We start from the raw sequence: 230,686 nt of genomic DNA on the forward strand, positions 1-230,686 counted from the left end.
CCCATTGCGTGCAAATTTAAAACAGGCTGTTGTAAAAAAGCCGAATTCTCTTTAACGGTTAATGAAATAACCTGTTTTGCCCATTTAGGTAACTCAGGATTAATAGCATAGTAAACCCATTGCTTTTGTTTTCTATCAACCAGCAAGCCACTTTTACGCAATTGTGCTAAATGCCGAGAAATTTTAGGCTGACTGTCTTCATTTAATGCCGTCATTAACTCACAGACACAAAGCTCTTTCTCCAACTCAATCAGTAAAAGTGATTTCAATCGGATATCATCGGCGAGACATTTATAAAATTGCGTTGGTGTAATCATTGTCATTAAAGTTTAGTGGTCATTTAAAGTATGGTTGTCGTATAAAGTTTACTGTTTCAGTGTTTATGCTGCATCTGAAAAAAACACATAAATATAACAAAATCATTATATACGATTTTTGTTATATTCTAATAATAAAGTTATTTTTGTCAACTCATAATTTTTCAATATAGAGCTTGCTTAATGAATAGTTTTCATAAAAAATGGCTACTCATTACTGAGTAGCCATTTTCTAAATTACGACAACCTACCTTAATCAGGTGCAGCTGTTTCTACATTAACTGCAACTACACTGCAAACGGATATTTAATTGCTTCATGGCATTGGTATCCTTCTACTTTAAAGTCATCCATGGTCACCCAAGTTTCTAAATCTTTTAATGATTTTATCTCTGGATTAATAATTAACTTAGGTGAAGGTAGTGGTTCACGCTTTAACTGCACATCTTTCATTAACTGTAATTGATCTTCATAAATATGCGCGTTGACAATTTTATGATACGCCGTCCCAGGCTTAAGGCCTGTGATTTGCGCCATAATAGCAAGAAAGAAAAACACTTGGATCTGATTAAAGTTTAATCCCAATGGTACATCACATGAACGTTGAAAACTGGTTAGATAAAGAGTGTCACCTAAAATTGAAAAGTTATGAGTATGCATACATGGACGTAAACAGCCCATATGAAACTCGCCAGGATTATAAAAGGTCATAATTTCCGCACGATCATCAATGCCTTGGCTTAAGTTATCAACAATTTTCTGCAACTGATCTATTGTGCCACCGTCTGGTTTAGCCCAAGCTCTCCCTTGAATACCGTAAACGCGCCCCATGTCATCTTCGCCTTTTCGATAGTCATTATTCAACCATGCCTCATTTAAATTGGCATTTGCATCCCAAGTTTTAGTCCCTAACTTGCGAAAATCAGCTGCATTATCATACCCTCTGATATAACCAAGAAACTCAGCTATCGCCGACTTAAAATAACTCTTACGCGTTGTGATCATCGGAAACTTATTATTCGCCACATCGTATTCCAAGTCGGCATTAATCACGGTTAAACAACGTTTACCTGTACGTTCATTTTCAACCCAAGTCCCCTGATCAACAATTCGTTGACATAAATCTAAATATGCGCGCATTATGCCTTTCCTTTTCTTTTAGATGTGTTGCTTGATTTTATCGCAGACTTTTCCTGACTAAGGTAGCCAAGGTAAATAATCAAAATACCAGCTAGAATCATTGGAATACTTAAAATTTGTCCTTTTGAGATAAATGATAAGTACAAGCCTAAATGAGCATCTGGCTCACGGAAAAACTCGACAAAAGTTCTAAATACACCGTAACCTATTAAGAAAACCCCTGATGCTAAGCCAAGTGTTCTCGGTTTACGGGTAATAAAATATAAAATAGCAAAAAGCACTACCCCTTCAAGAAAGAACTCATATAACTGTGATGGGTGACGCGGCAACTGTAGTGAATCTGTAGGAAATACCATCGCCCAAGGCACATCAGTTTCACGCCCCCATAATTCAGCATTAATAAAGTTGCCTAAGCGTCCCATACCTAAACCAATTGGCACCAGAGGAGCGACAAAATCGCCAACCGTCAAAAATGACTTTTTACTTTTACGTGCAAAACAATAAATAGCGACTATGACACCAATGAGGCCACCGTGAAACGACATTCCTCCTTGCCAGATTTGAAAAAGATAGAGAGGATCTGCAAGAAAATAATCAAACTGATAAAACAGCACATAACCAGCTCTACCACCAGCGATAACACCAAGAAAGCTATAGAATAATAAATCGCTTACTTGTTCTCGTGTCCAGAGGCCACCACTTTTATCTGCCGCTTTGTTGGCAATAAACATCGCGGCAATAAACCCCACTAAATAGGTCAAGCCATACCAACGTAATGCTACTGGCCCAATACTAAATATTACGGGGTCAATAACAGGAAATTGTAAAAATTGTTCAGTCATTATTTATCCAAATTATCTAAAATGAGAGCAGTTGAGCAAGTAATGCTTTGCGAGCTCTACGCTATCATCATTTTCAATGCGACTAAAATTAAAAATACCGCAAAACATTTTTTTAATGTTTGTACCGGTAGTTTCGTCGCAAATTTAACACCCATAGGTGCAAAAAGAGAAGACATTAATACTAAGCCTAACAAAGCAGGTAAGTATACATAACCTAAGCTCCATTGAGGCAATAAGGGGTTACCAAAACCTGACAGAATATAGCCAAGAGAGCCAAACAGGGCGACCTTCACTCCACAAACCGTGGCAATACCAATACAATGGCGCAAAGGCACACCAAAATAAGTTAATACCGGTACTAAAAAAGCACCGCCTGCCATGCCCATTAAACTAGCAATAACTCCCGTGATAAATCCTATCAACTGAAGTTTTATTTTTGAAGGTAGCGCTTGCGAATCTTGTATGTTTTTCGATCGAATAGAGAAAAGCATATAAGACGCTAATATCATAACCGCAACAGCAAAAAAATTAGTCAAGGCTTTAGCCGATAATAAATCGGCAATAAAAGCACCCGACAATGCGCCGAAAGCAACAATAAACATCAAAGGTTTTGTTAAATTCCAGGGAATATTACTATTCTTATGATGAGCATAGGCCGCACTAGAAGATGTCATCACAATCGCTGCCAGCGAAGTTGCTAAAGCCATATGCATGACAACACCAGCATTCAATGCTTCACCATCAACCACCAGAATGGGTAATAAATACACTAAAGCCGGTACGACAACTATGCCACCACCAATACCGAGTAAGCCTGCTAGAAAACCAGCAATCGAGCCGAGAAAGATACAGCTGATAAAAACAACTAACATCTAACTATAAACCTGCTCGAATAAACCCACCCAAACCGAGTAGTTCAAGTTGTTCATTTAAATAGCTATGTACTTGTTTAGCCGTGGTTAATTTTAAGGCGTGAGATAAGATAACTTTAGCTCTTTGAAAATCGACATGGCGAATAACCCATTTTATGCGCGCTATATTATGCCCATTCATACTCAGTTTATCAAAGCCCATTGCCAATAAAAGTAATGCGCCAGCAGGCTCACCCGCAAGCTCACCACATAAGCTTAAAGGAACGAGATATTTTGCAGATTGTTTCGCTATAGAATCAAGTGCTCTTAGCACTGCAGGGTGATAAGCATCATGCAAATCTGCCACTTGGGCATTGTTGCGATCAACCGCCAGTATATATTGTGTTAAATCGTTGCTGCCTACTGAAAAGAAGTCGACCCGTTGTGCCAACTCTTCTAATTGAAAGATAACCGACGGTACCTCAAGCATTATGCCTAATTTAGGGCGAGCAAGTTTAGTCACGCCTTGAGCAGTACCATCGACTTGTTCAGCTTCTGTTATTAATTCAGTTTTAACTTCATAATAAGCTTGATTAACTAAGCGTATAGCTTCGTCCACTTCACCAACATTAGATACCATAGGAAGCATAATTTCTAAATTTTGATGATGCAGGTTTGCCCGCAACATAGCCCGCACTTGCACTAAAAATATTTCAGGGTGATCTAAAGTGATACGAATACCGCGCCAACCCAAGAACGGGTTGTCTTCCTTGATGGGAAAATAAGGTAGCGATTTATCTCCGCCTACATCAAGCGTTCTCATGGTGACTGATTTCTTCGGAAAGCCTGCCAATATTTTTTCATACAGCTGCGTTTGTTCTAACTCAGAAGGAAAACAATGGCGATCCATAAAAGGAATTTCAGTTCGAAACAAACCAATACCCAATGCAGACAACTGTTCAGGACAATCAAAATCTGGCGACAAACCCGCATTTAACTGTAATTCAATAACACGGCCATCTGGTGTTATAGTCGGCAAATGAATTTCAGATAAGATTTTTTCAGTGAGTTCATGCTCTTGCGTAATTAAGTATTGGTATTCCCGCTTTAATGCTTCATCAGGATTAATAAAAATTTCGCCGCTATAGCCATCCACAATCGCTTGTTGCTGATCTATTTGTGCAATAGGAATACCACTCACGCCCATCACCGCAGGTACTTCTAAAGCACAAGCCAAAATTGCCGCATGAGAGTTTGCTGAGCCTGTTAAGGAAATAATCCCTTTTAACCCTTTATGTTGATATTCCGCCAACATTGAAGCCGTGACTTCATTTGCTAATAAGATAAACTCATCGGGAGAAGTTACAGGCTGGTTATGTTGCTGCTGCAAATTAAACAACAAACGATTACCTAAATCTCGGATATCACTCGCTCGCTCTTGTAAGTAGCTATCATCAATAGCTTCAAACTGAACAACATAATGCTCAATCACTAATTTAAGCGAACTTTCTGCTTGCCAGCCTTGATTAATTTTTTCAAACACTCCCTCGCTGATATCAGCTTGAGTAAGTAGTTGTTTATAAACATCAAAGATAGCTAAACTGTCATCACTTACTATTTGGCTAAGTTTTTCGCTTAATTGTTCAAAGTCGTTAAACGTTCTCGTCAGCGCTTTTTCAAACCGTTGTAACTGTTCCTGTTCAGCACCTTTAGGCACTTTACGCAGTGCTAAAGTAGATAAGTCTGCTTTTGGCTGACAAACCATAATCTGATTAAGCGCTATACCCGGAGCACCAGCAATACCCACCACCTGTTTAATTGCTTGGTTTTTCTCTTGCTCCTGATTGAGTATATTTTTTACTTCTGCATCCGCAAGTGCATTAGCCAATTGCGCAGCCAAGGTCACTAAAAATGCTTCATCATTTTCGGTAAAGTGACGAGATTGCTTCTGTTGAATAGATAAAATACCCAAGACTTTACGACGATGAATAATAGGCGTTCCTAAAAACGCATGAAAATCATCCTCTTGTACTTCTGGGGTATTAATAAAATGTTTATGGCTATGGGCATTAGCAATATTAAGAGGTTCTTCCCGTTGACCTACGAGTCCTACAAGGCCTTCAGAAAAACCAATAGTGGTGTGACCTAAAGAGCTTTTTGCTAAACCATCAGAAGCGGTTAACAAAAAGTGTTGTTGTGAATAATCCGCTAAATAAACTGAACAACAATCTGTTTTTAAAGCTTTTTTGATTTGACTAACCATACGCTCTAAAGCGCTTTGCAATTGAGCATCTTGGCTAAATTCAAGCACAATACGGCGTAGAGTAGTAAGCATAACATCCTTAGAGAGTTAAAAAACAAAATGGCCTACAATAGCAATAAAGTAGGCCATTTACATATATCATAATAATAATTAAGCTCGACGTTTACGTCTATGAGGACGCTTATCTGGTCGCTTTTCATAAGAAAAAGATAACGCCTGCGCGGCAAACTCTTTCATTACTTTGCGATAAACATCACGCTTAAATGACACAACTTGTCGTACTGGATACCAGTAACTTACCCATCGCCAATCATCAAACTCAGGATGAGCGCTATGCAATAAATCAACTGATGAGTCAGGCGAGGTTAATTTTAATAAAAACCACTTCTGCTTTTGCCCAATACACACAGGTTTACTGTCGTGTCGAATATAACGTTTTGGTAATTTATATTTAAGCCAATGTTTAGTTGAAGCAACAATTTTTACATGCTCAGGTTTCAAGCCAACTTCTTCATGTAACTCACGGTACATGGTTTGCTCTGCTGTTTCACCCTCATCTACCCCACCTTGCGGGTATTGCCATGAATGTTGTCCAAACCGTCTTGCCCAAAATACTTGTCCCCTGTCGTTAATTATTACTATGCCGACGTTGGCTCGGTAGCCTTCGGCATCGATCACAGGAACTCCTGACAAACTAAAAAGATTTGCATCAATTCAACCATATTAACGGCTAGTGAGCAAATAATAATTTCACTTGCTTGCAATTAACTTGCCCTTGATAATAGAGGGCAATTAACAACGAATGGGGTTAATACCATCATTTTTCCATCTCCCCAAAAATCACCAAGCTCAGAAGCAGAACTGATGCACCGGATACATTCACTAGCCGGATTAACCTTAGGTGAAATAGCTAACAATGCAGGTATCGCAATCCCTAAAGACTTAAAACGTAATAAAGGATGGGTTGGATTATTGCTTGAACATGTATTGGGAGCAAGCGCCAGCTCGAAGGCAGAGCCAGATTTTCCTGATTTAGCTATAGAATTAAAAACACTGCCTATCAATAGCCAAGGAAAAGTATTAGAAACGACCTTTGTCAGCGTAGCCCCTCTAAAAGGGCTCACTGGTATAAACTGGAAAAATTCTTGGGTAAAAAGAAAACTAAAACGCGTGTTATGGGTGCCAATTATTAGCGATAAAGACACTGAGTTAGCACAGCGAAAAATTGCCACAGCCTTTATATGGTCACCATCTAAAGAAGAAGAACAGTTATTAGCTATGGATTGGCAAGAGCTTACCGATATGATTGTACTTGGCGAAGTTGAAAATATTCACGGCAAACATGGTCAAGTATTGCAACTTAGGCCTAAAGCCGCTAATTCAAAAGCAAAAACACAAGCATTCAATTGTGATGGTGAGCCTTTTATGACATTACCTCGAGGCTTTTATTTAAAAATTCCATTTACTCAACTATTATTAAACAATCACTTACGTGTTGATTAGTGCGCAAACTACTTTATCTAGTTGCACTTGTGACAAGAGAAACGTAAAGTTAATTTACAATTGTTAATATATTGTCTCAAAAGACAGTTTTTTCTATATTATCTAACCACTAACTAGTAATGCTAATGAAGTTTATCAAAAAATTTGAACATTACATTTCAGTTATTTTTATCATCACTATTATCGTAATAATAGCGACCTCTTACTTTACTTTTAAAGAACTCTTCGCCACCAGTAACCAAAAGCAACAAGAAGCCATAATGCCATTTTTTTCACTGGTAACCAGTGAAATTATCCGCCCATTAACTGTGTCGCAATACATGGCAACTGATTCCTTCCTTGTTAATTACATTGAGCAAGATAGCATTGAAAGCCAAGTTGTTTTTGATTATATCAATAGCATTTCCGAGCGCTTTAATGCTATGACATTTATTGCACTGGAAAAACATGAATTACTGGTTGATTCATACGGTAACAGAACCAATTTAAGTACTGAAGATACTGAGTGGTACCATAGGCTAAAGGAAAAAGATAAAGACTTCTTCGCTGACTTTGGTAATGCTGAAAACCCCCATTTATTTTTCGATGTTAAGATCTTTAATAAAAACAATGAATTTATCGGCTTTATTGGCCTAGGTATCGATTTAGATCATTTTGCACAAAGGTTTGCTCAATTTAAACAAGATTTTGGTTTTGAAATATACTTCGTTGATGAAAACAATCATATTACACTAAGCTCTAGTCAATTAATGAAAACCACTAGCCACCATCGCAAAAATGAACTTGTTAATATTAATAACCTGACTTGGTATAAACATTATAAAGCTATTCAAAATGATACTCAGGAGACGAGTATCAGCACCAAAATTTTTGGCTCCGCTGACAATAAACTAACAGTCTCGCAAATGCCATTAAAGGAGCTTAATTGGCGTGTATTTATTGTCGCTCCACCTATAGATAAACAAGGATCATATTGGCGGCTATTTATTCCTAGACTGATCATTTTCTTGTTAGTTTCTTTAGCGCTTTATTATATTTTTGTACTTTGCATAAGCAACTTCAAATCTACTGTAGTCAAAGACTCTGAAACCGACTACTTAACAAAGCTTCCTAATAGAAGCTATGTGCACTGGAAGTTTTCACAGCTTGGCGATAATCATAAAAGTGTTAGCGTAGTAGTGGCTGACATTGACAATTTTAAAGTGATAAATGATAACTATGGCCATTTATTTGGTGATGATGTACTCAAAATTATTGCCGAAAAGCTTAATGAAAACTTAAGAAGCATAGACTTAACAGGCCGCTGGGGTGGTGAAGAGTTTATTCTTATTTTCCCTGATACCAGTGCTGAACAAGCGCGAGAGATAACCGAACGTATTCGAAACAATATTGAGAACACACTATTTTCACTATCATCTACCAGCCAAAAAATTAATATCACCGTCAGCTTTGGCATTTACGAAAGCGATTTATCTGATGTTTCATTACAAGATATTTTCGCTAAGGCAGACAAAGCTTTGTATCAGGCTAAAGCTAACGGGCGAAATCAAGTAGTAATTCACACCGATTAGCAATACGCTAAGCGATTATTTGATTGAACACTGCACACTTTCACTACTGATTTAACAGGCTAATACCTTGACCACTTGCGACATAGTTTGGCTTTCACCACTTTTGATAATTTGCGCTTGCGTGTTAGCAGCTTCTAAACAAACAAATTCTTGTTCGCCATTCACGTGCACATCCGCCATTTTATCAGCAATATCCTTGCCTGGATTCCAGAAAACCCATTGCTGAGTATTTACAGAACTTACGTCAATGATACGATGCCAGTGTTTATCATTAATTTGCATCACTTTATTGGAATGATAAACCCTATCAATAGGACCAACGCCATTTATTAAAGGCTGAGGTCCATAAGATTTCCCTGTTAATTTATCATCAAAAGGCGCTTCATTAAGTTTATCAACAGTAATATTTTCAGGGGAGCTAACTCGAAAATAGCTATGTAAAGCGCCAGTATAAACCACATTTTGGTCGCTCAAGTTAGTCATGGTCAGCGATTGGCTAAATGTGCTTCCAAATGATAACTTTTGCGTCACTTTAAAAGCATTTGACCACCATTCATGCATGTCGCTTCCTGTTAACACAAGCGTGATATGCACTGCACTTTCATCGATATTCACTTGCTCAACCTGCCAAATATTTTCACGAGCAAAGCCATGATTGCCCATCTTTTTGTCAACATCTTTAGGATGAGGACCAAACCAAGGCCAGCAAAGTGGAATACCACCTCTGATAGCTTTTCCTTGTTCGTATGATGAGGTATTCGATAACCAAAAAACTTCAGCTTCCTCTGCTGGTTTCCAGCTTAAAACTTGCCCACCATATAAACTTAACCTTGCTTGACAGTGTTGATGATCAACCACCAACACCTCAATCTCATTGAATGAATTATCTTGCTGAACTTGACCAAATTCATTGGTGATAGACACTGACATTGATGATTTCCATATTTAATAAAGAGGGCGTAAATAGTAATAAAATTAATTTGCGTTGCAAAGTTTAAAAGCTTTTACCTAGCGACAAAAACACGGTACTTTTACCGCCAGAAGCAAAACCAACACCAAAAACAGCTGGGCCAAAGCTAGTGTCTGTACCTAAATACACACTGCCTGAAGAAATCAAATCATCGAACTTAACAGACTGCTCAATGGTCCAGACATTACCTGCTTCGATACTGGTGCCTAGGTACATAGGTAAGCTATCACTACCAAAAAAAGCTCGCCCTAAGTCGTACTGGTAGACTACGGCCGCAAATGCTTTATGCACCCCTATAAGTTCATCTTGTTGATAACCAGAAAGATTTAAGAACCCACCTAACTCACTAACGTGCACTGAAAAGTTGCTATCATTCTCTACGGTTGCCATCGAAACTATACCCACAAGCGCATGATTACGAATGCTAAATGCTCCGCGCCAATCAACCGTAACTTCTAACGAAGTGTCTTTAGGGTCAATACCAAAATAATCATCATAGTTTTCGTTGCGTAAAAAAGCATTCAAGGTAAATTTATTACCTTGAGTAGGAAAATTCATACTATTTAAATTGTCATAGCCAAAAGAAATAAAGCCACCCAGAGAAGTATACTCAAGGGGTAAAGCATCTTCACTTTTAAAGGCTAATTCACCTACTTCGCCTATAATGCCAATTTCTATCGCGCCATTATCAGCATAGTTAAACCCTACACTGAGATCTCCTTGAAAGTATTCATTGATGAGCTCTGGCCTATTTTCAATTGATTCCCACTTATCTTGTGAGTATTCAATTCTCGCTCTAGAAAAATAATCATGTTGTTCATCTATGGGTTGGTATAACTCACTAGCTAAGGTAAATTCCCAGCCAACTTTAGCTTCGTTTCGCCACTGACCTCCATTAGGGGTAAAGTCATTCTGAATATAAGCCATATCGATGGCAAAAACTGATTTACTTGAAAAGTCACTTTGCAGGTTAAAACCAAAATGTAAATAATCTGGTCCCCAGGATTTTTCCTTGGTAGTTAACGTTAACTGACGCCCTTCAGGCAAGTCGATAAATTCAGCGTCAACATGCTCAAATTCATCTAATGAATACACGCGATCAATGGCAGCTTTTAACGACTCTTTGGTAACAACATCCCCTACTGCAATGGCAAACTTGTCTTCAATAATCACTTGGCTGACATTTGAGTTGTTATTATAGTTAATCGCTACAACGGCTTTATTAAAGCTATCAAACCATACACGCCCTTTCGATTGCTTTGCTTGTATGTATTCCTCATAAGCCTCTGAACTGATTGAAAGTTGACTTAATTTATTCTGCGCAGACAAGGCAGCCTCTTTTCCTAAAGATAATGCTTTTGGCATAATAGAAAAATCAGTAGTACTTAATTCATCAATGGCGGGGCGCAATAGAATATCTTGCGCATCCAGATTAGACTTTTGCAATAATGTTGTCGTATTAGTTAAAATATTTGAAAGCTGGTTAATAACATCGAGTGTACTTTTAATATCTTTTTTATCTAATAATGGTGAGCCAATATCCACAGCAATGACAATATCAGCTCCCATAGATTTAACAACATTGACCGGCATATTGTTGGCAATACCACCATCAACTAATAGTTTACCATCAATCAAAACAGGCTCTACAACCCCAGGCACTGCCGCTGATGCTCTCATGGCTTTTGTGACACTACCTTTGGTGATCACTACTTCTTTTGCTGTAACAATGTCACTAGCTATTGCTCGATAAGGAATAGCTAAGTCATCAAAACTGGAAAACAGAGGCACCACATCAGTTGACGTTTTTAGTAACAGTCCTGCAGATTGCCCTAACAACAAACCACTGGGCGTTTTTAACTCGCCATCACTATAGCCAAGACGAAAAGTGAGATTATATTGATCTCGAAGCTTTTTATTTTCATAAGAAAGGAATTGGCGAGGAATAAAATCTGAGTAACCATTATCCCAAGGTAGTTGGAGCATGATTTTTTCAATTTGATCAGCAGAATACCCCAAAGCATACATACCACCAACATAGGCACCTATGCTCGTACCTACAATATAATCAACGGGGATTTTATGCTGCTCTAGTACTTTCAGTACACCAATATGGGCTGCACCCTTGGCTCCTCCGCCACTAAGAACAACACCGACTTTAAGGCGTTGATTATGATCTTTTGCAAAGGTATTTGCTGTAAAGAATAAGCTCAGAAATATAAGAAATAATGATAGCGCGCGCATAAGTTAACATGGTTAATTATTATGGTATTGATATTACAAGATTTTGCTATCAATACCATAATTTTTTATGCCGCGCTTTTAATCAGGCAAAAGGAAGAAAGCTATTTAGTATAAGCTCTCGGCATGTCACTTTGTGTAGTATAGCGATCACGCAAAGCATCTTGTCTAGATTGAGTGGAAATTTGCTCGCCATTAATCCACATAGAATCAACTTTGGTACTTAATTCAAAAGGATCGGCACTCCACAACACTAAATCTGCTTTTTTGCCAACAGCAATGCGCCCTGTATTAAGCTTAAATACATCAGCAACATTCGCTGTCAGTGCTGAAATAGCATCAGCTTTATCTAAACCATTGGCAACCGCAATACCGGCATCAAAACGAAGTTGATTTAAGTTATGGCTTTCACTTTTAGGCGCTAATATCACTTTGACGCCTGCCGCAGTTAATGCTGCCATGTTTGACAAAGAGCCATGTAATGAGTCAAAGCTGCTTGGTAAGTTATCAATAGAACTAATAACCACCGGCACTTTAGCACTGGCTATTTGCTCAGAAACTAATACTGCATCACTAGCTCCCACTAACACTAAGTCAAGGTTATATTTTTCTTTAAGCGCTAATAATGCCAGTAAATCGCTCGCACGATCTGCGTAGGCAAGTAAAGGTTTCTCTCCAGATAATAACGCCTTAATAACCTTTTCATCACGCTTCAACTTTTTCGCTGACTTATCGTCTTTATCAGATTTTTTCTCAAGCTTTTCTTGGATATCCATCAACTTGTTATCTAATGATTGAAGTTTTATTGCTCTTGAACCTTTACTTTCTGAGCCTAAGTGAATGAGCACAGCGTTTTGCTTAGCAACAACACTATTAAAATCACCAGATAAATCAACCACAAAAGCTTGACCAGCAAATAACCCTTCACCACCTTGAGGCGTTACTATGTTACGAGTTATACCGCCTTTACGAGTGTACGGTATTAACGTGGATTTAGGGTTGAAAGCTAGGCTCGCATCAAAAGTAATATCAGCTTTTTTGTCACTGCTATCACGCGTTCGAGAGACAGCGCCCACTTCCACTAAGCCTAAAGAGTTCATACTAGCAATAAAGCCTGGTGTTAAAATTCGCCCTTGTGCATCAATGGTTTCATCGGCATCAACTTTCTCAGGGTTAATAGCAACAATCACATCATTTTCAAAAACCACGGTTGCTTGCGATAAAATACCTTGGCTAGCAACCGTATATACTGTCGCATTGGTAATAGCAGTTGTTTTTGCTTGAATTGACGTTGAAAACAACGCCGCTGACAGTGTTGCTGCTAATGTTAAAGTCACTGTTCTGCGTGGTTTAAATTGAGATAATTTATTAAATTTCATTATGTTACACCCTTACTCTTGACCTAACAGAAAATCGCTTTTGGCTTGATATTTTTCATCAACACGATCATACACCTTGGCACCATCCACAAAAACCTGTTCTGCTTGGGCATAAACACTAAAAGGGTTGCCATTCCATAAAACAACATCAGCATTCTTACCCGCTGATAAACTACCTGTTTGATCACTAATACCTAACGATTTAGCTGCATTTAAAGTGATCCACTTAATAGCATCTTCAGCTTTTAAATCAAAACCATTGTCATTAGCACGGTACATCACCTTACCTGCTTCCTGATTTAGGCGTTGAATTGTTGTACTTGAATCTGAATGAACAATGGCACAAGAGTTTTTCGCAGCATCAACAATTGCAACATTCTCTTCAACCATATCATAGGCTTCCATTTTAAAGCCCCACCAATCTGGCCACATTGCAGCACAATTGCCATTTTCAGCTAATTTATCGGCTATTTTATAAGCTTCAACAGCATGATGGAACGTTCCTGACTTATAGTTAAACTCTTTCGCTATATCTATCATCACCGCCATTTCTTCCGCTTTATAACAATGATTATGAACCAGTATTTCACCCTCTAATACACCCATAAGTGTGTCTAGCTCTAAATCGCGCGTGGGTGCTTGTACATTTTTACCCGCAGCGTAATCACTGTTGTATTTATCCCATGCTTGTTTGTATTCTGTAGCTGCAGCCCATGCTGCACGATAACCCGCTACATTACCCATTCGTGTAGAAGGTTGTTGCTTACGGCTACCATAAACACGCTTAGGGTTTTCACCACAAGCCATTTTTAAGCCATAAGGTGCGCCATCAAACTTCATACCCTGCATAGTTTCACTAGGTACATTTCGAAGTGTTACACCACGACCACCAAATAAATTCGCTGAGCCTGGCAAAATCTGTAATGTGGTGATACCGCCAGCACGTGCCGCTTGAAAACCTGGATCTTGTGGCCAAACACTATGCTCAGACCATACTTCAGCAGTATTAGGGTGAGTCATTTCATTGCCGTCAGAGTGAGACTCAACACTAGGGCTTGGATAAACACCTAAGTGCGAGTGAACATCAATAATCCCAGGTGTTACCCACTTACCTTGTGCATCAATAGTCACGGCATTAGTTGCACTAATATCTTTACCTACTTGGCTAATTTTGCCATCAACTATTAATACATCTGCATCATCAAGACGCTCACCCGTACCAGTTAATACTGTGGCATTAGTAAATAAAGTATTTTGCTGAGGCAATGCTTTATATGTACTAGGGAAAGGATTTTTATTGATACTAACTTTAGCATCTTGTTTTTCTGAGGGTAGGCAGGCTGTTAAACCTAATGAAGTCGCTGCAACAATTAAGCTTAACTTAACGGGTATTTTTTGCATGGAGGTTCCTATTCACAAGAGTGTAATATTATTTATATTTTAGATCTAAAAAGTCTATAACTCTTTGCGACTAACAACAAGCGGTCAGTGAAGATTAACGATAGCTTAGCGATAAAAGCCCAAAAAAATAGGACTAATGGCACTTTATGTTGACACAATTATCAGCAGGCTATTGAAAATAGGTTTATTTAAACAAGTAAAATAATAGTCGCTTAATTTTTTTATAGCGAAAAGCCAACAATAAAAAGGCTAAAAGAAAATAAAAAATAGGTGAAGTAAGCTCTGATTTCACCGACCAATAAAAGTGAATAGCAACTAACAACACTAAAAGGTAGATGTAGTTATGTAGGCTTTGCCATTTCTTTCCTAATTTTCTTTTTAGGCTATTTAACGAGGTGATTGCCAAAAGCGTAAAGATAATAAAAGCAGCCATGCCTACAGTAATATAAGGTCGCTTAAAGATTTCACTGACGAACAATGCACCATCAAATTGCACCTCAAAGGCTAAAAAGTTCAGTAAGTGTAATACTGCATAAAAAAAAGCGTAAAGACCAAGCGGCCTTCTCAGTTGTATTATGTAACCTTTTTTAAACCATTTTGCTAATGGCGATATAGACAAAGTTATTAGCAATAAATTTAAACTACCAATGCCAGTGAAATGAATTACGGCTTCAACAGGGTCTGCTCCTAATTCATCAATAAACGCTAAATAATATAACTGGATAACAGGCAATAAAGCGGCCAAATGCATTACCGTTTTTAGCATGAGTATTTTACGATTTTTATCCATAAAATTAATAATACTTACTCAAATCCATTCCTTTGTATAACTTAGCGACTTCGTCGCCATAACCATTAAACGCTAGGGTAGGAATACGATTTCGAGAAAACAAGCCTCCACTTGTAATACGTCGTTCACTGGCTTGACTCCATCTAGGGTGGTCGTGCTTTGGATTTACATTGGCAAAAAAACCATATTCTTTAGGCGCTAAACTCTGCCATGTTGTTGGCGGTTGATGCTCAAGTAACTTAATAGCCACTATAGATTTTATGCTCTTAAATCCGTATTTCCACGGCACAACTAAGCGGATAGGTGCACCATTTTGAGGGGGCAAAGTCTTTCCATATAAACCAACACTCATCAAAGTAAGTGGCTGCATTGCCTCATCCATTCGCAACCCTTCAACGTAGGGGTAACTAATACCACCGCCTAAGCGCCTGCTCGCTTGTCCTGGCATTTGTTCAGGATCATATAAGGTTTCAAAAGCTACATAGCGTGCTTTTGAATTAGGGGAAACTTTTTTAAGTAAGCTTGCTAATGAAAATCCTATCCAAGGAATTACCATAGACCAAGCTTCAACACAGCGAAAACGATAAATCCTCTCCTCTAGTGGGAATAGAGAGAGCAAGTCATCATAATCTAAGGTAATTGGGTGGTCACATTCACCTGAAACGGTTAATTTCCAGGGGTCAACTTTAAATGCTTGAGCTAACTCTGCAGGTTGATTTTTTTTAGCGCCAAATTCATAAAAATTATTATGAGTGATTACTTTTTGCTCAGGTGTTTTTTGTAAATCAAGGTGTTCAGAATCTTTACTATAAGTTAGCGCTTTCGTGGTAAAGGTAGGTGTTTCACTGCCAAAAAAACTTGCTGAAACCTTTGGATTATAAACATTCCCTAATAGGGCACCTGCTCCTAAAAAGCCGAGTTTTTTTAACGTATTTCGACGGTCTAAATATACTGATTCGTCAGTAACATCAGAATTTTTAAGGGAATATTTTTTGGGTATTTGAATTAACATAGCAGTGCCTAACAACAAGAGTGAGCTCTAGCAATATTAGACACCGTAACACGAAAAATAATTTCAACAATGTTTATTCGATAGTGGCTTATCAAGCAGCTTTTATTAATTGCTGTAAATGAGTGACAACATCACTTGATTCATATAACCACTGAACTTCACCATTAGGCTTTTCAATACGTAAACAAGGTACTGTTCTTTTACCCCCTTCACGAATCAACTCTTCAAGATAATCATTTTTTTGATTGATATTTCTCAATTCAATATTCAAACCTTCTCGCTTCATAGTACGGCGCACTTTCACACAAAAAGGGCAACTTGGTAACTGGTATAAGCTCAAGTTTTGAGTTTTTGCATCAATTTTATCCTGCTCACTCTGCGCTCTTTTCGGTGAACGTGGTGAAAAAATAAAGTTAATTAATAAAATAAGACGACCTATTGGCCAACGAATAAGAGACATGATCATAAGAATACTTCTGTGTTAGTTACTTTGTACTGGTTATTTGCCGCTAGTTTACAACGAGCCCTTTAGCTGATAGCTAAATTTTACTTCCAAAAACTAGGCAGAGAAGAATAACACAAAAGCACTTTTGCTAAAAATAAAGATTACAAACTAGCGGGTAAAATACCATGAGCACGTTGTTGGCCTGTCGCTATCGCAATACTGGTATTGATACCGGCACTAAAATAATTACCAGCTTTATCTAGCATAATTTTATCATCATAAACAAGCATAGCGGCATCAACATCTTTAAGATAAGATTGTGCTAAAAACGGAGAACCTTGCACTATCAATAACGACTTAACATTTTGCTCTTTAGCTAGAGCCAACTGAAGCTCTACCAATTGTCCGTAATGCGCTTGCACCTTAGCCGTTGATATTTGATCAGATTTGTACTGATTTATTGCCTGTTTTAATAAATCATCGATACCGCCTACATCAACAACACTTGCCGTTTTAACATTAACAGTAGCAATCACTATATCTGCAGCAACAAGCTGTTTAATATTTTGAATTTTAGCTAAAGCGCTAACGTCATCGCCTAAAATAGTCGTAATTTTAAGCTGAGTTTGTCCTGCCTTTTGCCACTGCTTAGCAATAGCTTGCTGTAGTACTTGCTGCTCATGTTCGTTAGCAACAAATAAGTGGATATGATTAATATTGGTTGGCGATATAGGTAGAAGTTCGCCGCTATTTTTTAATAAGGTTGTCGCTTCATTAGCCAGTAACTGCTGCGCTGCAATATGCTCTTCATTGGCGATAATTGCGTTAGCATTTGCAACCTGCTCAGCAACCGACGCATTCGATACCTGAATATATTTATCTTTATAGTGGTTTATTCGTGCTACAGAGTTATCAATTTCATGGCTATCTAACTGCCCTTGAGCAATTCTTTCTGATAATTTTTTACTTACTTCAATCACAAAACGTTTAAATTTATCAACATCTGCAGGCGACCTTACTTTAAAGGGCATTACCACTAAATCAGCTCCTGCGCTTATCGTTTCAACCGTAGCAGTAACCTGATCAAAATAGTGCGCCACTCCCGCCATGTCTAAGGCATCGGTAGCAATAATACCTTTAAACGCCATTTCATCTCGAAGTAAATCTGTGAGTATTTTGCGAGACATGGTGGCTGGCTTAATCATTTCCTCACCGTTTTTACTAACAAACGTTGTGCTATCCAGTGCTGGGTATTGAATATGTGCGGTCATCACCATAGCAGGCTCGCTATGCTTAATGGCCCATTTAAAGGGGGCCAAATCCATTTTTTCAATGGTCGCTAAGTCATGCTCTACTCGAGGCAAACCTAAGTGACTATCAACACTAGTATCACCATGGCCAGGAAAATGTTTTAAGGTAGCCATCACGCTTTCAGCTTGTAAAGCATTTACCGCAGCAGCACCTAACTCGGCAACCTGTTGTGGGTTTTCGCCATACGAGCGAGTATTAATCACAGGGTTATCAGCATTAGTATTAACATCGACTACAGGCGCATAATTATTATTAATACCAAGGGCATACAATTCAGTACCAATAACATGGTTCACTTGAGTTGAAAATTTCACCTTATTTTTAGAGTAAGTAGCACCAATGGCCATATTACCGGCAAATGAGGTTGCATGAGGTAGTCGAACAACACGCCCACCTTCTTGATCAATTGAAATTATTAATGGCTTAGCCGTTTTACTTTTTAGCGCCGCTTTTTGCAAATCATGAGTAAGCTGAATCACTTGCTCTGTTGACACTAGGTTTTCTGCAAATAAAACAACACCACCTATATTGGTTTCAGTAACTAAATCAGCCAAAATATCAGGTAATTGCGTTACGCCCTGCCAACACGCCTTCCCTTCAGCCAAGTCATCGTTACAAAAATATCGGATATCTAGTGCCATTTTTTGGGCTATTTTTCTTTCAAAATCAGTAAACATTGCTCTGCTAGCTTGGGTGTCAATTTTGCTAGCTATATTACTACAAGATGACAAATTAACGAGCAATAATGCTAATAAGGCCGTAATTATCAAAATGTTTTTTAAAATGAATTGATGGGGTTTGCAAAAAAGTGTTGTAACAACTACCATAAAAAAATCCGAATAAGGTGAACCAAAAGAGCAAAAATATTCGTACTATAAATACTTTGCCATCGCTCCTAAGTAACTCAGCATTAAGTATTTCTTAGTGATAAATTTTAAACAAGCTATTTTATCATATTTAATTTGCTCAGCTTATTTAACTTATTCAACAAATAAAAATACGATGTAATTTATTGTCAATAACCGATCTAGGGATTTGATCACATGAGCAATTTTCAGCAAAACTGCAAGGATGAAGGCGTTCCATCAGGTCACGTCTATATTATGAGCCACTCACTGTTTTCTGATGTTGTTAGACTTGGCTGTAGTGAAGAAGATCCCTTACATCATGCAAACACCCTATCTCATAGTACAGTCGGTAATTATACGGTTCTCTATTCTTTAAAATGCAACAACCCTTGTAAAATTACTCAACGTATTCGACACCAGTTAACAGCACAAAAATATGTAAATGAGTTTTATCAGGTACCCGCAAAGTTTGCTGAAGGCTTGATAAAAAGGGAAGCATACAAAATTCCTGTCATAATCAATGAGCCAACAAATTAAACCTATTCAGCAAGCACAATTTCATACCAAGTGAAATAACTAATTGGCCAATTAAATTGCTATAACACCTTCTTTGGCTAAAAAACTTATAGAGATTACAAAAAAATTATTTACCGATTTATTTCAAGTCATGATACATTGTTAACAATCAACTAAACACCATAACAAACGAATATAATGGCTGAAGAGTCAAATATTCAAGAAATAAACCTTCAATAACTATTAAGCAGCTTGATAGAGGAAAATGAACGTGAACAGTGAGCACTATCAAAGAGCATGCAGTTTTATAATACTCTGCTATGTTTTGGCTTCATTTACCCTGTCAGCAAACACGCTAAACAAGCAGATTTATAACCTATCCGAGCGCGTTGAGATAACGAAAGAAGGGCAAAACTTATTTGAGCAAGTTTGTGCATCATGTCACGGTAAAGACTTAAGTGGCGCATCAGGTTTTAACCTAAAAGATGGCGAGTGGATTCATGGTAATAAGCCGTCACAAATTCTCAACAATGTAAAAAACGGTTTTATGAAAGCTGGCATGCCAGGCTTTGAAACGGTATTTTCTGAGCAGCAATTACAATCCATAGTTGCCTACATACTATCAAAGCGCGAAGGTTTTGATGGTTTAAGCTACAAAATTTATCAGCTAAATAACGAAAATGATACCGAAGTAACCTCAGAAAAATTAATCAAATCGGGCTCTCTTCCCAAGAATTTAGCAGATTTTTCACTTCCAGAGATATCCCATTACTTTATAGAATTTGAAGGTGATTTTTATGCACCTAAAAAACAAGACAGCCAAATTTGGCTTGAATGGGGCTTTCCTCACGAAGTCAATATGTACATAGATGGTAAATTAGAAAAGCGAGGTGGAAAGCCTTGGTATCCCACATGGCGCTTAAAGCGTGGCAAACAACACCTAAAAATCACTTATCGATCAGGTAAATCCAACCCTAATCATCGAAATCTAGTTTTGCTGGGCACAAATCTAGATATGAGCATCAAACTGTTTGCCGTTTCAAGCAAAGGGCAAGCAGTTTTAGCTGATAATAAATATGAGCTAAAGGCAGAAGCAAAAACCATTGTTCAGCGAAAACGTGTATATGAATTACCACCATATACAATTTCTGTAGGTCTACCAGTCAAAATAAATTATGCCTTCAACACTAAAAGTTGCGCTGTTATTGCTTTATGGCAAGGGGAAATGATCAATATAGGCCCCAATATATCTGGTCGTGGTGAAGATCCAAGTTTGCCCTTAGGTGAACCAGTATTCGGTTACCCAAATCAACTAAAAGCGTCAGTAACAGATCAGATAAAATGTCAGTATAAAGGTTATAAACTACGCCAAAGTGATCCTGAGTTTTCTTACCAGCTTGCTGATACAAACTTTAGTGTTATCGCACAAGCACATCACAATCAAGCCATCACGTTTGAATATACCTTAGATAAGCCCAATTCTACTATCGCTTTGACGCTTCCTAACGCAGCTAACTTAAGTTGGTCATCAGACAAGGGTAATCTAAGTGTCAATGATGAAAATTCAGTGTTAGTTAACACCAATAGTCAAGGGAAATTTAGTCTCACAGCAACCATAAAACAACCTTAAATTAACTTTAAATACCATAAATAAGCCAAGCATAAAGTATGAAAAAATATAAAGTTTTGAAAGTATATCTGTTAAATAAAGTGTCTACTTGCTTATCCATCATCATGGCATGTACCTTAAGTTTAAATGTCTATAGCCAAGAAGCACCAAAGCATGCTTATAAACCTGACGGCTACAGTATCGTCACCATTGAAACCCCAAAAGATGTTAGGTTTCATATCACAGGCTTAGATAGCGACGCTAACGGTGTTATTTGGGTGGCAACACGTTTGGGGGATATTTGGTATTACCAAGAAAACAACTGGACTAAATTTGCTGAAGGCTTGCACGAGCCAACAGGCCTTTTAGTCGAAGATGATGGCTCAATACTCGTTGCACAGAAGCCTGAGTTAACCAAGTTAAAAGATAATAATGGTGATGGTGTGGCCGATGAGTTTATCGTTTTAGCCAATGGCTGGGAGTTTCATGACAATTATCATGAATTCACCTTTGGGCCAACCAAAGATCACCAGGGCAATTATTTTGGCACCCTCAATTTGAGCCACAATAACCCAGATGCTTTTACTCTAGGGGCTATGGGATCGCCGGGTGGCCATAGAGGTTTCGCATTTAAAGTGTCAAAAGAGGGGGAATACTCTCCATATGCTTGGGGGTTAAGATCACCCGCCGGTATTGGTACAAGCCCTAATGGAGAGGTATTTTTTACTGATAACCAAGGAGATTGGGTTCCGACATCAAAATTACATTTATTAGCAGAAAACAAGTTTTATGGACACCCCGTTTCATTAATTGAGATTGAAGATCATACTCGCGAAAGTGTCGCTAAATTAACTTTAGATGAACTTGCTGCCATGAGTGAAAAACCCGTAGTCTGGATACCTCATGTTGAAGTTGCCAACTCGCCGGGTAATCCATCGTGGGATACTAGCTTAGGTAAATTTGGTCCTTTTAGTGGTCAGATATTTATTGGCGATCAAACACAATCTAATATTTTTAGAGTGATACTTGATAAAGTTAACGGTCAATACCAAGGCGCTGTCATCAACTTTATCAACAAGTTTCAAAGTGGCAATATTCGCACGACATTTGATAAAAATGGTCAACTATGGGTTGGACAAACTGCACGAGGCTGGGGAGCTCAAGGGCCAAAACCTTTTGGCTTACAAAAAGTGGTTTGGGACGGTACTAACCCATTTGAATTGCTGACTATCAAGTTAACTAAAACAGGCTTTAGTTTAACCTTTACTGATGCACTCGATGCGAACACAGTCAACTTAGCCAGTTTATCAGCTCAGCAGTGGCATTATCATTATTCAAGTAATTATGGCTCGCCAAAAATAGACCTCGCAGCATTACCAATAACAGAGATTACTCTATCCAAGGACAAGAAAACCCTAAATATCAACTTACCCCTTACCCAAAACAAAGTGGTACAAATTGATTTTCCCGGTTTAAGAGACACAACAGGGCGAGCCGTCAGTGTTGAAAAAGTGTATTACACCATCAATCAGCTAATCAAAGGTGAATAGTGCGACTCCTTAAACAAAACCGTAAACGCTACATTAAGCACAATCTTAAACAAAGCTTAATACTCATCAGCTGCTTTTTATTCGGTTGCACACAAACCAGTGATGATACTCAAAAAATCCATGTGTTAATCCTTGATGGTCAAAACAATCATGTTATTTGGCCTAAAACCACAGACATGATGAAACAGTTTTTACAGAAAACAGGAAGGTTTGAAGTAGATGTTTATCGCAGTTTAAAAACATGGAACGGCGGTAAGTTAATTGCAATGTATCCTGCAAACGATGGGCGAGTACACCAAGACAGTGCTGCCCCTGAAATTGACGCAAGTTTTACCCCTAACTTTGCTGATTATGATGTGGTGATTTCTAATTTTGGCTGGCAAGCAGCACCTTGGCCACAAAAAACACAAATAGCTTTTGAAAACTTTATGCGTGAAGGTGGAGGTTTTGTCTCCATTCACGCTGCAAATAACTCGTTTCCCCACTGGCCTGAATATAACAAGATGATTGGCTTAGGCGGCTGGGGAGGGAGAACAGAAAAAAATGGCCCATACCTTTATCTCAATGAACATAACGAGCTCAAGCGTGATTTCTCACCAGGCAATGCGGGTGGCCATGGAAAGCAGCATACATTTGAAATTCAAAGCAGAAACCAAACACATCCCATCATGAGGGATATGCCGCTTAAATGGATGCACAGTAGCGATGAACTCTATAACCGTTTACGCGGTCCTGCTAAAAATTTAACCGTATTAGCCAGTGCCTTTGATGATAAAAAATACAACGGCTTTGGTCGTCATGAAATAGTCGCTATGACCATTAAATACCATAAAGGGCGTGTATTTCATACCACCCTTGGCCATGGTGAAGCTGCTTTTTCTGATCCACATTTTATTGCGCTAGTAACAAAAGGCACTGAATGGGCAGCCACAGGAGAAGTGGAAACTAGTAGGTAAACAAGCGCCAGCTGCATTTTATTTTTTATCCATATTTAGATCGGCTATAGCACTAATTTTCTAATATCAGTATCATTGCATTTATAACTTCGAATGTTAGTAAACTTACAAGTGTAATGTAGATTTCTCAAAGGAATGAGATACTACCGCTAAACCTACTCAGGTTAGTTTACAACAACCGCACCAACAGTCGCACAAGTGGCAATACAAAAGCAAAGTGTAATTAAAACATGCAAGACTTATCTCAACACACCCCTATGATGCGTCAGTACTTAACCATTAAGGCTGAATTTCCACATATTTTAATTTTCTATCGCATGGGTGATTTTTACGAATTATTTTTTGAAGATGCTAAAAAAGCCTCTGACTTATTAGACATTTCATTAACGGCACGTGGTAAAACGGGTGGTAATGCAATTCCAATGGCAGGTGTTCCTTATCATGCGGTAGAAAACTATTTAGCAAAACTTGTACAACTGGGTGAAAGTGTTGCTATATGTGAGCAAGTTGGCGACCCCGCAACAAGTAAAGGCCCTGTTGAGCGAAAAGTGGTTCGTGTTATTACACCGGGTACGGTAAGTGATGAAGCATTACTAACTGATAAACAAGATAACCTGATTGTTGCCGTATTTGAAAACCAAAATAGACAAAGTAAAACGGCTGAGTCAGCCTTTGGGTTAGCTTATTTAGACATGACCAGTGGCCGCTTTATCTTAACTGAGCCAGAAACTGAAGAACAGTTACAAGCTGAGCTGCAACGCCTATCTCCAGCGGAGCTACTCTACCCTGAAACTTTCGCTAACTTTACGTTAATTGAGCACTGTAAAGGTTTACGTAGACGCCCAGAATGGGAATTTGATTTACAAACAGCTACAAACTTGCTCAATCAGCAATTTGGCACGAAAGAGCTCACAGGTTTTGGAGTTGAAAATAAACCCTTAGGGCTTGCCGCTGCCGGTTGTTTATTTCAATATGTAAAAGATACTCAGCGCACTGCTTTACCTCATATTAGAGCTATTTTAACGGAATCAGCACACAAAGGGGTGATTCTTGATGCTGCAACTAGGCGCAATCTAGAGTTAACTCAAAACTTACAAGGGGGGGTTGATAATACCCTTGCCTCAATATTAGATAAATCAGCCACGCCAATGGGCTCACGGTTATTAAAACGTTGGTTGCACTTCCCTTTACGCGATATTGAAGTTCTCACCAACAGACAAAATGCCATAGAGCAGATCATCGAAAAAGAATTACAGCTTGATATTCACCCTTTATTTAAAGGCTTGGGTGATATTGAGCGTATTATTTCACGCATCGCACTTGGCTCTGCACGTCCACGCGACTTTGCGCGTCTACGTTATGCGCTGCAACAGTTGCCCGAATTACAAAGTTACTTATCTGAATCCAAACAAGGCTATATTCATCAATTAGGGCAAGATTGTTTGCCCATGTTAGATATTCAATCTCTACTCGAAGATGCCATTGTTGAGAACCCGCCCGTATTAATTCGTGATGGTGGCGTTATAGCCCCCGGATACAATGATGAGTTAGATACCTTACGCGACTTAAGCCAAGGGGCTGAGAATTTTTTAACTGAGCTTGAAACCAGAGAAAAAGAACGCACAGGAATTCAAACGCTTAAAGTAGGCTATAACCGCGTACACGGCTTTTTTATCGAAATCAGTAAAAGCGCGGCAAATGATGTGCCGGAGCATTATATACGCCGTCAAACGCTAAAAAACAATGAGCGCTTTATTACCGAAGAGTTAAAAGAGCATGAGCATAAAGTACTCAGTGCCCAAAGCCAATTTTTAGCGTTAGAAAAACGGTTATATCAAGAGCTTTTTGAGAAAATGCTGCCAAAAATTTCACAGCTACAATCATTAAGTCAAGCCATTGCTGAGCTTGATGTATTAACTACCTTTGCCGAGCGAGCAATCACGTTAAATTATGTGAAACCAAGCCTTAGCCATGATGCAGGTATAGATATTGAAGCGGGACGTCACGCGGTTGTTGAACAAATGACTGATGATGCTTTTATTGCAAACCCTGTCGTGCTGACTGAGCAGCGAAAAATGCTCATTATTACCGGCCCGAATATGGGGGGTAAATCAACCTATATGCGCCAAACGGCACTGATAGTACTCCTTGCCCATGTCGGCTGTTTTGTGCCTGCACAAGGCGCTAAAATTGGCATGGTGGATCGCATTTTCACCCGTATTGGTGCGTCTGATGACTTAGCTAGCGGCCGTTCAACCTTTATGGTGGAAATGACAGAAACTGCAAATATTTTACATAATGCTACTGAGCGAAGCTTGGTATTACTTGATGAAATAGGCCGCGGCACCAGTACTTATGACGGACTATCACTCGCTTGGGCGTGTGCTGAAATGCTAGCGTTAAAAACTCAAGCTTTCACCTTATTTGCCACTCACTACTTTGAACTCACTCTATTAGCTCAGCAAATAGAAAGCTTAGCGAATGTCCACTTAGATGCTATGGAGCATGATGATAACATTATCTTTATGCATGCTGTTCAAGAAGGTGCTGCCAGTAAAAGCTTTGGCTTACAAGTTGCCCAGCTTGCTGGAGTGCCTAAAGCAGTTATCAGTCGTGCTAAGCAACGTTTACTTGAATTAGAAAACCAACAAGCGCCTTCAATTTTACCAGAGCAAAGCGAGAGCTTTCAGCAATTATCGTTAGTGGCAGATGATCACCCAGCGCTAAACACTTTGCGTGACATTGATGAAAATGATCTTTCGCCAAGACAAGCGTTAGATCTCATCTATACCTTAAAAGAAACCTTAAAGTAAACCTCGAAATAACGTCTTTAATACCTTAAATACAATTAAAAAAAGCCGAACAACAATCGTTGTTCGGCTTTTTATTAGCTATACGAAAAATACGAAAACCATGCCTTATGGCATCATCATTTCGTCTTGATCTGCACCTTCTTTTTCAATCACTTCCGGAATTAAATCATCTCTAGAAATGCCTAAAGATAATGCCACTAATGAAGCGACATAAATCGAAGAGTAAGTACCTACAAACACACCAAATAGCAATGCAGTTGCAAAACCGTGAATTAACGCACCACCTTTAAAGAATAATGCCGCTAATACCAATAAGGTCGTTATTGACGTAATAAAGGTACGACTTAAGGTTTGCGTCAATGAAATATTAATAATTTCTTCAGGTAAGGTGTCTCTAATTTTACGGAAGTTTTCACGAATACGATCCGAGACAACAATAGTATCATTTAGCGAGTAACCGATAACCGCTAAAATTGCCGCCAGTACTGTTAAGTCAAATTCTAAACCTAAAATAGAGAATAAGCCTAACGTCAAGAGAACATCGTGGAAAAGGGCAATAACCGAGCCTATAGCAAAACGCCATTCAAAACGAAAAGCAACATAAACTAGAATACAGATTAATGCGGTAAGCATCGCTAAACCACCTTGCTCTGTAAGTTCATCACCAACGCTAGCACCAACAAACTCTATACGGCGCATATCAACATTCTGCCCCGTACCAGATTGTAATATTGACAAAATTTCATTGCCTAACATTTCAGCTTTTACGTCTTCACGTAAACCAAGGCGAATAACAACGTCACGGCTACTACCATAAAATTGAATTTTGGCATCATCATGACCATTATCTTGCATTAACTGACGCAGTTTTTGTAGATCAGCGGCTTGATCAAAGCCTACCTCAATTAAGGTACCGCCGGTAAAATCTAAACCAAAGTTTAATTTATTAACCGCTAGTGAAGTGATTGCCGCCATCATTAATAGCGCACTAAAAACCATCGCAATTTTGCGATACTTCATAAAGGCGACGGTGTTTTTCAATTGTAAAATTTGCATTATATTTAAATTCCCGTCTTAACTATATGGATAGCTTTTCAAGGCGTTTACCGCCCCAAACTGCATTAACAATGGTTCTAGAGCCAACGACTGAAGTAAACATTGAAGTGATAATACCGATAGATAATGTCACAGCAAAGCCTTTCACTGGCCCCGTGCCAACAGCAAAAAGAATTAATGCTGCAATTAACGTGGTGATATTGGCATCAATAATAGTTGAAAATGCGGCTTCATAACCTTGATGAATAGCTTGCTGGATTGTTTTGCCTTCTCGAATTTCTTCTCGAATACGCTCAAATATCAATACATTCGCATCAACGGCCATACCAACAGTCAGAACTATACCTGCCATGCCCGGTAAGGTTAATGTTGCGCCAGGAATCATTGACATAATACCAACAATGAGCACTAAGTTAGCACCTAAGGCAAAGTTTGCTACAACACCAAAAGCGCGATAGTAAATAATCATAAAAATGAACACTAAACCAAAGCCCAGTACGATAGCCTGAAAACCTAATTTAACGTTCTCTGCACCTAATGTCGGCCCAACAGTACGTTCTTCAACAATCGTAATTGGCGCAATTAAGGCACCAGCACGTAATAGTAATGCTAAATTATGTGCTTCAGCTTGTGAGCCAGCACCAGTAATTCTAAAGTTTTTACCTAAACGCGCTTGAATTGTAGCTACAGAGATAACTTCTTGAACTTTTTCGAAGATTATATTGCCTTCAGCATCACGTCGCTCGGTTGGTTTATATTCAATAAAAACGGTTGCCATCGGCTTACCAATATTACTTTTGGTGCCGTTAGACATTTTACTACCGCCAGCACTATCTAAAGAAATATTTACTTGAGGGCGTGAGTATTCATCAAAGCCAGACTTAGCATCAGTAATGTGATCGCCGGTTAGCATGATGCGTTTTTTCAATAACGTTGGTTGACCGTCTTTATCTGTTAATAAAATAGAGCTAGCCGGTACACGACCATTTAATGCCGCTGATAAGTCACCTTCGGTATCTACTAATCTAAATTCGATAGTAGCGGTAGCATTAAGAATTTCTTTCGCTTTAGCCGTATCTTGAACACCCGGTAATTCAATAACAATATGTTTTTGACCCTGACGTTGTACTAATGGCTCAGCAACACCAAGTTCATTAACACGGTTGCGGATAATAGTAATATTTTGCTGTAAGGCATATTCGCGAATTTCTTTAAGCTTAATATCCGTCATTTGTGCTGATAAGGTTAAGGTATCGTCGTCAGTATTCAGTAAAAGATCACGGTAACGTTTTTTTAGTAAAGACTCGGCTTGGTCAAGGTCTTCAGCTTTACGAAACTGAATAACAATGGCATCACCCTCTTCTTTTACACTACGATAACGAATTTTCTCATTGCGTAAATCACCACGAAAATCAGCAACCATACCAACTTTGGCTTTATTGATGGCTTCTTTCATGTTGACTTCCATTAAGAAGCTAACACCACCACTTAAATCTAAACCAAGCTTCATTGGTGTGCCACCAATACCCGCTAACCAATCTGGGGTAGCAGGCGTAAGGTTTAAGGCAACAGAATATTTTTTACCTAAGTTATCGTCAAGCACGTCACGTGCTTTTAGCTGATCTTCAGTATTTTTAAAGCGGGTAAGAACTTGCCCTTCTTCTAAAACAATACTGGCGTAATCAATATTATTTTCACTTAAATGCCCTTTGATAGTATCAAGGGTGGCAACATTCGCTTCAACACCACGTAACCCTGAAACCTGTACAGCAGGATCTTCACCATAAAGGTTAGGTGTGGCATAGAGTGCACCTAAGGCAACGATAAACGCTACCATCAGTGTTTTCCATAAAGGGTATTTGTTTAACACAATTTGTCCTTTTTCATTTATTACTTTTATTTAATGCTTACTTTATAGACGGTAACTACAAAGTAATTATTATAATGTTTGCATTCAAAGTGACTTAGCAAGTGAGAAGGTGCAAAAAAGGAAATACCAGCATGACACTAATCAATGGGTATTTCCTATAACTTCAGCGCTAGTTAACTATCAACTAAAGTATTACAAAGATTTCATTGTGCCTTTAGGTAATACCGCATTAATAGCTGCTTTTTGTACAGTAACTTCAGTACCTTCAGCTACGCTAACAACAATAAAATCTTTCTCGTCTGATACTTTTACAATTTTACCAACAATGCCACCTTGAGTAAGCACTTCGTCACCTTTTGATAACGCAGACATTAAGCTTTTATGCTCTTTAACACGCTTAGCTTGTGGGCGGTAAATCATAAAATAAAATACTAAACCAAAAACCGCTAGCATGATGATCATTTCCATACCACCTCCGGCTGGTGCTGGAGCGGCTGCGGCGTGGGCTGTATTTATAAATAAACTCATATTATCCTCTTCTACTTCTTTTAATAATTAATAAAATTGTTTTTACTTAAGTTAAACCTGTTTACTGCCTTGTGCTAATGGCGGCACAGGTTTATTTCTTAGCGCATAAAACTCTTCAACAAAATCGTCTAATTTACCTTGCTCAATAGCATCACGCAAACCTTGCATCACTTTTTGATAAAAATGTAAGTTATGTAAGGTATTTAATTGCGAACCTAAGATCTCTTTGCACTTATCTAAATGATGTAAATAAGCACGTGAATAATTTTTACATGTATAGCAATCACATGTGGGATCTAATGGCCCAGTATCTGTTTTATTACTGGCATTACGAATTTTAATCACACCGGTATTAACAAATAAATGACCATTTCTAGCATTACGCGTTGGCATAACACAATCGAACATATCAATGCCTCGGCGAACACCTTCCACCAAATCTTCAGGCTTACCTACTCCCATCAAGTATCGGGGCTTATTTTGTGGAATCAAGGGGGCAGTGTGATCTAATATGCGAATCATATCTTCTTTTGGCTCACCAACCGATAAACCACCAATCGCGTAGCCATCGAAATCAATAGCCTTCAGGCCATTTATAGACACTTCGCGTAAATCTTCATACATTCCGCCTTGCACTATACCAAATAATGCTGACGGGTTATCGCCATGGGCATCTTTTGAGCGTTGTGCCCAGCGAAGCGATAATTCCATGGAGTCTTTTGATTCTTTGTGCGTTGCTGGATATGGCGTACATTCATCAAAGATCATCACAACATCCGATCCTAGTTTACGCTGTACTTCCATTGAGCGTTCAGGCGTTAACATTATTTTTTCACCATTGACTGGCGAACTAAAGCGAACCCCTTCTTCGGTGATTTTGCGCATTTTACCTAGGCTAAATACCTGAAAACCACCTGAATCTGTCAGGATAGGTTTATCCCAATGAATAAAATCATGCAAATCGCCATGTTGCTCAATAATGTCCGTACCCGGGCGTAGCATTAAGTGGAAGGTATTGCCTAATATGATTTCAGCACCTGTATCACGTACTTCGTCGGTTTTCATCCCTTTAACGGTACCATAAGTACCTACCGGCATAAATGCTGGCGTTTCAACAGTACCACGATCAAAGGTTAAACGACCACGACGGGCTTTACCGTCAGTATTTAATAAGGTGTATTGCATTTTACTTTTCATAACTTTTCCTACCTACCAGCGAAACAGGCTGATGGTTCATCTTCAAAAACGCGAAAAATTCGCGCTGACTATTTTTTAGTTAACATTTGCTTGGTGAGGAACATCGCATCACCATAACTAAAGAAACGATATTTTTCGTTAATGGCATGCTGATAAGCACTCATAATATTGTCGTAACCAGCAAAAGCGCTCACTAACATTAATAAGGTTGATTCCGATAAATGAAAATTAGTGATTAAGGCATCGACTACCTTAAATTCATAACCTGGGGTAATAAAAATATCGGTATCACCATAAAAAGCCGCCAGTTCACTGCCTTGCTCTTGTGCAGAAGTCGCGGCACTTTCAAGTGATCGCACTGAGGTTGTGCCCACCGCAATCACACGGCCACCATTAGTTCTCGTTTGCTGAATTTGCTGAACAACGTCTTCCGGCACTTCAACATATTCAGCATGCATAATATGATCGGCTATTTCATCCACTTTTACTGGCTGAAAAGTGCCTGCACCAACATGTAAAGTGATAAAAGCTAGTTCAACACCTTTGGCTTTAATTTGCTCAAGCAATGCGTCGTCAAAATGCAAGCCTGCTGTTGGTGCGGCAACGGCACCAGGCTTTTCATTATAAACTGTTTGATAACGTTCACGATCACTGGTTTCATCGGGTCTATCTATATATGGAGGCAATGGCATATGGCCAATATCGTCTAGAATAGAAAGCACTGACTTTTCACCATGAAACTTCAGCTCAAATAACGCGCCATGACGGGCAACCATAGTGGCTTTTGCTGTTCCTTCAAGTAACAACTCAGCTCCCTCTTTTGGTGACTTACTGGCGCGAATATGGGCTAACACTGTATTTTTATCAATTAAGCGCTCAACCAATACTTCAATTTTTCCACCGCTAGATTTTTGCCCAAACATACGTGCTGGAATAACGCGGGTATTATTAAACACCAGTAAATCGCCAGCATTGAGCTGCGATAAAATATCTTTAAAACCCAGATCAGCTATTGCACCGCTGTCACCATTTAGCGTCATTAATCGGCTACCAGTACGATCAGCTTTAGGGAATCGAGCAATTAACTCACTGGGTAAATCAAAAGAGAAATCAGAAACACGCATGATATAAAGTAGAGCTTACCTTTTGGTTGATAATTAATAGTTGAGCATGCCGCTAAGCACTATACGTACTAAGCGTAATTAGCAACAAGTCTATTAATGAAAACAAAACGCGTAATTTTAGAGCCCAAGGCCTTTAATGGCAAGAGAAATAAACTAACTAACACTAAGGATATTGCTAGCAAACTTCTTTAAATTGATCCGCAACAACATAATTATTAATTATATTCAGTATTTACCTGAAACCACCTGTCGAAATGTTATTTTTAACGTATGCTCATAACTATCAAGAACTTCATGACAGGCTGCCCATATGAACAATCTCGCTTTTTCAATCGCAACCACAATCATCAATGGTTTTAATCGCCATATCCATCTGTTTATTGAGATTACTCAGTCTGCACAACAACGATTTCAGCAGTGCCAATGGGCAGAAGTTCAACAAGCAGCTAAAGCAAGAACGACTTTTTATGAGCAACGGGTTAAAGAAACTTATAACACCATCCAGGAAGATTTTTTTATCAACACCCTCGATGACACACTATGGCTACAAGTCAAAAAAGAATATATCAAACTTTTAGCTAGCCATAATCAACCTGAGTTGGCAGAAACATTCTATAACTCCGTTTTTTGTAAACTCTTTGAACGTAAGTATTACCACAACGATTATATTTTTGTCGAAAGTACAGCGCATCAACTTGATGATAGACCTACTCCAAACATTTATACGAGTTATAAACCAGAGGAAAAAGGCTTAAAACAAACCATCTGCGACATAATGAATTCTCAAAAAAGCACGGTACCTTTTATTGATTTAGAAGGCGATGTTGACATTCTGATCAGTGCCTTTCGCCGTAAAGCACATAAAACACGTTTTAAACTAGAAGATTTACAGTTCGATATTTTAAATTTTACTTTTTATCGAAATAAAGGTGCTTATCTTATTGGGCGAGTTATTTCGCCAGCAGGTGAAACACCTTTCATTGTGTCAGTTTTAAATAATGAACAAGGTAGCTTATACATAGATGCTTTATTAACTGACTGTGAAGACATGGCTGTAGTGTTTGGTTTCGCTCGCGCCTACTTCTTTGTGGATTGTCAGCACCCTTATGCTTTGGTTAACTTTTTACAAAGCTTAATGCCCCATAAAACCAAAGCTGATTTATATTCCGCCATTGGTTTTCACAAACAAGGTAAAACACAATTTTACCGAGACTTTCTCAATCACCTTGATAGCAGTGACGATAAACTAGAATTAGCCGCCGGTATTAAAGGTATGGTGATGTCGGTATTTACCCTGCCCTCATACCCTTATGTGTTCAAAATCATCAAAGATAAGTTTTCTCCCAGTAAAAACATGACTAAAAAAGATGTTAAAGGGAAATATCGTTTAGTTAAACAACACGACAGAGTGGGGCGTATGGCGGATACCATGGAATATTCTGAAGTCGCTTTTCCTAAAGATCGATTTAATGAAGAACTTTTAGCAGAGCTAAACCAAGTTGCACCTTCGATTATTCGCTATGAAGATGACCTAATTATCATCGAACACTTATATATAGAGCGGCGCATGGTGCCATTAAATTTATACCTAGCACAAGCCAGTGATGAAGAAATTAATAATGCACTTTATGGTTATGGTAAAGCCATTAAACAGTTAATTTCTGCCGATATTTTCCCGGGTGACATGCTACTCAAAAACTTTGGTGTAACCCGCCATGGTCGCGTTATTTTTTACGATTACGACGAAATAACTTACATGAACGAAGTTAATTTTAGAGTAAAGCCTGTCCCCAGAACAGAAGAACAAATTTATGCGGCTGAGCCATGGTATTCGGTTGCTCCTGGCGATATGTTCCCTGAAGAATTAGCTACTTTTGCTTTAGCTAATCCAAAATATTTAAAGGCATTTAAAATACATCATGAAGATTTATTAACCGCAAGTTACTGGCAACAATGTCAACAAAATGTGGCAAATGGTGTGTTTGAAGATGTTTACCCTTACCCTGATAAATTTAGGTTTGCGAATATCCGAGCAAATAGGTAAGTGGCTAATTAACAAACAAACAAGCAAACAATTATCATTAATTAACGATTAACTCTTTACCTTTGGCTGAGCATCAGTATAATTCGAATCCGTTGCAGGGGTGTAGTTCCAATTGGTAGAACAGCGGTCTCCAAAACCGACGGTTGGGAGTTCGAATCTCTCCACCCCTGCCATTTTCCTTTCTTCGTATTTTCTATAACAAATCAATTTCAGATCCACTTTCTAATAAGCATTAAGTCTGTCATTATTAGCGTATTATTTCTCTCTAACACAGTATTATGGCGATAACCTCAAGACAATTTGATCAGCTCAATGAAATGGGGATCAGTTTATGGCAAAGCAAAAACCACAAAGACACTAGCCAGGAAAACTCAAATTTTTATTTATCTCACGACCAACAAAGCTTAAGTGAACTGGGTCAACAACAAATTTTCAAAGACATTTTACAGTGTTTAGACTTAAGTATTGGCGAAGTGAAAGTGCAAGATAATTGCCTCGATATTGGCCTATTCAACTGGTATTTTTTGCCTAAAGAGCACGAGAAAGAAAACACAGAGAGTAAAAAACCATTAATTCATTATGCGAACAATAAATTAATTAGCCCCAGTGTTAGTACTATTTCAAAATCAACAACGTTAAAAAAACAGCTTTGGCACATTATTCATCAGCAGTTAATATCATGAGTCAAAACACAGAATTTTCCGCCATTAGCCAGAAAGATCTAGCGCAATTAATGCCGATAGAAACCCTGTGCCACTCTCACCCTTGGAGTGAAAAAACTTTTAGCAGTTGTATTGGTGGACGCTATTTTGGTGAGAAGCTCAGCAAAACGGAAAATGAGCAACCAAAAGTTATTGGTTTTTATATCGCTGAATTCGTTATTGATGAAGCAACGTTAATGGATATATGCGTAGCCCCTGATGAACAAGGCCAAGGCTTTGGTAAAAAACTGTTAAAGCAATGTATTTCAAAAGCCAAGGCGCAAGGTGCGGTAAAAATATGGCTTGAAGTGAGGGCAAAAAATATCAGCGCACAAATGTTATATATGAACGAAGGTTTTATAGAAACAAGTCGCCGAACAGGATACTACCCTAGCGCTAATGGCTTTGGTTATGAAGACGCCATAGTTATGTGTTTATCTTTATAAATAGCCCCAAAATTACAATTTAACACACTTCATCACTCGTTTACTCTATAACCTAATAGCAGCACGCACTAACATAATGTCTAATTAACTTATACCTTGAGAATGGACATGTTTACTAGCAAACAAACAATATTAAACAATCCGAGTTTACAACATACTGTTGCCCATGAAGCTTTATTTGAAGCTATCCATAAAATTGCAACGCAAACAGGATTAAACACACAAGAAAGTATCTACTTACTTCATCAACAATTAGGCACTAAACAAGCCCCGAATCCTGTCGTCAGTCAGCCGATATTAGCCAATGCCGAACAAGAGTTTATTGCTGATTTATTCCATTAGCCTATAAATTAAAAATTATTTCACTAAAAAGCTCATAAAGCGTGTGCTTTTGAATGACTTTTCGCTAGTATTTTCGCTATAATGTGCCGTTTTTTTTATTTGCATCTTTAGCCTAAAGGGTAGCTCGCATGTCAGTTCAACAAGAACAAGTCGATCTTCGTCGCACGTTCGCCATTATTTCTCACCCCGATGCGGGTAAAACCACTATTACCGAAAAGGTATTATTGTTCGGTCAAGCCTTACAAAAAGCAGGTACAGTCAAAGGTAAAAAGTCAGGTCAGCACGCAAAATCTGACTGGATGGAAATGGAAAAAGATCGTGGTATTTCAATCACTACTTCAGTAATGCAATTCCCCTATAACGACTGCTTAGTAAACCTACTCGATACGCCAGGCCATGAAGATTTCTCAGAAGATACCTATCGCACACTAACCGCGGTAGATTCATGTTTAATGGTCATTGATGTTGCTAAAGGTGTAGAAGCTCGAACCATCAAATTAATGGAAGTAACTCGCTTACGTGATACGCCCATCATTACCTTCATGAATAAAATGGACCGTGATGTACGTGATCCAATGGAAGTGATGGATGAAGTTGAAGAAGTTCTCAATATTAAATGCGCACCTATTACTTGGCCAATTGGCATGGGTAAAGAGTTTAAAGGCATTTATAATATTCTTGATGATGAAACCATTTTATATCAATCAGGGCAAGGCCATACTATTCAAGAAAAACGCGTAATTAAAGGCATAGATAACCCTGAGCTCGATGAAGCAATAGGCAGTTATGCTGAAGACTTACGTGAAGAACTTGAGCTAGTCATTGGCGCTTCTCATGAATTTGATCTTGATGAGTTTTTACAAGGCGAACTAACCCCTGTTTTCTTTGGTACAGCTTTGGGTAACTTTGGCGTTGATCATATGCTTGACGGCCTAACAAAATGGGCCCCTAAGCCATTACCACGCTTAACCGATGCTCGTGAAGTTAACGCGACAGAAGAAAAATTTTCTGGCTTTGTTTTTAAAATTCAAGCCAACATGGATCCAAAACATCGTGACCGTATCGCTTTTATGCGTATTTGTTCAGGCAAGTATGAAAAGGGCATGAAAATGAAGCAAGTACGTCTGGGTAAAGACGTAAAAATTGCCGATGCGGTAACTTTTATGGCAGGCGATCGCTCAAACGTAGAAGAAGCCTACGCTGGCGATATTATCGGTTTACATAACCATGGTAGTATTCAAATAGGTGATACCTTTACTGCCGGCGAAATGATGAAGTTCAGTGGAATTCCTAATTTTGCTCCTGAAATGTTCCGCCGTATTCGTTTAAAAGATCCACTCAAAGCCAAGCAATTACAAAAAGGTTTGATTCAGTTATCAGAAGAAGGTGCGGTGCAAGTATTTAGGCCCTTTATCAATAATGACATGATTGTTGGAGCGGTAGGTGTTCTTCAGTTTGAAGTAGTTGTACAGCGTTTGAAAACAGAATACAAAGTTGATGCGATATACGAACCAATTAGCGTTGCGACAGCACGCTGGTGTACTTGTGATGATGAGCGTACCTTAGAGCAATTTAAGAAAAAAGCGGGTGATAACCTAGCGTTAGATGGTGGCGATAACTTAACGTATATTGCGCCAACTATGGTGAATTTATCGTTAGCGCAAGAGCGTCATCCAGATATTGTGTTCCACGCTACACGGGAACACTAGTTTTGCTACCTAAATAGAATTTTTGCTGCATTGCCGGCGTAATTTTATCAAGTCACATAGGGATCCTATGCTCCCTGCTAAAATGACTTGGCGGCTTTGCTAAAATCCAATTTAGTTTGCAAAATATTTAAACTAAATTGAGAAACGAACAATTAAACGAAAAGAATACACAATATGAATATTAAACAAATACTCGCTAAGAAAGTAAGCGAAGCGATGATAAAAGCGGGTTTACCAGAAGACACAAACCCAGCAATAAGCTTATCTAACCGCCCGCAGTTTGGTGACTATCAAGCGAATGGGGTTATGGGCGCAGCGAAAAAGCTCAAAACTAACCCGCGTGAATTAGCCACTAAAGTCGTTGAGCACTTAGACTTAACCGATATTGCTGACAACATTGAGCTGGCTGGCCCTGGTTTTATTAATATTCATTTAAGTCAAACATGGCTAGCGGAACAATTAAATACTGTTGCCAAAGACACACATATTGGTGTAGCTCAACGAACTGAGCCACAAACTGTCGTAGTAGATTACAGTGCGCCAAACTTAGCGAAAGAAATGCATGTTGGTCATTTACGTTCAACCATTATTGGTGATGCTGTAGTACGTGCATTAGAGTTTCGTGGTGACAAAGTAATTCGCCAAAACCACATGGGTGATTGGGGAACACAATTTGGTATGCTTATCGCACATTTAAGTGACAAGCTTGCCAGTGATGAGGTTGCTGAAACCGCCCTAGCCGATTTAGAAAATTTCTACCGTGAAGCAAAAGTTCGCTTTGACGAAGAAGAAGGTTTTGCTGATAGAGCACGTGCCGACGTAGTTAAATTACAAAGTGGTGATCCAGCTTGTGCCAAGTTATGGCAACAGTTTATTGATATTTCTATCAGTCACAGTGAAGAAATTTACGATAAATTAAACGTATCACTACAGCGCTCAGATATCATGGGCGAAAGTGCTTATAACGATGATTTATCAGCTGTTATTGATGAGTTAATGGCAAAAGAAATTGCCGTTGAAGATCAAGGTGCTAAAGTAGTTTTTATTGATGAAATGGCAAATAAAGATGGTGAACCTTCAGTATTTATCGTCCAAAAATCAGGTGGCGGTTTCTTATACGCAACAACCGATTTATCAGCTTGTCGCTACCGTAGCGGTAAATTAGCTGCCGACCGCATCATTATTTTCACTGATGCACGCCAAGCATTACATTTCAAACAAGTTGAATTAGTGGCTCGTAAAGCCGGTTTCTTACCACAAAACGTTGGTTACCAACATTGTCCATTTGGCATGATGATGGGTGACGATGGTAAGCCATTTAAAACCCGTACTGGAGGCACTATCAAGTTAGCTGAATTACTTGATGAAGCCGTGGTACGTGCTAGCGCTTTAATTAAAGAAAAGAACCCTGAAATTAGCGATGCAGATTTAGCTGTTATTTCTGAAAAAGTGGGGATTGGTGCCGTTAAGTTTGCTGATTTATCGAAAAACCGTACTAGTGATTACATATTTAACTGGAAAACCATGCTGAGCTTTGAAGGTGCTACCGCACCTTATTTACAGTACGCTTATTCACGCATTCAGAGTATATTTGCCAAAGCTGGAACAGTTGCCAATGGCGCAACAATCAATATTGTCGAACCACAAGAAAAGGCCTTAGCATTAAAACTATTGCAACTTGAAGATGTGATTGATGCGGTGATCAGTGAATGTACACCTAACTTGTTATGTAATTATTTATACGAGTTAGCCAGTTTATACATGAGTTTTTACGAAGCCTGCCCTATCCTAAAAGAAGGCATTGAAGATGAAGTTAAAGCCTCTCGTTTAGCCTTATGTCACTTAATAGCAAATACCCTAAAACAAGGGCTAGATATATTAGGTATTGATGTAATGGATAGAATGTAAGCTTTTGAAAATAATAGGAGGCAATATGCAATTTACTGATAGCCATTGCCACCTTGATTTTAACGAGTTTTCAACAAACCTTCCTAATTTACTTCGCCAGTGTTATGACAAAAAGATTCACCGAATTATCGTCCCTGCGGTGAATCCTGAACATTGGCAGCGGGTATTGTCACTTTCTCAGCAAGGTGCCAATACCAACACTGCAAATGAAACAGTCACCATTGCCGCCGCGTTAGGTATTCATCCTTGGTTTTTGATCTTAAAAGATAAGCTATCTGCTAAAAATTTTGATTTAAACTTTCATCAGCAACAATTAAACCAAATTGTCAATCGTAATCAAAGCAGTATTGTTGCTATTGGTGAATGTGGTATTGATATTTTCAAAGCCAAAAAAAATACCGAAAGTGAGCAAGCGTTTGTTGAAAACATACAATTACAGCAAGACTTTTTTTCCATGCAACTTACCACAGCTAAAACTTATAACTTGCCTGTTATTGTTCACCATTGCCAATCTCATCAGTATATTTTGCCGTTACTTAAAGAACATCAATTAGCCAAAGGCGGTGTTATTCACGCTTTTTCGGGTAGTTACCAGCAAGCTAAAGCCTATGTGGATTTAGGGTTTAAAATTGGCGTTGGGGGCACAATTACTTACGATAGGGCTAAAAAAACCATTAACGCTATTAAACGTTTACCCCTAGAAAGTTTATTATTAGAAACCGATGCACCAGCAATGCCACCTTCAGGTCAGCAAGGTTTGATTAACTCACCTCTGAACTTAATCGCTGTTTTTCAGGCATTAACCGCAATACGTCCGGAAGCCGATGACGTGATTGCCAATCAAATAGAAAACAATGTTGAGCAGCTTTTCTTTACGCATGCTCATTAGGTGTAGAAGTAGGTACTCTATAACCTTGTCGGCTAAATCGATTAAAACCTCTAGTTAACAAAAAGCCAATTAAACCGGCAATAATGAGTAGCACCCTATACACAGAATCGCGATGATAACTTTCTTGCTCTAGTGCTGATGTTAACAATGATTTTTCAACCGTAATGCGTAAATACCCCGTTAACTTTTCATGTCGAATCTCAGCAATAAAAGGGATATATTTCTCACTTTTATTTAAGCTTTTATCAGCTTGGTCAATACCAAACAGCTTTTTAACTGATGAAGGTGAGTAATCACCATGTTCTGAAGCCAGAATAAGTTGCCCTGTTTCATCGTATAAATGAATGTCTCTAACAAAGTCAGCCTTAGCCATATTATTCAGGTAATGTTGCAGTAAAACGTTGCGTGCTTTTTTATCACTACTCATCAACTTTTGATCAAGCAATATTGACGTACCTGCAATGGCTTGCTGTAAAAACTGTTTTGACGTTTGCTCAAAGTGCTGTTTTATCACTTCTTGGTTCTTTTCGACGCCCGACACCCAAATCGTCATTAAAACAACGATAAGCAAAATAGCACTAACTAATTGCAGAATTTTATTATAAATTGGCGATAATTTAGGGTATAAAGGCTGCTCTACTGGTTTCATAATAAATTTGCCTAGAATATTTATATTCATAATAGAGAGTTAACGTGTCTTTTACTACTAATCTGTCAGCTTCTACCCAAAAATTATCTTCATCACTTGCTTCTTTCTTTGAAAACCAGCAAGTTCATACTCATTTGCCATTAAACTGCACATTAAATGACGAGTCATTTACCGTAGAAAAACAAGCAAATACAGAAACATCGCCACAAGAATTAGTGGTTTTTGCTGACTTATCCATTGACAACTTATTAGCTTTACAAAATAAAAGTAATATCGACATTATCGCCTTAACCGCCATTAATACTCGCAATAACTTAACGAGTTATCGCTTTAGTGTTCGTTGTGATGATTTTGTTAGTGCCCGTAAAACAGTTGCAGATTTCGCACTAACTATAGGTTTTGAAGCGGCATTAATTAAACAAGCTCCAAAGCTGAGTGAACCAGGCTTATTAGTCATGGATATGGACTCAACCACTATTGAAATAGAGTGTATTGATGAAATTGCAAAATTAGCCGGTGTCGGTGAACAAGTAGCGGCAGTTACTGAGTTAGCGATGCAAGGAGAGTTAGACTTCGCACAAAGTTTACACCAACGGGTTGCAACATTAACAAATTCTCCAGAATCTATTTTAGCCGATGTAGCGAAAAACATTCCGTTAATGGCTGGCTTAGAAACCTTAATCAGCGAACTAAAACAGCACAATTGGCGTATTGCTATTGCCTCAGGTGGTTTCACCTATTTTGCTGATCACCTAAAGGCTTTACTTGATCTTGATGCCGCTTTTGCAAACAAGTTAGAAATTATTGACGGAAAACTAACGGGTAAAGTCTTAGGCTCAGTGGTGGATGCACAAGTAAAAGCAGATTCATTAGCGCTTTTAGCTGAGCAATATGATATTCCTAGCACGCAAACTGTTGCGATGGGCGATGGCGCAAATGATTTAGTGATGATGGCTGCGGCAAGTTTTGGTGTTGCTTTTCACGCTAAACCCATTGTTTTAGCCCAAGCTGACAGTGCGATAAACCGCCAAGGGCTTGATTGTCTGTTACACTGGTTGGCTTAGCTCAGCGGATAAATTATTTAATATTCCGGCGTCGCGAATAAACTCACCAGCAGCACTGTTTTGATTGACAATGCTCTGTTAACACTCGTGTTAGTGCAAGTGAATTAGTTATTCGCCGCCAATTGATTAAAGAGTAGTGCTTCTTTCGTTACATCAAATACTTGAATAGCACCAACAACACTCCAAATATCTTGCTCAATTTGTTTGCCGCGATGAATCGCATAAGCGCTAACATAACTAAGCTCTGCGTTTAAATAGTCCATATCTGGCTCATTAGTACGAGATATTTTAAGTTGCAAACAGTAGAACTCCCCTACTCGTAACGCCTTTCTAATAAAGAAGTTCTTCAATTCTGGCGTATTAAGCTCAGTATCAAGGGCTATAGTTATCGCTTTATCAACCTTTGTTTCACTCGTGTTTACTGCAATATACAGCAACTTAGTAATTGGCTCTTCATTGGTTAATAATGCTTTTAAGCTTTGCTCAAGCGTGCTACCTGTTTGTAACTTGCTTAAAAGTGGATATAAATTATAAAAACGCTGACGATCACTATAAGCTTTCATGGTATCTAACAGTGCATTGTCAGTGTCATTACAGGCCAGCACTTCTATTTTATAACGGCTACCACTGGTTTGAACTACTAATGACGGTATAGTCATACTTCTAGCGTAACTAGTACGCAAAGCCCCTGCTAACCCTGGCGTTAACATCGCATATTCATCGGGTGTTAACTTATGGCGATTTTTATTGATTAATAATTTGAAGAAAGCTCTACCAATATGTTGATGCTCTTTAACATGTACTCGTAAGTTGATTATGGTCTTCTTTTTATTAATACGTACGATTTCATAAGGCAATTGCTTAAGATTAAAGTCTGAAGTTATTTTTTGTAGCTTAGGGAAGCTAAGGTAAACAATATCGCCCATCGACAAAACAGTACTGCTATCAAGTTGGATCTTTAACCCTGAAATTGAAAAGTCTAAAGACTTACCTTGCCAAGTCACTTTTTCACACTCAACAACAGCCTCAGTCTTATAAATAAACCGTAATTCTTGCCTTTGATTTTTATAGGTAATACCTAATTCATCCACTTGAACTGCGCTTTTTAAGCGTTTATGGCCATAGTCCTTGAGTTTTACGGTATCTATTTTTCGGTTAGAAAGCATAAGATACTGTTCAATAACACTTTCATGAGTGATATCACTCACCACCACAATATGCGGTAAAGATTTTAAGCTAGTAATTGCTTCATCTGAAGGAGGTAAATTAATATATTGGTTTTTCAATGAGCGCGTATTAGAAAGGGCAAAGGGAGCATAAACTTTACTATCGTCAATATCGGTATAGCTTAGTTCGGTGACACTAAAAGAGCTTTTACTTGCCGCGAAGGCTAAAAAATCACTAAAGAAGGCATCACCTTTAGGTAATTGCTGCTCATCAATACTGTAAAAAAACACTTTACCTTGATGCTTGTGGGTAAAACTATAAACCAGTAAAGATTTTTGTTTATTTTCAGGTGCTAATAGTCGCTCAAGGCGTTCACTATTTAATAAAGCATATAAGGTTGATTGCCCTTTCTCATCTTGCCAATATTGAAAAATAGCTTGATTGTTATTGGTGGTTAAGGCGTAGCGAGGCAATAATTTATTTGACTCTTGCTCTAAAACCACGGGCAATTCATTTAATTTCGGTAAGATGAATTGCTCATAACTTCGTGATTGTAATGCTGCAATTGTATTATCTAGATTAACTTTATAACGGCGTTTATTTCCTTGAATATATGCTTTTAAGAAGCGTTTAAAAGCATCTTTCTCAGGCGCTTCAATACGCTGGCAACCAATTAACTGGGTATCACCATCGTGATGGGTGTTTTTAATTGCAAAAGTAAACACATCGGTGCGACCAAATTGAAATTCTTGCTCTAGGCCAACAAACTTTATGGTTACCACTTCATCAACAAGTAATGGTTGCTGTTGGGTGAAACGAAATTTACAGCCATTAACACTAATATCAATACTGGTAGCGGGAATTTCTTTGTTATTTTCCAGTATAATAATGAGGTTAATCGCAAAGTTCATTCGCTCTTCAAGACGATCGTAGTAGTTAGAAAATTGATACAAACTGGCAGGATATTGCAGCTTTTCATATACCTTTTTAACCGCGCCTTCTGGACTTGAGGCCAACTTCCCTGCTTTTTCGTTTTGATAAATAACCCTAAAGTTATTTTCGGTATTCTTAACTGCCTCATACACACCAAAGGTATAACTACCGTAACGTTCAACACTTTCTTCGAAAGTTCTGATGGCAATATCATCTAAAAAATGGTTTTGCCCTTTATGTTCATAAATCCGACAATCACCATCAACCAAGCCCCGTAAGTCGATAGAGCGAGTACAGGCACTAGCTAAACGTTTCAATTCCATTTTTAACAAGAAGGAATCTTTTTTAGGCAGCTTTTCAGTGCTAGCTGCAAACTTCGCATCAAAATCACTTTCGTGAACCCGTCCACAAAAGCTATTCATTAATGTTTGATGTTTAGAAAAGTCTATACTCATGAATTATTAGTTCTAATTATTGTTTAACTCGACATTTAGTTGATAATGCTTAGACAAAAAGCATAAAAACATTATAATTTATAATTCAGAAATAAAGCAATTATTATGCCTAAAGCCAAAACAAGAATGCTTTAACTAAAGGAAAAATATGGCAAAAAACAAAACCGCTTATGTTTGTACCGACTGCGGCTCAGAATATTCACGTTGGTTAGGGCAATGCACTGACTGTAAAGCATGGAATACTATTTCAGAATTTAGACAAGCAAAATTACCTGCTCGGGGTGGCAATTTTTCCGGTTTTGCTGGTGCAACACTCAATGAAGAAGCAAAAGTTCAAACACTTGACGCAATTGATTTAGCCGACTTACCACGTTTTTCTGCCGGCTTTGCCGAGTTTGATCGTGTTCTTGGCGGTGGTATTGTGCCTGGTAGTGCTATTTTAATTGGCGGTGAACCAGGTGCCGGTAAAAGTACTCTGCTGTTACAAACCATGTGTTCTTTAGCCACTAATATGTCTGCTTTATACATCACTGGTGAAGAATCACTGCAACAAGTTGCCATGCGAGCAAAGCGTTTAGGCTTACCGACTAATCAATTAAAAATTCTCTCAGAAACTAGTGTTGAGAACATCTGTCATACAGCCATCAAAGAACAACCTAAAATTATGGTTATTGACTCGATACAAGTCATGCATATGAGTGATGTGCAATCAGCGCCGGGCAGTGTTTCACAAGTGAGAGAAAGCGCCGCTTATCTAACGCGATTCGCCAAACAACATCATGTTGCCATTTTACTGGTTGGTCATGTCACCAAAGACGGTTCGCTGGCAGGTCCGAAAGTATTAGAGCATTGTATTGATTGCTCGATTATGCTCGAAGGTAGCACTGATTCCCGTTATCGTACATTGCGCGGACATAAAAACCGCTTTGGTGCCGTTAATGAACTTGGCGTGTTTGCCATGACAGGCACAGGCCTTAAAGAAGTGAAAAATCCGTCAGCAATTTTCCTCAGCCGAACCGATGAACAAACTCCCGGTAGTGTTGTGATGGTGCTATGGGAAGGAACACGACCATTATTAGTCGAAATTCAAGCACTGGTTGATCACTCGGCATTAGGTAATCCACGCCGTGTGGCAGTTGGAGCAGATCAAAACCGATTATCCATGTTACTGGCTATATTACATCGCCATGGTGGTTTGCAATTAAATGATCAAGACGTGTTTGTTAACGTGGTTGGCGGGGTGAAAGTAACTGAAACCAGTATAGATTTAGCCTTAATCCTTGCATTGGTTTCTAGCTTTAAAGATAATGCTTTATCACAAGATTTGGTTATTTTTGGTGAAATAGGCCTATCTGGCGAAATACGCCCTGTGCCTAGTGGTCAAGAGCGGATCAACGAAGCAGCAAAGCATGGTTTTAAGCGTGCTATCGTCCCCTATAACAATATGCCAAAGCAGCCTATTGATGGCATGGAAGTTATTGGGGTGAAAAAATTAAGCGACGCTTTAGAAGTGATTTAAAGTTAACTCTAAAGCAATCAAGATCGCATTCAATATTTATCTTACAGAGAACGTTCAATTTTCTATGAAACATTTTTTAAAGAAAGCATTATTAGCACTCAGCTGTACCTTTATCATAGGCAGTAATGTTAATGCTGAACAACTTACCTTAGATCGTATTTATAGCTCTCCGTCTTTAAGTGGACAAACACCTAAATCACTAAAATTATCTCCCGATGGTACGCGAGTCACCTATTTACAAGGCAAAAGTGATGATTTAAATCGCTACGATCTTTGGGAATACAATTTAGCCAGTAAAGAGAATAAATTACTGGTTGATTCACAAGATATTTTTAGTGGCACCGAAGTGCTTTCAGATGAAGAAAAAGCCCGCCGAGAACGCCAGCGTGTCTACGGTTTTGGTATCATGGAATATCAATTTTCCAGCGATGGTCGCGCGTTATTATTTCCCCTCAATGGTGATATTTATTACTACCATATTGAATCTAAAAGTGGCAAACGTTTAACTAACACCAAAGCGTTTGAAACTGACGCTAAGTTTTCCCCAAAAGGCAATTATGTTTCTTTTATTCGCGGTGAAAATATTTTTGTCCTTAATATTAGTAGTGGCGAAGAAACACAACTTACTCAAGATGGCGGTAGCAACAATATTAAAAACGGTATGAGTGAATTTGTCGCACAGGAAGAAATGGGGCGAATGACTGGCTATTGGTGGTCACCTGATGAAAAGCATATCGCTTTTCTTCGCGTTGATGAATCACAAGTACAGGTAGCTATTCGAAACGAAATTTATGCCGAAAAAATAGCATTAATAGAACAAAGATACCCAGCAACAGGTACCAACAATGTTACCTTGCAATTAGCCGTAACTGATATAAAAGCTAAGAAAATACGCTTTATCGATACGGGTGAGAATACTGACTTTTATATTCCACGTGTTAAGTGGTTCCCTAACAGCCAAGATTTATCCTATCAATGGCAAAGTCGTGATCAAAAGACGTTAGTTTTAAAATCTTACAACGTGAAAAAACGTCAACAAAAAACATTATTAACAGAGCAATCTGATCATTGGATAAACCTACATCATGACTTAGTGTTTTTACGTGATAGCAAATCATTTATATGGGCATCAGAGCGTGACGGTTTTAAGCATTTATATCACTTTAGCAGTAACGGGAAATTAATTAATCAACTAACCAAAGGACAATGGGTAGTAGATAGTATTGAACACCTAGATGAAGACAAAAATGTTATCTATTTTACCGGCCGTGCTGACACGCCACTAGAGCGCCATTTATATCGTGTACCTCTTCATGGAAAATCACCCGAGCATGTTGCCCGATTAAGTAAACGAAACGGCTTCCACGATATTAGTTTTAGCCGCGATAGCCAAAGCTATATTGATAGCTTCTCTAATATCAACACCCCTATGCAAGTTAGCTTACACAAGGCTAATGGTGAACATATTACTTGGTTAGCTGAAAATAAAGTCAACGAAGAGCACCCCATCAAGCCCTTTTATGACAACTTAGTGCAACCTAAGTTTGGTACCTTAAAAGCTGATGATGGTGAAACTAGGCTTTACTACAAACTTTATAAACCAAAGGGCATGGAGCCGGGTAAAAAATATCCGGTTATTGTTAATGTTTATGGTGGCCCTAGAGCTCAACGAGTAAGGAATATTTGGCAAGGTGCTGATTTCACGCAATATATGCTACAACAAGGCTATATCGTTTTTCAGTTAGACAATCGTGGTTCGAATTATCGCGGTACCGCGTTTGAATTCCCTATTTATGAAAAACTTGGTCAAGTTGAACTTGAAGATCAAATAACAGGCGTTAAATATTTGCGTACCTTATCTTATGTTGATCAACATCGTATTGGCATTTATGGCCACTCTTATGGTGGCTATATGGCATTGATGGCGATGTTCAAAGCGGGTGATTACTTTAAAGCTGGCGTAAGTGGTGCTCCGGTAACCGACTGGTTACTTTACGATACCCACTATACAGAGCGTTACCTCAACCATCCAAATGCCAATAGTGAAGGATATGAGCAATCGAGTGTTTTCCCATATATCAGTGGTTTAACAAATCCATTAATGGTGTACCACGGTATGGCTGATGATAATGTGCTTTTTACCAATACCACTAAATTAATCAAAGCTATGCAAGATGAAAACAAGCTGTTTGAGTTAATGACGTACCCGGGAAGTAAGCACAGTATGCGTGGCAAGCAAGTTAAAGTGCATTTAAATAGTACTATCATGAGCTTTTTTGATAGACACTTTAAAGAAGCTACCAAACACAATACTAAACAAAGAACTGAGCAAATTACTGAACAAGGAACAGAGCAAAGAACAGAGCAAAGCACCAAACAAGCTAGCAAACAGAGTACTAACTAAACGCAAGTTAAGCGTTAACGACTAATGATTACCACTTGTTAAAGCCTTGTCAGAACCCTGTCAAAATCAAAAAAGCCGTGATTATTATTTTAATTAATAATCACGGCTTTTTAGTTGAAGTTTAAACTAGCTTCTACTCTGGTTCGTAATCTAAGTTAGCCGATAACCAACGCTCCGCTTGCTCAATAGTAAAGCCCTTACGTGCGGCATAATCAAGCACCTGATCTTTAGCAACTTTTGCCACAGCAAAGTACTTGGCATCAGGGTGGGCAAAATACCAACCACTTACCGCTGCCCCCGGCCACATGGCATAACTTGAGGTAAGTTCCATGCCAATATTATCTTCTACGTTTAATAGTTCCCATAATAGCCCTTTTTCTGTATGTTCAGGACAAGCTGGGTAACCTGGTGCAGGACGAATACCTTGATAACTTTCACGAATTAATGCCTCGTTATCTAAGTTTTCATCGGCCGCATAACCCCAGTATTCTTTACGGATTTTCTCATGTAAGTACTCTGCAGATGCCTCTGCTAGTCGATCAGCAACCGCTTTTAATAAAATACTATTGTAATCATCATGCTCAGAATCATACGCTTTAACTAGCTCATCAGCGCCAAAACCTGCCGATACAGCAAAAGCCCCCATATAGTCTTTAACGCCTGACGCTTCATCTGCCACATAATCGGATAAACAGCGATTAAATTGCCCAGCCGGTTTTTTACTTTGTTGACGTAATTGTTGCAACCTCATAAAAGACTCACTACGCGAATCATCTTTAAAGAGCTGTATGTCATCTTCTTTACGCTGAGCAGGAAATAAACCAAACACAGCTTTTGCCTTAAGTGTTTGATTATTTATCACATCATCTAACATGGCGTTAGCATCATTAAATAGTTTAGTTGCTTCTTGACCAATAACTTCATGCTTTAAAATTAATGGATACTTACCCGATAACTGCCAAGTCATAAAAAATGGCGTCCAATCAATGTAGCGACGGACTTCATTAAGATCTAACTCTTCCAACACAGTAACCCCTAACTTATTAGGTGTTTTCGGAGTATAAGCATCAAAATTAATTGGCGTACTGTTCGCACGTGCTTCTTCAATAGTAATCAAGCTTGAGCGTGGACCTTTTTTATAATGACGCGCACGTACTCGTTCATATTCTTCTTTAGTTTTGGCAACAAAATCTGCTTTATGCTCATCAGATAACAAGTTGCTCACCACAGATACAGCGCGCGATGCATTTGAAACATACACAACAGGATGATCATATTGTGGCTCAATCTTAACGGCTGTATGGGCTTTTGAGGTTGTAGCACCGCCAATTAATAAAGGTATTTCAAAGCCTTGTCGCTTCATTTCTTTGGCAACATGTACCATCTCATCTAGCGAAGGTGTAATTAAGCCAGACAAACCAATAGCATCAACTTTTTCTTCTTTGGCAACACGTAAAATTTCTTCTGATGACACCATTACACCTAAGTCAATAATGTCATAGTTATTACACTGAAGAACAACCCCTACAATATTCTTACCGATATCATGAACATCTCCTTTTACCGTTGCCAACAGCACTTTACCATTCGAGCTTGCTTCGGTTTTTTCCGCTTCAATATAAGGATTTAAATAAGCCACGGCTTGCTTCATAACACGGGCAGATTTCACTACTTGTGGTAAGAACATTTCGCCGGCGCCAAATAAATCACCTACCACATTCATGCCATCCATTAATGGCCCTTCAATAACATCCAGTGGTCTATTGGCAGCTAAGCGCGCTTCTTCAGTATCTTCAATAATAAATTCATTAATACCTTTAACCAAAGAGTGCGATAAACGCTCACTGATAGGTAAGTCACGCCAAGCAAGATCAACTTTTGATTGTTGACCGCCCGCTTGACCATGATACTCCTGAGCAATATCTAATAAACGCTCCGTTGCACCGTCATCACTGTTTTGAATAACGTCTTCAACCGCGACACGAAGTTTTTCGGGAATATCAGAATAAATGGCCAACTGACCCGCATTAACAATCCCCATATCCATACCATTTTTTATGGCATGATAAAGAAATACCGCATGAATGGCTTCACGAACTGGGTTGTTACCACGAAATGAGAATGACACATTCGATACGCCACCTGAAATCATAGCGTAAGGTAAGTTTTGTTTAATATCTGCTACTGCTTCAATAAAATCAACGGCGTAATTATTATGCTCTTCAATACCGGTAGCAACCGCAAAAATATTCGGATCGAAAATAATATCTTCAGCTGGAAAGCCTATTTCATCCACTAAAATATGGTAAGCACGCTGACAAATTTCAAATTTACGTTCACGCGTATCTGCTTGGCCTTCTTCATCAAACGCCATCACGATAACAGCAGCGCCATAACGGCGTAATAACTCAGCTTGATTACGGAAATTTTCTTCCCCCTCTTTCAAGCTTATTGAATTTACTACTCCTTTACCCTGAATACATTTTAAACCTTCTTCTAAAATATCCCACTTAGAAGAGTCGATCATAATTGGCACTTTAGCGATATCAGGCTCACCGGCAATTAAGTTCAAAAAACGCACCATGGCTTTTTTCGAATCCAACATACCTTCGTCCATGTTGATATCAATAATTTGAGCGCCATTCTCTACTTGCTGTAGGGCAACGGCAATGGCTTGCTCATAGTTTTCTTCTTTGATTAAACGTTTAAAAATAGCCGAGCCAGTGACATTGGTTCGCTCACCCACATTCACAAATAAGGTGTCTTCTTGAATGGTAAGTGCTTCAAGGCCAGATAAACGACATGCGATTTTACGCGCTTCTATTTTCCGTGGTTGAATATTGGCTACACTCTCTGCCATACCTTTGATATGTGCAGGTGTAGTCCCACAACAACCACCAATAATATTTAAAAAGCCAGCATTCGCCCACTCAGCCACATGATCATTCATATCTGCTACGGTGAAGTCATATTCACCAAAGGCATTAGGCAAGCCAGCATTTGGATGGGCAGAAACAGCAACATCACTGATACGGCTAAGCTCTTCAACATATTGTCTAAGCTCAACAGGACCAAGCGCACAGTTCAAGCCAAATGAAATAGGCTTAGCATGACGTAATGAATTATAAAAAGCTTCCGTTGTTTGCCCTGAAAGGGTTCGCCCTGATGCATCAGTAATTGTGCCTGAAATCATCACAGGCAAACGCACTTGCAACTGTTCAAAAACAGTTTCTACAGCAAAAATAGCCGCTTTAGCGTTTAAGGTATCAAAAATGGTTTCAATTAAAATGATATCACTACCACCTTCAATTAAGGCGGTGGTTGATTCTATGTAAGCTGCTTTTAATTCGTCAAAAGTTACATTACGAAAGGCAGGATCATTAACATCAGGCGATATTGAGCAAGTTCTATTAGTTGGCCCTAACACCCCAGCTACAAAGCGTGGTTTATTGGGAGTTTTGGCATTGTATTTATCAGCGGCGGCACGGGCAATTTTGGCCGCTTGCAAGTTAATTTCAGCGCTAATACCTTCCATGTCATAATCTGCCATGGCTATGGTAGTTGCATTGAAGGTATTGGTTTCTAAAATATCTGCGCCAGCTTCTAAATATTCTTCATGGATTGCCTGAATAACTTGAGGCTGTGTAATAGCTAAAAGGTCATTATTACCTTTAACATCACAATGCCAATCAGCGAAGCGATCACCTCGAAAATCTTGTTCTTCAAACTTATAAGCTTGAATCATGGTGCCCATCGCACCATCTAAAATTAAAATATTTTTTGCTAACGCTTGCTCTAGCAAAATAAATGAAGAAGATTTTTTCATGGGGTTTCCGACTTTCTAAAAGTAAAAATTCAAATCAAAGATGTTATTTGGCCAATCTTAAATAACAGTATCCGGATGGATAGCTTTTATACCTGAAGCATCCAATTTATATGGCGTAATTTGATAAACATAATAATTAAGCCAGTTAGTAAATAATAGACTACCATGACTACGCCATGAGCCTATTGGAGTATTATTTACATCGTTATCTTTATAGTAATTTTCTGGTAGTGCCGCCTTAGGATCAAGCTTGCTGTCTCGCAAATACTCTTCATGTAAGGTACTGGTGTCATATTCTGGGTGACCAGTTAAATACACTTGCTGTTTATTTTTACTTGCCACTAAATACACACCAGCATCTTCAGATTCTGCCAGAATCTGTAATTGTTCAATACCTTGGTAATCCGCTTTTTCAATATAGCCATAACGCGAATGCGGCACATTAAAGTGCTCATCAAAACCACGTGTTAACGGCTCTTTACTATCAAGTGTTTGATGTTGAAAAACCCCTGATAATTTTTGTTCACGCAAGTGACGATTAATACCATAATGGTGATATAGCGCAGCATGAGCCGCCCAACAAGAAAACATAGTAGAGGTTACATTTTTTTCCGCCCAATCAAAGACTTCACAAATTTTATCCCAAAATTTCACTTGCGAGTAATCAAGCAGTGCTAACGGTGCGCCTGTGATAATTAAACCATCATATTGTTTATGCTTAATATCATCAAACAGACAATAAAAATTATCTAAATGTTCTGCTGGTGTATTTTTAGAAACATTTTTATGAATACGCACAAACTCAACATTAATTTGCAAAGGTGTATTCGATAACATTCGTAAAATTTGTACTTCAGTTTCAATTTTATTAGGCATCAAGTTTAAAATGGCCACTTGCATTGGACGAATTTCTTGACTGATAGCACGATGCTCAGACATTACAAAAATGTTTTCATTACCGAGTATCGATAGCGCTGGTAATTGATCGGGGATTTTAATGGGCATAACACATAACCTAATAAGAAATTAAAGTCTCTCACACAGGAGACATGTTACTTGGATTGCTAGATATGTCAACTTCTAAACGTATAGACGTCTAAACAAAAATATATTTTTCATGACATAAATAACAAATTTTGTCTTCTATATGGCCGCAATAAAACATATTGAACCTATATAGTAATTTCTAGATAATAAAACTACTCGTCGCAAACACGTTAAGTAAAGAATAGTCTATGTTATTCAAACACGAATCAAAAATAGCTTTTATTATTACTGTTATTACATTACTCAACGCGTGTTCTCATTTACCAACAAATTTCACTCCTATAGAAAGCTATGCTTATACAAACACTTCTGATACTTGGCTTGGTAAAGCGGCAGCCAAAAAAACGCCAGAAAACAGTGAATTCTCTTCTATTTACTTAATCAGTGAAGGTACGGATGCTTTTCTGACACGTATGGCTTTACTTGCTAAAGCTGAGCGCTCTGTAGATGTGCAGTACTTTATATGGAAAGCCGACATTATTGGTAAGCTGCTAATGCACAAGATGTTAGAAATTGCTGATAATGGTGTCAGAGTTAGGCTTCTACTTGATGATTTACCACTAAACAGTGAAACCAAAGCAATATTGTTTGCCATGGATCACCACGACAATATTGACGTTCGAATCTATAACCCTTTTTCATCAAGTGGTTATAAAGTACCCGCAGCCTTAACCGATACCGCTCGCATTAATAGACGTATGCATAATAAATCCTTCACTGTTGATAGTCAGTTCACCATAGTTGGTGGTAGAAATATTGAAGAAAACTATTTTTCTGCCAATACCAGAAGTAATTATGCTGATTTAGATATCATCGCTTCTGGACCAGTTGTAAAAGGGGTTAATAAGCAATTTGACACCTATTTTAATAGCCCCTTAGCTATTCCTGGCTATGTATTTGATGAATATGCATCACATAAATCGCGTTTAGATCAGGTAAAAAAAGAGCTTTCAGCATTTGTTTTATCGGTACAAGATTCTGATTATGCAAAAGATCTGAAAAATACTCGCCTATATCAACATAGCCTTAACGGTTTATCTAGTGAAAAAGAAACGTTTCACTACCAAGGTAAAGCCCATGTGATTTACGATAATCCTGAAAAAACATTAGGAAAATCTGAATTCGAAACTACCTACTTGATTTCAATGCTCAGGCCACACACAGATAAAATTAACCATTCCCTCGATTTAGTATCACCTTATTTTATTCCGGGTGATGAAGGCACTAAGCACTTAACGTCCCTGGTAGACAAGGGTATTAAAGTGCGAGTGATTACCAATTCACTTGCCTCAACCGATGGTATTCTTGCGCAATCGGGCTATGCAAGGCATAGATATAATCTACTTAAAGGCGGTGTCGAGTTATATGAGCTAAAACCAAAAGCCAAGTCTGAAGCTAGCCGCTCGCTAACGCGTAGTGCTGAAGCAAAAAGTGCCTTGCATGCTAAAACCTATATATTTGATCGTGAAGAAGTCTACATTGGCTCTTTTAACTTTGATCCCCGATCAGCAAATATTAATACTGAACTTGGTGTGGTGTGTGAAATACCTGAAATGGCTGAGTTTATTACTCAAGAGTTATTTAACAATAAGCTGCTGACAAATGCTTATCAACTAAGCCTTCATAATGATAGTGTTGTTTGGCTGGAAAATGTAAATGGTGAAGTAGTTAGACATGAAAATCAGCCAGAAACTAGTCTGTGGCGACGATTGAATTTAATGCTTTATTCGCTACTTCCCGTAGAATCACAGTTATAAACTAGGTAGTATTTAATTTGAATATCATTATTGATGGATTAATAGAGACTTATGGCTAAATATATATTCAGCGCTTTACTGTTCGTTATGTCATTATCTTCTTTTGCCGAAGAAGACTATGAAGTAGGCCCTGATACCTATAAAGAAAATCCACAATTTGATGACTGGAATTACCTTGTTGCCTTTCCAATGATTTGGGCACCATCAATCAATGGTGAGATAGAGTCTGATGGTGAGCGTTTAGATATTGAAATCCCTTTTAGTGATATCTTTAAAAACCTAAACGCAGGTATTATTGGCGAACTTTACGCACAAAAAGGCAAGTGGCTGTATAGTTTACGCTTTGACTTTATGCGCGTTAGTACCAAAACAGATACTGAAGGGCTCACAGGTTCGATTACTGGCGGTGTTATTGCACCTGCACACAGAATTAAAACCACGTTACAAATGGCAGCCAATGACTTATTAGTGGGTTATGAAGTCTACCCTGGCTTACGCTTGTTAACGGGAGTTAGGCATATTCACGCCAATGCAGATCTTGATATTTATCCGTTATCAGATGAAGGCTTCATTAAAATAGAAAAATCATCTAATTTAGTAAAAACCAATGACTTTGACTGGTTAGTTGGCGCAACTTACCGTTACTGGTTTAGTGATGACTGGGGAATTTCGGCAGCGTTTGACACAAAAATCATCGGCGATAATGACAGAGATTTAGGATTTAATGCTCAAGCCATCTATCGCTTCGGTGGTTTACATAATGTTTGGATTGGCTATCGTTATTTGCAAATAGGTAATGACGATATTGAAAATGGCATCAAAACAGAAATCGACTTTATTCAACATGGTCCACAAATTGGTTGGGCATTTACCTTCTAATGTACTATTTAATATACCTTTTAATTTACCCTGCAATTAAGCTTGAAGTGGCTTGTTTCAGGGCGGATAAAAGCCACAAAAAAAACCTTTACTGGTGAGTAAAGGTTTTTGATTTTCAGTACGCGACAGTATTTTCGCTAGGCTTATTCAGCAACTTCTACTTCTTGCTCAGCTGATGTGTTTGACTTATTTAAAAACATAGCGCGTAATTTGCTATCTACATCTTCAGCCATGTCAGTGTGCTCTTCTAAATATTTCACAGCATTAGCTTTACCTTGACCAATACGTTCGCCATTACAGCTATACCATGCACCTGATTTTTCCACAAAACCATTCTTAACACCTAAGTCTATTAACTCACCTAAGTTGTTAATACCTGCGCCATATAAAATTTGGAACTCTGTTTGTTTAAATGGTGGGGCAATTTTATTTTTTACCACTTTCACTCGGGTTTCATTACCGACAATTTCATCACCATTTTTTACAGCACCAATTCGACGAATATCTAAACGCACTGACGCATAGAATTTTAATGCATTACCACCTGTTGTTGTTTCTGGATTGCCAAACATAACACCAATTTTCATACGAATTTGGTTGATAAAAATCAGCATGGTGTTAGATTTTTTCAGGTTACTGGTTAATTTGCGCATAGCTTGAGAAAGCATACGTGCTTGCAGACCCATGTGCGAATCACCCATATCTCCTTCAATTTCTGCTTTTGGTGTTAGGGCAGCAACCGAGTCAACAACAATCACATCAATAGCACCAGAGCGCGTTAACATATCAACAATCTCTAACGCTTGCTCACCTGTATCAGGCTGAGAAACCAATAGCTCGTTAATGTTTACGCCTAACTTTTCCGCATAAATAGGATCAAGCGCATGTTCAGCATCAACAAAGGCACAAACCTTACCTTCTTTTTGCGCCTGAGCAATAACTTCTAGGGTAAGTGTCGTTTTACCGCTTGATTCAGGGCCATAAATTTCCACAACACGACCTAGTGGCAAACCACCAGCACCTAGTGCAATATCTAACCCTAAAGAGCCTGTAGAAATAGTTTCTACATCCATTGTATTGTTGTCGCCTAACTTCATAATTGAGCCTTTACCAAATTGACGCTCAATTTGTCCAAGGGCGGCGGCGAGTGCTTTTTCTTTATCGTCTTTCATGTGTTGCTCCACAAATCTTTATGGGTTATTTCGTTTAGATGAGCTCAGTATACTGTAAGTTCGTACAGTATCAAGTTTTTTTATAACTTTTTTTATTTTTAATATTTTTCCTAATAAAGCATACTTTCAAGCCATTGTTTTTTATTGATAATTTAACGCTTAATAACTTTTTATTTTTTTTTGCTAAAAAGTTACTTTCGGGTATTCACAGTAATTTATGGCTTTTTCATACAGTATTTTTTTAGCGTTTTTACAGTAGTCTCTTTATTAAAGAATGAAATGTGTTTTCTTTGTGTGTTTTTGCCTTATCAGCTTATAAAAAAACATTGCTTTTATTATTATGGCCACCTGTATTAATTCTGGACAAACCAGTCTCCACTAGCCCTGTAACAGTATTTGTTATTGACGCTGACTCACATTAATACACCAAAAAAACCATCAAAAGTGATATCACATTTATCACAATATTCTGATTTGTTTGAGTTATTTCTGATGGTTAGATTTTATGTTTTAAAGGAAACAGTAATGAATTATAAAGCTCACTTATCGACATTGTTTAAAATGCCATTAATTTTCACCTCTATTGCCTTATTAGCATTAACGGGTTGCGATTCCAGTGATGGAGATGATGACGAAACGAATACGGGTTATTTCCAATTGTATAACACATCATCAAGTGCTCCTGCTATCTACTTAACGGTAGATCAAGAAGATGATGATGACTTTGATGAAAATACTCATACCGGTATTGCTTATACCAATATCAGTAGCAGATTAACCTATAGCAAAGATACTTATGATATTGAACTTGCTTGGAAAGATGAAGATTATGATCTTGAACTTATCTACGAAAGCCAAGTAACTATCAAAAAGAACACCAATACCTTCATTGCCATCGCTGAAGATATATCTGCTCCTGCTATTCATATTTTTGATATAGCCGTTAGAGATGATGATGAAATAAGTGATGATAGTGATGACGATGTATTTAATATACGCTTTTTAAATATGCACCCAGAATCGAGCGGTGTTGATATTTACATGTCTGAATCAGATGAAACCTTCAACGAGGCTGAATTAGTTGGTCAAGTGACTTATGGCGAATTAAGTGACAACCAAAAAATGGAGCAAGACAGCTATGTTTTCTATATTACCGAAGCAGGAAGCGATGACATTATTTTCACTTCTACAGACATTTCATTCCCTTATGCGTCCGAATATATTGTTTCTGTTCGTGATAATAAAGGTGCCGGTTCATCACCCTACGTCATGGATATCATAGGTACATCATCAATAGGTGAATATGCTGACGTAAATTCTGAAGCCGCTTTTAGAATATATAATGGCATCATAGAACATGAATTATTACCCCAATACCAAAGCACAATTGATTTACATGTAGATGGCATTGATGACAGCCCTGAGGTTGCTGGTCTTGGCTTTAATGAGTTGAGTGAAAAAATTCAAACAGAATTTGGCGACTACAGCATAAACCTAGTTGCATCAGGGGATAACACACCTATCATTGAAAACCACTTACTGACTTTAAATGAAAACAGCGATAAAACAGTTTTCTTTTATTTAACAGAAGATAATGTTGATGACGATGGCGATGGTAATGTTGATGAAGACGGGGACGGTATTGTTGATGAAATTGAAATTTCCGTAAATTCGCTCGTTGTGAATAACAGCCTAAACGAAAGTATTTATACGCATCAAATTAACATTATTAACTTAATTGACACGGATGATTTTAGCTCGGTAGATGTATACTTTGTTCGAAGCAATGAAATTATTGATACTGCCGAAAATTCATTAGGTGTCGCGTATATTGTGCCCAACTCAATCACCTTAATTAATAATACTTACAGCGTTTATGTGATTGCCACCATTAAAAGCTCTGATGTCATCATCAATAGTTTTGAATTAACACTCGATGAAACCAGTAAAGATCAGTTTTTAATTCTCGAAACAGATGAAAATACGGCTACAGGTTATAGATCGACCTTAACAGATCAAATGGTGGACTAGCTGACGAGTAGCTAAGTAGTATTACCTTGCTTTAATTACTCAAGCTATATAATACTATGAAGTTACTCATATTATATCCCTGATATACAGGTCACTAATGCGCATAAAAATAGCCTACAAATTACTCATTGCCAACCTCAGTATTATTTTATTGTTAGTGTTGGTAATGCAGGTAATTAGTTACTTTTCAAACAGGGAAGTTCTCAATGACTTTATCAGTGATATCGAAGAGCAAGTACTCGAGGGTATCACTGATAAAATAATTGATGAATATATAAATGAAGGCTCTTTGGCAATATTTCAGCAAAAGCCTAAGCTGTTAAAAGAAATCGTCTCTAGGCAAATCCGAGACACTAAGCCCATGTTAAGTAAACCTCACAAAGGCCCAAACTTTGACAACAGACCTCCCCATAGAAAACCACCTTTTGGCGAACGACCAAATCGTCGCCCACCGAAGGGGCCTGACAAGCATCTTCCTGAAAAACTAACCAATGACTTTTTCAAGCGTCTAAGTTTACTCGATGCTAAAGAACAGCTCGTTATTCAAGCTAGCACAAAAGATGATGTAATGTTCAGTAAAGCATTAGTGCTAAACAATCAAACTCTTGGCTGGATAACCCTCAATAAAAAGCAAATAAAAACCAATCCATTAGCTACATTTTATATCGAAAAACAGTTACGTATGAGCTATTGGGTAGGAAGTATAGGAGTGCTTATTGCAGCCTTAATCAGCTTCTTTTTATCTCGTCATATAACTGCGCCCATTACGTTATTGACCACAGCCGCCACGCAAATAGCTCAACGGGATTTTTCCACTCGCATTAAGGTGAAGACTAATGATGAATTTAAAGAGTTAGCTCGTAATGTTAATAATATTTCCAAAGCTTTGGCTAAATATGATGGTCAACAAAAACAGTGGCTCATGGACATATCACATGAGTTAAGGACACCATTAACAGTTTTAGACGGTGAAGTAGAGGCATTACTCGATGGAATAACCCCTATAGATAAGCAAGCAATAAAGTCTTTACAAGAAGAAATTACAATACTGATGCGTTTAGTGAATGATCTTCATGATTTAACCGTTATCGATAAAATCGCATTTGAATGCCAGCAAGACGATATTGACTTAACAGAGTTACTTAACTTACAAGTGAACAAATATCAGAAAAAGTTTCAAGATCGAAATATTAAATTAATTAGTCTTCTCCTCAACGACGCTATAGTCGTCAAAGGTGACCAAGCTAGATTGAGCCAAGTCATGCAGAATATCTTAGAAAATGGCCTGCGTTATATCAGTTCACCAGGAAGTTTAACCGTATCAACAATTATCTCAGTCCAAGTGATTGAAGTTGTTTTTCATGATACTGGTCCAGGTGTCAGTGAAGATGCATTGCCAAAATTATTTAACCGACTTTACCGAACCGACGGCTCTAGAAACCGAAAAACCGGCGGTGCTGGTTTAGGTTTAGCAATTTGTAAAAATATCATTGAAGCTCATCACGGCGAGATATTCGCTAAACAAAATGACCAAGGCGGCTTATCTATTCATATACGCCTTCCTATCCCACTTTGAAGATAAACACCAAGAACATGGCTAAAAATCACATTTTACTCATCGAAGATGAAATCAAAATAGCGACGCTGATAGGAAAATATCTCAGTTTAGATGGATATGAGTTCACACATGTTGCAGATGGGGGTAAAGCAATTCAAAGCTTTCAATCATGCCAAGCAGATCTGATTGTTTTAGACTTAATGTTACCCAACATGAATGGCATAGAAATTTGTAAAGCTATCCGCAAAACAAGTAACGTGCCGGTGATCATGCTAACCGCTCGTGTTGAAGAAATAGATAAATTAATCGGTTTTGATGTTGGCGCTGACGACTATGTTTGCAAACCCTTTAAGCCAAAAGAGGTGATGGCGAGAATAAAAGCTATTTTGCACCGCTGTAGCCAAACTTTCCAAAATCAATCCGCAAAGTTAACCTCGGGCGATATCAAAATAGATATTACCAGTCATCAAGTTTTCGTGAAGAATAATGAAGTGATTTTAACTTTTAATGAGTTTAATTTATTAAAAATATTCTTAGAGTTTCCTGGCAAAGTATACTCACGCCAAGAATTATTAAAAATCACCCAAGGAAAATATTTTGAAAGTTATGAACGAACCATTGACTCTCATATCAAAAACTTGCGGAAAAAATTAACCAAAGCGGCTCCGAATACTCAACACATTAAGTCTATCTATGGTGTTGGCTACCAATATGTAGCACAAGCCGATAACGCTGATTAAAAAACTAAAATATCATCCTCTATCTCAACTTTTATGCCTAACTCCTGAAAAATTTTAAACTGCCACTTTATTGAGATAGCGTTTAGAATTCCATTCTCTTTAATACGCTTAAAACCCTCTTGCCATTTACTCATTAATGCTTGAGATGTTCCTTTTTTTGACATAGCGAGATAAACATCAGATTGCTTGATTTTATATATCGCTTTAAATTTTTGGATATCTATAGCTAATGACTGAGATAAATAAGACAAGCCTTGGTTTTCATAAGCGATAGCTTCTACACGCCCCACCAGCAAACGCCGAACATTTTGCTCATGTTGTGTTACTGAATATATATTCTCAAACCCTTGATTGATTAACCACTCTTCGCGGACATCTCCCCTAACAACGCCAATTAATGGCAGTGATTTTAAATCAGCTACATTGTTAATCACTATATTTGAGTCACTTAAAGTAAAAATACTCCATTGTTTTTCCATGACCTTAGCTAACCAGTGCAATTTATTTTCTCTTAAATTTGTTCGAGAGAAACTAAATAGCACCACATTAGGTAAATGCTCCGCGATATAGAGCGCCCTCGCTTCAGGAACAAACTCAATGTTTGCAGTGTTATTTATTTCAGTTTGAATGGCTTTAACAATATCCACCACATAACCTTCTGCTTCGCCTTGTGCATTAACAAAACTCGCTGGAGGCTCATTAACCGCAATAATACGTACCTCTTCAGCGATGACAGGTAAACAAAAGAAAAGCCAACATAATAAATATCTAATAATATAGCCCTACCTAATAGAAGTTAGCCCTACCTAATAGAAGTTAGTCAATATAGTTGCCATTAGCCCGATATTGATAAGCATAGCAGAAAGTTAAAAACAGACACTTAATCGAAGGTTAACTTATGACCAGCATTAGACACTTTAGCTTTAAGATAATCTTCATTACCTGCTTTGATATGAGTAGATGTATTCACTTCCTCCTCAATCGTTATGCCATAGTCTGTTAACGATTTAACCTTTTTAGGGTTGTTGGTCATGAGTTTTACTCGTGACACTTTAAGTGCTTCAAGCATTTGACCCGCTTCAGTAAAATCTCTTAGGTCATCACCAAAGCCTAAATGATTATTGGCTTGATAAGTATTCATACCTTCTGACTGAAGTTTATAAGCGTCTATTTTATTATATAAACCTATGCCACGGCCTTCTTGTCTAAGATACAAAATGATACCTCCAACAGTCGCCATGTGATTTATTGCTTCATCGAGTTGCTCGCCACAATCACAGCGAGAAGAGTGGAAGACATCCCCGGTTAAGCATTCAGAGTGAACCCTAACCAGCGGCACGTCTTGTAATTGATCCGCTTGCCCTAAAATTAAAGCAATATGCTCTTTATCAGAAACCAAGCCATTAAAAGAGACCATTTCAGCGGGTATTTGGCTGTTAGCGCCCACCTTTAATGAAATTCTTGTACGTATATCAGCCATCGCTATTTATCTTCTAACCTAAAAGTTAACTCTTATCTTATTATAGCGATTATACCTCAAATATTTATACTGAACTGATGAATATTAGTGATATTGTAAATATTTGGTGAAGAGTAAATTAATGCTAAATGAAATAAGTATTTCACCAATACAGAGCGGTTTAAAGTAGTAGCAAAAAGATATATCAATGATTGCATACCCAGATGAAGCAACTATGGGCGCAGATGATTCCTTTAATACTCAGCTAAAGGTAATTGATAACGGGCTTTTATCGATATACGTTGCTGAACAATTTCATCAAAGGCTTTTTGGTAAGTATCTACCACCGCATCAGGAGTGTTGATATTAAACGCTAAATAATTCCCAATTTTATTAACCTGCCAGACTTGTTCATAGTCATTAGGATCAAAATTAAGCTGTTTTGCCATGTGCGCAAAACCATGAATTGAAACAACAATCATATCAACACGATCTGACTGCATCATTAAAAATGCTTGCTTTAACTGAGACACTGTTGCCATATTTGAAGAAGGAAAGCCCACTTGGCGTAAAGATATCTCTGAAATATCTCCTTCAACCGTTGCGACAGTATGATAAAAAATTTGGCCTAAACTGTTAAAGTTAAACTGCTTTGATTTTTTCGCCATCAGCACATGAGTAGAGTTAAAAATAGGGCCAACCCATTTAAAGAATTTCTCACGAGATTGTGTTCTAGACATGGTGAATAAGGCTGTATTCTTTTTATCTAAAGTAAATCGATAACCACGCGCCCAAGGTACCATTTGAATTTCTTGTTCTGGAATAGCTAAGCGTTGCCATATAGCTTTTAAGGTATCAACAGAAATACCTTTAAGCTGGTCACCTTCAACATAATTCGCTGGCGGATAGTTTTCAGTATAAAAAGTGATATTCTCAACAGCTTGTTCTGCAAGTAGTTTTACCGATAACAGCATAGTAAAAAGAATTAACAGAGTTTTGGAAAAAATAACTTTCATTAGTAGCTAAGCTCAAATTTTTATTAAATTAACACCATTTAACCAACAATAACGCAGTCGGTGCCTTAACTGCTACATTTCTTGCTCGTTCCTTAGCATGTTCAGCTATTTATTAAGTCACCAATGTGCAGACAACTTAACAAGCTTGCGAAGGGTTTAGCCAACAAGCTTGTTAACAACACATACTAATCAGATTAATCTCTCATCAATTTAGATCGAAATTGCAGTGTTTTCTCAGCAATATCACGATCTTCAATATAAAAACTTTTATCAACACAAGTATTATTATATGTATCAATTAAGGCATTAAAAGCAACTAACTCTTTATCAAGTTTAGTTTCTTGCACAACTAAATCAGCATTTAACTCATTATACTTGTCTATTTTAGCATTAAATTGATCTATTTCACGTTGACTCGTATCGTCTAAAGTTTTTTCTTCTTTATCGATTAATTTCCCTAAATCTTCATACTGAGTGAGCACTTTATTATAATGCTTTTCCCCTGCTCCATAAGTTTGCTCTGTATCTTCAATACGTTTTTCAGATTTCAAGCACTGTAATACTGCAGCTTGCGACATAATATCACTACTATACACTTTCTTTGCGCCAAGCAGAGCTAAGCCAGCAGCCGTAGAGGCTCCACTTTTTTTATTCTTCGACTTTGCCTCTACAACTGTACTCAATGCAACAAAGCAAACAAGTGTTACGGCGAATAATAATTTATGCATCCTAATTCCTTAATCTGATATTCATTCTGTTAAAGTATAAAAACCTTTAACCAATGGCGATAGTCTAAGCTTTTATAAACCTAGCAGCTAAAGTTAATTTTACCCATTTACAGGAGGGAAAGGCGAGCTAATTTTTTATACTCGCTCACCAATGTCCTGTACTTCTATTCTGTGCTATTAATGTGTTGTCTTGTCAATCGTTCAAGGGTTCTAACACGCCACAGGTAGTAAATAGCAGGTAACACAATTAAGGTTAACATAACGGCACTTGCCATGCCGCCAACCATGGGTGCTGCAATTCGACTCATGACTTCAGATCCTGTACCTGTACCATAAAGTATAGGCATCAACCCTATTATAATGGTTGCAACTGTCATCATAACCGGACGTATACGCATACCTGCACCTTCCATAACAGCATGCGCCAATTTCTGGGGAGTAAATGGCCGATTAGCTTGCTCGCATTCCTCTTTAGCGCTTTGATAGGCTTGATTAAGGTATACCAGCATAATTACTCCTATTTCTACCGCCACCCCTGCAAGTGCAATAAAACCAACGCCAACCGCAACGGAGAAGTTAAAACCTTCTATATACATTAACCAAAGACCACCAATCATAGCCATCGGTAAGGTGACAATAATAATCGCTACTTCACTCAATGACCGGAAATTCAAATAAAGTAAGATAACAATAATTGCAAAGGTTAACGGCAACACATACATAAGCTTGTCTTTCGCTCGTTCCATATATTCGTATTGCCCAGCCCAAGTTATAGAGTAACCGCTTGGCAGTACGAGATTTTCAGCCAAATATGATTTAGCGTTTTCAACATAGCTGCCAACATCAACGCCATCAATATCGATGAACGTCCAACCGTTAATTCGGGCATTTTCACTCTTGATCCCAGGAGGTCCATTTTCCACTCGAATATCTGCAACATCACCTAATGCTATACGTTGTCCATTTGGCGTAACAACGGGTAGTCTTGAAAGCTGCTCAGGTGAATCACGATAATCCTGAGGATAACGCAAATTAACCGGATACCTTTCTTGCCCTTCCACGGTTTGAGTAACATTCATGCCACCTATCGCTGTAGAGACCACTTGTTGAACATCTTCGATATTGAGGCCAAAACGACTGGCTTTATCACGAGATATATCCACCTTAATATAACGGCCACCAGCCACACGCTCAGAGTATACTGACGCTGTGCCTGCAACCCGAGGTAGTAATTGTTCTATCTGCTGACCAATTTCCTGAATAGTATCTAGTTCAGGACCTGCAACTTTAATCCCAACAGGGGTTTTTATTCCTGTTGCTAGCATGTCGATACGTGTTTTTATTGGCATGACCCAAGCATTGGTTACCCCAGGAAACTTCACTAAGTTATCAAGCTCAGCTTTTAAAGAATCTGTTGTCACACCTTCACGCCACTCTTCCCTTGGCTTGAGCTGAATAAAGGTTTCAATCATAGTTAAAGGCGCAGGATCGGTTGCCGTTTCAGCTCGGCCAACTTTTCCAAACACGTTTTCAACCTCAGGAACTGTACGGATAAGTTTGTCCGTTTGTTGCAACAATTCCCTAGCCTTACCAATGGAAATACCGGGGTAAGTGGTTGGCATATACATCAAATCTCCTTCATCCAATGGCGGAATAAACTCACTACCAATTTTATCAACAGGCCAAAAACCCAAAGTGGTGATCAAAACGGCTGCGACTAGTGTGGATTTAGGGAACCTCAAAACGCCTCTTAATACCGGCATATAAAGACCAACCAAGAGACGATTTAACGGATTTTTCTTTTCAGAAACGACTTTTCCTCGGATAAAATAGCCCATTAAAACGGGCACTAATGTAATTGCTAGACCAGCAGAAGCCGCCATTGCATAGGTTTTTGTATATGCGAGCGGAGAAAACATTCTTCCTTCTTGCGCTTCCAAGATAAACACAGGCAAGAATGAAACAGTAATAATAAGCAAACTAAAGAACAGTGCTGGACCAACTTCACTGGCCGCCTTAGCAACTATTTGCCATCTATTTTCATCAGTCAGTGATACGCCCTTTTTATTTAGTGCCTCCATATGTTTGTGCATGTTCTCAATCATAACAATGGCACCATCTGTCATGGCGCCAATGGCAATAGCAATACCACCTAGTGACATAATGTTGGCGTTTATGCCTTGCATATACATGATAATAAACGACACCAAAATACCTAAAGGTAAAGTGATAACCGCCACAATAGACGAGCGAAGGTGAAACAAAAATGCTACGCATACTAATGCCACAACGGCTAGTTCTTCGAGTAATTTACGCCAAAGATTTTCAACAGCACTCTCAATCAATGTTGATCTGTCGTAAACAGGCACAACCTCTACCCCTTCAGGCAAAGATGACTTAAGCGATTCAAGTTTCTCTTTGACGCCCTTGATAGTGTCTTGCGCATTTTCACCAAAGCGCATTACCACAACACCACCCACCACTTCCCCTTCACCATTTAGCTCAGCAATCCCGCGCCTCATTTGAGGGCCAAGATTAACATCAGCAACATCACCTATACGTAGTGGCGTACCTTGTTCATTAATCCCTAATGGGATTTTTTCAATGTCTTGTACCGATTGGATGTAACCCGTCGCTGTCACCATGTACTCGGCTTCTGCCATTTCAACAACAGAGGCACCAGTTTCTTTGTTGCCACGTTTAAGCGCCTGTTGAATATGGCTTAATGGCACGTTGTAAGCTCTTAATTTATCTGGGTCAACTTGCACTTGGTATTGCTTAACCATACCGCCAACGGCAGCAACTTCAGACACGCCCGGCACGGTTTGCAATTCAAACTTTAAAAACCAATCTTGAATACTTCGCAATTGGCTTAAATCATGATTGCCAGATTTATCCGTTAACGCATAGATATATACCCAACCGACACCTGTTGCATCAGGGCCTAGTTGTGGTTTTGCTGAATCAGGCAGGCTAGAGGCCACCTGACTCAAATATTCCAGTACTCGACTTCTCGCCCAATACAAATCAGTGTCATCATCAAATATGATGTATACGTATGAGTCGCCAAAAAAGGAGTAACCTCGCACTGTTTGCGCACCAGGCACTGATAACATGGCTGTGGTTAGCGGGAAGGTAACTTGATCTTGCACCACCTGTGGCGCCTGCCCCGGATAACTTGTTTTAATGATCACCTGCACATCAGATAGATCAGGAATCGCATCAACGGGGGTATTTTTCACCGAAAACACGCCAGCAAAAGCGATGACTAAAGTGACTAATACCACGAAAAATCGATTGCCTACCGACCACTTAATTATTGATTCAATCATAATAAACTTCCCTATCTGCTAGTCGTGGCTATTGTGATTAGCATTGTGGTTTGATTGGTGATTTGAATGCTCAGTTTTAGCATTGGCATTCGATGCTGCTAGCGATATCTCGGTAATAACAAAATCATCTCGAATTTCAAAGGTAAATATGATGTTGTCGCCAACAGAAAAATTTGAAATATCGAGTTCGTCCGCAACAATAAAATCCATGGTCGCCGCAGGTCTGTTCCATTTTTCAATTGCTCCTCGGCTAATATTTAACGTGCGAGTAGCTGAAGTTATAGAGTTAATGGTTCCTGTTACGGTTGCTGACGAGAGCTTTTCGCTGCTAGCGTCAGGCTCAGACATATCAGATTCAGACATAATGTGAACATGTTTTGTAATCTCCTTTTGGTTCATACGTTTAAAGTCTGAGCTTTTGCTAGATTCTGAATCAATAAGGAACTGTGCCGAGGTAACGACTACATCGTCTTCATTCAATCCAGCTAAAATCTCGATACTCTCCTGACCTACTCGACCTATGGATACTTCAATCGATTTAAACTGGCCATTACCCAGCGCAAGCACTACTCTGTCTTGCTTTCCGGTTCGAATGACAGCTTCCTTGGGCACCAAAATCACCTGTTGATTTTGTTCGGCATGAATCGATACTTGCGCGAACATATTTGGTTTTAATCTTTGCTCAGGGTTATCGAACTTCAACCTTACACGCAGCGTTCTGGTTTTGTTATTCAATGTTGGGTAAACGTAATCAACGATGCCGCTCCACTCATGTTCAGGTAAATAATCAAGTGTCATAGAAACTGGTAGCCCTTCTTTGATTAACGCCGAATCTCGCTCAAAAACTTCAGCTTCTACCCAAACTTGCGCCAACTTTCCAATACTCAATAAGGTGTTTCCCGGTTTAACAAAAAAACCTTCGCGAATTTTTAAGCCATCCACAACACCTGATTGCGGAGAGTAGAAAGTAATACTCTGTTGAACTTTTCGACTTTGCTCTAATTGCTCAATGAATTGATTAGATAATTGCAACGCCCTAAGACGATTTTTCGCCGCTGAAATCAAAGGTTTATTGTTTCGGTTTAGCGCAATAACTAACTCTTCTTGTGCGTTAACAAGTTGTGGTGAATAAAGTGTGTAAAGTGGTTGTCCTTTCTCAACGGGGTTACCAGCCGCTTTGACAAATAACTTTTCAATCCATCCATCAACACGAGGGTGGATATGAACTAACTGATCTTCATCATATTGAACATAGCCCACGGTGTTGATTTCAGAGTGCATTGTTGTCAGTGCTACTTTTGCTGTCCTAACACCTAAGTTATTAACAACATGCGGGGAAATAGTGACTGTGCCTGCCCCCCTGTTTTCGCTTGAAGTTTCACTCGAAGTGTCCTCTTCATAAACAGGTATTAACTCCATACCCATTGGCGATTGTCCCGGCTTATCTCTTCGATAATTAGAGTCCATTGGTGCTACCCAATAAAGCGGTTTTTTCTCACCAGACACCTCTTCTTGCTCAGGCGCATTAAACGAGTTTTGAAATACATTCAATGCACTAGACCCAAGTATTGCACCTACTATGACTGCAGCAACTAATTTAAGATTCGGTGTATTTTTATTATGAGCCATTATTTATCTCCCAATTTCGCACTTGAGCCATTTTTAAGTTGGTTACCGCTCTTATTTAAAGGTGAAGGTGCAACAGCGAAAAAATAATTGATTCGAGCAACTGTTTTTAACGTTTCTACGTCGATTTTTAATGCGGCTACTCTGGCATTTAATTCAGCAATTCTAGCTCTGACCACTTCAGCAAAATCACCATCATCGTTGGTATAAGCTGTTAGGGAAGCTTCTGCTTGTTCATGCATTTGTTTTAGCAATTGGTCTTTGTAGAGGGACTGGCGTTCTGACAAACGAGTGAGTTGCCTTAGCTCTTTCTCAACAGCACTTATCATTTGTTTGGTGAGCAATAACTTTTCAGTTTTCACCGCTGCTGATTCCGCAACAGATGCTGCAACGTTTTTGTCTTGTCTATTTTCTGTGAATAAGGGCATATCAAAAGAGACACCGACAGAAAATAAATCAGCGCGATCTTCTCCTGAAGGCATGTCATCTCGATAACCGTAACTTGCGTTTACTCCCCATTGTGGTTTGTATTGCTGCTTCGCCAGTTCAATCCCTTTTTCTGAAACTTTTCTCTTCACATCAATTGCTAATATTGCAGGGTGATCTGAAAACTCGAGTGCTAGCTTATTTCTTGAGTATTTTGTTGATTTCAACAATGATGGGTTTTCCAACCGTATTGTCGGAAGTTGGTTTGACACCCCAAATACATTAGGCTGTGAGTCGAAATCAAAAACACTATCTAAATTGCTACTGTCATAGACGTGCAACCATTCATTCAAGTGAGCAATGGTCGACTCAAGTTGTTGTTTCTGGGCCGTAAGCCTATCTTCTAACTGCACTATTTCCAGTTGCGCTCTAATAACATCTTGCTGCCTAGTTTTGCCAACAGCATTTGAGTAACTAGCTCTAGCCACTTCAGCCATTTGCTCGAATAGCGCCCAATCAGACTCAATTAACTTAATGGTTTGTTGTGCAAGATAGGCATCTAACCATAACTCTGACACCATAGTTTTTACTTTTGCTTTTCGGTTAGCACGTAGTAAGGGAAACTTAGCCGCTTCCATTTTCAACTGACTTTCTTTTATCGTTAAGCTATCTCCACGAGGAAACTGTTGAGACACGCCAACCTTAATCTGCGTCATACCTTCTTGGTCAAAATCCCAAGAATCTGTAGGTAAATTCATCATACTTATTGATACTTTAGGATCTGGTAAAGTGCTTGAGGCAACACTTCTATGTTCCATTGCAGACTGCTGTAATTTGCTACCATGTAGCCAAGGATCATTTTGTTGTGCAAGGCTAATTGCTTGCGCTAGTGATATGATCTTTTGCGCCTGCGCAAAGAGAGGGGAAAGCAGTACTAACACTGCAATGTTAAAATTTCTAGTCTTCATTTTTGCCCCCAGAAAATTCTGGATTACTTCAAACTACATTTCGTATGAAATGTTTATTTAGAACTTAAGGTTTGGTTTAAAAAGTGTGCGCAGCTAAAAGCTTTTTGTGAAAAGCAGACGCACTGATCCTGTGTTAGGCAAAAATTGGTGGGCGATAGAGAGAAGTTAAAATTGACTTCGTTTGAATACTTGGTTGGAAAGTTACGCCTTCGCTTAGGCGAACTAAGTAGTCTTCATTTAGCGCTGAGCCGGCAATAGTAATATTCATACACGCACTAGCTGGGCATACACAATCGGCACTGCAACATGCTTCATGAGTGTTTTGGCTTTCGTTAGTCATCGAATGATGATTCATTGATGCATGATCCATATCAGAATGGCTCATGCCAGAGTGATTCATATCCGAGTGATTCATAGCACTAGTAGCCATTTCCATATGAGACTCATGTGAGTCATTAGACATTTCGCAAGACATAGAAGAATACGCCAATGCTTGCCCAACAAAGGCAACAAGCATAACCGTAAAAACTAAAACTTTTGAAAGTGACTTAAACATAAATATCCCGATATGAATTATTGATAATCCTATAAGATATCTAGGGAAATGTAAATTTTATCTGATAGAACCTCTGGGATTACTGAGCTTTTTTTTCTAAATAAAATATGCCTGCAATATTAGGGGAAGATCAAACAACTGTATGTTTCTTTCAAGACAAAAGCATTTACCTTGTATAGCAATGGATAAGTCAAGGTTTCCTCATGCACACCTAAAAAAAGTGAATACGCTGGTTGGAAAATTGTAGATTTAACACTTTAATTTCAAGCAAAAAAATAGACAAACCTAAGTTTGTCTATTTTTAATACATTGTCTGAATTTTATATATTCAGACACAAAAATGTCATGCTCTAATAAAGATTGTGACTTAGCCCTTAAAAATAAAGAGACGTAGAACAGCAACTTTTTAATTAAGTTTGTGACTAGATAGCAAATACCACTCAATTTATCGGCTAAAAATCGAATAAAGTTTGTGACTTACTAATTAGTCAGAATGGCCAATTAGAAAGTCAAGCAACACTCTGTTTTGGCAATGATGACTTGTATCAAAAGGTATAACCCAAAGCTTTAAGTTACTCTCTTCATCATAATTAAAACTATGCTCAAAAGGTTTATCAAAGCTATCGCTTTTAGGGTATATCAACACCAAGTTACCAACACCTTCTAAATATTTGTGCCCATAGCCAAGCATTTGATAAAAGTCGCTTTGAGATAAACCAAATTTTTCCTTACCTGCTGACTTGTTCTGATCAATAAGTTTCCACTTGGTATCTAACACAGTATTAGCAATATTCAGCTCAGTAATATAAAGGTCTGGTTTCAATCGAAAATAGCTTTTATTGCCATAACTGACTAGCGATTTAGACTGAACTTGAGAAGATACCTTTAATGACGATGGCAGATGTTTTTTCAAGTATTTAGCAACAAAGCTTTCAAACACAGCCTCCATTGGGAATAACAATGAATAAGCATTATTAATTCCAAGCATTGATTGTGGTGAAAAACCTTCAAGAATTAACCGAGACCAATTAATAGGTGCATCATAGTGCTGCATACCTCGTCCGAGCTTAATAGTAGAAAAATCATTCTTATAATTCTTACTTAGTGGGATATCACTAAAGGCAAACAACAACTCTTGTGCTAGTTTTTTACTTCGGTTTACCTTGGTATAACCAGTAATTACATGAAGCGCTGAATGAATAACCCTATTGGCAGGTCTATCTTTAAGGTATTCATCATACTCAACATAAAATTTGTGCTTATTAATGAAGTTATGTTTCAACTGCTGACTATGAAGTAATTTCCCTTTTAAGTAAGTACCGTTGTTTTGCTCACGTACATAGTCACTCCTAATGCCCTTTTTTACCAAAGTATTAACCGAGTTTAGAAACTGAGAAATAAAGATTTCCATTAATGGCATTTTCTGCTTTTTAATACTGGCGATTTCAGTTTCTATATGTCTGAATTTTTTTAAAGACCGAAGCATCATTAGTAACGATAGCCTAGCTAACTCTTCGCTTTTATTGGTATCGACAGTCTCGTTAGCTTTCGCTACTTTAGGGAGTACTTCTATTTGAGTTTCATCAGGGCACAACACTACGCCTGCATAGTTTTGAACTTGCAATACTTTCATGCCATGCATTATTTTCATTTTTAAAAAGCGAGATTCAGTATCATCACATAAACAACATTTTTCTAGATAATCAAAAGCACCCTCAGGGATATGGTGAACTTTATTATTATCACTTTTGGCCTTTTTATCAGCACTGAGTAAATCAAACTCAAATACAGTAATATTCGCCACCTTTTGCTTAGGCACTTTAATTATTCACCTAAAGCACTTGGCTGATATATGCCAACATAAGTCAGTGGTTCTTTCCAAAGTTCTGAATCAGCTTTTATCAATTGATAGTCATTAAGCTCATCATCCATAATATCAACCTCTTCGGTATCACCAAATAAGCCTTCCAAATCAACATCAGACTCTTGTATAAGCTGTAACCCTTTTGGCTTTTGATTATCCGCTAGCACTAAACGTATCTTTTTCCAATCTTCAAAAAAGTATTCTGCCAATAACGGAATAAGCTTATTTTGAAAACAATTAGCTAGTTTAGTTAATGCTCCTTGATGATTATCTGCTTTGATCTCTTCAACCACAGGCATCAAAAACGCGTGACCTAATGTATGCTCCCTGTCATATAATGCTGATATACGTTTGTTTAATGTAGAGAGTAGTGCTACCAAGTCAATTTCATTATCTGATTGGCTATCTACCAGCGTAATACTGTAAGGAAGGTTTTCATTGTCTCTTAACACACTGTAGTCAGGCATCATTTCAATAAAATCAAACCGTCTTCTTAGGGCCGTATCCATTAAGGCTAATGACCTATCTGCCGTATTCATAGTACCAATAATATGAAGGTTGTCTGGTACTGAAAATTTATCTCCTGAATATGGAAGAGTCACTTCTATAGCTTCAGCTTGTCCTAAACGTTTTGAGGGTTCAATTAGCGTTATTAACTCACCAAATATTTTCGAAATATTGCCACGGTTAATTTCGTCAATAATTAATACAAAGTTTTCCCTGCTATTGATAAGCCCAATTTGAGTTTGCTCATTATCTAAGCTTTCAATATATTCAATGAGAGCATCATAGTAAGGACTTAACCCACCTCGGATCTCTTTTTCTAAATTGTAAACAGATTTTAAGGTTTTAATACTCAACGTATGAACAGAGTCACCTTTCTGTTTATCAAAACGAATTGTAGTATCGGTTACATCTGTAACATTGAAAAAGGTTCTTCCTGATAAGTTATTAACTTTTACACCATGTTCAGATAAAGCGACCTGATTAAAAAAGTATTCTAACTTAGCTTCAAATTCGTCTTTTTCGGTTGGAGGAGTACCTAAAAAACCTTTCGCATCCACACAAATACTTTTAAACACACCATCTTTTTCAAAATAACTTAATTTATCCCCCTCTGTTTTAGCACTAAGTCCTTCTACAAACTCCTCATAACCATAGCTTTGATGAAAAGTCACAAAGCGGATACGGCCTTGGCTAACTAAATAATCGTACAGTTCTTTATATTTAGATCTTATAATATCTACAGAATCACCTTGTGGTGAAAAATCAGGCTCAGCCGCATTAACAGCCTCTACAATCGTATTATAGGTTTTACCCGTACCAGGTGGACCATATAGTATTTGATTTAAAGATTTCAATTTAAAGTCATTGTCGAAGCCTTTTTTCTCTTTCTGAGTAGCACCGTCAAATTCGTTTTTAGTCTCTTGTTGAGCATCAGCTTGGTTATTTACCACTAGATCTTCATATAACTTCCAAATAAAAGTATTAACAAAAATAGGGTTTTCTTCTTGCATCCCTGCATCCGCTAATTCTTTTTTCAATGACAAGTTCCTTTCCAACCAATTACCCGTTATAGAGATATCAAAAGCGTAGCGTTGATTAAGTAAATTAATTAACTTATTTAGGTGATCAATATTTAATATTGTCGTTATTTTTTGGGGCGAAATAGCTGAGAATACTCTATGTATAACTCCTTTTTTTATCGATTTGAACTTTCCTTCATGTTTTGCCTTTTCAGCCCACTTGTATATGTGAGCTAATGTCTCACTTGATGGGTCATCAAATATTTTTTTGGTGATAATCGGAAGTTCAGGTCGCAATTTCTTATATTCTTCATTACTGAGAAACCCAGGGCTAACATTTGCGATACCGTTATCAATTGTGGCCCAGAGATCTCGGATAAATTGTTCGCTATAATCCGATGAGCTTTTATCTTGATAACTATTAACTTGCTCACAAAATTGTTCATAGTTTGATATCCAACTACTATTAGGTCTTTCTTTATACTTTTCGAACAAACTTAAAATAGTGTCGCCATTTTGTTCTGCAAGTACATTAAAGCCAATATTGTTAACATGGGTAATAAAGTTATTAATATTACCTATTCCCCATTGACTACAAACAAGAACCTCAATCCCATCTCTTGTAATTAGTAATTCATTGTCTTTGTTAAAATATCGTTTAAGTGAATCAGAACTTAAGGTTAATTTTTCTTGAAATTGTTCTTGAGAAATAACACACTCTTTTACAGATATATTTTCTTTAGAAAACTCACTGATCAATTCAGAAAATAAAGGATTAAGATCTTCAATATATTTTTTAATTACAGCAAACACCAAAGGGCCTTTACCATAAACACCTCCTTGAAAATGATATTTTGTATTATCTTTAGCCATTATTATTTCCTAAATAATTTACTCTTAAAATATTAAATAATTTGATATTTAATATTTCCTACCTGATGGTAGGTTATTTTCTAAGCTTCAAACAACCTAACTTATAGAACCATACTATATTAGTTTTTCACACTACTTCAGCAACTATTCATTGCCCTGCGCCAACAACACACATTAGAGTTCCGATACCAAGGACTAATATTGAGAAGCGCCCAGAAAAATCAACAAAACTCGGATATGCTTTTACTATTTCCATGTTCTTTTCAGCATTTTTCAATACCAACTGATTTTCTTTTATTGCTACTTCTAAGTTTATAGCCAAATCCCTTTGCTGAGACTCTAGAACACTTAGATTTAATTTGGCAGTGTGAATCTCAGCTTCAGCCAATGATTTGTTCTCCCTAACCTTTGAAGACCAAAACATCCCAACAGTCCCAAGTAAGGCCGAAGCAAATATAACAAAAAGTCCATATTGCGTAAGCCACAACTTAATTTCTTTTTCTATACTCGAAAACTCTGTTTTTAGGTTAAAAAACACAACCCCATAAACAATTAAAGTGCCGATAGTAATAGTGAATTGTTTTAATTTTGTTGGTAACTTATGGTAGCTCATTTACTGTCCCTCTTTGATCGACCTAATTTTGAAAGCGCTCTGATATTTCATCGAAAAATGCTTTACCTGCATCAGATAATAAATAAGCATTAACGCTAGGTTTTTTCAGCAATATATTGCGGTCAATTAAGATACTTTTTATTGCACTACTAAAACCATTTTTAATTGAAGATCGTTCTAACACTTCTTTTGTATCATCCATTTGTTCAATGGCTTCAATATCTGCTTCTGTAAGCCCACCTGACGATTCAGTTAATTTAGTTATCCGATAATTGTTTTCAGTAATGTACTTGCCTATCAACAGCAACAACACGCATGCTTTCATCGTAACATCAGTTTTTAAGTCTTCTTGATTGCTCGCTAAGTCTCTAATGAATATGAATGTCGGTGATTCTACGAAGTCACAGCCAGACATTTCATATTGCTGCCGATAATCCTTCAAATTTCCCATAACTTCATTAAACAAGTGGTTTTCAATAAATTCACCAGCATTATTAAGAATGGTTTTATTTATCACTTTACCGTTTGTAAGTTGATCAAAAATTTCTTTACTTAACTGTTTATCATACATTTTCAATACTCCCTGAATAACTCAACTGTACATACTCCAAATAATGAATTTCATCATTTATTTGCTTTCTTTTGATAGGAAAACTCCGCTCAGCCCCGCTATAGAAAGGTAAAAAAACTTCTAAGCCGTAGAGCACATCTGAGAGTTCAAAGTCAGAAAGTGCTTTACTTAGCTCGCTATATAAAAACTGGTGAACATCTGGTAAGGATTTAGTCTCATCAAACTTATCAATGATAAAGCTAATAGCCTGCTTTCGCTCATCGCTTACATTACACTCAACTGCTAAGGGCTTAAGTTGACGATCCGTTTTTTTAAAAGAAGTTTCATTGACGGTTAATAAATACTCTTTGAAGCGTAATCTAGTTTTATTTGCGTGCCATTGTAACTTTGGTTTAAATTTAGATTTTAGCCTTGTAAGGCCATCTAAAGCCGTATGATTGTTAAACACTTCCGATTTACTAGTTAAATAAATGTTCCTTTTTAGTCCGTGCCTTAGCGGCTCAATACTTTCCATAAGGTGTGAGAAAGCACTTTCAATTGATAAATAGAAACTACGATCTTGGCTTAGGTGATTTGAGTATTGATCGAGTTTCCGTACTAAGACTCCAATATCTTTATAATAGCTAGTAATCGCTTTCTTTCTAAATTGAACCAACGTTGCTTCATCATAAAGGTTTAATTCACTTTTATAATGTGAAATTAATCCATCAACCGCCATAGAGAAACTTTGTGTTTGCGCCATTTCCATCGAAGGGTTAATGAAGTCATAACATGGCATTACATAACGGCTATAAAGTTTTGAAACTTTGTTATAAAGCTCTATAACATTAACGGCATTATCGCCTTGGTCATATGACTTATACTCTAAAGCAATACTATCAACTTGGTGGGTCAGAGCTAAAACATTCTCTTTTATCTTAGAATGTATATCACTCATCAACCGATTAAATGTACCTTTAGCTTCTTTATAATCGATTGAACTAATTTCATACTTTTTAATTTGTTCACAGGCGGCAACAATAGCAACGCGAATATTTTCAAATTCTGCATGGTCTAGCTCTCTAGCCCTTTTTACATCTAAAAAACTTAGTAAATCAACAATAACTCTTTCAAGCGTAATCTGACCTGTATTCGGATCGTTATGAATAAAAACACCATTCTCACTCAACGATTCAATACTTAGGTAACTATGTACTTTCTCATCAGAGTCTTTACAAATAACATTGTTGTACAACTGTAAATAAAGGCTCTCTGGTACTTCATTGGCACCATCATTTAATGCAATATGATCAAGCAATCTTAAAAATACATTTTGATGTTTGATAATTGCATGAATTAAAACATCTCGATTAAGTTTCACTGCTATTCGCTCCAAACCTTTCAATGTGCTCTGGCAGTATATTCATGTGGCAAGCTTTAACCATAGGCTCCTTAATCATTGATTGATCAATCATTACATAATGACCAACCTTTTTACTTACCAAAGCATCAAACTTAGGTGTTGCACAATAGATAGAAAAGCCATGAGTTGTTATCTGATTAATAATTGCATCGGTATTTTTTGCGTCTAAAGTTCCAATTTCGTCAACAATGATTGGCATTCTTAACACGGTATCATTTGAGGTTATTCGCTGTAACAGTACTGATAAGACAAAAGCTGTGATTGCAGTAGTTGTTCCGCCAGATTGACTCTTAGTGACCAACTCTCCAGTATCAGCCAAACGATATTGATAATTAACGGCAGCAATAATATCTTTCATCTTTAATCTACGAGTTTTTTTGTTGAAATACTTATGAATAAAGGTAGATAGTAAGTCGTAAAACTCTGGTTCTAACAAAGAGTCGTCTAAAATACTATGCTCACCTAAAGTATCCATCAGTGACTCAAAGCTAGTATTTAACTCGATGTTCAATTCAATTTCAGATAAATTCGAAACAGTTTTTGTATTTAACTCCTGATTAATACCTGAAATAAACGTAGCTAATAAGTCTTTAGCATCCTTAAGCTCGTTAAGTTGATTATTTAAAAATTGGTTGTGGCTTCTAATTGAGTCATTTAGCTGTTTAAAGTCGTACTGGAGTGTAGCAAATGAGTTTTGATAACTGTCGATTACCATTTGGCAATCTCTTAAACAACCATGCTCTTTATGATTATCTAAATCAGGATGTGGCAACGTACTCTGCAACCTAATTAGCTCACTGTTAAGCTTATTAAAGCTATGTTTATAAGTGTTGGCTGATGAAACCACATCTAATGCGACTTGTTGTGTAAGCTCTATTTGAACTATGTCGCTTTGATCAATCGAACTTGCCGCTGAAGTATTGCTTGCCGACTTTAACTGGTTTTCAATGAAATCAAAATTAGATTTTTGACCTTCAAGCTTTTGAAGCAGATTATGCAATGTTGAAGACTCAGCTCTAATTTTTACACTCAAATCTTCTTCGGCTTTGAGCTTAGTCTCTTTTTCACTAATCTTATTAGTGTTATTGGTAATTTCATTTTCAATTTCAACCAATTCTCTTTCTAATTGTTCAATAGCACCAATAGCAGCTTTTTCATTCTCTATTTTAGTTATTTCAGCTTGTGTATCTTGGATAAGCTTTTCAATATTTTCATTTTTAATAGCTTTCGTTAAGTCATCAATTTCACCAGTAACATCATCGATTTGATTTTGCTTTTTAGTTAGAGACTCTTCCCAATCTTTAGCGGACGTTTCCATATCAGCTTTTAATAGTTTACTACCGCTCAATGTTTGCCCTAAAAACTCAAGGCTGTCAGCTTCATTGCTTTCAAATAGACCTACAAAGGATAAAATCACATTGCGTTGTTCATCTGATAAATTGAGAGTTATGTTTCTAAATTCATTATTTAAGGTGTATAAAACATTTGCTGCAAAGTCATCGTTAAGCTGATGGAATAACGAACTGCTTTTATTTTCTAATAGCCCTTCAAGTATTTTTATCTCTTTAATCAGTCGATTTTTTTTATTGATATTTTCTTGCAGGCTTTTAGCTCGTCCTTCTTCGGTTTGGTAATTTACTAGATTATCTTGCTCACTTTTTAATGACTCTTCAAAAACAGCCATTACCTCTGACATACTATAGCTGGGGTATTTCTCTACTAATTTCTTACCTTTCAAAAGCTGTTTATTTTTATTGGCTAGAGTCGTAGATTTTGATGAATTGACAGCGCCTAGCTTCTCAATTTCTAATACTAACGTATTTATTGATGCTTCTAATGTTGTTAGCTTTGTAGCTTTATCAGTATGTTTTTGACTAATATCAGTATGTTCAGGGGTAAACTTTTCTTTAGCTGAAATTAGAGCATAATTGATGGAATGGAAACCATTAGAGTACTCTTCAAGTTTTTGCTGTGCTGTTTTTGCTAAGTCAGTGACCAACAAGAATTGTTGCTCTGTATTTTGAACTTGCTGGAGCCAATCTCGCTTTTGAACCAAGACACTATGCTCGTCTGCTAACTGAGTTAAATTTGCATCTAGTCGTTCTTGATCTCTGCTCCGCCCCATTTCCAATAATGTAGCCATTGCTTCGGGCATAGAATCAACTTCTGACTGCCCTGTTTCAAAAGCAAGCTGAAATATATTTCGAAATGCATCAATAGATTCTTTTCTAGCATCTTTCAACGGCACTACGCAAAAACGGCTCCTATCAGGCCCTTGACGATAACTTGCAAACATCAAGTCAGCTATTTTGGATGTATCAGATAATTGCTCACCTTTATATTTTTTACAAAATTGGCTAACACTGTTTATGCTGATTGAGGAGTTAAACGTATTATTATCTTTATCCCAAAACAAGGGCTTTATAGTTTCATATTCAACAGGGATAAAGAAACGTCCATAACCATAGTTGCTCATTTTGTAAAGGACCATACAAAAACGTCCACGAGGATTGTCTACCTCAAGGATTATAAATGAACGAGGGTCTGGAAAATAAAAGTCATAAGACTCTTCCGCTGAATACAGCCCCTTCTTCCCTTCAAACTTAAATTTTCTTTCACAATTATAAAAGTCAGTTTCAGGGAACAGTAACAATTTAGTCCCTGCTAAAGAAGCAGTCTTCCCTTTATTGTTATCCCCGAACATAGCAATATTGCATGCAATGCTAATTTCAGAATAAGCGTGTCCCGCTGAATTTATGTAAACCATACGGCTCAAAATATATTCTGACGGTGCTAACAGCTCCATGTTAATTTCATTTTCAGACGTCATTTAAATAACTCTCTTGTTCCAAAATTTTCTTATGTTTATGAATTATTGAGGCTACAACAGTTAAAAGTGGGTAGTTGCTACCTAAATCAAACACTTTTTCCAAATAGTCATGGTTTTTTACTTCAACTACCTTTGAAAGCCTTTCTTCAATATCTAATGGGAGTATTAATTTCATAGAGGTATTTGGTAAAAGTTCGTATAGGTTTTTTGCTATTGTTAAGCCACCTAAATCCAAGTCCAACAGTAAAGAAAGGTGCTTATACTCAGACAAAAACGGTTTATGTAATGCATTGCTTACTGCATTTCCTTCAGTAAAAATAATATCCAAATTAGGTGGTAAGTCACTATTGGTATACTTTTTTATGAATTTCAGCGTTTCATTTATTTTTAAAAAATTCTGCCTATTCTCGATAAGCAAAGCCTGTTTATTTTGTTCAAAACCCGTTACAACTTCTCCATTACCGTCAATAGTAACTAATGTTGGCAAGTTAATTGGACTTCGGATAATGATAAATGAACCATCAACATTGACATCATGGCTTCGGTTCTGCTGTGCAAGACCTTCTCTATTCCAATCATTAGAGGAAGTAAGCAAATACAGTTCTTCTTTTAATTTAACCTCAATCTCTGTAACGATATAGAGATCACCACTGTGCTTATATGCTTTGACATCATCACTCGCTCTTGAGGTTTCTAAAGACAACGCATCAACTGCCTTAAAAAACTTTGAAAGGTTTATTGGTTTGTTATTTTCAATATTCTCTAAATATCGCTTTATTTGTTTTAAACTCATCTAGTGTTCATTAATAGGCACTATACATTTGTAGCCACTATATATTATTATCTACTACATTCAAAATAAATTTTAGAAAATATGTCAGATCTTAAAACCCAACGACAAGAAGAAAGACTCAAATACATCGATTTATGCGCTTATGTGATGGGGTTCGTGAATAGAAAAATATTAATGAATCGCTTTGATGTAAAAGAAGCTTGGGCAACAAATGACTTTAAAACCTATCAAGCTAGATCTAATGAAGGGTTAATTTACGATCATGGACTCAAAGCCTATAAACCAATTGATTCTTTTTCGCCTATTTTCGAACATGAATCGGCAACTGCAATTCAACTTCTCAGTAATGGTAGCCAAACCATCATTTGTGAGCCTAGTTTTGCGAGCAAGTCGTATAGCTGCAAAATACCTAGCGTTATGCCAGAACTAAAAAATATTTATCCGGTTCTTAGGGCTATCAGCTTAAATAAGCAAGTTGAGATAGAATATTTTTCACGCTCAAAAGGGAAAACAAGAAGAAAATTATCTCCACACTCGTTGATAAAGACAGGTTGCTTTGATTACGTTAGAGCATTTGATCATAATGAAAACGAACATAGAACATTCAAACTCAGTCGTATATTCACTGCTAAATTTGTAAACCTAAAACCTAAAGAGCATGAAGCTATTGAAATGGACGATGACTGGAACACACAGGTAAAACTAACAATAGGAATAAATAGCGATGGTATAGAAAAAGAAACCATCAAATTTGATTATGCTTTTGAGGGAGACTCAATTGAAATTGAACTAAAAAAGGCAATAATTCCTTTTTTTCTAATGGACTGGAACATAGCACCTACTGATTATCCAAATTTACCAGAAAAACTATTCCCCCTAAAATTAATTAACACTGAAGATAATTAAATAAGTGTTTTAACAAAGCGAAAATTTATCATTTGGATAATTAGGAAAATTAATATTTTGAAAACGTTAAATAACGAAGAATCAATTTTAGCAAGAACAGAAGTCGACCAGTTATTGGATCGTTATATTGAAAGCGCAGATACATGTCATCAAATTCGAGACGTAGCGATATGGCACCTATTAACTACATTTGAGGATATGTAGTTTCATAAGCTTAAGGTAGTATTTTTAGGCTTACATGCATGTATTCTTGTGTGAAGGTAATACTTGCGTGCCCCATTATTTCTTGGATATGCCTTAAGCTTGCTCCATTATAAAGCATTGTTGTAGCTGCATTCTGTCGATAGAGATGACAAGCACCTGTTCAGTCTACCCCTGATAGCTTCACATACTTAAGGCCATATCAGGTGCTCGCCTCTCTTTCTCAGCTTTCAAAGCTCCCATAATAATTAACAGGTACAAAAAAGGTGAGCGTTTAGCTCACCTTTTCAAGGGATTATCAGTCACAGACTTTATTAGACTACGACACAAAAACTCTAATCAATATAACTATCAACCGGTGGGCAGCTACATACTAAGTTTCTATCACCATAAACATCATCAATTCTGTTTACGGTTGGCCAGAATTTATCAATTGCGACACTTGGTACAGGGAATACGGCTTCGCTAATTGAGTAAGCTCTGTCCCAGTTATCATCAGTGATATCCGCTAGGGTATGAGGAGCATTATGAAGCGGGTTATTTTCTAACGTCCAATCACCTTGCTCTACTTTGCGAATTTCTTCTCGAATACTAGTCATCGCTTCAATGAATCGGTCTAATTCTACTTTAGATTCAGACTCAGTTGGCTCAATCATTAATGTACCTGCAACAGGAAATGACATTGTTGGTGAATGGAAGCCATAATCCATTAAGCGTTTGGCAACATCCATTTCTGTAACGCCACATTCTTCTTTAATTGGGCGTAAATCAACAATACATTCATGTGCTACACGACCATTTGGGTCAGTATATAAAATTGGGTAGTGTTGGCTCAACTTAGTAGCTAAATAGTTTGCGTTAGTAATTGCGTACTTAGTTGCTGCCGTTACACCCTCTTTACCTAACAAGGCAATATATAAATAAGAGATACATAAAATACCCGCACTGCCGTATGGTGCAGCTGAAACAGCACCGTTGCCTGACGTTGTTTCATCTACATTGATTAAAGCATGATCCGGTAAGAATGGCGCTAAGTGTGATTTAACACCAATTGGTCCCATACCTGGACCACCACCACCATGTGGAATAGCAAACGTTTTGTGCAAGTTAAGGTGTGATACGTCGGCACCGATAAAGCCTGGCGATGTAATACCCACTTGTGCGTTCATGTTTGCGCCATCAAGGTAAACTTGACCACCATTGTCATGAATAATATTACAAATTTCGGCAATTGTTGTTTCATATACGCCGTGTGTTGACGGGTAAGTGATCATAATACACGACAGGTTATCAGCTAACTCTTCAGCCTTAGCTTTTAAGTCTGCCATGTCAACGTTACCTTCTTTGTCACAAGCAACTACAACAACTTTCATACCAACCATTTGTGCTGAAGCAGGGTTAGTGCCGTGCGCAGAGGCAGGAATTAAACAAATATTACGGTGCGAATCACCACGACTTTCATGATATTTATGAATAGCAATAAGGCCAGCATATTCACCTTGAGCACCTGAGTTAGGTTGCATCGACATTTTGTCGTAGCCAGTTAATTCAACTAACCATTCGGCTAGTTCATCAATCATTTTCTTGTAGCCTTGGGCTTGATCTTGTGGGGCAAACGGATGCATGTTGGCAAATTCTGGCCAGCTAACTGGTACCATCTGCGCAGTTGCATTCAGTTTCATGGTACAAGATCCCAATGAAATCATTGAGTGGTTTAAGGCTAAATCTTTATTTTCAAGGCGCTTAATATAGCGAAGCATCTCTGTTTCACTATGGTAAGAGTTAAATACAGGGTGCGTTAATATTTCCGAAGTACGTATTAGTGCTTCAGGAATAGAGCTGCTGCCTTGAGTAATAATTTGTGCATCAATACCTGCAACATCTAGACCGTGATCCGAGCCTAATAAAATCGTAAATAGCTGTGCTACATCAGAGCGTGTAGTGGTTTCATCAAGTGAGATACTAATTTGATTTTCAACATCAGTACGTAAATTAACCCCTGAAATTAATGCACGCTCAACAATATCGGCTTTGTTTTCAACATTAAAAGTTAAAGTATCAAAGTAAGTATCATGAACTGGCGATAAACCTTTAACTCTTGTACCTGTCGCTAAAATATCGGTAAAACGATGAATTCGATTAGCAATAGTTTTTAAACCTTGAGGCCCATGGTAAACCGCATAAAATGCAGCCATGTTGGCTAATAAAACCTGCGCAGTACAAATATTTGAGTTGGCTTTTTCGCGGCGAATATGTTGTTCACGCGTTTGCATCGCCATACGTAATGCTTTGTTGCCGCGTGTATCTTTAGAGACACCAATAATTCTACCCGGGAGTGAACGCTTGTATTTGTCTGACGTAGTGAAAAATGCTGCGTGAGGACCACCATAGCCCATTGGCACACCAAAGCGTTGGCTTGAGCCAATAACAGCATCAGCACCTAACTCGCCAGGCGCTTTTAATAGCACTAAGCTCATAATATCTGCCGCAACTGCAACAATACCTTTATTAGCATGAATTTTTTCTATCAGCTCACTGATATCACTTACTTCACCTGTTGCACTTGGGTATTGAATTAAAGCACCAAATACATCATGTTCAGGCGCTTCATTGGCTGGTGCAATCACCACATCAAAACCAAACATTTCTGCACGTTGTTTTACAACATCAATAGTTTGTGGGAAAACATCAGATGAAATAAAGAATAAGTTTGATTTCTTATTTTTAGAAACACGTTTTGCTAGTGCCATTGCTTCAGCCGCTGCGGTGCCTTCATCTAATAACGAGGCACTGGCTAAAGGTAAACCAGTAAGGTCAATACACATTTGTTGGTAGTTTAATAATGACTCTAAACGACCTTGAGCAATTTCTGGTTGATAAGGGGTGTAAGCTGTGTACCAGCCTGGATTTTCTAAAACATTACGCGCAATAACATTCGGCGTTAAAGTAGGATAATAACCTAAACCAATATAGGAGGTGTTTACTTGGTTTAAATTAGCAACCGTTTTTAAATCAGCTAATGCTTGTACTTCTGTTTTGCTATCTTCAATAGCTGGTAGGCCAGATAAACGAATATCTTTAGGTACAATTTCATCAATTAACGCGTCTACTGATTCCGCACCAATATCACTTAACATTGCCTGAGTTTGAGCAGCATTTGGGCCAATGTGACGACGAATAAAATCTTGTGTTTGCTCTAGCTGCTCTAACGAAGAAGACGAGAGTGAGTTAACAGGTAATTGAGAAGTCATAACAGTTTCACTTAAATAATTTTCACTAATTTTAAAATAAAAGAAAGCCTCGTTTTCTTATAATAAGAATGAGGCTTCCGTATACTTTAGGCTAAGTCATCTTTACTAAGTCACTTGTAGTTAGATAAAGCTATCAAATTGCGAGTCGCTGAAGCTTTATACGCTAGATACGTGTGACTGGGTAACTAGACTATTTAACAGCGCTAAAGCTAGTCTTCGTCGATAGAGTTTGCATACCCTTCAGCGTCAAGCAAATCATCTAATTCGCCAGCATCATCTAACTTAATTTTAAATAACCAACCGTCTCCAAACGCATCTGAGTTCACTAATTCTGGAGAGTCTTCTAAATCTTCATTGACTGCTACAACTTCACCCGTTACTGGCGCATAAATATCTGAAGCAGCTTTAACTGACTCAGCAACAGCGACATCATCGCCGGTACTAACTTCATCACCAACATCAGGTAATTCAACAAAGACCATATCGCCTAAAAGATCTTGTGCGTGCTCAGTAATACCAACCGTCACTGTACCGTCACCTTCATTACGCACCCATTCGTGAGATGTAACATACTTTAATTCAGAAGGAATATTGCTCATTTTTGTTTTCCTATGTGTTAAATTCTTTAAATTAGTGATTAAATTAAGTTAGCTGTTCAACTAATATAGAACATCTAGATTTATTTTCAATCACCATAATCAATGGTTTTTTATATAAAAATTTCAATTAAAATACTTTTTGACCGTTACGTACAAAACTAGGTTTTGTCACTTGAACTTTGACAAGTTTTTTACGCATTTCAACTTCTACTGTGTCACCTACTTTAACACTGCGCGGTACGCGAGCTAAAGCAACACTATGACCAAGCGTTGGCGAAAAAGTACCTGACGTAATTTCACCTTGACCAAATTCAGTAACTACCACTTGATGAGAGCGTAAAACGCCTTTTTCTTCTAAGACTAAACCGACTAATTTAGGTTGATCACCTGCTGCTTTTTGCGCAGTTAAAACTTCACGACCAATAAAAGCACGTTCTTCTGGCTCCCAGCTAATGGTCCATGCCATATTAGCGGCTAATGGCGATACAGTTTCGTCCATATCTAAGCCATATAAATTCATACCTGCTTCTAAACGTAAAGTATCACGAGCACCTAAACCACAAGGTACAACGCCAACATCAATAAGCTTCTGCCAGAATTCTTCAGCAGCGCTGTCAGGGACAATAATTTCGTAACCGTCTTCACCGGTATAACCTGTGGTTGCGATAAATAAATCACCTACTTGCACACCAAAGAAAGGCTTCATACCTTCAACAGCAACAATTTGTGCGGGCGTTAATAAGTTGGCTACTTTCGCTTTTGCTTCAGGGCCTTGAACAGCAATCATGCCAAATTCAGGGCGCTCTGAAATAGTAATTTCAAAACCTTCAGATTGTTTTGTCATCCAAGCAAGATCTTTTTCACGCGTGGCCGAGTTAACCACTAAACGGTAGTTAGTGTCTGAGAAGAAATAGATAATAAGATCATCAATCACGCCGCCTGCTTCATTTAACATGCCGGTATATAATGCTTTACCAGCGACTGTTAATTTAGCAACATCATTAATCACTAAACGACGTAAAAAGGCTTTAGCGTCTTTACCTTGTACATCAACAATGGTCATGTGAGACACATCAAACATGCCTGCATTTTGGCGAACAGCATTATGTTCTTCTATTTGAGAGCCATAATTAATTGGCATTTCCCAACCGTGAAAATCAACCATTTTAGCGCCTGACGCTAAGTGTTTTGCATGTAGTACAGTTTTATTTGTCATAGCTCTACCCAAAAATAAAAAGGCTCTTCAAATTTGCGGTAATTATACCTTTTGCCCTTTGATTATTCAACAAAGCAACCAGTAGAAATTCAAATAAAAAACCGACTTACCACCAAAAACAGAATTTAATTTTCAGTGCAGACAATATAAAAAATTAAAAACTAAAAAACACCATTTCAACAGTAGCTGACCGACATAAATTTCAAAACTTTTTTACAACTCTTTTCAGAATAAATAATCAAAATAATTATTCATTCACTGGCTTTGCGTAACTGGGTAAATCACTTTTTAAGCCTAACGCTTGTTCTATCATTATTTTTTTGGCAGGTTTTAGGTTATCAAGCAAACTCATGCCAATACCTCTAAGTAACTGTAAGCCGCTTTGTTGTACTGAAAATGTTTGCTTTATAGCTTCCATTGCCGTGATCATTTCAACGGCATCAGCTTTTCGATAACGCGCAAATGCTTTTAAGGTTTTTACATCAGCAAGATCTTGTTCATTAGATAACGATGCTAAACTTTCAGCTAATGCCGCCGCATCAAGTAAACCTAAATTCACTCCCTGCCCCGCCAATGGATGAATAGTATGCGCAGCATCACCAATAAGGATGACGCGTTCTTTGATAAAGTCTTGTGCTAAACGCATTGTTAGCGGGTAAGTAAAGCGCTCACTCATTAATTCAATAGCACCTAATTTACCGTCACTAGCAGCCGTTAATTCTTTAGCAAAAGCCTCTGCAGGGAGTTGTGTTAATCGCTTCGCTTCCTCGGGCGAGGTTGAATAAACAATAGAGCAAACATCACTGTTTTGAGGGTATAAAGGTAAAAAAGCTAACGGGCCAGTGGGTAAAAAGACCTGCCAAGCGGTATTCTTATGACCTTGTGAACATTTAACCGTAGCCACAATAGCGTGGTGATCATAATCTCGGCTTATCATAGGTGTCGCTATTTGTTTTCTTACCCAAGAGTTACCCCCATCAGCGCCAACAACAAGTTTAGCAATAATAGGCATTTGCGGTGCAGCATTTGTTTGTTCTTGTTGGGGTTCAAAGCTAGCAAATACTTCACTTTCACCCATGGCAATATTAGCGAGTTTACTGCTCGTAAAAAAACTAATACCGCTATCTTGTTGGGCTTTCTCCCATAACGCATTACGAATCACTGTATTTTCAATAATCCAGCCTAGCTGATCATGCTTTGGAAAATCACTTAAATCATCAATGGAAAAATCAAGTTTTCCTATGCCTGCTTTATCCCAAATATGCATATTTTGATAGGCTTGTGTGCGAACATTTTTGATATCACCCCAAACGTCAATATGCTTAAAAAGTGTTTTACTGGCAACATTAATGGCACTCACACGCACCTTAGGTTCTTGGCTGAGCTCTTCTAAAGGTAAAGTGTCTGCTATGGCAATGGTTAATGAGGTATTTTTTCTTAATGCTAAAGCGAGTGTTAAGCCAACCATACCTGCGCCAACAATTAATAAGTCAAATTTTTGCATTGCTTCTCTCTAATATCCCATAAGTTTATTCACTAAAGCATTTTTTAGTGGTGAGACATAATTCATTACTTTTAAGCCAATATTTCGCCCTGCGACGAGTGGCGTTAACTCATTACTGAATAAAGTGACTAACGAGTCTGTTAATTCGATAATGTGCTTTTGATCTTTTTGTCGCTGAATCGCATACTCGTTAAGCAGCGAAAAACTTCCTAAATCGCCGCCGAGTTGCAACTGCTTATTAACCAAACCCGCCATTACTTGTACATCTCTTAAACCTAAGTTAAACCCTTGCCCAGCAATAGGGTGAATAGTATGGGAAGCATTACCGATTAGTGCCATGCGATGATAAGTTTGTTGCTGAGCTTGCAATAACACCAGAGGGTAACTATCACGCTTACCTGCATGAATAATAGCGCCTAGCCAGCGACCAAAAGTCTCTTCAAGTTGTGCTTTAAATTCATCATCATCTAAAGCCAAAATAGCTTCACTTTGCTGCGCAGATAATGTCCAAACTAATGAACAACGGTTTTGACCATCAAGCGATACCAACGGCAACATGGCAACGGGGCCTGATTCAGTAAATCGTTCAAAGGCTTTATTCTGATGCGGTTTTTCTGTTGCCACATTGGCGATTATCGCAACTTGTTGGTAGTCGCTATGATTAATAGCTATGCCTGATAATTGTCGACACGGCGAGTTTGCGCCATCACAAGCCAGTAATAAACTGCCCACAAGGCTTTGCTTTGAACTCAGTTCCACACTGACCTTATTACTATTATTTTTAGCTTGCCAATGAATATGGCTAATACTGTCTGGAGAAAACCAAGTGACATTGCTCTTGTTAGCTAACTCAGTTAATAAGCCTTTACCAATCAATGCCATATCAATGACATAGCCTAATGCTGAAACGCCATGCTCTTTAGCTTCAAGACGAGCCTTACCATAATGGCCTCTGTCTGAAATATCTATTTTTTCAATAGCACACGCTTGATCTTTTATATGTTGCCATGCACCTACATCAGCTAAATAACCCGCGCTACCATGAGAGAGTGCTAACACGCGATCATCAAAAAGCGGCGGTTTAGACTCGGTACTGGCGACAGTACTTTGGTTGGCTTCAACAATAGCGATTGATAATAAGCTGCCATCGGATTTTGTTAAGTTAGCTAAACTCAGCGCCATCAAACAGCCAGATAAACCACCACCAGAAATAATAATATCAAATGAATGTTGCGTATTTGCCATTAACGTTAACCAGCCATTAATTGTTCAATATCAGCAATAGTTTCCGGACAATTTGCTGTTAAGTTCTCAAAGCCTTGTTCGGTTACAACAATATTATCTTCAATACGAATGCCTATGCCGCGCCACTGCTCATCGATTGATACATCGTCTAGCGGCATATATAAGCCCGGTTCAATGGTAAAGACCATGCCCGGTTTAAATTCGCGACATTGCTCTTTATTATCATTAATTTGATAGTCACCGACATCATGCACATCCAAGCCAAGCCAGTGCCCTAAACCGTGGATAAAATATTTTTTAATAGCTTTTTCGCTAAGTAAATCCGTTAAATCACCGGTGAAAATACCTAATTCAATAAAGCCTTTTGTTAAACATTCATTGGCAATATTGTTTAGCTGGGCAAAAGTCACGCCTGGCTTAATGGCTGATATTACTTCACTTTTGGCATCTAGAACCAATTGATAAAGTGCTTTTTGAGGAGCAGTAAATGTTCCATTAACGGGAAAAGTACGCGTAATATCGGCAGCATAACCTGACAACTCTCCGCCAGCATCTATCAATAACAAGTCACCATCGTTAAGTGGCTCACTGTTATCGGTATAGTGCAAAATATTAGCGTTATCACCACCAGCAACTATGGTTGCGTAAGCCGCATAACGAGCTCCGTGGCGGGTAAATTCATGCAATATTTCATTTTCAATTTGGTATTCAAATAAGCCGACTTTAGTTTTTTGCATCGCTCTTTGATGTGCTAAACATGAGATTGCATTAGCGCGACGCATCAAGGCTATTTCATCAGCACTTTTTATTAACCGTAATTCATTAATGATAGGTGATGCATCAATAAGTTGATTGGGAGTTTTCGCTCCTTGGCGAGTACTTGCACGAACTTTTGCTAAAAAACCAAATATTTGAGTTACTACTTTTTCATGTTCAAACTCAACATAAACTTGGCTGATACCGTTAAGTTGTTGCGGTACTAATTCATCCATTTCACTTAAGGTGAAGCATTGATCAAATTGATAATCTTGGCAGGCTTTCTCCTGCCCTATTCGACGGCCGTGCCATACTTCATGAAGCGGATCTTTCGGTAAAGAAAATAAAACACTCTCTTTTTTGTCAGCCGTTTTTATTAAGAGCAATAAAGCATCAGGTTCATTAAAACCTGTTAAATATAAGAAGTTTTTATTTTGACAAAAAGCATACTCGGTATCATTACTGCGAGTAACTTCATTAGCAGCAGAGAAAAATGCAACACTGTTATCAGCCATTTGAGCGAAGAAGTTTTCTCTATGTTGCACAAAGGCACTTGTGGGTAATGTAGAAATTTCAGGTAAGTTACCAGTCATCATGATTGACCTCTAGTGAATAGTACCATTGCTATTTTCAGCATCTGATTTAGTGGGCAAGTTGCCTAGTTCACTAAAGCATAATAAGGCTGAAATCCGAACATATTCACTGATTTCAAAAAATGCTTGTTCGGTATCTTCATCTTCTTCCATTTCATCAGAAAGATTAGCGATTTCAGCAAAATCAGTCAGTACTTCTTTAACTTCATCTGAGCTCACAGGCGTATCTTTTTGCTGTAAACCAAAACCTAAATTAAAACCTTGTACCCAAGCGCCTAACGCATGACCGCGTTCTACAAGCGAATCATCATCATCAGGTAACAGTAATTGAAAAGTGTAGCTATCATCAAGAATATCTGTCCAAAGATCACTAAACATCAACTTAACAGCATTCTTAATAGGCTTTGGCAGATTATCACCTTCATTAAACATATCATTTAATATGGTTAAGTAACCTTGGTCTTCAAAGGTAAAACCCGCACAAATTAATCCAGTCAGTACACCATGTACTTCACTGGCATGCGCTTTAATATTTTCTGTGGTTATAACCGCTTGGACACTGGCAAAATCTAGTTTGTTATTGGCAGAAGAGGTATTTGACATAATGCTGCTCTAGTTATTAAAAATCTATGCCGTTATCCTAACATTGCCCTGTATAAAAGGCATGAAAAATCATAGAAAATACACATTTACTTGCGATAAACTTGCAACAAAATACCGGCACAGTTATAGTGCAACTTATTCTTAACTCATCATAAATATTGGAATTTTTCTACGCATGGCGCAACGTACTGTTGAAATTGATGTACTAGATCGCAAACTAAAAGTTGCCTGTCCTATTGGAGAAGAAAGTGCATTACTCAATTCTGCAGAAGAGTTGAGTCAACGTTTAGCACAAACCAATAACAACAAGTCTATTGCCACGCCAGAGCAAGCTTTATTGATGACAGCACTCAATTTAGCCAATGAATTATTGCGTGCCAAACAACAACTCAAAAACGAGCAACAAGAAAACAAACAAAAAATTGCCTTATTGCAGTCAACCATAGAGCAAGCCTTAGCGCCAAATAGTAAAAAACAAGCCTAAATTCAATTTCTGTTTTAATTGTTCAACTAACCATCATAAAGTGCTTAAATACAAAACACTTAGCGCTTACCAGTGAAAAAATACTTAATCCACCTGAGTTTTTAGCTATAATGAAAGTGTCTTCTGGGATGTTTGTATGCAAACTACGTCCCTGAGCCGATAAGTTTTACCTTAGGAATTTGACTATTCACTATTGTGCAAGCCCGGCATGTATCGGGAAGCCTACGGTAAGTAAGATAGTTCCGCCCTGAACACACGGTGTTCAGGACTATTGTGAGCTGCGGCATTCTGGAAGACCGTCAATTCTTTTCGTTAATTAAATCCAACCCCTTTTAGTAAAGAGAGTTCCGCACGCACTCAAGGAACACACACGGTACTTAGGACTATTGTGAGCTGCGGCATTCTGGAAGACCGTCACTTCTTTTCGTTAATTAAATCCAACCCCTTTTAGTAAAGAGAGTTCCGCACGCACTCAAGGAACGCACACGCTGCTTAGGACTATTGTGAGCTGCGGCATTCTGGAAGACCGTCTTACAAATAAGTAAGTATTTTTGCAAATTCAGCTATTGATTTATTCCGCCCATTGAGATGTATTTTATTTCTAGATAGTCGTCCAAGCCATATTTCGACCCTTCACGGCCACTTCCTGACTGTTTAATCCCGCCAAAAGGTGCAGAAACATTAGATATCATGGTGTCATTAATCCCTATCATACCAAAGGCTAATTGTTCCGATACTCGCCAAACAGTGCCAATATCTCTTGCATAAAAATACGCTGCTAAGCCATATTCTGTATCGTTTGCCATAGCAATCACTTCTTCTTCATTTTCAAAAGCAATTATCGCAGAAACGGGGCCAAATATTTCATTACTCGCAATAGGCATATCATTAGTAACATTTGCTAAAACTGTTGCTTGGTAAAAATTATCACCTGCTTCATCACGATTACCGCCAAGCACTAATTTAGCGCCTGCTGCAATAGAGTCACTAACGAGTTGTCCAACCGTTTCAACTGCTGAAGTTGAAATCAATGGCCCTATATCAACATTTTCTGTTAAGCCATTCCCTAGTGTTAACGCCGCAACGGCGGCACTATATTTTTCAGTAAACTCAGCTAAGACAGCTTGTTGTACAAATATTCTATTTGTACAAATACACGTTTGACCCGCATTTCGATATTTTGAAGCCAAAGCGCCTTTTACTGCGGCATCAATATCAGCATCATTAAACACAATAAAAGGAGCGTTGCCCCCAAGCTCCATCGATACTTTTTTTACCGAGGTTGCACATTGGCTAATCAATGTTTTGCCAACAGCAGTGGAGCCAGTAAAAGTAAATTTAGCCACATCAGGGTGAGTAGTTAATACCTCTCCAATGGCTTTAGCATCATCACCAATAATCACATTAAAAACACCTGCAGGAATACCCGCCCGCTCTGCAAGTTCAGCCATTGCCAGTGCTGACAAAGGTGTTTGAATAGCTGGGCGAACCACAAAAGTACAACCGGCGGCTAAGGCGGCGGCCGCCTTACGTGCAATCATTGCATTAGGAAAATTCCATGGCGTGATAGATGCTACAACACCTACAGGTTGTTTAATCACGATTAGTCGCTTATCGCCGCTTGGCGCAGGAATCGTGTCACCATAAACGCGCTTTCCTTCTTCAGCAAACCATTCAATAAATGAAGCACCATAAGCAATTTCTGCTTTGGCTTCAGCTAATGGCTTTCCTTGCTCTACTGTTAAAATTTTACCTAGGTCGTCTTGATGCTGCATCATCAAATTAAACCAATTACGCATCAAACCAGCTCTTTCATTAGCTGATTTTGAAGACCATGCTTTGAGTGATTTTTTCGCCGCGTTGATTGCTAACTCAGTTTCATCAACACCATCATTATTGACGCAGGTAATCACTTCACCGGTTGCTGGATTGTGAACCTCTATCGAGGTTCCGCTGATATGCCAACTACCATTAATATACGAATGGTTTTTAAGCAGTTGCTTGTCTTGTAAAACTAACATGTGATCGTTTTCCGTTGCCAATCTCTTTTAAAGAGTATTTTATCGAGTAAATCAGTATAAAAACAATTAAATATAACAATAAACACCTTGTCGTTTATGATATTCTCACCGCATGAAAACGACTAATACACATCATGAACAGGCGATAGGCATTTTCGATTCCGGTCTGGGCGGCCTTTCTATTGCCAAGCAAATAAATGCTTTACTACCTCATGAAAACCTTATTTATATTGCTGACAGTCAGCATGCCCCTTATGGCGATAAACCAAAAAACTTCATCGTTGAACGAGTAAACACACTTGCTCAGTATTTAGTTGAAAAGCAGTGTAAGGCGCTGGTTATTGCCTGTAATACCGCAACAGTAAATGCGATTAATCAACTGAGAGAACAAGTTAACATGCCTATTATAGGTGTTGAGCCCGCAATCAAACCTGCTGTTGAAGTCAGTAAAAATAAAAAGATTGCCATATTGGTGACACAAGCAACTAGCAAAAACCAACACTTTCACCAACTGATCAAACAATACCAAGGAGATACTCAGGTAATTATTCAGCCTTGTCCTGGGTTAGTTGAATTAATTGAACAAGGCCAACAACACAGTCAACATTGCTTTGCTTTGCTTGAACAATACATAAAACCTTTAATTGAGTCTGGCATAGATACATTAGTGTTAGGTTGTACTCATTACCCATTCTTACAAGCACAAATACAGGCTATTTCAGCAAAATCACCTATCAATATTACCGTGCTAGAAACCGCCAAGCCAGTTGCTCAACAACTCAGTAGAAAGTTAAATGAGCATGGACTCGAGAACGTCTTAACTGCAAAAGGAAGTTTGGCATTTCTAAGCTCTTCTACTAAGCTAAAGCAACCACAAGTATTGACCAAACTTTGGCATGAAGCTGTTAATTTCAGTCCTTTATAGCGCAACGTTTAAGATGCCTTTTTAGCTAAAAAACATAAAAACTTACTCATCAGAGCAAAGACTTCAAGCCATTTAGACGTCTAGGCGTAAAAAAGCTAGAAAAAACTCAGCAAACCATGTAATATCGCCCCATTATTTTATTCTCCACGTTAAATGCTGAGGATCTATGTCTAGACACTATTTTACTTCAGAGTCAGTTTCTGAAGGCCATCCAGATAAAATTGCCGATCAAATTTCAGATGCAGTTTTAGACGCTATCATTGCCAAAGATAAATACGCCCGTGTTGCTTGTGAAACTATGGTAAAAACCGGTGTCGCCATTATATCAGGTGAAGTAAGTACCGATGCTTGGGTTGATTTAGAAACCATCACACGTAACGTGATCAGTGACATTGGTTATACTTCCTCTGATGTGGGTTTTGATGGCGAAACTTGCGGCATTATGAACTTAATTGGCCAGCAGTCTCCTGAAATTGCTCAAGGTGTTGACCGTTCTAAGCCTGAAGATCAAGGCGCTGGCGACCAAGGATTAATGTTTGGTTATGCCACCAATGAAACAGAAACCTTAATGCCAGCACCACTGTACTACTCTCACCGCTTAGTTGAGCGTCAAGCAGAAGCACGCCGCTCTGGTGTACTACCTTGGTTACGACCAGATGCTAAATCTCAAGTGACTTTTGTTTATGAAGACAACAAGCCAGTTGCTATTGATACTGTAGTACTTTCAACACAACATAACCCTGAAATTAAACAGGAAGACTTAGTTGATGCAGTAATGGAAAACATTATTAAACATGTACTTCCTGCTGAGTTGTTAACTGAAAATACTAAATACTTTATTAACCCAACCGGTCGCTTTGTGATTGGTGGCCCAGTGGGTGATTGTGGTTTAACAGGTCGTAAAATTATTGTTGATACCTATGGCGGCATGGCTCGTCATGGTGGTGGTGCCTTCTCAGGAAAAGATCCATCAAAAGTAGATAGAAGCGCAGCATATGCAGGTCGCTATGTTGCGAAAAACATTGTCGCAGCTGGTCTAGCAGACCGCTGTGAAATTCAAGTATCGTACGCCATTGGTGTTGCAGAGCCAACGTCAATTTCTGTTGATACCTTTGGTACCGGCAAAATTAGCGAAGAACGTTTAGTTGAACTTGTACGCGAAAATTTTGATTTACGCCCGTATGGCATCACTAAAATGTTAGATTTATTACACCCTATGTATCAACAAACTGCTGCATACGGTCACTTCGGTCGTGAACCCTATGAAATGACTGTAGGTGAAGATACTTTTACAGCCTTTAGTTGGGAAAAAACTGACAAGGCTGAAGAATTACGTAAGTCTGCAGGCATATAAAAACTAATCACTTCGTTAGCTTTACCCAATAAAAAAACCAGCGTTAATAATGCTGGTTTTTTTATATATATATTTTAAGAAGGCTCTGTACTAATTAGCGCTATCAAGCCTTTTACGTAAACTTCTACCCCATTGATGGAACATTTCATCTGCGCCAGCTAAACGCGCCATTTCAGTATTGGGCTGGTACTCATGACCTACAGCAACCGTACCTTCAAAAATATGAATCAAGGCACGTGATTCGCCATCTCTTAATTGCACTGAAATGTGAAGTTCACCACTACCTTTAGTTTTCGCTTCAGTATTGTCTTGCTCAACGTAAGGCATGAAGCTGATAATTTCAACATCTACATTTAAAACACCCTTGCCTACGGTATCAACAATAGTATAACGGCCATTATTTTCTGTTAAGCCTTGAACAACCCCTGCATGAAAACTTTTTCTCAAAAAACTAATATTATTCAAGTTCACTTGCCAATGAAACTGCTCTTTATCAATCCAAGGTGGAGAAATTACTTTCGCTGATGACAAATCAAGTGGCTGAATATACACCTTTTCGTAACCACTCAACGAAACTATCGGACTAGCAAAATTCTTATCAACCGAAACAATATCATTATTATTTGCTTGTGCTGATTGCCCAAGTAACCCTATAAAAAGAATACCGCCTGCTAATTTTTTCAATACACTTGATTTCATTATCGTTCCTTAATTGTTTTGATAAACAAAAACTACAAGTAAATTCGTAGCTAGTCAAACAGATTTACTACTTTAATAACAACTTAATACATAATTCGATTGTAATTTCTCATTTTCGCCCATACTTTAATAAATAAGAATAAATAATACGCTATTACAACCATGCGAAATCCAAGAATTTATCAAAACAATCTCTTTTCTGTAGCAGAAAAAGTGAAATTATCTGACGATGCCTTTGGTCATATTGTCAGAGTTTTACGGTTAACTGATGGCGATATAATAACCCTGTTTAATGGCCAAGAGTCTTTTCAATATAGTGCTAAATTAGTTGACGTACAAAAGAAAAGTGCTTTTGCCGAAATCTTAAGCAAAGAGGAAGTAACCAATGAGTCCCCTTTGTCTATTCATTTAGGACAGGGAATTTCTCGGGGAGATCGCATGGACTTTACCTTACAAAAGTCCGTTGAATTAGGCGTAAACAAAATAACGCCACTCTTTACTGAGCGTTGTGGGGTAAAGTTATCAAAAGAACGCTTAGCGAAAAAACAAGAACAATGGCAAAAAATAGTGATTAGTGCCTGTGAACAGAGTGGGCGTTGTATCGTGCCCGAAGTTACCGAGCCTATGGATATTCAAACTTGGATTGAGCAAGACACTCACTCATTGAAACTAAATTTACACCCTAAAGCTAAGCACTCTATTATGACGCTGCCTATAGAGGCTAACCACAAAAATGTATCGGTCAGGCTTTTAATCGGCCCTGAAGGTGGCTTAACAGATGACGAGATAGCAAATGCAAATCGAGAAAATTTTCAAGATATTTTGCTTGGCCCTAGGGTATTACGAACAGAAACCGCAGCGTTAACAGCAATAACAGCACTGCAATGCCGTTTTGGTGATTTAACCTAATTTATAGTAGGACGAAAAATGACAACAACAACTCCGATAAAACTTGGCGTAGTAATGGATCCAATCAGCACAGTCAAAGTTGCTAAAGACTCCTCTATGGCCATGATGCTTGAAGCACAAAAACGCGGTTATGAAATTTACTATATGCAAATGCAAGACTTATATCTTGATAGAGGGCAAGCACGTGCCAATACTCAGCAAGTAAAAGTATTTGATGATGCCAACCACTGGTATGAGTTATCAGATGAGCAAGACATGGCGCTAAATGATTTGGACGCCATTTTAATGCGTAAAGATCCTCCTTTTGATACCGAATATATTTACGCTACTTATATGTTAGAGCGCGCAGAAATTGAAGGTACACTGATAGTGAATAAGCCGCAAAGCTTAAGAGATTGCAACGAAAAGCTTTTCACTGCTTGGTTTGCTGACTTAACGCCACGCACACTGGTAACCCGAAACGATAAACAAATCCGTGCGCTTCATCAGGAATTAAAAGACATCATCATCAAGCCGCTTGATGGCATGGGCGGATCTTCTATTTTTCGCATTAAAGAAGATGATGCCAATGTCGGTGTCATTATAGAAACCTTAACCAATCACGGGCAGCAATATGCCATGGTACAAGAATATATGCCTGAAATTGTTGATGGCGACAAACGTATTCTTATCGTTAATGGCGAACCTATGCCATACTGTTTAGCAAGAATCCCCGCCACGGGTGAAACACGTGGTAACTTAGCCGCTGGTGGACGTGGTGTTGCTAGACCATTAAGCCCGAGTGATAAGCTCATTGCTGAAACGATTGCTCCTGAGCTGAAAAAACGAGGGCTCTATTTTGTTGGTTTAGATATTATTGGCGATAAAGTGACCGAAATTAATGTCACCAGTCCAACGTGTATTCGTGAAATAGAAGCTGCTTACCCAATAAATATTAGTGGCAAATTAATGGATGCTATTGAAGAGAATTTACACCGTTAAATTCTATCCATAAATTATCAATGTATAACGCTTAAAAAGGTTGATAAATGAAAAGTTTAGAGAATCAATTTTTAATTGCCATGCCAACTATGGGCGACCCCTACTTCAACAAAACCGTCACCTACATCTGTGAGCATAATGACGAAGGTGCGATGGGGTTGATCATTAACTTGCCAGTGAGCTTGAGTTTAAATGATCTGTTAAAACAAATTGACGATGAATCTGATGAATCTGATGAATCTGATGAATCTGATAAGAGTGATACCCATCAAGCAAAAAACCAAGAAGACACCGAACAAGTAACAAATAATGTTCTACTTGATGCCCTAGAACAACCAGTACTTTCTGGCGGCCCAATATCTCAAAATAGAGGCTTTGTATTACATAGCACGCAACAAGGCTGGAAAAGCTCTTTAGCGTTAAGTGAAGACGTGATGATCACAACCTCTAAAGATATTCTCCTAGCACTAGGGACTGACAAAGCCCCTGAACAATATATGGTAACCTTAGGTTATGCTGGCTGGGGCCCTGGACAACTTGAAAAAGAATTACAGGAAAACTCTTGGCTAACGACAGAAGCTAGCAGTGATATTATTTTTAAAACGCCTATCGAGCAACGCTGGCAAAAAGCCACTGAAATGTTAGGGATAGATTTAGCCCACTTATCTTCAGATGTTGGACATGCCTAACAGCGCACTAGAGTAATTATTATGGCAAAAAAATCTACCGCTATTGGTCAGCGTACTATCATTGGTTTTGATTTTGGCAAAAAATATATAGGCGTTGCTGTTGGGCAAGAGCTCACTGGCAACGCTTCTCCTTTAGGCTCTGTTAAAGCCAATGATGGCATTCCTCATTGGGAATCATTAGCGAAATTTTTAACTGAATGGCAACCAGACTTAATCGTGATCGGCTTGCCATTAAACATGGATGGTAGCGAACAACAACTGACAAAAGATGCCAAAAAATTTGGTAATCGTGTTGCTGGACGCTTTGGGTTAAAAGTAGAATTTCAAGATGAAAGGTTAACCACCGCAGACGCAAAAGAGCAATTATTTGCTCGAGGCGGCTATAGAAATCTTAAAAAAGATAATATTGACGCGGAATCAGCCAAACTCATTATTGAAAGCTATTTCGAACAAAGTTATCAATAACTCTTTTATTTCTTTTTATTTCCTTCCTGCCTAACTCAGCCTAAAAATCACTACAGGCCGCTATGCGCTAAGCCTCTTTAGGCATTTTCTCGACTAATAAATCAATAAAACAACGTACTTTCGGCGATAAATGTTTGCGGCTAGGGTAAATAGCGTAAACATTAACTTCCTGCACTGGGTAGTCATCAAAAAGTGTCACTAATTCTTTTTCTTCCTCTGTGCCATTTAATACAAAGTCCGGCAAACGGCATATTCCCCGACCTGCTATTATCATTGCCAGTTCCATTTGTGAACTATTACAAAGTATATTACTGCTGACATCCACGTTAATGTTTTCGCCCTCTTTTCCTTGGAAAACCCAACGGTCAGGCTGCTTTAAATTGCTATAACAAATACACTGATGTTGTGTTAACTCTTGTGGTTTACTGGGCTTTCCATAGCGTTGAAGATAACTTTTAGCTGCTAAGGTCACAATGTTACTACTATAAATTTTTCGACAAATAAGGCTCGACTCTTCAAGTTGCACTGTTGCTCTAATCACTAAATCAAAGCCATCTTGAACAAGATCAACATGACGATCATTCAAATCTAATTCTAATTGAATATCAGGATAACGCTGTAAATATTCAGACAGAATCGTCTTCAAATGTCCTTGAGCAAAATCCACTGGACAGCTAATTTTAAACACACCTTTAGGCTCGATATGGCTTTGATTGACTAAAGCAACAGCGTCTTGCGCATCAAACACCATTTGCTGGCATTGCTCAAAATAAGCTTTACCTTCAGGAGTTAAGCTCAGTGATCGTGTGGTACGATTGAGCAAACGAACTGACAAGCGTTCCTCAAGCTTATTAACAGCTTTACTGATATAAGAAGTGGAATGTCCCAAATATTCTGCCGCCGCAGAAAAACTGCCACTATTAACAACTTGGGTAAAAATTACCACCCCATCAAATAAGTTAGTTTGCTTTTCATTAATAGCCATATGGAAACAGTCTTGTTACTTTCAAGGGATTAATTACAATTAAGGTTAAATGTATAGTAGTCATCATCAACTTGTCAAAGGAAGTTAACTGATGAAACTATTAGCCTTTGCTGCCAGTAGCAGCTCCAAATCCATTAATAAACAACTTGCCGCTTACGCTGCTTCGCAATTTAAACTCAATGTTGATGTTGAAGTAGAAATACTTGATATCAATGACTATGAAATGCCGTTATTTAGTGAAGATAAAGAAGCCATATTAGGACAACCTCAACAAGCACAAGATTTTTATGCCAAGCTTGGTAGCGCCGATGCCATTATTATTTCATTTGCAGAGCATAACGGCTCTTATACTGCCGCTTATAAAAATTTGTTTGATTGGACATCACGTATCAACCAAAAAGTGTTTCAAAATAAACCTGTGTTATTGCTAGCTACCTCACCAGGCCCAGGTGGTGCATCCTCAGTACTTGCGGCGGCAACAGGCTCAGCTCCCTACTTTGCCGCCGATGTCAGAGCCAGTTTATCAATACCAAGTTTTTACGATAATTTTGATCTAGAAAGTCAGCAGCTCACTAATCCAGCGCTACAAGATCAGCTACAAAGTGCTTTAACACAGCTCGTATAGGCATAATAATTAAGTGCATCGTATATAAAGAAAATTTACGTTTAAGCATATAGAAATATAGTTGCGCAATGAAATTTAAGTCATAATATAGCTTGAAGATAAAGACCGCTTAGCATAGATTACTTTCCCGACTAAGCGGCCTACTGCTCGAACCTGATTACTTTATTAAAAGCGACTACAAGATGACAACGCAAAAGCACTTTCCTTATATCAATGATCAAATGTATGCTGAGCAAGTAGCTCTACACGATATAGCCAAGCAGATAAACACTCCTTTTTATTGTTATTCAAATACCGCAATTAGAGAAAATTACCAAGACTACCAACAAGCATTTTCCGAGCAAGATGCGTTGATTTGTTATGCAGTAAAAGCCAATAGCAATCAAGCAGTTCTTTCAACCTTGGCTAAATTAGGCTCAGGTGCCGATGTTGTTTCAATGGGTGAAATTCGCCGTGCTCTCGCTGCAGGTATTCCTGCTGAAAAGATCGTGTATTCTGGGGTTGCTAAAGTTGAAGCTGAAATTAGCTATGCCTTAACGGAAGGCATTTTCCAGTTTAATGTTGAGTCGGAGCCAGAGCTTGAAATTATCAGCCGCGTTGCAACAAAATTAAATAAAGTGGCCGCCATTGCTTTTCGAATCAACCCAGATGTTTGTGCAAATACCCACGCAAAAATATCGACAGGTAAAGCAGAAAATAAATTTGGCGTTCCTATCAGTAAAGCCCGTTTAGCTTATAGCCAAGCGGCAAAACTTCCTGGTATAAAAATTCAAGGGGTTGATGTCCATATCGGCTCGCAACTAACTCAACTAGCTCCTTTTGAAGAAGCTTACCAACGTATTGCTCAACTGGTTTCAGAATTAAGAGCAGACGGTCATGATATCAATGTCATTGATATCGGTGGTGGCTTAGGTATTACCTATAACGAAGAAAGTATTCCGAGTAAATCAGCTTATGCCGAAATTGCTAAAGCACAATTAGGACACCTAAATTGTAAAATAGTGATAGAGCCAGGTCGCTCTTTACTGGGGAATGCAGGTATTTTAGTCTCGAGTGTCGTTTATGTTAAAACTGGGGAAGAACGTCAATTCTTAATTCTAGATGCTGGAATGAATGATCTTATTCGCCCTAGTATGTATGAAGCACATCACGACATTCTTGCCGTTAACAAAACCAATTCTGAACTAAAAACTTATGATGTTGTTGGCCCAGTATGTGAAACTGGTGATACCTTCGCCAAAGGGCGACAAGTGAGTGAGTCAACTTCAGGAGATCTCGTTGCCATTATGAGTTGCGGTGCTTATGGCGCTGTTATGTCCTCAACCTATAATACCCGCATGTTAGCCCCTGAAATCATGGTAAAAGGTGACGAATTTGCTGTTATCCGCCAACGCCCTAGTTATGAAGAGATAATTAGTGCTGACGCTATTCCAAACTGGGTGTAAAACTTCCTACAAAATAAGCAAGTTTGGCTAACACCAACTTGCTTCGTTGTCAGGTTGTTTAAGTTGCTCTTCAATATTGGCTAACAATACTCGATAACCCACATTGCCATATAAGGTTTGTCGACCATTATCAATAATATAAGAAGGGCTACCTTTTAATGCCATTGTTTTAGCTTGCTGATAGTTATTCATCAAAGCAGCCATGGCACTACCATCAAGTAAAGCTTTATTGACTTGCTCACTATCTAGTCCTGCAGCGTTAATAATGGCAAATAAAACCTCTATATTGCTGACATCTTTAGCCTCAATAAAAAAAGCCTGTCTAAATTTTAGCGCTAAGTCGATGCTGTCTTGCTCTGAATACGTTATCTCAACAGCTTTTAACACTAAATGTGCATTAGCCGAAGTTGTTGGTCTAACATTTGACCAAATAAGGTGATTAACCGGAGCATTTTCATAAGCTGAAGCAGAATCAAGAACATGAGCACCAAAGCCTTCATAGCCGCCTCGTGATTGCCATTGCGTAGGGATTTTATTAACGGCATCACCAAACACATCAAGGTAATGATATTTAATGGTTATTTTATCTCCAAGTTGTTTATGCAATTCTTCAATTCTACGCTGCGCTATCCATGCCCAAACACATAAAATATCACTGTAGTAATCAACGACTAGGGCTTTACTCATGACTTTCCTCTGCTCATCTTAATATATAGTTTCCGCTAGTTAGCTTGCGCACAAATATCGTCAAAGCTACAGCTAATCACCCAAACATTCTTATAACCTACACGCTTCAACTGCTCAGCAGCAAAGGTGGCTCTTGCACCAGTAGCGCAGTAAATAAAAATGGCCTGTTCCTCATCAGGATACATTTGCAGCATTTTCATTTCTAGTAAACCACGTGGAATATTAATGGCTCCTTTTGCTGATTTTTCATTAAACTCTGCTGGCTCGCGAACATCAATAATTAAACCATTATTCGATTTGCATTTCTCCACAGCCTCAGCTGCCGAAATAATATCAAGAGTCTGCCTAGCTTTAGCGATCACTTCAGGTATAGTTTTTAACATAAGAACTCCTCAAAAAATTACATAGATAAACGCTTAACACGCTGTTCTATGCGTACAAAATACGCCAGCAATACATAGCGACATACTGTTTAGCTGTTTTTAAAACCTAACTTTTTCAAAATTGTCATCATTAAACACCATTTAGTGACTGATGATTGAAGTAGGTTTACGCCAATAAAAGCCGTAAACCAAATCCAATGGGGTGAATGGAATTGAGTAAGTACTAATGATAATAAAATCATGGTTCCTGCAATTAAACGCAGGGCTTCATTAACCGTCATATTAACCTCCAAAAGAATAAATTCAAAAACACTACTTTAGAATATGCTAAATTAACTTTTTCTAAATTAATCTTATATTAGTCTTTACTAATTTAAAGTGCAATAGTAAACTTCGATAAAATTATCGTTACTATTAGAGATAAACTATGATTAAAGATCAGCAAATATTGGCTGAAAATGCGCAGCAAGTTGCCGTTATTTTAAAACAACTTGCTAACCCTCATAGACTCATGATTTTGTGCTGTATAGCTCAAAGTGAAATGACAGTAGGCGATTTAAATACCCAAGTTGATTTGTCACAATCAGCGCTATCTCAACATTTAGCAAAATTAAGAGAAAGCAATATCGTCTCAACAAGGCGCGAGTCGCAAACTATTTATTATCAAATTGCTAATCCAAAAATAAAAAGTTTACTTGCCGTATTGCAAAGTGAGTTTTGTGAAAACGACTAAGTTTTCAACACTTTCTATCTGCAGCAATATCGAGGAAACTATCCGTTTATGTCAACGCCATCTAATTATACAGCTCAATTCATTCGTCAAGTATTAACCAGTAAAATCCCTTTTGCTATTTTACTGTTATCAATCTTTGCGGGCTTATTGGCATTAAACTACACCCCAAGAGAAGAAGAGCCACAAATCGTTGTACCTATGATTGATGTGGTTGTCAGTGTGCCTGGCACTAGCTCAAGACAAGTAGAGCGGCAAGTAACCACACCATTAGAAAAGCTGCTTGCACAGGTAAGCGGTGTAGAGCATGTTTATTCAACGACACAGAACTCTCAAACCGTAGTGACCTTGCGTTTTCATGTCGGAGAAAACCGCGAGCGAGCACTACTCAACACCTACAACAAATTACACTCAAACACTGACAAAGTGCCGGCTATTGTAAGTAACTGGCGTGTACAGCCAGTTGAAGTAGATGACATCCCCATTGTCATGTTGGGATTATGGAGTAGTGACGAGAAAGCCATCGATGATTACGGTTTACGCCGTCTAGCTGAAGAAGTATCAACCATACTTCAAGCAATTGATAATACGAGTGAAGTTAACATTACTGGCGGCCGCACAAGGGAAATTCAAGTTAATTTAAACCCTGAACAAATGACTGCCCGCAAAATTGCCATCAGTGATGTTTTTGATGCCATTAACGCCTCAAATGCCTTACAACACCATGGTAATATTGCCATAGAAAACCAATCCTTTCGCCTTGAAAGTGGTGACGTTTTCCGCGATATAGCAGCGCTTAAGCAAGCCCCTGTTATTGTTGTTGATGGTAGTACCGTTTTGCTCAAAGATATTGCCAATATTATTGACGGACCAGCAGAGCAAAGTCATTACACATGGCTTGATTTTGCTAATAACTACCAGCAAGAACATTATCATCAAGGTAAGAAAAACTCAGACAATCCCGTGGTCACACTTAGTGTTGCCAAACAACCAGGTAGTAACGCTGTAGCTGTAGCACAAGCAGTTCATGACAAGATAGCTGAGCTGCAACAAGCTATTTTTCCAGAAAATGTCCATGTTGAAGTGCTACGTGATTATGGTGAAACCGCAAACGAAAAGGTTAATAATCTTACTACCAGCTTAGCATTTGCCATCTTTACTGTGGTTGTTTTTATTGCCGTCTTTTTAGGCTGGCGCTCAGCAGTGGTGGTTGGTTTAGCTGTACCTATTTGCTATGGCGTCACCCTATCGTTAGATCTCCTTTTTGGCTACACCATTAACCGTGTCACTTTGTTCGCACTCATATTATCTTTAGGTTTATTGGTGGACGACCCTATCACGGGTGTCGATAACATAGAACGATACTTAACCAAGAAAAAAGGTTCGCTTACTGACAAAATAGTTGGGGCAATTAATGAAATTCGAGTGCCATTGTTAATGTCAACGCTAACCATAGTGTTAGCTTTTGTTCCGCTGGCATTTATCACCGGCATGATGGGACCTTACATGGCGCCAATGGCTTTTAATGTGCCCGTGAGTGTTATAGCGTCAACCTTAGTAGCCTTTTTAGTTACCCCTTGGTTAGCATCAAAATTTATCAAACCTAAAACAGAAGCTGAACTCGCCATACAAACCAAACAAGGTCAAGGGTTTGCGAATTTCTACCGGAATCTGTTAACACCGCTGTTAGAAAACAGAGCAAAAGGAAAGCTGGTATTATGGCTAGTATTATTACTTTTTATTGGCGCAGCGTTATTACCTGTTTTACGTTTAGTACCGCTAAAACTATTACCCTTTGATAATAAAAATGAAGTGCAAATTATTATCGATATGCCTGAACATTCGACTTTAGAGCAAACTGCCGCTATCGCCAAAAAAGTTTCAAACAAGGTACAGCAACTTCCTGAAATTAAAGCGATTTCAAATTATGTCGGTATTCCCTCCCCTATCGATTTCAATGGCATGGTTCGTCAATATTACCAACGCCATGCACCCTACATGGCTGATTTACGCATTTTATTACTTGATAAAAGCAAACGTGAGCACCAATCTCACGCTATTGTATTACGACTTAGAGAACACCTTGCTGACTTAAACAAGGATGGTATTAAGATAAAGGTGGTTGAAGTCCCTCCTGGCCCGCCGGTGTTAAGTACCTTAGTTGCTGAAATTTATGGCGATGAATTTACCCAATATCATGAGTTAGAACACGCTGCTGAAATTGTCAAAACAAGATTGCAACAAGAGCCTTTTGTTGTTGAAGTAGACTCAAGTGTGGCTGATGATCAACCTATGCTGCGCTTTATAACTGACAAAACCAAAGCAGCACTCTCAGGTATTTCAACCCAAAATATTAATCAAGCTTTAGCAGTCGCCAATAATGGGCAAGTTGCTGGTTACCTACACATAAACGATGAAGCAACACCGCTAGCAATTAAGGTAAAATTACCCATAGCAGAGCGAGAAACCACCGCTGACTTATACCGCTTAACCGTTAAAGGGCAAGCAGGTATAGTACAAAATACCACACCACAAGGCATAGACATTGCGCCACAATCATTAGTTTCACTTGGTGAACTAGGTGAGTTTGAAGCGCTAGTTAGCGATAAAGTTATTATGCGCAAAGACCTAAAACCTGTGGTGTATGTTACGGCTGATATTTCTGGCCGAACGCCTGCGGAAGTTATAGCTGACGTGGTTAGTGACCAAAAAATGGCGAACAGTAGCATAGCTAACACGACCGCTGCCAATGACTGGCAAAGTCGTACCTTTTTATCTAGTGGCGGAGAGCAACACTGGCAACTGCCTGAAAATATTAACCTTTCATGGAGTGGTGAAGGTGAGTGGCGTATTACAGTACGCGTATTTCGCGATATGGGCTTAGCTTTTGCCTTTGCACTAACAGCCATATATTTTGTGTTAAGAATACAAACTGGCTCAGCAGCATTGTCGGGTATTATTATGTCAGCAATACCTCTGACGGTAATTGGCATAATGCCTGGCTTTTTATTACTTAATCAATTTGGAGAACGACAAATTGCCGGTGCGCCTGACCCTGTGCTGTTTACCGCAACGGCTATGATAGGCATGATTGCTTTAGCTGGAATTGTCGTTAGAAACTCATTAATTCTTATTGAGTTTATCAGTCAAGCTCGAGCACAAGGAGAGACTATTCAAGAGTCACTCATCACGGCAGGAGCGGTACGCATGCGCCCAGTATTACTGACGGCAGGTACAACACTGTTAGGAAATTTGATTATTACACTAGATCCAGTATTTAGTGGCTTAGCCATAGCCATCATTTTCGGCATCATATCATCAACTATATTCACCTTGCTCGTTGTACCTATTGTTTACTCATTAGTATTTGATAAACAGCAAACAAATTCTTTAACATCACCTGAGGCTTAATCATGACTGACAATCAATCACAACAAAGCACTATCTCTCAAAATAAGTCACAAAATAAGCTTCAAAAAATACTTGTTCCTATTGTTGCCTTAACTGTACTTCTGTTAATGGTTGCCTGGTTAGCGGGCGCCTTCAATGAAAAAGTAGCGCCAAGCATACAAAATAAGGCATCAGATCCTCAGGTAAGTATACAAAACACCTATACGGTTACTGAAAAAACTACTGCTATTTTTGAGCCAGTTGCCGCTAGTGTTGAAGCAAAGCAAGCCACCATCATATCTTCAAGAATCTTGGCGCGAATTGATAAAATAAACAGCAGAGCCGGCGACTTAGTCAACAAGGGTGACGTGTTAGTTTTACTTGAACAACACGATTTAAACGCACAAGTATTACAAGCAAAGCAAAATGTTAAGGCCATGAAAGCCCGTCATAAAGAAGCGAAACAAAACCTTGACCGTGCTTCAGAGTTATTCAAAACGAAGCTCATTTCTGAATTTGAATTTGATAAGAACAATGCTGATTATCAAAGTACCACAGCTGAATTAACCGCCGCAGAGCAAGCCTTGTCACACGCTCAAACAACGTTAAGTTATGCCACCTTAGTTGCACCCATTAATGGCCGTATTGTTGATCGCTTTGCTGAACCAGGCGATACCGCACAAGCTGGCAGCAAATTATTATCCTTATATAATCCATCATCATTACGAGTAGAAGCACAAGTGAGAGAAAATCTTGCTTTAACACTACAACAAGGACAAAGCATCACTATTGACCTACCTACCATCAATAAAACTATCGCAGGGGAAGTAGAAGAAATAGTGCCTGCTGCCAATACAGGCTCGCGCAGCTTCTTAATAAAAGTACGCATTAACAGCGATGAAAGGTTATTACCTGGTATGTACGCACAAATGTTAATACCAGCAGGCGAACAAACGACACTCAGTATTCCTCAAAAAGCCGTGGCTCAAGTCGGACAACTTGACTTTGTTTGGGTAGTAACTGACGGCGATATTCAACGCCGATTTATTAGACTAGGCAAAAAAGATAATAACAATAACCTTGTGGTTATTTCTGGTCTAGAAGTTGGCGATAAAATTCTGACTATACCCAAACGTTAATTATTAAAATTTAGTGATCAAAATGGAACCCTAGCTAACTAGTTGAGAAAAAAGCCTCTTTGGTTATAATGAAAAATGTTACAGTAAATTTTTTATTATTCGACGTGTTAATCATTGCTCATTTAAGGTAGCTAGCCCATGTTTGGTTTTATAAGAAAAGAAGAACTCACCGCCTTAGAAAAAGAAAACCTAGCGCTAAAAAAGAAAATTCTAGATCTTGAAACTGATATTGCCAATGCAGATGATGAAAAGAAACTGCTAACGCAAGACATTTTTGATAACACCAGTAACAACCGCCACCAAGAAGAAATCAATAACTTATGGCTTGGCTCTTCAGGGCTAGTCAATAATATTCGTGAAGAACTTGCATCCTCTTCAAGCAACTTAATTCATCACAGAGATGACTTTCAATCTTCTCAAGCCTTATTTGAAGATATTTTAGCTATGCTTTCTTCGACTATTGTCGCGACAGAAAAAATTAGCAGTGACAGTCAAAACGCCTCAACCTCTGTAGATAACTTAAAATCAGCGACCGCTGGAATTAATGACTTTGTTAACATCATCAAAGGTATTTCAGATCAAACCAATTTACTGGCCTTAAACGCCGCAATTGAAGCTGCTCGTGCAGGTGAGCAAGGTCGTGGCTTTGCCGTGGTTGCCGATGAAGTAAGAACACTTGCCCAGCGATCAGCAGAAGCGTCTAATGAAATTTCTAATCTTATCGAGCAAGTTAACCAGCAGATGGAACAAGTTATTGCAGGCATTGGTCACGTAGGTGAAAAAAGTAGCGAAATCAATGAAAGTACTGCCAGCATAGAGTCAATGGCTAATAATATTGTCACTGTATCTCAACAAATGTTCTCTGTAATTTCTAACTCAACTGACGACGCATTTTTGCAAACCGTAAAAATGGATCATGTAGTTTGGAAGCTTGAAGTCTATCAAGTGATGCTTGGCATGTCAGACAGAGATGTAAACGATTTTGCCGATCACACTATGTGTCGCTTAGGGAAATGGTACTTCCAAGGTGAAGGGGCTGAAAAATACTCAACATACAGTGCTTTTAAACGTCTTGATGAGCCTCATGCACAAGTACACACCTATGGCTTACGTGCATTAAAAGCAATGAAAAATAGCGATATGGAACAAGCGGTGAAAGACCTTGCTGTCATGGAAAGTTCAAGTGTCGAAGTGATAAATTTACTTACTGATCTTTCTCATGAAATAGATAATAGATAATTTAATAACAACACATCTAGCTCAGTATTTTTCTGAGCTATTATTCACTCGTGCTAATTTCTTACCTCAAATTACCCCCTAACAACAAAGGCGGATTTAAATACTTAAAAACGCCTTTGTTATCTTGTTAGATTTCATCTATATGGCTGTGCAAAACCTAACATGAAATCTGTAACACGAAAGTTCTAACATCAAAGCTAACCTAGACAATCCCCTTCTGTTCATAACAATTTTTTAGTGACCAAAGCATACCTTTTCTTAAGCCATCAACATAATATTCACTTCTTAAGGTGCCTTTAGCCTTCTCACCGCGCATAATCCCGCCAGCAGCATATTTAAACTTCATTTGATTGCCAGCTACGTCTTGGCAAAGGGTTCTATTCTTTACTGTTTGCCCTATAGCAAAACCTATAGGCCACTGTAATGCAATCAAAGCTACAGTACTGGTAACTAACGTTACTTTAGTGATTGTTCGCATGAATTATTTTGTTCCTTTCAAATAGGTAATTTTTAAAAGTGGAAAATTCTACAAACTAAACTGAGTCGCAACTGTTACAGCTTGTTACTCAATATATGCAGACTTAGTTAACTTTCATAAACTCAGCATTTTTATTATCTAGCGTTTGCTAATTGCCTTATGAATAACCTAAAATAACGACAATTAAATTTTTATATAAAGAAGGCTTCCTAATGGCATTGCCAGATAAGTTTATTTTCTCAATGAACCGCGTTTCTAAAGTGGTTCCACCAAAACGCACTATCCTTAAAAACATCTCACTTTCATTTTTCCCTGGTGCCAAAATAGGTGTTTTAGGTTTAAATGGTGCGGGTAAATCAACATTACTCCGTATTATGGCAGGAGTTGATAAAGAATTTGAAGGTGAAGCCCATGCCCTTGCTGGCACCAACATTGGTTATTTACCGCAAGAGCCAGAGCTTGATGAAAGCAAAACCGTTAGAGAAGTTGTTGAAGATGCTGTTTCCACAGTAAAGAATGCCTTAAAGCGCCTTGATGAAGTATATAACGAATATGCCGCAGAAGACGCTGACTTTGATGCACTAGCCAAAGAACAAGGGCAATTAGAAGATATCATCAATACTCATGATGGTCATAACATCGACAACGTATTAGAGCGTGCAGCTGACGCTTTGCGCCTGCCACCATGGGAACAAAAAATCTCTGTCCTCAGTGGTGGTGAACGTCGCCGAGTCGCTTTGTGTCACCTATTATTGCAAAAGCCAGACATGTTATTACTCGATGAGCCAACTAACCACTTAGATGCAGAATCTGTAGCTTGGTTAGAGCGCTTCTTACACGATTACTCTGGTACTGTTGTGGCAATTACCCATGATAGGTATTTCCTTGATAATGTTGCCGGCTGGATTTTAGAGTTAGATAGAGGTGAAGGTATTCCATGGGAAGGCAACTATTCATCATGGCTTGAGCAAAAAGATGCTCGCTTAACTCAAGAAAGTAAAAGTGAAAATGCCTTACAAAAAACCATTAAACAAGAACTAGAATGGGTGCGTTCTAACCCGAAAGCACGACAAGCTAAAAATAAAGCACGTATGGCACGTTTCGAAGAACTTAATAGTCAAGAAAGTCAAAAGCGTAATGAAACCAATGAGCTTTATATTCCACCTGGACCACGTTTAGGTGACAAAGTGCTTGATGTTGCCAACCTTACCAAATCATTTGACGGTAGAGTATTGATTGATGACTTAAGTTTTAGCATACCTAAAGGTGCTATTGTCGGCATAATCGGTGCGAATGGCGCGGGTAAATCAACTTTATTTAAAATGATGTCAGGCACAGAAACGCAAGACTCAGGCAGCATAGAGCTTGGTGATACGGTAAAATTAGCCAGTGTTGATCAATTCCGTGATGATATGGATGGCAATAATACTGTCTACCAAGAAATCAGCGAAGGCCATGATATTATAGAGATTGGCAACTATCAGATCCCTAGTAGAGCCTACTGTTCACGCTTTAACTTTAAAGGCAACGATCAGCAAAAATTCATCAAAGATCTTTCTGGGGGTGAACGTAACCGTGTTCATTTAGCTAAGCTAGTAAAAACAGGTGGTAACTTATTACTACTCGATGAGCCTACCAATGATTTAGATGTAGAAACGCTACGTGCGCTTGAAGAAGCTATTTTAGAATTTCCAGGCTGTGCTATGGTAATTTCTCATGACCGTTGGTTCTTAGATCGCATAGCAACGCATATTCTAGATTATCGCGATGAAGGGCAAATTAACTTTTTTGAAGGTAACTTCACAGAATATGAAGCTTGGTTGAAGAAAACTTTAGGGACTGCTGCCATCGAGCCTCATCGCATCAAATACAAAAAAATAAGCTAAATGATTACCGTTAGTTAGCGTTTTTCTGGGAGTTATACCAATTTGATTAAATTTCTTCCCTACTCAGAGCTATGCTCGATGTTCAATAACAAGGCAAATTTGTTTAGGTTTAGTCATTCTAAATCAAATAAATTTAACGAAGTTAGTGGGCATCGAGCAAGCTCCCAAAGGGCGAGTTTAAAAGGCTTACATGCTGCGTTATTGATTTTGACAAGGGAATAACCATTCTCTTCAATCAATGCCTTGCCTCTAAGCCTTTTAATTCTCGCTGAGTGGGAAAGAACTTAATCAACTTGGTATTAATTCTAGCCGAACAATAACTATCAGCGCTTATTCAAAGAAGGTCGTTAACTATTCATCACTTAACGGCCTTTTTTTATACCATTTCACTGAAAACCCGTCTATGCTAAGAATATGTTTTATCAATGATTAACTTCAGTGGGCAAATTTTAATGGAGAACAGACGACAGTTTACTCGCATTTTATTTTCAATTAAGGCTGAGCTTACCGTTGAAGATAACACTTATCCAGTATCAATCCATGATATTTCTCTTAATGGTGCTTTAGTGACCGCGGTTAACAGTGAGCAACCGCTAAAAGGAAAGTTCGGCACATTAAGTTTCTTTTTATCAGACGAAAAGTCGGAAGTTACGATGCATATAGCCGTAGTCCATGAGCATCATGATGAGACTGGCTTACAATGTAACGCGATAGATATTGACAGTGTCACTCACCTTCGCCGCTTAGTTGAGTTAAACTTAGGCGATAGCGAACAACTTGATAAAGAGCTTAGTCAGCTTTCTAGACTCACTTAATTTCAAATTCCCAAAGGTATAAGATAGGACGTATTATGAACCACCTTGTAATTTCTTGCATTGGTCCTGATAAAGCAGGACTTGTTGACTCATTATCGAAAAAAATTAACGATCATCAAGGCAACTGGCAAGTAAGTAGTTTACATCATTTATCAGGTTTTTTTGCCGGAGTCATTGAAGTGGCCGTGGATGAAAGCCATTGTCAAAATTTAATTGACGACTTAAAGACAATTAGTGGCCTAAACTTTCAAATAGAGTTAGCTAAGCAAGACTTGACTAAAGTAAGCACTAACTTAGTTCTGGAATTAACAGCCAATGATAGAGCGGGAATTATTCAGGAAATTGCATCTGTGATTCACCAACAAGGTGGTAATTTAATTAAGCTAGTCAGCTCACAAGCTAGCGCTCCACATACCGGACAATTAATGTTTAATGCTAAGGCACAAATAGCAATGAATGAATCTGATCTAGATGAATTAGTGACAGCACTTGAACACATAGCAGATGATTTAATGGTAGATATTACTCGTTAATAACAGCGATTTTGTTTAACCTGATAGTTGTCCATTTAGGATAATAATTCAGGTTAAACGCTACTATAAAGCGATATCCTCATCGAAGTAGATTGAAAACTCGCTGCCCTTCCCCCATTCACTGGTTATGACTAGCTCAGCTTTATGATGCAACAGTACATGCTTTACGATGGCTAAACCTAAACCTGAGCCACCGGTATCTCTTGAGCGCGATTTATCAATTCGGTAAAAACGCTCTGTTAAGCGGTTTAAATGTTCAGCTTTTATCCCATCGCCATTATCTTTAACACTAAAAACCATTTTATCGCCATTACGCTGCCAACTAACATCAATAGTTCCATTAGGTGGAGTATAAGAAATCGCATTTGAAATTAAGTTAGCACAAGCACTTTTTAGTTCAGTTTCAATACCATAAACGCCATAATCTGATGAAATATTTGCACGAAGTTTATGTTTCTTCTCTTGGTTAAGCCATTTAGCATCCTCAACAAGATTGCTCACCAAAAATGGCATGTTAACCTGATCCATATCGACATCATCGCGATTATTTTCAACTTTCGATAAACTCAATAACTGCTCAACCAAACGCTCCATTCGGCTAACTTGACCTTCAATGGTACCAAATACTCTTTGCCAATGAGGGTCTAACGCATGCTCAGTTTCTTGAATCATTTCAACATAACCACGCACAACCGTTAACGGAGTTTTTAATTCATGAGAAACATTAGCCACAAACTCTCGGCGCATTCTTTTTAAACGATGATATTTAGCAAGCGCCCGCGCAATTAAAATAACCCTTTCATGACCAAATGACATCACCGATATTTCAAGCTGTAGTTCATCATTTAAAGGTGAAACTACAAATAGCGGCGTCTCAAAATTGTCTTGTTGGAGATACTCAGTAAATTCATGTGCTGTTAGTATTTCTGTTATATGTTGACCAACATTTTCAGGAAAACGCACACCTAATAGACGCTGTGCTTTTTTATTACCAGCAATAACCGTTAAATTGGGTGATAACACTAATGCAGCATCGGGTAAGGCTTCAATACCAGAATGAAATCGAAAATCTGATTTGCCATCAATGGCATTTAACGGTATTGCAGTTGCTGAAATACCATTGCTCATGTTTGCTTGGTTTGACATATCGATATTCACGTTATGAAAATAATATTTTAAAGAGTAAAGGCAGGACAAGCATTTACGTTTTAAACTTGTGGGCTTTTTAATTTACCTGAGAAGCGATAACCAGCACCACGCACCGTCTGAATAAATTCTTCATGACCCGCACCTGATATTGCTTTTCTTAAGCGTCTAATATGAACATCAACTGTTCTGTCTTCGACATAAACATTGGTACCCCATACATTATCAAGCAATTGCTCTCTTGAATAAACGCGCTCTGTATGTGTCATAAAAAAGTGCAGCAACCTAAATTCAGTTGGCCCTAAATCTATAGCTAAATTATTAATAGTGACATGATGTGAAACGGGATCTAGTTTCAGGCCATGAAATTCAACCTTTTCAGCTAAAAGTGTAGGAGACACTCGACGAATAACTGCCTTTATGCGAGCAATAAGCTCTTTCGGTGAAAATGGCTTAGTAACATAATCATCGACACCAGCATCAAGACCTTTCACTTTATCATCTTCATCAGCACGCGCTGTTAACATAATAATAGGTATATTTCGGGTAAATTCATTTTGCTTTAAAGATTGAGCAAGTTTAACCCCTGTACCACCAGGTAACATCCAATCAAGCAATATCAAGTCAGGGTATGGCTCGATAATATTATCCATCGCTTGTTTAATATCGCATGCCTCCACAGAGTTAAAACCATTTTGCTCTAAGACAAACGTGATCATTTCTCTAATAGGGGTTTCATCTTCAACAACTAAAATGTATCCACTCATATAAAAACCTTAAGTAACATTGGTATTACTTCATGTAATTAACCGTGTGACTATTGTGCACATTTATCATGACATTTTTGTGACAACACGTAAAAAGGTTAATAAAAATCCGATATTAGTCATACTAATATCGGATTTTTTATGACATTGATGTGAAGTTCACACTTTCAATAACATTGGTATTAAAATTTTTGCTCCATACCAATACCAATGTAGCTTCCTTCAGTCGCTTTTTTAACAGGGTTACCATCTAGACTTAACCCTTCTCGGTCTGTATACCAAGCAAATACTTTGGTATTTTTACCAAGTTTATAGTCTGCACCTACACTAATTGCACCCGCGCCAGCAAACTCTTGATATTGTACTTTAGCTAATACCTTACCTAATTTATAAGAAGCATTTACCGCATAACCATTTTCACTTTGACCAACTAAGTGACTGTTTGCAGGATCTGTCACTTCATTAATTTCACTTTCAGTTAAGATGGCACCAAGGCGTAAATCACCAAACTTATACATACCCACTAAACGTGTAGTTTCATAAGTTCCATTATTATTATCACCTTGCATGTTTTGATCATGAGCCAACGCTACAAAGTAATCTGTTTTCTTTAAACTACCATCACCATATTGCACACCAACAGAGAAAGGATTTTTTAAATCTTTATCTTCGGACAGAATATAACTACCTAAAAATTGAAAATTATTAAGTTTTGGCGATTTATAGGTTAATGAATCAGTAACACGGTTTTCACCAATAAATAAGTGTTTTAAGTCACCTTCATAATCATTAAATAAATCAAACTTACCTTGAGAAACTTTTAACGTAGTATCAGCACGACCTATAGTCACCTCACCAAAACCACCTTTAACACCAACCCATTGATTACGAGCAGTTAAATTATTTTTTGAATCATCATCTACATTCACTTGCCATTCAAGTTTATAAATTGCAGTAAGTGCGTAATCCGTATCTAATTTATATTCGCCTTTTACGCCAACACGAGAAGCATTACTTTTCAGCTCATTAACCGTCTCACCACCTTCATCAGATGCTTGTAGAGAAATATTAAGTTTGCCGTAGAATTCTATTGCATCGTCTAATTCACTACTTTTATTATCAGCTGCGAATGCAGGTACTGAAAGCACAGAACACGCTGCCAATGCAATGGTAGATTTCATCAGTTTCATATTTTTGCCTTATTTTTTATAAAGTTAATTTAACTCTTACTTTTAACTCACCTGTTTAAATATCAAGCAAGCTGAAATTGGCGAGTATATTATGACAGCTTTATTACACAAATATTACAACAGACATAAAATTACAGTTATATTACAAAATAACTAATAATTAAGGTAAAGATGACACTTTTACTACAAATTTATGAATAACCACGGCCAAAAGTTACAACATTGTTAAAATTATAGGCAAAAACTAAGATTTTGTATAAAAAACAACTAAATTAAGTAAAATAAGTAAAATAGTTTATACCTTGCTAAAAACTAGCTAAAATTAGCAGTAGATACGCTCAAATTTATTAATAACCCTACTTACGTGCTAATATACTCTTATATGAAAAGAACTAGTATTTCTCGAAAACTGTTAACCAGAGTACTCTCCTTTTATTTTATTTTAACGGTGAGTGTGACGGGTATTCAGATCGTTGCTGAGTATTTCAACACAAAAAATCATATAAATAGTGAGCTATTAACATTAGAAAAAACAATTAGTGAGAGTTTAACTCGTGCTGTATGGGAACTAAACACACAGCAAGCTATTGATATATCAGAAGGCTTAGTGGCTATTCCTGTAATCAAAGGCATTACAGTTACTGATGAATCTAATAATATCATCACACAATTAGGCGAAGTGCTACCTCAGGAGCAACTAAAAGTTATTAATGAGGAGGCAACTGAAGATTCACAAGGTATCAGCTCTATAAGTGGGGATTTATTTGGTCACTCTTTTCCACTTGTCTTTGAGTTTTCTGGTCGTACAACATCTGTAGGAAGAGTAACGTTACTCTCAAGTAATGCGGTTATTTTTAGCCGGATTGAGGTAGGTATATACTTCTTGCTAGGTAACGCGATTGTTAAAACAGCCTTCTTAGTATTTTTATTTACCCTAGCATTCAATAAATTACTCACTTCACCATTACAAGAACTTACCGATCAAATAAACCAAGTAGACTTAGATGATCCTGAGGCTTCTAAGCTGCATTCAATGAATTACGAAAAAAATGAATTGAATATATTAGAAGACGCATACAACAACCTCATTGATGAATTAATAGACTTTAAAGACAAGCTAGCCGTCTCTCAACAAGAAACTAATTTAGCGAATGAGCGATTAGATGAGCAAAATATTCAACTAGAACAAGAAGTCGCGAAAAAAACTTCTTCGTTAAGTAATACGATGCTGAAAATGGAGGTGCAACAACGCAAACTATTAAGTCAGCAGCAAAGCCTTAAAGATGAAAATATAAGACGCAGTAAAACCGAGCAAATATTACTCACCACCAATACCGAATTAAAAAGCTCTATTACTGAACTTAATAAAGCTAAAGAGCGCTTATTAGAAGCTGAAAAAATGGCATCGCTTGGGAGTTTATCCGCTGAAGTTTCTCACGAAATTAATACACCTATTGGTATTAGTATCACTTCTGCAAGTTACATACGTGACACCATTGAAGAGTTAAAAGCAAATATCAACCAAAGTAGAATATCCAAACAGACTATAGAAAAGTTTATTGGCAATATCAGTAAAAGTACTGAGCTTCTTACTACAAACTTAAGTAGAGCCTCTGAACTAATAATCAGCTTTAAACATGTTGCAGTAGATCAAACCAGCGACAAAATTAGGCTTATTAATGTAGCGAAATATATTGATGAAATTATTCAGTCGCTACACCCAAAATTAAAACTCACCAACCATTGTGTCAAAGTACACTGTGATGAAAGCGTTGAGATATACTCTCACCCGGGTGCTATTGCTCAAATCATGATTAATTTAGTCATTAACTCGATAATACATGGATTTGAAAACATCAATCGTGGTGAGATAGAGATCAATATTCAACCATTAGAGTCTGGTATTGTCATTAATTACAAAGATAATGGCCATGGTCTTTCTGATGAAGAAATGAAAAACTTATTCAATCCTTTTTATACCACTAAAGCAGACAAAGGTGGAACAGGGCTAGGTACACATATTATTAATAATTTAGTTATGGATACCCTTAATGGCACCATAAATGTACAAAGCGAGAAAGAGCAAGGTTTACACTATGACATCACTATTCCTGATATGAGAAGTTAAATAAACATAGTTATTCATACTTATTGATTACAGATCATTTTGATCCTTGCCTAAATGCTTAGTTACCATTTTCATTATCTTATACGATCAACTTCCTAGAATTGCATTTTCAGTACTATTTTCAGCTATTCTTTTCAGGTAAACTGACCGCTTTCAAAAATGAGTATTATGCCAAGCTTCATAATACCTTTAGCCTAGGATCTTATTTATGTGGTTTAAAAACCTGTACTTTTTTGCTTTTACTCGTCCATTTGAACATTCAGAGCAAGATTTAGAAAAGCACTTATCAGAGCACCTTTTTACCCCATGTGGCTCTACTGAGGTTTCACATTTTGGTTGGGTAAACGCTTTAGGAAAGCATGGCCACTCCAGTGTTCACAGCGCAAACGGTAATTTTTTAATTTGTGCACGCAAAGAAGAAAAAATATTACCCGCGCCTGTAATCAAAGACATGATTGAAGAAAAAGTCAATTTGCTCGAACAAGAGCAAGGTCGTGGCGCCACGAAAAAAGAAAAAGAGCAATTTAAAGAAGATATTATTTTTGAATTGCTACCGCGTGCTTTTTCTCGCATTTCTGACACGCATGCTTATATCAGTCCTAAAGACAACATCATTGTTATTAATGCCAGTGCTCGCGGTAAAGCGGAAGACTTACTCGCTCTGCTTCGCAAAGTATTAGGTACGTTACCAGTAACAAGTTTAGAGCCTGATGTGCAAGCTGATGAAACCATGACAGATTGGTTAGTGAACAAAAACTTAGGCGCACAATTTCAGTTAGGAATGGAAGCAGAGTTTAATGCTATGGGTGATGATGGCGCAGTTATACGCGTTAAAAACCAAGATCTCGAGAGTGAAGAAATCAAATCTCATTTAGATGCTGATAAGTACATGGTTAAAGTAGCATTAGAATGGGATGAATCACTTTCATTTGTATTATGTGATGATTTGTCGATAAAACGCCTTAAGTTTTTCGATGTTATTCAAGACCAAAATGAAGATATTGATAGTGACGACATCGTTGCGAAACTTGACGCTGATTTTGCCTTAATGGCGGGTGAGTTGAATCGTTTCATTCACGACTTACTTTCAGAATTTTCATTAAAAACAACTGGTTGTTTAGAGAAAGATTAATTTAACAAAGTTCTAATTTATTTGGAGTCAACATGACAATTATTAAAATGGCTGACGTAGATTTAGCTAATAAACGTGTTTTAATCCGTGAAGATTTAAACGTACCAATTCAAGACGGAGAAATCACTTCAGATGCTCGTCTTCAAGCAGCATTACCAACAATTAAACTCGCTTTAGAAGCAGGTGCCAAAGTGATGGTAATGTCTCACTTAGGTCGCCCTACTGAAGGTGAATACAATAAAGAATATTCACTACAACCTGTTGCAGATTATTTAGCTGCGGCTATCAACTACCCTGTTCGTTTAGTTACTGATTATTTATCAGGTGTTGAAGCAGCTTCAGGTGAGTTAGTTGTACTAGAAAATGTACGTTTTAACGCCGGAGAGAAAAAGAATGATGATGCGTTAGCTAAACAACTAGCTAGCCTTTGTGATGTTTTTGTTATGGATGCCTTTGGTACAGCGCACCGTGCTCAAGCAAGTACCCATGGTGTGGCTAAATATGCACCAACAGCTTGTGCAGGCCCATTACTTGTAAGCGAATTAGAAGCCTTAGGCAAAGCATTAGACAACCCAGCACGCCCATTAGTAGCTATAGTGGGTGGCTCAAAAGTTTCAACAAAATTAACTGTTTTAGATTCATTATCAAAAATAGCTGACACTCTCGTTGTAGGTGGCGGTATTTCAAATACTTTTGTAGCGGCAGCGGGCAATGAAGTTGGAAATTCTTTATATGAAGAAGATCTTATCCCTGAAGCGCAACGCTTATGTAAGCAAACACAAGTCGTTTTTGCAAATGATGTAACCGTAACTCGTGAAGGCTTTAGTGATTGGAAACACGATTCAGCAACACAGATTAAAGCTGCATCTGGCGTTGATGCGCAAGATGATATCATTGATTACGGCCCTGAGACCGCTGCTAAAGTTGCAGAAATAATCAAAACAGCCGGAACTATCTTATGGAATGGCCCAGTTGGTGTTTTTGAAATTGACGCCTTTGCTAAAGGTACTTCTGTTATATCTCATGCTATTGCAGATAGCTCAGCATTCTCTATTGCTGGTGGTGGTGACACCCTAGCTGCTGTGGATAAGTATAATATTAAAGATAAAGTTTCTTATATTTCAACAGGTGGCGGCGCTTTCTTAGAATTTTTAGAAGGTAAAAAATTACCTGCTGTAGAAATATTAGAGCAAAGAGCACAAGGCTAAATTGGGTTCAACTTAGCTATCAAACCAAACAACCTAGCAAATAAAATAACAAAATAGTTATATTTTGCTAGGTTACATCTACAATAAAATAAAAGAGTAATAAAAATTAAGTAAAATAAAAACGTACCCACACCCATTGAGCAAACATCTATAGGCTCAACCAAAGGAGATGATTATGTCTAAAAACTCAGCAGCTCTTGAATCAATGCTAACTAAAGTCGTCACACAAAATGGATTTATTGCCGCGCTTGATCAAAGTGGTGGTAGCACTCCTAAAGCACTTGCTTTATACGGCATCGATTCAAATCAATATAATAGCGACCAAGCAATGTACGATTTAGTGCATCAAATGCGTAGCCGTATTGTCACCAATTCTGCATTTACTGGCGAACGAATACTTGGTGCTATTTTATTTGAAAACACCTTAGACAGAGAGTTTGACGGTAAACCTGCTGCACAATATTTATGGCAAGAAAAGCAAGTAGTTCCTTTTTTGAAAGTCGATAAAGGTCTTTGTGAAGAACAAAACGATGTGCAACTAATGAAAGAGATACCTGAGCTAGACTCACTCCTTGATAAAGCGGTTGCTCAGGGAGTATTTGGTACTAAAATGCGCTCTGTGATCAAATTAGCAAATCAACAAGGTATTACTGACATTGTTGCTCAGCAATTCAAAGTAGCTAAACAAATATTAGCAAAAGGTTTAACACCAATAATCGAACCAGAAATAGATATTAACAGCCCAGAAAAAGCAGCGGCTGAAGGTATGCTTAAAGCAGCGTTACTGACGGAACTTAACCAATTATCGAGTGACCAAAAAGTCATGTTAAAACTCACTTTACCCGATGAAGACGACTTTTACACTGACTGTATAAATCATGAAAACATCATTAAAGTTGTTGCATTATCAGGTGGTTACACAAGAGAAGAAGCAAATAATAAAATAGCCGCCAATCATAATATGATAGCAAGTTTTTCTCGCGCTTTAACGCAAGGGCTCAGCGCTAATCAATCTAACAGTGAATTCACTCAAGTGTTAGATACTGCCATTGAAAGTATTTTTAATGCTTCAAAAACCTAAGCTGAAATCAAGTCTAGTATATTAGAGTTAACCACATTTTTAGTTGTGGTTAACTTTCAATCAAAAAAAATTAACCTCTCTCAAAACCAGCTTTTTTTGTATGGTTTCTTGTTAACTTTCATACAAAATACAAAAACATCAACTAAAACCGCTAAAAGTATAAATTTCACTGCCCAAAGGCTTACTTTTTGATACAATCTCGTAATTGAAAGAAAAACCTTTCAGAGCAACAAACAAATATAAAATAAAACAAAAAAATAAAACCCGCACCCTCAACCTAAATAGCCAATTCTAGGAGTAATTAATGGCCTTAATTTCAATGCGTCAAATGCTTGATCATGCCGCAGAACATAACTATGGTATTCCAGCATTTAATGTCAATAATTTAGAGCAAGTTCGTGCTATTATGCTAGCAGCAAATGATACCGACAGCCCTGTAATAATGCAGGCTTCAGCCGGTGCTAGAAGTTATGCTGGCGCACCTTTTTTGCGTCACCTTATTTTAGCTGCAATTGAAGAATTTCCCCACATCCCTGTAGTGATGCACCAAGATCATGGTACTTCACCCAGTGTTTGCCAACGCTCAATACAGTTAGGGTTTTCATCAGTCATGATGGACGGCTCTTTAAAAGAAGACGGCAAAACCCCTAGCAGTTATGAGTATAACCTTGCAGTAACAAAGCAAACCGTTGAAATGGCTCATGCCTGTGGTGTTTCCGTTGAAGGTGAATTAGGCTGTTTAGGCTCATTAGAAACAGGTATGGCTGGTGAAGAAGACGGCATAGGTGCTGAAGGTGTATTAAGCCAAGAGCAAATGCTAACCGATCCAGAAGAAGCTGCTGATTTTGTCAATAAAACACAAGTTGATGCGCTTGCAATTGCTTGTGGTACCTCCCATGGTGCCTACAAGTTTACTCGCCCGCCAACAGACGATATTTTAGCGGTTGAACGTATAAAAGCTATTCATAAACGTATTCCAAACACGCATTTGGTCATGCATGGCTCTTCATCTGTACCACAAGAATGGCTAGCCATAATTAATGAATATGGGGGCGATATATCTGAAACCTATGGTGTGCCTGTTGAGCAGCTCCAAGAAGCAATCAACAACGGTGTTCGGAAAATAAATATCGACACAGACTTACGCCTTGCAGCTACCGGTGCAATTCGCCGCTTTCTAGCACATAACCCAAGCGAGTTTGACCCTAGAAAGTATTTAAAAGAATCAACAAACGCCATGTATGACATATGTAAAGCGCGCTACGAATCTTTTAACACAGCTGGAAATGCTAGCAAAATTACTCCTATTAGTTTAGAAACCATGTTTGATCTTTACCAAGCTGGAGAATTGAAAGCCGTCATTAAATAATACTCGATAGCGCGTTTATCCCTTTGTTATGACTGGTACAGTTTCCATTGGGTATCAACGCGCTATAGCTTTTTTAAGGATACAAACAAATTTTCTTTAAAATAACCCCAACTTCATTATAATGTTCCCCCTAATTATTGTGATTTACCCATAGCTCTGTTACGTCTTGCTTGTACACTCGCTTTTAAATCTAAATAACCATTTTTAAAACAGGATTATTTTCAAAAAAATATATCCTTAATGAATAACTTTGCGTCATAAACAGAGAATAAAATGATCCGCCACTTTAGCTTAACGACACTATTATTTTTATCTATCAATGCTTATGCACAAGAAAGTAGCACTCAAGCTCAGAGCAATGAAGCTACGGCGAGTGATATTTTATCTAGTTTGAAAAAGGCCGATCAGGCAGAGCCTGTAATACTGACACCGGAGCTGATTGGCTCTGCGGAGCTCGGTTTTTTATATAAAACGGGTAACAGTAATAGCGGTGATATGAAAGGTGGCCTTGATCTACGTTTTGAAGCGGGCCGCTGGTTAAGTTTATTCAATATAGATGTTTTGATCAAAAAAGCGGATGTTGAAGATGAAAATGGTGATATTCACTTTCAAACGACAGACCAAAAATGGACAGCAACGTCTCAAACCAACTACAGTTTAGGTACTTCCGAGAAAAACTATATTTACGGGAATATTTGGTACGAAGACAGCGAGTTTAATAGTTTTGTAAATCAAAGCTCTGTTTCTACTGGTTGGGGGCGTAATTGGTATAAAAGTGAAGAAGCTTCACTTTGGGCAGATATTGGTCCAGGTTACAAACGTGACTTATTTAAAACAACCGATACAGAAAAAGGTAAAACAGAAGAGTCTTGGATTATACAAGCGCAAGCTTTATACATCAGAAAGCTTGGTGAGCATGTTGAATTCAAGCAATTTGTTAGTGCAAAACACTCTATAAAACAATCAGATAACAGCATTTACAAAGCTGAAACAAGTATCACAACAAAGTTAATATCTACCTTACAACTTAAGTTCACCTTTACTCTTGACTACAATACTGAAGTCGAGATGGATCAAGAAAACCTTGATACTCAAACCGCTGTAACACTTGTTTATAGCTTCTAATCGCATTTTTTACGGCTAATCGTATTTAACATTATATTAACGGTTGTTATAATAGCCGCCTTAAAAATACTAGACCTCTATCAATACAAGGGAATACCATGAAACGTAAATTTACGCTCGCCTCTTTGTGCTTGCTTCCGCTCGCTTCGTTTGCCACATTGGCAGAAGAAAAAGCTGAAGAAAAACCAGCATTTACTGCCTCTGCCGAACTTGGCTTTTTATACAAAACAGGTAACACCAAAAGTGGTGATCTAAAAGCCGGTTTAAACCTTAAGCATGAGAAAGATAAGTGGCGTTCTGCGGTTGCTTTTAATATCTTGGCTAAAAAGCTTGAAAAAGAAGATCCAGATACAGGTGAAGATGAATATGTAACCACCGACAATAAGTGGGACATTATCGGCCAAACCAACTACACCATTGGTGAAGCTGGCAAAAATTATTTATATGGTAACCTTGCTTATGAGCAAGACAAATTCAGTGGTTTTAAATCTCAAAGTTCATTCTCTGCAGGTTGGGGCCGCCACTGGTATGAAACTGAAACCTCATCATTATTTGCTGATATTGGTCCTGGTGTAAAACATGATATTACTCGTGCAACAGACACTCACGAGTCTACAAGTAAGACTGACTTTATTGTGCAAGCACAAGCACTTTATCAACATAAATTTAATGAACATGTTGAGTTCAAACAATACCTTGTAGCAAAACAGGCAGTTAAATCAGGTGAAAACAGTGTTTATAAATCTGAAACTTCTGTAACAGCAAGACTCGTTGATTCATTACAACTTAAGTTTGCTTTACGTGTTGATTACGACACTGAAGTTGAAACAGGTTTTGAAAACACTAACACTGAAACATCAATGACATTAATTTATACTTTCTAAGCTTAACCCGTTTATAATACCAAGTTGATTAAGTTCTTTCCCACTCAGCGAGAATTAAAAGGCTTAGAGGCAAGGCATTGATTGAAGAGAATGGTTATTCAGGAGAATATGCTCCTGCATTCTCTAATAAGCTACATCCATGTAGCGTCCTTGTCAAAATCAATAACGCAGCATATAAGCCTTTTAAACTCGCCCTTTGGGAGCTTGCTCGATGCCCACTAACTTCGTTAAATTTATTTGATTTAGAATGACTAGACCTAAACAAATTTGCCTTGTTATTGAACATAGAGCATAGCTCTGAGTAGGGAAGAAATTTAATCAAATTGGTATAAAGTTATTCTTTTGTCACTATTAAGATAAAACAAAAGGCTGATACATTATGATGTATCAGCCTTTTTTAGTTTTCATTAGCAATAAAATCTATTCACAAGGTAACAGTTATTGCCTATTTGAACCTTACAAGGTTAGCTGAATTGGTTAGAAGTGTTTTTCGCACCACCAGCTTTTAATGCATTTTCACCTGCAAAGTATTCTTTGTGATCATCACCAATATCAGAGCCTGACATATTTTGATGTTTAACACAGGCAATACCTTGGCGAATTTCTTGACGTTGAACACCTTTCACATATCCTAGCATCCCCGCTTCGCCAAAATACTCTTTCGCTAAGTTATCAACAGACAAGGCCGTAGTATGATAAGTAGGTAATGTGATCAAGTGATGGAATACATTGGCTTCACGTGAAGTATCTGCTTGGAAAGTACGTGTACGTTCATCAGCCTCTGCCGATAATTCTGTATCATCATATTTAGCATTCATAAGATCAGAACGGTCGTAGGCTGAAACGTCTTTGCCCGCTTCCACCCATGCATCATAAGCTTGCTGGCGGAAGTTAAGTGTCCAGTTAAATGACGGCGAGTTGTTATAAACAAGTTTCGCATCTGGATGAACTTTACGTACATCATCCATCATACCTTTAATTTCGTGAACAGTTGGTACTGCCGTTTCAATCCAAAGTAAATCCGCACCAGCATTTAGTGCGCCAATACAGTCAAACACACAACGTTCATGGCCTGTGCCTTCACGGAATTGATATAAACCTGACGGTAAACGTTTAGGACGTACTAATTTACCATTTCGATTTAAACAAACATCACCTTCACGCATTTGTGATACATCAATTTCTTCTACATCTAAATACGAATTGTAAATATCACCCTCATCACCTGGCTCTTTAACAACGGCAATTTCTTTTGTTAAACCCGCTCCCTCAGAGTCAGTACGCGCAACAATAATTCCGTTGTCTATACCAAGCTCAAGGAAAGCATGGCGTAAAGCACGAATTTTAGCGTGGAAATCGGCATGTGGCACCGTTACTTTACCATCTTGGTGACCACATTGTTTTTCGTCAGCTACTTGGTTCTCAATTTGTAGAGCACAAGCACCTGCTTCAATCATTTGTTTAGCCATTAAATAGGTAGCTTCAGCGTTACCAAAACCCGCATCAATATCAGCAACAATTGGTACCACGTGCGTTTCATAGTTATCAATTTGATCTTGAATTTCAGCTGCCTTAGCATTTTCATCTGCTGCTATTGCTGCATCTAACTCACGGAAAAGGCCGCCTAACTCACGAGCATCTGCTTGGCGAAGGAAGGTATATAACTCCTCTACTAAAGCGGCCACAGAGGTTTTTTCATGCATAGATTGATCTGGTAAAGGTCCAAACTCAGAGCGTAGCGCTGCCACCATCCAGCCAGAAAGATATAAATACTTACGCTTGGTTGTATTAAAGTGTTTCTTGATAGAAATTAATTTCTGCTGACCAACAAAACCATGCCAGCAACCTAACGACTGTGTATATTTAGTTTTATCAGCATCAAAAGCTTTCATATCAGCTTGCATAATATCTGCTGTATACTGAGCAATCTCTAAACCTGTTTTAAATTTGTTTTGAGCTCGCATACGCGCTATTGATTCAGGGTTAATCGCTCCCCAAGAGTCACCCGCTTTTTCTTTTATTGCTTTAACTGCTTCAATTGCACTTTGGTAATTAGACATAACATTCTCCAATGGGTCTTATTTAACATTAACCTTGCTGTTGTAACAAATACCGATGTAACCAATACTGAAAACTGTCACACCGAACTACAAAAACAATAACCCAACCCTTAAGTATTTCTGAAATATATAATAAACATTATCAACATTCACATCATAAATATAATAAACACCACAAAACAACAAAACACATTAACCTTAATTAACAAAGACTTAAAAATATTCCTACTTTAAACTTTCTCAAGTAAGACTAAAATCTAATATAAACATTATTGAATATTGAAAGAATATAGCTTATATCTATCTCAATTATATTTTATTAAAAAGCCATTAAAATTATGAATATTTCTAAAATCGACTTAAACCTACTTATTTATTTAGACGTATTACTTAGAGAGAAAAATGTGACGCGCGCAGCAAGTCAGCTAAACATAACTCAACCTGCGATGAGTAATGGCTTAAAACGTTTAAGAACACTCTTTAACGATCCTATTTTGGTGCGTACTTCTGATGGCATGGTTCCTACAGAAAGAGCGCGAACGCTAGCACCAAGCATTAGAAAAATATTGCTTGAATTAGAAGAAGCTTTGCAAGGTGAAGAAGAGTTTAACGAAGAACATAGCACTCGTGTTTTTCGGATTATGGCCAGTGATTACGCTGCTTCAACCTTATTACCTAAGCTATTGATGCTACTTAATCGAGTGGCTCCTAACATCACCATAGATATTATGACACCAAGTGATGTTACCTTTCACGATGTGGAAGCAGGTAAAATAGATATGGCTATAAATAGGTTTGAAGAGTTACCGCAATCGTTTCACCAAAAATCCATCTGGCGTGACTCTTTCTCCTGCTTACTTAGTGCAGACAACCCTGTAGTGAGTAAGTTTAACCTCAATTCTTACCTAGCGGCGAAGCACGTATGGGTATCAAAAACAGGTTTCGGTGTCGGTATTGGCATGAACCCAGGTGATATTCAAAAACTAGGTTGGGTAGATGAATCATTGGCACGTTTAGGTAAAAAACGTGACATTAAAGTATTCACCCGAAATTACCATGTTGCCATGCAGTTAGCTTATGAAGATAATTTAATTGCTACTTTACCAACACGAGCAGCTTTGCTCCATAAGTCTGATCCTAGTTATATCATTGTTAAGCCGCCTTTCGAAATTCCTGATATGGAACTAAAAATGATCTGGAGCCCATTATTACACCATGATACAAGCCATATTTGGTTCAGACATTTAGTGATAGAAGCAGCAAGACAGGTGCAATCAGGTGAATAATTTACTTAAAGCTATGATATGAAGAACGTCCTGTACACCATCTTTGCAATAGCACTTTGCTTAGCGGTGGGTAAGCTTATAAACTTTTATCTGGGCGGCTTGCCAAGTAGTTTATATGGCATGATTCTTTATTGTTTATTGTTACAACTTGGGTTACTAAACCCTAACAAAGTTAACCAAGTAAACCTCTGGATAATCAAACATATGGGCGTGTGTTTGGTACCAGCAGCAGTGGGCGTAATTAACCACTTTGAATTAATAAAAAACCATGGTTTCACCCTTATACTTTCCATTATTTTTACTACATTCGTGCTCATTACCTTTATAGGCTTAATGGCTGATCGCTACTTTAATTTAGCAAAAACGGACAAACTTTAGGGTGTTTTCAGCTTCTCTTAATGATTGGCTTAATAGCCCAGCTTTTTCACAAAGCTATATTTTGAGCTCACTAGGCTTGTCTTTGCTTACCTTAGTTATTTATCAAACAACGGCATGGCTACAACAACAGTGGCAATATATTTGGCTCAATCCTGTGCTGTTAACCATTTGCTTAATAATTCCCTTTTTACTTCACTACCAAATTGATTATCAATCATATCAACAAGCAACTCAGGCGATTCATTTTTTACTAGAACCAGCAACAGTGGCGCTGGGCTTCCCACTATATCAACAAATAAAAACAATAAAACGTCATTGGAGAATACTTGTTTCACTGCTAGCTTTAGGTGTGATCATTGTGGTTTCGTTAAGCTTTTTACTAACAATGCTACTTATTCATCAAGAATCAATTGCTATTTCTCTGTCTTTAAAATCAGTGACGACCCCCATTGGCATCATTTTAACTGAGCAGTTATCAGGCGATAGTTCAATCACCCCTTTTGCTATTATGATTGCAGGTTTCTCAGGAGGGTTACTTGGGCCATCATGGCTAAAATTGATCAATGTTCACTCCCCTATCGCTACTGGTCTCTCGATTGGTACTGCAAGCCATGTTATTGGTACTGTGGTACTTACCCGACAAAACGCGCATACGGGTGCATATAGCTCTATAGCATTAATACTTTCAGCAGTATTAACTGCATTTATAGTACCGGTACTAATACCACTTTTAACGCATTTACTAGCCTAACACACATAAAAACCACAAACCCATAAGGCAAAAGCATTCACAACATGAATAGTGGTTATTTTTAAAGGCTTATTGCTATAATCCCCTAGTCTTAATAGGATTGACTCATTGAATTCTCATTGACTTAGTAAACTTTCAGAATACATTTCAGATTTCAAAATATATTTCTGCATGGTTACACGCTAAGTATCTACATCTTATAAAGCTAGAGAGGCACTTATGAGCAACACAATTGAGCTAGAAGGTTTACAAATAAACCAAGATCTTTTTAACTTTATTGAGCAAGAAGCACTTCCTAACACTGGCATTACTACAGGCCATTTTTGGCAAAGTTTTGCAAAAATCATCGCTGATTTAAGTAGCGAAAATGCACAGTTAATTGCAAAGCGTGAAACTTTGCAATCTCAAATAGATAGTTGGCATCAAGCAAATTTTGGTGACAAATTTAATTTTGCTGACTATAAAGCTTTCTTACAATCAATTGGCTATTTAGCTCCAGTGGTTGATGATTTTACCATTACGACTGAGCATGTTGATGCCGAGTTAGCCACTATTGCTGGCCCCCAACTTGTAGTGCCTATCATGAATGCACGTTTTGCACTCAATGCTGTTAATGCCAGGTGGGGAAGCTTATATGATGCTCTCTATGGTACGGATGCAATTAGCAGTGAAGGTGGTGCTGAAAAAGGCAGTGCATACAACCCTGTTCGTGGCGCTAAAGTTATTTCCTTTGCCAAAGAGTTTTTGGATCAAGCTATCCCACTCGATAATGCCAGTCATCAGCATGCCATCGCTTATCAATTAGAAGGTCAGCAGTTAATAATCAGCCTATCTACTGGCGAGCAAACTATATTAACTGAGCCAGACTCTTTAGTTGGTTTTACTGGTACTTCAGCTTCGCCAAGTACTTTGGTGTTCAAACATAACGGATTACACCTTGAGCTTATTTTTGACCGTAGCAGTGATATTGGCCAATCAGATCCTGCAGGTTTAAGTGATGTATTACTCGAGTCTGCACTGACTACCATAATGGATTGTGAAGATTCTGTTGCCGCTGTAGATGGCGAAGACAAAGTACTCGCTTATCGTAATTGGCTTGGTTTAATGCAAGGCAATTTAACCGAAAACATCAACAAAAATGGCAAAACCTTTACACGTAAAATGAATGCAGATCGCACTTATCAAACAATCTCAGGTGAGCCTGTTACATTGAAAGGGCGTAGTTTGATGTTTGTACGTAATGTTGGGCATTTAATGACAAACAACGCCATTATCGATAGTCAAGGCCGAGAAGTGCCCGAAGGTATCCTGGATGCCATGATTACCTCACTTATTGCTATACATGACATAAAAGGAAATAGCACACTAAACAATAGCAATGAAGCTTCGATATATATCGTTAAGCCGAAAATGCATGGCCCCGAAGAAGTACAATTTGCTGATACCTTATTCGCCCGAGTAGAAGATGCCTTATCACTCCCGCGTAATACCATCAAAATGGGTATTATGGATGAAGAAAGGCGCACCAGTGTTAACTTGAAAAATTGTATTCATGCTGCAAAAGCTCGTGTGGTATTTATTAACACTGGCTTTTTAGATAGGACAGGTGATGAAATTCATACCTCAATGGCTGCAGGCCCTATGGCACGCAAAGGGGATATTAAATTAACACCATGGATTGGCGCATATGAAAACAATAATGTTGATGTGGGATTAGCCTGTGGCTTTAGCCAAAAAGCCCAAATAGGTAAAGGTATGTGGCCAATTCCAGATCAAATGGCCAACATGATTGCTACCAAAATCAATCACGTTGAAGCAGGCGCTAATACCGCTTGGGTCCCTTCACCTACGGCGGCAACTTTACATGCTTTACATTATCACCGTATTGATGTTTTTACTTTACAACAAGAAATCTCAAAACGTGAAACGGCAAATATCGATGATATTTTAACGATTCCTTTAGCCACTGATACAAACTGGTCTGCAGCTGAAATAACCGAGGAGCTTGATAATAATGCTCAGGGAATTTTGGGCTATGTAGTGCGCTGGATTGATCAAGGTATTGGTTGTTCAAAAGTACCTGACATTAATAATGTTGGCTTAATGGAAGATAGAGCAACACTGCGAATTTCTAGTCAGCATATGGCAAACTGGCTACATCATGGCATTTGTACTCGCTCACAAATACAAGCCAGTTTAGAAAAAATGGCTAAAGTTGTAGATGAGCAAAACTCCCATGATCCAAGTTATCAAGCCATGAGTGAAGACTTTAATAACAGCATCGCTTTTAAAGCAGCCAGTGCTTTAGTTTTTAGCGGCGTTAATCAGCCTAGTGGTTACACAGAGCCATTATTGCATCAATTTAGGCTTGATAAAAAAGCCAGCTTGTAAGCTCCCCCTTCAAGTAGCACACCTTTGGCAATTACCGCTGAGGGTGTGTTACTTGTTGCTAGTTTGTCAGTGAAACACCCTACCAATAATCATCAAAAACCCCTTATCTCAAATAACGGGTAATTTACCTCATTAACATTGCAGTTACATTCCCTAACACTTATAGTAAGATTGAAATTAAAAAGTAACAGCATTTACTTGCTATTAGTTAACTACAAACGAAACTAACTACAAACAAAGGAGAGCTATTTTGAAACAACTACTAACACTAGTCTTTACAATGGCTATTACTTTCATTATGTATATTAATGTTGCTTGTGCAGAAGTTATTTTAATAAAGCAAACCGTAGTACTTAATAGTAATAATGCTTTGCACAACGCCAGTAAAAGCAATGTAAACCTTATCTACATGGAAAGATTGCCAAAGTTAGGGTCAACTAATGCCATAGCAGCTAACCATAGCGAAATGTTTGGTTTTGAAAGCGAAAGCATGAACAGAGAACGGAATTATTTTTTCGAATTTTCGCTATTATTCAATGACAAGTTACAGCAATTTATTGCTTTTTTTACACGAAACAGCAAAAACACTACCGACAGCAAAGTAAATAAAAACAAAACTGTTTCAAAAACTTCTGCTGACACCTGTATTTATACTAAATAAGTGGCTAATCCCACTCGCGAATAGTCACTTATTTTTGAAAAGAAATTTCCCTAATCTCCCCCTAAAATTGATAACTATTTGCGTTGTCAGCTAACTTTTTAGCGGTTATTTTGTCACTAGCACAGGCAACAATATCCTTTTTATCAAAAACAAAAACTTTATCTTTATAGCCTGATCTTACTTTTCTATCACCCGCTGATTTTATCACTAAACTGATACGCTCTGCTTTGGGTAACGCTTTCAAGCTATTTCCGTATAAGCATAATGTATCAACGAGAACAGAGGTTAAAAGCGCATTATCTGCACGCCTTTGTTCTCTTTGTTTAGCTAACTGCTTTTTCTTCTCAATCTGTATCTTTTCTAATTTTTGAGCTAACGTTTTTTGTGCTTTTTCTAGCGCTAGCTTCTCTTTTGATAACTTTTGTTGCTCGGATTCTAATTCAGCTTTTTCCGCTTTTTCAGGTTTATGACTGAGTTGAAAAGCGAGATCTTTCTTTTCTCTTGCTATATCTCTGAGTTCGTAAGCTAAATCTCGCTGTTGCTCGCGCAAAACACGATAAGCCTCACTTTGCTGGCGACTTGCTTCATGCCTTGACTCGATTTCAATAACAACCTCTTCATCATCAGAAAAATACTCAAACTCGACATCTTCGCCAGAGCCTTGTGGCGCAACAGGTGGCACAGGCGCAATAGCGCGAATAGATTCCGGAAAATCAAAATCTACATCATGGTGAGCAAAAATAAATGAATGACCAGCATTAATCGTAAAAACTACCCCTTGTTTAGCTAGGTATAAGCTCTCCACTCTTGTGCTTTTCAGTTTTTTATTATCATGTGCGTTTAACGATGATTTAAAAATACCATTCATAATAGTTAGCTGTTTTGACAAGTCATTGTAAGCAGGTGTCGCTTGCACATTTGCCATGAAAAAACTTGCGGATATCGCTAAAGTAGATAACACCCTTTTGGTCTTTAATATTACAAACAATTGATTTAATTTAAATTTACTCATTTACTTACTCCTTAATTATTCCTAAGTTACGCACTAATCAGCTGATCAATTTTTTACCTAATGAGGCTTGATGGTTGAAAATTTGCTTTTTGATAGCCAATCGCTTGTTCTAACTGTTGAAATTTTATTGTTTGAATTAATTGCTCTTCTTGACGTTGCTCATTAATGAAATTCACAAAGTCATTCAGATCTTCTTTACGTTCATTTCGTGCTGAAGCAATAACATAACCAGCTAGCTGTAAATTGTTACTTTCTTGCCTAGCACTTAGTTCAGCTTTGTAATTCGCTAAAATCACTTGTTGCTCATTAGCAAACTCTCGTAACTTTCGATTAACTTCAACGTCAAGCTGCTCTGCTACTTGTGCTTTCACTAAAGCAGCTATGGCTTGTTCATCAACATGGGCATTATTAGTCAATAAAGTGCCAAGCAGGGCAATAATACTTACCGAGCAAGCAAAAGCTGCAACAGCAACGCCTTGCCCAGACACAAAACCTAAACGATGCCACCAAGATGTATTTACATGGGTAGAGTATTGCTCAAAGGCTGCGGCTCTGTGCCAATTTGGCACCTCAACTTCTTGATGTTCATTTGCCTGTTGAAGAATACGCTCTGCCAAAGCTTCTCTTTGTTGAGTATCTTTATCTGCATCAGTTTTAAACATGTTTAACCTCACTACATTGCTTGTTCTTTGCAATTTTTTTCATTACCTTGCGGCAAATATCCCGGCAATAATAACTTCAATTTATCTAAGGCACTATAAAGCTGAGATTTTGCCGTATTTTTTGAAATACTTAACTGTTGAGCAATTTCCTCAAAAGTACATTGTTGGAAAAATTTAAGCTCAACAACCAATTTTTGTTTAACCGGAAGGCGCTGTATTGCCTGAATTAGTTCACTATTTTGTTGTTTCATCAACAAACTCTTTTCCGGACAATCATTGCTTTCATCATCAATTAACTCAGGAGCATCATCGATAGAATGCATGGGCCTTTTTTTACGGTAAAACTCAATACAACGATAATGTGCTATTTTAAATAACCAACCTTTAAATGGACTTTCTGCTCTAAAAGTATGAAGACTTCGAAAAACGGCCACAAAGATATCCTGCATCAAATCCATTGCATCAGCATGATTATTCACCATGCGTAAGGCATAATTGAAAATGCCTTTTTCATAGCGCTTAACTAAAGCAATCCATGCTGTTTTTTTTCCTGCTAATGCTTGTGCAACTAGTAGATCATCACTTCGTTTAAACACACATATTCCTATGTCCAGTTATTATTGAGTTACGCTGTTATTAGTAAGGTAGTTATTGGCTTTCAAAAAGTTTGAAAATATTTTTATTTTGCTATTTATTTTTCTGAACCTTAGACGACAGCATAGCTAAAGTTACTTTTTAAGCTAACTCAAATTCGTTCAAGGCATAAGTAACAATTATTAAAACTTTAAATAATTAAGTAGATAAGCTATCGTTATCATGAACTTATCATTTAATTATTAAATAGGAATAACTATGTCTCAAGCCGCAGCGCGTCACTTGTTGGTTGATACCGAAGAACAATGCTTAGCATTAAAAGCCGAAATTGAAGCAGGTAAAGATTTTGCAGATGCTGCAAAAGAACACTCTAACTGTCCCTCTAAAGCGCAAGGTGGCGATTTAGGAACTTTTGGTCCAGGTCAAATGGTCGCAGAATTTGATAAAGTCGTCTTTTCAGCACCTTTGAATGAAGTTCAAGGCCCAGTAAAAACTCAATTCGGTTACCACTTATTAGAAGTGACAGCCCGTAGCTAAATTAGGCCTAGTATTTAAATCTCTATCAGCGCTCACACTATATTCAACATGATATGAGCGCTTTATCTTTAGTTAATCAGTACTGATTTTGCGCGGTTAACGCTAAAATATTTTCTTGTGCATCGACAAGTTGTTGATTCACGCGTTTATGATGTTTAACTGCATCTTTGAGGGGAATATAGCAAATTGCACTATGTTGCTCGGCAATCATTATATGATTTTCACCCTTTACCAGTGCCTGAATTGCCGCAACCCCCATTTTGGTAGCTAACAACCTATCTTTAGGTACAGGAGAGCCACCACGTTGTATATGCCCTAAAACGCAGGCTGTACAATCAATACCTGCGGCTTCCTTAAGTTGTTCTGCTAACATAGTTACGCCACCAGGCCATAAATTTTCAGCCATGACTATAATATAACTGGTATGGCGATTTTCTTTCGCTAACTTAATTTCTTCGGCTAATTCTAGTAATTTCTTTTGCTGATCATCAACGCTGAAATTTTCAAAAGAAAGCACTTGCTCCGCCGCGCAAGCAATTCCAACATTGAAGGTAATATGGCCACTATGCCTTCCCATTAGTTCAACAATAAAAATACGTTCAAATGCGTCTGCGGTATCTCGAATTTTATCAATAGCATCAATAGCGGTATTAACCGCAGTAGCAAAACCTATGGTGAAATCCGTGCCGTCTACATCATTATCGATAGTACCTGGAACACCTATCAGTTGCCCCTGCCAGTAATTTTTTAAGGTCAGTAAACCATTGAATGAACCATCTCCCCCAATGACAATCAAAGCATCGATTCTCTTCTCATTGAGTGAAGTTGCTGCTTTTTCAAGACCTTGTTTTTCTAACATTTGAGGACAACGAGCACTTTTCAAAATAGTACCACCACGTTGAATAATACCGTCAACATCATCGAGCGTTAACCGTTTCGCTTGTGCAATATTTTCTTCACAAATTAAGCCGTTATAGCCATGATAAAAACCGATCACTTCAATATGGTAATGATGTGCTGCAAGAACAATAGCGCGTATTGCTGCATTCATTCCAGGGGCATCACCACCACTAGTGAGAATGCCAATACGCTTAATGCGAGTGTTATTCATTAGATAATCTCTCTCATATTCACCTATAAAACTATACCACCTGCTTTGAATTTGAAAATCATAAGTTATTAAACCACAGTCACTCTAACTAGTTTATAGCTGCCCTGTTAGCTGGAATGCTGCCCAGTAAAATGGGTGCGAGTTATAATTATTCTTGATAGATAACTGGGCTTTTCTTAGTGCTGATGCCTTATTCATATTCTCAAAATTATCATAAAAATTAACCATCAGCTTTTCTGTTGCCATATCATCAACTTTCCATAAACTTGAGATTACAGAGCTGGCACCCGCATAAATAAAGCCACGAGTTAACCCAATCACATCGTCCCCTTTCTTGATGTCACCTATGCCTGTTTCACAAGCGCTTAATGTGACTAGTTCTGCATTAAGCTCTAGCGCATAGATATCATTGACTGTTAAATTGCCATCGTTTTTATTGTCACTTGCTAACAGTAGCCTTGAGTTTAACGGATTTTCAGGATCAAACTGACCATGCGATGCTATATGTAATACTCGTGCGTTTTTCCCTTGTTCTTTAATCAGGGTTTCTGATGCTTCTTTTTGAATATACACCTGAGTATTTTTTCGACCTTTTAATGATAAAACTTCTTTTTCTGCTGCCGGTAATTCAAACTCAACTGCTTCTAACGTAGGGTTACCAATGGCTAGCATATCTATTGATGAGTCTGACAAACTAGCATCATCAATGTAGTTCAGTGTACTTAACGAGGGTAGTATTCTGATATTGTATTGTTCTATTAAAAATTCATTGCCATTATAAAGTGCTGAAAAGGGCAAATAATGCAGAGAACCGTGAGGAATGATGGTGATATTATCGTGCTTAATCTCATCTTTTAGTGGTGCAATTAACGCTTTATATAAAGCCTGAGATGTAATTTTATACTTATCACTTTCTGGGTGTCTTAACTGCTCCCTTACTAAACCTACTTGCGCTGATAAATCATCGATAGAAAGCTTTTTCATGACAACATTATTTTTCGATGCGATAAACGCATACATCTGTTGATCATCACCGAAAAATTCAATAATACTCTCGTTTGAACTGATGGGTTTAACTAGGTCAGTGAATGCATAGGCTTCTACAGCAGTTACTGAAGAAAGTTTACTGGATGTTTGATTGATTTTTCTTTTCAACGCTCTAACTGAGCGTGTGCCTTCAACTTCATTACTATTTGAAAGTGAAAATGAGCTGGTTTCTTCTTGGTATAAGTTTGCTAATAATTCTTGCTCTTCATGCGAGTTACCAAATTGCTTTTTAGAGGCCAGTAAATCAACTAATGCTCTAGCTTTTGCACGCTCACTATATTCAAACGCTGTTTGATAGTCGCCTACTTCAAATAGTGTTTCTATTATATGGTTGTATATTGATAAACGTTCATTGAGGAATCCAATTTTCTCACCATCAAGTGCAATTGAAGACCTTTGCGCTTCAATGATTTCAATGCCTTTTGAGAAGTAGTTAATGGCTGAATCATGCTCATTCAACTTGGTAGCAATAATACCCAAATTATAATAAGCAGAAAACTGTAAATTACCAAAGCTAGTTAACTGCTTATTGGCAACGATAGGGCTGTAACATGCTTGAGCTTCTTGATACTTTTCTAAGCCCAATAAGGTATGACACATATATATGTTTTCAGCCATTTCTCTGTAACTATATAATTCAGAGGCAGAGGCATTATATTCAGGATAAAATGCCCCCGCTAACGTAGTGCCAACCGAATAAAGTGCTTTTGAACCCGCAGTGCTAGATTTTTCTAAGGTAAGTGCATTGTAGGCACTTTGATAGTCTTTTTTGAATAAATAAACTTTAGCTAACCAATATTTTTTCGTATTTAAAGCATAATAATAGTTGTTGGCTTCATATGAAGGATCTAACGCTTCTAAGGTTTTGATATATTGTTCTGCTGCTTTTAAATCATTGTCTTTTAGTGCCATGATGCTTGCTAAGCCAGCAGCTTCAGCAATAACTCTATCAATCATCATTTCAGTGAAATAGCCAACAAAGGGTTGAGACGGCACGATAGATTCGTACACTTGATAACTTATCGCTTTCGCTTTTTGATAATCGCCTAAGTCGTAGGCAACTTGAGCATCGAGCATTTTAAAACGACCGTCGAGAGTTTTTTTATAATCAGCTATTTCTTTGTTATCCGTAGGTAAAACATCTAAAGTATGCGCTTCATCTAATTTAACCTTACAGTATTTATATTCTTTGAACATTTTTAAACTAGCATAGGCTTCACATAGCAATAAAATCCCATTTTCCATTGTTCCACTGTGAAAAGCCGCTAACTCTTCATAAGCATTTTCCTGCTGCTCCGCATATTTTACTATCTCCCGTTTATCTGTTGTCCAGGTAGCTTTTTCTAAAGGGGTAAGTGAACAGCCCGTTGACGTAAAAATAAAAAGAATAATAGAAAGATAAAATTTCAAAGGAAGGCCTCAAATAATTATATAAATATCAATTATGTATATTATATTTAATTTAGGAAAAATCAATTTTATGCTAAATATAAGCTTGTGAAGGTTTTATTAAGACACTCGCAATGAGTGTGAATAGAGTAGCTTCCTCAGTAATAAAGGTAATATTTAACTTAATTATTAAACAAAAAAATACCCAACATCAGCAAGCTAATATTGGGTATCATCAATCATATATTAATGAGAGAGTAGTAATAAAAAGGTATTAAGGACGATATTCAACTTCTACGTCATAATCATCTTCGTCCCAATCTTCATCATCTAAATCATCATCAAGATCAGCCATCGCATCTTCATGGTAGGTATCCCACTTAAACTCAACCTCTTTACCATCAGCCACAACTTCCGTTTCTTCTGGTGGTAATTCTTCAATAAAGGTCATCAGTTTTTGTGATAAGGCCTCTGTACCCATTTTATTAAATGCAGAAATACTATGTACTTCGCCTTGCCAATTAAGACCCGCTAAAATTGCATCCGTTATTTCTTGTGCTTCTTCTTCAAGCAGTAAATCTAATTTATTAAATACAATCCAACGAGGCTTACCCGCCAGTTTCTCATTATGCTGTTCTAGCTCACTGATAATGGTTTTTGCATTCTCTAAAGGATCTGAGCCATCCGCAGGCATAATATCAATAACATGCAGAAGAATTCGACAGCGCTCAAGGTGTTTTAAAAACTGTGTACCTAAACCAGCACCATCTGCTGCACCTTCAATAATACCGGGGATATCAGCAATAACAAAGCTACGTTGAGAATCTAAACGCACCACACCTAAATTAGGTACCAAGGTGGTAAAAGGGTAATCAGCTACTTTAGGTTTAGCCGCTGAAACACTGCGAATTAAGGTCGACTTACCTGCATTAGGTAAACCAAGTAAACCAACATCAGCAAGTAAAAGTAACTCTAACTTAAGATTACGAATTTCACCTGGTGTACCATCCGTTCTTTGACGAGGTGCACGGTTAGTACTACTTTTAAAGCGAGTATTCCCCAAACCATGCCAGCCACCTTTGGCCACTAAAAGCTTCTGCTCTTTATGGGTTAAGTCACCTAATTGCTCGCCAGTATCTACGTCGATAGCACGCGTACCCACAGGTACTTTCAAAAATAAGTCATCACTGCTTTTACCTGTACAATTACGACTTTGACCATTTTGACCACGCTTAGCACGATGAAAACGCTCAAATCGATAATCTATAAGGGTATTTAAGCTTTCGTCGGCAATAAGATAAACGTCACCGCCATCACCGCCATCGCCGCCATCAGGACCGCCATATTCAATATACTTTTCTCTACGAAAACTGACACAGCCATTGCCGCCGTCGCCAGCTTCAACTCTGATTTCAACTTCATCAACAAATTTCATGGTGCTTTAAACAACCCCAAAGTATTGTGTTTAGATACTGTCAGTATAAACGATTTTATTTGGATAAAAAATCGCCACACTAAGTTCTACACAATTAAAACAAATTAGGTAAAAAAAAACCTCGCATGATGCGAGGTTTTTAGAAAATCGAATCTAAGATTAGTCAGCGATAATGCTAACGTACTTACGACTTTTTGGACCTTTAACATCAAACTGAACTTTACCGTCAGCTAATGCGAACAACGTGTGGTCTTTACCGATACCCATGTTATCACCAGCGTGGAAACGAGTACCACGTTGACGAACAATAATGTTACCTGCTAATACTGACTCACCACCAAAACGCTTAACACCTAAACGTTTAGACTCTGAATCACGACCATTTCGTGTACTACCTGCAGCTTTCTTATGTGCCATTTTAAAATGCTCCTAATTAGCCGTTAATACCAGTAATCTTCACTTCAGTGAACCATTGACGATGGCCCGCTTGTTTGCGTGAATGCTTACGACGTTTGAATTTTACAATGGTAACTTTATCAGCACGACCTTGGTTTACAACCTCAGCCACTACTTTACCACCAGCAACGTAAGGCGCGCCTACATTGATGTTATCGCCATCAGCGATCATTAAAACGTTATCAAATTCTACTGCTGCGCCTACTTCAAGCTCAAGCTTTTCTAGACGAACTGTTTGTCCTTCGGTTACACGATGCTGTTTACCACCGCTTTGGAATACCGCGTACATAGCTACTCCGTACTGCGCCACTTTACCACTACTTGATTAAAGTCTTCTGGGTTATATGACGCTAAATTTAAAAATATAGGGCGCGAATTCTACGCGAAGAAACCTAACAGAGCAAGTAGAAAAATGATCATTTATAAAGTTTTTCTACTATTTAGTTTTTTAACGAAATAAATTTATCACAAACTGACTTCAAACAAGCTTTCTCACTTTATTGTCGGCTATTTTAGTGTAGAATTTCCTCTATAAAAAAGTCCGACAAAAATAGTGGTTATTATTCAACCCCTATAGCTAACTGGAAATAAAATAAGTGGATATAAAAGCAATACAGGCACTTTCGCAAGATGATATGAGTCAAGTGAATGACCTTATTTATGGGCAACTACACTCTGATGTTGCCTTGATTAATCAATTGGGGATTTATATTGTTAATGCTGGCGGTAAACGTATGCGACCAATGCTCACAGTATTAACTGCTCAAGCGCTAAGTCATAACAACTCAACAAAGTTAACTAATGAACACTGCACTATAGCCGCTATTATTGAATTTATTCATACCGCAACCTTATTACATGATGATGTAGTTGATGAATCAAACATGCGTCGTGGCAGAGAAACTGCTAATGCCTTGTTTGGTAATAGTGCTAGCGTACTAGTAGGCGACTTTCTCTATACACGTTCGTTTCAAATGATGACGAAACTTGGCAACATGCGCATAATGGATATTTTATCCGATGCCACGAATATTGTTGCCGAAGGTGAAGTTTTACAGTTAATGAACTGTAATGATCCTGACACCACTGAAGAAAGCTACATGCAGGTCATTTACTGCAAAACGGCAAAGCTTTTTGAAGCAGCCACCCGCCTTGCTGCTGTAGTAACCCAGCAAAGCGAAACAATAGAAACAGCCATGGCCAATTATGGGAAATACCTTGGTACAGCCTTTCAATTGGTTGACGATATAATGGATTACACTGCTGATGCGAAAGAAATGGGTAAAAATGTCGGTGATGATTTAGCTGAAGGTAAACCTACCCTACCATTGTTGTATACAATGGCCCATGGAACGCCTGAGCAAAAACAACTTGTTAGAGATGCCATTGAACATGGTAACGGTATGGAACACCTAGACGATATTCTAGAAGCCATGCAACAAACTGGCGCTTTAGTCTATACTCAGAAAAAAGCTGAGATAGAAGCAGACAAAGCGATTAGTGCTTTATCCGTTTTACCTGAATCTGACTATAAGAAAGCCCTGATCTCATTAGCGCACATTGCAGCTAACCGTTCAGCTTAATTCAGTAAAGTATTGAGAAGCGTATGACTGATAAAAGTATATTTGAGAACAACCCACTACACGGTGTTGGCTTAGAGCAAGTCATAACTGAGCTTGTTGATCACTATGGATTTGAAATATTGCATGCTTATTTAAGTTTAAACTGCTTTAAAAACAACCCAAGCATTAAATCAAGTTTAAAATTCTTGAAAAAAACAGAATGGGCAAAAAATAAAGTAGAAGGCTTTTACCTTTATCAATTTAAAAACCTTCCCCGTGCTGATAGCACGCAATTTGAATTGCCACCACGTGATCGCATAGTGCCTGCACATCACAAACCTAAAGCACCAGCAGAATTAAGCTTTGAAGATGCTGAAAATCTAAGGCAAAAAAGAGCTAAAAAAACGCGAGAACGTTCTTCAACACCTGCAAACCCATGGGGAAGATAATTCCCCATGGCTGTTATTTCATTCAAATAACACCTTACTTTTCTAATCTCTCCACAAATTATCTTGCTTAACATACTGTAGAGATAAACAAACTAAACTACTCTCATGGTCTCTTTTATGGGTTCCTATAGCGCAAACATAACCGTTTATTGATCTAACACAGCTAAACATTGTACTGACCACTACAATCATTTGTTAATTTAACGTGCAGCAACTAAGTTAATAGTAACAGGTAAAATTGCTGGAGAATTACCATGTCGTTAATCAACTGGAGTAACGAATTAAGTGTTGGTATAGAGAGTATTGATGAGCAGCACAAAAAACTAGTTAATATGATCAATGCTCTTAATGATGCCATGTTATCGGGTAGCTCCCATGAATTATTAGGCAAAATATTTACTGGCTTAGCCGCTTACACACAAAAGCACTTTGCTTATGAAGAAGACTTGTTTGCAGAGTATGGCTATGCAGATTCAAAAGAGCATAAACGTCAACATACTGAATTAATTGCTCAAGTAGTTGAGCTAAAAGAAAGGTTTATAGAAAACCCTAAAGGCACAATCAGTGAAGATTTACTCTTGTTTCTCAAACGTTGGTTAACCAACCATATCATGAGAACAGATAAAGAATATGCGGAATTTTTACGATCTAAAGGTGTGATGTAAGTAATATAAAAAAGGGATGTTAATCCGTTGATTAACACCCCTTTTAAATTAAATATGACGTTATGTCTAATTAACATAACAGCCATTTGGCATTATGCCATGAAATCAACACCTTCTTGGATGTCTTTATTCAAAGTAGCTAACATGTCATCTTTTGCTTGCTGTTCAAAAGCACTTAACTCACCGTACGATAAAATTTCGCTAACACCGTTAACACCTAAACGTACTGGATGTGCGAAATAAGGCGCATCACCATTTTCAATAGCTACATATGCGTAATCTACAACATCTTCACCTTGTAGACCTTTTACTAATGATAAACAAAAACGCGCTGCTGCAGCACCCATAGATAATGTTGCAGAACCGCCACCCGCTTTAGCTTCAACAACTTCAGTACCTGCATTTTGAATACGCGGTGTTAAAGCAGCAACTTCTTCTTCAGTAAAGCTTGCGCCTTCAACTTGAGAAAGTAATGGTAAAATTGTTGTACCTGAGTGACCACCAATAACAGGTACTTTCACTTCACTTACATCTAAACCTTTAAGTTCAGCAACAAACGCTTCACTACGGATAACATCTAAAGTAGTAATACCAAACACACGGTTAGCATCATAAGTACCCGCTTTTTTGAATACTTCAGCAACAATTGGCACTGTTCCGTTTACAGGGTTAGTAATAACACCAACTAGCGCTTTAGGACATGCTTCAACAATACCTTCAGCTAATACTTTAATAATACCTGCATTTACATTGAATAAATCTGCACGATCCATACCTGGCTTACGTGGCATACCTGCTGGGATAAGTACGATATCTGCACCAGCTAAAGCGGCATTTAAATCATCACGACCAAAACCTGCAACTTTTACATCCGTTGGAATGTGAGATAAGTCGACAGCTACACCAGGAACAACTGGAGCAACATCGTATAGTGATAACTCAGAACCTGCTGGTAATTGAGTTTTTAATAATAAAGATAACGCTTGACCAATACCGCCTGCGGCGCCTAAAACTGCTACTTTCATGTGATCTCTCCGAGATTTTAATGGGGGTTAAACTAGGTTCAGTTTATTTTACAAAATAAATTTGAGTAAATACGTAAAAAATTGCTGCGCAAAAGATATAGCATAGACAACAAAAAAACAATTATTATTCACTTATAACGTATATTTGTATTTATGATAGCTTATAATGACTAAAGCGTAATACTCAACTTTAGTATTACGATAACAATAGCGATAGCATTATTTTTCTAATAAAAAGGTTTTAATTTCAAATAATGAACGGACAACAAAAGCAAGAGTTTCTTATACAGGCATTTAAAGATTTACTAAAACAAGAGCAATTTGGCTCACAAGGTGAAATTGTTGATGCATTAAAATCTCAAGGCTTTGATAATATTAGCCAATCAAAAATATCACGAATGTTAAGTAAATATGGCGCTGTTAGAACGCGTAATGCCCGTCAAGAAATGGTGTATTGTTTACCCGCAGAGCTTGGCGTACCTACAGCCCAAAGCCCATTAAAACAATTAGTATTAGATATTGAACACAATGATGTGATGATTATTATTCAAACTAGCCCTGGTGCCGCACAGCTCATTGCTAGATTGTTAGATAGTTTAAGTAAAAGTGATGGCGTACTTGGTACCATTGCTGGCGATGACACTATCTTTATTGCCCCTACCAATGTCAGCAATATTACCGAAACTATCAAAAAATTAGAGCACTTATTTTCAATAGAGAAGTATTAAGCTTCGACAAGTAATATAGATACAGCCGCAAAGCTAGTCACTAACGGGCTAATACTTTTAAAATACTGTCACGAAGCACATCCCCTGTTACGGGTTTAGCAATATGTAAATTCATACCAACAGCCATGCTGCGCAGTTTATCCTCTTCGCGAACATGAGCCGTCATGGCGATAATAGGCAAGGCTTGCTTCGATGATGCTAATTCATCTGCTCTTATCAAACTCGTTGCAGTTAAACCATCCATAACTGGCATTTGAATATCCATTAGCACAACATCGAATGCTTTCTCGTTAAGTAAATCCAATGCGCGCTGACCATTATCGGCAATTGTTACTTTCGCCTGCATACTTATTAATAACTCTTTCGCCACGAGCTGATTGACGAGATTATCTTCAACCAACAAAATATGCACATTAGCCAAGTCTGCATTGGCGTTTTTGGCTTTTGCTAGTGTTGCGGGTACGTCATTTTTTGCTGCTTTAATGTTAATATTTGTTTTGACTTCCCCCTGTAAGCCTTTAACAATTTCATCTAATGAATGTCGATATAAAGGAGTATCTAACAAAATGTATGGTAGAGACATCTGCTCTAGTTGTTGACAAATATCCGTTTCTAGCTCGACCATGGCAGGTTGACATAAAGCAATTAATTGTACATTTTCATGCCATTGTGTAGCACTTTCATTAACCTGTGCTATTTGTTTGGAAAGCTGTGCTTCATCAATCAATAAAACCACGTTTACGTCTTTTGATTGATTATGTGTTTTTTCAGTTAATTCAGATAGGCTAGATAACTGATGATACTGCCAATCATAGTTTGAAATAGTCTCAACACAAGAGGTTGATAAGCGTTGTTTAAAAGCACAAATTGTTGCTGCTTTAGGAAAAGCTAAGCTATCTTTTTGTTCTACAACCTTATCTACAATACTAAAAGGTAGAATAAAACTAAATTCACAGCCTTTTCCTAAATCACTTTGTAAACTAATTTCACCACCCAATAATTTTACAATTTGCTGGCAAATAGATAGACCTAAACCAGAGCCGCCATATTTTCTCGTCATTGAAATGTCAGCTTGTGAAAAGGCTTCAAATAAATGCCCTTGCTTTTCTTTCGCAATACCTATTCCAGTATCAACCACTTTAAAGCGCACCAGTGCATTAGTATTACTTTGACCAATAGTATCGATTAATAACGCTACTTCACCTTGCTCAGTAAATTTAATGGCATTATTTAATAAATTTGATAGCACTTGTATTAAGCGCATTTCGTCAGTTTTAATGGCAATAGGAACATTAGCCGCCACATCAATTCTCACCTGTAATTTTTTATGGTGGATACTCGCTACATTCAGTTTAAAAGCCTTATCAATGGCCGCCGCAAGGTTCACTTCTTCTTTAAGCAGGATCATTTTTCCGGCTTCAATTTTTGATAAATCTAATAATTCATCAATTAAGTGCAATAAAGAAAAAGCCGCAGTTTGTGCATTCGCTAAATAATGATACTGCCTTGAGTTAAGCGAAGTACGGTTTAGCAAATCCATCATCCCTTGCATAGCATTGATTGGGGTTCTGATTTCATGACTCATATTGGCTAAAAACTGAATTTTAACTTGGTTTGCATATTCAGCTTGGTTTTTGGCTTTTTCTAAAGCTGATTGTATTGATTGACGCTCAGTAACATCTTGTAAAATTGTAATTGTACCCAGTACTTCCCCTTGTTCATTGCTGAACTGATTACAAAAGCCTTGGTAAATTTCATCCCCAGCTTCAATGAGTTCTTGCTGCGGATATTCATCTTTAAAATACTCATTCAAACGGTTAATTTCATAGGCAAGTGCTTTCGGCATAAACTGACTTGCTTGATGACCTAACATATTGGCTTCAAGGTTTTGACATAACTGTTCAAACGCTTGGTTACAACCCATCAATTTACCTTGTGGATCATTGAAAATGATCAATTCAGGTATAGCATTCATCACTGAGCGTAACAAGACATAATCACGCTGATGCTTGGCACTAGTCTCTTGTAAAGCTTGAGTTTTTTCTAGGACACGGCTATCAAGCACTTCATTTTGTTCTTTTAACTGTAACAACAAGCTACGATTTTGAGTAAAAATATCTTCTACTAACACAAACCAGTGTAACCAATCCGCATTCGCCTTTATCTTGCCTGGGTCTCCTTGAGCACAGTACTCAATATGACGAATAAAGTTATGAGTAGGTTTAATAAAACTGCGCCGTGTCATGGCATTTACCAACATTAGAAAAGCCAATAAACCCAGTAAAAAAATGGTGAACATAAAAATAAAATGATCACGTAAAGGTATAATAAAGCTCTCATAGGGTTGATATTTTAATAAGGTCCAGCCATTAACTGCTATGGTTTGTTTTTCAATTAACCAGTCTCCTATTTGACTTGAGTCATCTAACTCTTCTAACTGTTTACTGGTTAATTGCTTCAACCCTTCTGGGAGAAGCGTTCCCCATGAAGCTCGGTAACTTAACGGTAATTTTCCTTTTTGTTTAAAGAAAAGTATTTCATTATTTTGGTTATATAACACCAACCCATGCTCGCTAGATTCAAGCTCTGGCATACTTTGTTGTAATTTAGCTAAATTAATATCTATCATTACAGCGCCAATTAATTGCTGAGCCCTATACACACCTATACCTAAGGATGAATTCATGCCTTTACCCGCGGAATCAATATAAGGAGCAGACCAAATAACTTGATTGTTACTATAGTTCAGTTGCTTAATTCTCATTGAAAAAGGGTTGTCTAGCATCCGTCTGCTGTACTGCCAACTTTCTCTGCCAATCCAAGGAAAAATATTCACAAAATGATCGAGCGATACATAATAAAGCCAAGTCGCTTCTTCAATCACTTTTTGTGCTGTTACAAAGGCAGGCGTTAACAAATTTGCCATGGCAAGTTCTTGTGATTTTAGCGCTGAGAACTCACTGACCTTACCTAAACCAGTAATATTGCCACTGAGTAACTTATCTTGTTCAAGAATATCGATACGAGGTTTTTCTAAATAAAACCTTTCGCCATCTTGCTTGAGTTTTACTATATCGGTATCTAGCTCATGAGGATGCTTTAAAACATATTGAGCAAATTCTTGAATACCTAAAATAGCTTGTTCACTTTGCTCTAACATTGTATTTAATTGATTAGCTTGTGCTTGTAACTGGCTTAAGCCCTTTTGTTTATGCACAGTCAATTCACTGTAATAACGAAAAGCTGCAGCTGCCAAAGCGATAAATACAATAACAATAAACGCAACGACAACTGCGGTGTTATAGCGCCTAAATACTGTATTTTCTGCGTTAATATCTAACAATGTTTTGCCTTAGCTAAGTAATCTATTCCCCCTTATCGTAACTAAAAAGCAGCACTGACTCCACCTAATAAATTCTATGTAATTCCAATTAGCTTTCATTTTTATAACCGTCAAGTCATCCGTAAATATTTCTCTTTTTCGCGCCTTAGCCCGCTAGTGTCTTCATTAATAGTTCTATTATATTAATCTTAAATTAGATCAAATGATAATTATTCGTATTTACATTAACATTACATTCTATTACCATGTGCCCGAATTTTAATACTAAGGAGTTACAATAAAATAATGAAAAACAAATCTACCGGTCTTAAACTAGCGCTTGGCGGCCAAGCAATAGCAGCAGCTTTAGCGATAGGCTCTTCCCCAATTGCAGCACAAGATATTCAAGAAGAATGTAATTTAAACACTGATGCTAATTGTGAAGTGAAGAAAACTTCCGAAGAAGTAGAACGCATTCAAGTTCACGGCGTCAGACATTCTATTTACAACGTAAATAAATCGGGAGATCTTCGCCGTGTTGCTGAGTTAGTTGATACTCCACAAGTAATCACTGTATTAACTCAAGACCAAATTCAAGAATCCGGCGCTACTGATCTTAAAGAAATTCTTTCCTCTCAAGCCGGTGTTACTTTAGGTACAGGTGAAAATGGTAATGCCTTTGGTGATAGATATATCATTCGTGGTCAAGAAGCACGTAGTGATGTTTTTGTCGATGGTTTAAGAGATCCAGGCATGACAACCCGTGAAAGTTTTGCCACGGAAAGAGTAGAAATTACCAAAGGTCCAAGCTCAACGTTTGCAGGTCGTGGCTCTTCAGGTGGTGCGGTAAACAGCGTAACTAAAAAAGCATCAACCTCATATAACTTTGGGCGTGTAGATGCGGGTTTAGGTACCGATGACTATTACCGAATCACTGCAGACTTTAACGCAGCCTTAACCGAAGAATTTGCATTACGCTTAAACGCTTTAACAGCCTCTGAAGATAAACCTGGCAGAGAAGGCATAGAAAAAGATCGTAACGGCTTCCAACTGTCTGGTACTTATTTAGCTACTGATGCACTTAACTTCACAGCTGACGTATACCATTTACAAGCTGAAGATAAACCTGATCTGGGTAGCTATTTTGATTCTGAAACAAGAAAGCCATTAGAGGGCATCCCTGTTTATGCGCAAGATGAAGACTTCTTAGATTCAGACGTGACTACTTTCACCTTACATACTGAGTACGAGTTCAGCGAAAATGTGCGCATCATCAACTCGACTCGTTACGGTGAAACAGAAAACGCCTACATCACCACAGGTATGCGCGGAACAAACAGAGATATTACAGACCCATTAGCGCCAGAAGCCTATACATTAAGTTTAAGTACACACCAAGGCTGGCAAGAAGTTGAATATACTACCTCTCAAACCAATTTATTTTGGGATACCAGTTTATTCGACATGAAACACAGTCTTGTATTTGGCTTTGAGTACTCTGATGAAACTGTTGAAAACGGCGTTTTCGATATTAGCTATGGTAACGAAACAAACTGTATTACTTCTGGTAGACGTGGTGCCTCAGGTGCTTACTGTATTCTTGATGAAAATGGCAACCAAGTGGAAAACATCGGTGCATTGATGAACCGCTCTTTTGCCTTTGGTGATTCAGATGCCATACATAAAGTAGAAACCTATTCACTATACTTTATGGACTCTGTAAATTTAACGGATCAAACACAATTACACTTTGGTTTTCGTTACGATGATTTTGATTACAGTAACGATGTCGTTAGCAGAGGTACGCCATTAGCCTACGAGTACAATGATACAATGCACAATGGTCATATTGGCCTTGTACATGAAATTATTCATGACTTAAATGTTTATGTTAATTATAGCACTGCAACAAATATCAACGGTGGAGAGTCTGACTTAGGGGCTAACTGTGGATACGGCGGTCTTTGTGGCGACCCTGACCAAGCTTCTCAAGCATCCCCAGAAACGGTTGAAAACATCGAACTTGGTACCAAATGGTTAGTGGCTGATGACAGTTTATTATTAACCGCTGCACTTTTCCAAACCACTAAAAGCGATGTGATGGAAAGTGTTGGTGATAGCTACTCAACACTAGGTACTTTAAATACAGGTGAGAATGAAATTAGAGGTTTAGAACTCGGTGCGGCTGGTGATATAACTGACAAGTTAAGCATTCAATTTTCTGCGGCCTTCATGGATTCTGAAATAACAGATTCTTATGATCCAGAAAACATTGGCTTGAAATTAGCCAACTTCGCAGAAAAAAGTGCATTTCTTCAATTAAGATATGAACTTAATGAGCAATTTGTTTTTGGCGGTAATGCGAGTTACCAAAGTGAAATGTACGGTGGTCAACCAGACACTGCTGCAGGTTTTGATACAGACAATAACCGCTATAGTATAGTGGTTCCTTCATACACTGTGTTTAACTTATTTGCTAATTACAATGCAACTGAGCAACTGACTTTACGCGCTAATATTGGCAATGTATTTGATAAAGAATACTGGACAGCTGCTTATCGTTCAGGTGCATTTATGTATTTAGGTGATGGTCAAAACCTACGCTTAACCGCAACCTACGAGTTTTAATTTAAGAGGGTAAATTAGCATGGTAATTGTTGAACAACTTTTAACCAAAGATGAGGTGAAAGCCTTTCGCCAAACGTTAACTCAAGCCAATTGGCTAGATGGTAAACAAACAGCCATGGGCATGGCAGCTAACGTAAAAAACAATTACCAAGCTGATCCCAATGATAAACTTGTTTCAGGTTTGGCAAACACATTGTTAAGTAAAATGGGGCATTCTCCTAAACTAGTTTCTGCCGCATTACCCCATAAAATTTTCCCACCTTGCTTTAATCGTTATGGTAAGGGAGAAACTTATGGCTACCACGTTGATGCTGCTATAATGCGTTTACCAAACAGCCAAGACGTTATCCGTAGTGACGTTTCAATGACTGTATTTTTGTCTGAGCCAGATGAATATGAAGGTGGTGAACTTACTATCGCTACTGACTTTGGAGAGCAAAAAGTAAAACTTGAAGCAGGATATGCTGTTGTATACCCATCAAGTAGTTTACATCAAGTTACCCCAGTGTTAGCAGGTGAGAGAATTGCAGCAATATGCTGGATGCAAAGTATGGTGGCAGACTCTACCTTAAGACAAAACCTCTACCAGCTAGACTCGACAATTCAAGAGTTAATAGCAAAAGAGCAAACTAATCGAGCTGAGTTAGATAAATTGCATAATGTTTATCACAATTTGATCAGACATTTCACACAACTCTAAGCTGATTTCAGGTAAAACAAAGCCGCTTTGTGTAAATAGCAAAGCGGCTTTTATTTTCATCACGTTTTATCCCATAACTTAAGGCTTTAAACGCATTAGCTTATCGAGTTAACTTTTATACTTCACCGAACAACCATAAGGTGGAGTTAATTTATTTTTCACGTCTTTACCTGCTAATAAAGCAGTCATCGCTTCCTCTACATAGTTATCAGCTTTTGCAATATCAGAAATTCTTGCTGATTTAATACTATCAATTCCACCTGCATATTTAAGTGAACCAGCAGGGTCAATAATGTACATATGCGGCGTAGTTTTCGCGCCATATGCTTTACCTACACTTCCTTCTGGATCAAATAACACATGCGTAGGAGCGGCTTTACGTGAACTCGTTAATTCATCAGATTTAGCACCATCTATATGACCTTGCTTACCTTCTGCTGAAGAAATAATAGATAACCAAACTACATCTTGCGATGTGTATTTTCTTTGCAAGCTTGGGATATTATCGCTCTCATAATGCTTCTTAACATAAGGACAAAGATGGTTAGTCCACTCCAGCACAACATATTTACCTTTATAATCAGACAAGCTAACCATTTCCCCTTTGGAATTGGCTAAACTAAAATCTGGCGCGGCTTGCTCTACTTTTACAGCTGCCATCGCACTACCCACAACCCCCATAAACAGTGCAACGATTGAGAGGACTTGTCTTTTCATTTTCTTATTGTTAATCATGGTTAATCTCCTTCTTAGCTTTTGTTATTGCTTCTATAACTATTTCAGGCGTTAACATTTGTGGTAACACCTGTTCATAATGGTTACCCGCATAAACTACATATAGCGGCACACCAGATCGTTGATACTGTGTTAAAAACTCTAATATAGTGTCATTTTTATTGGTCCAGTCACCCACTAAGTAGTGGACATCTGATTGTTCGAAAGCAGATTTAACTTGCTCTCTACTAAAGGCAACTTGCTCATTTACTTTACACGTAATACACCAGTCTGCCGTCATATTGACCAGTACTACGTCTCCTTCATTTCGCAACTGTTTTAATTTATTTGGTGAGAATGCCTGATGCGAATTTTCTTTTTGAGGAGGGGTGCTCCCCACACTAGAGTACAAAGCAGAAATCAATAAAATAATGGCAAGTAATAAACTAACATAACTATACCCACCTGTAAGTTTACTACTTAACCACATCATTAATGCAAAGCCAACTAATGACATCAACAAGCCAAATTGCGCAAAACCACTAGTTTGCCCTAGGTATACCCAAACCAACCAAACAACAGTAGCAAGCATTGGAAAGACCAACAACTGCTTGAAGGTGTTCATCCATGCACCGGGTTTAGGCAGTAACTTTGCAAAGCGAGACGAGATAAATAAGAGTGATAACGGTAAAGCAAAGCCTATTGCCAGCGCAGTAAAAATTAAATAAGTGGTCATAGGGGGGCTTACTAAAGCTACCCCTAAAGCAGCAGCCATGAAGGGGGCCGTACAAGGTGACGCTACTACCACCGCCAATACGCCTGTAAAGAATTGGCTTGAAAAACCATTTCCTGAAATTAAAGACTGCCCCATGCCTGCCAATCGAGCGCCCGAGGGAGCAATATCCATTAAAATAAGGGCAATGAATACAAATAAGAAAGCTAAAAATGCGATAACGGCGGGCTCTTGCATATGAAAGCCCCAGCCAACCGCTTCACCACTACTTTTTAATAAAATAATCGCCGTAGCAAACAAGTTAAAACAAGCTAGAACACCTAAGCCATAACCCAACTTTTGGCTTACTGTCATATTTTCATTACCAATAGCCATAGCTTTAAATGACAGAACAGGTAATACACAAGGCATAATGTTTAAAATCAAACCACCCACGAAAGCCATGAGCATAAACATAATAAGCGAATCACTAGCCTGTTCTTGATTGTCATTTAGATGAGCAGAAAGGTAAAAGCCAGCTTTGCCATCGGTAAGTAAAAAGTCAAGTTGTTGCACATTACCGGTAAAATAATCCGACGACAAAATAACTTGAGTATTAAGACCATTCTCCGTGAAAAGCTGCTGCTCTTGGTTATGTTGAGCAACATCAGAGCGTAATGGCAATAAAGACCAATCAGCTTCATAAGGGGCTTGATAGCCAACCGTTAAGTGTTGTTCAGTAATTTCAAACTTAGCCTTTAACAACTTATCGCTAGGTAATTGCTGACGCGTTTGTGCAAACAGGTCGGCGTAACTTGATGCTTCTCTTTCACTGGCAATAGGTAACGTTACCCTTAAATCTGCCCAACCAGGTATACAATCTTCTTTACACACTAACCAAGACAGCGCAACGTTGATTTCTACTTCTGTAATATTATTGTTATTTAAAAGCTCGACGGGTACCATCAATAATACCTGCCCTTCATAGCCATAATTCACTAGATGAGCGACAGGAATTTGTTGCGGAACTGGCCATACAATATCACCAAAACTAAGTTCAGCCGATGCGTTCCACTCTACACTCGGAGCTTCACCCGAATCCCCTGGATTTTTCCAATAAGTATGCCAATGCTCTTCAGGCGAAAGCAGGACGCCAATCCAGTTAGTTTGTTCGGCACTAAGTTGCTGATACTCGGTTATCAGCGCAACTTCAATATGCTCACCTTTAGCCTTACTTGCCACATTAGTGACTTCTGCATAGCTAATAGAGGCATATACCAAAAGACTTAACAACCAAAAAGCTTGAATAATTAACGAAAAAAACTTTTGCTTACTCATAAGGTTACCTAAATTCTCACCTATTACTTTTGCACTTCTATGCTTTATTATTAAAACTATGCTGAATTTTTTGCTTTATTTAATTCATCCACTAAGATTTTTTCTTGATCTGCTCTAGGCTTAGCAAAACGTGCTAACCAAACATATAACACCGGTGTTAAGAATAAAGTGAAAACGATAGCTATGCCTAAACCGCCAAATACAACCCAACCGATAGCATTTCTCGCCTCAGCGCCAGCACCGGAAGAAAGAATAAGAGGTAAGCCACCTAATACCGTTGATAATAAGGTCATCATTATAGGTCTCAAACGCACTTTCCCTGCTTCAATAATGGCTTGGTGAATTCCAACTCCCCTGTCTCTTAGCTGATCAGCAAATTCAACTAACAAAATAGAGTTTTTCGCTAATAAGCCGATCAACATCACTAAACCAATTTGCGAGTAAATATTTATGGTGGTATCAGTGAGCCATACAGCAAAAATTGCTGCGGCAATACCAAATGGCACGGTTAACATGACAACCAAAGCGCTTGTAACACTCTCAAACTGTGCAGCTAACACAAGTAGCACAATTAAGAACGCCACCAAATATGTCATACTCACTTGTTGATCCGTTTCTTGATAGGTTTTAGCCTCGCCAAGAAAAATCAACTCAAAGCCATTAGGTAAATGTTCTCTGGCTAGTTCGCGCAATACTTGTACGGCTTCATCAATCGGCATTGTCTCTGGCATTTCTGCATCGACTTCTATAGCTCTACGTTGGGCATGACGCTCTAATTCAGCGGCAACACCTTCTTCAGAAATGTACGCTATTGACGATAAGGACACTAACTCTCCATTTTGTGCAGCAACGTATAAATTGGTTAAATCTGATGGCGTAGCAGAATCTTTATAAGAAGACTGCAAAATTATCGGAATAGCCTTATCTCCTACATTTAAATCAGTAATGTCGTCACCACCGATAGCCGCTCGTAATGTTTGATTTATATCGCTAAACGGTACACCAAGCTCTTCAGCTAAATTACGGTCGATATGAACCCGCATTTGTGGCTGAGTTGGTTGGTAAGAAATATCTAATTGACCAAATTCTGGATAATCTGATTCTACAACTTTACTAAAAGACTGAGTTACTTGATAAATTTCATCATAATCATTACCAGTAATGGCAAACTCAATACCACCACCATTACCTCTAAGGTTAAGGCTATTTGCACCAGAAGCACGTGCTGGTGCGCCTGGAATACCCGCAAGTTTAGGACGTATTTCAGAAATAATTTTCTGTTGGGAATTTTCTCGTTCAGCCCAATCTTTTAAATGAACTCTCATCAGCACAACATTGGGATCCCACTGCCCTACAACCGTATTGATAGATTCAATATCCCCAAGTTCAGCATAAGGTAAGACAATATCTTCCATCGCTTCAGCCTGACGATCCATATATGAAATACCCACACCGTCAGGCCCTCGAGCAACAATACGAATACTACCTCTATCTTCTGATGGCAGCAGCTCTTTATCTATACTGTTATAAAGCATAGTAGCGCCACCTGCGACGAAAAGACTTAAGAGCAATATAAGCCAACCAAATTTAATACAAAATTCTAGGGACTTTTCATAAGCTAAAACAATACCATTTCCAAAGTTTTTAGAACGCGAACTTTCTTTAATATTGGTTTTATTTTTAATTTTTGCTTTCAACGCAGGCACTAAGGTCAATGCAACTAGTGAAGAAATAATAACAGCGCCCGCTAATACGCCACCAAATTCTCGAAACAATTTTCCAGCGGTTGAAGGCAAGAAAGCAATTGGCAGAAAAACCGCAACTAACACTGCGGTAGTAGCTACTACCGCAAAGAAAACTTCGCGTGATCCAACAACTGCTGCCGCCCGAGATTTCACGCCTAGCGATTTATGTCTTTGGATATTTTCCGAAACAACAATCGCATCATCAACAATTAAGCCTGTAGCCAATACTAAAGCAAGCAAGGTAAGAATATTAATTGAAAAGCCTAGTGCCCAAATTATTACTAACACGCCAACTAACGATACAGGAATAGACAAGGCAGGTACTAACGTTGCTCGCCAACTACCAAGGAACAACCATAACGTGAATACGACTAACGCAATGGTATAACCGAGTGATTTAATCACTTCTTCAACAGAGCTACGGATAAACTGAGCATCGTCAGTAGTCACAAAAATTTCTAGATCGGGATAACGTAATTTGATCTCTTCAACTGTGGCTAAAGCCTGATCGGAAATTTCTATCGTATTAGAGCTGGCTTGTCGAATAACACCTAAGCCAATCACTGGCTTACCGTTTAAACGCACAAAACTATGCGCATCTGCAGGCCCAAAATAAACCGTAGCGACATCACCTACACGGGTATTGCCATCGATAATTATTTTCTCAACCTCTGCTGTCGTAACTGAAGTAGCATCAGCTCGTACTATCACTTGGTGATCGGTAGAGCGTAAACTACCTGCAGCAACATCAAAGGGGGCAGATCTAAGTGCACTAGCAACGTGAGAAAATGACAGGCTATAGCTAGCTAAACGAATAGGGTCAACAACCACGCGTAATACTCGCTTTCTTTCACCATTGAGTCTTACATCAGCAACTCCTGATATTGAAAGGAACAAGGGAGAAATATCTCGTTCAACAATTTCAGCAATGGTTTCGATATCATACTTCTCACTGCCTATAGCTAAATTAATGACAGAGCGAGCATCATTATCTGCTTTTATAATTGATAGCCTTTCTACTTCGTCAGGTAAACGGCGTTGGATACGGCTCACTGACTCTCGCACTTCATTAGCAGCATCTTCAATGTTAACACCAGGGCGAAATTCTACTCGCACCCGTGCTGAGTTTTCTTCACTTTGTGCTCTAATTGACTTAACACCACTTACCCTAGCCACTGCGCCTTCAATTCTTCGGGTAACTTCATTATCAACCGTTTCAGGTGCACCGCCTGGATAGTTAGCAACAACACTAACTATAGGTCTATCAACATCGGGGAGCTCTCTAACTTCTATCCCTAAAATGGCCGATAGACCAGCAATAATAATAAGAATGTTTAAAACAACAATCGTGACGGGTCTGCGAACCGAAAGTGAGGGTAAATCGTCTTTATTTTGAAATAGATTCAGCATAATAATACCTTAATTAACCTGTTTATTTGCTAACACACTTTCGACAACAACTTCAGCGCCTTCTCTTAAGCGTTGAATACCTTCAACAACTAATACGTCACCTTTGGATAAATCGCCTTCAACAAGTATCCTACCCCGTAAACGTTGTTTTATTGTGACTGTTTTCTTGTACGCTTTACCGTCTTTTACAAGCCAAATGTATGAGCCAGTAGCGCCCCAAGCCAATGCTGCTTCAGGAACAACAGGATAAGCAGCGCCTTTTGCACTCAAGGTCACCTTAAAACTTAAACCAGGGCGAAATAAATCGTTACTATTGTCAAGTAATGCCCTAACTTTTAAAGTTCGTTTCGCTAGATCAATTCGACTATCCAATTGATCTAAGGATGCACTAAAAACACTATCTCTATTGTTCCATGGTTGTACAGTTACACTGGTATCAGACCCAACTAAATTATATGAAGATTCAGGGACGGAAAAATTAATAAATAATTGCTCTCTATCATCAATCGTTGTGATCATGGTTACTTGATTAATGCGATCACCAACTTCTACGCCTGCTAAGCCAAGATGACCATTAAAAGGTGCGACAACACTTCTATCTTCAAGATCCGCTTCTGCTTCAGAGACCCTAACAAGCGCTAAATCAAGCAGTGCTTGTGCTTCATCTACTTCTGATTCCGTAACAGCACCATTTGCTTTACTTTTAACAAGGCGGTCTACATTACGTTGTTTATCGGCTAGTTCAATTTGGGCTCTTTTTAATGAAGCGATTTGTCTACGCGCATCAAGCTCTACTATTACCGTTCCCTTTTCAACAAAATCTCCCGGCTCAAAAGCAATCTTTGTAACGCGATCTGCAGCCGCAGGATAAAGCAAAACCGACTTATGCGCTTCTGCGGTACCAACAGTTTCAATCGTGACTTTAATTGGCTCAAAAGACAGCGCTTGGGTGATAACATTGGCAGGCGGCCTTTTACGTTCATTAGCATGAATAGATGTAGATAGCAGCACTATTACTGCGGTAAAAATGATAAAAACTCTCATAATTCCCTTAAAATTTTTTGAAGATATTCAAGCGCAAAAGACAAGCTACTAAATAGCTTAACTTTAATGAAAAATATGCTGCATTTAATCAGCCTTTGTTACATTTTAATACACTTAAAACGATAAACTGCATAAAAAGCAAGCCAAGTTGTACAAAAGATCTAAAACATCTAAAAACTAGTGTAAATAACAAAAGGCGACCATTAGGTTTCAATCTGTACAAGCATTTAAACTAACCCTAATTATCATAGTGTATGTTTTAACAAGGCGATAGATAAGGCATTGATAATGATGTCCTAAGTTATTTTCTTCAAACTATCGATGAGTAGCTGAACAATTACTGATATATAGGTAAAACAATTTGCTATAAAAAACAGTAAAAATTAACTAGTATGCTTTGAGTATCTAATACTTAGCATGTTATTTATGGCAAATCATAAAAGCTAAAACAAGCTGCTCTACATGAAAAAATACTTAAAAAACTAGATACGCATTAATTGAAGGAGCTTTTACTAATGTCATTAATCAACAAACTAAAAAAACTATTTAGTAAACAAGATACTGCTTTTAAAAACTCACCAGAGTTAATCGCCTCAATTCAACAATTATTATCTGATCTAGAAGCTAAAAACCTTAAAATTGTTGGCAGTGCCTATTCTAGCTCTCATAATAATCAAAGCCTTGTATCCAGAGCTATTCGCTATGCCGATACCCATTTAGAGGTACTCATTGATACTTGCCATGATGACGAATTAATTAATAAGCTAATAAACAACCTTAATGAAGCCAAACCCTTATTTTCAGAACATAATTATGATCCGGATGGTGCAGGAATAGGAACTTTAGTGGACGTAGTCAATGCTCTGCAACAAAAGATTTCTGAAGACGAAAAAAACTAAAAACACAAGAAAGGCTTTAAATGACTTGCGCTATATTTCGCTTACGGTAGGTACTTACTGGGGTCAGATATTTAGATAAATTGCCTATTGTTTATCATAATTTGATAAGACACATTACTAATACCTAGCTAGAACGTATATCCATTCTTAAAAACCTTTGTAATGAAAGCTTTTTTATTTTTTAATAGAGAAAACTAGGTAATAAGGAATGACATTGAGAGCTTCTTTTATAATATTTCTTGGCTTTTTAATCTGTTCATGTACAACGAAAATAGATAAGTCCTCATGGATTTTAATAGATGACTTTGAATCCGGTGTGCTCAATAACTGGCAGTTAGCCGATACTCAAAATAATACGTCGCCTTTTGTTCCTAACCCTCAAGTTACAGAAATACGCCAACAAGGTTTAAATAGTTATTTACTAAAAAAACCAGCTGTAGATGGTGTTGTTGGCAATAGGAAAGCCCTAACCTATATAGCTTTACCTTCGCCCGTTCCTGTAGGACAAACTTATACTTTTTATACTCGAATTTTTGTTGAAAGCTTTCCTAATAACCATGCCTTCGGTATTAGTAACTTAAATGGAGAAGACATCAAAAAAGAAGCTTATAACGCTTTTGAACCAACGCTAAGAGTCACCGATAAATACGAATCAAATGGTTTTAAGAATGATGGCACTTTAATGGTAAAAATTGATAGCAATGATAAATACCGTCAATACAGTAATATTCAAAATTATTCGGAAAATAAATCAGCCTTACCTTTAAAGCCAAAAACTTGGTATCAAATTTGGTATGTTGTTAATAATGCTAAACGGGAAGATGGCGGGCAAACCTATGATGTATATGTTAAAGGCGGAGAGTTTGATAAACAACGTTTAGTATTCAAAGGTGCTGATTTTAGAATGAAACGGGAAAAGCCACTAATTTACTTTTTTGCAACCACCAACACGGGTTCAGTTAAGAAACCTTATGGCAACGGTGGCTTAGCATATGATGATCTGTATATGTCTAAGGAAATAAACTTAACCTCCCCACTATTATAGAATTCACCTGACTAATTCAGGGAAAGAATCTAAATTTGGCAACTTAGGAAAAGTAACTGTGGAGCTTATAAGGGTCAGAGTAAACTTAATCACGTTTCAGCCTTCCCCCTTTATTCGTTACCAACCTAATACCTTTAATTAGCCCGCCATCAATATGCGCTTTAAAGATTGACTGGTAATTATTCATCCTTTCTTGAGCTTTATTTACTTTATTTACTTAATTTACTTAATTTAAATCATAGATATCATTGTTTGATAGTATGTTTTTTTTGAGTTCTTCTGCTATAACTTGAGCACTCTCAATTTGCTTTTGACTCATCCTAGAAATTAAATTTGTACTTATTTCATTTGAACGATTATAAAAAAAATTATTTCTTGTAAATTCCATTAGAGCAGTACTGTATGCTAAGGCTGCAATAGAATGCTTATCTTTAACTGCATGATTTGTGTTTTCAATATTAAATAGGACTAATTGGTAAATTGCAGGAAGACTACCTGAGTTTGCAGCTTTTTCAACGTACTCTATATGCGCTTCAAAATATTCACGTTGTTTTTCATCTTGTTCTTTTTTTAATAAATCTGGATACTTTTTAGAAACAAGAGAATGAAAGTCAACTGAAACACTGGCGGAAGGAATATTACCTAGGTGTGCTGATTTAGATAAATAATCATAAAATTTAATTCTCTCGCTAGCAGGTATCCCTTCGCAATTATAAAAAGCTCTATTGCTAGTCAGATATTCTGCGGATATTATTTCTTCTGATCTATCACTGACTCCCTCCATAGCAACTCTAAATTCTTCATTATTCTGAATAAGCTCTTCTTCAGAATAGGGTACAGTTAAACACTTTTGTAAATTTACTCCCAAAATATAACCTGCATCTAAATCGCCATTTTGAAACCGCTGAATTAATTCATCAAAGTGATCTGTAAAATTCCCTTCTAATTGTGTATTAGGGAACTCTTTATAAGTAATACCTATATTCGTATCAGTTGTATTAGAAGCAATTGCTTTTGAACGTGACTGGTTTTGAATTTGTGTTATTGAGGAGGTTTTTTTATCTTCTGAAATTATAACTTGCGTTAAAGAACGATCATTTTCGAACTCAAAGAGGTATAAATATAAAATGAAAGATACTATGAAAAGTAAAAAAATAAATAGTGTTTTTTTTGTAAAAAAAATCATTATAATTTAAAAAATCCTTGTTAAGTATTACAGCTTATTTTTTTACTAACTAAAATAAATTTATAAATCACTAATTATTAAGGTGTTAAATGACAAAACGAAACTAACTAGGGTCAGAGTAAACTTAATTACGTTTCGGCCCTCCTATCATAGCAGGGCGCATTCTTCTTCCAGTTAAAGCTTCTAATTGAAACTTAAATGTTTCTCTACCAATTCCCCCTTTATTCGTCACCAACCTAATATCTTTAATTAGCCCGCCATCAATATGCGCTTTAAAGATTGACTGGTAATTATTCATCCTTTCTTGAGCTTTATTTACCTAAAGATAAATAAAGCCCATGCTCCTCACATAACTCAGAGCTTTTCCCTAACATCTTAATTAAGCTTAATGAGTGATGAATCAAACCTTGTTGCTTATAAGTTTTCTTCTGCAAAAGAAGCCAACTTACTGCGCACCACACCATTTAGGTTAACGGTTGCACTACCGGGGAAGTCCTTAAAACGTTCAACTATATAGGTTAAACCGGAAGTGACAGCGGTTAAATAATTACTGTCTATTTGCGCTAAGTTACCTGAGCACACCAGTTTAGTTCCTTCACCACAGCGGGTGATAATGGTTTTAAGTTGAGCAGCAGTGAGGTTTTGACATTCATCTAACAGCACCAATGAATTTTGAATACTACGACCACGCATAAAGTTAACCGATTTAAACTGTATGTTAGCTTTATCCATAATGTAATCTAAACTACCAGACATATTCTCATCTTGCTGATGAAGTACTTCTAGAGAGTCAGTTATGGCAGCTAACCAAGGTGCCATTTTCTCTTCTTCTGTGCCAGGTAAAAAGCCGATAGATTCAGCGATTTCAGGTGTTGAGCGGGTGACAATAATTTTGTCGTACAAGCCTCGTTCTATCACTTGCTCTAGGGCTGTTGCCAGTGCCAGTAATGTTTTACCACAGCCTGCTGGCCCCGTTAAAATAACTAAGTCAATATTCGGATCTAATAACGCATCCATCGCCATACCTTGGTAGATATTTTTAGGATGAATACCCCATGCGCTTTTACCCATCAAGCGCTCACGACCTAAGTCTAAAATGGACACTTGCTCATCATTCCAACCTGTTACTTTACCGGCAAAGTTCTCATTTTCATCAATCAGGTATTCATTCATGTAACTTAGTGGCACTAAGTTTTTATCAATAAAGTGTGTGGTATATCGGCCGTCAGACTCACTATCACAGGCTTTAATTTGTTGCCAAAAATCACCTTCAAATTGATGATAACCTTTGGTTAAAAATTGAATATCATCAATGAGCTGATCGGTACGGTAATCTTCAACATGCGCTAGACCTGCCCCTTTCGCTTTTAAGCGCATATTGATGTCTTTGGTGACTAAAACAACTTTCGTGTCAGGGTTTATTTCTTGAATATGTAAAGCAGCATTAATAATACGATTATCATTTTCGTTAAACGATAAGGTTTTAGCGGTTTGTTTTAAGGCGTAATCATTAATAATAGATAAACAACCACTAGGGTGTTTATCGTCATTTTCAGGTAATTTAACCCCGGCAAGTACTTCCTCTGGGGTTGCATCCGTTAAGGTATCTTCAAGGGCTCTTATAGCCACTCTCGCATCTCGACTAACATCTTTTCGTCTATCTTTGATGGAATCTAATTCTTCGAGGACAGTCATGGGAACGACTACGTCATGTTCTTGAAAGGATAAAAAGGCGAAGGGTTCGTGCAGTAGAATATTGGTATCGAGGATATAAATAGTTCTTTCTTCAGTCATATAAGCATCTCCAGCATTAATGATAAGAAAACAGCAGATAAATTTACAAACAACTACACCTAAACAATGGCAGTTTATTTAGTGCATGACAAGAGAAATATCAGCTTTTTTAGTAAAGCTAGCTATGATTATGTATAACGAACAGGTACTATAGCGCCGTTTTTTTCACAGCAAGATTTGTGAAGTTTTTTACCTAATATTTTTGAGTACTTTTGGAGCTTCTTTTATGCCATTTCAGGTAGGCCAACGTTGGATCAGTGATAGTGAATCAGATCAAGGATTAGGAACGGTTACAGGGATTGAGCACCGATTTGTTAATATTATTTTCACCGCTACAGGCGAGTCACGACAATACGCGCAAGCGAATGCACCATTAACGCGAGTAATCTTTAATAACGGTGATCTCATTCCTAGCCATGAAGGTTGGTTATTAAAGGTAACCTCAAGCAGTGAAGAAAATGGCCTAATAACCTACCAAGGTGTCAGACAAGATACTCAAGAGCAAACCACGTTAAAAGAAGTGATGATAGATCACTTTATAAAATTTAATAAGCCGCATGATCGCTTATTGAATAGCCAAGTAGATAGATTAGATTGGTATCGATTACGCAAAGACTGCATTCAACATCAGTATCAGCAACAACAATCTGACTTAATGGGCTTAACAGGTGCACGCGTTAGCCTGATCCCGCATCAACTTTACATTGCTGATGAAGTTGGTAATCGTTTTGCACCACGGGTATTACTTGCTGATGAAGTCGGTTTAGGTAAAACCATTGAAGCGGGGTTAATTCTCCATCAACAATTAGTCAGTGGCAGAGCAAAACGTATTTTAATTATTGTGCCTGAATCATTAATGCATCAATGGTTAGTAGAAATGCTGCGCCGCTTTAATCTTAAATTCAGTATTTTTGATGAAGATCGTTGTGTTGAAAGCTCAAATGCAGAAAGCACAAACCCTTTTAGTAGTGAACAATTAGTGTTAGTCAACTTAGGTTTCATTACTAAAAACCCACAATGGTACGATGCACTCATTGATGAAGATTGGGATTTAATGGTGGTTGATGAAGCCCATCATTTAGATTGGCAACAAGATAAACCTAGCCTTGAATACCAATGCATTGAACAGTTAGCACAAGTAATTCCAGGGGTATTATTACTGACAGCTACGCCTGATCAGTTAGGACATGAAAGTCACTTTGCTCGCCTGCGTTTACTCGACCCAGACAGATTTTTTGATTACGAAAAATTTACCGAAGAAGAAACTCACTACAGTGAAGTTGCTGATGCCGCCAATGCCTTAGTGGAAGGTGAAAAACTAACAAGCGAGCAAGAAGCCACACTGAGCGAGCTGTTAAAAGAAAGCGATATTAGAACACAGCTACAAGCGCTTAATAGCACTGAAGACAGCACTAAAAATACTGTTCGCCAACAGTTATTAACGCAATTACTCGACAGACATGGTACGGGCCGTATTTTATTTAGAAACTCTCGTAACACCATCAAAGGCTTCCCAGCGCGTGAAATTCATCCTCAGCCTTTAACTATGCCAGAAGAATACCAAGCAAGCTTAAATGAATTTATGCTCAGCGGTTGCCCTGAATCATTGGCAAAATCTAAACAGGCTAGCACTATCTTTACCCCTGAAATCCTGTACTCATTTGATGTACAGCCGCAAACTTGGACTGATTTTGATCCGCGTGTTGATTACTTAATCAACTTATTAGCCTCACTCAAAAAAGAAAAGGTGCTATTGATTTGTGCCCACGCACAAACCGCGATAGATCTCGAAGCAGCACTTCGTATTAAAGAGGGTATTCGCTCGGCAGTATTTCATGAAGGTTTATCTATTTTTGAACGCGATAGAGCAGCGGCATACTTTGCCCAAGATGAAGATAGCGCACAATTATTATTATGCTCAGAAATCGGCAGCGAAGGACGTAACTTCCAATTTGCTCACCACTTAGTACTGTTTGATTTACCACAAAACCCAGATTTACTTGAACAGCGAATTGGCCGACTTGATAGGATTGGACAAACTCAAGTCATTCGTTTGCATGTGCCTTACTTTCAAGATTCTGCACAGCATTTGTTGTTTGACTGGTATCATCAAGGACTACAAGCTTTTGAGCATACCTGTATTACTGGGCGTGTTGTTTATGAAGCGTTTGGCAACACATTGTTATCATTAGCCTTGAGTAACCAACAGCAATCAAGTGAAGCAGAGCAACTTATTTCTCAGAGCTGGCAAAAACATTTGTCGATAAAAGCTGATTTAGAAAGCGGTCGAGATAAACTACTCGAGCTTAATTCTTCTGGGCAAGGCAGAGCACATGAATTGGTGGAAAAAATCGCCTTAAATGACAAAAAAGTAGATTTGCCACAATTTATGTTTCAAGCTTTAGATGTATTTGGTGTTCAACAAGATGATAAAGCCGACAATGCTATTGCCCTTAATCAAAGTGAACATATGCTTAACAGTAATTTCCCGTGTTTACCAGAAGATGGCACTACCATCACCTTTGATCGTGATACCGCGTTAATTAATGAGAATTACCAATTAATGACATGGGATCATCCAATGGTGCGTGGCGTTATGGATCTTGTGCTCAGTGATGAAATTGGTAATGCCTGCATCGGTTTATTAAAAAATGAAGCGCTTCCAGTTGGTACTTTCTTTCTAGAATGCTTATTTACGGTTGAAGCAACAGCCCCAGCCCACTTGCAATTAGGTCGTTACTTACCCACCACACCTATTCGTATATTGGTTGATAAAAGCGGAAATAACCTCGCCGATAAAGTCAGTGAAGACCTGCTTGATAAGCAATTAACGCCGGTGAAAAAGCAAATGGCGTTACAACTGACCAAGGCATTAAAAGCGCAAATTGGGCCACTAGTTTCAAAAGCTGAACAACATGGCCAACAAAAAATAGCGGCTATTCAAGAGAAAGCCCTAACCAATATGACCAGCAAGCTTGAACAAGAGCAACAAAGGCTAACGGCGTTAAAAGCCATCAACCCAAGTGTTCGCCAAGCTGAAATAGACTTTATCAACCACCAGCAAGCTGAGTTAAGTCATTATATTGATAAAGCACAGTTAACCTTTGAAGCTATTCGTATGATAGTAGTAACCCATTAATCGCTGTAACGAGAGTCCAATGAGTGCAAACCCTGATTTCATCTATCAGCCACCGATGAGCCCTTATCTTGATATTATTTATCAAGATGAGGACTTAGTGGTACTAAACAAACCCAGTGATTTACTCAGTGTGCCTGGTAGATTACCTGAGCATCAAGACTGCTTACAGAACAGAGTACAGCGTGTGTTACCTACCGCGACGGTTGTTCACCGCTTAGATATGGCAACGTCAGGCATCATCATCATGGCGCTAAATAAAGCCGCACACGTAGCCATTAGTCGCCAGTTTGAACAACGTAAAACGCAAAAAAGTTATATTGCCCGCGTCTTCGGTAAAATTAATGACATAGAAGGCTCAGTTGATTTACCTTTGATTTGTGATTGGCCTAATCGACCGAAACAAAAAGTCGATCATGAAAATGGTAAGAAATCACTTACTCATTACAGCGTCCTCAGCTATTCATCATTAAACGAAAACGAAGAAAGTACCTTAGTGGAATTAAAACCAGTAACAGGTCGTTCTCATCAATTACGCGTACATATGCTTGCCTTAGGGCATCCTATTTTAGGGGATAGATTATATGCGCATCCGCAAGCCCTCGCCGCTAGTTCACGCTTGCAATTACACGCAAGAAACTTAAGTTTTGCACACCCAGTTACCGGAGAATTACTCTGTTTTGTAGCGCCTTGCCCGTTTGATTAACATTATCTGGCTTATGGCCGATAAAAATATTACTCTCTAGAAATATTTTGAACTAAAGGAAATACTGTGTCGGCATTTTCTACACTCATGACAACAACTAAATTCATGATGGTGGCTTTAGTCCTTTTCTGTTTCTCAACTTTGGCCATGGCCGAGCAAAGTGCAAATAACAGTGAAGATACCAAAGCTGAAAAAGCGGAAAAAACAAAAAAAACCGCCAGCAGCGATCAACGAAAAGTGCCTTTACCGATAGAAGTAGATAAACAATATCAACAAGATATTAAGCATTACTTACCTCCCAGCAAAGTAAAACCTATATTAGTAGGTACGCAAGAATACACTACCATTATTCATGAAAATACCGCACCAAATAATAAAGGCGTAGCCATACTCATACCTGACTGGCATCAAGGTGCGGTAAACCCAAAAGCAATTAACTTTCTGAGCACTGCCTTACCAAAACAAGGCTGGACGACTATTAGTATTCACCCTGATGCTAAACCTGAAAATTTTCCCTCATCTGCGTTAAAAGTAAGCATTCAACAAGAAGAAAATAATGCAACGCTTGAGGCTTATAAAAACACATTTGCTCCCCTGCTCAATGCTCTCGTGAGTAAAGCAAAAGAATATCCTGGTATTGTAATGATGGTTGCCAAAGGGAATCATGGCGCACTATTAATTGAAGTGTTAAATTCAGATGAAAGTATTTCACCGCCCAACGCCATTGTATTGCTAAGTAGTTATGCGCTGACGGGCAACAAATTACTTGATGAACGCAATGCTGAATTTGCCAAAGCTTTAGCGAATAGTGAGCCTCCCGTTTTAGACTTATACTTAAAACGTGATAACAATATAGTCTTAAATAAAGCGCCTCAGCGAGCAGCTATCGCAAAACAAGAAATGAAAGTGTATTACCGCCAGCGACAGCTCAACAATACCGCCCTGGGTTTCTATCCAGAGCAAGCATTACTGAGTCAAATAAACGGTTGGTTAAAATCAATAGGTTGGTAAGCGGTTCTTTAACCATCAGAACCCATTACTGTTTTGAGATTAAATCATACGCCGCTTGAATATCTTGGGTTTTCTCTTTTGCCGCTTCCATCATGGCAGGCGGTAGCCCTTTAGCGATAAGTTTGTCAGGATGATGTTGTGACATCAGTTTACGATACGCCTTTTTAATTTCAGCTTTCGAGCTATCCTTGTTTACCCCGAGTATTTTATATGCATTATCAAGTTGGTTTCCATGATTAGCATTAGAGCCATTTGATTGTCGATAACCACCACCTGCTTGTTGCTGATGAAAAGCGGCGCCAGCAATAATCATTTCTAGTAGGTTATCAAGCTGACGTGCTGAATAACCTAAAAATTTTGCGATTGTGTGTAATACTTCTCGTTCTTGACTATCTAAATCGCCATCAGAAAAGGCAACTTGAATTTGAATTTCCAAAAACATTAAAAGCAAATCTTGACGATTTCCACAAATACGTTTGAATTTTCTCAGGCGCTCTTTTAACGGGAAGCCTGCCATTTTGCCTTCACGAAAGGCATCTTGTGCTTGTTGACGTAACTCACTATTTAAACCAAGCTTGTCCATGTAGGCACTAGCAAAAGCAATCTCATGATTAGTCACCTGTCCTTTAGCTTTGGCCACATGGCCCATAACAGAAAAAGTGGTGTAGAAAAATGCAGCTTGTCGTGAAACATCATCTTCTTCGCCCTGCGTTAATCCATCAAAATCAAAGCCTCGACCACGATCAAACATATGTCCTAGCCAAGCACCTAACAAAGCACCAAATAAATTTTTACTCAGCATAAAGCCGAACAAAAATCCTAAAACTTTTCCCCAAATGCGCATACTTATGTTTTTACCTTACAATTAATAGCGAGCTCGTTATAATTGCTATATCATATACGCTTCATCATGCATATTTAAGATAACATTTAAAAATTAATGCTTTTTTCCCGACAATTTTTTTCTTTTCCCAGCTTTATAACTTTTTCAACTAGTTTGTTATGTCATGCTGTTTTTGCCGAGCAAACCCAAAAAGATGATAATCCGCTTGCTTTTCAGTGTCCTTTACCAACGTATGTGCCTATTGTAAAAAATGCGCCTAAAATCACTGATGATAGCATTCATATAATTTCGAAATACTCCAGCATAGAAAAAGATCAAATCGCTAAGTTTCATGGCGAAGTAACTTTAGTTGATAAAAACCAAACTGTACTTGCCAATAACTTGTCATTTGACCGCTTAAAAATGACCTTTGATGCACAAGGCGATATTCATTATCAAAATAAAGCCATAGATGTTTACGCCAGTGAATTAAGTGCAAGTAAAGCAGATAGAAGTACTACTATGCTAGATAGTGCTTACCAACTGTATGGTAACCCTGGCCGAGGTAGCGCTGAAGAGCTCACTTTAAGCTCAGAAGAAGGGCTTAGCTTACTTGCTTCTACGTTCACCACTTGTCCAGGAGAAGAACCTGACTGGCAAATAAAAGCCTCTGAAATAACCATTTCAGCAGACGGTAGTGAAGGTGAAGCCTATCATGCCCAAGTGAGATTATTTGATGTGCCTGTCTTTTATCTCCCTTATTTTACTTTTCCTGTATCCAAACAGCGTAAGACAGGTTTTTTATACCCTAAAATCAGTAGCTCAACTAACTCTGGTGCTGAGCTTGAAGTACCTTTTTATTGGAATATTGCTCCAGAATTGGACGCAACTATCACACCCCACTACATGTCTAAACGTGGTACCCAATTAAAAACGGAATTTAGGTACTTAGCGGATCAGCAAAATGGCAGCGTGCACCTTGAATATTTGCATAAAGATAGAGAAATAAAGTCCAACGATGACGCCCGTTACCTAGCAAGAATTCAACATGTAGGTACATTTTCTGATAACTTCAGGGCTTATGTTGATTACACCACTATGAGTGATGATAACTATTTAGTTGATATTGGCTCAAAGCAGTATAACTCTAATGATGCCTATTTATATCAAATGGCTGAATTAGCCTACTTTGGTGAAAATTGGCAAACCGTGATGAAACTGCAAGATTTTGAAGTATTAGGTAATCATGAAGCAAGTTATAAAACACTACCTCATATAGAAGCATCAACCCAACAACCACTTGATGCATTAGTGCACTCTAGCTTACCAGGTCAATTTGAACTCTACTCAGAAATAACCAGCTTTCAACCTGAGTTAAATGATCAAGTGAATGCAAACCGCTATCATGTAGAAGCAGGTTTAACCTTCCCTATGACCGCGCCGGCTTGGTTTTTTAATTCTGAATTCAAATTAATGCATACCTATTATCAGCAAAGTAACATTCAACTTGGCAGTGAACTAGAAGAAAGCGTCAACCGTACATTACCAAAAGCGCGTTTTCATGGCGGTATTAATTTTGACCGTGATACGACATTATTCGGTGCTAAATACAGACATACCTTAGAACCACAGATACAATATCTTTATATTCCAGAAAAAGATCAAACCAACATTGGCTTATACGATACCACCAATTTACAAGATGACTACAACGGCTTATTTAGAGATAAAATTTACAGTGGTTTAGATAGAATAGCAGGCGCCAACCAATATACTTGGGGTCTTACTAGTCGATTATTAGATGAGTCAAACCTCGAAATAGTACGTATTAGCTTAGGTAGAATTCAATACCTAGATGATAACAACACTTATGATGAGTTTATTGATTCCGATTTTACCACTGAAGACAATGGGCAGAAATCTTCACTCGCCGCTGATTTATTTTACCGTTTAAATCACCAATGGCAAATTAGTGGTGACATTCAATATAACACTATTGACAATTTCACCAATAAAGGACAAGTTGCACTAAATTATCAAATTGATAAATATAACTCAGTTCAATTGAACCATCGTTATACTCGTAATGTCTCAGGTAATAGCTTAGAACAAGCTTCATTATTAGCGAACTTCGCTATTAATAAAGATTGGGCTTTTGTTGGTCGTGTTACGGAAGATTTAAAAAATAGTCGCAATTTAGAAAGCTACGCGGGTTTTCAATATGAAAGCTGTTGTTGGGCTTTACGTATTGCCTATCATAGACATATCAACTCAAATTTAAGCGATGATGGCATGTTCAATGAGAACCGCGATGAATTTAATAGTGGTTTTGTGCTACAGTTCATCATCAAAGGGCTCGATGGCAAGCAAGACGCTATTGGCACACAAGAAATGTTTAACTCAAGTATATTTGGCTATAAACGCCCATATTACTTACAGAATTAACACATAATATTAGTATTAGAAGATAAGTATTAAATGAAAAATATAGCCAAAACAATTACATTAGCCAGTACATTACTCATTAATTCATTAATGTCAGCTACTGCCGAAGAAAAGCAACTCGATAGAGTATCCGCTATTGTTAATAGCTCCGTTGTACTTGAATCTGAGGTGAAAGACTTATTAGCCACTATAAAATTACAAGCACAAAGAAATGATCAAGCTTTACCATCAGACAAAGCATTACGCACGCAAGTAATGGATAAGCTCATCAATGACAGCCTTGTGCTGCAAATTGGCGAACGTATGGGTATACAGGTCAGTGATGCCCAATTAGATCAAACCATCGCAAATATGGCACAAGAAAACAAAATGACTTTGTCACAGTTTCGTCAAGCAATTGTCAATGATGGTACCGATTATGAGAAATACCGTGAAAATGTTCGCACTGAATTAATTTCTGGAGAAGTAAGCCGTAACTCAGTTAGAAATAGAATTTATATTTCTCCACAAGAAGTTGCCAACTTACTCGATTTAATGAAAGCTCAAACTAACAATGATGTTGAGTATCACCTTGGTCACATTTTAATTGAATTTCCTTCTGATGCGAGTCAAGAGGAAATGACTGCAGCCAAAGAACGTGCTGACAAAGTAATTGAGTTACTCAATTCAGGCTCTGACTTTACTAAAATTGCCATCGCATCATCTGGTGGTGCTAATGCGCTACAAGGGGGTGACTTAGGTTGGAAAAACATCAACGAAATGCCAACGTTATTCTCTGAATTAATTGATGGTAAAGAAAAAGACACCGTTGTAGGCCCTATTCGTACAGGTTTAGGCTTTAGTATTGTGAAAGTGCTTGATATTCGAGGCAGACAAATTGTTGAAGTTGAAGAAGTACACGCGAGCCATATCCTCATTAAACCTTCAATCATTTTAAGTGAAGCAAAAGCAGAAGAACAATTACAAGGCTATTTAGACAAAATCAATGCGGGTGAAGCTACTTTTGAGGAGTTGGCGAAAGAGCACTCTGAAGGCCCAACTTCTGTACGAGGTGGAGATTTAGGTTGGGCAGATCCAACAAGTTATGACCCTGCCTTTAAGGATGCACTGGCATCATTAGAAAAAGGTGAATACCATAAACCATTTCGCTCATCATTTGGCTGGCACATCGCTCAGTTACATGATAGACGCATGGTTGATGCCACATCACAAATCAACCAAAATCGTGCCTATCAAATATTATATAACCGTAAATTTGGTGTAGAAAGTGCTCGTTGGATCAAAGAAACAAGAGATGAAGCCTACATTGAAGTATTTGAACAGGATGGCAAGTAATGACCAAGCGTATAGCTATTACCCCGGGTGAGCCTGCAGGTATTGGCCCTGATCTCGTCATTGCTATTGCTCAACAGGATTGGCCCGTACAAGTAGTCGTTGTTGCTTCAAAAGCCTTGATTAAGCAAAGAGCAAAGCAGCTAAACATGCCTGTAACCTTAATTGACTTTGATGAAACTATTGAGGCAATACCACAGCAAGCTGGCAGCTTAACTATTTTAGATGTACCGCTTGGTAAGCTTTGCGTTGCCGGTGAGTTAGATACTAATAATGGTGCTTATGTTGTAGATACTCTGCAAGTAGCTAGCGAAAAAAACATGTCAGGCGAATTTGATGCCGTGGTAACAGGGCCTGTTCATAAAGGCTTAATCAATAAAGCCGGTGTGCCATTTAGCGGGCATACAGAATACTTCGCTCACCAAGCTAATTGCTCTGATGTTGTTATGATGCTTGCTACTGAAGGATTACGTGTTGCTTTAGTTACTACACATATCCCGCTTGCTTATGTATCTAAAGCGATCACTTATGAACGCTTACAAAAAGTAACTCGCATACTCCATCAAGATTTACAAACCAAATTTGGTATTGATTCACCTAAAATATATGCCTGTGGGATTAACCCTCATGCAGGTGAAGACGGCCATTTAGGTCGCGAAGAAATTGATACCATGATTCCGGCTTTCAATGAATTAAGAGAAGAAGGAATGGATATCATTGGGCCATTACCTGCCGATACAATTTTTCAAGAAAAATACCTAGCAGATGCTGATGCCATTTTAACTATGTATCACGATCAGGGTTTACCCGTTTTAAAATATAAAGGCTTTGGTGCTTCAGTCAATATTACCTTAGGGTTACCCTTTATCCGTACCTCTGTTGATCACGGTACAGCACTAGAGCTTGCCGGAACGGGCCAAGCCGACTCAGGTAGTATGATGGAAGCGATGAAAACCGCTATTGATCTTGCAAACAGTAGTAAACCACGAGGATAAGCTGTGGTATGTGTTTTTGCTGAAGACCTTGTTCTCTTAGCAATCACTATATGTAATCGAAAAACATACCCGTTAAATCAATTTTTAAATGAGATATTATGAATAGCAAAGTCCACTTAGGCCATCAGGCTAAAAAACGATTTGGCCAAAACTTTTTACATAATGATGCCATTATCAGTGACATAGTGGATGCTATTAACCCTGAGCCTGGTGAAAACTTAGTGGAAATAGGTCCTGGTCTTGGTGCATTAACTGAGCCTGTCGTAGAACGCGCAGGAAAACTTTCTGTGGTTGAATTAGATAGAGATTTAGCGCATAGACTACGTCATCACCCTTTTTTAGCTCCACATTTAACTATTCATGAAATTGACGCACTAAATTTTGATTTCTCTGAGTTAGCACAAGAAAAACCACTGCGTATTTTTGGTAATTTACCCTATAACATTTCAACGCCGCTCATTTTTCATTTGCTCACGTTTAAAGATAAAGTCCAAGATATGCACTTTATGTTACAGAAAGAAGTTGTTGAGCGTATGGCTGCAGGGCCAGATTGTAAGGCTTATGGAAGACTGTCGATCATGTCACAATACCAATGCCAAGTTATTCCGGTGATGGAGATTGGCCCAGAAGCGTTTAAACCTGCACCAAAAGTTGATTCTGCCATTGTGCGTTTAATTCCACATAAAGAAATTAAAAATCCCGTTAAAGATATCAATGCGCTAAATACTGTGTGTTTAACCGCATTTAATCAACGTCGTAAAACTATTCGTAACACCTTTAAAAAACTAATGAGTGTAGAACAACTTGAATCTTTGAACATTGATGCCACGCTTCGACCTGAAAATTTATCCATAGATGACTATATAAAACTTGCCAATTTTATTACCGACAACGTAGTCAGTTTAGAAGCAAACGATGATAAACAATTATCGAGAAAAGCCTTAAGAGCCGCACAGCAAAAATTGAAAGCCAAAGGTTAAGTGCATGGCAACGTATTTAGTCGGTGATATCCAGGGATGCTATCAGGAGCTAAAAGCACTACTATCTCAAGTAAATTTTAACCCAAAAAACGACAAGTTATATGTTGCTGGCGATCTAGTTGCCCGAGGACCAGACTCTCTTAGTACCTTAAGGTTTATCAAGTCATTAGGTAATTCAGCAAAGGTAGTTTTAGGTAATCACGATCTCCACTTACTTGCTGTGTATCACGGTCTTAAAAAAGCGAAAAAACAAGACAAGCTATCAGAACTACTGATTGCACCAGATCTTGATGAATTAATGCACTGGTTAATTCAACAACCATTAATTCAGCAAATCAATAATGAAGACGCCTATATGAGCCACGCGGGAATATCACCGCAGTGGAGTTTATCTGAAGCATTAACGCAAGCAAAAGATGCTCAAACAAAACTTACTTCACCTAAAGCTAAATACTGGCTACAGTCAATGTACGGTGAGCAGCCTAATAACTGGCAGCAAGCCAATAGCCCCGAAGAAAAGTTCAGATATACCATTAATGCATATACGCGTATGCGCTATTGTGATGAAAATAAGCACTTAGAATTCGAGCAAAAATTTTCACCTGACTCATTAACTTCATCTAAAGCGGAACTAAAACTATACCCATGGTATGAACTATCAAATGTTATTAACACTACTACTTGGGTATTTGGCCACTGGGCGGCATTAATGGGCAAGAGCTCACACCAAAATGTTTATGCCCTTGATACAGGTTGCGTTTGGGGTAATCATTTGACGCTGTTACGCTGGCATGACAAAAACATTTTTACTGAATCAGCACATTGAATGCTTTATTTGTACTCAATCTATAAATATTTATGGGTGAAAAACTTATTCATCTTGATATACTCAAGCAGTCTAAAACAAAATTAAACATATTGAGCCCATAGCCGATATGTTTAAGGTAGCTTTAAATGGATAAAAAGCTTAAGCAAAAAAAATAGATTTAAACTAAAATAATAGAATAACAACCTCCTCCCAACGGGTATTATTCAACGATAATTAATGCATATGCTTTTAAACTAACCGGTGGTATTTATGAATTTAACTGTAGCGATGAGAATAATTGGTGGTTTCACCATCATCTTAATTCTACTTGTTTTAACTAGTGTCATTTCTTGGGTTAACCTCAACACTATTAGCGACTCAACCCAACAACAAAACCAATTAGCTATTCCTACGTTAAAAGGAAGTAACCAGTTAAGCCTTGAATTAAACCAAATGGCCAGCTCTACTTTAAAGGGCTTTTATGATACCGAACTAGAAACGTTAGCAAAAAACCTACAATCTTTTCAAAGTATCAATGCAAAATTTAACCCTGAATTTAAGCAGCTCAAAACTCTAGTTCAAAATGAAAATGCGCTGATTACCAACCTCAATAAAGTGACTAAAATTTACACGACTTTTGAGCGAGATGCACAATCAGTATTTGACAATAGAAAGGTGTCAATTGAGCAAAATAATGCCCTAACAGAAAAAGTAAGCGGCCTAGAAGAAAAAGCGGATGATGCCGTGACCTTGTTACTTGATTTAGCTGATCACGACTTAGCTGATACTAAACTTCAACGTGCTATTAGTTTAAGTGAGCAATTAGAAAATCAATTTAACAGCATTGTTTCCTCTTCTTTTGAATACCGAGATTCTTTAGTTGAAAGTACTGCTGAACTCATCGAAAGTGAAATATCTTTCAGCCTTGAAGGCGCACAAGGCTCAGTCAATGATATTATCGCTGAGCTGACTATGAATAGACTTGATGATACCGCGCAAGATTTATCTAGTGCATTTGCCGACATCGAAGAGTTATTATCTTCAACTGGCGGTATTATTTATCACAAACGCTCACAGTTATCAGCTAATCAACAAGCTAAAAACATGTTAGCGTCAGTAGAAGAGAACACCGCTCAAGTTAACACCATTTTAAATAAACAGGTGGAATTAGCGAATCAAACCACCACAGAAGCTACTAAGTTAGTTAAAAGCTCTGTATCTAGTGGTAATACACAAACAGCGGTTATTATGGTTATTTCAATTATCATCGCTATTATTATCACGCGTTTTACTTTAATCAGCATTACTCGCCCGTTATCGCGTGTAAATGACATGCTTAATATTGTTTCTTCTGGCGATTTATCACATAAATTAGATGAAAGTGGTCAAGATGAATTTGCGCTACTTGCTAAAAACTGTAATGTATTAATTGATAGTTTACGTAACTTAATTGAAGGGATTGTTAACCGATCTTCACAACTAGCCGCAGCTGCAGAAGAAACATCCGCTGTAACTGCAGAAAGTACAACGGCTATAGAAGAGCAGCGTAACCAAGTTGAACAAGCAGCTTCTGCAACGACAGAAATGAGTAGTACTTCACAAAGCGTATTATCAAGTGCTAATGATGCACTTGGTGAAATTAAACACGCTGATGATGAAGCTGAGCGTGTAAAAGTTATTTCAGGCCGAAATAGAGATACCATTGAACAACTTGCTGGTGAGGTAGAATCCGCATCACAAGTTATCAATCAATTACAACAAGATAGCGCATCAATTGGCGGTATTTTAGATGTTATTCGTGGCATTGCTGAGCAAACCAATTTACTCGCCTTAAATGCAGCTATTGAAGCAGCACGTGCTGGTGAGCAAGGTCGTGGTTTTGCCGTAGTTGCTGATGAAGTAAGAACCTTAGCTAGCAGAACACAAGAGTCGACTTCAGAAATTCAAACCATGATTGAAGCCTTACAACTAGGAGCGGGTAAAGCCGTGACTGTGATGGATGCTGGTAAGCTCAAAGCCGCTGATTGTGTGACTCAATCAGAAGAAGCGGATAAAGCACTAGAAACGATAACTCATGCAGTACATGAAGCCTTCGACCGTAGCTCTCAAATTGCTAGTGCGGCAGAAGAGCAAAGTGTTGTTGCGCATGAAATCAGTGAAAACTTAGAATCAATTGTAGCCATTGCTGAGCAAACAACAGCAGGCTCACAACAAACCGCAGCTTCAAGCAGTGAAGTGGCTAAGCTTTCTGAAGAGCTACAACAATCGGTTCAAGAGTTTAAGCTTTAGGATACCCTTCATTATTTAATTCATAATAATATTGAAAATAATAAGCCGCTGTTATTAATATAACAGCGGTTTTTTTATGTTTGCTAACAACATCTTCATAGCCTCTAGCGTATTGTCATAGCTATCATCATTAGCCAAATATTCTCTCATAAAACAATAGATGAAATAATGTCACTACTAGTCACAATGTGAATTATAAAGTGTGTTCATGCTAGTTACTCGCAAGTAAAACTGGGGAATTTATTGAGCCAAAGCTTGACATAAACTAAGGCGGCTTTATAATTCCACGCGCTTAAAGTTCGTTTTATATTTTTGTACACCATTACGCTGTTAATATCTCTTCTGGAACTAACACGTCCTGTTTTATAAGTAATAGCAACACTTTTTAGCAAAATTCGCTTTTCGATTAATAAGCTATAAATCAAAAGCGCATCATTACTCATAAATTTAGGAAATAAATATGTCTACTACTACAGGTACAGTTAAATGGTTTAACGAAGCAAAAGGCTTCGGTTTCATCGAACAAGAAAATGGCCCTGACGTTTTCGCTCACTTCAACGCAATTGTTGGTGACGGTTTCAGAACATTAGCTGAAGGTCAAAAAGTTGAGTTCACAGTAACTGACGGTCAAAAAGGCCCACAAGCTGAGAACATTGTTGCACTTTAATTAGCAACAATTTAATAATCGCTTGCGATTATTAAACCAGATATAAAAAACCAGTTACATTGTAACTGGTTTTTTTGTCTCTTTGAAAAGCCTAATACTTACTTGCCAAGTTCCACGACCATGCCATTTGGTTTGTCAAATACCGGCTGTAATTTCTGCCAAAAATCATCATTAGTACCAATAAAGTTTTTCACGGCTTTACTCAACTTAAGCGGTTGTGGGACAGAGTCAATAGATAACGGCGCATGTACTTCAATCAATTGCCTTTGCCCTGATTCATAAGACATCTTAATAGGTTGATCAATAATTCTTACCTTAGTATTTAAAGGCACATTGTCATACATCCACTTAATGTCTTCATCAAACATTCGAATACAACCTGAGCTTGCTCTCATGCCGATACCTATACGTTTATTTGTGCCATGGATTAAATATTCGCTAGCCCCTAATCTTAACGCATACTTTCCAAACGGGTTATCAGGCCCAGGGGGGAACTCTACAGCCATTTCTTTACCATGTTCAGCAAAATAACGTTCACGCATGGCTTGAGTAGGACGCCAAACAGGATCTTTCCTTTTATCACTGATATAACTGGTGGCTATCGGTGTAGGTAATCCCTCTTTCCCTATACCGACAGGGAAAACATGGACAACATTTTCTCCCGGAGGGAAATAATATAAACGCAGCTCGGGTAAATTAACCACAATTCCCTCACGTTTTATAAAAGGTAAAAGCATTGCGCTTGGAATTGTTATTTCTTGACCTAACTCAGGCAAAAAAGGATCTACCTCAGGGTTAGCTGACATAAGGGCTAAAAAACCAACATTATACTGCTCGGCAATTTTTTGAAAATAATCTCCCTTAACAACTTTGTGCTTTTGCACTTCACCAATAAATCGACCATTATTGTCTGGAAGTTGATAAGGTATGGCTTGTATCTGCTTAATACACAGTCCGATTAGCAGTGCACTAGTGATGAAAATTTTTTTCAACATACGTCTATTCTATTTACTTAATGTATCTTGGTATAAAGCATAGCCGCGTGCAGCTTTACTTTGATTACCTGGCGTTAAACTAAATAGCTGTTTTAATTCTTCAGCTAGAGTAAACAAGGCATTTTTGTCGCCTTGCACTAATTCGATTTCTAACTCTTTGATAGGGATTAATTTCGAACTATTTTCTGTACTGATTGTGCCACCATCTAATGCGAGCTCAATAACACTGTCATCATAGTTTATAAGCCACGCTTGACGGATAAAGTTAGTATTAAAAATAATTTGAAGGCTTTGCTCTAAAATATTGAGGTGAAGTTTTTCTGGCCAGATATGCTCTGGAAACAAACTTAAATCTAGCTTATTATTTTCAAGCGCTACATTATATTCTGGACGTTGGTGCAAACCGTCCACCACAATGCCCGCTGTTTTGATGGTTTGCTCAAACTTGCCTTCCTGCGAGCGAATTCTCAAACCCATATCCATTTTTCTAAGCTCAAGTTCGGCATTATCAAAGTAATCATTGACCAACAACTTTTCTTTAAATTCAAAGCTAACTTGTTGACTTGAAAGCATTTCAGTAATTTTAGCTGCCACCATGTTGTTATCAACATCTGTCTCAGATAACAAATACTTAAGTTCTATTTCAACTGTCATTCACTCTACCAATATTTTTTAATGCTTATTAACACACTACCCAAAAGTAGTTCATGGACTCATCACTAAAGAAAACATAAATTTAGCTAGGTAAAAAGTCCTCTTTCTCATACTTAAAGTACTGAAAGTCTTTTTCGTAGATTCTTTCAATAACATCTTTAGATTCTTGACAATAATAGCTTTTCCAAGACTTACGAGCAGACTTATTTCTATGCTCAACTTTTAAAGGGGGTAACTTTAGCTCAGCCATTAAGCGCTCTAACTCTTCATTGTAATTCTCATAACGGCCAATAAAGTCCATATCAATATGCTCAACCCAACAATATTGAGGGTTACACATACTCATCCCTTGAGAGTTATACATGCCGATATCATCCATATTCCCTTCAACAGATTGCCAAAAAGCAAGAAAAGAAGGTTTGTCCTGCATTTTTTTAGTCAAATAAACATACAAGGATACGGCTCTATCGTATGGGTTACGGCAAAAACAAAACTTAAATGATTTCTTATCAAACTCGGCTGTTACATGTTGATTTTGTACTAGCTGGTGATAATCCATATGATCAAAGGTCACAAGACCACGCTGAGAAAAGCGCTTTTTAATTTGATCTAATACTTTAACTTTAATACAGCCATATGTTCTAAGCATATTATAAAGGCTGGTGCCGGCATTCTTGGGAATCCAAATAAATACAGCTTCAGGCCTATTCCGGCTACGAAGATAATGGATGAGTTTATCTAAACGGGTTGAGTGATAGAGGTACTTAATTTGCTTCTCAACAGATTTATTATTTTTTAATCTCATGTAATTACCACTTAATAATTTTAATGATGTCAATTTGTTAGGAAAGCAAAAGATATTCACACTCTTGACAACTTTGCTGGCCGTCATTTTAGTATAAAAGTACTATGCCTATCTATATTTAAATAGCGTAACCGATAAAAACTAGAAAGATAAATAATACAAAGGTTAAATCAGAACAATTAGGAAAGTAGTTAAACAAAGGTAAAGGGAATTTCATGCCGTCTTTGATAGACTATAAATCTAAACTTGCTATCAAAGCAGCAAACACATAATATCATCATTTCAATGATTTATTTTATCTAGTGGTTATTTCATGAATGCTCTAAATATCTTTTCCAAACAAGTACCATTACGGTTATTTCAGCAAAGCATCCTAGGTGTTTTTATCATGTTAACTGCCGTTTTTTCTGCTCAAGCACAAGAAAGTCAGCAAGGTTATATATCGGATGACCTGTTTATTTATATGCATGCTGGACCTGGCACTAATTATCGCATATTAGGTACAATTAACGCTGGCGCTGAAATAAAAATCACAGGTAAATCATCCAACGATTATAGTGAAATTATCGACGACGGTAATCGTATTACTTGGATAGAGTCAAAATATATAACCACTCAACCTGGACTACGTTTTGTGGTTGCTGAACTTAACTCACAATTAGCAAGCAGCAATGATTATAGAGCGCAACTTGATGGCGAAGTAAATGAACTAAAAAGTACTGTAGAGCTTCTCAACCAAGATAAAACCAAGTTGCAAGCCAATTTAAAAAAAGTACAGCAACAACTTACGCAAACTCAAACTAAAGTAAAAGACCAAGACACCAACATAAAAAAACAATGGTTTTTCAATGGTGCTATTGTGTTAGGTGTAGGTTTACTTTTAGGGCTTATCTTACCTAAATTCTTCGCTCGTCGTCGTAGTTCAATGGATAACTGGGGTTAACAGCTTCTTTTAGGCTAATATCAATTTCTCATGAAAATACTTGTCATACCAAATCGTGGCCGTTCATATAATGCAGTTCGTCCTGAAGCTCAATGCTATATTGAATTAGCTAAGTTAGGACATGAAGTAACTGTTATGTCGAGTGCCACTAATGCTTACGTTGATGAGTATAAAAACTCTGCTGTTAACTTTATTGAACTGAAAACCCTTAAAAAGCATAGCTTGTCTGTCATCCAACAAATTCATCAATATATCAAAGCACATGATATTGATATTGTTTATGCCACTGAATCTAAAGGCATTCCCAATGCAGCTTTTGGTTGCATTGGTACCAAAGCAAAACTGATTGCTTATCGTGGTACCTCCGGCGGTATGTATAGAACTGACCCTACTAATTACTTATGCATGCTTCACCCAAGAATTGATGGTGTTATTTGTGTTTCAACACCTTGTACCGATAATGTCAAAAGTAAAGTAAGAAGCTCCATCAAAAATAATGTTAAAACTATTTATAAAGGCCATGATTTAGCTTGGTATAAAGAACCAAAGGCTGATTTAAGCTCCCTTGGTAGTGATAGCAAGTATTTCAATATTCTTTGTATTGGCAGCCCAAGGCCTCACAAAGGCACCAGTGTACTGCTTGAAGCAGCCAAGCAATTAACGGATATAGAAGAATTAAGAATTATACTGGTTGGCGACAACCTCAATCGCGAACCTTTTATCACTCAAATCAATGAGTCTGGAATGAAAGAGCGTATCATTCAGCCAGGTTTTAGAAGTGATGTTCCTGCGATTGCTAAAGCTTGCGATTTATTAATTCTGCCCTCATTAAGTAAAGAAGGCTTATCTCGAGTAGTACTTGAATCACTCTCAAATGGGACCCCAGTTGTTTCATCAGAAAATGATGGTGTATTAGAAACTATTGAAGATGGTGTTAATGGTTATTTAGTGCCTATAGGCGATACGACAGCACTCGCTGATAAAATTAGGATGCTATATAAAGATAAAGATAAACTTGCTTTAATCACAAGTAACGCAAAAGATGTCATCAAAACTAAAATGTCGCATCGTCAAACTGTGTTGCAAATGGAACAATATTTTACCGATATATTAACGCAATCCTAAAGTTAATTTTGACCTGTATCTAGTAATTACAGGTGTAGCTCGTTAAAATAATCAGCCAAATTATGCTTAAAGTTGAAGTAACCTTTTTGAATTTTTTTAAATTTCCCGCCCTATTTGGGCTATGCTTAATTGCTTTTAGCAGTATTGCTAAAGGCCCATCGCCTTATTTACCCCTTCAAGTAGAGCCTTTGATAGAGCTAGAATTAAATCGTTTAGCGACACTAGCAAAGTTGCCGATTTTAACCAAACCTTATCATGCAGCAACTATAGATCGTTATTTAGCAAAAGTTGAAGATAGTCACCCTGGCTTGCACAGAAGAATTACAAATTATATTAAACGCTATAAGCAAGATGCTGCTATCACTTATGCTTCAGCTGAGCTAAGTTACGCTAATGAAGAAAATATTCCCCTTGCCAACCAACGTGGCCAAATGGCTGATGCAAATTACAGCGCTGCATTTAGTGGCTTTTGGCAGGCTAATCAGTACCTGATTGTTAATGGCGGCGGCCGTTATTATGAAGGTGGTGATTATCTAAGAACTAATAGTTTTGTTTCGTTTGGTGTCGACCTGCTACAAGTTGATGTGGGTTACAGAGAGCACTGGGTATCTCCTTTTCAAGACAGTGCTGTATTACTTTCTACCCAAGCAAAACCACCACTAAGTGTCACCATAAGCAACCCAACCCTTATCACCGACTTCAATATAAAATATGAAATGTCTATAGGTATATTAGATGAGCACGATGGTATTCGCTTTGATCGTGATGAGCCAGCTGTTTCTGGAGAGCCATCTTTATTAATGATGCACTTAAGTGCTCAACCTTTTGATTGGTGGACAATCGGTTTTAACCGAACACTCATGTTTGGCGGTGATGAACCTGTTACCTTAAAAGACATTTGGAACGCAATTATTGACCCTGTGAATAGTGATAACTGCGGTGGTGTGGGAACCGACTTGCAAGATTGTAGTGAAGAGTTTGGCAATCAACAGGCATCTATTACCAATAAATTTGATTTAAATTGGTTTAACATGCCCTTTAGTTTTTATTATGAATATGCGGGTGAAGATACCAATAACTACACTAACTATAAACTCGCTAACTTAGCCAACAGTTTTGGCCTCTTCTTTCCTTATTTAAATGAAACTATGTCTGTGAACCTAGAGTTCACCTCATTTCAGTCAGCTTGGTACACGCATCATATTTATGCTGAAGGCTATTCAAATGACGGCGTGAAAATGGGCCATTGGTGGGGCACAAGAAAAGATCCTAAAGATAAAGTTGGCGGTGAATCAGGCAGTATTCGTTTTGATTGGCAAAACAGTGATGACTCCCAAATTTCTTTTCTTTACCGTACCGCTAATTTCAACAACTCTAATTATGCTGACTACCAACAATCTCATGAGTTAGAAATTAATTACTCTAAAGCCATTGATGCTGCCTTTTTAGGGCTAAAGGTGTATTTTGGTCAGAATAATTACGGCGAAGAGTTTATTCGAACCAGCGTATCTTACACATGGTAAAGTACTAGTCAATTAACGGAGAAAATTGAGCATGAGAGTAATAACTTTTGGTACTTATGATATTTTCCATGTTGGACATGTCAATATATTAGAAAGAGCCAAACTTCATGGCGACCACCTGATTGTTGGTGTTTCATCCGATAAGCTAAATATCGCTAAAAAAGGTCGACCACCTGTTTATACTGAGGAAGATCGCCAACACATTATTCGCTCAATGCGCTGTGTCGATGAAGTTTTTTTAGAAGAATCTTTAGAATTAAAAGCCGAATATATAAAATACTATAACGCTGATATATTAGTGATGGGTGATGACTGGCAAGGAAAATTCGATCACTTAAAAGATATTTGCCAAGTTATCTACCTTCCCAGAACACCTTCCGTATCAACAACGGAAATTATCGAAGTAGTACAAACTAAACGCCTTTAGTGTTAAAAATTAACTATACATTGCTCAAGGAAATATCATGGCAGCAACACGCTATTTATTTTATATAGCGCATAATTACTCCTTTGAAATTTTGCGTCCCATGCAAACGCGCATTTTAGCTGCGGGTGATGAAGTAAAATGGCTTGCTGTTGGCAAAGAAGTAACCCAAAGCTACTTTCATGATAACGAATCTGTTTTATCTTCTATTGATGAAGCACGAGCGTATAATCCTGACGCTAGCTTTGCGCCGGGCAATGAAATTCCAAACTTTATCCCTGGGCTAAAAGTGCAAGTTTTTCATGGCCTTGAATGGAAGAAAAAAGGTCATTTTATCATTCGTGATTTTTTTGATTTATATTGCACTCATGGCCCTGCAACGACGAATCGCTTTAATACCTTAGCACAGCAACATGGTTTTTTTGATGTTGTCGAAACCGGGTGGCCAAAACTGGATTATTTATTCACAACTCCAGCAATGCCAATAAAGACTGAGTTACATAAAGAAAATAAAAAGATTATCCTTTATGCGCCCACTTTTTCGCCTGCCTTAACCTCTGCCCCTGCTTTATTTGATGAAATTAAACGTTTAAGTGAACAAAAAGATTATCACTGGTTAATAAAATTTCACCCAAAAATGGCTCAAAACTGGTTAGAACAATATCAAACTTTAGTCAAAAGTAATGTACAAATCATTGAAACCTCAAGTATTAATGAATTATTGCAAACCGCAGATATCATGGTTTCAGACACTTCCTCTGTGATTGGCGAGTTTTCATTACTAAACAAAGCAACCGTCAGCTTAAATAATAAAGAGCCCGGTGATTACTTAGTTAACATTCAATCAGCAGAGCAACTTGAGCAAGCTATAGTAACAGCGCTGCAGCCTGGCGAGAAATTACAAACGGCAATTAAAGCCTATGCTGACGACCTTCATCCCTATAATGATGGTCAATCAGCCCAACGTATATTAACGGCGACAAAGGTGATGTTAGAAAACGGTAAAAAAGCAAAAAAACGTAAGCCGTTGAATATTTTTCGTAACTTAAAGCAACGGAAAAAACTTGGCTATTGGACATTATAATGTTGTTTTGCCGCTTGATATAACAAAACCATCTAGCCATGCAGCTTTTTTCATTTGACCAGTTAGAGTATTAACGTTATAAATACATACATTAATAAATTTTATTTTACTCTTTATGCGTAATTGATGCATAATCAGTAAAAATGATTAAGCAAATATTTAAAAATGAAAGTAATGATTAAGCACACTCTCCTCAACCTCCTCCTCGTACTCATTGTGCGCGGCTAGGTTTTATTGCTTATTCAAACATTTTAGATATTACGCTAAAAATAAAAACAGATAAGAATTCAATTAAAACCCGCGCTAACTAACGCGGGTTTTTTACGTCTATGTGTTAGTTAGCATTTAAACCACTCCGGTGGCATAACGTTAAATAAATATTAGGCAAAAATAAAGGATATCAACATGAGCAACACAGCAACCAACTCAAAAGACAATGTCATTATCTTTGACACGACTTTACGTGATGGCGAACAAGCCCTAAACGCCAGTTTATCTGTCCATGAAAAACTGCAGATTGCCCAATCGCTTGAGCGTTTAGGTGTTGATATTATGGAAGTTGGTTTTCCAGTATCATCCCCGGGTGATTTTGAATCAGTTCAGCAAATCGCTCGCGTTATAAAAAACTCACGTGTTTGTGGTTTAGCCCGTGCTGTTGAAGCCGATATTGATGCTTGTGCGCAATCGTTAAGTGTTGCTGATCAATTCCGTATTCACACCTTTATATCCACGTCAGATGTGCATGTACAACAGAAGTTACGTAAAGAGTTTTCTGATGTACAAGCGATGGCAGTACATGCGGTGAAATACGCCCGAAAATTTACTGATGATGTCGAGTTTTCTTGTGAAGATGCAGGCCGAACACCGATTGATAATTTATGCCGTATGGTGGAAGCAGCAATTGATGCAGGGGCAACAACGGTAAATATTCCAGATACAGTTGGATACACCTTACCTTTTGAATTCCAAGGTATTATTACCAACTTATTTAACCGTGTTCCTAATATTGATAAAGCAATCATCTCTGTACACTGTCATAACGATTTAGGTTTAGCTGTTGCTAACTCTATGGCTGCAGTTCAAGCAGGTGCTCGTCAAATTGAATGTACTATCAATGGCATTGGCGAAAGAGCAGGTAATTGTTCATTAGAAGAAGTTGCCATGATAATGAAAACGCGTGAGTCATTATTGAACGTATACAGCAACATAAATCATCAAGAAATTGCTCGCACCTCAAAACTTGTGAGCACTGTATGTAATATGCCTGTGCAACTAAACAAAGCAATTGTCGGTGGCAATGCCTTTAGCCATTCTTCAGGTATACACCAAGACGGCATGCTAAAAGCCAGCAATACCTATGAAATTATGACTCCTGAAAGTGTCGGTATTGCCAAAACCAAATTAAACTTAACCTCACGTAGCGGCCGTCATGTTATTAAGCATCGCATGGAGAGTTTAGGTTACCAAGAAAGTGATTATGAACTTGAGCAATTATATGCAGACTTTTTGGCTTTAGCCGATAAGAAAGGCCAAGTATTTGATGATGATCTAGAAGCATTATTATTCAACATTCAACAGCAAGATACACAAGATCATTACCGTTTAGGCGCTATTAATGTGCAGTGTGGCGATGGCGAATTTGCCACAGCCAGCATTAAATTATTAGCAGGTGAAGAAGATTCAACAGTACATGCCACTACAGGTAACGGTCCAGTTGACGCACTTTATCAAGCTATTAAACAAGCAGTTGATGTTGAGTTTGAAGTCAGTGATTACAAAATATCAAACAAAGGTTCAGGCGAAGACGGGCTTGGGCAAGCGGATTTAGTGATCACTTGGCAAGATAGAAATTTCCATGGTTACGGCTTAGCAACCGATGTAATAGAAGCATCAGGCCAAGCATTAATACATGCATTAAACAGCATACACAGAGCAAAAACTATCGCTGAATTGAAAGCAGCAAGTAAATAACAGTCTCTGTCATTAAATTTGAAAAGAAAGGTTTAAAAAATGTCCAATATAGCAATACTAGCCGGTGACGGTATCGGTCCTGAAGTTATGGTTGAAGCCAAAAAAGTTTTAACCACAATTTCTAAAAAGTTTGATATCACAATTAATACTAAAGATTATGATGTAGGTGGCGCTGCCATTGATAATCATGGCAATGCCTTGCCTGAATCAACCATGAAAGGTTGCCAAGAAAGTGATGCTATTTTATTTGGCTCTGTGGGCGGCCCTAAATGGTCTAACTTACCACCAACAGAGCAACCTGAGCGTTGTGCTTTATTAGGTTTACGTGGTCACTTTGACTTATTTTGTAATATGCGACCTGCAACATTACAACCAGCACTTTCATCATTGTCTACATTACGTAGCGATATTGCTGAGCAAGGTTTTGATGTGTTAGTGATTCGTGAATTAACCGGCGATATATACTTTGGCGAGCCAAAAGGTCGTAAAGGTGAAGGGGAAGAAGAAACAGGCTTTGATTCTATGTTCTATTCTCGTCGTGAGATAAAACGTATTACACACCTTGCTTTTCAAGCCGCTCAAAAACGTAATAACAAAGTGACTTCTGTTGATAAAGCAAACGTATTAGCCACTAGTCAATTATGGCGCCAAGTAGTTGAAGAAGTGGCTGTTGAGTACCCTGAGGTTGAACTTGAACACCTATATGTTGATAACGCAGCTATGCAATTAGTGCGTGATCCGAACCAATTTGACGTGATGTTATGCCCTAACTTATTTGGTGATATTTTATCAGACATCTGCGCCATGATTACTGGCTCTATGGGCTTATTACCATCTGCCAGCTTAAATTCAGAGGGCTTTGGTATGTATGAGCCTGCAGGTGGCAGTGCACCAGATATCGCCGGTATGGGCATTGCTAACCCAATTGCACAAATTTTATCAGCCGCTTTAATGCTACGCTATAGTTTAAATGAAGACGCTGCAGCTAAAGCCATTGAAGATGCTGTTGGCAAAGCCTTAGATAATGGTATTTTAACGGCAGACTTATTACCTGCTAATGAACGTAGCAATGCAAAAACCACTAGTGAAGTGGGTGATTATATCTGTACACAAATAGAGAGCATGTAAGATGACAACAAACACTCCCCAAACCATGTATGAAAAGTTATGGCAAAACCATTTGGTTGAAGATGTGGCAGGTGAAACGCCATTACTTTTTGTTGATAGGCATTTAATTCATGAAGTAACTTCACCACAAGCTTTTGCAAATTTACGTTTTCATAATCGCCCTGTTCGCCATCCTGAGCGTACCATTGCGACCATGGATCACAATATTTCAACGCGCTCAATTGAAATTGATGCTGCAGGTGAAGGCGCCGCAAATCAACTACGTGCTTTAGAGAAAAACTGTAAAGATTTTGGTATTGAATTATTTGGTATGGGTCACAAAAACCAAGGTATTGCTCATGTAATGGGGCCTGAGCTTGGTTTAACACTACCAGGAACCATTATCGTTTGTGGTGACTCTCACACTGCCACTCATGGTGCTTTTGGTGCGTTAGCCTTTGGTATTGGTACTTCTGAAGTGGAACATGTTTTTGCAACACAAACTTTACGTCAAAATAAAGCTAAAACGATGAAAATCGAAGTTAAAGGACATGTTGGTAAAGGGATTAGTGCTAAAGACATCATTCTAGCAATCATTGGTAAAACAGGTAGTGCTGGTGCTACAGGCTATGTGGTTGAATATTGCGGAGAAGCCATTGAAGCCTTGAGCATGGAAGAGCGCATGACGGTCTGTAACATGAGTATTGAGTTTGGTGCTAAAGCAGGTTTAGTTGCACCTGATCAAACTACATTTGATTATGTTCAAGGTAAAGAATACGCACCTAAAGGTGACTTATTCGAGCAAGCCGTAAATGATTGGAAACAGTTAAAATCTGATGATGGTGCTGTTTTTGATGCCGTATTAACGTTAGAAGCGAAAGACATTAAAGCGCAAGTAACTTGGGGTACAACTCCAGGACAAGTAACGAGTGTTGATAGCATAGTACCATCACCAAGCGACTTTACCGATCCGGTAGAGCAAGAGTCTTGCAAGCAAGCTCTTGAATATATGGATTTAACCGCAGGTACTAAAATTACAGATATTACAGTAAATAAAGTTTTCATTGGCTCATGTACTAACTCTCGTATTGAAGATCTTAGAGCAGCAGCGAGTGTTGTTAAAGATTTAACCGCCAATGGCGAAAAAGTACAAGACACTGTCGATGCGATAATTGTTCCAGGTTCATATCGTGTAAAAGCTCAAGCCGAAGCAGAAGGTCTAGATAAAATATTTAGCGAAGCAGGTTTTGAGTGGCGCTTACCTGGTTGTTCTATGTGTTTAGGCATGAATGATGATGTTTTAAAAGCAGGTGATCGCTGTGCTTCTACTAGTAATCGTAACTTTGAAGGTCGTCAAGGTCGAGGTAGTCGAACTCACTTAGTCAGTCCTGAAATGGCTGCTGCAGCCGCAATTACAGGTCACTTTGTTGACTTAAACGCATAATCTAATAGGAACAAATCATGGAAAAATTTACTACACACACTGGTTTGGTTGCACCGTTAGACATCGCTAATGTTGATACAGACCAAATAATTCCAAAGCAATTTTTACAAAAAACTGAACGTATTGGTTTTGGCGTTCACTTATTTCACGATAGTCGCTACCTTGATCATAGTGGCAAAGAGCCTAACCCTGAATTTGTGTTAAACAAACCAGAATATCAAGGGGCAAGTATTCTATTATCACGTGAAAACTTTGGTTGTGGCTCTAGTCGTGAACATGCACCATGGGCCCTTGAAGAGTACGGGTTTAGGGTAATTATTGCGCCAAGTTTTGCCGATATTTTTTACGGTAACTGCATCAATATTGGTTTATTACCTATCAAATTAACTGAAGAGGAAGTTGAAGAGTTATTCCAGCTTTCACCTAATGCTCAATTAACGCTTGAAGTTGACTTACCTAACAATAAGGTAAGTTATACCAATGATAAGGGTGAAAAAACTTCGTATAACTTTACACTTAATGAATTTCAACAATACAGTTTAGAAAACGGTGTTGATAGTGTCGGTTGGACCTTGGGTAAACTCGATAAAATCGAAGCATTCGAAGCGAAGATGCCTGCTTGGCAATAACAGGTAAACTTTCAAGCTCACATATCATTAACGAATCTGTGAGCTTTTAGTTGCCGGACTAACTACCAGTTAGTCAACGCGGGTAAGCTAAATTTTTCACCGCGATAAGTTAAAATAACTTGTTGCGGTAATATCTTCTCTACGGTTAACCCTTCTGCGACAAGATCACCTTCATACCTATCTCTACCATTTACATTCACCCAACCTTGGCCATCTGAAGCATAAATATGTTGCTCAAATTGCAAGCGCGGAATGCCTTTTTGTACCCATGCAGGCATTTGCGTTAATGGCCTTATTAATTCATCACTTTCTTGAGTAAGCTCTGGATCTTGTTCTATATCTACTTCACCACTTTCTTCAATTGCGGCTTGAAACCTTGCTAGTAAATCATCAGAAACGCCATCAACAGCTGCAACTTGATATGCAGGTGTTTCACTTTCAGCTTGCACAGCAACATTATCTACCGTACCAGAAGTATCTTTAGACGCTACGTTTCGATTTACGTTGCTTTGCACGGGTGCTTCCATTTCAGCCTGCTGAGTATCTACAGTCTTGCTAGCAACTTCTACCGTTTGTGTTTGCTTTTGAGTTGGCTGCTCTGAACTTTCCATACTGCTTTCAAGCACTTTATCTGAACTTACTTGCGCTGTTGCAGAAACATTTTCAGGTTCTATTTTAAGTACCTTGACTTGCTCAGTTACACTTGATGATTCAGGCACAAAAACTTGAGCATCACTTTCTGTTAATGCTCCCTGATGGCCTTGCCCAACCCAATAGCCTGCAAATGACACAAATAGAAAGATGCTTGCCGCAATAGCCCATTTAAAAGGCGTTTGTTGCCAAATATATGGTCGTTTAAAGTCTTCACCAAGTGCTTGACTCGCGGCTTTATAAACAATTTTTTTGTCAACCACAGCGTTATTCGAATTATAGGCTTCCATTAAGGCTCTATGACAAATTAAATTGACTAACCTTGGCACGCCTTGGGATATTTTATGAATGGCCTTAATAGCGCCAGTATTAAACAAAACACGGTGGCAATCAGCTACAGATAACCTGTGTTTTATATAAGCGCCTAACTCCTGATGATTTAACGGCAATAGGTGATAGCGCGCAGTAATTCTCTGTGCTAACTGCCGTAAATCACGACGTTTTAATAATTGCTGTAACTCAGGTTGACCAATCAAAATCACTTGCAGTAACTTTTTAGTATTGGTTTCAAGGTTGGTCAGCAATCGTAATTGCTCTAACACCTCTGCTTCAAGGTGTTGAGCCTCATCAATAATTAATAATGTATTAATACCATTGGTATGGTTTTTTAATAATTTTTCGGAAATTTTGTCGGTTAATGTTTTTAATGTCGCCCCGGTTTTACGGTAACGAATTTTTAACTGATCACAAATTGTCGCTAATAATTCTTGGCTAGATAAAGTCGGGTTTAAAATAAAAGCCAGTTGGGTTGATTCAGGTAAGTCAGCCATTAAACAACGACTCACGGTTGTTTTCCCTGTTCCCACCTCACCTGTAAGAAGAACAAAGCCTCCCATACCTTCAGCACTGTCGTTATTATCACCTACCAAACCTGATCTTAAATGTGTTAATGCCTCACGATGTCGATCGCTCATAAACAGGTATTTGGGATTTGGCGCAATTGAAAAAGGTAACTCACTCAGTGAGAAGAAACTTGTGTACATAAAATCAAAACAACAAAAGTAAAAATTCACTGAAGAAACTACCCTGTTGTTACTAGGATGTCTACAATTTACGCACATACTTCACTAAAATTTATGGTAAGCTTTACCTTATTACTTATCTTTTCCGGCTAATCTTTTGAGCACAGACACTCCTACTTCTAGCACCGCTGAACTCAATGTTTACTTAGTTGGTGGGGCTGTACGAGACAAGCTACTAAACCGAGCAGTTAAAGACCACGACTACTTGGTTGTTGGTGCAACGGTTTCGCAAATGTTATCACTTGGTTTTCAACAAGTTGGTAAAGATTTCCCCGTGTTTTTACATCCAACCACGAAACAAGAATATGCACTCGCGCGCACAGAACGTAAACATGGACATGGCTATACTGGCTTTAACTGTTATGCCGAACCCGATGTTACTATTGAGCAAGATCTACTCAGGCGAGATTTAACCATCAATGCGATGGCGATGTCTGAAGATGGAGACATCATAGATCCCTACCATGGACAGCAAGATCTTAAGGATAAAGTTTTACGCCACGTTAGTGAGGCTTTTACTGAAGATCCCTTACGTGTATTACGTGTAGCTCGTTTCGCTGCGCGATATCACAGTTACGGCTTTACCATCGCCGATGAAACACTTCAATTAATGACTCAAATTAGCCTCAGTGGTGAATTATCAACCTTAAGTGCCGAGCGTGTATGGCAAGAGATTCAGCGGGCATTGTCAGAAGATAACCAAACTGAAGCAGGTAGAAAGCCTGCCAATCCAGAAGTGTTCTTTCAAGTATTACGCCAATGCCAAGCATTGAAAGTGTTATGGCCTGATCTTGATAATTTATGGGATGTGCCTAACCCAGCACAATGGCATCCTGAAATATGTAGCGGTATTCATACCATGATGGTGTTAGAGCAAGCGACCTTACTGACTATCAATCATGAGCATAAAGCTGCAATCCGTTTTGCTGCCTTGTGCCATGATTTAGGTAAAGGCTTAACTAAAGAAGAATTCTGGCCAAGTCATCATGGTCATGAAAAAGCTGGTTTACCTTTAGTTGAGAAAATAGCCAAAACGTTAAAAATACCAAATAACTACAAACAACTCGCTTTGAAAGTTTGCGAACACCATTTACATTGCCATAAAGCATTTCAGTTAAAACCAAGTACCTTATTGAAGATATTTGATCAACTTGATGTTTGGCGTAAACCTAAAGAGTTTGATGATTTCCTTATTGCTTGTAAAAGTGACTTTCTAGGCCGACTCGGCTTTGAAGATCGCCCTTATCCTCAAGAGCAATATTTACGTGATGCTATGCAAGCAGCTTATCAGCAAAATGCCAAAGCTTTCGTAGAGCAAGGTTTAAAGGGGATTGCCATCAAAGAAGCCGTAGCGAAAGCACGCTTAACCGCCATAACTGAGATTAAAGCAAGCTACCAAAAAACATAGTTAAGTTTAGTTAAATTGGTTGTTTTATCAGTTCAACAATTCGTAACTTTAGCATTACAAACTAAAACAATTTCATTTTGGTCATCAATTAAAATACCAATATTATTTAAGTTAATATGAGTATTTATTATGACAATATTACAAGTTGCCCCTAGTCATGCAATGACTTATCAGCCCAACTATAGTGCGAATCACCAGCATCATAGTAATGCTTATCCATCAACTATAATAAATACTCTCCCTGAGCAAGGAAACAGCATACAAGATGACTTGACCCTGTATGCTGCTGAGCAAATAGATAATATTAAAGCTAACTATCAAGCAGCTAAAGATATGGACTTAACACGTCTGTATTATCAACAGCAACAACAAGTCATTGAAGCGTATATGCGTTCAAACAATCATAATCATGATAGTGACGACAATAAAAGTGTAACAGGTTCATTAACTGCACTCTATGCATCGCTTTATGAGCTTCACCAAGAAATAAAAAGGGGCGGTCCTGAACATCCAGATAACAGTGACGAGGTGACTATCCAGCCAGTCATTATTCCTGAAAATGCAATACAGGCTGAAAAATACAACAGTATTATGATGCCAAGCAACGCATCTCAAATACACTTAAGTGCTTAGCTAGAAAAGAGAAAGTAGGTTTTAATAAATCATCACTGCGCTTGGGCTTAAAATAGATAAAATACCTAAGCGCTCTAAATCACAAAACTCTATCGCTGAAGTTAAGTGACTTTCTTCAAGTGATAATTGCGCTAATTGCTGCTCACTGATATCAAAAATACTACCTTGTGGTTTATATGCGGTTAAACTTATCATCAACTTTTTTGCAACATACAATAATTGAGACTCAGTATTTACTATTTCAAAGTTTTCTTCATTTTGATTACGAATTGGCGCAACTAAATTATAAGGCAACTGCCATAGTTTTAATAACTCAGCACCACAATCAGCATAAGTGAAGCCAAGTACCTCTTGTTGTTTTTGCACTGAGCAAGAGGAGTTATCGTCACTTTTGCATAAACTGGCTTTTTCAGGTGAGACTTGTTGAACAATTAACTCACCTAAATTATGTAACAAGCCTAAGATAAATAACCGCTCAGCATTCGCTACATTCAGGCTTACCCCTAGGTATTTGATAAGTAACGCACAATCAACACTTTTCTCCCAAAAATTCTCTAAAAATATTTTATCAACAGAGGTTGATTTAAATGCTTGCGTAGAAAAATAGGCGATAACTAAGTTATAGACTTCTGTAATACCGAGTACTAAAACCGCTTTTGAAATAGTGTCAATTTTTCCTGGATAACTGAATAAAGAGCTATTAGCTAATTTTAATATACTCCCTGCGAGTGCAGGATCAATAATGATAACTTCACTAATATCATCAATTGTCGATGACTCATCATCAATCAGCTCTTTAATACGTAAGAAAGAATCTGATAAAACAAATAACTCACTCGCCTGTTCAGCATAGTCAATTGCATTCATAAAATTGATATCCAGTGCCAGAAAAACAAATACTTAATGTAAATCTAGCACATATTTTCTAAAACATTAGCGAGAAATCAATATTCAATACTTATTTGATAAGAAGAGAATTTGCGCATATTAATCACGCCTTGCTCAAAAATTAAATATTGCCCTTTAATTCCTAACAAAATGCCTGACACGACCGGTGTTTTATCAAAATTAAATGAACTAATCTTCGTTAAATATTGACTCACAGGATAATTGATCTCAACCACTTCTTCATCTAACAATTGAACAGCATCTTCACCATACTTTAACTTAATATCAGCTAAACGCTCTGCTATTTTAGGTACCAACTCTTTTGCCTTTGCATTTAAATCTATAGGATCATTACTGCCTTTAAGCATAGCTCGCCAATTTGTTTTATCACCAATAAACTCCCCTAAAGCAGTTTCAACCAACCCTGACTGTAAGCGAGTACTCACTTTAAAAATAGGTAATGCTTGAGTTGCCCCTTGGTCAATCCAGCGAGTAGGTATTTGAGTATGACGAGTGATACCTACTTTTAAGGCTGAAGTATTCGATAAGTACACATAATGATCTATCATACAATACTGCTCACCCCATGCTGGCTCACGGCAAGTTCCCTTTTCAAAATGACAAGTTTCTGGCTTCATGATACACATGTCGCATTGAGCTAATTTTGTCATACACGGATAACAAAAACCTTGCGAATAACTTTTCTTAGTTGCTTTTCCACAGTGCTTACAAGCAATTTTATGATGAAAATTTAGGGTGATTTTCTTTCCAATAAGTTCATTTAAAGGAATACTTTGTGCGCTCTCGTTGTCATGAATAGCAGCTAAAGGAAGCTGATATTGCACGGTATTATCACTATCAAGTTGGGCTGTTAATTTTTCTATTGCACCGATTGCTGAAACTGGCATTGACACTCTCTTTTATTAAAATTTAACTTTTTGACGTGTTTGTTTAATGGTTTTTTTATTAGCTTTATCTGTTAACCGCCGTTGAACAGAGCTTTTAGTTGGTTTGGTAATACGACGCTTTTTTTGTACGACCATCGCAGAAACAATAATAGCTTTTAAACGTGATAATGCGTCATCTTTATTCATTTCTTGAGTACGATAAGATTGAGCTTTAATGATAATAACTCCATCTTTTGAAATACGAGTGTCATTACTTGCCAAAAGCCTTTCTTTATAAACTGACGGTAATGAAGAACGGTTTATGTCAAAACGAAGATGAATAGCAGTTGCCACTTTATTTACTCGTTGACCGCCATTCCCCTGAGAACGGATAGCACTCAGCTCTATCTCCCAATCAGCCAAACTGACGTTATTTGATATCTCTAACACTTTTATTTACCATCGGCTTATCTTAAAAATACTTGTCGGTAATAATGACTACAAACAGTAATTGGTACGTTTATTTATTGCGCTGTAATGACAACAGCTTATATGCGGGAATCACTACAGATATTGAGCGTCGCTTACACCAACATAATCATAGCAAGCTTGGGGCTAAATATACTAGAGCAAAACGCCCTGTTACACTGGCTTTTATTGAAACAGCTATTGATAAGAGTAGCGCCAGCAAAAGAGAATACCAATTAAGAAAGCTCCCCAAAATAAAAAAAGAGCAATTAGTTACGGCTTATCTTGCTAGCAATGAAACTGCTTAGAGGTCTGCTTTGTTGATTTTAGCACCATTTTTTTCGATTTATCGCGTGATCGCTGTTAGAATGCCCCGTTTTGAAAAATGAAGTGATGTAACATGCCAGAAAAATCTATGCTTAACGAATCTATGTTTATTAAAAAATATTGTCCTATTGAAAATGAAGTGATCAGCTTTACTCGCCAGCAAGGAAGTGACTTTGCCAAAAAAGTAGCTGATGATTTTAATCCGCTTCACGACATCGACAATAAACGTTTTTGCGTACCTGGAGATCTATTATTTTCAGTCATTATTGCTAAATCTGGCTTACATAAAGAAATGAGTTTTAACTTTTCAGGCATGGTTAGTGATGAGGTTCCACTGGTATTTCCAACACAAATTTCGACTAACTTCGATATCAAGGATGAGAAAGAAAAAACCTATTTATCTGTAGAAGTAGAAGGTGAAAATACTCATTGCCCAGCGCTCATTAATGCCTTAACAAAAGCGTATGTGAACTTTTCAGGCCATACTTTTCCAGATATTTTAGTTAAGTTAATGGCTAAAGAAAACGTAATGATTAATCCTGCACGTCCTATGGTTATGTACCAAAGCATGAAAATCAGTTTACAGCGTTTAGATATTACAGACCTAACATTAGAGCTTGCCAAAACCAGCTTATCTATTGAAGGCAAGCGTGGTGATGCTTGGTTAGAGTTTGATTTGATCAGCAACGGTGAAGTTGTAGGTCATGGTAAAAAGCACATGCTGCTCAGTGGCTTACGTGAATACTGCCAAGATAATATTGACGCATTAGTGACTCAGTATAAAGAGAGTAAATTACAGTTTAACAGCAAGTAGTTACTCAACAGTCTGCTGGTCAACTGCTTGCAGGGTAAATTCCTTATTGGGCAATCCCTTATTAGTCAATTCCTTGCCGATATTGCGCTTCAAAACTTCCTCGTTGTGTTTGTTTGTTTTCACTACAAAAGGCAAACACTTTCAGGCTTTCAGGTCGCTGGCATTGCTTAGGCTGTTGATAATACTCCAGCCAGGCATGCTTTTTTTCTCCTTGATATTTTGACTTAATAACAATCGCATCACTGGTTTTAAAAGGGGTACCAGCTTTCATTGTTTTATATCGAGTTAATGTTGATGACTTGCTTTTTTTAGTGGTTTTCGACTGACTCTTTTTACTTGAATTGCTTTTTTGTTTACCTGAGCCATGTTCACATTGCCACCACTTATCACGTGCCTTATCCTCACGTTCTCTTAAACTTAGTCCACGCTTAGCCGAATAGCCGTGTCGCTGCATCGCTTGTATGTTATGAAGTTTAGCTAACAAAGGTTTACAACGCTTCTTTGCTTCAACCGTAGGTGACAGCATCAAAAGTAGCATAATGATAAAAATAAAGACGAGTTGGTACATATATTCAATCCTTGAACATTATTTATTAAAAATCCCATTTCAATAAGCTTAGTTGATTTTTTAAGCTATGCTTATTGAAATAGGATTTTTTTGTATAGCTTTAAAACAAGGATGTTATTTATGCTAAACACTATAGTAACAGTAGTGACTGTTTCCTTCTGGATCTTAATTAGTGTGAGCGCTATTAGTAAAGCTAAAGCTGCTCAACCCCCGTTTGAACAACCCGCCATCCAACAAGCTAAAACTTATCGTTCTGTCGTAGATATCCAGAAATATTGGCTTTCTGAAAAGCTTGACGGCATTAGAGGTTACTGGAATGGGAAACAACTTCTTACCCGTAAAGGCAATATTATTCACGCCCCTAAGTGGTTCACGCAACACTGGCCGGAACAAGCCATGGATGGTGAATTGTGGATGGGCAGAAACCAATTTCAACAGACGCTTTCTTGTGTCAGAAAGATCAAGGAAGATAATCATTGCTGGCAAAAAATACGTTTTATGATTTTCGATTTACCTGAGCACCAAGAAATTTTCACACATCGAATAGCAGCCATGAAGCAACTAATAATCACAGTGAATTCACCTTTTTTACAAATGGTTGAACAGTTCAAGGTAGAAAATCACCAACAGCTTGAAGCAAAACTAAACAGCATTATTGCTCATCATGGTGAAGGGCTAATGCTACATCTTGGCAATGCCCATTATCACTCTGGTAGAACCGCAAATATTATGAAGCTGAAAAAGTACCAAGATGCTGAAGCTAAGGTGATCGCACATATTAAAGGCAAAGGTAAATACCAAAATATGCTGGGCGCAATAAAAGTAGAAACACCAGAGGGCGTGATATTTAAAATAGGCTCAGGGTTCACTGATAAAGACAGAGCAAACCCTCCCGCTATTGGCAGTATTATTACCTACAAGTTCAACGGTTTTACCCAAGCAAATATTCCAAGATTTGCTCGTTACTGGCGAACAAGAGCTAAAAATGAATAAAAGCCATAAAAAAATAAACGTATAATTTTCAATCTATTGATTGTAATAAAACAACATTTAAAGAGTGAAAAGAGAATTAAACTTGTTTTTTAATAAAAAAATACGTAATAATATTACATAAACTAAGTTTAAGCGGAAAAGTTTTTCAGCATAAATTAGCTAACAAAACTAATTCCCCGCCGGTAAAAAACTTAGACAATAAAGAAATAATGAGCAAATAAACGTTCAAAAGAGAGGATAAGATGGAAGAGAAAAACACTAGATTACAAGAAAACCAAGCAGTAACCTTAACTGAGTTTGATTATGATAATACTGATTGGCCACGTGATTTTGATATACGCATTGAAGTGGCTGAACAGCGCGAAGTGCTTGAGAAGTAATTCACTATATTTAGCCATTAGCTGTAACATTCAAAAATTACTATATAAAAACAGTGCTGTACAAATGAAAAGTCTGTGCAACGCAAATGAAGCTGTTTTAGCTGAAATTAACGGCTATTAAGCACTCTCATTAAACAACCAAAACTGCTTAGTATTAATTTTTACGGCTGATACGTAAAGGTTAATACTTTTAAGCCCTTACCTGAGTGCGCCTCTTTAAAAACCTCTGGATTTGCAATTTTTTCTTCAAACACACACTCAGGGCATTCACGTGCCACTTCAGTAAGTAAAAATTGCTCATCCAGATCTGGGCTATTCAAACAGAGTACAAGCTTAGCGCCAGCATTCATCCACTGTGGAATTCGACGAATAATTTTAGCGTAATCACGTTCAATGTTAACACTGCCTTTTTGAAAAGATGGTGGATCGCAAATTAATAAATCATATTTGCCATATTTTTTTATACGGCTATTTGATTTAAATATATCAACACCTTCAAAAATAACTCGCTTACCTTCTTTTTTAGCTAACTGATTTAACTGATGATTTTCCCGACCTTTACTCAAAGACGCTTTACTTAAATCAATATTTACAACCTGACTAGCGCCACCGGCAGTAGCAGCCACAGAGAAAGCACAGGTGTAGGCAAACAAATTTAAAACATTTTTATCTTTTGCGTGCTGGTAAACCCAATGTCGCCCTTTAGCCATATCTAAAAACAAACCACTGTTTTGCGCTTTGCCAAATTCAATATGATAAGACAAGCCATTTTCTGTCACCACAGTATGGTTAATACTCTCGCCCAATAAGACAGAGGTTGGAGCGTATTTTTCATAACGCCGCTGCACTTGCACACTTCGACAATCAACAATTAACGATTGCAGTGCCTGTGCTTGCTCAAGCAACCAATCCTCTTCTACAGCTTGATATAAGGTAATTAAAATCACAGGCGAGAGCCAATCAACATTGACATGCGATAAATGATCATAAGCATGCCCACGGCCGTGGAATAAACGTTGGCAGTCAGTAAAGTCTGTTGCCGTGATATAGTCAATCATAGGAGTTTTTCGAAGAAAAAAAAGCCGAGTAATAATAACATTGCTCGGCTTATAGTTTCAAAATTTTTGCTGGCTATATTTAAAAACCAAATAGGCTGACTTCAAAGAATTTATGCGCAACAGTATTAATAAAAATAACCAAAACGATAGCGGGTATAAAAGTGCCTAAAGAGAAGTTAATATACTTTTCTACCCAAGACCCCACATAACTATCATTGCCAACACTTAAATGCTCAGACAAGTTCTTTTTCTTCCAACGATAACTAACAAAAACACATAATAAGAAGCCGTTAAGTGGTAATATAGTGTCATAAAAAACATCATAAACCAGATCAAAAAAGGACTTAGTGCTACCAGCATAGGAAATAAATTCAGTAAAAAATGTCACCATTCCAAATGATAAGGTAGCAAACACAGTCAAAACGCCTGCGGTCATCAGTAAAATAGATAAAGCCTTTTTACGGCTATGCTTCTTCTCTGTCACTAAATAAGAAACCGGTACTTCAATAATCGACACCAAAGATGTGATTGCAGCAAAGAAAACGAGAATAAAGAAAAAAGCAGCTACTGCACTTGCGCCTATATAGCCAATAGAGGTTTGTAAGGCTAAAAATATTTTTGGTAAGAATGTAAAGATTAGTGATACCGAGCTATCACTTAACTCACTTGGATTGACATTAGGGTTAAATGAAAATACTGCTGGCAGAATCATTAAACCGGCAACAAAAGCAACACTTGTATCAGTTATTGCCACAAGTTTTGCCGAATTTGGAATATTCGTATTTCTATCAATATACGAGCCATAAGTAATTAATATTCCCATGCCTAATGACAATGAGAAAAAGGCTTGTGATAAAGCGCCATTGACCACACTCGGTGTGATTTTACTGACATCTGGAATTAAGAAAAACTCAACACCTGCAAATGCATTATCAAGGCTGAGTACAAAAACAACCATGATTACTAACATTATGAACAACGCTGGCATGAGAGTTTTAGCGGCTTTTTCAATACCGTCTTTAACACCAGCCACTAAAATAAAATTCACTATTGCTGCGACAACAGCCATAGCAACAAACAGATAAGGGCTATTTATGAAGGTACCAAAACCTTCACCACTGGCTAAATAATCTAAATTTCCTGAGACTGTTAATGCGATATAACCAAAAATCCAAACGGTAATTACCATATAAAATACCGCGATCATAAAAGGTGTTAGCACTCCAAGAAAGCCAGCTGCTCCCCATAACGAACTGTTACCGCTTAAGGTTTTATAAGCACCTACGGGCTCTTTCTCTGTTTTACGCCCTACCGCCATTTCTGCAATCATCACTGGCAGACAAATTAAAAACACGAACAGGGCATACATAATTAAGAATGCTCCACCGCCATTTTTTGCTGCGTTAACAGGGAAGCCTACTAAGTTACCAATACCAACTGCAGAGCCTGCCGCCGCGAGAATAAAACCAATTCGGGAGCTAAAAAGCTCTCTTGATGTACTCATAAAATTCCTTCACTTCTACTTATTATTTTATCAATTCAGCAGTTTTTATTGTTGAAATGCTTTTATCTTTGAATCGATTGATGCTAACAAGCTTTAAGATACTTGTCTTGTGTAAATAAACATAATAGCACTGCCCTGTGTATAGTATTTTGTCCACTCTCTAAGATAAGAAACACAACCATTTACCTAGAAAAGAGTTTAGGATTCATTACCGTTAAGATTCCTTCAGCATCATTACTTGCTATTTCAGCAGCTTGTGCAATATCTTCTTCACTTAATTTTAAGCTTTGGCATAACGCTTTATCAATAATACCGTCATAGTCAAACTCATCAGCATGACTATCAAGTAATGCAAGCCTTGATGCTAAATTGAGTACTTTAACATCATTATTGATTTGATTACTCTGTGCTTGATTAAAGTGACGAATAGGAATGATAATTTTCTCTGGTAATTGCCAAATTTTCAGTAATTCTGCAGAAATATCCGTGTAAGTGAAGCCTAAAGCCGAAGTTTGTAATGGCCAAGGTAAATGTTCTTTATTATATTTTTCACATTGTTGTGCTATTTCAGGGGTTATTTTCGCCACCAGTAACTCACCAAAATTTTGTAATAAACCAGCAACAAATAAACGCTCAATATCTTTAATACCTGCTTTTATCGCTAAGTTTTTGCTTACTAAACCACAAAAAACACTCATACGCCAATAGCGTTTTAAATCAATAGCTTGGTTTTCAAAATGCTTAAACGCAGTTGCTGCGACATCGACCAGCATCATATTGTAAATGGCTTCAGTACCAATAATGGTGATAGCACGTGAAATTGTGCTAATTTCTCCTGGAAAGCGATAAATTGCACTATTAGCTATTTGCAACAATCGAGAGGTCATAGATGGATCAACACTGATCACATCAGCAAAATCATTAATTGCTGAATTTTCATCTTCCATCAAAGCTTTCACTTTAAAACAAGCATCAGGCAAAGCAAACGAGCCATTTGCTTGCAGAGCATATTCATGTGCGTTCATATAAATCCTTATTTAATAATGTTGGTTTCCTCATGCATATTCGCCTAAATCTCAAATGCAATTATGCTAACGGCACACCAGCTTCTTCTTTGATATGCTCAGTAACCATGTAAGTATGAGTTTGTGATATTGCGGGGAGTCCTGCAACTTTTTCTAAAATCAATCGGTAGTTCTCAATATCTGAAAAGCGAATTTTCAATAAATAATCATAACCACCAGCAATTAAATGACATTCAACTATTTCTTTAATTTTAACCACTTCTACTTTAAATAACTTAAAAACGTCTGCTGTCGTTCTATCTAAAGTCACTTGAATAAATGCCGTCATGCCATAACCAAGCTTGCTAGCATCTAAAAATGCACCGTAACGTTTAATATAGCCTTCATTTTCAAGTCGCTTAACGCGATCTAAACATGGGCTAGCACTTAAGTTAACTTTTTGTGCTAACTCAACATTGGTAATTCGACCATCTGATTGCAAGGTTTTTAAAATAATATTATCAATACGATCTAAAGGTTTTGATTTGTTCATTTATCGATTAAACAGTCATAAATATGGAGATAAAACTATACTACCACAGATTAAACTGAAGAATAGCTAATGTAAGGCCTTTCCACAGCCTGTTAAAAGCTTACCATCAAGTTTTAATGCAACACGGGTTTCAAATTGCTCACCTGACATAGTATCTGTACAAGCCCTGCCGGTAAGTGTAATACGAAGTTGATGTGCCTCATTACTTAAATGATAAATGCTACTCGCATTATTAGGATCAGATTCAGGGGCTTTATAACTAAAAGCTATCGTCGTTTTGCCATAATCTCCTTGATAAAAAACCCCCTCTTCTTGGCTAATTGTTACACTCCAACCAGGCTCTTGCCCTATAGCTCGAAAATCTGCTCCCATTAACTTGGCATGTTCCCAGATAGCTGCTTGCCTGTTGTTTTGGCAGTTTTTATAGATTTTTTCATCAATAGAAAGCGTGGCGTCTTGGCCGTGCTGCCAAAACAAAAACCGCTTCTTATCATCATTAACAAGGCTATATTTTGCGCCTGAGGCACTAACAACTTTCATTAATTGTTGTGAACTATCGGGTAAAAAAAGCCAAATAGCGTCATTATTTTTTGAATGAGCAACAAAAGCATAATCACTTTCACATTGATAGACAAAGGTTTGCGTGGCAACTTTAGCTTGATGGTTAGCCAATAAGGTGTTGGGCTCTGGTTCCAACACAGTTGCAGAATGACAAGAAATCAATAGTGTAAGTAACGCGCTCACCAGTAGTAATTTATTTAGGCCCATGTTACTGCCTTATTGGTTTACAAAAAAAGAGAGTTCAAACCATAAACCATCAATCACCTAGCATCAACCACTCAGCATCAACTATAAAAAACGACTATTTGGAAAATAAAAAGGCAAAACCTATGGGTTTTGCCTTTTCAATTTATCACTTTAGTCACAATTCGTGGCTTTAGTACTTGTTTTAACTAAGCCTCTTCATCTTCCACTAAGGTCATCAAAGAAGTATTTCCTCCTGATGCCGTCGTATCAATACTTATCGTTTTCTCCGTTAATAAACGCTGAATTAAATTATCGAAATATTCAGAGCTAATAACAGGTAAGATAGCACCTTGGCGCTCAGACAATTTTTCACTGATATAATGTTTACGATCACAATGACTATCAATAACAACACCTGATAATGCAGGGTGCGCAAGCATAGTTTCTAAATGACAAAGCTTAGCAACCTGCAACACACCTTTATCTGCACCAGTAGATAAAAATTTATCTCTAAAGGCTAACGCTTCTTCATAGAATAAATCAGAAACTACAGTCACTACCGTGTTACCTGTAGCTAACGCTGTTACTACTGACATAACCCAAAAGTGGAAGCTAACATTCTTATCGGCAAAACAAATGACACAACCTCTATTTTCTAAATACAAGATATTAGACTCACCTGTAGGGCCAGGTAATTCATTTGGCTTTTTAAGCTGTTTTTCAATGCGAATTAATTGATCACGTGAATCAGCTAAAGTCAGATTTAAATCATCCGCTAAATCATCCACTATTTCTACATGCGCTATTTTAGCTAATAACTGGCGCACATGAGATATACGCGTATTTAACTCTGTTAAACGCCAGTTTTTCTCTGCTTCGTTAGCGCTCACCATCAATTGATTGGCTTCTCTTTGCGCTTGTTCGTCACCCGTTAAAGCAACATTTTTTGATGCAAGTGAATCTGATTGCTCATTTTTTGGTGTTGACTCTTCAACCACTAAACGGCTTAAGTAATTAGGGCCACCAGCTTTTGGCCCCGTACCAGATAAGCCACGCCCGCCAAAAGGCTGAACACCAACAATAGCGCCAATCATATTTCTGTTAATGTATATATTACCCGCGCGAGACAATCTAGCTAAGGCGGCAGCACGATGTTCTATACGCGTATGAATGCCCATAGTTAAACCAAAACCTGTGCTATTCACTTTTTCAATCACTTGCTCAATTTCATCACCTTTAAAGCGAACAATATGTACACAAGGACCAAACACTTCTTTAGTTAACACGCTAATATCACTGATTTCATAAAGACGTGGTGCAAAGAAGAAATGGCCATCCTCGTCTGAAACTTCACTGCCCAGCTGACATTGATATAAAAGCTCACCATGCGACTTCATATAATCTGCATGCGCATTCAGTGCATCAAGTGCTTTCTGATCAATAACTGGACCAACATCTGTGCTTAGTTTCTCTGGGTTACCTATATGTAACTCAGCTAAGGCACCTTTAAGCATTGAAATAACGTTATCAGCAATATCTTCTTGCAAGAATAATACTCGTAGCGCTGAGCAGCGCTGTCCTGCCGACTGAAAGCCAGATGAAATAACATCATCAACCACTTGCTCAGGCAAGGCTGTGGAGTCAACAATCATACAGTTTTGACCACCGGTTTCAGCAATCAATGGCACTTGATCACCACCACGCTCTGCCAAGGTTTGAGAAATTCGTGTACCTGTTTCAGTCGAACCAGTAAACATTACTGCAGCTACCCTTTCATCAGGCACTATTGTGCTGCCAACAACACTACCGCGAGCAATAACAGCTTGAACCACATTCTCAGGCAAGCCAACTGATTTCATCAACTCAATAGTACGAAGTGCAATTAAGCCTGTTTGCTCTGCGGGTTTAGCTAACACGGTATTACCTGTTGCAATAGCAGCGGCAACTTGCCCCAAGAATATTGCTAGCGGGAAGTTCCATGGGCTAATACACAATATCACGCCACGTGCTTTTAAGCGTTGATCACCACTTTGTTCAATAGCGCGAGCGGCATAATAACGACAGAAATCTACCGCTTCACGCACTTCATCAATACCATCTTGTGCAACTTTACCCGCTTCTTTGATACATAAAGCAATAAGTTCAGCTGTGTGTGCTTCTAACACGTCAGCAATACGACAGAGTAATTCAGCGCGCTCTTTTACCGGTGTTTGTGACCATGAATTAAAGGCGAGTTCAGCTTGATCTATCATCGCTGACATTTCAGCTTGTTCATGATGATTGTGAAAACCTATAATTTCAGCATGATTAGCTGGATTTTTAACAGCAACAGCACCATCTGGCACATTGTTTTTGTTGAGTAAGTTTTCAGCAAACCAGTTATCTAACGCTGCTTTAAGCGGAGTAATTTCATTAATATCAGTTAAATCTAACCCCGTTGAGTTATCTCGACTTGGTAACTGGCTATTACTTGCTGCATTCTCACTACGGTATAAATCAACAGGCATAATAATTTGCTTGTTGTATTTATTTTTAAGACGTAGTGTTTTCTCAACAGGATCTTCTAGTAAAGATTCAACCGGTTGAGTCTCATCAACAATGGCGTTAACAAACGATGAGTTTGCGCCATTTTCTAATAAACGACGTACTAAGTAAGCTAGTAAGTCTTCATGGTAACCAACAGGAGCATAAATACGACACTGAATACCTTCTTGTGAAACAATTTGATCATATAGCGAATCACCCATGCCATGTAAACATTGGAATTCAAAGCCTTGTTTATCATCGCCGGCTAATTCAACAATTGTCGCTGCTGAATAGGCATTGTGCGTCGCAAATTGTGGATAAATAGTATCTCTGTATTCCAATAACTTGTTGGCACAAGCGTGATAAGAAACGTCTGTTGATGATTTACGTGTAAACACAGGGAAGTGACTTAAGCCATCTTTTTGCGCATTTTTAATTTCGGTGTCCCAATAGGCACCTTTGACCAAACGGACCATCATACGACGATCAGCTTTAAGAGTTAATTCACGAAGCCAATCAACCACAAAAATAGCGCGTTTTTGGTAAGCTTGCAGTGCAATACCAAAACCTTGCCAATCACCTAAATCAGCGTCAGTAAAAACCGCTTCTATGATATCAAGTGAAATATCTAAACGCTCTGATTCTTCTGCATCAACCGTTAAACCAATATTATACTGTTTTGCTTGTAAACATAGTGCTTTAAGCTTAGGTACTATTTCTGCCATAACGCGTTCGCTATGAGTAAACTCATAACGAGGATGAATAGCCGATAGTTTTACTGAAATTCCCGGTACACGACGTGGGTCATTTTTACCTGACTTTAATGAAACCTGACCAATCACTTCAATGGCATCTTGATAAGACTTAAAGTAACGATCGGCATCGGCCATAGTACGAGCACCTTCGCCAAGCATGTCATACGAGTATACATAACCTTGTTGCTCTTTTTCCGCCGCTCGCTCAGTCGCACTTTGGATAGTTTCTCCCATCACAAATTGCTTACCCATTATTTTCATGGCGTAGTTCATAGACTTACGAATAACAGGCTCACCTAAACGACCGATAGTTTTTTTCAACAAACCAAACTTATCTTGATTACGTTTGTCGGCATACCCCACCATAGAGCCAGTAATTAATAAGCCCCAAGATGAAGCGTTTACAAATAATGAGTCACTTGAGCCTAAGTGAGAACTCCACTGCCCTTGAGAAATTTTGTCTCGAATTAACATATCCTGTGTATGTTTGTCTGGCACACGTAACAAGGCCTCAGCTAGACACATCAAAACCACGCCTTCTTCCGAAGATAATGAATATTCATTTAATAATGCATCTATAGCGCCATTGCCTTCTTGATCTTGGCGAATTTTCAATACCATTTTTCTTGCGCGCTCCCAAGCGCGCGAGCGAGCACTCACATTCACTTCAGCAAAAGGTAAAATATGGTCAATAGCAACATTTTCATCTATTCGATAAAAGTCACGGATTTTCTGACGAAGGGTGCAATCTGATGTTAATGAACCAGTAAAAAGCATGAGCATTCCTCAAAGTAATTCAAATTAAAATGATATTTATTAAACGATAATTAATTGAGTATAGTTAATACTGCTGCGTATAAAAAAGCTGTCCTTTGGGGTAGGCTGCTAAACTAATTTCAACGAATTATTAAAAAAGGAATTTTAAAGATAACACCACAGAATGTGCTAGCTATTTTCGGGATTTTACAGATTTTAATACTGAAAAAGCCACATTTTTCCATAATTAATACTGAAAACATGTGGCTTAATATTTGGGTAGCTAGGTGTTGTTGGTTTAACTTGCAGAAATGCGGGTAATATCAGCACCTAAAGCTTGTAATTTATCTTCAATGCGAAGGTAGCCTCGATCAATATGATAAATGCGATCCACTTGCGTTGGCGTTTCTGCCACTAAACCAGCAATCACTAAGCTAGCTGATGCACGTAAATCTGTTGCCATAACTTGAGCACCATTAAGAGAATCAACACCGCTAACTATTGCGGTATTTCCTTCAAGCGTAATATGGGCTCCCATACGTTGTAATTCAGGTACATGCATAAAACGATTTTCGAAAATGGTTTCAATGACAGTGGCAGTACCTTGAGCCAATACATTCATGGTCATAAACTGCGCTTGCATATCAGTCGGAAATGCTGGATGTGGCGCTGTTTTTACATTGACAGCCTTAGGCTGCTCAGTCATTTCTAGTTCAATCCATTCTTGCTTGTTAGCATCAATGCCTGTGGTAATAGTTGCGCCCGCTTCAGTCAGCTTAGCTAATACTGCCTCTAAGGAACTTGGATCGGTATTTAAGCATTTTACTTTGCCTTGTGTTACTGCCGCAGCCACAAGAAAAGTACCTGTTTCGATTCTGTCTGGCATAACAGAATATTCACTGCCACGAAGCTCTTCAACACCTTCAATGGTCAGAGTGTCTGAACCAGCACCTGAAATTTTCGCGCCCATACTAATTAAGCAATTGGCTAAATCGACAATTTCAGGCTCACGGGCAGCATTTTCAATAACGGTAGTGCCTTCGGCTAATGCTGCAGCCATCATTAAGTTTTCAGTACCTGTAACACTGACTATATCCATAAAGATATTAGCCCCTTGAAGACGGCCTTGCTTTTTAGCAACTATGTAGCCATTTTCAACTTCAATATCGGCGGCCATCGCCTTTAAACCTTGAATATGAAGGTTTACAGGTCGCGCACCTATAGCACAACCACCAGGTAAAGAGACTTCAGCATGCCCCATACGCGCAAGTAATGGACCTAACACCAAAATTGACGCTCTCATTGTTTTAACAAGTTCATACGGTGCACAGCATTCGGTAATAGCGCTTGCATCGATACTCAACTTATCTTCACTTAACCACTGAGTTTTAGCCCCCAATTGGCCTAATAATTTTACAGTGGTGAGAATATCATTAAGTTGCGGTACATTATTAAAAACAACGGTTGTTTTAGATAACAGTGCTGACATTAAAATAGGAAGTGCGGCGTTCTTTGCGCCAGAGATAGTAACTTCACCACGTAGTGGCTTGCCACCAATAACTTTAAATGCGTCCAAAATATTTACTTTCTTCAGTGTTAATTAATGGGGAGGGGCTGCTCATATTGCACCCTAAACTCGATTTTGACCAGTATTACATTAATTAGTTCAATGAGCAGCTTTTTTCTTGGCTAAAACTAAATGAAGGGCTAAGTGTTACAAAAACACTACATATTAAACAATTTATCACGCTGCCATTGTTCTTTAGTAAAGGTTTTAACCGTTACGGCATGAATAGTACCCGCTTTGATTGCATCAGCTAAAGGGGCAAAAACCACTTGTTGACGTTTTACACGAGATAACTCAGCAAACATGTCAGCGACAGCAACAATGCTACATTGTGAACCGTCGAATTTAACTTGTAATTCATCAAGCGTTAATGCGTCATTAATTAATTTTTCTATTTCTGCTATGTCCAAGTGTTTTTCCTCAATTATATTCAAATGTTGTGGTGACGAGTTTATTGCGGCAAAAAGCCCTCTACCCCACTTAACTTAATCAAATTATCTAACTTAGTGGGTAAATTTGCAAAATTTAATTGGCAATTGACATGATGAGCTTGCTCAAGTAGATAAAACAACCATGCAAGACCAGCAGTATCAACTTTACTGACTTGCTGTAAATCTACGAGTATTTTAGTTTGTTTTAATAAAAACTCATGAGTTTTTGGTGATATCTTCATTAAGGTATGGCGGGTAAGTTCACCTTGTAGGGCAATCAGGTTTTCACCAAAAATAACATCTATATCTGCCACAAGCTAACCTGCTTTTTTGTTTGATGTTGTTGCATCAGCATCTTTTTCGCCTTGCGATTGCCCTTTAAAAACGATATTTCGCTCACTTTTTTTTCTAAGCATATCAGTAACGTATGGCAATCCTTTTTGACGAATAATGCTACCAAGCTCAGCTTTTTTACTATCAAGCAAACTAACACCTTCAGCTACCATATCAAAAGCTTCCCATTCCTTAGTTTTACGATCTTTTCTTACCTTGAACGAGACATCAATATCTTCACCACCAGGTATTAGAATTTTAGTGTTAACTGCAACTATTCTCTTATCAGCAAAGCCTTTAGCAGGGGCAAAAATCACTTCTTGGTTATCATACAAGGTAAACACTTGCGCATAAGAGGTAACCAAATACTCACGAAATACAGGGACAAAAGCACGTCGCTCCGCATCGGTTGTTTTCTTGTAATTCTTGCCGATAACTTTAAAAGCAGAATACTTATAATGCACATAAGGCATTAACTCTTCACGCACTATGTTTTTAAGTAAGTTAGGGTTCTCCTTGATGGCCTGCTCTTCTCTGGCGAAGCGTTTAAACGTTTTTCCAGCGACTTCCTTAATCATCAAATAAGGATCTTTTTTATCAACAAGATCGTTTGTGGGCACAGATGGTAGTTGTGCTGCTTTGGTTACAGTGGCGTTTTCTGTTTGGGCTAGAGCAATACTAGTCCACATTGAAAAGCTGATGATTAAGCTAATCGAAAGTACTAGCTTTTTAAATGTTTGCTTTGTGTGAATACCTATCATCTGCATTACTCGTCACCACTTCCTTGGCTAAATAAAAATTGTCCTATCAGTTCTTCTAACACCAGTGCTGGTTTGGTATCTTCAATATAATCACCAGGTTGTAGTATTTCGAGTGACTCATCCATAAAGCCTGGCTGTAACCCTAAATACTGCTCGCCTAATAAGCCAGAGGTTAAAATAGCAACAGAAGTTGCTTCTGAAAAACTATTGTATTCTTTAAAAATTTCTAACGTGACTACTGGAATATAATCTTCTTCATCTAAAGCAATGTTACTCACACGCCCAACAACAACACCACCGACTTTAACGGGTGAACGTACTTTTAAACCGCCAATGTTATCGAATTTAGCTAATAGGTTATACGTTTCACTATTGCCTGTCATACCTGTATTAGCCACCTTAAGCGACAGCATTAGCAAAGCGGCAATACCTAAAGCAACAAAAAAACCTACCATTAATTCTATTTTTTTTGACATCATGTCTTTCACCAAACGCCTTTTATTTAATACTATTATGAGTTCATTCGCGACAGAATGAAAATTCCCACTAACGATTACTTATTTCATTTTTGCGCTTACTTCGCAAACATAAGCGCCGTTAAAATAAAGTCTAACCCTAAAACTAATAATGAGGATTGAACTACAGTTTCTGTTGTTGCACGTGAAATACCTTCCGAAGTAGGCTCACAATCATAGCCTTTATAAATCGCAATCCAAGTCACAACAAAAGCAAAGACAACACTTTTAATTACACCATTTAAAATATCTTTATTAAAATCAACTTGCCCTTGCATTACAGACCAAAAAGTCCCTGAATCAACACCGAGCCAATCAACGCCAACGAGATGAGCACCTAAAATCCCCACCATTGAAAAGATAGCAGCCAGTAAAGGTAAACTGATTAAGCCTGCCCAAAACCGTGGTGCAATAACACGACGTAAAGGATCAACAGCCATCATTTCTAAACTTGATAATTGCTCTGTTGCTTTCATCAAGCCTATTTCTGCGGTTAAAGCAGAGCCTGCTCGACCAGCAAATAATAATGCGGCAACCACAGGCCCTAATTCTCGCAACAATGACAATGCAACCATAGGCCCTAAACTAGACTCAGCACCAAAATCGACTAAGATAGTGTAGCCTTGCAGCGCTAGTACCATGCCGATAAAAGCACCTGAGACTATAATAATAATCAATGACATTACACCGACACTGTATAATTGTGTCAGTAATAATGGCAGACCTTTTTTAGGGTTTGGCATATGCAATAAAGCTGATACCAGTACAATAACAGCGCGTCCTAAACCACTAATAAGGTTTATGGTTTTTCTACCCAATAATTGTAACTGCTGCATTATATAGTGCCCTGCGCTACATTGGCTGAATCAGTTGGGTTTACCCCTTGAATTAGCTCTTGCTGATAATTAGTAGCAGGAAAGTGAAATGGTACAGGACCATCGGCATAGCCTTGTACAAATTGTTGAACTAAAGGCGAGCTATCTTGCTTGATTTGCTCTGCTGTTCCTTGACCGATAATTTTTTGCTCAGCAACAATATAAATATAATCAGCAATGCTCATGACTTCTGGTACATCATGCGAAACCACCACAGAGGTTAATCCTAACGCATCACTTAATGAGCGAATCAAACGCACAATGACTCCCATAGAAATAGGATCTTGGCCTGCAAATGGCTCATCATATAAAATAAGTTCAGGATCAAGTGCAATAGCACGAGCAAGTGCAACTCGTCTAGCCATTCCCCCCGATAACTCACTGGGTTGTAGATCCTTCGCACCGCGAAGCCCTACCGCTTCGAGTTTCATTAACACTATTTTTTCAATAATAACTTCAGGTAAGTTACTGTGCTCACGAATGGGAAAGGCAATATTTTCGTAAACACTCATGTCGGTAAATAAAGCACCACTTTGAAACAGCATACTCATACGCTTTCGTGCTTCATATAATGCTTTTCGTGACAAGGTTGGAATATCTTGGCCTGAGAATAATATTTGTCCACTTTCAGGTTTTATTTGACCACCAATTAATCGCAACAAGGTAGTTTTACCAATACCGCTAGGCCCCATAATCGCAGTCACTTTTCCTTTAGGGATCGACAAACTTATATCATCATAAATAACACGCTCCCCTCGTTTAAAAGTTAGGTTATTTATCTCAATTATATTGTCAGAGGTTGCTGTTATTGCCATAGATTAACGTCAATGTTACTTCATTACTTTGTTTTAATAACTTTGTTTTGAAGAAAGTCACTTTCTTGAATGAAGGCAATTTTACCTGAGGCAACATTATTGTTCACTAAAAATTAACAAATTGCCTCATAAAAAAATGTCAGAAAATGTAAAATAAAATATAACAGCCCTTCATAGCTGCGGATAAAGCGCGAAAATAATACAAACCCTAACTATTTTGCCTCTAATTGAATTAATTACTTTTTTTTTAATCCACAACGGGCGACAATTTAACATCTTATACTTATTGATCAACGTTGTGCTCAAGTAAGTATTATTTTTGGAGTGTTGAATGTTAGAAAATGTAGTTATTTTATTAATCGCCTTTGGGACACTTGTATGGAGTGCAGACAAGTTTGTTTTTGGCGCATCCTCTCTAGCGAGAAACTTAGGCGTTTCTCCAATGATAATAGGCTTAACTATTGTTGCTATGGGCTCTTCCGCCCCTGAAATGATGGTTGCCGCAGCAGCGTCATTTCAAGGCAGTCCAGACACAGCTATAGGTAATGCTATTGGTTCAAACATAACCAATATTGCCCTTGTGTTAGGTGTGACAGTATTAATTAAACCGTTGGTCGTTTCCTCGACAACCATTAAACAAGAACTTCCTCTACTGTTAATATTGACCATATTAGCTTATTGGATGCTATCAGATGACTTTTTTAGTTTTCCTGAAGGTGTCGCCTTGATGATAAGTTTTTTTGGCTTCATTACCATTTTACTAATCAAAGCCTTAAAACAAAGAAAAAACAATACGCTAGACGATCCCATGATTATGGAAGCAGAGCAGGAACTCCCTGAAGCTACCAGCACAGTAAAGTCCATTTTTTGGCTTGTTGTAGGTATTACTATCTTAATATTCAGTGCTCATTTTCTTGTTGATTCAGCAATTTTTATTGCTAAAGCCTTTGGTATTAGTGACTTAGTTATTGGACTAACTATTATCGCTATAGGAACAAGTTTACCTGAGCTAGCAGCAAGTATAGCGAGTATACTAAAGAAAGAAGACGATCTGGCGATGGGTAATATTGTCGGCTCAAATATCTTTAATATTTTAGCAGTACTCCCTTTTGCTGGCATCATAGCGCCAGGGGCGATAAATCCTGATGCCTCTCTGCGCGATGCTCCCGTTATGATGGCTATAACAGCGCTACTATTTATTTTATGTTTTAGCCGTAAATCAGGCTACTTTAGACTTACTCGTGCAAAAGGTGCATTATTATTATTAAGCTTTATCGCTTATCAAATATTGCTTTTTTCTCAAACAACCATTAACTAACAAATACAGCCTTAAGTAGACTATGACGAATTTTAAACAACTGGCTAAGAACGTGATTAACATAGAGCAGCAAGCTATTGTTGAGCTGCTAGAGTATATTGATGACAGTTTTGAGTATGCCTGCCAATTGATGTTTTCATGCCAAGGTAGAGTCATTGTTATAGGTATGGGGAAATCAGGTCATGTTGGCGGTAAAATTGCGGCAACACTGGCCAGTACTGGTACACCAGCATTTTTTGTTCATCCCGGTGAAGCAAGTCATGGTGATTTAGGCATGATCACCAAAGATGACGTGGTACTTTCCATTTCTAATTCCGGTGAAACAACTGAAGTTCTTGCGATCATTCCTGTTATAAAACGTATCGGCGCTAAACTTATCACCATGACAGGCAATAAAGAGTCTACTCTAGCAAAACTTGCTGATACACACATCTGCATCAAGGTATCTACCGAAGCCTGCCCGCTTGGTTTAGCCCCAACTTCAAGTACAACAGCTACTTTAGTCATGGGAGATGCTATTGCTGTAGCACTACTCAATGCTCGTGGTTTTACTGCTGATGATTTTGCGCTATCACACCCAGGGGGAAGTCTAGGCAAACGTTTACTGCTTCGTTTAAGTGACATTATGCACCAAGGAGATCGCCTCCCTGTTGTGAGTGAAACAGCGCTCATCAAAGACGCCTTAGTAGAAATGTCACTTAAAGGGTTGGGAATGACTGCAGTAGTGAATGCAGACAACACCTTAATAGGCTTGTTTACCGACGGTGATTTACGCCGTATTCTTGATTTAAAAATCGATATACATCGCGATAATATCGCCACAGTAATGACAACATCTCCCACGGTTGCACAAGCAGATATGCTAGCAGCACAAGCACTAAATATTATGGAAGATAAGAAAATTAATGGCTTAATCATCATTGATGAACATCAGCAACCAATAGGTGCCATGAACATGCATGACTTACTCAGCTCAGGAGTACTTTAATGAATCAATTATCAAATTCACCTAATAACACGCTGTATGGGCAAGTGAGTGAGCAAATTCTAAAACGTGCAGAAAAAATAAAACTGTTAGTTTGTGATGTTGATGGTGTTTTTTCAGATGGCCGTATTTATTTAGGTAATGATGGCGAAGAATTAAAAGCATTTCACACTAAAGATGGTTTTGGTATTAAAGCACTCGGCAGCAGTGGTGTTGACGTTGCCATTATTACTGGAAGACGCTCAGCTATCGTTGCTAATCGCATGGCGGCATTAAATGTTAAGCACATAGTACAAGGGCAAGAAGATAAGTTACCTGCGCTGATTGAGCTTGCAAAACAACTCAATTTATCAGCAGATGAAATAGCTTATATAGGTGATGACATGCCTGATTTACCTTGCATCTTACACGTTGGTTTAGGTGTCGCTGTTCAAGATGCGCATCCCAACGTATTGACGCAAGCTGATTACCAAACGTTCACAACAGGAGGATTTGGCGCAGTCAGAGAAGTGTGTGATCTAATAATGCAATGTCAAGGTACACTTGATCAAGCAACAGGCGCCAGTATATGACACGTCTGCATACATTAGCTCTTTTGGTATTATTGCTAGGCGCTATGGCCTACGGTATTATTGAATGGCGTGGTTCACAAGTACTGCCAGGGGCAGATGTTGAACATGATTTAACACCTGACTTTATTGCCGAAGCACTGAAAAGTGATATTTATACTGATTCAGGGCAATTATCTCATGCCATTATTGCCGACAGAATGGAGCATTATGCCAAACTTGAAGTAACCCACTTTGAGTTACCTAGTTATACGTTATATCCAAAAAATAATGAAGCACCATGGCAACTTAGTGCAAAAGAAGCGACACTATACAAAAATAACAGAGTTATTTTAAATCACCGTGTTCATTTAAAAGCCACGGATGAAGAAAGTTTAATAGAAGAAATTCACTGTAAGTATCTAGAATTAGATTTAAAGACCAATATAATTAGTTCAGAGCAAACAGTTATGGTGCAAGGGAAAGACTTTACTATGTATGGTTCAGGCTTGATCATTGACCTTAACACTAAACAAATGACCTTAACTGAACATGTACGTACCATTTATAAGAAAACTGACAGCTAAAAAACAAAGAGCTAATTGCAATTAGCCCCATATAAATAACCTTGTGATAACTTTATGATAAAAAAGAATTTTGTAAAACCTTCAGTAACGAAAATTAAATCTATTGGTTTAGGTGTTTTACTCGCGACTAGCGTATTAACATTTACTAACGCTAGTTATGCGGCTAAAAAAGATCTCACACAAGAAATTACCATAAAATCAAAACGTCAAAGTGCAGACTTAAAAAACAAAATTGCCAGTTATTTGGAAGACGTAAGTATTCGCCAAGGCTCTATCGCAATAACAGCCGATATAGTGCAGGTTTTTAGCAAAACGAATGAAAAGACCAATGAAAAGCACGACACCTACCTAGCCAAAGGCAAACCAGCTCTTTTTCAACAACAATTAGAAGACGGCAGTTTAATTAGCTTACAGGCTGATGAAATAAAATATCAACCGGACATTTATCTGATAACCGTATCAGGCAATGCCAAAGTGAAACAGGCTGGTAGTATGGTTACTGGTGAAACAATCACCTATAACACCTTAAATGAAAAGCTTGAAGCTGAAAGTAGTCGTGATGAATCCGTCACCACTATTTTACAACCTGCACAAATTAAAGCTCAACAAGAAAAAAATAACGCCGCCAATAATGACAGTAAAAAAGACAGTGACAACAATGATTAATGCAACTGACAACACTGATATAGCTACCCTTAGCGCTCACGGTTTATCTAAGTCATATAAAGGTCGGCAAGTAGTAAAAAGTGTAAGCCTCAATGTGAATACCGGGCAAATTGTTGGTTTATTAGGCCCCAATGGCGCCGGCAAAACCACCTCGTTTTACATGATTGTTGGCTTAGTTCCTAATGATGACGGTAAAATTATTTTAAGTGATGAAGATGTCACACTTGCTCCTATGCATGAAAGAGCACGACGTGGTATAGGTTATTTACCTCAAGAAGCCTCAATTTTTAGAAAACTCACCGTCACTGAAAATATTATGGCTATTTTGCAAACTCGCAAAAACCTTGATGAAGGGAAAAAGCAAGAAAAGCTGGAACATTTACTCGAAGAATTTAATATATGTCATATCAAAGATAACCTTGGTATGAGCTTATCTGGTGGCGAAAGAAGACGTGTAGAAATAGCAAGAGCACTGGCTGCTGATCCTCAATTTATTTTACTGGATGAACCTTTTGCCGGTGTTGATCCTATATCGGTAGGTGACATTAAAAAGATTATCATTCATCTTAAAGAGCGAGGAATTGGTATCTTAATCACAGATCATAATGTCAGAGAAACCTTGGATGTTTGTGAGCATGCTTATATAGTAAGTCACGGTGAAATTATCGCTCAAGGTGATGCAAACCAAATACTTGCAAATCAAAAGGTCAGAGATGTATACCTCGGCGAACAATTCACGCTATAGTTACTAATATACAAAAAAAATTAAGCTATAATTTATAGTGAATGTATTACTAAAATAACAACAACAGGATAAGAACAGAACTAAATGCGTCCATCACTGCAGCTCCGAATAGGACAACAACTCACCATGACGCCGCAACTGCAACAAGCGATAAAGCTTCTGCAGTTATCGACGTTGGAACTTCAACAAGAAATTCAAGAAGTGCTTGAGAGTAATCCTTTGCTTGAAGTGAATGAAAATTCACCGAGTAATAGCAATGAAGAAAACGACAACAGTAATGAACAGTTAGAAGAAGCTTTTTCTGCTAGCACAAATAGCACAGAACAAACCAGCCCTGAAGGTAGTGAAGACACCAGTGCCACTATTGATGAAATAAGTACTACCGAAGCAATGGCTCAAAATGATATTCCTGAAGAGTTAAATATAGATACCACCTGGGAAGAGAGTTACAGTGCTGGAACCTCTAATACAGGTGCAATCTCAAGCCCTTCTGAAGATTACACCTATCAAGGTGAAACCACAGACTCTATTCAAGATCATTTACTCTGGCAAATGGAATTAACACCCTTTACGGATACTGACCGCGCAGTTGCTATTGCCATTATTGAAGCGGTAGATGATGCTGGCTATTTAACCGTTTCTTGCGAAGATATTTTAGAAAGTGTCGGTATTGAAGATTTAGAGCTTGACGAAGTGGAAGCGGTATTAAAGCGCATTAACGTCTTTGATCCAATCGGTGTTGCCGCTCGCTCCATTGCTGACTGCTTAATCATCCAGTTAAATCAATTTGATGAAGACACTCCTTATTTGAAAGAAAGTAAACACATCATTGAAGAGCATATAGACCTACTGGGTAACCGAGATTACCGTCAGCTTATGCGTAAAACTAAGCTTAAAGAAAATCAACTTCGCGAAGTAATGCGCTTAATTCAAACACTGAATCCACGCCCAGGTGATGCGGTAATAAAAGGGGATGAGCAGTACGTTATTCCTGATGTTTCCGTAGAAAAGAAAAATGGACGCTGGATTGTAGAATTAAACCCAGATACAGCGCCTAAATTATCTATTAACCAACAATATGCAGCCATGACTAAAACCACCAAGTCTTCTAGTGATGATGGTCAGTTCATTCGCTCAAACCTTCAAGAAGCAAAATGGTTTATAAAAAGTTTAGAATCGCGAAATGATACACTACTAAAAGTGTCAAATTGTATTGTTCAGCGCCAACAAGGCTTTCTTGAACATGGCGCCGAAGCCATGCGCCCAATGGTATTAAATGATATAGCTGAAGCAGTAGACATGCATGAATCAACCATTTCACGTGTAACAACACAAAAGTACATGCACACACCAAGAGGTATTTTTGAGCTAAAATATTTCTTTTCTAGTCATGTAAGTACTGAAAATGGTGGTGAATGCTCTTCAACAGCAATTCGTTCCTTGATTAAGAAGCTCATTTTAGCGGAAACACCTGCTAAACCGCTAAGTGATAGTAAAATGGCCGATTTATTGGCTGAGCAGGGCATTAATGTTGCAAGACGAACCATAGCTAAATACCGTGAATCATTAGCTATTCCGCCGTCAAATCAACGTAAGAGTTTATTGTAAATCTCATTTAAAAGGATCACGCATATGCAAATTAATCTTACTGGTCACCATGTAGAAATTACCACGTCTTTACGCGATTATGTCGACACAAAATTTGCCAAATTAGAGCGACATTTTGATCATATTAACAATGTTTACGTTGTACTAACGGTAGAAAAATTAGACCAAAAAGCTGAAGCAACGGTTCACCTAAATGGTAGCGAAGTGCATGCTTCAGCGGTGAATGAAGTGATGTATGCCTCTATTGATACCTTAGTAGATAAATTAGACCGCCAAATTCTTAAATACAAAGGCAAAATTGCCAGCCATTAACCCCATTCAAAGTACTATGACCCTACAAGACATTTTAACGCTGGACTGCACTGCCTGTGCAGTTCCAGCAAGTAGCAAAAAACGCATACTCGAAACTCTCTGCCAACTTGCCAGTAGTAAATTAGGTGAATCCGATACAGGTACGCTATTAGATAGCTTACTAAACCGAGAAAAAATGGGCAGTACAGGTATTGGTAATGGTATTGCGATACCTCATGGAAAATTGCAAAACTCAAATAAAGCAGTTGCTGTCATGCTAACCACTGAAAAAGCGATTGAGTTTGACGCAATAGATAATAAACCTGTCGATATTTTTATTTGTTTATTTGTACCTCAAGATTGCACTCAAGCACATTTAGAAACTTTACAAAGCATAGCTAAACTGTTTAGTGATCGAAAAGTAGCGAAACAAGCGCGTAAGTGTACTTCTAAACAAGCTTTATTTAATCTAGTTCAACAAGCACATTAAAAAGCAACGTATTTTACAACCGCATAATAATGTAAAGTACCTAAATAACAACTTATTTAACAAAGCATGCAAGCCATCATAACAGCTGTCAATGACACTGCTTTAGCCTTGTAGCGCGAGATATCAAGTATGAAACTTATTATTGTCAGTGGCCGTTCAGGATCAGGGAAATCTGTTGCTTTAAGAGTATTAGAAGATTTAGGCTACTATTGCGTAGATAATATTCCTATTAACTTATTACCTGCCTTAACTCATACTGTTATCAATGATTACGAGAATGTTGCCGTCAGCTTAGATGTCCGTAACTTACCCAATGATCCTAAAGATATACCGGAAATAATCGAGTACTTACCGAATGCTGTTGATGTAACTACCCTTTTCTTAGATGCTGACGATATAGACCTTACCCGTCGATTTAGCGAAACACGTCGTTTACATCCATTAATCAAAGAAAATATCCCCTTAGATCAAGCAATAGCGTTAGAAAAAAAGCTCCTTACGCCTATTTCTACCCGAGCAGATTTATACATTAATACTAGCCAATTAAGCCCGCATCAATTAGCTGACTTAGTCAGAGAACGTATTTTAGGTAAAAAAACAGGGGCTATGGTATTAGTATTTGAATCATTCGGTTTTAAACATGGCATCCCTGCCGATGCCGACTATGTATTTGATGCGCGATTTTTACCAAACCCTTTTTGGGAAAAAGATCTGAAAGCCTACACAGGGTTAGAGCAACCCGTACAAGATTTCCTTGCCAGTCAACCGATAGTAACAAAGTTTATCTGGCAAATTAATAGTTTTATGATGACATGGCTACCACATCTAGAACGTAATAACCGTAGTTATGTCACTATCGCCATAGGTTGTACAGGCGGTAAGCATAGATCCGTTTATATCGCTGAACTATTAGCCAGTAACTTTAGAAAAGAAAAGAAAGATGTACAAACACATCACCGTGATATTGAGAAAGTAAAAAAATAATAATGAATCATTATGAGTAGCCTTATGACCACAACTATTTCTAAAGACTTAACTATCATCAACAAGCTCGGTTTACATGCTCGCGCTGCAACAAAGCTTGCTCAGTTATGCCAAAAATTTACCGCGAAAATCACCCTTGAATTAGAAGATAAAACCGCTGATGCCAATAGTATTATGGCAATAATGTTACTCGCTGGCGGTCAAGGTAAAACCGTAACAGTCACTGCTCAAGGTGAAGATGCAGAACAAGCATTAGCCGCTATTAGTCAGCTGATAGGCGACAAGTTTGATGAGTCTGAATAGTAAAGTAGCTTTTTGAGCGCAAGCAAGCACGAACAGTTTTTAAACATCTAATCATTACAATGACTTTTTAGCATTAAAATAAAAAGCTGATAAAACCATTGAGTTACGATAAACTTATTAAGTAAACCATCTCCAAACTTTCCCAAAAACTAAATAGCAGATTCATCGCCATGTCAGAGCTAACAGAACAAGAAGACATTCAACGAAGATTACATCAGGTGAACGAAGCCCTGAGTGATGGCATGTTTGTCTATGTTCGGCAGCTTTTACAAGAATTGCCTGTTTATGATTTAGCACTAGTACTTGAGTCTTCCCCGGCAAAAAACCGTTTAGTGTTATGGCAATTAATTGATGCTGAATTTCACGGCGAAGTATTAGAAGAACTCAGTGAAGAAGTACGTAAAGGTATCCTTAAGGGCATGCGACCTGAAAAACTCGCTGCTGCCGCTGAGGGGATGGATGTTGATGATATTGCAGAAGTTTTTCGTACTCTACCTGATAGCGACTACCAAGAAGTTCTTAACTCGATGGACTCGCAAGATAGAAGCCGAATAGAAACTGCTTTATCTTACGAGGAAGATACCGCCGGTGGTATCATGAATACAGATACCATCACCGTTAGACCGGAAGTGACTGTCGATGTGGTATTACGGTATTTGCGATTAAAGGCCGAGCTACCTGAATCAACAGACTCCTTTTATGTAGTTGATCGTAATAACAAATTTATTGGTGCAGTGTCTTTAGCTGCCATAGTTACAGCCAAGCCAGAAGTGATTATTTCAGATCTAATCGATGCTGATGTCGAAGCTGTACAGGCCGATATGAGTGAACAAGATGTGGCACAGTTATTTGAACGCCATGATTGGTTTTCAGCCCCTGTTGTCGATCAAGAAGATCACTTACTCGGCCGTATTACAATCGATGATGTAATTGATATTATTCGTGAAGATGCTGAACATTCTATGATGAGTATGGCGGGTTTAGATGACGAAGCCGATACCTTCGCACCTGTCATCAAAAGTACCAAGCAGCGCTCATTATGGTTAGGGGTAAATTTAATCACCGCACTTATGGCTGTTGCAGTATCCAGTATGTTCGAAGGAATATTAAGCCAATTAGCCATTCTAGCGATATTAAATACCTTAGTGCCTAGCATGGGTGGTGTAGCAGGTGGGCAAACCTTAACCCTAGTTATTCGCGGTATGGCCTTAGGTCATGTTGGTGATAGCAATGCAAAAGCATTGTTATATAAAGAGCTCGCCGTCGGCTTTTTAAATGGCTTATTATGGGCGTTATTAATTGCGAGTGTTGTTGGTTTATGGCAACAAGATATAGTGCTTGCCGGCGTAATTGCCATAGCCATGTTAATGAATATGACAGCAGCAGGTTTAGCCGGTGTCGCTGTACCTATTATCCTAAAACGTATGGAAGTAGACCCCGCATTAGCAGGTACAGTTATTCTCACTACGATTACTGATGTTGTAGGTATTTTTGCCTTTTTAGGTACTGCAACCCTACTATTAGCGCCGTAACTAAATTCACCATAATAACTAAAACTATCATAACTAAACCTTAGTACTCAGTCGCAATGCTGAGCACTAAAGGTAGTAATAGAAAATTATTGTCCAGCTATTTGCATTTCTTCAAGTAAAATAGAACCCGTTCTAATACTACCATGCATATCAACGTCAGAGCCTACAGCAATAATGCCTTTAAACATATCTTGTAGTTTACCCGCAATAGTAATCTCACTGACAGGGTAAGCTATTTCGCCATTTTCTACCCAAAAACCAGCGGCACCACGAGAGTAATCGCCATTAACAACATTGACCCCTTGCCCCATTAACTCAGTAACTAATAACCCCGTCCCTAAGGTTTTTAACATAGCATCAAAATCACCGCTATGATTAGTACTTTTACTATTTACCAGCCAATTGTGAATACCACCAGCATGTCCCGTTGTTGTTAACCCTAATTTGCGCGCTGAATAGCTGGTTAATAAATAGGTTTGTAAAACGCCATCTACAATAATATCTCTATCTTTCGTCGCAACTCCTTCACTATCAAAAGCACTACTTGCTAATGCTTTAAGCAAATGTGGGCGCTCTTGAATCGATAAAAAGTCAGGAAAAACATTTTTTCCTAGCGCATCTAATAGGAAAGAAGATTTTCGGTACAAATTGCCACCGCTAATAGCCGCTATAAAATGGCCCCAAAGGGTATTGGCAATGTCAGCGCGAAATAAAACAGGCACTTTCATGGTAGAAAGCTTTTGTGGATTTAATCGAGAAGTGGCTTCATGGGCGGCTTTTTTACCAATGCTGATACCACTTTCTAATAACGAAAAATCACGATTAACATCGTAAGCATAGTCACGCTGCATTTCATCACCTTCACCAGCGATAACAACGCAACTCAAGCTATGTCGTGTACTGGGATAAGAAACAATTTGACCGTGACTATTACCGTAAACCTTAAAGCCAGAAAAACTATCTAAACTGGCGCCATCTGAGTTACTAATACGCTCATCACTTTCTAATGCACTTTGCTCACAAGCTTTGGCAATGTCTATCGCCTCTTCTGTAGATAGTGCTTTCGGGTGATATAAATCTAATTCTTTGTTATCCATTGCTAAAAGGTCTTTATCAGCCAACCCCGAACAATCATCAACTGAAGTATATCTAGCAATATTCACTGCAGCTTCTACCGCTTGTGTTAATGCAGCTTGTGATAAATCGGCAGTAGACGCACTACCTTTTCGCCCTTGTTGATATACCGTAATTCCTAAAGCGCCATCATTAGTAAACTCAACATTTTCAACCTCTCCTAAACGAGTACCAACACTTAAGCCTTGTTGGCGAGTCATTGCAACTTCAGCGCCATCGGCACCTAATGATTTAGCTAAATTAAGCGCTTTAGCAACACGTTCTTCAACTTCATTCATTTGTGCTAATAAGGGGTTTGTAGTTTTATTTGTTATGGTCATATTTATATCTATTTAGGCTTTTGAATATCAACTTTATGGCAATTTGCGTATAATAAAGTTAGTACAATTAAATTTAACTGATAGTAACGCTTATTATGCCTCACTCTGCCAACGATATCGACGACTTAGCATCAGAAATAGAGTTAAAAAGTAAAACAGAAATCAAAAAAGAAATGCACCAGATGCAAGATTTTGCACAATCTTTAGTGGATATGTCGAAACATCAACGTAGCCTGCTACCTTTAAATGATGATCTCAAAGACGCTATGGTGGTAGCCGATAAAATTAAAGGTAAACATGAAGCCGCACGCCGACATGTTCGCCACATAGCTAAACTACTATTAGAAATAGACCGTGAACCTATTTATAAAGCAATAGATGTCATGGCTAATAAACACCAGCAAGCAACCGCCAAATTTGAGCGTTTAGAAAGTATTCGTGATCAACTGATTGAAGAAGGCAATGAAGCCATTGAAGCTTTATTAGTTGAGTTTGAACAACTTGAACGCCAAAAATTAAAGCAACTAGTTCGACATGCCGCTAAAGAAAAGAAAGCTGAAAAGTTAGGTAAGCATTACCGAAACTTATTTACTTACTTAAAAGAAAACAGCTAGCTGTATCACAAACAATAAAAGTGGATGTTTAATCTCAATAAGTACAATATTTGCTATAAGAAATCAAAGACTGCTTTATTAAACAGTCTTTGAGAGCAAAGTAACCAAGTGGCTATTTCGGCGGCTGGTAGGGATCTTTAGCCCCCATCTTAATAGGTGGATATTTAGCAAACGACATTTTATGTTCAACCAATTGTGTTAAAGCCGCTTTGGGTACCCAAGTATGAGGGAAAAGCACATTGGTGCGCTCTTGAGGATCACTCATTAAATTATATAGTTTCGGCATAGTTAACGTTACCAATGGCGAACTCCATGACTCTTGTTCTTTAAAGTGAAGTTTCCAGTTTTTCCACTTCACACCAAAAATCTCATTGCCCATATAAACTACAAAGCCTTCACGACCCGATTGATTTGATTTTCCAGTAAAAAAATCTGCCATGTTAATACCATCAATGACTCTGTCAGTTGGCACTTTGCCACCAGCGATTTTAGCCAGTGTTGGAAAAATATCCATCGCATGCACAATTTCATCACTCACCCGACCCGCTTTAACTTTTTTGGGCCAACGCATCACAAATGGCACTCGTAATGCGCCTTCAAAGCCAGTAAACAAGGTTCCACGCCATGGCCCTGCACTACCATTCATTGCTGTTTCTACTGTCATTGAAGTACCCGACATCTCCAATGCCTCTGGTCCATTATCGGCGGTAAAAATAAATATAGTGTTATCAGTCAGTCCTAATTTATCGACTGCTCTTGCCAGTTCCCCGGTGTAACTATCAACCTGCAATAACAAATCTGCCCAATCGCCATTACCCGTTTTTCCTTTAAAGTCAGGATGTGGCATGGTTGGAAAATGTGTTGCCGTATAAGGTAGGTAAACAAAAAAGGGGTTTTTAGATTTTGCCTGACGTTGCATAAAGTCTATTGCTTTGTCAG

Annotated in this window: 197 protein-coding genes, 1 tRNA gene, 1 other RNA gene and 1 pseudogene (2 of these 200 cut by a window edge); 101 read left to right on the forward strand and 99 right to left on the reverse strand. The window is 38.0% G+C overall.

What is annotated here, in order from left to right; genetic code table 11:
* The 6 genes from AC27GZ_RS00725 to rppH form a co-directional block, all read right to left on the reverse strand.
* A protein-coding gene (locus AC27GZ_RS00725) for a metalloregulator ArsR/SmtB family transcription factor (RefSeq protein WP_487092958.1) crosses the window boundary here: on the reverse strand, positions 1-323 show its 5' portion. 37 nt of this gene lie to the left of the window's left edge; the window shows 323 of its 360 coding nt (coding positions 1-323); its start codon is at positions 321-323; the stop codon falls past the left edge of the window.
* 281 nt (positions 324-604) lie between these two features.
* Positions 605-1,456 carry a thymidylate synthase gene (locus AC27GZ_RS00730; RefSeq protein ID WP_487092959.1) on the reverse strand — a complete coding sequence of 284 codons (852 nt, stop codon included), beginning with the start codon at positions 1,454-1,456 and terminating at the stop codon, positions 605-607.
* Positions 1,456-2,298 (reverse strand): prolipoprotein diacylglyceryl transferase, encoded by an 843-nt coding sequence (lgt, locus tag AC27GZ_RS00735; RefSeq protein ID WP_487092960.1) that lies wholly within the window; start codon positions 2,296-2,298, stop codon positions 1,456-1,458. The genes AC27GZ_RS00730 and lgt overlap by 1 nt, the downstream gene beginning before the upstream one ends.
* A 56-nt stretch (positions 2,299-2,354) precedes the next feature.
* Entirely contained in the window at positions 2,355-3,170 is an 816-nt protein-coding gene (locus AC27GZ_RS00740) for a sulfite exporter TauE/SafE family protein (RefSeq protein ID WP_487092961.1), read from the reverse strand.
* Positions 3,171-3,174: 4 nt separating this feature from the next.
* A complete protein-coding gene (gene ptsP, locus AC27GZ_RS00745; RefSeq protein ID WP_487092962.1) occupies positions 3,175-5,484 on the reverse strand; it encodes a phosphoenolpyruvate--protein phosphotransferase in 2,310 nt (769 codons plus the stop codon).
* A gap of 78 nt (positions 5,485-5,562) precedes the next feature.
* Positions 5,563-6,090, reverse strand: coding sequence for an RNA pyrophosphohydrolase (gene rppH, locus AC27GZ_RS00750; protein WP_487092963.1), 528 nt, complete (start codon positions 6,088-6,090; stop codon positions 5,563-5,565).
* A 138-nt stretch (positions 6,091-6,228) separates the two neighbouring features.
* Here rppH and mutH point away from each other — a divergent pair, with 138 nt between their 5' ends.
* Complete coding sequence (gene mutH / locus AC27GZ_RS00755; RefSeq protein WP_487093808.1) at positions 6,229-6,915, forward strand: DNA mismatch repair endonuclease MutH; 687 nt, start codon at positions 6,229-6,231, stop codon at positions 6,913-6,915.
* Positions 6,916-7,040: 125 nt separating this feature from the next.
* Positions 7,041-8,486 (forward strand): sensor domain-containing diguanylate cyclase, encoded by a 1,446-nt coding sequence (locus AC27GZ_RS00760; RefSeq protein ID WP_487092964.1) that lies wholly within the window; start codon positions 7,041-7,043, stop codon positions 8,484-8,486.
* Positions 8,487-8,537: 51 nt separating this feature from the next.
* Here the strand turns inward: AC27GZ_RS00760 and AC27GZ_RS00765 are convergent, their stop codons facing one another.
* From AC27GZ_RS00765 to AC27GZ_RS00800, 8 genes are all read right to left on the reverse strand, one after another.
* Positions 8,538-9,416, reverse strand: a complete 879-nt coding sequence (locus tag AC27GZ_RS00765) for a D-hexose-6-phosphate mutarotase (protein WP_487092965.1) — start codon at positions 9,414-9,416, stop codon at positions 8,538-8,540.
* A 64-nt stretch (positions 9,417-9,480) separates the two neighbouring features.
* On the reverse strand, positions 9,481-11,700 hold the full coding sequence (locus tag AC27GZ_RS00770) for a patatin-like phospholipase family protein (RefSeq protein ID WP_487092966.1): 2,220 nt from the start codon (positions 11,698-11,700) through the stop codon (positions 9,481-9,483).
* Positions 11,701-11,801: 101 nt separating this feature from the next.
* Positions 11,802-13,076 (reverse strand): amidohydrolase family protein, encoded by a 1,275-nt coding sequence (locus tag AC27GZ_RS00775; protein WP_487092967.1) that lies wholly within the window; start codon positions 13,074-13,076, stop codon positions 11,802-11,804.
* A 12-nt stretch (positions 13,077-13,088) separates the two neighbouring features.
* Complete coding sequence (locus AC27GZ_RS00780) at positions 13,089-14,477, reverse strand: amidohydrolase (RefSeq protein WP_487092968.1); 1,389 nt, start codon at positions 14,475-14,477, stop codon at positions 13,089-13,091.
* A 184-nt stretch (positions 14,478-14,661) separates the two neighbouring features.
* Positions 14,662-15,267, reverse strand: a complete 606-nt coding sequence (gene msrQ / locus AC27GZ_RS00785) for a protein-methionine-sulfoxide reductase heme-binding subunit MsrQ (protein WP_487092969.1) — start codon at positions 15,265-15,267, stop codon at positions 14,662-14,664.
* A gap of 4 nt (positions 15,268-15,271) precedes the next feature.
* Complete coding sequence (gene msrP / locus AC27GZ_RS00790; RefSeq protein WP_487092970.1) at positions 15,272-16,279, reverse strand: protein-methionine-sulfoxide reductase catalytic subunit MsrP; 1,008 nt, start codon at positions 16,277-16,279, stop codon at positions 15,272-15,274.
* Positions 16,280-16,370: 91 nt separating this feature from the next.
* Positions 16,371-16,739: a glutaredoxin family protein gene (locus tag AC27GZ_RS00795; RefSeq protein ID WP_487093809.1), complete on the reverse strand. Its 369-nt coding sequence runs from the start codon at positions 16,737-16,739 to the stop codon at positions 16,371-16,373.
* A gap of 146 nt (positions 16,740-16,885) precedes the next feature.
* Entirely contained in the window at positions 16,886-18,712 is a 1,827-nt protein-coding gene (locus AC27GZ_RS00800) for a glycoside hydrolase family 3 protein (RefSeq protein ID WP_487092971.1), read from the reverse strand.
* 366 nt (positions 18,713-19,078) lie between these two features.
* On the opposite strand from AC27GZ_RS00800, the gene AC27GZ_RS00805 reads away from it, so the two are divergent.
* The 5 genes from AC27GZ_RS00805 to mutS all read left to right on the forward strand — a co-directional run bounded on the left by AC27GZ_RS00805 (position 19,079) and on the right by mutS (position 26,327).
* Complete coding sequence (locus AC27GZ_RS00805; RefSeq protein ID WP_487092972.1) at positions 19,079-19,420, forward strand: GIY-YIG nuclease family protein; 342 nt, start codon at positions 19,079-19,081, stop codon at positions 19,418-19,420.
* A 250-nt stretch (positions 19,421-19,670) separates the two neighbouring features.
* On the forward strand, positions 19,671-21,029 hold the full coding sequence (locus AC27GZ_RS00810; protein ID WP_487092973.1) for a c-type cytochrome: 1,359 nt from the start codon (positions 19,671-19,673) through the stop codon (positions 21,027-21,029).
* 38 nt (positions 21,030-21,067) lie between these two features.
* Complete coding sequence (locus tag AC27GZ_RS00815) at positions 21,068-22,558, forward strand: DUF7133 domain-containing protein (protein WP_487092974.1); 1,491 nt, start codon at positions 21,068-21,070, stop codon at positions 22,556-22,558.
* Entirely contained in the window at positions 22,558-23,514 is a 957-nt protein-coding gene (locus tag AC27GZ_RS00820; RefSeq protein ID WP_487092975.1) for a ThuA domain-containing protein, read from the forward strand. The genes AC27GZ_RS00815 and AC27GZ_RS00820 overlap by 1 nt, the downstream gene beginning before the upstream one ends.
* A gap of 230 nt (positions 23,515-23,744) precedes the next feature.
* Positions 23,745-26,327, forward strand: coding sequence for a DNA mismatch repair protein MutS (gene mutS, locus AC27GZ_RS00825; protein WP_487092976.1), 2,583 nt, complete (start codon positions 23,745-23,747; stop codon positions 26,325-26,327).
* A 105-nt stretch (positions 26,328-26,432) separates the two neighbouring features.
* Here the strand turns inward: mutS and secF are convergent, their stop codons facing one another.
* The 5 genes from secF to queA all read right to left on the reverse strand — a co-directional run bounded on the left by secF (position 26,433) and on the right by queA (position 32,102).
* Positions 26,433-27,383 (reverse strand): protein translocase subunit SecF, encoded by a 951-nt coding sequence (gene secF / locus AC27GZ_RS00830; RefSeq protein ID WP_487092977.1) that lies wholly within the window; start codon positions 27,381-27,383, stop codon positions 26,433-26,435.
* Between the two features lie 22 nt (positions 27,384-27,405).
* Positions 27,406-29,253: a protein translocase subunit SecD gene (gene secD, locus AC27GZ_RS00835; RefSeq protein WP_487092978.1), complete on the reverse strand. Its 1,848-nt coding sequence runs from the start codon at positions 29,251-29,253 to the stop codon at positions 27,406-27,408.
* A gap of 192 nt (positions 29,254-29,445) precedes the next feature.
* Positions 29,446-29,781 (reverse strand): preprotein translocase subunit YajC, encoded by a 336-nt coding sequence (gene yajC, locus AC27GZ_RS00840; RefSeq protein WP_487092979.1) that lies wholly within the window; start codon positions 29,779-29,781, stop codon positions 29,446-29,448.
* A 51-nt stretch (positions 29,782-29,832) separates the two neighbouring features.
* Positions 29,833-30,966 carry a tRNA guanosine(34) transglycosylase Tgt gene (gene tgt, locus AC27GZ_RS00845; RefSeq protein ID WP_487093810.1) on the reverse strand — a complete coding sequence of 378 codons (1,134 nt, stop codon included), beginning with the start codon at positions 30,964-30,966 and terminating at the stop codon, positions 29,833-29,835.
* Positions 30,967-31,046: 80 nt separating this feature from the next.
* The gene (gene queA / locus AC27GZ_RS00850) at positions 31,047-32,102 is read right to left on the reverse strand and encodes a tRNA preQ1(34) S-adenosylmethionine ribosyltransferase-isomerase QueA (RefSeq protein ID WP_487092980.1); all 1,056 of its coding nucleotides are present in this window, start codon (positions 32,100-32,102) and stop codon (positions 31,047-31,049) included.
* 310 nt (positions 32,103-32,412) lie between these two features.
* On the opposite strand from queA, the gene aceK reads away from it, so the two are divergent.
* From aceK to AC27GZ_RS00890, 8 genes are all read left to right on the forward strand, one after another.
* Positions 32,413-34,146 (forward strand): bifunctional isocitrate dehydrogenase kinase/phosphatase, encoded by a 1,734-nt coding sequence (gene aceK, locus AC27GZ_RS00855; protein WP_487092981.1) that lies wholly within the window; start codon positions 32,413-32,415, stop codon positions 34,144-34,146.
* Between the two features lie 96 nt (positions 34,147-34,242).
* Positions 34,243-34,319: transfer RNA gene (locus tag AC27GZ_RS00860), tRNA-Trp, on the forward strand.
* A gap of 105 nt (positions 34,320-34,424) precedes the next feature.
* Entirely contained in the window at positions 34,425-34,829 is a 405-nt protein-coding gene (locus tag AC27GZ_RS00865) for a DNA polymerase III subunit psi (RefSeq protein WP_487092982.1), read from the forward strand.
* The gene (gene rimI / locus AC27GZ_RS00870) at positions 34,826-35,293 is read left to right on the forward strand and encodes a ribosomal protein S18-alanine N-acetyltransferase (protein WP_487092983.1); all 468 of its coding nucleotides are present in this window, start codon (positions 34,826-34,828) and stop codon (positions 35,291-35,293) included. Before AC27GZ_RS00865 ends, rimI begins: the two co-directional genes overlap by 4 nt.
* Before the next feature lie 108 nt (positions 35,294-35,401).
* Complete coding sequence (locus AC27GZ_RS00875; protein WP_487092984.1) at positions 35,402-35,635, forward strand: hypothetical protein; 234 nt, start codon at positions 35,402-35,404, stop codon at positions 35,633-35,635.
* 128 nt (positions 35,636-35,763) lie between these two features.
* Positions 35,764-37,344, forward strand: coding sequence for a peptide chain release factor 3 (gene prfC / locus AC27GZ_RS00880; protein WP_487092985.1), 1,581 nt, complete (start codon positions 35,764-35,766; stop codon positions 37,342-37,344).
* Between the two features lie 174 nt (positions 37,345-37,518).
* Positions 37,519-39,252: an arginine--tRNA ligase gene (argS, locus tag AC27GZ_RS00885; RefSeq protein ID WP_487092986.1), complete on the forward strand. Its 1,734-nt coding sequence runs from the start codon at positions 37,519-37,521 to the stop codon at positions 39,250-39,252.
* Positions 39,253-39,277: 25 nt separating this feature from the next.
* Positions 39,278-40,141 carry a TatD family hydrolase gene (locus AC27GZ_RS00890; RefSeq protein WP_487092988.1) on the forward strand — a complete coding sequence of 288 codons (864 nt, stop codon included), beginning with the start codon at positions 39,278-39,280 and terminating at the stop codon, positions 40,139-40,141.
* Here the strand turns inward: AC27GZ_RS00890 and AC27GZ_RS00895 are convergent.
* Entirely contained in the window at positions 40,125-40,790 is a 666-nt protein-coding gene (locus tag AC27GZ_RS00895) for an AhpA/YtjB family protein (protein ID WP_487092989.1), read from the reverse strand. The genes AC27GZ_RS00890 and AC27GZ_RS00895 overlap by 17 nt on opposite strands.
* A 44-nt stretch (positions 40,791-40,834) precedes the next feature.
* Between AC27GZ_RS00895 and serB the strand changes: the two genes are divergently transcribed.
* The gene (gene serB, locus AC27GZ_RS00900) at positions 40,835-41,854 is read left to right on the forward strand and encodes a phosphoserine phosphatase SerB (protein WP_487092990.1); all 1,020 of its coding nucleotides are present in this window, start codon (positions 40,835-40,837) and stop codon (positions 41,852-41,854) included.
* Between the two features lie 104 nt (positions 41,855-41,958).
* Here serB and AC27GZ_RS00905 read toward each other — a convergent pair whose 3' ends face one another.
* Entirely contained in the window at positions 41,959-44,409 is a 2,451-nt protein-coding gene (locus tag AC27GZ_RS00905; protein ID WP_487092991.1) for a PilZ domain-containing protein, read from the reverse strand.
* Between the two features lie 148 nt (positions 44,410-44,557).
* Here AC27GZ_RS00905 and radA point away from each other — a divergent pair, with 148 nt between their 5' ends.
* Together radA and AC27GZ_RS00915 are read left to right on the forward strand one after the other, a co-directional pair.
* Positions 44,558-45,928: a DNA repair protein RadA gene (gene radA / locus AC27GZ_RS00910; protein WP_487092992.1), complete on the forward strand. Its 1,371-nt coding sequence runs from the start codon at positions 44,558-44,560 to the stop codon at positions 45,926-45,928.
* Between the two features lie 64 nt (positions 45,929-45,992).
* Entirely contained in the window at positions 45,993-48,332 is a 2,340-nt protein-coding gene (locus tag AC27GZ_RS00915) for a S9 family peptidase (RefSeq protein WP_487092993.1), read from the forward strand.
* 133 nt (positions 48,333-48,465) lie between these two features.
* On the opposite strand, the gene metH is transcribed toward AC27GZ_RS00915, so the two are convergent.
* On the reverse strand, positions 48,466-52,158 hold the full coding sequence (gene metH, locus AC27GZ_RS00920; RefSeq protein ID WP_487092994.1) for a methionine synthase: 3,693 nt from the start codon (positions 52,156-52,158) through the stop codon (positions 48,466-48,468).
* 57 nt (positions 52,159-52,215) lie between these two features.
* Positions 52,216-53,163, reverse strand: a complete 948-nt coding sequence (locus AC27GZ_RS00925; RefSeq protein WP_487092995.1) for a homoserine O-succinyltransferase — start codon at positions 53,161-53,163, stop codon at positions 52,216-52,218.
* Positions 53,164-53,393: 230 nt separating this feature from the next.
* Here AC27GZ_RS00925 and AC27GZ_RS00930 point away from each other — a divergent pair, with 230 nt between their 5' ends.
* Positions 53,394-54,962, forward strand: a complete 1,569-nt coding sequence (locus tag AC27GZ_RS00930) for a phospholipase D family protein (RefSeq protein ID WP_487092996.1) — start codon at positions 53,394-53,396, stop codon at positions 54,960-54,962.
* 51 nt (positions 54,963-55,013) lie between these two features.
* Positions 55,014-55,841 carry a hypothetical protein gene (locus tag AC27GZ_RS00935; RefSeq protein WP_487092997.1) on the forward strand — a complete coding sequence of 276 codons (828 nt, stop codon included), beginning with the start codon at positions 55,014-55,016 and terminating at the stop codon, positions 55,839-55,841.
* Between the two features lie 143 nt (positions 55,842-55,984).
* On the opposite strand, the gene recA is transcribed toward AC27GZ_RS00935, so the two are convergent.
* On the reverse strand, positions 55,985-57,013 hold the full coding sequence (gene recA, locus AC27GZ_RS00940; RefSeq protein WP_487092998.1) for a recombinase RecA: 1,029 nt from the start codon (positions 57,011-57,013) through the stop codon (positions 55,985-55,987).
* Positions 57,014-57,538: 525 nt separating this feature from the next.
* On the opposite strand from recA, the gene AC27GZ_RS00945 reads away from it, so the two are divergent.
* From AC27GZ_RS00945 to AC27GZ_RS00955, 3 genes are all read left to right on the forward strand, one after another.
* Complete coding sequence (locus tag AC27GZ_RS00945; RefSeq protein WP_487092999.1) at positions 57,539-59,044, forward strand: hypothetical protein; 1,506 nt, start codon at positions 57,539-57,541, stop codon at positions 59,042-59,044.
* Positions 59,045-59,141: 97 nt separating this feature from the next.
* Positions 59,142-60,620, forward strand: coding sequence for an ATP-binding protein (locus AC27GZ_RS00950; RefSeq protein WP_487093000.1), 1,479 nt, complete (start codon positions 59,142-59,144; stop codon positions 60,618-60,620).
* A gap of 17 nt (positions 60,621-60,637) precedes the next feature.
* Positions 60,638-61,342 (forward strand): response regulator, encoded by a 705-nt coding sequence (locus tag AC27GZ_RS00955; RefSeq protein ID WP_487093002.1) that lies wholly within the window; start codon positions 60,638-60,640, stop codon positions 61,340-61,342.
* Here the strand turns inward: AC27GZ_RS00955 and AC27GZ_RS00960 are convergent.
* The 15 genes from AC27GZ_RS00960 to AC27GZ_RS01030 all read right to left on the reverse strand — a co-directional run bounded on the left by AC27GZ_RS00960 (position 61,339) and on the right by AC27GZ_RS01030 (position 81,925).
* Positions 61,339-62,118, reverse strand: coding sequence for a substrate-binding periplasmic protein (locus AC27GZ_RS00960; RefSeq protein ID WP_487093811.1), 780 nt, complete (start codon positions 62,116-62,118; stop codon positions 61,339-61,341). The two genes, AC27GZ_RS00955 and AC27GZ_RS00960, sit on opposite strands and share 4 nt — an antisense overlap.
* Positions 62,119-62,222: 104 nt before the next feature.
* Entirely contained in the window at positions 62,223-62,822 is a 600-nt protein-coding gene (locus tag AC27GZ_RS00965; RefSeq protein WP_487093003.1) for a GTP cyclohydrolase II, read from the reverse strand.
* A 233-nt stretch (positions 62,823-63,055) separates the two neighbouring features.
* Positions 63,056-63,817: a substrate-binding periplasmic protein gene (locus AC27GZ_RS00970; RefSeq protein WP_487093004.1), complete on the reverse strand. Its 762-nt coding sequence runs from the start codon at positions 63,815-63,817 to the stop codon at positions 63,056-63,058.
* A 194-nt stretch (positions 63,818-64,011) separates the two neighbouring features.
* Positions 64,012-64,545: a hypothetical protein gene (locus AC27GZ_RS00975; RefSeq protein ID WP_487093005.1), complete on the reverse strand. Its 534-nt coding sequence runs from the start codon at positions 64,543-64,545 to the stop codon at positions 64,012-64,014.
* A 164-nt stretch (positions 64,546-64,709) separates the two neighbouring features.
* Positions 64,710-67,877, reverse strand: a complete 3,168-nt coding sequence (locus AC27GZ_RS00980; protein ID WP_487093006.1) for an efflux RND transporter permease subunit — start codon at positions 67,875-67,877, stop codon at positions 64,710-64,712.
* 18 nt (positions 67,878-67,895) lie between these two features.
* Positions 67,896-69,506, reverse strand: a complete 1,611-nt coding sequence (locus tag AC27GZ_RS00985; protein WP_487093007.1) for an efflux RND transporter periplasmic adaptor subunit — start codon at positions 69,504-69,506, stop codon at positions 67,896-67,898.
* On the reverse strand, positions 69,506-70,897 hold the full coding sequence (locus AC27GZ_RS00990) for a TolC family protein (protein WP_487093008.1): 1,392 nt from the start codon (positions 70,895-70,897) through the stop codon (positions 69,506-69,508). The genes AC27GZ_RS00985 and AC27GZ_RS00990 overlap by 1 nt, the downstream gene beginning before the upstream one ends.
* Positions 70,898-71,030: 133 nt before the next feature.
* On the reverse strand, positions 71,031-71,453 hold the full coding sequence (locus AC27GZ_RS00995) for a hypothetical protein (protein WP_487093009.1): 423 nt from the start codon (positions 71,451-71,453) through the stop codon (positions 71,031-71,033).
* 484 nt (positions 71,454-71,937) lie between these two features.
* Positions 71,938-73,272 carry an McrC family protein gene (locus tag AC27GZ_RS01000; RefSeq protein ID WP_487093010.1) on the reverse strand — a complete coding sequence of 445 codons (1,335 nt, stop codon included), beginning with the start codon at positions 73,270-73,272 and terminating at the stop codon, positions 71,938-71,940.
* A 5-nt stretch (positions 73,273-73,277) separates the two neighbouring features.
* The gene (locus tag AC27GZ_RS01005; protein ID WP_487093011.1) at positions 73,278-75,716 is read right to left on the reverse strand and encodes an McrB family protein; all 2,439 of its coding nucleotides are present in this window, start codon (positions 75,714-75,716) and stop codon (positions 73,278-73,280) included.
* A 148-nt stretch (positions 75,717-75,864) separates the two neighbouring features.
* Positions 75,865-76,329 (reverse strand): hypothetical protein, encoded by a 465-nt coding sequence (locus AC27GZ_RS01010; RefSeq protein ID WP_487093012.1) that lies wholly within the window; start codon positions 76,327-76,329, stop codon positions 75,865-75,867.
* A gap of 22 nt (positions 76,330-76,351) precedes the next feature.
* A complete protein-coding gene (locus AC27GZ_RS01015; RefSeq protein ID WP_487093013.1) occupies positions 76,352-76,900 on the reverse strand; it encodes a condensin complex protein MksE in 549 nt (182 codons plus the stop codon).
* Complete coding sequence (locus AC27GZ_RS01020; RefSeq protein WP_487093014.1) at positions 76,893-78,260, reverse strand: hypothetical protein; 1,368 nt, start codon at positions 78,258-78,260, stop codon at positions 76,893-76,895. Before AC27GZ_RS01020 ends, AC27GZ_RS01015 begins: the two co-directional genes overlap by 8 nt.
* On the reverse strand, positions 78,250-81,132 hold the full coding sequence (locus tag AC27GZ_RS01025) for a hypothetical protein (RefSeq protein WP_487093015.1): 2,883 nt from the start codon (positions 81,130-81,132) through the stop codon (positions 78,250-78,252). The genes AC27GZ_RS01020 and AC27GZ_RS01025 overlap by 11 nt, the downstream gene beginning before the upstream one ends.
* A complete protein-coding gene (locus AC27GZ_RS01030; protein WP_487093016.1) occupies positions 81,122-81,925 on the reverse strand; it encodes a hypothetical protein in 804 nt (267 codons plus the stop codon). Before AC27GZ_RS01030 ends, AC27GZ_RS01025 begins: the two co-directional genes overlap by 11 nt.
* Positions 81,926-82,006: 81 nt before the next feature.
* Between AC27GZ_RS01030 and AC27GZ_RS01035 the strand changes: the two genes are divergently transcribed.
* Entirely contained in the window at positions 82,007-82,831 is an 825-nt protein-coding gene (locus AC27GZ_RS01035) for a WYL domain-containing protein (protein ID WP_487093017.1), read from the forward strand.
* A gap of 57 nt (positions 82,832-82,888) precedes the next feature.
* Positions 82,889-83,035, forward strand: coding sequence for a hypothetical protein (locus AC27GZ_RS01040; RefSeq protein WP_487093018.1), 147 nt, complete (start codon positions 82,889-82,891; stop codon positions 83,033-83,035).
* A 10-nt stretch (positions 83,036-83,045) separates the two neighbouring features.
* Here the strand turns inward: AC27GZ_RS01040 and AC27GZ_RS01045 are convergent.
* The 8 genes and pseudogenes from AC27GZ_RS01045 to AC27GZ_RS01080 form a co-directional block, all read right to left on the reverse strand.
* Positions 83,046-83,171: pseudogene (locus AC27GZ_RS01045) on the reverse strand (tyrosine-type recombinase/integrase); the annotation flags it as partial.
* Between the two features lie 196 nt (positions 83,172-83,367).
* Positions 83,368-86,283, reverse strand: a complete 2,916-nt coding sequence (gene gcvP / locus AC27GZ_RS01050; protein ID WP_487093019.1) for an aminomethyl-transferring glycine dehydrogenase — start codon at positions 86,281-86,283, stop codon at positions 83,368-83,370.
* A 209-nt stretch (positions 86,284-86,492) separates the two neighbouring features.
* The gene (gene gcvH, locus AC27GZ_RS01055; protein WP_487093020.1) at positions 86,493-86,882 is read right to left on the reverse strand and encodes a glycine cleavage system protein GcvH; all 390 of its coding nucleotides are present in this window, start codon (positions 86,880-86,882) and stop codon (positions 86,493-86,495) included.
* 127 nt (positions 86,883-87,009) lie between these two features.
* A complete protein-coding gene (gcvT, locus tag AC27GZ_RS01060) occupies positions 87,010-88,098 on the reverse strand; it encodes a glycine cleavage system aminomethyltransferase GcvT (RefSeq protein ID WP_487093021.1) in 1,089 nt (362 codons plus the stop codon).
* Between the two features lie 247 nt (positions 88,099-88,345).
* On the reverse strand, positions 88,346-89,602 hold the full coding sequence (locus tag AC27GZ_RS01065) for an FAD-dependent monooxygenase (protein WP_487093022.1): 1,257 nt from the start codon (positions 89,600-89,602) through the stop codon (positions 88,346-88,348).
* A gap of 9 nt (positions 89,603-89,611) precedes the next feature.
* A complete protein-coding gene (ubiH, locus tag AC27GZ_RS01070) occupies positions 89,612-90,847 on the reverse strand; it encodes a 2-octaprenyl-6-methoxyphenyl hydroxylase (protein WP_487093024.1) in 1,236 nt (411 codons plus the stop codon).
* Between the two features lie 5 nt (positions 90,848-90,852).
* Positions 90,853-92,199 carry a Xaa-Pro aminopeptidase gene (pepP, locus tag AC27GZ_RS01075; RefSeq protein WP_487093025.1) on the reverse strand — a complete coding sequence of 449 codons (1,347 nt, stop codon included), beginning with the start codon at positions 92,197-92,199 and terminating at the stop codon, positions 90,853-90,855.
* 9 nt (positions 92,200-92,208) lie between these two features.
* Positions 92,209-92,799, reverse strand: coding sequence for a UPF0149 family protein (locus AC27GZ_RS01080; RefSeq protein WP_487093026.1), 591 nt, complete (start codon positions 92,797-92,799; stop codon positions 92,209-92,211).
* Between the two features lie 175 nt (positions 92,800-92,974).
* Between AC27GZ_RS01080 and AC27GZ_RS01085 the strand changes: the two genes are divergently transcribed.
* Both AC27GZ_RS01085 and ssrS read left to right on the forward strand, forming a co-directional pair.
* Positions 92,975-93,283, forward strand: coding sequence for a cell division protein ZapA (locus AC27GZ_RS01085; RefSeq protein WP_487093027.1), 309 nt, complete (start codon positions 92,975-92,977; stop codon positions 93,281-93,283).
* Positions 93,284-93,400: 117 nt separating this feature from the next.
* A non-coding RNA gene (gene ssrS, locus AC27GZ_RS01090) (6S RNA) lies at positions 93,401-93,582 on the forward strand.
* A gap of 264 nt (positions 93,583-93,846) precedes the next feature.
* On the opposite strand, the gene AC27GZ_RS01095 is transcribed toward ssrS, so the two are convergent.
* The gene (locus tag AC27GZ_RS01095; RefSeq protein ID WP_487093028.1) at positions 93,847-95,304 is read right to left on the reverse strand and encodes an NAD-dependent succinate-semialdehyde dehydrogenase; all 1,458 of its coding nucleotides are present in this window, start codon (positions 95,302-95,304) and stop codon (positions 93,847-93,849) included.
* Positions 95,305-95,416: 112 nt separating this feature from the next.
* Between AC27GZ_RS01095 and murI the strand changes: the two genes are divergently transcribed.
* Positions 95,417-96,229: a glutamate racemase gene (gene murI, locus AC27GZ_RS01100; RefSeq protein ID WP_487093029.1), complete on the forward strand. Its 813-nt coding sequence runs from the start codon at positions 95,417-95,419 to the stop codon at positions 96,227-96,229.
* Between the two features lie 166 nt (positions 96,230-96,395).
* Positions 96,396-97,583, forward strand: coding sequence for a methionine adenosyltransferase (metK, locus tag AC27GZ_RS01105; protein ID WP_487093030.1), 1,188 nt, complete (start codon positions 96,396-96,398; stop codon positions 97,581-97,583).
* Positions 97,584-97,673: 90 nt separating this feature from the next.
* On the opposite strand, the gene AC27GZ_RS01110 is transcribed toward metK, so the two are convergent.
* Positions 97,674-98,282, reverse strand: coding sequence for a hypothetical protein (locus tag AC27GZ_RS01110; RefSeq protein ID WP_487093031.1), 609 nt, complete (start codon positions 98,280-98,282; stop codon positions 97,674-97,676).
* A 162-nt stretch (positions 98,283-98,444) separates the two neighbouring features.
* Between AC27GZ_RS01110 and rsmE the strand changes: the two genes are divergently transcribed.
* From rsmE to ruvX, 4 genes are read left to right on the forward strand one after another with little or no spacing between them, the layout of a single operon-like run.
* Positions 98,445-99,191 (forward strand): 16S rRNA (uracil(1498)-N(3))-methyltransferase, encoded by a 747-nt coding sequence (gene rsmE / locus AC27GZ_RS01115; RefSeq protein ID WP_487093032.1) that lies wholly within the window; start codon positions 98,445-98,447, stop codon positions 99,189-99,191.
* An 18-nt stretch (positions 99,192-99,209) separates the two neighbouring features.
* Positions 99,210-100,172: a glutathione synthase gene (gshB, locus tag AC27GZ_RS01120; RefSeq protein WP_487093033.1), complete on the forward strand. Its 963-nt coding sequence runs from the start codon at positions 99,210-99,212 to the stop codon at positions 100,170-100,172.
* Between the two features lie 47 nt (positions 100,173-100,219).
* Entirely contained in the window at positions 100,220-100,861 is a 642-nt protein-coding gene (locus tag AC27GZ_RS01125; RefSeq protein ID WP_487093034.1) for a YqgE/AlgH family protein, read from the forward strand.
* A 21-nt stretch (positions 100,862-100,882) separates the two neighbouring features.
* The gene (ruvX, locus tag AC27GZ_RS01130) at positions 100,883-101,326 is read left to right on the forward strand and encodes a Holliday junction resolvase RuvX (protein WP_487093035.1); all 444 of its coding nucleotides are present in this window, start codon (positions 100,883-100,885) and stop codon (positions 101,324-101,326) included.
* Between the two features lie 67 nt (positions 101,327-101,393).
* Here the strand turns inward: ruvX and AC27GZ_RS01135 are convergent, their stop codons facing one another.
* Positions 101,394-102,311: a LysR family transcriptional regulator gene (locus AC27GZ_RS01135; RefSeq protein ID WP_487093036.1), complete on the reverse strand. Its 918-nt coding sequence runs from the start codon at positions 102,309-102,311 to the stop codon at positions 101,394-101,396.
* Between the two features lie 91 nt (positions 102,312-102,402).
* Between AC27GZ_RS01135 and AC27GZ_RS01140 the strand changes: the two genes are divergently transcribed.
* Together AC27GZ_RS01140 and lysA are read left to right on the forward strand one after the other, a co-directional pair.
* Positions 102,403-102,936 (forward strand): NADPH-dependent FMN reductase, encoded by a 534-nt coding sequence (locus tag AC27GZ_RS01140; RefSeq protein ID WP_487093037.1) that lies wholly within the window; start codon positions 102,403-102,405, stop codon positions 102,934-102,936.
* Between the two features lie 182 nt (positions 102,937-103,118).
* Complete coding sequence (gene lysA / locus AC27GZ_RS01145) at positions 103,119-104,381, forward strand: diaminopimelate decarboxylase (RefSeq protein ID WP_487093038.1); 1,263 nt, start codon at positions 103,119-103,121, stop codon at positions 104,379-104,381.
* Positions 104,382-104,408: 27 nt separating this feature from the next.
* On the opposite strand, the gene AC27GZ_RS01150 is transcribed toward lysA, so the two are convergent.
* From AC27GZ_RS01150 to AC27GZ_RS01160, 3 genes are all read right to left on the reverse strand, one after another.
* Complete coding sequence (locus tag AC27GZ_RS01150) at positions 104,409-105,068, reverse strand: DsbA family oxidoreductase (protein WP_487093039.1); 660 nt, start codon at positions 105,066-105,068, stop codon at positions 104,409-104,411.
* Between the two features lie 35 nt (positions 105,069-105,103).
* The gene (locus AC27GZ_RS01155; RefSeq protein ID WP_487093040.1) at positions 105,104-105,451 is read right to left on the reverse strand and encodes a rhodanese-like domain-containing protein; all 348 of its coding nucleotides are present in this window, start codon (positions 105,449-105,451) and stop codon (positions 105,104-105,106) included.
* Positions 105,452-105,540: 89 nt separating this feature from the next.
* Positions 105,541-105,732: a YgaP family membrane protein gene (locus tag AC27GZ_RS01160; protein ID WP_487093041.1), complete on the reverse strand. Its 192-nt coding sequence runs from the start codon at positions 105,730-105,732 to the stop codon at positions 105,541-105,543.
* Positions 105,733-105,878: 146 nt separating this feature from the next.
* Here AC27GZ_RS01160 and AC27GZ_RS01165 point away from each other — a divergent pair, with 146 nt between their 5' ends.
* The 4 genes from AC27GZ_RS01165 (at position 105,879) to AC27GZ_RS01180 (ending at position 111,949) form a co-directional block, all read left to right on the forward strand.
* On the forward strand, positions 105,879-106,184 hold the full coding sequence (locus AC27GZ_RS01165; RefSeq protein WP_487093042.1) for an ArsR/SmtB family transcription factor: 306 nt from the start codon (positions 105,879-105,881) through the stop codon (positions 106,182-106,184).
* Positions 106,185-106,232: 48 nt separating this feature from the next.
* On the forward strand, positions 106,233-109,592 hold the full coding sequence (locus AC27GZ_RS01170) for an efflux RND transporter permease subunit (protein WP_487093043.1): 3,360 nt from the start codon (positions 106,233-106,235) through the stop codon (positions 109,590-109,592).
* Between the two features lie 2 nt (positions 109,593-109,594).
* On the forward strand, positions 109,595-110,710 hold the full coding sequence (locus AC27GZ_RS01175; protein WP_487093044.1) for an efflux RND transporter periplasmic adaptor subunit: 1,116 nt from the start codon (positions 109,595-109,597) through the stop codon (positions 110,708-110,710).
* Between the two features lie 138 nt (positions 110,711-110,848).
* Positions 110,849-111,949 carry a methyl-accepting chemotaxis protein gene (locus AC27GZ_RS01180; RefSeq protein ID WP_487093045.1) on the forward strand — a complete coding sequence of 367 codons (1,101 nt, stop codon included), beginning with the start codon at positions 110,849-110,851 and terminating at the stop codon, positions 111,947-111,949.
* A gap of 202 nt (positions 111,950-112,151) precedes the next feature.
* On the opposite strand, the gene AC27GZ_RS01185 is transcribed toward AC27GZ_RS01180, so the two are convergent.
* Positions 112,152-112,427 (reverse strand): hypothetical protein, encoded by a 276-nt coding sequence (locus tag AC27GZ_RS01185; RefSeq protein WP_487093046.1) that lies wholly within the window; start codon positions 112,425-112,427, stop codon positions 112,152-112,154.
* Between the two features lie 212 nt (positions 112,428-112,639).
* Between AC27GZ_RS01185 and ettA the strand changes: the two genes are divergently transcribed.
* The 3 genes from ettA to AC27GZ_RS01200 all read left to right on the forward strand — a co-directional run bounded on the left by ettA (position 112,640) and on the right by AC27GZ_RS01200 (position 115,661).
* Entirely contained in the window at positions 112,640-114,313 is a 1,674-nt protein-coding gene (gene ettA, locus AC27GZ_RS01190; RefSeq protein ID WP_487093047.1) for an energy-dependent translational throttle protein EttA, read from the forward strand.
* A gap of 452 nt (positions 114,314-114,765) precedes the next feature.
* Positions 114,766-115,128 (forward strand): PilZ domain-containing protein, encoded by a 363-nt coding sequence (locus AC27GZ_RS01195; RefSeq protein WP_487093048.1) that lies wholly within the window; start codon positions 114,766-114,768, stop codon positions 115,126-115,128.
* Between the two features lie 35 nt (positions 115,129-115,163).
* Positions 115,164-115,661, forward strand: a complete 498-nt coding sequence (locus AC27GZ_RS01200) for a glycine cleavage system transcriptional repressor (RefSeq protein ID WP_487093049.1) — start codon at positions 115,164-115,166, stop codon at positions 115,659-115,661.
* A 63-nt stretch (positions 115,662-115,724) separates the two neighbouring features.
* Here the strand turns inward: AC27GZ_RS01200 and phoR are convergent, their stop codons facing one another.
* From phoR to AC27GZ_RS01215, 3 genes are all read right to left on the reverse strand, one after another.
* Positions 115,725-116,807 (reverse strand): phosphate regulon sensor histidine kinase PhoR, encoded by a 1,083-nt coding sequence (phoR, locus tag AC27GZ_RS01205; protein ID WP_487093050.1) that lies wholly within the window; start codon positions 116,805-116,807, stop codon positions 115,725-115,727.
* Between the two features lie 62 nt (positions 116,808-116,869).
* On the reverse strand, positions 116,870-117,574 hold the full coding sequence (gene phoB / locus AC27GZ_RS01210) for a phosphate regulon transcriptional regulator PhoB (RefSeq protein ID WP_487093051.1): 705 nt from the start codon (positions 117,572-117,574) through the stop codon (positions 116,870-116,872).
* A gap of 182 nt (positions 117,575-117,756) precedes the next feature.
* The gene (locus AC27GZ_RS01215) at positions 117,757-118,764 is read right to left on the reverse strand and encodes a porin (protein WP_487093052.1); all 1,008 of its coding nucleotides are present in this window, start codon (positions 118,762-118,764) and stop codon (positions 117,757-117,759) included.
* A gap of 382 nt (positions 118,765-119,146) precedes the next feature.
* Between AC27GZ_RS01215 and AC27GZ_RS01220 the strand changes: the two genes are divergently transcribed.
* The 7 genes from AC27GZ_RS01220 (at position 119,147) to AC27GZ_RS01250 (ending at position 127,691) form a co-directional block, all read left to right on the forward strand.
* Positions 119,147-120,892 (forward strand): ATP-binding protein, encoded by a 1,746-nt coding sequence (locus AC27GZ_RS01220; RefSeq protein ID WP_487093053.1) that lies wholly within the window; start codon positions 119,147-119,149, stop codon positions 120,890-120,892.
* Between the two features lie 208 nt (positions 120,893-121,100).
* Positions 121,101-122,024 (forward strand): recombination-associated protein RdgC, encoded by a 924-nt coding sequence (gene rdgC, locus AC27GZ_RS01225; RefSeq protein WP_487093054.1) that lies wholly within the window; start codon positions 121,101-121,103, stop codon positions 122,022-122,024.
* A 32-nt stretch (positions 122,025-122,056) separates the two neighbouring features.
* Positions 122,057-123,232, forward strand: a complete 1,176-nt coding sequence (locus AC27GZ_RS01230) for a phosphoglycerate kinase (RefSeq protein ID WP_487093055.1) — start codon at positions 122,057-122,059, stop codon at positions 123,230-123,232.
* Between the two features lie 175 nt (positions 123,233-123,407).
* Positions 123,408-124,313: a fructose bisphosphate aldolase gene (locus tag AC27GZ_RS01235; protein ID WP_487093056.1), complete on the forward strand. Its 906-nt coding sequence runs from the start codon at positions 123,408-123,410 to the stop codon at positions 124,311-124,313.
* Positions 124,314-124,617: 304 nt separating this feature from the next.
* The gene (gene fba / locus AC27GZ_RS01240; RefSeq protein ID WP_487093057.1) at positions 124,618-125,682 is read left to right on the forward strand and encodes a class II fructose-bisphosphate aldolase; all 1,065 of its coding nucleotides are present in this window, start codon (positions 124,618-124,620) and stop codon (positions 125,680-125,682) included.
* Positions 125,683-125,955: 273 nt separating this feature from the next.
* Positions 125,956-126,807, forward strand: coding sequence for a DUF481 domain-containing protein (locus AC27GZ_RS01245; protein WP_487093058.1), 852 nt, complete (start codon positions 125,956-125,958; stop codon positions 126,805-126,807).
* Positions 126,808-126,905: 98 nt separating this feature from the next.
* Entirely contained in the window at positions 126,906-127,691 is a 786-nt protein-coding gene (locus AC27GZ_RS01250) for a DUF481 domain-containing protein (protein WP_487093059.1), read from the forward strand.
* A 464-nt stretch (positions 127,692-128,155) separates the two neighbouring features.
* On the opposite strand, the gene AC27GZ_RS01255 is transcribed toward AC27GZ_RS01250, so the two are convergent.
* Complete coding sequence (locus AC27GZ_RS01255; RefSeq protein WP_487093060.1) at positions 128,156-129,751, reverse strand: isocitrate lyase; 1,596 nt, start codon at positions 129,749-129,751, stop codon at positions 128,156-128,158.
* Between the two features lie 338 nt (positions 129,752-130,089).
* Between AC27GZ_RS01255 and AC27GZ_RS01260 the strand changes: the two genes are divergently transcribed.
* The 5 genes from AC27GZ_RS01260 to AC27GZ_RS01280 all read left to right on the forward strand — a co-directional run bounded on the left by AC27GZ_RS01260 (position 130,090) and on the right by AC27GZ_RS01280 (position 135,218).
* Positions 130,090-131,037, forward strand: coding sequence for a LysR family transcriptional regulator (locus tag AC27GZ_RS01260; protein ID WP_487093061.1), 948 nt, complete (start codon positions 130,090-130,092; stop codon positions 131,035-131,037).
* Between the two features lie 18 nt (positions 131,038-131,055).
* Positions 131,056-131,415 carry a CidA/LrgA family protein gene (locus AC27GZ_RS01265; protein ID WP_487093062.1) on the forward strand — a complete coding sequence of 120 codons (360 nt, stop codon included), beginning with the start codon at positions 131,056-131,058 and terminating at the stop codon, positions 131,413-131,415.
* 61 nt (positions 131,416-131,476) lie between these two features.
* Positions 131,477-132,166 (forward strand): LrgB family protein, encoded by a 690-nt coding sequence (locus AC27GZ_RS01270; RefSeq protein WP_487093063.1) that lies wholly within the window; start codon positions 131,477-131,479, stop codon positions 132,164-132,166.
* A gap of 219 nt (positions 132,167-132,385) precedes the next feature.
* Entirely contained in the window at positions 132,386-134,557 is a 2,172-nt protein-coding gene (locus AC27GZ_RS01275; protein ID WP_487093064.1) for a malate synthase G, read from the forward strand.
* A gap of 250 nt (positions 134,558-134,807) precedes the next feature.
* Positions 134,808-135,218 (forward strand): hypothetical protein, encoded by a 411-nt coding sequence (locus AC27GZ_RS01280; RefSeq protein WP_487093065.1) that lies wholly within the window; start codon positions 134,808-134,810, stop codon positions 135,216-135,218.
* A gap of 61 nt (positions 135,219-135,279) precedes the next feature.
* Here AC27GZ_RS01280 and AC27GZ_RS01285 read toward each other — a convergent pair whose 3' ends face one another.
* From AC27GZ_RS01285 to AC27GZ_RS01295, 3 genes are read right to left on the reverse strand one after another with little or no spacing between them, the layout of a single operon-like run.
* Entirely contained in the window at positions 135,280-136,230 is a 951-nt protein-coding gene (locus tag AC27GZ_RS01285; protein ID WP_487093066.1) for a hypothetical protein, read from the reverse strand.
* Positions 136,231-136,283: 53 nt separating this feature from the next.
* Positions 136,284-136,892 carry a hypothetical protein gene (locus tag AC27GZ_RS01290; protein ID WP_487093067.1) on the reverse strand — a complete coding sequence of 203 codons (609 nt, stop codon included), beginning with the start codon at positions 136,890-136,892 and terminating at the stop codon, positions 136,284-136,286.
* Between the two features lie 11 nt (positions 136,893-136,903).
* Complete coding sequence (locus AC27GZ_RS01295) at positions 136,904-137,488, reverse strand: RNA polymerase sigma factor (RefSeq protein ID WP_487093068.1); 585 nt, start codon at positions 137,486-137,488, stop codon at positions 136,904-136,906.
* A gap of 256 nt (positions 137,489-137,744) precedes the next feature.
* Between AC27GZ_RS01295 and AC27GZ_RS01300 the strand changes: the two genes are divergently transcribed.
* Complete coding sequence (locus AC27GZ_RS01300) at positions 137,745-138,023, forward strand: peptidylprolyl isomerase (RefSeq protein ID WP_487093069.1); 279 nt, start codon at positions 137,745-137,747, stop codon at positions 138,021-138,023.
* A 76-nt stretch (positions 138,024-138,099) separates the two neighbouring features.
* Here the strand turns inward: AC27GZ_RS01300 and AC27GZ_RS01305 are convergent, their stop codons facing one another.
* From AC27GZ_RS01305 to rplU, 5 genes are all read right to left on the reverse strand, one after another.
* Positions 138,100-139,134 (reverse strand): ATP-dependent 6-phosphofructokinase, encoded by a 1,035-nt coding sequence (locus tag AC27GZ_RS01305; RefSeq protein WP_487093070.1) that lies wholly within the window; start codon positions 139,132-139,134, stop codon positions 138,100-138,102.
* A 93-nt stretch (positions 139,135-139,227) separates the two neighbouring features.
* The gene (locus AC27GZ_RS01310; RefSeq protein ID WP_487093071.1) at positions 139,228-141,591 is read right to left on the reverse strand and encodes a CHAT domain-containing protein; all 2,364 of its coding nucleotides are present in this window, start codon (positions 141,589-141,591) and stop codon (positions 139,228-139,230) included.
* Between the two features lie 253 nt (positions 141,592-141,844).
* Positions 141,845-143,005: an Obg family GTPase CgtA gene (gene cgtA / locus AC27GZ_RS01315; protein WP_487093072.1), complete on the reverse strand. Its 1,161-nt coding sequence runs from the start codon at positions 143,003-143,005 to the stop codon at positions 141,845-141,847.
* Between the two features lie 159 nt (positions 143,006-143,164).
* The gene (rpmA, locus tag AC27GZ_RS01320; protein ID WP_487093073.1) at positions 143,165-143,422 is read right to left on the reverse strand and encodes a 50S ribosomal protein L27; all 258 of its coding nucleotides are present in this window, start codon (positions 143,420-143,422) and stop codon (positions 143,165-143,167) included.
* 16 nt (positions 143,423-143,438) lie between these two features.
* Entirely contained in the window at positions 143,439-143,750 is a 312-nt protein-coding gene (gene rplU / locus AC27GZ_RS01325) for a 50S ribosomal protein L21 (protein ID WP_487093812.1), read from the reverse strand.
* A gap of 307 nt (positions 143,751-144,057) precedes the next feature.
* On the opposite strand from rplU, the gene ispB reads away from it, so the two are divergent.
* The 3 genes from ispB to AC27GZ_RS01340 all read left to right on the forward strand — a co-directional run bounded on the left by ispB (position 144,058) and on the right by AC27GZ_RS01340 (position 146,137).
* Positions 144,058-145,044 carry an octaprenyl diphosphate synthase gene (ispB, locus tag AC27GZ_RS01330; protein WP_487093074.1) on the forward strand — a complete coding sequence of 329 codons (987 nt, stop codon included), beginning with the start codon at positions 144,058-144,060 and terminating at the stop codon, positions 145,042-145,044.
* Between the two features lie 23 nt (positions 145,045-145,067).
* A complete protein-coding gene (locus AC27GZ_RS01335; RefSeq protein WP_487093075.1) occupies positions 145,068-145,472 on the forward strand; it encodes a VF530 family protein in 405 nt (134 codons plus the stop codon).
* A gap of 254 nt (positions 145,473-145,726) precedes the next feature.
* Positions 145,727-146,137 carry a bacteriohemerythrin gene (locus AC27GZ_RS01340; RefSeq protein ID WP_487093076.1) on the forward strand — a complete coding sequence of 137 codons (411 nt, stop codon included), beginning with the start codon at positions 145,727-145,729 and terminating at the stop codon, positions 146,135-146,137.
* A 92-nt stretch (positions 146,138-146,229) separates the two neighbouring features.
* On the opposite strand, the gene mdh is transcribed toward AC27GZ_RS01340, so the two are convergent.
* Positions 146,230-147,162: a malate dehydrogenase gene (gene mdh / locus AC27GZ_RS01345; protein WP_487093077.1), complete on the reverse strand. Its 933-nt coding sequence runs from the start codon at positions 147,160-147,162 to the stop codon at positions 146,230-146,232.
* Positions 147,163-147,416: 254 nt separating this feature from the next.
* On the opposite strand from mdh, the gene argR reads away from it, so the two are divergent.
* A complete protein-coding gene (gene argR / locus AC27GZ_RS01350; RefSeq protein WP_487093078.1) occupies positions 147,417-147,890 on the forward strand; it encodes a transcriptional regulator ArgR in 474 nt (157 codons plus the stop codon).
* Between the two features lie 40 nt (positions 147,891-147,930).
* Here argR and AC27GZ_RS01355 read toward each other — a convergent pair whose 3' ends face one another.
* On the reverse strand, positions 147,931-151,233 hold the full coding sequence (locus AC27GZ_RS01355; RefSeq protein ID WP_487093080.1) for an ATP-binding protein: 3,303 nt from the start codon (positions 151,231-151,233) through the stop codon (positions 147,931-147,933).
* Positions 151,234-151,518: 285 nt separating this feature from the next.
* Between AC27GZ_RS01355 and AC27GZ_RS01360 the strand changes: the two genes are divergently transcribed.
* Positions 151,519-153,840 carry a TonB-dependent receptor gene (locus tag AC27GZ_RS01360; protein WP_487093081.1) on the forward strand — a complete coding sequence of 774 codons (2,322 nt, stop codon included), beginning with the start codon at positions 151,519-151,521 and terminating at the stop codon, positions 153,838-153,840.
* Between the two features lie 19 nt (positions 153,841-153,859).
* Positions 153,860-154,540 (forward strand): Fe2+-dependent dioxygenase, encoded by a 681-nt coding sequence (locus AC27GZ_RS01365; RefSeq protein ID WP_487093082.1) that lies wholly within the window; start codon positions 153,860-153,862, stop codon positions 154,538-154,540.
* Between the two features lie 108 nt (positions 154,541-154,648).
* On the opposite strand, the gene AC27GZ_RS01370 is transcribed toward AC27GZ_RS01365, so the two are convergent.
* From AC27GZ_RS01370 to AC27GZ_RS01385, 4 genes are read right to left on the reverse strand one after another with little or no spacing between them, the layout of a single operon-like run.
* The gene (locus tag AC27GZ_RS01370) at positions 154,649-155,275 is read right to left on the reverse strand and encodes a redoxin domain-containing protein (RefSeq protein WP_487093083.1); all 627 of its coding nucleotides are present in this window, start codon (positions 155,273-155,275) and stop codon (positions 154,649-154,651) included.
* Positions 155,268-157,304 (reverse strand): protein-disulfide reductase DsbD family protein, encoded by a 2,037-nt coding sequence (locus AC27GZ_RS01375; RefSeq protein ID WP_487093084.1) that lies wholly within the window; start codon positions 157,302-157,304, stop codon positions 155,268-155,270. The genes AC27GZ_RS01370 and AC27GZ_RS01375 overlap by 8 nt, the downstream gene beginning before the upstream one ends.
* A gap of 56 nt (positions 157,305-157,360) precedes the next feature.
* A complete protein-coding gene (locus AC27GZ_RS01380) occupies positions 157,361-160,459 on the reverse strand; it encodes an efflux RND transporter permease subunit (protein ID WP_487093085.1) in 3,099 nt (1,032 codons plus the stop codon).
* Positions 160,460-160,468: 9 nt separating this feature from the next.
* Positions 160,469-161,503, reverse strand: coding sequence for an efflux RND transporter periplasmic adaptor subunit (locus tag AC27GZ_RS01385; RefSeq protein ID WP_487093086.1), 1,035 nt, complete (start codon positions 161,501-161,503; stop codon positions 160,469-160,471).
* A gap of 515 nt (positions 161,504-162,018) precedes the next feature.
* On the opposite strand from AC27GZ_RS01385, the gene AC27GZ_RS01390 reads away from it, so the two are divergent.
* Positions 162,019-162,402, forward strand: coding sequence for a hypothetical protein (locus AC27GZ_RS01390; RefSeq protein ID WP_487093087.1), 384 nt, complete (start codon positions 162,019-162,021; stop codon positions 162,400-162,402).
* A 208-nt stretch (positions 162,403-162,610) separates the two neighbouring features.
* On the forward strand, positions 162,611-163,447 hold the full coding sequence (locus tag AC27GZ_RS01395) for a hypothetical protein (RefSeq protein ID WP_487093088.1): 837 nt from the start codon (positions 162,611-162,613) through the stop codon (positions 163,445-163,447).
* A gap of 226 nt (positions 163,448-163,673) precedes the next feature.
* Here the strand turns inward: AC27GZ_RS01395 and AC27GZ_RS01400 are convergent, their stop codons facing one another.
* From AC27GZ_RS01400 to AC27GZ_RS01410, 3 genes are all read right to left on the reverse strand, one after another.
* Complete coding sequence (locus AC27GZ_RS01400; RefSeq protein ID WP_487093089.1) at positions 163,674-164,633, reverse strand: hypothetical protein; 960 nt, start codon at positions 164,631-164,633, stop codon at positions 163,674-163,676.
* Between the two features lie 124 nt (positions 164,634-164,757).
* Entirely contained in the window at positions 164,758-164,931 is a 174-nt protein-coding gene (locus AC27GZ_RS01405) for a hypothetical protein (RefSeq protein WP_487093090.1), read from the reverse strand.
* A gap of 116 nt (positions 164,932-165,047) precedes the next feature.
* Positions 165,048-166,427, reverse strand: coding sequence for a PhoH family protein (locus AC27GZ_RS01410; protein ID WP_487093091.1), 1,380 nt, complete (start codon positions 166,425-166,427; stop codon positions 165,048-165,050).
* 226 nt (positions 166,428-166,653) lie between these two features.
* Between AC27GZ_RS01410 and rapA the strand changes: the two genes are divergently transcribed.
* The 3 genes from rapA to AC27GZ_RS01425 all read left to right on the forward strand — a co-directional run bounded on the left by rapA (position 166,654) and on the right by AC27GZ_RS01425 (position 171,280).
* Positions 166,654-169,566, forward strand: coding sequence for an RNA polymerase-associated protein RapA (gene rapA, locus AC27GZ_RS01415; protein WP_487093092.1), 2,913 nt, complete (start codon positions 166,654-166,656; stop codon positions 169,564-169,566).
* A gap of 19 nt (positions 169,567-169,585) precedes the next feature.
* Positions 169,586-170,269, forward strand: coding sequence for a bifunctional tRNA pseudouridine(32) synthase/23S rRNA pseudouridine(746) synthase RluA (gene rluA, locus AC27GZ_RS01420; protein WP_487093093.1), 684 nt, complete (start codon positions 169,586-169,588; stop codon positions 170,267-170,269).
* A gap of 66 nt (positions 170,270-170,335) precedes the next feature.
* Entirely contained in the window at positions 170,336-171,280 is a 945-nt protein-coding gene (locus AC27GZ_RS01425; protein WP_487093094.1) for a DUF3530 family protein, read from the forward strand.
* A gap of 25 nt (positions 171,281-171,305) precedes the next feature.
* Here the strand turns inward: AC27GZ_RS01425 and djlA are convergent, their stop codons facing one another.
* Positions 171,306-172,124, reverse strand: coding sequence for a co-chaperone DjlA (gene djlA / locus AC27GZ_RS01430; RefSeq protein ID WP_487093095.1), 819 nt, complete (start codon positions 172,122-172,124; stop codon positions 171,306-171,308).
* Between the two features lie 96 nt (positions 172,125-172,220).
* Between djlA and AC27GZ_RS01435 the strand changes: the two genes are divergently transcribed.
* The 7 genes from AC27GZ_RS01435 (at position 172,221) to AC27GZ_RS01465 (ending at position 181,619) form a co-directional block, all read left to right on the forward strand.
* Positions 172,221-174,548, forward strand: a complete 2,328-nt coding sequence (locus AC27GZ_RS01435; RefSeq protein ID WP_487093096.1) for an LPS-assembly protein LptD — start codon at positions 172,221-172,223, stop codon at positions 174,546-174,548.
* Positions 174,549-174,581: 33 nt separating this feature from the next.
* On the forward strand, positions 174,582-175,883 hold the full coding sequence (gene surA / locus AC27GZ_RS01440; protein WP_487093097.1) for a peptidylprolyl isomerase SurA: 1,302 nt from the start codon (positions 174,582-174,584) through the stop codon (positions 175,881-175,883).
* Positions 175,883-176,875 (forward strand): 4-hydroxythreonine-4-phosphate dehydrogenase PdxA, encoded by a 993-nt coding sequence (gene pdxA / locus AC27GZ_RS01445; protein ID WP_487093098.1) that lies wholly within the window; start codon positions 175,883-175,885, stop codon positions 176,873-176,875. Before surA ends, pdxA begins: the two co-directional genes overlap by 1 nt.
* 98 nt (positions 176,876-176,973) lie before the next feature.
* Positions 176,974-177,855 carry a 16S rRNA (adenine(1518)-N(6)/adenine(1519)-N(6))-dimethyltransferase RsmA gene (gene rsmA / locus AC27GZ_RS01450; RefSeq protein ID WP_487093099.1) on the forward strand — a complete coding sequence of 294 codons (882 nt, stop codon included), beginning with the start codon at positions 176,974-176,976 and terminating at the stop codon, positions 177,853-177,855.
* Between the two features lie 4 nt (positions 177,856-177,859).
* Positions 177,860-178,681, forward strand: a complete 822-nt coding sequence (locus AC27GZ_RS01455; RefSeq protein WP_487093100.1) for a symmetrical bis(5'-nucleosyl)-tetraphosphatase — start codon at positions 177,860-177,862, stop codon at positions 178,679-178,681.
* Positions 178,682-178,933: 252 nt separating this feature from the next.
* The gene (locus AC27GZ_RS01460; RefSeq protein WP_487093101.1) at positions 178,934-180,952 is read left to right on the forward strand and encodes a HAMP domain-containing methyl-accepting chemotaxis protein; all 2,019 of its coding nucleotides are present in this window, start codon (positions 178,934-178,936) and stop codon (positions 180,950-180,952) included.
* A gap of 460 nt (positions 180,953-181,412) precedes the next feature.
* On the forward strand, positions 181,413-181,619 hold the full coding sequence (locus AC27GZ_RS01465) for a cold-shock protein (protein WP_487051968.1): 207 nt from the start codon (positions 181,413-181,415) through the stop codon (positions 181,617-181,619).
* Positions 181,620-181,717: 98 nt separating this feature from the next.
* Here AC27GZ_RS01465 and AC27GZ_RS01470 read toward each other — a convergent pair whose 3' ends face one another.
* The 3 genes from AC27GZ_RS01470 to AC27GZ_RS01480 all read right to left on the reverse strand — a co-directional run bounded on the left by AC27GZ_RS01470 (position 181,718) and on the right by AC27GZ_RS01480 (position 184,073).
* Positions 181,718-182,614 carry a L,D-transpeptidase family protein gene (locus AC27GZ_RS01470; RefSeq protein WP_487093102.1) on the reverse strand — a complete coding sequence of 299 codons (897 nt, stop codon included), beginning with the start codon at positions 182,612-182,614 and terminating at the stop codon, positions 181,718-181,720.
* Between the two features lie 9 nt (positions 182,615-182,623).
* A complete protein-coding gene (locus AC27GZ_RS01475; protein ID WP_487093103.1) occupies positions 182,624-183,268 on the reverse strand; it encodes a CYTH domain-containing protein in 645 nt (214 codons plus the stop codon).
* A gap of 82 nt (positions 183,269-183,350) precedes the next feature.
* Positions 183,351-184,073, reverse strand: a complete 723-nt coding sequence (locus AC27GZ_RS01480) for a sulfotransferase family 2 domain-containing protein (RefSeq protein ID WP_487093104.1) — start codon at positions 184,071-184,073, stop codon at positions 183,351-183,353.
* A gap of 313 nt (positions 184,074-184,386) precedes the next feature.
* On the opposite strand from AC27GZ_RS01480, the gene AC27GZ_RS01485 reads away from it, so the two are divergent.
* The 9 genes from AC27GZ_RS01485 to leuD all read left to right on the forward strand — a co-directional run bounded on the left by AC27GZ_RS01485 (position 184,387) and on the right by leuD (position 194,323).
* On the forward strand, positions 184,387-185,016 hold the full coding sequence (locus tag AC27GZ_RS01485) for a TIGR04211 family SH3 domain-containing protein (RefSeq protein ID WP_487093105.1): 630 nt from the start codon (positions 184,387-184,389) through the stop codon (positions 185,014-185,016).
* 30 nt (positions 185,017-185,046) lie between these two features.
* Positions 185,047-186,141 (forward strand): glycosyltransferase, encoded by a 1,095-nt coding sequence (locus AC27GZ_RS01490; protein ID WP_487093106.1) that lies wholly within the window; start codon positions 185,047-185,049, stop codon positions 186,139-186,141.
* Positions 186,142-186,227: 86 nt separating this feature from the next.
* Positions 186,228-187,664, forward strand: coding sequence for a capsule assembly Wzi family protein (locus AC27GZ_RS01495; protein ID WP_487093107.1), 1,437 nt, complete (start codon positions 186,228-186,230; stop codon positions 187,662-187,664).
* A 31-nt stretch (positions 187,665-187,695) separates the two neighbouring features.
* Positions 187,696-188,091 carry an FAD synthase family protein gene (locus AC27GZ_RS01500; RefSeq protein WP_487093108.1) on the forward strand — a complete coding sequence of 132 codons (396 nt, stop codon included), beginning with the start codon at positions 187,696-187,698 and terminating at the stop codon, positions 188,089-188,091.
* A gap of 37 nt (positions 188,092-188,128) precedes the next feature.
* Complete coding sequence (locus AC27GZ_RS01505) at positions 188,129-189,172, forward strand: CDP-glycerol glycerophosphotransferase family protein (protein ID WP_487093109.1); 1,044 nt, start codon at positions 188,129-188,131, stop codon at positions 189,170-189,172.
* Between the two features lie 405 nt (positions 189,173-189,577).
* Positions 189,578-191,143: a 2-isopropylmalate synthase gene (gene leuA / locus AC27GZ_RS01510; RefSeq protein WP_487093110.1), complete on the forward strand. Its 1,566-nt coding sequence runs from the start codon at positions 189,578-189,580 to the stop codon at positions 191,141-191,143.
* Positions 191,144-191,182: 39 nt separating this feature from the next.
* Entirely contained in the window at positions 191,183-192,271 is a 1,089-nt protein-coding gene (gene leuB, locus AC27GZ_RS01515) for a 3-isopropylmalate dehydrogenase (RefSeq protein ID WP_487093111.1), read from the forward strand.
* A 1-nt stretch (position 192,272) separates the two neighbouring features.
* On the forward strand, positions 192,273-193,694 hold the full coding sequence (gene leuC, locus AC27GZ_RS01520) for a 3-isopropylmalate dehydratase large subunit (protein WP_487093112.1): 1,422 nt from the start codon (positions 192,273-192,275) through the stop codon (positions 193,692-193,694).
* Between the two features lie 17 nt (positions 193,695-193,711).
* A complete protein-coding gene (gene leuD / locus AC27GZ_RS01525; protein WP_487093113.1) occupies positions 193,712-194,323 on the forward strand; it encodes a 3-isopropylmalate dehydratase small subunit in 612 nt (203 codons plus the stop codon).
* Between the two features lie 62 nt (positions 194,324-194,385).
* Here the strand turns inward: leuD and AC27GZ_RS01530 are convergent, their stop codons facing one another.
* Positions 194,386-196,017 (reverse strand): AAA family ATPase, encoded by a 1,632-nt coding sequence (locus tag AC27GZ_RS01530; protein ID WP_487093813.1) that lies wholly within the window; start codon positions 196,015-196,017, stop codon positions 194,386-194,388.
* Between the two features lie 136 nt (positions 196,018-196,153).
* Between AC27GZ_RS01530 and AC27GZ_RS01535 the strand changes: the two genes are divergently transcribed.
* Together AC27GZ_RS01535 and AC27GZ_RS01540 are read left to right on the forward strand one after the other, a co-directional pair.
* Positions 196,154-197,464 (forward strand): multifunctional CCA addition/repair protein, encoded by a 1,311-nt coding sequence (locus AC27GZ_RS01535; RefSeq protein WP_487093114.1) that lies wholly within the window; start codon positions 196,154-196,156, stop codon positions 197,462-197,464.
* Positions 197,465-197,593: 129 nt separating this feature from the next.
* Positions 197,594-198,097 (forward strand): hypothetical protein, encoded by a 504-nt coding sequence (locus AC27GZ_RS01540; protein ID WP_487093115.1) that lies wholly within the window; start codon positions 197,594-197,596, stop codon positions 198,095-198,097.
* Positions 198,098-198,118: 21 nt separating this feature from the next.
* On the opposite strand, the gene AC27GZ_RS01545 is transcribed toward AC27GZ_RS01540, so the two are convergent.
* The 3 genes from AC27GZ_RS01545 to arfB form a co-directional block, all read right to left on the reverse strand.
* A complete protein-coding gene (locus tag AC27GZ_RS01545) occupies positions 198,119-198,964 on the reverse strand; it encodes an HDOD domain-containing protein (protein ID WP_487093116.1) in 846 nt (281 codons plus the stop codon).
* Positions 198,965-199,041: 77 nt separating this feature from the next.
* Positions 199,042-199,893 (reverse strand): DUF2797 domain-containing protein, encoded by an 852-nt coding sequence (locus tag AC27GZ_RS01550; protein ID WP_487093117.1) that lies wholly within the window; start codon positions 199,891-199,893, stop codon positions 199,042-199,044.
* Positions 199,894-199,908: 15 nt separating this feature from the next.
* Positions 199,909-200,322 (reverse strand): alternative ribosome rescue aminoacyl-tRNA hydrolase ArfB, encoded by a 414-nt coding sequence (arfB, locus tag AC27GZ_RS01555; RefSeq protein WP_487093118.1) that lies wholly within the window; start codon positions 200,320-200,322, stop codon positions 199,909-199,911.
* Between the two features lie 44 nt (positions 200,323-200,366).
* Between arfB and AC27GZ_RS01560 the strand changes: the two genes are divergently transcribed.
* A complete protein-coding gene (locus AC27GZ_RS01560; RefSeq protein WP_487093119.1) occupies positions 200,367-200,648 on the forward strand; it encodes a GIY-YIG nuclease family protein in 282 nt (93 codons plus the stop codon).
* Positions 200,649-200,740: 92 nt separating this feature from the next.
* On the forward strand, positions 200,741-201,481 hold the full coding sequence (locus tag AC27GZ_RS01565; RefSeq protein ID WP_487093120.1) for a DUF3581 family protein: 741 nt from the start codon (positions 200,741-200,743) through the stop codon (positions 201,479-201,481).
* 61 nt (positions 201,482-201,542) lie between these two features.
* Here the strand turns inward: AC27GZ_RS01565 and AC27GZ_RS01570 are convergent, their stop codons facing one another.
* Positions 201,543-202,049: a hypothetical protein gene (locus AC27GZ_RS01570; protein WP_487093121.1), complete on the reverse strand. Its 507-nt coding sequence runs from the start codon at positions 202,047-202,049 to the stop codon at positions 201,543-201,545.
* Positions 202,050-202,169: 120 nt separating this feature from the next.
* Between AC27GZ_RS01570 and AC27GZ_RS01575 the strand changes: the two genes are divergently transcribed.
* A complete protein-coding gene (locus AC27GZ_RS01575) occupies positions 202,170-203,042 on the forward strand; it encodes a DNA ligase (RefSeq protein WP_487093122.1) in 873 nt (290 codons plus the stop codon).
* Between the two features lie 242 nt (positions 203,043-203,284).
* On the forward strand, positions 203,285-203,422 hold the full coding sequence (locus AC27GZ_RS01580) for a hypothetical protein (RefSeq protein ID WP_487093123.1): 138 nt from the start codon (positions 203,285-203,287) through the stop codon (positions 203,420-203,422).
* Between the two features lie 161 nt (positions 203,423-203,583).
* Here AC27GZ_RS01580 and AC27GZ_RS01585 read toward each other — a convergent pair whose 3' ends face one another.
* From AC27GZ_RS01585 to mlaF, 13 genes are all read right to left on the reverse strand, one after another.
* Entirely contained in the window at positions 203,584-204,480 is an 897-nt protein-coding gene (locus AC27GZ_RS01585) for a class I SAM-dependent methyltransferase (RefSeq protein ID WP_487093124.1), read from the reverse strand.
* A gap of 79 nt (positions 204,481-204,559) precedes the next feature.
* Positions 204,560-205,984 (reverse strand): sodium-dependent transporter, encoded by a 1,425-nt coding sequence (locus tag AC27GZ_RS01590; protein WP_487093125.1) that lies wholly within the window; start codon positions 205,982-205,984, stop codon positions 204,560-204,562.
* 182 nt (positions 205,985-206,166) lie between these two features.
* Positions 206,167-207,009, reverse strand: a complete 843-nt coding sequence (locus tag AC27GZ_RS01595) for an HDOD domain-containing protein (RefSeq protein ID WP_487093126.1) — start codon at positions 207,007-207,009, stop codon at positions 206,167-206,169.
* Positions 207,010-207,070: 61 nt separating this feature from the next.
* Entirely contained in the window at positions 207,071-207,541 is a 471-nt protein-coding gene (locus tag AC27GZ_RS01600) for a winged helix-turn-helix transcriptional regulator (RefSeq protein WP_487093127.1), read from the reverse strand.
* Positions 207,542-207,607: 66 nt separating this feature from the next.
* A complete protein-coding gene (locus AC27GZ_RS01605) occupies positions 207,608-208,309 on the reverse strand; it encodes an MliC family protein (RefSeq protein WP_487093128.1) in 702 nt (233 codons plus the stop codon).
* 185 nt (positions 208,310-208,494) lie between these two features.
* Positions 208,495-212,346, reverse strand: a complete 3,852-nt coding sequence (gene putA / locus AC27GZ_RS01610) for a bifunctional proline dehydrogenase/L-glutamate gamma-semialdehyde dehydrogenase PutA (protein WP_487093129.1) — start codon at positions 212,344-212,346, stop codon at positions 208,495-208,497.
* Between the two features lie 277 nt (positions 212,347-212,623).
* Complete coding sequence (gene murA / locus AC27GZ_RS01615) at positions 212,624-213,901, reverse strand: UDP-N-acetylglucosamine 1-carboxyvinyltransferase (RefSeq protein ID WP_487093130.1); 1,278 nt, start codon at positions 213,899-213,901, stop codon at positions 212,624-212,626.
* 149 nt (positions 213,902-214,050) lie between these two features.
* Positions 214,051-214,326 carry a BolA family protein gene (locus AC27GZ_RS01620; protein WP_487093131.1) on the reverse strand — a complete coding sequence of 92 codons (276 nt, stop codon included), beginning with the start codon at positions 214,324-214,326 and terminating at the stop codon, positions 214,051-214,053.
* 17 nt (positions 214,327-214,343) lie between these two features.
* Positions 214,344-214,637, reverse strand: coding sequence for an STAS domain-containing protein (locus AC27GZ_RS01625; protein ID WP_487093132.1), 294 nt, complete (start codon positions 214,635-214,637; stop codon positions 214,344-214,346).
* Positions 214,638-214,640: 3 nt separating this feature from the next.
* Positions 214,641-215,423: an MlaC/ttg2D family ABC transporter substrate-binding protein gene (locus tag AC27GZ_RS01630; RefSeq protein ID WP_487093133.1), complete on the reverse strand. Its 783-nt coding sequence runs from the start codon at positions 215,421-215,423 to the stop codon at positions 214,641-214,643.
* Entirely contained in the window at positions 215,423-215,896 is a 474-nt protein-coding gene (mlaD, locus tag AC27GZ_RS01635; RefSeq protein ID WP_487093134.1) for an outer membrane lipid asymmetry maintenance protein MlaD, read from the reverse strand. The genes AC27GZ_RS01630 and mlaD overlap by 1 nt, the downstream gene beginning before the upstream one ends.
* A gap of 95 nt (positions 215,897-215,991) precedes the next feature.
* Positions 215,992-216,768, reverse strand: a complete 777-nt coding sequence (gene mlaE, locus AC27GZ_RS01640; RefSeq protein WP_487093135.1) for a lipid asymmetry maintenance ABC transporter permease subunit MlaE — start codon at positions 216,766-216,768, stop codon at positions 215,992-215,994.
* Positions 216,768-217,622, reverse strand: a complete 855-nt coding sequence (gene mlaF / locus AC27GZ_RS01645; protein ID WP_487093136.1) for a phospholipid ABC transporter ATP-binding protein MlaF — start codon at positions 217,620-217,622, stop codon at positions 216,768-216,770. The genes mlaE and mlaF overlap by 1 nt, the downstream gene beginning before the upstream one ends.
* A gap of 331 nt (positions 217,623-217,953) precedes the next feature.
* Here mlaF and AC27GZ_RS01650 point away from each other — a divergent pair, with 331 nt between their 5' ends.
* The 12 genes from AC27GZ_RS01650 (at position 217,954) to mgtE (ending at position 227,679) form a co-directional block, all read left to right on the forward strand.
* Positions 217,954-218,940 carry a calcium/sodium antiporter gene (locus AC27GZ_RS01650; protein WP_487093137.1) on the forward strand — a complete coding sequence of 329 codons (987 nt, stop codon included), beginning with the start codon at positions 217,954-217,956 and terminating at the stop codon, positions 218,938-218,940.
* A gap of 22 nt (positions 218,941-218,962) precedes the next feature.
* A complete protein-coding gene (locus tag AC27GZ_RS01655) occupies positions 218,963-219,928 on the forward strand; it encodes a KpsF/GutQ family sugar-phosphate isomerase (RefSeq protein ID WP_487093138.1) in 966 nt (321 codons plus the stop codon).
* Positions 219,928-220,497, forward strand: a complete 570-nt coding sequence (gene kdsC, locus AC27GZ_RS01660) for a 3-deoxy-manno-octulosonate-8-phosphatase KdsC (RefSeq protein WP_487093139.1) — start codon at positions 219,928-219,930, stop codon at positions 220,495-220,497. Before AC27GZ_RS01655 ends, kdsC begins: the two co-directional genes overlap by 1 nt.
* On the forward strand, positions 220,494-221,060 hold the full coding sequence (gene lptC / locus AC27GZ_RS01665) for an LPS export ABC transporter periplasmic protein LptC (RefSeq protein WP_487093140.1): 567 nt from the start codon (positions 220,494-220,496) through the stop codon (positions 221,058-221,060). The genes kdsC and lptC overlap by 4 nt, the downstream gene beginning before the upstream one ends.
* A gap of 54 nt (positions 221,061-221,114) precedes the next feature.
* A complete protein-coding gene (gene lptA / locus AC27GZ_RS01670; RefSeq protein WP_487093141.1) occupies positions 221,115-221,726 on the forward strand; it encodes a lipopolysaccharide transport periplasmic protein LptA in 612 nt (203 codons plus the stop codon).
* Positions 221,727-221,745: 19 nt separating this feature from the next.
* Positions 221,746-222,471, forward strand: coding sequence for an LPS export ABC transporter ATP-binding protein (lptB, locus tag AC27GZ_RS01675; protein ID WP_487093814.1), 726 nt, complete (start codon positions 221,746-221,748; stop codon positions 222,469-222,471).
* Between the two features lie 84 nt (positions 222,472-222,555).
* Positions 222,556-224,079, forward strand: coding sequence for an RNA polymerase factor sigma-54 (locus AC27GZ_RS01680; RefSeq protein WP_487093142.1), 1,524 nt, complete (start codon positions 222,556-222,558; stop codon positions 224,077-224,079).
* 24 nt (positions 224,080-224,103) lie between these two features.
* Entirely contained in the window at positions 224,104-224,391 is a 288-nt protein-coding gene (hpf, locus tag AC27GZ_RS01685; RefSeq protein WP_487093143.1) for a ribosome hibernation promoting factor, read from the forward strand.
* Between the two features lie 16 nt (positions 224,392-224,407).
* Complete coding sequence (ptsN, locus tag AC27GZ_RS01690) at positions 224,408-224,860, forward strand: PTS IIA-like nitrogen regulatory protein PtsN (protein ID WP_487093144.1); 453 nt, start codon at positions 224,408-224,410, stop codon at positions 224,858-224,860.
* A gap of 129 nt (positions 224,861-224,989) precedes the next feature.
* Positions 224,990-225,844: an RNase adapter RapZ gene (rapZ, locus tag AC27GZ_RS01695; protein ID WP_487093145.1), complete on the forward strand. Its 855-nt coding sequence runs from the start codon at positions 224,990-224,992 to the stop codon at positions 225,842-225,844.
* Positions 225,845-225,868: 24 nt separating this feature from the next.
* Positions 225,869-226,147, forward strand: a complete 279-nt coding sequence (locus AC27GZ_RS01700) for an HPr family phosphocarrier protein (protein WP_487093146.1) — start codon at positions 225,869-225,871, stop codon at positions 226,145-226,147.
* A 170-nt stretch (positions 226,148-226,317) separates the two neighbouring features.
* Complete coding sequence (gene mgtE, locus AC27GZ_RS01705; RefSeq protein WP_487093147.1) at positions 226,318-227,679, forward strand: magnesium transporter; 1,362 nt, start codon at positions 226,318-226,320, stop codon at positions 227,677-227,679.
* Between the two features lie 86 nt (positions 227,680-227,765).
* Here the strand turns inward: mgtE and pmbA are convergent, their stop codons facing one another.
* On the reverse strand, positions 227,766-229,127 hold the full coding sequence (gene pmbA, locus AC27GZ_RS01710; protein WP_487093815.1) for a metalloprotease PmbA: 1,362 nt from the start codon (positions 229,125-229,127) through the stop codon (positions 227,766-227,768).
* Between the two features lie 101 nt (positions 229,128-229,228).
* On the opposite strand from pmbA, the gene yjgA reads away from it, so the two are divergent.
* Positions 229,229-229,747, forward strand: coding sequence for a ribosome biogenesis factor YjgA (yjgA, locus tag AC27GZ_RS01715; RefSeq protein WP_487093148.1), 519 nt, complete (start codon positions 229,229-229,231; stop codon positions 229,745-229,747).
* 112 nt (positions 229,748-229,859) lie between these two features.
* Here the strand turns inward: yjgA and AC27GZ_RS01720 are convergent, their stop codons facing one another.
* A protein-coding gene (locus tag AC27GZ_RS01720; protein ID WP_487093149.1) for an arylsulfatase crosses the window boundary here: on the reverse strand, positions 229,860-230,686 show its 3' portion. It continues 619 nt past the right edge of the window; the window shows 827 of its 1,446 coding nt (coding positions 620-1,446); its start codon lies off the right edge, out of view; the stop codon is at positions 229,860-229,862.

The sequence above is a fragment of the Colwellia sp. SU-HH00943 genome, from assembly GCF_057546125.1.

Coding starts and splice junctions, on each gene's coding strand:
- AC27GZ_RS01095 (WP_487093028.1), bottom strand. CDS start 95,304: ATGTTAGTTTTACAAGACAAGCAACTGCTTAAAAACCATTCGTATATT.
- rsmE (WP_487093032.1), top strand. CDS start 98,445: ATGCGAAATCCAAGAATTTATCAAAACAATCTCTTTTCTGTAGCAGAA.
- mlaD (WP_487093134.1), bottom strand. CDS start 215,896: ATGATGTCAAAAAAAATAGAATTAATGGTAGGTTTTTTTGTTGCTTTA.
- murI (WP_487093029.1), top strand. CDS start 95,417: ATGAAAACGACTAATACACATCATGAACAGGCGATAGGCATTTTCGAT.
- AC27GZ_RS01065 (WP_487093022.1), bottom strand. CDS start 89,602: ATGCAAAAATTTGACTTATTAATTGTTGGCGCAGGTATGGTTGGCTTA.
- AC27GZ_RS01180 (WP_487093045.1), top strand. CDS start 110,849: ATGTTTGGTTTTATAAGAAAAGAAGAACTCACCGCCTTAGAAAAAGAA.
- rdgC (WP_487093054.1), top strand. CDS start 121,101: ATGTGGTTTAAAAACCTGTACTTTTTTGCTTTTACTCGTCCATTTGAA.
- lptA (WP_487093141.1), top strand. CDS start 221,115: ATGATAAAAAAGAATTTTGTAAAACCTTCAGTAACGAAAATTAAATCT.
- AC27GZ_RS00970 (WP_487093004.1), bottom strand. CDS start 63,817: ATGAAAGTTATTTTTTCCAAAACTCTGTTAATTCTTTTTACTATGCTG.
- mgtE (WP_487093147.1), top strand. CDS start 226,318: ATGTCAGAGCTAACAGAACAAGAAGACATTCAACGAAGATTACATCAG.
- leuB (WP_487093111.1), top strand. CDS start 191,183: ATGTCCAATATAGCAATACTAGCCGGTGACGGTATCGGTCCTGAAGTT.
- AC27GZ_RS00945 (WP_487092999.1), top strand. CDS start 57,539: ATGAATTATAAAGCTCACTTATCGACATTGTTTAAAATGCCATTAATT.
- AC27GZ_RS01195 (WP_487093048.1), top strand. CDS start 114,766: ATGGAGAACAGACGACAGTTTACTCGCATTTTATTTTCAATTAAGGCT.
- leuD (WP_487093113.1), top strand. CDS start 193,712: ATGGAAAAATTTACTACACACACTGGTTTGGTTGCACCGTTAGACATC.
- AC27GZ_RS01375 (WP_487093084.1), bottom strand. CDS start 157,304: ATGAGTAAGCAAAAGTTTTTTTCGTTAATTATTCAAGCTTTTTGGTTG.
- radA (WP_487092992.1), top strand. CDS start 44,558: ATGGCAAAAAACAAAACCGCTTATGTTTGTACCGACTGCGGCTCAGAA.
- rpmA (WP_487093073.1), bottom strand. CDS start 143,422: ATGGCACATAAGAAAGCTGCAGGTAGTACACGAAATGGTCGTGATTCA.
- AC27GZ_RS01285 (WP_487093066.1), bottom strand. CDS start 136,230: ATGAGTAAATTTAAATTAAATCAATTGTTTGTAATATTAAAGACCAAA.
- AC27GZ_RS01600 (WP_487093127.1), bottom strand. CDS start 207,541: ATGAACAAATCAAAACCTTTAGATCGTATTGATAATATTATTTTAAAA.
- AC27GZ_RS00780 (WP_487092968.1), bottom strand. CDS start 14,477: ATGCAAAAAATACCCGTTAAGTTAAGCTTAATTGTTGCAGCGACTTCA.
- rapA (WP_487093092.1), top strand. CDS start 166,654: ATGCCATTTCAGGTAGGCCAACGTTGGATCAGTGATAGTGAATCAGAT.
- AC27GZ_RS01470 (WP_487093102.1), bottom strand. CDS start 182,614: ATGTTGAAAAAAATTTTCATCACTAGTGCACTGCTAATCGGACTGTGT.
- ettA (WP_487093047.1), top strand. CDS start 112,640: ATGGCATTGCCAGATAAGTTTATTTTCTCAATGAACCGCGTTTCTAAA.
- AC27GZ_RS00805 (WP_487092972.1), top strand. CDS start 19,079: ATGAGCAATTTTCAGCAAAACTGCAAGGATGAAGGCGTTCCATCAGGT.
- AC27GZ_RS01360 (WP_487093081.1), top strand. CDS start 151,519: ATGAAAAACAAATCTACCGGTCTTAAACTAGCGCTTGGCGGCCAAGCA.
- AC27GZ_RS01700 (WP_487093146.1), top strand. CDS start 225,869: ATGACCACAACTATTTCTAAAGACTTAACTATCATCAACAAGCTCGGT.
- AC27GZ_RS00995 (WP_487093009.1), bottom strand. CDS start 71,453: ATGTTTAAGTCACTTTCAAAAGTTTTAGTTTTTACGGTTATGCTTGTT.
- AC27GZ_RS01135 (WP_487093036.1), bottom strand. CDS start 102,311: ATGGCTATTAATGAAAAGCAAACTAACTTATTTGATGGGGTGGTAATT.
- AC27GZ_RS01010 (WP_487093012.1), bottom strand. CDS start 76,329: ATGAGCTACCATAAGTTACCAACAAAATTAAAACAATTCACTATTACT.
- gcvT (WP_487093021.1), bottom strand. CDS start 88,098: ATGACAAATAAAACTGTACTACATGCAAAACACTTAGCGTCAGGCGCT.
- pdxA (WP_487093098.1), top strand. CDS start 175,883: ATGACCAAGCGTATAGCTATTACCCCGGGTGAGCCTGCAGGTATTGGC.
- AC27GZ_RS01390 (WP_487093087.1), top strand. CDS start 162,019: ATGTCATTAATCAACAAACTAAAAAAACTATTTAGTAAACAAGATACT.
- AC27GZ_RS00760 (WP_487092964.1), top strand. CDS start 7,041: ATGAAGTTTATCAAAAAATTTGAACATTACATTTCAGTTATTTTTATC.
- AC27GZ_RS01575 (WP_487093122.1), top strand. CDS start 202,170: ATGCTAAACACTATAGTAACAGTAGTGACTGTTTCCTTCTGGATCTTA.
- AC27GZ_RS00770 (WP_487092966.1), bottom strand. CDS start 11,700: ATGCGCGCGCTATCATTATTTCTTATATTTCTGAGCTTATTCTTTACA.
- AC27GZ_RS01395 (WP_487093088.1), top strand. CDS start 162,611: ATGACATTGAGAGCTTCTTTTATAATATTTCTTGGCTTTTTAATCTGT.
- AC27GZ_RS01505 (WP_487093109.1), top strand. CDS start 188,129: ATGGCAGCAACACGCTATTTATTTTATATAGCGCATAATTACTCCTTT.
- AC27GZ_RS01545 (WP_487093116.1), bottom strand. CDS start 198,964: ATGAATGCAATTGACTATGCTGAACAGGCGAGTGAGTTATTTGTTTTA.
- AC27GZ_RS01125 (WP_487093034.1), top strand. CDS start 100,220: ATGAAAAGTTTAGAGAATCAATTTTTAATTGCCATGCCAACTATGGGC.
- AC27GZ_RS01465 (WP_487051968.1), top strand. CDS start 181,413: ATGTCTACTACTACAGGTACAGTTAAATGGTTTAACGAAGCAAAAGGC.
- AC27GZ_RS01565 (WP_487093120.1), top strand. CDS start 200,741: ATGCCAGAAAAATCTATGCTTAACGAATCTATGTTTATTAAAAAATAT.
- AC27GZ_RS01405 (WP_487093090.1), bottom strand. CDS start 164,931: ATGAATAATTACCAGTCAATCTTTAAAGCGCATATTGATGGCGGGCTA.
- djlA (WP_487093095.1), bottom strand. CDS start 172,124: ATGCGCATTTGGGGAAAAGTTTTAGGATTTTTGTTCGGCTTTATGCTG.
- ruvX (WP_487093035.1), top strand. CDS start 100,883: ATGGCAAAAAAATCTACCGCTATTGGTCAGCGTACTATCATTGGTTTT.
- AC27GZ_RS01265 (WP_487093062.1), top strand. CDS start 131,056: ATGAAGAACGTCCTGTACACCATCTTTGCAATAGCACTTTGCTTAGCG.
- AC27GZ_RS01155 (WP_487093040.1), bottom strand. CDS start 105,451: ATGTTAAAAACTATACCTGAAGTGATCGCTAAAGCTAGGCAGACTCTT.
- AC27GZ_RS00975 (WP_487093005.1), bottom strand. CDS start 64,545: ATGCATAAATTATTATTCGCCGTAACACTTGTTTGCTTTGTTGCATTG.
- rimI (WP_487092983.1), top strand. CDS start 34,826: ATGAGTCAAAACACAGAATTTTCCGCCATTAGCCAGAAAGATCTAGCG.
- rsmA (WP_487093099.1), top strand. CDS start 176,974: ATGAATAGCAAAGTCCACTTAGGCCATCAGGCTAAAAAACGATTTGGC.
- yajC (WP_487092979.1), bottom strand. CDS start 29,781: ATGAGTTTATTTATAAATACAGCCCACGCCGCAGCCGCTCCAGCACCA.
- mlaF (WP_487093136.1), bottom strand. CDS start 217,622: ATGGCAATAACAGCAACCTCTGACAATATAATTGAGATAAATAACCTA.
- AC27GZ_RS01400 (WP_487093089.1), bottom strand. CDS start 164,633: ATGATTTTTTTTACAAAAAAAACACTATTTATTTTTTTACTTTTCATA.
- tgt (WP_487093810.1), bottom strand. CDS start 30,966: ATGCAATACACCTTATTAAATACTGACGGTAAAGCCCGTCGTGGTCGT.
- leuA (WP_487093110.1), top strand. CDS start 189,578: ATGAGCAACACAGCAACCAACTCAAAAGACAATGTCATTATCTTTGAC.
- gshB (WP_487093033.1), top strand. CDS start 99,210: ATGACAACAACAACTCCGATAAAACTTGGCGTAGTAATGGATCCAATC.
- AC27GZ_RS01680 (WP_487093142.1), top strand. CDS start 222,556: ATGCGTCCATCACTGCAGCTCCGAATAGGACAACAACTCACCATGACG.
- rluA (WP_487093093.1), top strand. CDS start 169,586: ATGAGTGCAAACCCTGATTTCATCTATCAGCCACCGATGAGCCCTTAT.
- AC27GZ_RS01385 (WP_487093086.1), bottom strand. CDS start 161,503: ATGAGAGTTTTTATCATTTTTACCGCAGTAATAGTGCTGCTATCTACA.
- AC27GZ_RS00815 (WP_487092974.1), top strand. CDS start 21,068: ATGAAAAAATATAAAGTTTTGAAAGTATATCTGTTAAATAAAGTGTCT.
- AC27GZ_RS01365 (WP_487093082.1), top strand. CDS start 153,860: ATGGTAATTGTTGAACAACTTTTAACCAAAGATGAGGTGAAAGCCTTT.
- kdsC (WP_487093139.1), top strand. CDS start 219,928: ATGAATCAATTATCAAATTCACCTAATAACACGCTGTATGGGCAAGTG.
- AC27GZ_RS01005 (WP_487093011.1), bottom strand. CDS start 75,716: ATGGCTAAAGATAATACAAAATATCATTTTCAAGGAGGTGTTTATGGT.
- AC27GZ_RS01255 (WP_487093060.1), bottom strand. CDS start 129,751: ATGTCTAATTACCAAAGTGCAATTGAAGCAGTTAAAGCAATAAAAGAA.
- putA (WP_487093129.1), bottom strand. CDS start 212,346: ATGCTTTTTACTGGTTCATTAACATCAGATTGCACCCTTCGTCAGAAA.
- AC27GZ_RS01340 (WP_487093076.1), top strand. CDS start 145,727: ATGTCGTTAATCAACTGGAGTAACGAATTAAGTGTTGGTATAGAGAGT.
- AC27GZ_RS01410 (WP_487093091.1), bottom strand. CDS start 166,427: ATGACTGAAGAAAGAACTATTTATATCCTCGATACCAATATTCTACTG.
- gcvH (WP_487093020.1), bottom strand. CDS start 86,882: ATGAGCAATATTCCTTCTGAATTAAAGTATGTTACATCTCACGAATGG.
- AC27GZ_RS01475 (WP_487093103.1), bottom strand. CDS start 183,268: ATGACAGTTGAAATAGAACTTAAGTATTTGTTATCTGAGACAGATGTT.
- AC27GZ_RS00930 (WP_487092996.1), top strand. CDS start 53,394: ATGTTATTCAAACACGAATCAAAAATAGCTTTTATTATTACTGTTATT.
- AC27GZ_RS00890 (WP_487092988.1), top strand. CDS start 39,278: ATGCAATTTACTGATAGCCATTGCCACCTTGATTTTAACGAGTTTTCA.
- AC27GZ_RS00955 (WP_487093002.1), top strand. CDS start 60,638: ATGGCTAAAAATCACATTTTACTCATCGAAGATGAAATCAAAATAGCG.
- AC27GZ_RS00965 (WP_487093003.1), bottom strand. CDS start 62,822: ATGGCTGATATACGTACAAGAATTTCATTAAAGGTGGGCGCTAACAGC.
- AC27GZ_RS01080 (WP_487093026.1), bottom strand. CDS start 92,799: ATGTCAAATACCTCTTCTGCCAATAACAAACTAGATTTTGCCAGTGTC.
- AC27GZ_RS01260 (WP_487093061.1), top strand. CDS start 130,090: ATGAATATTTCTAAAATCGACTTAAACCTACTTATTTATTTAGACGTA.
- msrP (WP_487092970.1), bottom strand. CDS start 16,279: ATGTTAATTCAAATACCCAAAAAATATTCCCTTAAAAATTCTGATGTT.
- AC27GZ_RS01560 (WP_487093119.1), top strand. CDS start 200,367: ATGACTACAAACAGTAATTGGTACGTTTATTTATTGCGCTGTAATGAC.
- AC27GZ_RS01460 (WP_487093101.1), top strand. CDS start 178,934: ATGAATTTAACTGTAGCGATGAGAATAATTGGTGGTTTCACCATCATC.
- AC27GZ_RS01455 (WP_487093100.1), top strand. CDS start 177,860: ATGGCAACGTATTTAGTCGGTGATATCCAGGGATGCTATCAGGAGCTA.
- aceK (WP_487092981.1), top strand. CDS start 32,413: ATGAACAATCTCGCTTTTTCAATCGCAACCACAATCATCAATGGTTTT.
- AC27GZ_RS01035 (WP_487093017.1), top strand. CDS start 82,007: ATGTCAGATCTTAAAACCCAACGACAAGAAGAAAGACTCAAATACATC.
- AC27GZ_RS01150 (WP_487093039.1), bottom strand. CDS start 105,068: ATGAGTAAAGCCCTAGTCGTTGATTACTACAGTGATATTTTATGTGTT.
- AC27GZ_RS01185 (WP_487093046.1), bottom strand. CDS start 112,427: ATGCGAACAATCACTAAAGTAACGTTAGTTACCAGTACTGTAGCTTTG.
- AC27GZ_RS01235 (WP_487093056.1), top strand. CDS start 123,408: ATGTCTAAAAACTCAGCAGCTCTTGAATCAATGCTAACTAAAGTCGTC.
- AC27GZ_RS01165 (WP_487093042.1), top strand. CDS start 105,879: ATGATTAAAGATCAGCAAATATTGGCTGAAAATGCGCAGCAAGTTGCC.
- argR (WP_487093078.1), top strand. CDS start 147,417: ATGAACGGACAACAAAAGCAAGAGTTTCTTATACAGGCATTTAAAGAT.
- AC27GZ_RS01025 (WP_487093015.1), bottom strand. CDS start 81,132: ATGACGTCTGAAAATGAAATTAACATGGAGCTGTTAGCACCGTCAGAA.
- surA (WP_487093097.1), top strand. CDS start 174,582: ATGAAAAATATAGCCAAAACAATTACATTAGCCAGTACATTACTCATT.
- AC27GZ_RS01655 (WP_487093138.1), top strand. CDS start 218,963: ATGACGAATTTTAAACAACTGGCTAAGAACGTGATTAACATAGAGCAG.
- AC27GZ_RS00895 (WP_487092989.1), bottom strand. CDS start 40,790: ATGAAACCAGTAGAGCAGCCTTTATACCCTAAATTATCGCCAATTTAT.
- queA (WP_487092980.1), bottom strand. CDS start 32,102: ATGCGTGTTTCTGATTTCTCTTTTGATTTACCCAGTGAGTTAATTGCT.
- AC27GZ_RS01030 (WP_487093016.1), bottom strand. CDS start 81,925: ATGAGTTTAAAACAAATAAAGCGATATTTAGAGAATATTGAAAATAAC.
- AC27GZ_RS00915 (WP_487092993.1), top strand. CDS start 45,993: ATGAAACATTTTTTAAAGAAAGCATTATTAGCACTCAGCTGTACCTTT.
- AC27GZ_RS01570 (WP_487093121.1), bottom strand. CDS start 202,049: ATGTACCAACTCGTCTTTATTTTTATCATTATGCTACTTTTGATGCTG.
- prfC (WP_487092985.1), top strand. CDS start 35,764: ATGTCAGTTCAACAAGAACAAGTCGATCTTCGTCGCACGTTCGCCATT.
- AC27GZ_RS00990 (WP_487093008.1), bottom strand. CDS start 70,897: ATGAAGACTAGAAATTTTAACATTGCAGTGTTAGTACTGCTTTCCCCT.
- AC27GZ_RS01650 (WP_487093137.1), top strand. CDS start 217,954: ATGTTAGAAAATGTAGTTATTTTATTAATCGCCTTTGGGACACTTGTA.
- AC27GZ_RS01160 (WP_487093041.1), bottom strand. CDS start 105,732: ATGACGGTTAATGAAGCCCTGCGTTTAATTGCAGGAACCATGATTTTA.
- AC27GZ_RS01580 (WP_487093123.1), top strand. CDS start 203,285: ATGGAAGAGAAAAACACTAGATTACAAGAAAACCAAGCAGTAACCTTA.
- lgt (WP_487092960.1), bottom strand. CDS start 2,298: ATGACTGAACAATTTTTACAATTTCCTGTTATTGACCCCGTAATATTT.
- AC27GZ_RS01140 (WP_487093037.1), top strand. CDS start 102,403: ATGAAACTATTAGCCTTTGCTGCCAGTAGCAGCTCCAAATCCATTAAT.
- leuC (WP_487093112.1), top strand. CDS start 192,273: ATGACAACAAACACTCCCCAAACCATGTATGAAAAGTTATGGCAAAAC.
- argS (WP_487092986.1), top strand. CDS start 37,519: ATGAATATTAAACAAATACTCGCTAAGAAAGTAAGCGAAGCGATGATA.
- AC27GZ_RS00775 (WP_487092967.1), bottom strand. CDS start 13,076: ATGAAATTTAATAAATTATCTCAATTTAAACCACGCAGAACAGTGACT.
- lysA (WP_487093038.1), top strand. CDS start 103,119: ATGACAACGCAAAAGCACTTTCCTTATATCAATGATCAAATGTATGCT.
- AC27GZ_RS01110 (WP_487093031.1), bottom strand. CDS start 98,282: ATGAAATCAAGTGTATTGAAAAAATTAGCAGGCGGTATTCTTTTTATA.
- AC27GZ_RS01540 (WP_487093115.1), top strand. CDS start 197,594: ATGACAATATTACAAGTTGCCCCTAGTCATGCAATGACTTATCAGCCC.
- AC27GZ_RS01175 (WP_487093044.1), top strand. CDS start 109,595: ATGACTGACAATCAATCACAACAAAGCACTATCTCTCAAAATAAGTCA.
- AC27GZ_RS00795 (WP_487093809.1), bottom strand. CDS start 16,739: ATGTCTCTTATTCGTTGGCCAATAGGTCGTCTTATTTTATTAATTAAC.
- AC27GZ_RS01485 (WP_487093105.1), top strand. CDS start 184,387: ATGAATGCTCTAAATATCTTTTCCAAACAAGTACCATTACGGTTATTT.
- AC27GZ_RS01585 (WP_487093124.1), bottom strand. CDS start 204,480: ATGATTGACTATATCACGGCAACAGACTTTACTGACTGCCAACGTTTA.
- rapZ (WP_487093145.1), top strand. CDS start 224,990: ATGAAACTTATTATTGTCAGTGGCCGTTCAGGATCAGGGAAATCTGTT.
- cgtA (WP_487093072.1), bottom strand. CDS start 143,005: ATGAAATTTGTTGATGAAGTTGAAATCAGAGTTGAAGCTGGCGACGGC.
- fba (WP_487093057.1), top strand. CDS start 124,618: ATGGCCTTAATTTCAATGCGTCAAATGCTTGATCATGCCGCAGAACAT.
- AC27GZ_RS00980 (WP_487093006.1), bottom strand. CDS start 67,877: ATGATTGAATCAATAATTAAGTGGTCGGTAGGCAATCGATTTTTCGTG.
- AC27GZ_RS01275 (WP_487093064.1), top strand. CDS start 132,386: ATGAGCAACACAATTGAGCTAGAAGGTTTACAAATAAACCAAGATCTT.
- AC27GZ_RS00865 (WP_487092982.1), top strand. CDS start 34,425: ATGGCGATAACCTCAAGACAATTTGATCAGCTCAATGAAATGGGGATC.
- secF (WP_487092977.1), bottom strand. CDS start 27,383: ATGCAAATTTTACAATTGAAAAACACCGTCGCCTTTATGAAGTATCGC.
- ptsP (WP_487092962.1), bottom strand. CDS start 5,484: ATGCTTACTACTCTACGCCGTATTGTGCTTGAATTTAGCCAAGATGCT.
- AC27GZ_RS01170 (WP_487093043.1), top strand. CDS start 106,233: ATGTCAACGCCATCTAATTATACAGCTCAATTCATTCGTCAAGTATTA.
- AC27GZ_RS00740 (WP_487092961.1), bottom strand. CDS start 3,170: ATGTTAGTTGTTTTTATCAGCTGTATCTTTCTCGGCTCGATTGCTGGT.
- phoB (WP_487093051.1), bottom strand. CDS start 117,574: ATGAGTGGATACATTTTAGTTGTTGAAGATGAAACCCCTATTAGAGAA.
- AC27GZ_RS00905 (WP_487092991.1), bottom strand. CDS start 44,409: ATGAGTATAGACTTTTCTAAACATCAAACATTAATGAATAGCTTTTGT.
- phoR (WP_487093050.1), bottom strand. CDS start 116,807: ATGTCAAACCAAGCAAACATGAGCAATGGTATTTCAGCAACTGCAATA.
- AC27GZ_RS01230 (WP_487093055.1), top strand. CDS start 122,057: ATGACAATTATTAAAATGGCTGACGTAGATTTAGCTAATAAACGTGTT.
- AC27GZ_RS01335 (WP_487093075.1), top strand. CDS start 145,068: ATGACTGATAAAAGTATATTTGAGAACAACCCACTACACGGTGTTGGC.
- yjgA (WP_487093148.1), top strand. CDS start 229,229: ATGCCTCACTCTGCCAACGATATCGACGACTTAGCATCAGAAATAGAG.
- AC27GZ_RS01500 (WP_487093108.1), top strand. CDS start 187,696: ATGAGAGTAATAACTTTTGGTACTTATGATATTTTCCATGTTGGACAT.
- AC27GZ_RS01200 (WP_487093049.1), top strand. CDS start 115,164: ATGAACCACCTTGTAATTTCTTGCATTGGTCCTGATAAAGCAGGACTT.
- AC27GZ_RS01215 (WP_487093052.1), bottom strand. CDS start 118,764: ATGAAACTGATGAAATCTACCATTGCATTGGCAGCGTGTTCTGTGCTT.
- AC27GZ_RS01370 (WP_487093083.1), bottom strand. CDS start 155,275: ATGATTAACAATAAGAAAATGAAAAGACAAGTCCTCTCAATCGTTGCA.
- AC27GZ_RS01085 (WP_487093027.1), top strand. CDS start 92,975: ATGGCGCAACGTACTGTTGAAATTGATGTACTAGATCGCAAACTAAAA.
- AC27GZ_RS01480 (WP_487093104.1), bottom strand. CDS start 184,073: ATGAGATTAAAAAATAATAAATCTGTTGAGAAGCAAATTAAGTACCTC.
- AC27GZ_RS00935 (WP_487092997.1), top strand. CDS start 55,014: ATGGCTAAATATATATTCAGCGCTTTACTGTTCGTTATGTCATTATCT.
- mutS (WP_487092976.1), top strand. CDS start 23,745: ATGCAAGACTTATCTCAACACACCCCTATGATGCGTCAGTACTTAACC.
- AC27GZ_RS01595 (WP_487093126.1), bottom strand. CDS start 207,009: ATGAACGCACATGAATATGCTCTGCAAGCAAATGGCTCGTTTGCTTTG.
- AC27GZ_RS00925 (WP_487092995.1), bottom strand. CDS start 53,163: ATGCCCATTAAAATCCCCGATCAATTACCAGCGCTATCGATACTCGGT.
- AC27GZ_RS01550 (WP_487093117.1), bottom strand. CDS start 199,893: ATGCCAGTTTCAGCAATCGGTGCAATAGAAAAATTAACAGCCCAACTT.
- AC27GZ_RS01530 (WP_487093813.1), bottom strand. CDS start 196,017: ATGTACACAAGTTTCTTCTCACTGAGTGAGTTACCTTTTTCAATTGCG.
- gcvP (WP_487093019.1), bottom strand. CDS start 86,283: ATGACTTCTCAATTACCTGTTAACTCACTCTCGTCTTCTTCGTTAGAG.
- metH (WP_487092994.1), bottom strand. CDS start 52,158: ATGAAAAAATCTTCTTCATTTATTTTGCTAGAGCAAGCGTTAGCAAAA.
- AC27GZ_RS01590 (WP_487093125.1), bottom strand. CDS start 205,984: ATGAGTACATCAAGAGAGCTTTTTAGCTCCCGAATTGGTTTTATTCTC.
- AC27GZ_RS01290 (WP_487093067.1), bottom strand. CDS start 136,892: ATGTTTAAAACTGATGCAGATAAAGATACTCAACAAAGAGAAGCTTTG.
- ubiH (WP_487093024.1), bottom strand. CDS start 90,847: ATGGCAAATACGCAACATTCATTTGATATTATTATTTCTGGTGGTGGT.
- recA (WP_487092998.1), bottom strand. CDS start 57,013: ATGAAAGACGATAAAGAAAAAGCACTCGCCGCCGCCCTTGGACAAATT.
- AC27GZ_RS00730 (WP_487092959.1), bottom strand. CDS start 1,456: ATGCGCGCATATTTAGATTTATGTCAACGAATTGTTGATCAGGGGACT.
- AC27GZ_RS01435 (WP_487093096.1), top strand. CDS start 172,221: ATGCTTTTTTCCCGACAATTTTTTTCTTTTCCCAGCTTTATAACTTTT.
- AC27GZ_RS00950 (WP_487093000.1), top strand. CDS start 59,142: ATGCGCATAAAAATAGCCTACAAATTACTCATTGCCAACCTCAGTATT.
- lptC (WP_487093140.1), top strand. CDS start 220,494: ATGACACGTCTGCATACATTAGCTCTTTTGGTATTATTGCTAGGCGCT.
- hpf (WP_487093143.1), top strand. CDS start 224,104: ATGCAAATTAATCTTACTGGTCACCATGTAGAAATTACCACGTCTTTA.
- AC27GZ_RS01220 (WP_487093053.1), top strand. CDS start 119,147: ATGAAAAGAACTAGTATTTCTCGAAAACTGTTAACCAGAGTACTCTCC.
- msrQ (WP_487092969.1), bottom strand. CDS start 15,267: ATGGATAAAAATCGTAAAATACTCATGCTAAAAACGGTAATGCATTTG.
- AC27GZ_RS00875 (WP_487092984.1), top strand. CDS start 35,402: ATGTTTACTAGCAAACAAACAATATTAAACAATCCGAGTTTACAACAT.
- AC27GZ_RS01015 (WP_487093013.1), bottom strand. CDS start 76,900: ATGTATGATAAACAGTTAAGTAAAGAAATTTTTGATCAACTTACAAAC.
- AC27GZ_RS01380 (WP_487093085.1), bottom strand. CDS start 160,459: ATGCTGAATCTATTTCAAAATAAAGACGATTTACCCTCACTTTCGGTT.
- AC27GZ_RS01300 (WP_487093069.1), top strand. CDS start 137,745: ATGTCTCAAGCCGCAGCGCGTCACTTGTTGGTTGATACCGAAGAACAA.
- rplU (WP_487093812.1), bottom strand. CDS start 143,750: ATGTACGCGGTATTCCAAAGCGGTGGTAAACAGCATCGTGTAACCGAA.
- AC27GZ_RS01605 (WP_487093128.1), bottom strand. CDS start 208,309: ATGGGCCTAAATAAATTACTACTGGTGAGCGCGTTACTTACACTATTG.
- AC27GZ_RS01250 (WP_487093059.1), top strand. CDS start 126,906: ATGAAACGTAAATTTACGCTCGCCTCTTTGTGCTTGCTTCCGCTCGCT.
- AC27GZ_RS01490 (WP_487093106.1), top strand. CDS start 185,047: ATGAAAATACTTGTCATACCAAATCGTGGCCGTTCATATAATGCAGTT.
- mlaE (WP_487093135.1), bottom strand. CDS start 216,768: ATGCAGCAGTTACAATTATTGGGTAGAAAAACCATAAACCTTATTAGT.
- AC27GZ_RS00800 (WP_487092971.1), bottom strand. CDS start 18,712: ATGTTTACTGATTTTGAAAGAAAAATAGCCCAAAAAATGGCACTAGAT.
- metK (WP_487093030.1), top strand. CDS start 96,396: ATGTCTAGACACTATTTTACTTCAGAGTCAGTTTCTGAAGGCCATCCA.
- AC27GZ_RS01245 (WP_487093058.1), top strand. CDS start 125,956: ATGATCCGCCACTTTAGCTTAACGACACTATTATTTTTATCTATCAAT.
- pepP (WP_487093025.1), bottom strand. CDS start 92,199: ATGATGACTGGTAACTTACCTGAAATTTCTACATTACCCACAAGTGCC.
- AC27GZ_RS01630 (WP_487093133.1), bottom strand. CDS start 215,423: ATGCAGATGATAGGTATTCACACAAAGCAAACATTTAAAAAGCTAGTA.
- AC27GZ_RS01305 (WP_487093070.1), bottom strand. CDS start 139,134: ATGAATAACACTCGCATTAAGCGTATTGGCATTCTCACTAGTGGTGGT.
- mdh (WP_487093077.1), bottom strand. CDS start 147,162: ATGAAAGTAGCAGTTTTAGGCGCCGCAGGCGGTATTGGTCAAGCGTTA.
- AC27GZ_RS00765 (WP_487092965.1), bottom strand. CDS start 9,416: ATGTCAGTGTCTATCACCAATGAATTTGGTCAAGTTCAGCAAGATAAT.
- AC27GZ_RS00985 (WP_487093007.1), bottom strand. CDS start 69,506: ATGGCTCATAATAAAAATACACCGAATCTTAAATTAGTTGCTGCAGTC.
- ptsN (WP_487093144.1), top strand. CDS start 224,408: ATGACCCTACAAGACATTTTAACGCTGGACTGCACTGCCTGTGCAGTT.